The organism is Nitritalea halalkaliphila LW7 (assembly GCF_000265075.1).
Taxonomy (GTDB): Bacteria; Bacteroidota; Bacteroidia; order Cytophagales; family Cyclobacteriaceae; genus Nitritalea; species Nitritalea halalkaliphila.
On sequence record NZ_AJYA01000002.1, the window covers coordinates 57,672 to 275,767 of the forward strand.

204 protein-coding genes, 1 tRNA gene, 35 pseudogenes and 2 riboswitches (1 of these 242 only partly in view) are annotated in these 218,096 nt (G+C 49.2%); of the genes and pseudogenes, 159 read left to right on the plus strand and 81 right to left on the minus strand.

Annotated features, from left to right (window positions below; all coding sequences use genetic code 11):
• The 32 genes and pseudogenes from rpsJ to eno all read left to right on the plus strand — a co-directional run.
• Positions 1-47 carry the 3' end of a 30S ribosomal protein S10 gene (gene rpsJ / locus A3SI_RS00760; protein ID WP_009053173.1) on the plus strand. It extends 259 nt beyond the left edge of the window, so 47 of the gene's 306 nt are visible here — the last part of the coding sequence; its start codon lies off the left edge, out of view; it ends in the stop codon at positions 45-47.
• Between the two features lie 245 nt (positions 48-292).
• Positions 293-925 (plus strand): 50S ribosomal protein L3, encoded by a 633-nt coding sequence (gene rplC, locus A3SI_RS00765; protein ID WP_009053174.1) that lies wholly within the window; start codon positions 293-295, stop codon positions 923-925.
• 4 nt (positions 926-929) lie between these two features.
• Positions 930-1,559, plus strand: a complete 630-nt coding sequence (gene rplD / locus A3SI_RS00770; protein ID WP_009053175.1) for a 50S ribosomal protein L4 — start codon at positions 930-932, stop codon at positions 1,557-1,559.
• Positions 1,560-1,561: 2 nt separating this feature from the next.
• Complete coding sequence (gene rplW / locus A3SI_RS00775; protein WP_009053176.1) at positions 1,562-1,849, plus strand: 50S ribosomal protein L23; 288 nt, start codon at positions 1,562-1,564, stop codon at positions 1,847-1,849.
• Positions 1,850-1,862: 13 nt separating this feature from the next.
• Positions 1,863-2,686 (plus strand): annotated as a pseudogene (rplB, locus tag A3SI_RS00780) (50S ribosomal protein L2).
• Positions 2,687-2,689: 3 nt separating this feature from the next.
• On the plus strand, positions 2,690-2,968 hold the full coding sequence (gene rpsS, locus A3SI_RS00785) for a 30S ribosomal protein S19 (RefSeq protein ID WP_009053178.1): 279 nt from the start codon (positions 2,690-2,692) through the stop codon (positions 2,966-2,968).
• A 2-nt stretch (positions 2,969-2,970) separates the two neighbouring features.
• On the plus strand, positions 2,971-3,360 hold the full coding sequence (rplV, locus tag A3SI_RS00790; protein ID WP_009053179.1) for a 50S ribosomal protein L22: 390 nt from the start codon (positions 2,971-2,973) through the stop codon (positions 3,358-3,360).
• A 9-nt stretch (positions 3,361-3,369) separates the two neighbouring features.
• On the plus strand, positions 3,370-4,113 hold the full coding sequence (rpsC, locus tag A3SI_RS00795; RefSeq protein ID WP_009053180.1) for a 30S ribosomal protein S3: 744 nt from the start codon (positions 3,370-3,372) through the stop codon (positions 4,111-4,113).
• Between the two features lie 22 nt (positions 4,114-4,135).
• Positions 4,136-4,555: a 50S ribosomal protein L16 gene (gene rplP, locus A3SI_RS00800; protein WP_009053181.1), complete on the plus strand. Its 420-nt coding sequence runs from the start codon at positions 4,136-4,138 to the stop codon at positions 4,553-4,555.
• A gap of 8 nt (positions 4,556-4,563) precedes the next feature.
• Positions 4,564-4,758, plus strand: a complete 195-nt coding sequence (gene rpmC, locus A3SI_RS17970; protein ID WP_009053182.1) for a 50S ribosomal protein L29 — start codon at positions 4,564-4,566, stop codon at positions 4,756-4,758.
• A gap of 7 nt (positions 4,759-4,765) precedes the next feature.
• Positions 4,766-5,029 carry a 30S ribosomal protein S17 gene (gene rpsQ, locus A3SI_RS00805; protein ID WP_009053183.1) on the plus strand — a complete coding sequence of 88 codons (264 nt, stop codon included), beginning with the start codon at positions 4,766-4,768 and terminating at the stop codon, positions 5,027-5,029.
• A gap of 2 nt (positions 5,030-5,031) precedes the next feature.
• On the plus strand, positions 5,032-5,400 hold the full coding sequence (rplN, locus tag A3SI_RS00810; RefSeq protein ID WP_009053184.1) for a 50S ribosomal protein L14: 369 nt from the start codon (positions 5,032-5,034) through the stop codon (positions 5,398-5,400).
• Between the two features lie 2 nt (positions 5,401-5,402).
• On the plus strand, positions 5,403-5,747 hold the full coding sequence (gene rplX, locus A3SI_RS00815) for a 50S ribosomal protein L24 (RefSeq protein WP_040669713.1): 345 nt from the start codon (positions 5,403-5,405) through the stop codon (positions 5,745-5,747).
• On the plus strand, positions 5,740-6,300 hold the full coding sequence (gene rplE / locus A3SI_RS00820) for a 50S ribosomal protein L5 (protein WP_009053186.1): 561 nt from the start codon (positions 5,740-5,742) through the stop codon (positions 6,298-6,300). The genes rplX and rplE overlap by 8 nt, the downstream gene beginning before the upstream one ends.
• A 3-nt stretch (positions 6,301-6,303) precedes the next feature.
• Positions 6,304-6,573: a 30S ribosomal protein S14 gene (rpsN, locus tag A3SI_RS00825; RefSeq protein WP_009053187.1), complete on the plus strand. Its 270-nt coding sequence runs from the start codon at positions 6,304-6,306 to the stop codon at positions 6,571-6,573.
• An 88-nt stretch (positions 6,574-6,661) separates the two neighbouring features.
• On the plus strand, positions 6,662-7,057 hold the full coding sequence (gene rpsH / locus A3SI_RS00830) for a 30S ribosomal protein S8 (protein ID WP_009053188.1): 396 nt from the start codon (positions 6,662-6,664) through the stop codon (positions 7,055-7,057).
• Between the two features lie 13 nt (positions 7,058-7,070).
• Positions 7,071-7,628 carry a 50S ribosomal protein L6 gene (gene rplF, locus A3SI_RS00835; protein WP_009053189.1) on the plus strand — a complete coding sequence of 186 codons (558 nt, stop codon included), beginning with the start codon at positions 7,071-7,073 and terminating at the stop codon, positions 7,626-7,628.
• Positions 7,629-7,633: 5 nt separating this feature from the next.
• Positions 7,634-7,983, plus strand: a pseudogene (gene rplR / locus A3SI_RS00840) (50S ribosomal protein L18).
• A 9-nt stretch (positions 7,984-7,992) separates the two neighbouring features.
• Entirely contained in the window at positions 7,993-8,511 is a 519-nt protein-coding gene (gene rpsE / locus A3SI_RS00845) for a 30S ribosomal protein S5 (RefSeq protein WP_009053191.1), read from the plus strand.
• Positions 8,512-8,516: 5 nt separating this feature from the next.
• Complete coding sequence (rpmD, locus tag A3SI_RS00850) at positions 8,517-8,696, plus strand: 50S ribosomal protein L30 (RefSeq protein ID WP_009053192.1); 180 nt, start codon at positions 8,517-8,519, stop codon at positions 8,694-8,696.
• 2 nt (positions 8,697-8,698) lie between these two features.
• Complete coding sequence (rplO, locus tag A3SI_RS00855) at positions 8,699-9,145, plus strand: 50S ribosomal protein L15 (RefSeq protein ID WP_009053193.1); 447 nt, start codon at positions 8,699-8,701, stop codon at positions 9,143-9,145.
• Between the two features lie 4 nt (positions 9,146-9,149).
• Positions 9,150-10,471 (plus strand): annotated as a pseudogene (gene secY, locus A3SI_RS00860) (preprotein translocase subunit SecY).
• Positions 10,468-11,241, plus strand: coding sequence for a type I methionyl aminopeptidase (gene map, locus A3SI_RS00865; protein ID WP_009053194.1), 774 nt, complete (start codon positions 10,468-10,470; stop codon positions 11,239-11,241). The pseudogene secY and the gene map overlap by 4 nt, the downstream one beginning before the upstream one ends.
• Positions 11,242-11,243: 2 nt before the next feature.
• Positions 11,244-11,462: a translation initiation factor IF-1 gene (infA, locus tag A3SI_RS00870; RefSeq protein WP_009053195.1), complete on the plus strand. Its 219-nt coding sequence runs from the start codon at positions 11,244-11,246 to the stop codon at positions 11,460-11,462.
• Positions 11,463-11,468: 6 nt separating this feature from the next.
• Entirely contained in the window at positions 11,469-11,585 is a 117-nt protein-coding gene (gene ykgO / locus A3SI_RS00875) for a type B 50S ribosomal protein L36 (RefSeq protein ID WP_009053196.1), read from the plus strand.
• Positions 11,586-11,591: 6 nt separating this feature from the next.
• Positions 11,592-11,969: a 30S ribosomal protein S13 gene (gene rpsM / locus A3SI_RS00880; protein WP_009053197.1), complete on the plus strand. Its 378-nt coding sequence runs from the start codon at positions 11,592-11,594 to the stop codon at positions 11,967-11,969.
• 15 nt (positions 11,970-11,984) lie between these two features.
• Entirely contained in the window at positions 11,985-12,383 is a 399-nt protein-coding gene (gene rpsK, locus A3SI_RS00885) for a 30S ribosomal protein S11 (protein ID WP_009053198.1), read from the plus strand.
• A 21-nt stretch (positions 12,384-12,404) separates the two neighbouring features.
• Positions 12,405-13,010, plus strand: coding sequence for a 30S ribosomal protein S4 (gene rpsD / locus A3SI_RS00890; RefSeq protein WP_009053199.1), 606 nt, complete (start codon positions 12,405-12,407; stop codon positions 13,008-13,010).
• A gap of 34 nt (positions 13,011-13,044) precedes the next feature.
• The gene (locus A3SI_RS00895) at positions 13,045-14,034 is read left to right on the plus strand and encodes a DNA-directed RNA polymerase subunit alpha (RefSeq protein WP_009053200.1); all 990 of its coding nucleotides are present in this window, start codon (positions 13,045-13,047) and stop codon (positions 14,032-14,034) included.
• Positions 14,035-14,039: 5 nt separating this feature from the next.
• Positions 14,040-14,552, plus strand: a complete 513-nt coding sequence (gene rplQ, locus A3SI_RS00900; RefSeq protein ID WP_040669717.1) for a 50S ribosomal protein L17 — start codon at positions 14,040-14,042, stop codon at positions 14,550-14,552.
• A gap of 116 nt (positions 14,553-14,668) precedes the next feature.
• Positions 14,669-15,763, plus strand: a complete 1,095-nt coding sequence (gene carA / locus A3SI_RS00905) for a glutamine-hydrolyzing carbamoyl-phosphate synthase small subunit (protein WP_040669718.1) — start codon at positions 14,669-14,671, stop codon at positions 15,761-15,763.
• Positions 15,764-15,783: 20 nt separating this feature from the next.
• Positions 15,784-17,070, plus strand: a complete 1,287-nt coding sequence (gene eno / locus A3SI_RS00910) for a phosphopyruvate hydratase (RefSeq protein WP_009053203.1) — start codon at positions 15,784-15,786, stop codon at positions 17,068-17,070.
• A gap of 218 nt (positions 17,071-17,288) precedes the next feature.
• Here the strand turns inward: eno and A3SI_RS00915 are convergent, their stop codons facing one another.
• Entirely contained in the window at positions 17,289-18,623 is a 1,335-nt protein-coding gene (locus A3SI_RS00915; RefSeq protein ID WP_009053204.1) for a YfcC family protein, read from the minus strand.
• 218 nt (positions 18,624-18,841) lie between these two features.
• On the opposite strand from A3SI_RS00915, the gene A3SI_RS00920 reads away from it, so the two are divergent.
• A complete protein-coding gene (locus tag A3SI_RS00920) occupies positions 18,842-22,066 on the plus strand; it encodes a S41 family peptidase (protein ID WP_009053205.1) in 3,225 nt (1,074 codons plus the stop codon).
• A 246-nt stretch (positions 22,067-22,312) separates the two neighbouring features.
• On the opposite strand, the gene A3SI_RS00925 is transcribed toward A3SI_RS00920, so the two are convergent.
• Entirely contained in the window at positions 22,313-23,065 is a 753-nt protein-coding gene (locus tag A3SI_RS00925) for a hypothetical protein (protein ID WP_009053206.1), read from the minus strand.
• A gap of 253 nt (positions 23,066-23,318) precedes the next feature.
• Positions 23,319-24,038, minus strand: coding sequence for an arylesterase (locus A3SI_RS00935; protein ID WP_009053207.1), 720 nt, complete (start codon positions 24,036-24,038; stop codon positions 23,319-23,321).
• 84 nt (positions 24,039-24,122) lie between these two features.
• Between A3SI_RS00935 and A3SI_RS00940 the strand changes: the two are divergent.
• From A3SI_RS00940 to A3SI_RS00970, 9 genes and pseudogenes are all read left to right on the plus strand, one after another.
• Positions 24,123-24,799: pseudogene (locus tag A3SI_RS00940) on the plus strand (ABC transporter ATP-binding protein).
• Positions 24,792-25,505 (plus strand): ABC transporter permease, encoded by a 714-nt coding sequence (locus A3SI_RS21925; RefSeq protein ID WP_316929023.1) that lies wholly within the window; start codon positions 24,792-24,794, stop codon positions 25,503-25,505. The pseudogene A3SI_RS00940 and the gene A3SI_RS21925 overlap by 8 nt, the downstream one beginning before the upstream one ends.
• Positions 25,451-26,878, plus strand: a complete 1,428-nt coding sequence (locus A3SI_RS21930; protein WP_316929024.1) for an ABC transporter permease — start codon at positions 25,451-25,453, stop codon at positions 26,876-26,878. The genes A3SI_RS21925 and A3SI_RS21930 overlap by 55 nt, the downstream gene beginning before the upstream one ends.
• Complete coding sequence (locus A3SI_RS21935) at positions 26,872-27,306, plus strand: FtsX-like permease family protein (RefSeq protein WP_316929025.1); 435 nt, start codon at positions 26,872-26,874, stop codon at positions 27,304-27,306. Before A3SI_RS21930 ends, A3SI_RS21935 begins: the two co-directional genes overlap by 7 nt.
• A 235-nt stretch (positions 27,307-27,541) precedes the next feature.
• Positions 27,542-28,351 carry an alpha/beta fold hydrolase gene (locus tag A3SI_RS00950; protein WP_009053210.1) on the plus strand — a complete coding sequence of 270 codons (810 nt, stop codon included), beginning with the start codon at positions 27,542-27,544 and terminating at the stop codon, positions 28,349-28,351.
• 180 nt (positions 28,352-28,531) lie between these two features.
• On the plus strand, positions 28,532-28,981 hold the full coding sequence (locus A3SI_RS00955; protein WP_040669754.1) for a MarR family winged helix-turn-helix transcriptional regulator: 450 nt from the start codon (positions 28,532-28,534) through the stop codon (positions 28,979-28,981).
• A gap of 310 nt (positions 28,982-29,291) precedes the next feature.
• Positions 29,292-29,810, plus strand: coding sequence for a YceI family protein (locus A3SI_RS00960; protein ID WP_040669722.1), 519 nt, complete (start codon positions 29,292-29,294; stop codon positions 29,808-29,810).
• Positions 29,811-29,905: 95 nt separating this feature from the next.
• Entirely contained in the window at positions 29,906-30,856 is a 951-nt protein-coding gene (locus tag A3SI_RS00965; RefSeq protein WP_009053213.1) for a ring-cleaving dioxygenase, read from the plus strand.
• Positions 30,849-31,463 (plus strand): alpha/beta hydrolase, encoded by a 615-nt coding sequence (locus tag A3SI_RS00970; protein ID WP_009053214.1) that lies wholly within the window; start codon positions 30,849-30,851, stop codon positions 31,461-31,463. Before A3SI_RS00965 ends, A3SI_RS00970 begins: the two co-directional genes overlap by 8 nt.
• Before the next feature lie 166 nt (positions 31,464-31,629).
• Here A3SI_RS00970 and A3SI_RS00975 read toward each other — a convergent pair whose 3' ends face one another.
• The 4 genes and pseudogenes from A3SI_RS00975 to A3SI_RS00990 all read right to left on the minus strand — a co-directional run bounded on the left by A3SI_RS00975 (position 31,630) and on the right by A3SI_RS00990 (position 36,793).
• Positions 31,630-32,718, minus strand: a complete 1,089-nt coding sequence (locus A3SI_RS00975) for a hypothetical protein (protein ID WP_009053215.1) — start codon at positions 32,716-32,718, stop codon at positions 31,630-31,632.
• 252 nt (positions 32,719-32,970) lie between these two features.
• Positions 32,971-34,515 (minus strand): YifB family Mg chelatase-like AAA ATPase, encoded by a 1,545-nt coding sequence (locus A3SI_RS00980; RefSeq protein ID WP_009053216.1) that lies wholly within the window; start codon positions 34,513-34,515, stop codon positions 32,971-32,973.
• 21 nt (positions 34,516-34,536) lie between these two features.
• Positions 34,537-34,917, minus strand: coding sequence for a hypothetical protein (locus A3SI_RS00985; protein WP_009053217.1), 381 nt, complete (start codon positions 34,915-34,917; stop codon positions 34,537-34,539).
• A gap of 44 nt (positions 34,918-34,961) precedes the next feature.
• Positions 34,962-36,793, minus strand: a pseudogene (locus A3SI_RS00990) (ABC transporter ATP-binding protein).
• Positions 36,794-37,081: 288 nt separating this feature from the next.
• Here A3SI_RS00990 and A3SI_RS00995 point away from each other — a divergent pair.
• From A3SI_RS00995 to cysM, 15 genes and pseudogenes are all read left to right on the plus strand, one after another.
• Positions 37,082-37,330 (plus strand): type B 50S ribosomal protein L31, encoded by a 249-nt coding sequence (locus tag A3SI_RS00995; RefSeq protein ID WP_009053218.1) that lies wholly within the window; start codon positions 37,082-37,084, stop codon positions 37,328-37,330.
• A 69-nt stretch (positions 37,331-37,399) separates the two neighbouring features.
• The gene (locus A3SI_RS21940) at positions 37,400-37,846 is read left to right on the plus strand and encodes a putative sugar nucleotidyl transferase (protein ID WP_009053219.1); all 447 of its coding nucleotides are present in this window, start codon (positions 37,400-37,402) and stop codon (positions 37,844-37,846) included.
• Positions 37,756-38,589, plus strand: a complete 834-nt coding sequence (locus tag A3SI_RS01000; RefSeq protein WP_316929026.1) for a putative sugar nucleotidyl transferase — start codon at positions 37,756-37,758, stop codon at positions 38,587-38,589. The genes A3SI_RS21940 and A3SI_RS01000 overlap by 91 nt, the downstream gene beginning before the upstream one ends.
• A 9-nt stretch (positions 38,590-38,598) precedes the next feature.
• Positions 38,599-39,732, plus strand: coding sequence for a DNA polymerase III subunit (locus A3SI_RS01005; protein ID WP_009053221.1), 1,134 nt, complete (start codon positions 38,599-38,601; stop codon positions 39,730-39,732).
• A 64-nt stretch (positions 39,733-39,796) separates the two neighbouring features.
• The gene (locus tag A3SI_RS01010) at positions 39,797-40,189 is read left to right on the plus strand and encodes an ATP-dependent zinc protease family protein (RefSeq protein ID WP_009053222.1); all 393 of its coding nucleotides are present in this window, start codon (positions 39,797-39,799) and stop codon (positions 40,187-40,189) included.
• A complete protein-coding gene (gene rimK / locus A3SI_RS01015; RefSeq protein WP_009053223.1) occupies positions 40,186-41,097 on the plus strand; it encodes a 30S ribosomal protein S6--L-glutamate ligase in 912 nt (303 codons plus the stop codon). The genes A3SI_RS01010 and rimK overlap by 4 nt, the downstream gene beginning before the upstream one ends.
• Positions 41,094-42,027 (plus strand): annotated as a pseudogene (gene hemC, locus A3SI_RS01020) (hydroxymethylbilane synthase). The gene rimK and the pseudogene hemC overlap by 4 nt, the downstream one beginning before the upstream one ends.
• Entirely contained in the window at positions 42,020-42,865 is an 846-nt protein-coding gene (locus A3SI_RS01025) for a peptidylprolyl isomerase (protein WP_009053225.1), read from the plus strand. Before hemC ends, A3SI_RS01025 begins: the two are co-directional and overlap by 8 nt.
• Positions 42,843-43,783: pseudogene (locus A3SI_RS01030) on the plus strand (SDR family oxidoreductase). The gene A3SI_RS01025 and the pseudogene A3SI_RS01030 overlap by 23 nt, the downstream one beginning before the upstream one ends.
• Positions 43,784-43,818: 35 nt before the next feature.
• A complete protein-coding gene (locus A3SI_RS01035) occupies positions 43,819-45,207 on the plus strand; it encodes a sodium-dependent transporter (protein ID WP_050977296.1) in 1,389 nt (462 codons plus the stop codon).
• A 233-nt stretch (positions 45,208-45,440) separates the two neighbouring features.
• Positions 45,441-46,015, plus strand: a pseudogene (locus tag A3SI_RS23470) (porin family protein).
• Positions 46,016-46,221: 206 nt separating this feature from the next.
• Positions 46,222-46,347 carry a hypothetical protein gene (locus A3SI_RS21370; RefSeq protein ID WP_262491744.1) on the plus strand — a complete coding sequence of 42 codons (126 nt, stop codon included), beginning with the start codon at positions 46,222-46,224 and terminating at the stop codon, positions 46,345-46,347.
• Positions 46,328-46,876, plus strand: a complete 549-nt coding sequence (locus tag A3SI_RS01050) for a hypothetical protein (RefSeq protein WP_040669725.1) — start codon at positions 46,328-46,330, stop codon at positions 46,874-46,876. Before A3SI_RS21370 ends, A3SI_RS01050 begins: the two co-directional genes overlap by 20 nt.
• A gap of 28 nt (positions 46,877-46,904) precedes the next feature.
• Entirely contained in the window at positions 46,905-47,732 is an 828-nt protein-coding gene (locus A3SI_RS01055) for a serine O-acetyltransferase (protein ID WP_009053228.1), read from the plus strand.
• Between the two features lie 8 nt (positions 47,733-47,740).
• Positions 47,741-48,645, plus strand: a pseudogene (gene cysM, locus A3SI_RS01060) (cysteine synthase CysM).
• A 10-nt stretch (positions 48,646-48,655) separates the two neighbouring features.
• On the opposite strand, the gene A3SI_RS21375 reads toward cysM, so the two are convergent.
• The 3 genes and pseudogenes from A3SI_RS21375 to A3SI_RS01070 all read right to left on the minus strand — a co-directional run bounded on the left by A3SI_RS21375 (position 48,656) and on the right by A3SI_RS01070 (position 50,747).
• Entirely contained in the window at positions 48,656-49,093 is a 438-nt protein-coding gene (locus A3SI_RS21375) for an Ldh family oxidoreductase (protein ID WP_262491745.1), read from the minus strand.
• Positions 49,035-49,732, minus strand: a pseudogene (locus A3SI_RS21380) (Ldh family oxidoreductase). Before A3SI_RS21380 ends, A3SI_RS21375 begins: the two are co-directional and overlap by 59 nt.
• A gap of 58 nt (positions 49,733-49,790) precedes the next feature.
• Positions 49,791-50,747, minus strand: coding sequence for a Ppx/GppA phosphatase family protein (locus A3SI_RS01070; protein WP_009053229.1), 957 nt, complete (start codon positions 50,745-50,747; stop codon positions 49,791-49,793).
• A gap of 165 nt (positions 50,748-50,912) precedes the next feature.
• On the opposite strand from A3SI_RS01070, the pseudogene A3SI_RS01075 reads away from it, so the two are divergent.
• The 5 genes and pseudogenes from A3SI_RS01075 to A3SI_RS01095 all read left to right on the plus strand — a co-directional run bounded on the left by A3SI_RS01075 (position 50,913) and on the right by A3SI_RS01095 (position 59,228).
• Positions 50,913-52,496 (plus strand): annotated as a pseudogene (locus tag A3SI_RS01075) (acyl-CoA carboxylase subunit beta).
• A gap of 223 nt (positions 52,497-52,719) precedes the next feature.
• The gene (locus A3SI_RS01080; RefSeq protein WP_009053232.1) at positions 52,720-53,784 is read left to right on the plus strand and encodes a M20/M25/M40 family metallo-hydrolase; all 1,065 of its coding nucleotides are present in this window, start codon (positions 52,720-52,722) and stop codon (positions 53,782-53,784) included.
• 20 nt (positions 53,785-53,804) lie between these two features.
• The gene (locus tag A3SI_RS01085) at positions 53,805-54,596 is read left to right on the plus strand and encodes an ABC transporter substrate-binding protein (RefSeq protein WP_009053233.1); all 792 of its coding nucleotides are present in this window, start codon (positions 53,805-53,807) and stop codon (positions 54,594-54,596) included.
• 244 nt (positions 54,597-54,840) lie between these two features.
• Positions 54,841-57,804, plus strand: a complete 2,964-nt coding sequence (locus tag A3SI_RS01090; protein ID WP_009053234.1) for a SusC/RagA family TonB-linked outer membrane protein — start codon at positions 54,841-54,843, stop codon at positions 57,802-57,804.
• Between the two features lie 11 nt (positions 57,805-57,815).
• Positions 57,816-59,228 (plus strand): RagB/SusD family nutrient uptake outer membrane protein, encoded by a 1,413-nt coding sequence (locus A3SI_RS01095; RefSeq protein WP_009053235.1) that lies wholly within the window; start codon positions 57,816-57,818, stop codon positions 59,226-59,228.
• Positions 59,229-59,435: 207 nt separating this feature from the next.
• On the opposite strand, the pseudogene A3SI_RS01100 reads toward A3SI_RS01095, so the two are convergent.
• Positions 59,436-61,810 (minus strand): annotated as a pseudogene (locus A3SI_RS01100) (ribonucleoside-diphosphate reductase subunit alpha).
• A gap of 27 nt (positions 61,811-61,837) precedes the next feature.
• Positions 61,838-62,818: a ribonucleotide-diphosphate reductase subunit beta gene (locus A3SI_RS01105; protein ID WP_009053236.1), complete on the minus strand. Its 981-nt coding sequence runs from the start codon at positions 62,816-62,818 to the stop codon at positions 61,838-61,840.
• 449 nt (positions 62,819-63,267) lie between these two features.
• On the opposite strand from A3SI_RS01105, the gene rplU reads away from it, so the two are divergent.
• The 6 genes from rplU to A3SI_RS21965 all read left to right on the plus strand — a co-directional run bounded on the left by rplU (position 63,268) and on the right by A3SI_RS21965 (position 69,988).
• A complete protein-coding gene (gene rplU / locus A3SI_RS01110) occupies positions 63,268-63,579 on the plus strand; it encodes a 50S ribosomal protein L21 (RefSeq protein WP_009053237.1) in 312 nt (103 codons plus the stop codon).
• Between the two features lie 28 nt (positions 63,580-63,607).
• Complete coding sequence (gene rpmA, locus A3SI_RS01115) at positions 63,608-63,868, plus strand: 50S ribosomal protein L27 (RefSeq protein WP_009053238.1); 261 nt, start codon at positions 63,608-63,610, stop codon at positions 63,866-63,868.
• A gap of 243 nt (positions 63,869-64,111) precedes the next feature.
• Positions 64,112-66,787 (plus strand): prolyl oligopeptidase family serine peptidase, encoded by a 2,676-nt coding sequence (locus tag A3SI_RS01120; protein WP_009053239.1) that lies wholly within the window; start codon positions 64,112-64,114, stop codon positions 66,785-66,787.
• 364 nt (positions 66,788-67,151) lie between these two features.
• On the plus strand, positions 67,152-68,588 hold the full coding sequence (locus tag A3SI_RS21955) for a WD40/YVTN/BNR-like repeat-containing protein (protein ID WP_009053240.1): 1,437 nt from the start codon (positions 67,152-67,154) through the stop codon (positions 68,586-68,588).
• A 315-nt stretch (positions 68,589-68,903) separates the two neighbouring features.
• A complete protein-coding gene (locus A3SI_RS21960) occupies positions 68,904-69,101 on the plus strand; it encodes a beta propeller repeat protein (RefSeq protein WP_316929029.1) in 198 nt (65 codons plus the stop codon).
• 131 nt (positions 69,102-69,232) lie between these two features.
• Positions 69,233-69,988, plus strand: a complete 756-nt coding sequence (locus A3SI_RS21965; protein WP_316929030.1) for a hypothetical protein — start codon at positions 69,233-69,235, stop codon at positions 69,986-69,988.
• 32 nt (positions 69,989-70,020) lie between these two features.
• Here the strand turns inward: A3SI_RS21965 and A3SI_RS01130 are convergent, their stop codons facing one another.
• The gene (locus A3SI_RS01130) at positions 70,021-71,265 is read right to left on the minus strand and encodes a flavin monoamine oxidase family protein (RefSeq protein ID WP_009053242.1); all 1,245 of its coding nucleotides are present in this window, start codon (positions 71,263-71,265) and stop codon (positions 70,021-70,023) included.
• A 176-nt stretch (positions 71,266-71,441) separates the two neighbouring features.
• On the opposite strand from A3SI_RS01130, the gene A3SI_RS01135 reads away from it, so the two are divergent.
• On the plus strand, positions 71,442-71,753 hold the full coding sequence (locus tag A3SI_RS01135) for an HPF/RaiA family ribosome-associated protein (protein ID WP_040669757.1): 312 nt from the start codon (positions 71,442-71,444) through the stop codon (positions 71,751-71,753).
• A gap of 191 nt (positions 71,754-71,944) precedes the next feature.
• Here A3SI_RS01135 and A3SI_RS01140 read toward each other — a convergent pair whose 3' ends face one another.
• The 5 genes and pseudogenes from A3SI_RS01140 to lipB all read right to left on the minus strand — a co-directional run bounded on the left by A3SI_RS01140 (position 71,945) and on the right by lipB (position 76,928).
• A complete protein-coding gene (locus tag A3SI_RS01140; RefSeq protein ID WP_009053244.1) occupies positions 71,945-72,583 on the minus strand; it encodes a rhomboid family intramembrane serine protease in 639 nt (212 codons plus the stop codon).
• A gap of 12 nt (positions 72,584-72,595) precedes the next feature.
• Positions 72,596-73,588, minus strand: coding sequence for a polyprenyl synthetase family protein (locus tag A3SI_RS01145; protein ID WP_009053245.1), 993 nt, complete (start codon positions 73,586-73,588; stop codon positions 72,596-72,598).
• A gap of 1 nt (position 73,589) precedes the next feature.
• Positions 73,590-75,745, minus strand: a pseudogene (rnr, locus tag A3SI_RS01150) (ribonuclease R).
• A 65-nt stretch (positions 75,746-75,810) separates the two neighbouring features.
• A complete protein-coding gene (locus A3SI_RS01155) occupies positions 75,811-76,212 on the minus strand; it encodes a hypothetical protein (protein ID WP_009053246.1) in 402 nt (133 codons plus the stop codon).
• A pseudogene (gene lipB, locus A3SI_RS01160) lies at positions 76,196-76,928 on the minus strand (lipoyl(octanoyl) transferase LipB). The gene A3SI_RS01155 and the pseudogene lipB overlap by 17 nt, the downstream one beginning before the upstream one ends.
• A gap of 138 nt (positions 76,929-77,066) precedes the next feature.
• Here lipB and A3SI_RS01165 point away from each other — a divergent pair.
• On the plus strand, positions 77,067-77,420 hold the full coding sequence (locus tag A3SI_RS01165; RefSeq protein ID WP_009053249.1) for a YraN family protein: 354 nt from the start codon (positions 77,067-77,069) through the stop codon (positions 77,418-77,420).
• Positions 77,421-77,437: 17 nt separating this feature from the next.
• Here A3SI_RS01165 and A3SI_RS18710 read toward each other — a convergent pair whose 3' ends face one another.
• The 4 genes and pseudogenes from A3SI_RS18710 to A3SI_RS01180 all read right to left on the minus strand — a co-directional run bounded on the left by A3SI_RS18710 (position 77,438) and on the right by A3SI_RS01180 (position 80,681).
• Positions 77,438-77,626 carry a hypothetical protein gene (locus A3SI_RS18710; RefSeq protein WP_009053250.1) on the minus strand — a complete coding sequence of 63 codons (189 nt, stop codon included), beginning with the start codon at positions 77,624-77,626 and terminating at the stop codon, positions 77,438-77,440.
• A pseudogene (locus A3SI_RS01170) lies at positions 77,593-78,464 on the minus strand (ABC transporter ATP-binding protein). The gene A3SI_RS18710 and the pseudogene A3SI_RS01170 overlap by 34 nt, the downstream one beginning before the upstream one ends.
• Positions 78,461-79,483, minus strand: a complete 1,023-nt coding sequence (locus A3SI_RS01175) for an iron ABC transporter permease (protein WP_009053252.1) — start codon at positions 79,481-79,483, stop codon at positions 78,461-78,463. The pseudogene A3SI_RS01170 and the gene A3SI_RS01175 overlap by 4 nt, the downstream one beginning before the upstream one ends.
• A 1-nt stretch (position 79,484) precedes the next feature.
• The gene (locus A3SI_RS01180) at positions 79,485-80,681 is read right to left on the minus strand and encodes an ABC transporter substrate-binding protein (RefSeq protein ID WP_009053253.1); all 1,197 of its coding nucleotides are present in this window, start codon (positions 80,679-80,681) and stop codon (positions 79,485-79,487) included.
• Positions 80,682-80,917: 236 nt separating this feature from the next.
• A riboswitch (cobalamin riboswitch) is annotated at positions 80,918-81,142 on the plus strand.
• A gap of 136 nt (positions 81,143-81,278) precedes the next feature.
• On the opposite strand from A3SI_RS01180, the gene A3SI_RS18715 reads away from it, so the two are divergent.
• The 6 genes from A3SI_RS18715 to A3SI_RS01205 all read left to right on the plus strand — a co-directional run bounded on the left by A3SI_RS18715 (position 81,279) and on the right by A3SI_RS01205 (position 86,897).
• Positions 81,279-81,536, plus strand: coding sequence for a hypothetical protein (locus A3SI_RS18715; protein WP_156810100.1), 258 nt, complete (start codon positions 81,279-81,281; stop codon positions 81,534-81,536).
• Positions 81,485-83,164: a TonB-dependent receptor gene (locus A3SI_RS01185; RefSeq protein ID WP_009053254.1), complete on the plus strand. Its 1,680-nt coding sequence runs from the start codon at positions 81,485-81,487 to the stop codon at positions 83,162-83,164. Before A3SI_RS18715 ends, A3SI_RS01185 begins: the two co-directional genes overlap by 52 nt.
• On the plus strand, positions 83,161-84,231 hold the full coding sequence (locus A3SI_RS01190; protein ID WP_156810101.1) for a YncE family protein: 1,071 nt from the start codon (positions 83,161-83,163) through the stop codon (positions 84,229-84,231). The genes A3SI_RS01185 and A3SI_RS01190 overlap by 4 nt, the downstream gene beginning before the upstream one ends.
• A gap of 75 nt (positions 84,232-84,306) precedes the next feature.
• The gene (locus A3SI_RS01195) at positions 84,307-85,029 is read left to right on the plus strand and encodes a Dph6-related ATP pyrophosphatase (RefSeq protein ID WP_040669727.1); all 723 of its coding nucleotides are present in this window, start codon (positions 84,307-84,309) and stop codon (positions 85,027-85,029) included.
• Positions 85,030-85,686: 657 nt separating this feature from the next.
• Positions 85,687-85,836, plus strand: coding sequence for a hypothetical protein (locus A3SI_RS18720; protein ID WP_156810102.1), 150 nt, complete (start codon positions 85,687-85,689; stop codon positions 85,834-85,836).
• Positions 85,837-86,537: 701 nt separating this feature from the next.
• A complete protein-coding gene (locus tag A3SI_RS01205; RefSeq protein WP_009053258.1) occupies positions 86,538-86,897 on the plus strand; it encodes a hypothetical protein in 360 nt (119 codons plus the stop codon).
• 1,404 nt (positions 86,898-88,301) lie between these two features.
• On the opposite strand, the pseudogene ftsY reads toward A3SI_RS01205, so the two are convergent.
• The 4 genes and pseudogenes from ftsY to rpmB form a co-directional block, all read right to left on the minus strand.
• Positions 88,302-89,260, minus strand: a pseudogene (ftsY, locus tag A3SI_RS01215) (signal recognition particle-docking protein FtsY).
• An 87-nt stretch (positions 89,261-89,347) separates the two neighbouring features.
• Positions 89,348-89,500 carry a DUF4295 domain-containing protein gene (locus tag A3SI_RS17980; RefSeq protein ID WP_009053260.1) on the minus strand — a complete coding sequence of 51 codons (153 nt, stop codon included), beginning with the start codon at positions 89,498-89,500 and terminating at the stop codon, positions 89,348-89,350.
• Positions 89,501-89,547: 47 nt separating this feature from the next.
• Positions 89,548-89,730 (minus strand): 50S ribosomal protein L33, encoded by a 183-nt coding sequence (gene rpmG / locus A3SI_RS01220; RefSeq protein ID WP_009053261.1) that lies wholly within the window; start codon positions 89,728-89,730, stop codon positions 89,548-89,550.
• A 34-nt stretch (positions 89,731-89,764) separates the two neighbouring features.
• Complete coding sequence (gene rpmB, locus A3SI_RS01225; RefSeq protein ID WP_009053262.1) at positions 89,765-90,007, minus strand: 50S ribosomal protein L28; 243 nt, start codon at positions 90,005-90,007, stop codon at positions 89,765-89,767.
• A 414-nt stretch (positions 90,008-90,421) separates the two neighbouring features.
• Between rpmB and rocD the strand changes: the two are divergent.
• The 3 genes and pseudogenes from rocD (at position 90,422) to A3SI_RS01235 (ending at position 93,309) form a co-directional block, all read left to right on the plus strand.
• Positions 90,422-91,710, plus strand: a pseudogene (gene rocD / locus A3SI_RS01230) (ornithine--oxo-acid transaminase).
• A 391-nt stretch (positions 91,711-92,101) separates the two neighbouring features.
• Positions 92,102-92,587 (plus strand): porin, encoded by a 486-nt coding sequence (locus A3SI_RS21970; protein ID WP_316929031.1) that lies wholly within the window; start codon positions 92,102-92,104, stop codon positions 92,585-92,587.
• An 8-nt stretch (positions 92,588-92,595) separates the two neighbouring features.
• Complete coding sequence (locus tag A3SI_RS01235; RefSeq protein ID WP_316929032.1) at positions 92,596-93,309, plus strand: porin; 714 nt, start codon at positions 92,596-92,598, stop codon at positions 93,307-93,309.
• Here A3SI_RS01235 and A3SI_RS01240 read toward each other — a convergent pair.
• Both A3SI_RS01240 and A3SI_RS01245 read right to left on the minus strand, forming a co-directional pair.
• A complete protein-coding gene (locus A3SI_RS01240) occupies positions 93,299-94,429 on the minus strand; it encodes a trans-sulfuration enzyme family protein (protein ID WP_009053263.1) in 1,131 nt (376 codons plus the stop codon). The genes A3SI_RS01235 and A3SI_RS01240 overlap by 11 nt on opposite strands.
• 14 nt (positions 94,430-94,443) lie before the next feature.
• A complete protein-coding gene (locus A3SI_RS01245) occupies positions 94,444-94,941 on the minus strand; it encodes a DUF4293 domain-containing protein (protein ID WP_009053264.1) in 498 nt (165 codons plus the stop codon).
• Between the two features lie 100 nt (positions 94,942-95,041).
• On the opposite strand from A3SI_RS01245, the gene A3SI_RS21975 reads away from it, so the two are divergent.
• The 10 genes and pseudogenes from A3SI_RS21975 to A3SI_RS16885 all read left to right on the plus strand — a co-directional run bounded on the left by A3SI_RS21975 (position 95,042) and on the right by A3SI_RS16885 (position 103,806).
• Entirely contained in the window at positions 95,042-95,440 is a 399-nt protein-coding gene (locus tag A3SI_RS21975; protein ID WP_009053265.1) for a tRNA pseudouridine synthase A, read from the plus strand.
• A complete protein-coding gene (locus tag A3SI_RS21980; RefSeq protein ID WP_316929033.1) occupies positions 95,437-95,781 on the plus strand; it encodes a tRNA pseudouridine synthase A in 345 nt (114 codons plus the stop codon). Before A3SI_RS21975 ends, A3SI_RS21980 begins: the two co-directional genes overlap by 4 nt.
• Positions 95,782-95,785: 4 nt before the next feature.
• A pseudogene (locus A3SI_RS01255) lies at positions 95,786-97,557 on the plus strand (ABC transporter ATP-binding protein).
• 113 nt (positions 97,558-97,670) lie between these two features.
• A complete protein-coding gene (locus A3SI_RS01260) occupies positions 97,671-98,279 on the plus strand; it encodes a hypothetical protein (protein ID WP_009053267.1) in 609 nt (202 codons plus the stop codon).
• The gene (locus A3SI_RS01265; RefSeq protein ID WP_009053268.1) at positions 98,276-98,764 is read left to right on the plus strand and encodes a hypothetical protein; all 489 of its coding nucleotides are present in this window, start codon (positions 98,276-98,278) and stop codon (positions 98,762-98,764) included. The genes A3SI_RS01260 and A3SI_RS01265 overlap by 4 nt, the downstream gene beginning before the upstream one ends.
• Positions 98,765-98,913: 149 nt before the next feature.
• Positions 98,914-99,444, plus strand: coding sequence for a hypothetical protein (locus A3SI_RS01270; protein WP_040669768.1), 531 nt, complete (start codon positions 98,914-98,916; stop codon positions 99,442-99,444).
• Between the two features lie 96 nt (positions 99,445-99,540).
• Positions 99,541-100,568 (plus strand): annotated as a pseudogene (gene hemE / locus A3SI_RS01275) (uroporphyrinogen decarboxylase).
• Between the two features lie 402 nt (positions 100,569-100,970).
• A pseudogene (locus A3SI_RS01280) lies at positions 100,971-101,704 on the plus strand (DUF6733 family protein).
• A 214-nt stretch (positions 101,705-101,918) separates the two neighbouring features.
• The gene (locus A3SI_RS01285) at positions 101,919-102,782 is read left to right on the plus strand and encodes a hypothetical protein (RefSeq protein WP_009053272.1); all 864 of its coding nucleotides are present in this window, start codon (positions 101,919-101,921) and stop codon (positions 102,780-102,782) included.
• 832 nt (positions 102,783-103,614) lie between these two features.
• Positions 103,615-103,806 (plus strand): hypothetical protein, encoded by a 192-nt coding sequence (locus A3SI_RS16885; protein ID WP_156810103.1) that lies wholly within the window; start codon positions 103,615-103,617, stop codon positions 103,804-103,806.
• An 80-nt stretch (positions 103,807-103,886) separates the two neighbouring features.
• Here the strand turns inward: A3SI_RS16885 and istB are convergent, their stop codons facing one another.
• Positions 103,887-104,642 (minus strand): IS21-like element helper ATPase IstB, encoded by a 756-nt coding sequence (gene istB, locus A3SI_RS01295; protein ID WP_009053275.1) that lies wholly within the window; start codon positions 104,640-104,642, stop codon positions 103,887-103,889.
• Positions 104,643-104,700: 58 nt separating this feature from the next.
• Positions 104,701-106,275 carry an IS21 family transposase gene (gene istA / locus A3SI_RS01300; RefSeq protein ID WP_009053276.1) on the minus strand — a complete coding sequence of 525 codons (1,575 nt, stop codon included), beginning with the start codon at positions 106,273-106,275 and terminating at the stop codon, positions 104,701-104,703.
• Positions 106,276-106,368: 93 nt separating this feature from the next.
• On the opposite strand from istA, the gene A3SI_RS16890 reads away from it, so the two are divergent.
• The 5 genes from A3SI_RS16890 to A3SI_RS01320 all read left to right on the plus strand — a co-directional run bounded on the left by A3SI_RS16890 (position 106,369) and on the right by A3SI_RS01320 (position 109,622).
• A complete protein-coding gene (locus tag A3SI_RS16890; RefSeq protein ID WP_050977299.1) occupies positions 106,369-107,115 on the plus strand; it encodes an RNA-dependent RNA polymerase family protein in 747 nt (248 codons plus the stop codon).
• Complete coding sequence (locus A3SI_RS16895; RefSeq protein ID WP_156810104.1) at positions 107,105-107,725, plus strand: RNA-dependent RNA polymerase family protein; 621 nt, start codon at positions 107,105-107,107, stop codon at positions 107,723-107,725. Before A3SI_RS16890 ends, A3SI_RS16895 begins: the two co-directional genes overlap by 11 nt.
• Before the next feature lie 222 nt (positions 107,726-107,947).
• Positions 107,948-108,253 (plus strand): IS66 family insertion sequence element accessory protein TnpA, encoded by a 306-nt coding sequence (gene tnpA, locus A3SI_RS01310; protein ID WP_009053277.1) that lies wholly within the window; start codon positions 107,948-107,950, stop codon positions 108,251-108,253.
• Between the two features lie 557 nt (positions 108,254-108,810).
• Complete coding sequence (locus A3SI_RS19555; protein ID WP_009053278.1) at positions 108,811-108,996, plus strand: iron chaperone; 186 nt, start codon at positions 108,811-108,813, stop codon at positions 108,994-108,996.
• Entirely contained in the window at positions 108,996-109,622 is a 627-nt protein-coding gene (locus tag A3SI_RS01320) for a YdeI/OmpD-associated family protein (protein WP_009053279.1), read from the plus strand. Before A3SI_RS19555 ends, A3SI_RS01320 begins: the two co-directional genes overlap by 1 nt.
• Before the next feature lie 463 nt (positions 109,623-110,085).
• On the opposite strand, the pseudogene A3SI_RS23475 reads toward A3SI_RS01320, so the two are convergent.
• Positions 110,086-110,160: pseudogene (locus tag A3SI_RS23475) on the minus strand (transposase); the annotation flags it as partial.
• Positions 110,161-110,512: 352 nt separating this feature from the next.
• Positions 110,513-110,586 (minus strand) — tRNA-Arg (locus tag A3SI_RS01330).
• A gap of 269 nt (positions 110,587-110,855) precedes the next feature.
• Between A3SI_RS01330 and A3SI_RS01335 the strand changes: the two genes are divergently transcribed.
• From A3SI_RS01335 to A3SI_RS01405, 15 genes and pseudogenes are all read left to right on the plus strand, one after another.
• Entirely contained in the window at positions 110,856-111,347 is a 492-nt protein-coding gene (locus tag A3SI_RS01335) for a 30S ribosomal protein S16 (RefSeq protein ID WP_040669730.1), read from the plus strand.
• A 16-nt stretch (positions 111,348-111,363) separates the two neighbouring features.
• Entirely contained in the window at positions 111,364-111,648 is a 285-nt protein-coding gene (locus A3SI_RS21985) for a ribosome maturation factor RimM (RefSeq protein WP_316929034.1), read from the plus strand.
• Positions 111,633-111,893, plus strand: coding sequence for a ribosome maturation factor RimM (locus A3SI_RS21990; RefSeq protein ID WP_316929035.1), 261 nt, complete (start codon positions 111,633-111,635; stop codon positions 111,891-111,893). Before A3SI_RS21985 ends, A3SI_RS21990 begins: the two co-directional genes overlap by 16 nt.
• 2 nt (positions 111,894-111,895) lie before the next feature.
• Positions 111,896-112,603 carry a tRNA (guanosine(37)-N1)-methyltransferase TrmD gene (gene trmD / locus A3SI_RS01345; RefSeq protein WP_009053282.1) on the plus strand — a complete coding sequence of 236 codons (708 nt, stop codon included), beginning with the start codon at positions 111,896-111,898 and terminating at the stop codon, positions 112,601-112,603.
• A gap of 59 nt (positions 112,604-112,662) precedes the next feature.
• Positions 112,663-113,031: a 50S ribosomal protein L19 gene (gene rplS / locus A3SI_RS01350; RefSeq protein ID WP_009053283.1), complete on the plus strand. Its 369-nt coding sequence runs from the start codon at positions 112,663-112,665 to the stop codon at positions 113,029-113,031.
• A 162-nt stretch (positions 113,032-113,193) separates the two neighbouring features.
• Positions 113,194-114,731 (plus strand): annotated as a pseudogene (gene gltX / locus A3SI_RS01355) (glutamate--tRNA ligase).
• A gap of 72 nt (positions 114,732-114,803) precedes the next feature.
• The gene (locus A3SI_RS01360) at positions 114,804-115,019 is read left to right on the plus strand and encodes a hypothetical protein (protein ID WP_009053285.1); all 216 of its coding nucleotides are present in this window, start codon (positions 114,804-114,806) and stop codon (positions 115,017-115,019) included.
• A 163-nt stretch (positions 115,020-115,182) separates the two neighbouring features.
• On the plus strand, positions 115,183-115,632 hold the full coding sequence (locus tag A3SI_RS01365) for a holo-ACP synthase (protein ID WP_009053286.1): 450 nt from the start codon (positions 115,183-115,185) through the stop codon (positions 115,630-115,632).
• Positions 115,633-115,665: 33 nt separating this feature from the next.
• Positions 115,666-116,331, plus strand: coding sequence for a porin family protein (locus A3SI_RS01370; RefSeq protein ID WP_009053287.1), 666 nt, complete (start codon positions 115,666-115,668; stop codon positions 116,329-116,331).
• An 84-nt stretch (positions 116,332-116,415) separates the two neighbouring features.
• A pseudogene (locus tag A3SI_RS01375) lies at positions 116,416-116,996 on the plus strand (NifU family protein).
• An 8-nt stretch (positions 116,997-117,004) separates the two neighbouring features.
• Entirely contained in the window at positions 117,005-118,084 is a 1,080-nt protein-coding gene (locus tag A3SI_RS01380) for a DUF3810 domain-containing protein (RefSeq protein ID WP_009053290.1), read from the plus strand.
• Positions 118,085-118,148: 64 nt separating this feature from the next.
• The gene (locus A3SI_RS01385) at positions 118,149-118,523 is read left to right on the plus strand and encodes a hypothetical protein (protein WP_009053291.1); all 375 of its coding nucleotides are present in this window, start codon (positions 118,149-118,151) and stop codon (positions 118,521-118,523) included.
• A 570-nt stretch (positions 118,524-119,093) separates the two neighbouring features.
• The gene (locus tag A3SI_RS01395) at positions 119,094-119,933 is read left to right on the plus strand and encodes an MbnP family protein (protein WP_009053292.1); all 840 of its coding nucleotides are present in this window, start codon (positions 119,094-119,096) and stop codon (positions 119,931-119,933) included.
• Positions 119,934-120,003: 70 nt separating this feature from the next.
• Complete coding sequence (locus A3SI_RS01400; protein ID WP_040669774.1) at positions 120,004-120,993, plus strand: cytochrome-c peroxidase; 990 nt, start codon at positions 120,004-120,006, stop codon at positions 120,991-120,993.
• Entirely contained in the window at positions 120,986-121,945 is a 960-nt protein-coding gene (locus A3SI_RS01405; protein WP_009053294.1) for a transporter, read from the plus strand. Before A3SI_RS01400 ends, A3SI_RS01405 begins: the two co-directional genes overlap by 8 nt.
• On the opposite strand, the gene cobC is transcribed toward A3SI_RS01405, so the two are convergent.
• The 5 genes and pseudogenes from cobC to dusB all read right to left on the minus strand — a co-directional run bounded on the left by cobC (position 121,942) and on the right by dusB (position 126,259).
• Positions 121,942-122,526 carry an alpha-ribazole phosphatase gene (gene cobC / locus A3SI_RS01410; protein WP_009053295.1) on the minus strand — a complete coding sequence of 195 codons (585 nt, stop codon included), beginning with the start codon at positions 122,524-122,526 and terminating at the stop codon, positions 121,942-121,944. The two genes, A3SI_RS01405 and cobC, sit on opposite strands and share 4 nt — an antisense overlap.
• Positions 122,493-123,299, minus strand: a complete 807-nt coding sequence (locus tag A3SI_RS01415) for an adenosylcobinamide-GDP ribazoletransferase (protein ID WP_009053296.1) — start codon at positions 123,297-123,299, stop codon at positions 122,493-122,495. The genes cobC and A3SI_RS01415 overlap by 34 nt, the downstream gene beginning before the upstream one ends.
• A 3-nt stretch (positions 123,300-123,302) precedes the next feature.
• Positions 123,303-124,307: a nicotinate-nucleotide--dimethylbenzimidazole phosphoribosyltransferase gene (cobT, locus tag A3SI_RS01420; protein ID WP_009053297.1), complete on the minus strand. Its 1,005-nt coding sequence runs from the start codon at positions 124,305-124,307 to the stop codon at positions 123,303-123,305.
• 29 nt (positions 124,308-124,336) lie between these two features.
• On the minus strand, positions 124,337-125,230 hold the full coding sequence (locus A3SI_RS01425; RefSeq protein WP_009053298.1) for a DMT family transporter: 894 nt from the start codon (positions 125,228-125,230) through the stop codon (positions 124,337-124,339).
• 37 nt (positions 125,231-125,267) lie between these two features.
• Positions 125,268-126,259, minus strand: a pseudogene (dusB, locus tag A3SI_RS01430) (tRNA dihydrouridine synthase DusB).
• Between the two features lie 37 nt (positions 126,260-126,296).
• On the opposite strand from dusB, the gene A3SI_RS01435 reads away from it, so the two are divergent.
• The 5 genes and pseudogenes from A3SI_RS01435 to A3SI_RS01455 all read left to right on the plus strand — a co-directional run bounded on the left by A3SI_RS01435 (position 126,297) and on the right by A3SI_RS01455 (position 130,365).
• The gene (locus A3SI_RS01435) at positions 126,297-127,253 is read left to right on the plus strand and encodes a CPBP family intramembrane glutamic endopeptidase (protein ID WP_009053301.1); all 957 of its coding nucleotides are present in this window, start codon (positions 126,297-126,299) and stop codon (positions 127,251-127,253) included.
• On the plus strand, positions 127,231-127,446 hold the full coding sequence (locus A3SI_RS01440; protein ID WP_009053302.1) for a putative signal transducing protein: 216 nt from the start codon (positions 127,231-127,233) through the stop codon (positions 127,444-127,446). The genes A3SI_RS01435 and A3SI_RS01440 overlap by 23 nt, the downstream gene beginning before the upstream one ends.
• Positions 127,418-128,275 (plus strand): phosphatidate cytidylyltransferase, encoded by an 858-nt coding sequence (locus A3SI_RS01445; protein ID WP_040669733.1) that lies wholly within the window; start codon positions 127,418-127,420, stop codon positions 128,273-128,275. Before A3SI_RS01440 ends, A3SI_RS01445 begins: the two co-directional genes overlap by 29 nt.
• Positions 128,276-128,347: 72 nt before the next feature.
• On the plus strand, positions 128,348-129,625 hold the full coding sequence (locus tag A3SI_RS01450; protein ID WP_009053304.1) for a Glu/Leu/Phe/Val family dehydrogenase: 1,278 nt from the start codon (positions 128,348-128,350) through the stop codon (positions 129,623-129,625).
• Between the two features lie 78 nt (positions 129,626-129,703).
• A pseudogene (locus A3SI_RS01455) lies at positions 129,704-130,365 on the plus strand (phosphatidylserine decarboxylase family protein).
• On the opposite strand, the gene A3SI_RS01460 reads toward A3SI_RS01455, so the two are convergent.
• Positions 130,343-130,849 (minus strand): hypothetical protein, encoded by a 507-nt coding sequence (locus A3SI_RS01460; RefSeq protein ID WP_009053306.1) that lies wholly within the window; start codon positions 130,847-130,849, stop codon positions 130,343-130,345. The pseudogene A3SI_RS01455 and the gene A3SI_RS01460 sit on opposite strands and share 23 nt — an antisense overlap.
• 299 nt (positions 130,850-131,148) lie before the next feature.
• Between A3SI_RS01460 and A3SI_RS01465 the strand changes: the two genes are divergently transcribed.
• Positions 131,149-131,595: a hypothetical protein gene (locus A3SI_RS01465; protein WP_156810105.1), complete on the plus strand. Its 447-nt coding sequence runs from the start codon at positions 131,149-131,151 to the stop codon at positions 131,593-131,595.
• Positions 131,596-131,630: 35 nt separating this feature from the next.
• Here the strand turns inward: A3SI_RS01465 and A3SI_RS01470 are convergent, their stop codons facing one another.
• The 6 genes and pseudogenes from A3SI_RS01470 to A3SI_RS23060 all read right to left on the minus strand — a co-directional run bounded on the left by A3SI_RS01470 (position 131,631) and on the right by A3SI_RS23060 (position 136,818).
• Entirely contained in the window at positions 131,631-132,059 is a 429-nt protein-coding gene (locus A3SI_RS01470; protein WP_040669735.1) for a hypothetical protein, read from the minus strand.
• On the minus strand, positions 132,041-132,538 hold the full coding sequence (locus A3SI_RS01475) for an AEC family transporter (RefSeq protein ID WP_040669736.1): 498 nt from the start codon (positions 132,536-132,538) through the stop codon (positions 132,041-132,043). The genes A3SI_RS01470 and A3SI_RS01475 overlap by 19 nt, the downstream gene beginning before the upstream one ends.
• Positions 132,525-133,328, minus strand: coding sequence for an FAD/NAD(P)-binding protein (locus A3SI_RS16900; RefSeq protein WP_050977302.1), 804 nt, complete (start codon positions 133,326-133,328; stop codon positions 132,525-132,527). The genes A3SI_RS01475 and A3SI_RS16900 overlap by 14 nt, the downstream gene beginning before the upstream one ends.
• Positions 133,328-134,035 carry an FAD/NAD(P)-binding protein gene (locus A3SI_RS16905; protein WP_050977304.1) on the minus strand — a complete coding sequence of 236 codons (708 nt, stop codon included), beginning with the start codon at positions 134,033-134,035 and terminating at the stop codon, positions 133,328-133,330. Before A3SI_RS16905 ends, A3SI_RS16900 begins: the two co-directional genes overlap by 1 nt.
• Before the next feature lie 188 nt (positions 134,036-134,223).
• Positions 134,224-134,538 carry a hypothetical protein gene (locus A3SI_RS01485; protein WP_009053308.1) on the minus strand — a complete coding sequence of 105 codons (315 nt, stop codon included), beginning with the start codon at positions 134,536-134,538 and terminating at the stop codon, positions 134,224-134,226.
• Positions 134,539-134,628: 90 nt separating this feature from the next.
• Positions 134,629-136,818: pseudogene (locus tag A3SI_RS23060) on the minus strand (S9 family peptidase).
• Between the two features lie 219 nt (positions 136,819-137,037).
• Between A3SI_RS23060 and A3SI_RS01495 the strand changes: the two are divergent.
• Positions 137,038-138,021 (plus strand): D-alanine--D-alanine ligase, encoded by a 984-nt coding sequence (locus tag A3SI_RS01495; protein ID WP_009053309.1) that lies wholly within the window; start codon positions 137,038-137,040, stop codon positions 138,019-138,021.
• A gap of 85 nt (positions 138,022-138,106) precedes the next feature.
• On the opposite strand, the gene A3SI_RS01500 is transcribed toward A3SI_RS01495, so the two are convergent.
• The 5 genes and pseudogenes from A3SI_RS01500 to metK all read right to left on the minus strand — a co-directional run bounded on the left by A3SI_RS01500 (position 138,107) and on the right by metK (position 145,849).
• Complete coding sequence (locus tag A3SI_RS01500; protein ID WP_009053310.1) at positions 138,107-140,152, minus strand: OmpA family protein; 2,046 nt, start codon at positions 140,150-140,152, stop codon at positions 138,107-138,109.
• Between the two features lie 142 nt (positions 140,153-140,294).
• The gene (locus A3SI_RS21385) at positions 140,295-140,582 is read right to left on the minus strand and encodes a type IX secretion system membrane protein PorP/SprF (RefSeq protein WP_262491747.1); all 288 of its coding nucleotides are present in this window, start codon (positions 140,580-140,582) and stop codon (positions 140,295-140,297) included.
• Positions 140,471-141,111, minus strand: a pseudogene (locus A3SI_RS20000) (PorP/SprF family type IX secretion system membrane protein). Before A3SI_RS20000 ends, A3SI_RS21385 begins: the two are co-directional and overlap by 112 nt.
• Entirely contained in the window at positions 141,108-144,440 is a 3,333-nt protein-coding gene (locus A3SI_RS01510) for a T9SS type B sorting domain-containing protein (protein ID WP_009053311.1), read from the minus strand. Before A3SI_RS01510 ends, A3SI_RS20000 begins: the two are co-directional and overlap by 4 nt.
• Positions 144,441-144,593: 153 nt before the next feature.
• Positions 144,594-145,849: pseudogene (gene metK, locus A3SI_RS01520) on the minus strand (methionine adenosyltransferase).
• A 201-nt stretch (positions 145,850-146,050) separates the two neighbouring features.
• Between metK and A3SI_RS01525 the strand changes: the two are divergent.
• Positions 146,051-147,217 (plus strand): AIR synthase related protein, encoded by a 1,167-nt coding sequence (locus A3SI_RS01525; protein ID WP_009053313.1) that lies wholly within the window; start codon positions 146,051-146,053, stop codon positions 147,215-147,217.
• 48 nt (positions 147,218-147,265) lie between these two features.
• A complete protein-coding gene (locus A3SI_RS01530; RefSeq protein WP_009053314.1) occupies positions 147,266-148,612 on the plus strand; it encodes a hypothetical protein in 1,347 nt (448 codons plus the stop codon).
• A gap of 32 nt (positions 148,613-148,644) precedes the next feature.
• Here the strand turns inward: A3SI_RS01530 and A3SI_RS01535 are convergent, their stop codons facing one another.
• The 8 genes from A3SI_RS01535 to atpD all read right to left on the minus strand — a co-directional run bounded on the left by A3SI_RS01535 (position 148,645) and on the right by atpD (position 155,855).
• The gene (locus tag A3SI_RS01535) at positions 148,645-149,535 is read right to left on the minus strand and encodes a lysylphosphatidylglycerol synthase transmembrane domain-containing protein (RefSeq protein ID WP_009053315.1); all 891 of its coding nucleotides are present in this window, start codon (positions 149,533-149,535) and stop codon (positions 148,645-148,647) included.
• Positions 149,516-150,469: a glycosyltransferase family 2 protein gene (locus A3SI_RS01540; protein WP_009053316.1), complete on the minus strand. Its 954-nt coding sequence runs from the start codon at positions 150,467-150,469 to the stop codon at positions 149,516-149,518. The genes A3SI_RS01535 and A3SI_RS01540 overlap by 20 nt, the downstream gene beginning before the upstream one ends.
• Positions 150,470-151,285: 816 nt before the next feature.
• Positions 151,286-152,083, minus strand: coding sequence for an ArnT family glycosyltransferase (locus tag A3SI_RS16930; RefSeq protein WP_050977312.1), 798 nt, complete (start codon positions 152,081-152,083; stop codon positions 151,286-151,288).
• An 84-nt stretch (positions 152,084-152,167) separates the two neighbouring features.
• Entirely contained in the window at positions 152,168-152,473 is a 306-nt protein-coding gene (hpf, locus tag A3SI_RS01550; RefSeq protein WP_040669742.1) for a ribosome hibernation-promoting factor, HPF/YfiA family, read from the minus strand.
• A 27-nt stretch (positions 152,474-152,500) separates the two neighbouring features.
• Entirely contained in the window at positions 152,501-153,385 is an 885-nt protein-coding gene (locus A3SI_RS01555) for a tyrosine-type recombinase/integrase (RefSeq protein ID WP_009053318.1), read from the minus strand.
• Positions 153,386-153,576: 191 nt separating this feature from the next.
• Entirely contained in the window at positions 153,577-153,771 is a 195-nt protein-coding gene (gene rpsU / locus A3SI_RS01560) for a 30S ribosomal protein S21 (RefSeq protein ID WP_009053319.1), read from the minus strand.
• Positions 153,772-154,094: 323 nt separating this feature from the next.
• Complete coding sequence (gene atpC, locus A3SI_RS01565) at positions 154,095-154,343, minus strand: ATP synthase F1 subunit epsilon (RefSeq protein ID WP_009053320.1); 249 nt, start codon at positions 154,341-154,343, stop codon at positions 154,095-154,097.
• A 9-nt stretch (positions 154,344-154,352) separates the two neighbouring features.
• A complete protein-coding gene (gene atpD, locus A3SI_RS01570) occupies positions 154,353-155,855 on the minus strand; it encodes a F0F1 ATP synthase subunit beta (protein WP_009053321.1) in 1,503 nt (500 codons plus the stop codon).
• 84 nt (positions 155,856-155,939) lie between these two features.
• Between atpD and A3SI_RS01575 the strand changes: the two genes are divergently transcribed.
• From A3SI_RS01575 to A3SI_RS01610, 8 genes and pseudogenes are all read left to right on the plus strand, one after another.
• Complete coding sequence (locus tag A3SI_RS01575) at positions 155,940-156,176, plus strand: hypothetical protein (RefSeq protein WP_156810109.1); 237 nt, start codon at positions 155,940-155,942, stop codon at positions 156,174-156,176.
• A 128-nt stretch (positions 156,177-156,304) separates the two neighbouring features.
• Positions 156,305-157,174 carry a heme/hemin ABC transporter substrate-binding protein gene (locus A3SI_RS01580; protein WP_009053323.1) on the plus strand — a complete coding sequence of 290 codons (870 nt, stop codon included), beginning with the start codon at positions 156,305-156,307 and terminating at the stop codon, positions 157,172-157,174.
• A 133-nt stretch (positions 157,175-157,307) separates the two neighbouring features.
• Positions 157,308-158,236 (plus strand): annotated as a pseudogene (locus tag A3SI_RS01585) (FecCD family ABC transporter permease).
• The gene (locus A3SI_RS01590; protein ID WP_009053326.1) at positions 158,236-159,033 is read left to right on the plus strand and encodes a heme ABC transporter ATP-binding protein; all 798 of its coding nucleotides are present in this window, start codon (positions 158,236-158,238) and stop codon (positions 159,031-159,033) included. The pseudogene A3SI_RS01585 and the gene A3SI_RS01590 overlap by 1 nt, the downstream one beginning before the upstream one ends.
• Before the next feature lie 6 nt (positions 159,034-159,039).
• Positions 159,040-160,146, plus strand: coding sequence for a hemin-degrading factor (locus A3SI_RS01595; protein WP_009053327.1), 1,107 nt, complete (start codon positions 159,040-159,042; stop codon positions 160,144-160,146).
• The gene (locus A3SI_RS01600) at positions 160,139-162,433 is read left to right on the plus strand and encodes a TonB-dependent receptor (RefSeq protein ID WP_009053328.1); all 2,295 of its coding nucleotides are present in this window, start codon (positions 160,139-160,141) and stop codon (positions 162,431-162,433) included. The genes A3SI_RS01595 and A3SI_RS01600 overlap by 8 nt, the downstream gene beginning before the upstream one ends.
• An 11-nt stretch (positions 162,434-162,444) precedes the next feature.
• Complete coding sequence (locus A3SI_RS01605; RefSeq protein WP_083836416.1) at positions 162,445-163,203, plus strand: HmuY family protein; 759 nt, start codon at positions 162,445-162,447, stop codon at positions 163,201-163,203.
• Between the two features lie 11 nt (positions 163,204-163,214).
• A complete protein-coding gene (locus tag A3SI_RS01610) occupies positions 163,215-163,508 on the plus strand; it encodes an HmuY family protein (protein WP_394330342.1) in 294 nt (97 codons plus the stop codon).
• A gap of 302 nt (positions 163,509-163,810) precedes the next feature.
• On the opposite strand, the gene A3SI_RS01615 is transcribed toward A3SI_RS01610, so the two are convergent.
• Entirely contained in the window at positions 163,811-164,245 is a 435-nt protein-coding gene (locus A3SI_RS01615; RefSeq protein ID WP_009053329.1) for a C40 family peptidase, read from the minus strand.
• A gap of 195 nt (positions 164,246-164,440) precedes the next feature.
• Here A3SI_RS01615 and A3SI_RS01620 point away from each other — a divergent pair, with 195 nt between their 5' ends.
• Together A3SI_RS01620 and A3SI_RS01625 are read left to right on the plus strand one after the other, a co-directional pair.
• Complete coding sequence (locus tag A3SI_RS01620; RefSeq protein WP_156810110.1) at positions 164,441-165,442, plus strand: tetratricopeptide repeat protein; 1,002 nt, start codon at positions 164,441-164,443, stop codon at positions 165,440-165,442.
• A complete protein-coding gene (locus A3SI_RS01625) occupies positions 165,423-165,665 on the plus strand; it encodes a hypothetical protein (RefSeq protein ID WP_009053331.1) in 243 nt (80 codons plus the stop codon). The genes A3SI_RS01620 and A3SI_RS01625 overlap by 20 nt, the downstream gene beginning before the upstream one ends.
• Here A3SI_RS01625 and coaE read toward each other — a convergent pair.
• The 9 genes and pseudogenes from coaE to A3SI_RS01660 form a co-directional block, all read right to left on the minus strand.
• The gene (coaE, locus tag A3SI_RS01630) at positions 165,655-166,278 is read right to left on the minus strand and encodes a dephospho-CoA kinase (protein WP_009053332.1); all 624 of its coding nucleotides are present in this window, start codon (positions 166,276-166,278) and stop codon (positions 165,655-165,657) included. The two genes, A3SI_RS01625 and coaE, sit on opposite strands and share 11 nt — an antisense overlap.
• Positions 166,271-167,242 carry a YbbR-like domain-containing protein gene (locus A3SI_RS01635; protein WP_009053333.1) on the minus strand — a complete coding sequence of 324 codons (972 nt, stop codon included), beginning with the start codon at positions 167,240-167,242 and terminating at the stop codon, positions 166,271-166,273. The genes coaE and A3SI_RS01635 overlap by 8 nt, the downstream gene beginning before the upstream one ends.
• Positions 167,243-167,250: 8 nt before the next feature.
• Positions 167,251-167,559 (minus strand): preprotein translocase subunit YajC, encoded by a 309-nt coding sequence (gene yajC, locus A3SI_RS01640; RefSeq protein ID WP_009053334.1) that lies wholly within the window; start codon positions 167,557-167,559, stop codon positions 167,251-167,253.
• A 9-nt stretch (positions 167,560-167,568) separates the two neighbouring features.
• Positions 167,569-168,123 (minus strand): DUF1573 domain-containing protein, encoded by a 555-nt coding sequence (locus A3SI_RS01645; protein ID WP_009053335.1) that lies wholly within the window; start codon positions 168,121-168,123, stop codon positions 167,569-167,571.
• A gap of 5 nt (positions 168,124-168,128) precedes the next feature.
• On the minus strand, positions 168,129-168,431 hold the full coding sequence (locus A3SI_RS01650; RefSeq protein WP_009053336.1) for a YtxH domain-containing protein: 303 nt from the start codon (positions 168,429-168,431) through the stop codon (positions 168,129-168,131).
• Positions 168,432-168,433: 2 nt separating this feature from the next.
• Positions 168,434-168,850: a transcription antitermination factor NusB gene (gene nusB / locus A3SI_RS22010; RefSeq protein WP_083836420.1), complete on the minus strand. Its 417-nt coding sequence runs from the start codon at positions 168,848-168,850 to the stop codon at positions 168,434-168,436.
• Positions 168,851-168,893: 43 nt separating this feature from the next.
• Positions 168,894-169,151, minus strand: coding sequence for a hypothetical protein (locus A3SI_RS22015; protein WP_083836417.1), 258 nt, complete (start codon positions 169,149-169,151; stop codon positions 168,894-168,896).
• Positions 169,148-169,687 (minus strand): hypothetical protein, encoded by a 540-nt coding sequence (locus tag A3SI_RS22020; RefSeq protein WP_009053339.1) that lies wholly within the window; start codon positions 169,685-169,687, stop codon positions 169,148-169,150. The genes A3SI_RS22015 and A3SI_RS22020 overlap by 4 nt, the downstream gene beginning before the upstream one ends.
• Before the next feature lie 30 nt (positions 169,688-169,717).
• Positions 169,718-170,817, minus strand: a pseudogene (locus A3SI_RS01660) (Glu/Leu/Phe/Val dehydrogenase dimerization domain-containing protein).
• 145 nt (positions 170,818-170,962) lie between these two features.
• On the opposite strand from A3SI_RS01660, the gene A3SI_RS01665 reads away from it, so the two are divergent.
• From A3SI_RS01665 to A3SI_RS01705, 9 genes and pseudogenes are all read left to right on the plus strand, one after another.
• A complete protein-coding gene (locus A3SI_RS01665; RefSeq protein WP_009053340.1) occupies positions 170,963-172,759 on the plus strand; it encodes an ABC transporter ATP-binding protein in 1,797 nt (598 codons plus the stop codon).
• 100 nt (positions 172,760-172,859) lie between these two features.
• Entirely contained in the window at positions 172,860-173,219 is a 360-nt protein-coding gene (locus A3SI_RS01670) for a DUF1569 domain-containing protein (RefSeq protein ID WP_083836419.1), read from the plus strand.
• 166 nt (positions 173,220-173,385) lie between these two features.
• A pseudogene (gene ileS, locus A3SI_RS01675) lies at positions 173,386-176,773 on the plus strand (isoleucine--tRNA ligase).
• Positions 176,774-176,827: 54 nt separating this feature from the next.
• A complete protein-coding gene (locus tag A3SI_RS01680; protein WP_009053342.1) occupies positions 176,828-177,487 on the plus strand; it encodes a lipoprotein signal peptidase in 660 nt (219 codons plus the stop codon).
• Positions 177,488-177,521: 34 nt separating this feature from the next.
• A complete protein-coding gene (pnuC, locus tag A3SI_RS01685; RefSeq protein ID WP_009053343.1) occupies positions 177,522-178,127 on the plus strand; it encodes a nicotinamide riboside transporter PnuC in 606 nt (201 codons plus the stop codon).
• Positions 178,120-178,503: an AAA family ATPase gene (locus tag A3SI_RS01690; RefSeq protein WP_009053344.1), complete on the plus strand. Its 384-nt coding sequence runs from the start codon at positions 178,120-178,122 to the stop codon at positions 178,501-178,503. The genes pnuC and A3SI_RS01690 overlap by 8 nt, the downstream gene beginning before the upstream one ends.
• 156 nt (positions 178,504-178,659) lie before the next feature.
• A riboswitch (TPP riboswitch) is annotated at positions 178,660-178,755 on the plus strand.
• A 120-nt stretch (positions 178,756-178,875) separates the two neighbouring features.
• Positions 178,876-181,278, plus strand: a complete 2,403-nt coding sequence (locus tag A3SI_RS01695; RefSeq protein ID WP_009053345.1) for a TonB-dependent receptor — start codon at positions 178,876-178,878, stop codon at positions 181,276-181,278.
• 225 nt (positions 181,279-181,503) lie between these two features.
• Positions 181,504-181,977 (plus strand): hypothetical protein, encoded by a 474-nt coding sequence (locus tag A3SI_RS01700; RefSeq protein ID WP_009053346.1) that lies wholly within the window; start codon positions 181,504-181,506, stop codon positions 181,975-181,977.
• A 15-nt stretch (positions 181,978-181,992) separates the two neighbouring features.
• Positions 181,993-183,057, plus strand: a complete 1,065-nt coding sequence (locus A3SI_RS01705; protein WP_238531554.1) for a hypothetical protein — start codon at positions 181,993-181,995, stop codon at positions 183,055-183,057.
• Between the two features lie 46 nt (positions 183,058-183,103).
• Here the strand turns inward: A3SI_RS01705 and A3SI_RS01710 are convergent, their stop codons facing one another.
• From A3SI_RS01710 to A3SI_RS01720, 4 genes are all read right to left on the minus strand, one after another.
• Positions 183,104-183,709: a hypothetical protein gene (locus A3SI_RS01710; protein ID WP_040669782.1), complete on the minus strand. Its 606-nt coding sequence runs from the start codon at positions 183,707-183,709 to the stop codon at positions 183,104-183,106.
• 125 nt (positions 183,710-183,834) lie between these two features.
• Positions 183,835-183,972 (minus strand): hypothetical protein, encoded by a 138-nt coding sequence (locus tag A3SI_RS22025; protein ID WP_394330339.1) that lies wholly within the window; start codon positions 183,970-183,972, stop codon positions 183,835-183,837.
• Positions 183,973-183,982: 10 nt separating this feature from the next.
• A complete protein-coding gene (locus A3SI_RS01715) occupies positions 183,983-184,519 on the minus strand; it encodes an SDR family NAD(P)-dependent oxidoreductase (RefSeq protein ID WP_316929039.1) in 537 nt (178 codons plus the stop codon).
• A gap of 6 nt (positions 184,520-184,525) precedes the next feature.
• A complete protein-coding gene (locus A3SI_RS01720) occupies positions 184,526-185,008 on the minus strand; it encodes a GNAT family N-acetyltransferase (protein WP_009053349.1) in 483 nt (160 codons plus the stop codon).
• 117 nt (positions 185,009-185,125) lie between these two features.
• Here A3SI_RS01720 and A3SI_RS01725 point away from each other — a divergent pair.
• Positions 185,126-185,866: pseudogene (locus A3SI_RS01725) on the plus strand (type III pantothenate kinase); the annotation flags it as partial.
• Positions 185,867-185,925: 59 nt separating this feature from the next.
• Here the strand turns inward: A3SI_RS01725 and A3SI_RS20010 are convergent.
• Positions 185,926-186,600 (minus strand): peptidoglycan DD-metalloendopeptidase family protein, encoded by a 675-nt coding sequence (locus tag A3SI_RS20010; protein WP_156810111.1) that lies wholly within the window; start codon positions 186,598-186,600, stop codon positions 185,926-185,928.
• Between the two features lie 102 nt (positions 186,601-186,702).
• Here A3SI_RS20010 and A3SI_RS01735 point away from each other — a divergent pair, with 102 nt between their 5' ends.
• Positions 186,703-187,665, plus strand: a complete 963-nt coding sequence (locus A3SI_RS01735) for a pyridoxal-phosphate dependent enzyme (RefSeq protein ID WP_009053352.1) — start codon at positions 186,703-186,705, stop codon at positions 187,663-187,665.
• Here A3SI_RS01735 and A3SI_RS01740 read toward each other — a convergent pair.
• Positions 187,662-189,101, minus strand: coding sequence for a hypothetical protein (locus tag A3SI_RS01740; RefSeq protein WP_009053353.1), 1,440 nt, complete (start codon positions 189,099-189,101; stop codon positions 187,662-187,664). The two genes, A3SI_RS01735 and A3SI_RS01740, sit on opposite strands and share 4 nt — an antisense overlap.
• A gap of 60 nt (positions 189,102-189,161) precedes the next feature.
• Positions 189,162-190,838: a bifunctional metallophosphatase/5'-nucleotidase gene (locus A3SI_RS01745; protein ID WP_009053354.1), complete on the minus strand. Its 1,677-nt coding sequence runs from the start codon at positions 190,836-190,838 to the stop codon at positions 189,162-189,164.
• 260 nt (positions 190,839-191,098) lie between these two features.
• Here A3SI_RS01745 and uvrA point away from each other — a divergent pair, with 260 nt between their 5' ends.
• Positions 191,099-193,912, plus strand: coding sequence for an excinuclease ABC subunit UvrA (uvrA, locus tag A3SI_RS01750; RefSeq protein WP_040669750.1), 2,814 nt, complete (start codon positions 191,099-191,101; stop codon positions 193,910-193,912).
• 7 nt (positions 193,913-193,919) lie between these two features.
• Positions 193,920-194,524, plus strand: a pseudogene (locus tag A3SI_RS01755) (trimeric intracellular cation channel family protein).
• Positions 194,525-194,668: 144 nt separating this feature from the next.
• Here the strand turns inward: A3SI_RS01755 and A3SI_RS01760 are convergent.
• The 3 genes from A3SI_RS01760 to A3SI_RS01770 form a co-directional block, all read right to left on the minus strand.
• On the minus strand, positions 194,669-195,127 hold the full coding sequence (locus A3SI_RS01760) for a hypothetical protein (protein ID WP_009053356.1): 459 nt from the start codon (positions 195,125-195,127) through the stop codon (positions 194,669-194,671).
• A gap of 52 nt (positions 195,128-195,179) precedes the next feature.
• Entirely contained in the window at positions 195,180-195,842 is a 663-nt protein-coding gene (gene upp, locus A3SI_RS01765) for a uracil phosphoribosyltransferase (protein ID WP_009053357.1), read from the minus strand.
• A gap of 159 nt (positions 195,843-196,001) precedes the next feature.
• Positions 196,002-197,261: an OmpA family protein gene (locus A3SI_RS01770; RefSeq protein ID WP_009053358.1), complete on the minus strand. Its 1,260-nt coding sequence runs from the start codon at positions 197,259-197,261 to the stop codon at positions 196,002-196,004.
• Positions 197,262-197,421: 160 nt separating this feature from the next.
• On the opposite strand from A3SI_RS01770, the gene A3SI_RS01775 reads away from it, so the two are divergent.
• The 9 genes and pseudogenes from A3SI_RS01775 to A3SI_RS01815 all read left to right on the plus strand — a co-directional run bounded on the left by A3SI_RS01775 (position 197,422) and on the right by A3SI_RS01815 (position 205,671).
• A complete protein-coding gene (locus A3SI_RS01775; RefSeq protein ID WP_040669751.1) occupies positions 197,422-198,339 on the plus strand; it encodes a M20/M25/M40 family metallo-hydrolase in 918 nt (305 codons plus the stop codon).
• Positions 198,340-198,422: 83 nt separating this feature from the next.
• Positions 198,423-198,968 (plus strand): hypoxanthine phosphoribosyltransferase, encoded by a 546-nt coding sequence (hpt, locus tag A3SI_RS01780; protein WP_040669752.1) that lies wholly within the window; start codon positions 198,423-198,425, stop codon positions 198,966-198,968.
• A 45-nt stretch (positions 198,969-199,013) separates the two neighbouring features.
• Positions 199,014-199,588: pseudogene (locus A3SI_RS01785) on the plus strand (adenylate kinase).
• 94 nt (positions 199,589-199,682) lie between these two features.
• Positions 199,683-200,675 carry a GTPase ObgE gene (gene obgE, locus A3SI_RS01790; RefSeq protein ID WP_009053362.1) on the plus strand — a complete coding sequence of 331 codons (993 nt, stop codon included), beginning with the start codon at positions 199,683-199,685 and terminating at the stop codon, positions 200,673-200,675.
• 71 nt (positions 200,676-200,746) lie between these two features.
• Positions 200,747-201,322 (plus strand): nucleotide exchange factor GrpE, encoded by a 576-nt coding sequence (locus A3SI_RS01795; protein ID WP_009053363.1) that lies wholly within the window; start codon positions 200,747-200,749, stop codon positions 201,320-201,322.
• Positions 201,323-201,331: 9 nt separating this feature from the next.
• Positions 201,332-202,438: a molecular chaperone DnaJ gene (dnaJ, locus tag A3SI_RS01800; protein ID WP_009053364.1), complete on the plus strand. Its 1,107-nt coding sequence runs from the start codon at positions 201,332-201,334 to the stop codon at positions 202,436-202,438.
• 71 nt (positions 202,439-202,509) lie between these two features.
• Complete coding sequence (locus tag A3SI_RS01805) at positions 202,510-203,406, plus strand: hypothetical protein (RefSeq protein ID WP_009053365.1); 897 nt, start codon at positions 202,510-202,512, stop codon at positions 203,404-203,406.
• 59 nt (positions 203,407-203,465) lie between these two features.
• Complete coding sequence (locus A3SI_RS01810; protein WP_009053366.1) at positions 203,466-204,365, plus strand: ABC transporter ATP-binding protein; 900 nt, start codon at positions 203,466-203,468, stop codon at positions 204,363-204,365.
• Positions 204,355-205,671, plus strand: coding sequence for an ABC transporter permease (locus A3SI_RS01815; protein WP_009053367.1), 1,317 nt, complete (start codon positions 204,355-204,357; stop codon positions 205,669-205,671). Before A3SI_RS01810 ends, A3SI_RS01815 begins: the two co-directional genes overlap by 11 nt.
• 197 nt (positions 205,672-205,868) lie before the next feature.
• Here the strand turns inward: A3SI_RS01815 and katG are convergent, their stop codons facing one another.
• Together katG and A3SI_RS01825 are read right to left on the minus strand one after the other, a co-directional pair.
• Entirely contained in the window at positions 205,869-208,046 is a 2,178-nt protein-coding gene (gene katG / locus A3SI_RS01820) for a catalase/peroxidase HPI (protein WP_009053368.1), read from the minus strand.
• A gap of 99 nt (positions 208,047-208,145) precedes the next feature.
• Entirely contained in the window at positions 208,146-208,616 is a 471-nt protein-coding gene (locus tag A3SI_RS01825; protein WP_009053369.1) for a Dps family protein, read from the minus strand.
• Positions 208,617-208,759: 143 nt separating this feature from the next.
• On the opposite strand from A3SI_RS01825, the gene A3SI_RS23065 reads away from it, so the two are divergent.
• From A3SI_RS23065 to A3SI_RS01845, 6 genes are all read left to right on the plus strand, one after another.
• Complete coding sequence (locus tag A3SI_RS23065) at positions 208,760-209,362, plus strand: hypothetical protein (protein WP_394330340.1); 603 nt, start codon at positions 208,760-208,762, stop codon at positions 209,360-209,362.
• Positions 209,362-209,613 (plus strand): hypothetical protein, encoded by a 252-nt coding sequence (locus A3SI_RS23070; protein ID WP_394330341.1) that lies wholly within the window; start codon positions 209,362-209,364, stop codon positions 209,611-209,613. The genes A3SI_RS23065 and A3SI_RS23070 overlap by 1 nt, the downstream gene beginning before the upstream one ends.
• Entirely contained in the window at positions 209,610-209,987 is a 378-nt protein-coding gene (locus A3SI_RS23075; RefSeq protein ID WP_009053370.1) for an ATP-binding protein, read from the plus strand. Before A3SI_RS23070 ends, A3SI_RS23075 begins: the two co-directional genes overlap by 4 nt.
• Positions 209,988-210,059: 72 nt before the next feature.
• Positions 210,060-211,640 (plus strand): peptide chain release factor 3, encoded by a 1,581-nt coding sequence (locus tag A3SI_RS01835; RefSeq protein WP_009053371.1) that lies wholly within the window; start codon positions 210,060-210,062, stop codon positions 211,638-211,640.
• A 41-nt stretch (positions 211,641-211,681) separates the two neighbouring features.
• Positions 211,682-212,416 (plus strand): RluA family pseudouridine synthase, encoded by a 735-nt coding sequence (locus A3SI_RS01840; RefSeq protein ID WP_009053372.1) that lies wholly within the window; start codon positions 211,682-211,684, stop codon positions 212,414-212,416.
• Positions 212,417-212,428: 12 nt separating this feature from the next.
• The gene (locus tag A3SI_RS01845; RefSeq protein ID WP_009053373.1) at positions 212,429-212,950 is read left to right on the plus strand and encodes a SixA phosphatase family protein; all 522 of its coding nucleotides are present in this window, start codon (positions 212,429-212,431) and stop codon (positions 212,948-212,950) included.
• A gap of 87 nt (positions 212,951-213,037) precedes the next feature.
• Here the strand turns inward: A3SI_RS01845 and A3SI_RS01850 are convergent, their stop codons facing one another.
• The gene (locus A3SI_RS01850; RefSeq protein ID WP_009053374.1) at positions 213,038-213,802 is read right to left on the minus strand and encodes a DeoR/GlpR family DNA-binding transcription regulator; all 765 of its coding nucleotides are present in this window, start codon (positions 213,800-213,802) and stop codon (positions 213,038-213,040) included.
• A gap of 172 nt (positions 213,803-213,974) precedes the next feature.
• On the opposite strand from A3SI_RS01850, the gene A3SI_RS01855 reads away from it, so the two are divergent.
• The 3 genes and pseudogenes from A3SI_RS01855 (at position 213,975) to A3SI_RS01865 (ending at position 217,811) form a co-directional block, all read left to right on the plus strand.
• Positions 213,975-215,450: a glycerol-3-phosphate dehydrogenase/oxidase gene (locus A3SI_RS01855; RefSeq protein ID WP_009053375.1), complete on the plus strand. Its 1,476-nt coding sequence runs from the start codon at positions 213,975-213,977 to the stop codon at positions 215,448-215,450.
• Between the two features lie 125 nt (positions 215,451-215,575).
• Positions 215,576-217,066 (plus strand): glycerol kinase GlpK, encoded by a 1,491-nt coding sequence (glpK, locus tag A3SI_RS01860; RefSeq protein WP_009053376.1) that lies wholly within the window; start codon positions 215,576-215,578, stop codon positions 217,064-217,066.
• A pseudogene (locus A3SI_RS01865) lies at positions 217,066-217,811 on the plus strand (MIP/aquaporin family protein). Before glpK ends, A3SI_RS01865 begins: the two are co-directional and overlap by 1 nt.
• A 92-nt stretch (positions 217,812-217,903) precedes the next feature.
• Here A3SI_RS01865 and A3SI_RS01870 read toward each other — a convergent pair.
• Positions 217,904-218,096 (minus strand): acyl-CoA dehydrogenase family protein (locus A3SI_RS01870; RefSeq protein ID WP_009053377.1); only part of this gene is annotated, 193 nt, incomplete at its 5' end.

Consider the following 218,096-nt stretch of genomic DNA (forward strand, 5'->3'; position numbering starts at 1 on the left):
TGAAGATCGAATTGCCAAGTGGTGTAGATGTAGAGATCAAGGTCTGATGGACCTCACTTTATAGTAAGGAGCCTGCCAGTTTTACTGAGCAGGCTTTTTTTGGATTTTTTGCAAAAGCTTTTGGCAAAGGAAGACGTAAAATAGGTTAAAATTCCAAATTATTTTTCTGTAAATAATTGAAAATATTAGAGTTGGGTTTTGTAGGCTGAATTTAAATTTCTAACTTTGCAGTCCTTAAAAGGGCAGAGGTGTGTCTAAGCGCCTCTGTTTCAATATTATTATATAACAGAAGATGTCTGGAATAATAGGTAAAAAAGTAGGAATGACTAGCATTTTTAGTGCCGATGGGCGTAACGTCGCATGCACGCTAATAGAAGCTGGTCCTTGCGTAGTGACGCAAGTAAAAAATGTAGAAACAGACGGGTACAACGCTGTACAGCTGGGTTACGGTGAGCGTAAGGAGAAGAACACTCCTAAGCCACTTATCGGTCATTTTAAGAAGGCCGGCACCACGCCAAAGCAGAAAGTTGTGGAATTCAGAGACTTCAGAGTTGAGTTCGAAGGTCAAGTAGCTTTAGGTAAGACTGTTGCAGCTGGCGAGGTGTTCGTAGAGGGCGATTTCGTGGATGCGATAGGTACATCTAAGGGTAAGGGTTTCCAAGGGGTAGTGAAGCGTCATGGTTTTGGTGGTGTGGGTGGTCAGACTCACGGTCAGCATAACAGACAGCGTCACCCTGGTTCTATTGGTGCTTGTTCTTGGCCTTCCAGAGTATTCAAAGGAATGCGTATGGCCGGAAGGACAGGAGGTAGCAGAGTTAAGGTACTAAATTTACGCATACTAAAGGTTTATCCTGAGAAAAACCTGATTTTGGTAAGCGGATCAGTACCAGGTCCTAAAAATTCATTCGTAATTCTAGAGAAGTAAGACAATGGAATTAGCAGTATTAAAACAGAGCGGCGAAGATACGGGTAGAAAAGTAACCCTATCGGATGAAATCTTCGCTATCGAGCCTAATGATCACGCGATATATTTAGATGTAAAACAGTATTTAGCGAATCAGCGTCAAGGTACGCACAAGGCGAAAGAGCGTAATGAAATCGCTGGCTCTACGAAGAAAATAAAGAAGCAAAAAGGTACCGGTGGTGCGCGTGCTGGATCTATCAAATCTCCTCTATTCAGAGGTGGAGGTAGAATTTTCGGTCCTCGTCCTCGTAACTATGGCTTTAAACTGAATAGAAAGCTAAAGGTATTAGCTAGAAAATCTGCTTTAAGTTATAAAGTTCAAGAGAATGGTCTTACGGTAGTTGAAGGTGTGCAGTTCGCTGCTCCTAAGACAAAGGATTACATTCAGTTTTTGAATGGTCTTTCTCTAGCTGATAAGAAGACTCTTTTAGTAGTAGCTGATTTAGATAAAAACGTATTTTTATCTAGCCGTAATCTACCTAAAGCGAGGGTTATTTCTGTAAACGACGTAAATACTTACGAGCTATTACACGCGGATAATGTCGTGATGTGCGAAGCTTCAGTAGGTAAATTAGAAACCTTATTAGCGAAGTAAAGATGCAAATCCTGAAGAAACCTTTAATTACGGAAAAGATTTCTGCGATGAATGAGCGTGGTGTTTACGGCTTCATAGTAGAAAAAACCGCTAAAAAGCCTGAGATTAAGCAGGCTATCGAGAAAATGTATGGTGTAGACGTGGTGGCGATTCGTACGATGCGTTATGCAGGTAAGAAGAAGACGCGTTACACAAAGACCAAAATCGTATCTGGTTTTACGAATACCTATAAAAAGGCGATCGTAGAAGTAGCAGAGGGTCAAATCATCGATTTTTACGGAGAAATTTAATTGAACTTAAATCATGGCAGTTAAAAAATTAAAGCCTGTAACTCCAGGTACCAGATTTAGAGTTGCTCCGGCTTTTGATGAAATTACTACATCAAGACCAGAGAAGTCTCTTTTGGCACCTATCAAGAAGTCAGGTGGTAGAAATAACGACGGAAGAATGACCGCCCGTTACATCGGTGGTGGTCATAAGAAGAGGCTTAGAATCATCGATTTTAAGCGTAATAAATTTGGCGTTCCAGCTACAGTAAAATCAATCGAGTACGATCCTAATAGAACGGCTCGTATCGCATTGTTATACTATGCAGATGGAGCAAAAGCATATATCATCGCTCCTGAGGGCTTAACAGTAGGCACCCAGGTGGTAAGTGGTGAAGTAGTAGCTCCTGAGGTGGGAAATGCTATGTTCCTCAAGAATATTCCTTTAGGTACGATCGTGCACAATATCGAGCTTAAGCCAGGTAAAGGTGCAGCTATGGTACGTAGTGCTGGAGGTTATGCTCAGGTCGTGGCACGTGATGGCAAGTATGTGACTGTCAAGTTACCTTCTGGCGAGATGCGTTTAGTCTAGGTGTATGTATGGCTACAGTGGGTACTGTGTCTAATGGTGATCACATGAATGTGGTACTAGGTAAGGCTGGAAGAAACCGCTGGTTAGGGCGTAGACCGAGAACGAGAGGTGTGGCGATGAACCCTGTAGATCACCCGATGGGTGGTGGTGAAGGCCGTTCTTCTGGAGGTCATCCAAGGTCAAGAAATGGTTTGTTAGCGAAAGGTAAGAAAACCAGATCTCCTAAAAAGTATTCTAATAAATTCATCATTAGCAAAAGATCCAAGTAATATATGGCACGTTCGTTAAAGAAGGGACCTTACATTGCACATCACCTAGCCAAAAAGGTGGATGCCATGAATGATTCCGGGAAGAAGTCAGTGATTAAGACATGGTCCAGAGGATCCATGATTTCTCCAGACTTTGTGGGTCATACCTTTGCTGTTCATAACGGGAATAAATTTATCCCTGTATTCGTAACAGATAACATGGTAGGTCACAAGCTAGGAGAGTTCGCCCCTACACGTAATTTTAGAGGGCACATTGCCAAAAAAGATAAAGGAAAGAGATAATCATGGAAGCAGTAGCAAGATTAAAAAATGTTCCTACTTCTCCACGTAAGATGAGGTTAGTAGCTGACCTTGTGAGAGGTAAGCGTGTAGGACTCGCATTAAGCATATTGAAGCATACGCCAAACCATGCTTCTATCCGTTTAGAGAAGCTTTTACTTTCTGCAGTAGCTAACTGGCAGGCGAAGAATCCAGAGGAGAAACTGGAAGAGGCGGATCTTTACGTGAAGACGATAATGGTAGATGGTGGTCGTATGCTTAAGCGCCTAAGACCTGCTCCTCAAGGTAGAGCACACAGAATACGTAAAAGATCAAATCATGTAACCTTAGTAGTCGATGCGTTCGCTGCTCCCGTTACCGCTGATGAAGTAGAAACAACAGAAAACGCTAATTAAGATTAGACTATGGGACAAAAAATAAACCCTATTGGTTTTAGACTTGGTGTAGTCAAAGGATGGGAGTCCAACTGGTATGGCGGTAAAGACTTTGCTGACAAACTTTATGAAGACCAGCAAATCAGGAAATACGTCAATGCGCGAATCCCTAAGGGCGGTATTGCTAAGGTAATTATCGAGCGTACATTAAAGCGTATCACATTAACCATTCACACAGCTCGTCCAGGGGTGGTGATTGGTAAAGGTGGTGCTGAAGTGGATAAGCTGAAAGAAGAACTTAAGAAGCTCACTAACAAGGATGTTCAGATTAACATTTTTGAAATTAAGCGTCCGGAGTTAGATGCTAAGCTGGTAGGTGAGTCTATCGCTCAGCAGCTACAAGCTAGGATCTCTTTTAGAAGAGCCATGAAGCAAGCTATCGCTGCAGCCATGCGTGTAGGTGCAGAAGGAATTAAGGTAAAACTTTCTGGTAGACTTGGTGGTGCTGAAATGGCGCGTTCTGAAATGTACAAAGAAGGTAGAATTCCACTTCATACATTAAGAGCAGACATCGATTACGCACTATCAGAAGCGAATACTGTATACGGAATCATCGGTATTAAAGTATGGATCTTTAAAGGTGAGGTATACGGCAAGCGTGATCTATCTCCAAATGCTGGTCTTGCTAATGAGCCTAAAGGTGCTCAGGCAAACAGAGGCCGCAACAGAAGAGGAGAGGGTGGAGGCCCTAAGAGAAGAAAGAGAAATAATTAATTTTCGCCTTACGTAAGAAGTCATGTTACAGCCAAAAAGAACGAAATATAGAAAAATGCATAAGGGCCGTGTTAAAGGTATCGCGCAAAGAGGGCATACGCTCGCTTTCGGGAACTTTGGCATCAAGTCCTTAGAGGGCGGATGGATCACTTCCAGACAAATCGAAGCAGCGCGTATCGCGATGACACGTGCTATGAAACGTGAAGGTCAAGTGTGGATTCGTATCTTCCCTGATAAGCCTATTACCAAAAAGCCTGCAGAGGTTCGAATGGGTAAAGGTAAAGGTGCTCCAGAATATTGGGTAGCGGTTATCAAGCCTGGAACCATTCTGTTCGAAGCTACCGGTGTGCCATTAGCGACAGCGCAAGAGGCATTAAGATTAGCACAGCAGAAACTTCCAGTTAGCACAAAATTCATAGTTCGTAGAGAGTACGAAGGATAATTAAGATTATGAAAAACGCAGAAATCAGATCACTTTCCGAAAGTGAAATCCTAGAGCGTATCGCAGCTGAGCAGGAAAATTTAACGAAATTACGCTTTGCTCACGCCATCTCTCCAATAGAGAATCCCAATAAAATAAAAGAATCCAAGCGCTTAATCGCAAGACTTAAGACTGCCTTGAGATCAACACAACTAGCTAAATAATAAGATAATGGCTACTACTGAGAGAAATCTACGTAAAGAAAGAATAGGGAAGGTAGTCAGCAACAAAATGGAGAAGTCCATCACTGTTGCCGTAGAAAGAAGAATGAAACACCCAATCTACGGTAAGTTTGTTGCGAAGACTACCAAATTCATGGTTCATGACGAGAATAATGATTGCAACATTGGTGATGTTGTGAAAATTAGTGAGACTCGTCCGCTGAGTAAAAACAAGCGTTGGAGATTAGTAGAAATAATAGAAAGAGCTAAGTAATTATGGTACAACAGGAATCCAGACTAAGTGTAGCGGATAACTCCGGCGCTAAAGAAGTGCTAGTTATTCGTGTATTGGGTGGAACGAAAAAGCGTTACGCGTCGATCGGTGATAAAGTTGTTGTAACCGTAAAATCTGCGCTTTCATCCAGCAATATGAAAAAAGGTACCGTTTCAAAAGCGGTAATTGTAAGAACGAAGAAAGAAATCAGAAGAAAAGATGGTTCTTATATTCGCTTCGAAGATAATGCAGCTGTTCTCTTGAATAATAATGATGAGCCTAGAGGTACCCGTATTTTCGGCCCTGTAGCGAGAGAGTTAAGGGAGAAGCAGTTCATGAAAATTGTATCGTTGGCCCCTGAAGTTCTTTAATCATGGTAAGAAAAGTAAAAATGCAAGGTAAATTGCACATAAAAACCGGTGATACCGTGAAGGTAATCAGTGGTGACGAAAAGGGTAAAACCGGAAAGGTGATCGCTGTGGACAGAGAGAAAAGCCGAGCTAAAGTGGAAGGTCTTAACATGGTGACGAAACATGTGAAGCCTACTGCCTCTAACCCACAGGGTGGCATCGAAAAGAAGGAAGCCGGAATTCATATTTCTAACTTGATGCTGGTAGACCCTAAAACAGGTGAAGCTACTAAGACAGGTAGAAAGCGTAACGAAAACGGTAAGTTAGTAAGGTATTCAAAGAAAACTGGGGAGGTGATCAATGGCTAATCCTAGAATGAAAGAAAAATATCTTGGTGAAATCGTACCTGCACTAAGAGAGAAGTTTCAGTATAAGTCTGTGATGCAGGTTCCTAAACTTACCAAGATTGTTATCAATAAAGGTATCGGTGCTGCTGTAGCGGATAAGAAATTAGTGGATCAGGGTGTAGAGGAATTAACACTTATCGCTGGTCAGCGTGCAGTCGCCACTAAAGCTAAGGTTTCTATCTCCAACTTTAAGCTAAGAGATGGTATGCCTATCGGAGCTAAAGTAACGCTTCGTGGCGTTCAGATGTACGAATTCTTAGATCGTTTAATGACTATTGCCCTTCCACGTGTAAGAGATTTTAAAGGAATTAGCGATAAGGGTTTTGATGGTCGCGGGAACTATACTCTTGGTGTAACAGAGCAGATTATTTTCCCTGAAATCAGCATCGAGAAAGTAAACAGAATCTCTGGTATGGATATCACTTTTGTTACGACTGCCGAGACTGACGAAGAAAGCCTTGCTTTATTAAAAGCTTTCGGGATGCCTTTTGTGAATAAAAATAAAGCAGAATAAGAAATGGCAAGAGAGTCGATAAAAGCGAGAGAAAGAAAAAGAGAGCGCCTAGTAGCGAAGTTTGCGAAGAAAAGAGCTGAATTAAAAGCCGCCGGTGATTATGAAGCGCTCGATAAACTTCCTAAAAACGCCTCACCAGTAAGACTACACAACAGATGTAAACTTACGGGACGTCCTAAGGGCTACATGAGAAAGTTTGGTATCAACCGTGTGACATTCAGAGAAATGGCATCCGCAGGAAAGATACCTGGTGTTACGAAGTCTAGCTGGTAATTAAAAGGACAAAAGTTTTTATTCTTAAATTCATTGTGTAACTTTGCACGCCCGTAAAATACGGGTGTGCAGTTAGACTTCTATATATATGACTGATCCAATAGCTGATTATCTAACCAGATTGAGAAACGCCATCAAGGCCTCTCATAGAATCGTAGAAATCCCTGCTTCTAATATCAAGAAAGAGATTACTAAAGTTCTTTTTGACAAAGGGTACATCCAAAACTACAAATTCGTAGAAGATGGTCCTCAAGGAACTATAAAAATCGCATTAAAATACAACCCTGTTACAAAACAGAATGCGATTGTAAGTCTTTCTAGAGTAAGTAAGCCAGGTTTAAGACAATATGCCAAGCATGAAGCATTACCTCGTGTAATCAATGGTCTTGGTATTGCTATCCTTTCCACTTCTAAAGGTGTGATGAGCGATAAAGAAGCTCGCACTGAAGGAATCGGTGGAGAGGTACTGTGTTACGTATACTAATTTATACCATTTTATGTCTAGAATAGGTAAAAAACCAATAAATATACCTGCGGGTGTTACTGTAGACGTGTCAGCACATAATACTGTCACTGTTAAAGGTCCTAAGGGTACGCTGACTCAGGAGGTAAATCCTGATATCACCGTAGTAGTGGAAGGGAATCAAGTGGTCCTTTCCCGTCCTACTGAGCAAAAAAGACATAAGTCTTTTCATGGTCTGTACCGTGCACTTATTAACAACATGGTTATCGGTGTAGCTGAAGGTTACAAAAAGGAATTAGAACTCGTGGGTGTAGGTTACAAAGCCTCCGTACAAGGTCAGGTCCTTGAGTTATCATTAGGTTATTCTCACAACATCTTCCTAGCCTTACCTGATGTAATCGCTGTAAAAGCAGAGACTGCAAAAGGAAAAAATCCTATCATTACGTTAGAAGGAATTGATAAAGAATTAGTGGGCCAGGTGGCTGCTAAAATCAGATCCCTACGTAAAGTAGAGCCTTACAAGGGTAAAGGTGTACGTTTTGTAGGTGAGGTTGTACGTCGTAAAGCTGGTAAAACTGCAGGTAAAAAATAAGTAGGATGGCATTCAATAAGAACGAAAGAAGACAAAGAATCAAAAAAAGTATTAGGAGAAAGATCTCCGGTACGGATTCTAGACCGCGCCTTTCTGTATTTAAAAGCAATACCGGAATATACGCGCAATTAGTTGATGATCTGAAAGGTCATACCTTGGCATCTGCATCTTCAAAAGAGTTAGGTAACATCAAAAATGTTAACATCGCTACTTCTGGAGAAGTTGGTAAAAAGCTAGCTGAAAGAGCTATAGCAAAAGGTGTCACTGAAGTTGTTTTTGACAGAAGTGGTTACCTTTACCATGGCAATGTAAAAGCTTGGCTGATGGTGCGAGAGAAGGTGGCCTTAAATTTTAATCAATTATCATGTCACAGAATAGAAAAAAGCCAATCAGGGCTACAGATACAGAACTTAAAGAGCGCGTCGTTGCTATTAACCGCGTAGCGAAAGTAGTAAAAGGTGGGCGTCGCTTCTCCTTCTCGGCCATCGTAGTGGTAGGGGATGGTAAAGGTGTAGTAGGTTATGGATTAGGAAAAGCGAATGAAGTAACCGATGCGATTACCAAGGGAATAGAAGATGCCAAGAAAAACCTGGTGCGTGTTCCAGTTCTTAAAGGAACTATCCCCCACGAGCAATTAGGTAAATTCGGTGGTGGCTTCGTACTCATTAAGCCTGCCGCTGCTGGTACCGGTGTAATCGCCGGTGGTGCCATGCGTGCTGTTCTCGAGAGTGCGGGAGTTACTGATGTATTAGCGAAGTCTAAGGGTTCTTCTAACCCACATAACGTGGTGAAGGCAACAATCGACGCTTTAATACAATTAAGAGACGCTATTTCCGTTTCTCAGCAAAGAGGGGTTAAATTATCTAAAGTTTTTAACGGTTAAGAGAAATGGCTAAAGTTAAAATAACCCAGGTAAGAAGTACAATCAAAAGACCTAAAGATCAAAAAGCGACTATTATTGCTCTTGGTTTAGGTAAGATGAACAAGTCTGTTGTGAAGGAAACTTCTCCTCAGATCGAAGGTATGATTAAAAAGATTAGTCATCTAGTTAAAGTAGAAGAAGCTTAATTATGAAATTACATACACTTAAACCAGCTGAAGGCTCCATTAAGTCTCGTAAGAGAATAGGCCGTGGTCAAGGTTCAGGCCGTGGTGGAACTTCTACTAGAGGTCATAAAGGTGCGAAATCTCGTTCTGGCTATAAGCAAAAACTAGGTTTCGAAGGTGGTCAGATGCCCTTACAGCGTAGAGTACCTAAGTTCGGTTTTAAAAATCCTTTCCGTGTAGAGTATAAGCCTATTAACTTAGAAACACTCGAGTCCCTTGCGACTGAACACAAGATTGAAGAAATAACTTTCGAAACTTTAGTCTCTCATGGCCTAGTTTCTAAAAAAGATCTTGTAAAAGTCTTAGGAAGAGGCGAACTTACCGCGAAAATTAACGTAAGCGCACATCAGTTTTCAGCTTCGGCCGTAGAGGCCATCGAAAAGGCTGGTGGAAAAACAAACAAGATTTAAGTAAATGAAAAAGTTCGTCTCAACAGTTAAGAACATCTTTTCCATCGAAGATCTTAGAATCCGAATCTTAAACACGATTGGTTTCCTGATCGTGTTTAGATTAGGTTCTTTTATCGTTTTGCCTGGGGTAGATCCGTCTAAACTAAATGACTCTCCTGAAGGTATTTTCGGTCTAATCGATACTTTCTTAGGAGGTGCCTTCAGTAATGCCTCTATCTTTGGCCTTGGCATTATGCCTTATATATCTGCATCCATCGTGTTGCAGTTATTAACTGTTGGTGTACCATACTTTCAAAAATTACAAAAAGAGGGCGAATCTGGTCGTAAGAAAATTACCCAGATTACGCGAATACTTACCATAGCGATTACAGTGGCTCAGGGTATAGGTTATGTTACAGCCACTATCCTTCCTACTGGTGCTGTTATGATCTCGACCTCACTATTCATGGTTAGTTCATTGGTTCTGCTTTCTGCAGGTACTATGTTCTGTATGTGGCTTGGTGAAAAAATCACTGAAAAAGGTATTGGAAATGGTATTTCCATGCTGATCATGATTGGTATTATATCTGCATTACCGGGGGCTATTATTGCTGAAGGTCTTTCTAAGGGTACTTCAGGTTTCCTTTTACTCTTGATCGAGGCAGGGCTTCTATTCCTAGTCGTTTTAGGTACTGTAGCTCTAACAGAAGCTACCAGAAGAATTCCTGTGCAATATGCGAAACAAGTCGTAGGTGGTAAGGTTTATGGAGGGCAGCGTCAGTACATTCCCATTAAAGTGAATGCTTCTGGGGTTATGCCCATTATATTCGCACAGTCTCTCATGTTTTTGCCCGCTCTAATTTCTCAGATTTGGTCAGCAGATAATGATATAGCGAACTATATCGGTACGACTTTCTCTGATTTTACCAGCTGGCAATACAATCTTGTTTTTGCATTAATGATCATTCTTTTCACTTTCTTCTATACTGCTATTACGGTTAATCCAGAGCAAATTGCGGAAGACTTGAAAAGAAATGGAGGTTTCGTTCCTGGTATTAAGCCGGGTGCCCTACCTCTGACTTCATTGATAACATCATCTCCCGCATCACGCTACCTGGATCTATTCTACTCTCAGTAGTAGCTATCCTTCCTGCTTTCGCTATAGTGGCAGGTGTGGGTGCAGAGTTTGCTCAATTTTACGGGGGCACCTCCCTTCTCATTATGGTAGGGGTTATCATGGATACATTAAGGCAAATCGAATCTTACCTTCTCATGCGTAAATATGAGGGTATGATGAAGAGTGGTAATATGAAAAATAATCCAACAAATTACGCGGCTGCTATATGATTCACTACAAGACTTCTGATGAAGTCCAGTTAATCAAAGATAGTGCGGAAATTTTGGGTAGGGCTCACGGTGAAGTAGCCAAATTTGTTAAAGCTGGTGTCAAAACCAGTTTCCTTGATAAGATTGCAGAAGAGTTTATTCGGGACCATGGCGCTGTACCTTCGTTTAAAGGGTACAGCGGATTCCCCGCCTCACTTTGTATTAGCGTAAATGAGGTGGTTGTTCATGGGTTTCCGAGTGAATATACATTGAAAGATGGCGATATAATCTCAATAGATTGTGGAGTCTTTCACCAAGGTTTTCATAGCGATTGCGCTTATACTTACCCTGTCGGTGAAGTTTCCCCATCTGTTTTGTCTTTACTTAAACACACCAAGGAGTCTCTTTATTTAGGTATAGAACAGGCTGTGTTTGGGAATAGAATCGGTGATATCGGCCATGCTATTCAAAAGTATGTAGAGTCTCTTGGATATACTGTTGTTAGAGAACTCGTAGGGCATGGTTTAGGTAAAAATTTACATGAGTCTCCTGAGGTTCCTAATTATGGTAAGAAAGGCTCTGGTCCCGTACTGAAAAGTGGTTTAGTTATCGCTATTGAGCCAATGGTTAATTTGGGTTCCAGAAACATAGTTCAAGAGCGGGATGGTTGGACCATTCGTACATCTGATCGTAAGCCGAGTGCCCATTTTGAGCATACCGTCGCTATCTTTGAAGATCGTACTGAAATTCTGACAACGCATAAATACATAGAGGAAAACTTTAATAAATAAATATGGCTAAGCAGTCCTCCATCGAACAGGATGGTACCATAATAGAAGCATTATCGAATGCTATGTTTAAGGTGGAACTCGAGAATGGGCATCAGTTGATTGCTCATATATCGGGTAAAATGAGAATGAATTATATTAAAATCCTTCCAGGCGATAGAGTGAAATTAGAGTTGTCGCCTTATGACCTGTCGAAGGGTAGAATCGTTTATCGGTATAAATAGATTGTCATGAAAGTTAAGGCATCCATTAAGAAAAGAAGTGCTGACTGTAAGGTTATCAGAAGAAAGGGTAAGCTTTACGTGATCAACAAGAAGAATCCTAAGTTTAAACAAAGACAAGGTTAAAAAATTATGGCAAGAATCGCTGGTGTTGACATTCCGGACAACAAAAGAGGAGAAATCGGCTTAACCTACATATTCGGTATTGGTAGAAGTTCAGCCAAAGCTATTTTAAGCAAAGCAGGTATATCTTACGATAAGAAGGCTGGTGAGTGGGATGATGAAGAGTCTACTGCTATCCGTACCATTATCGCTGAAGAATTTAGAACAGAAGGTGCTCTTAAGTCAGAGATCCAGTTAAACATCAAGCGTTTAATGGATATCGGTTGCTACAGAGGATTAAGACATAGAAAAGGTCTTCCTGTGCGTGGTCAAAAGACTAAAAACAACGCAAGAACGAGAAAAGGTAAGAGAAAGACTGTTGCTAACAAGAAGAAGGCAACTAAATAAAGCTTGATTTAGATTATGGCTCAGAAAAGAAACGATAAAGCGAGAGGTAAAAAAAGAGTCGTTAAAGTTGAAGCAGTAGGCCAAGCCCACATCAAAGCTTCTTTTAACAACATTATCATCTCTATCACAAATAATTCAGGTCAAGTGATTTCTTGGGCCTCTGCCGGTAAAATGGGTTTCAGAGGGTCTAAGAAAAACACTCCCTATGCTGCGCAAATGGCTGCCCAAAACTGTGGACAGGTGGCGTATGATCTTGGTCTGCGTAAGATCGAGGTTTTCGTTAAAGGACCAGGTGCTGGACGTGAGTCTGCTATCCGCACACTCCAAAATGTAGGTTTAGATGTAACGACTATTACAGACGTTACGCCATTACCACATAATGGATGTCGTCCTCCAAAGCGTAGAAGAGTTTAATTTTAAAATTAGGATAATAGAATGGCTAGATATAGAGGTCCAAAGGCAAAGATTGCCAGAAAATTCGGTGAAGCTATCGAAGGACATAGCAAGGCACTTCAGAAGAAAAACTATCCTCCTGGACAGCATGGTCGAGGACGTAGAAAAAAACAGTCTGAATATGCCATCCAGCTTCAGGAGAAGCAAAAAGCAAAATACATCTATGGTGTGTTAGAGCGTCAGTTTGCAAAGATGTTTGACATTGCTTCTCGTAAGCAAGGTATTACTGGTGAAAACTTACTTCAATTACTTGAAGCTCGTCTTGATAATATCGTGTATCGTTTAGGTATTGCCCCTACACGTAGAGGTGCACGTCAGCTAGTATCACACAGACATATTCTGGTAAATGGTGAGTTAGTTAACATTCCATCTTACACGGTTAAGCCTGGTGATATCGTCTCCGTTCGTGAGCGTTCTAAGTCTTTAGAGGCGATCACAAACAGCTTAGCAGGTAGAGGTGCAAGCAAGTTTCCTTGGCTGGAGTGGGATAACAGTTCCCTAGCAGGTAAGGTAGTTAGTACGCCTACTCGTGATGAGATTCCTGAGAATATCAAGGAACAGCTTATCGTCGAGCTTTACTCTAAGTAATTTTTATCATTCAGACTTAAAAAAAACTATTGATATGTCCATATTAGCATTTCAAATGCCCGAAAAGGTGGTAATGGAAAAGGCAGACGATTTTCATGGCCTCTTCACCTTTAAGCCGCTTGAAAAAGGGTATGGCGTAACAATCGGAAATGCACTTCGCAGAATTCTTTTGTCCTCACTCGAAGGGTACGCGATTACTTCCGTTCGCTTACCGGGTGTGGTGCATGAGTTTTCTACCATAGAAGGTGTCGTGGAAGATGTTACGGACATCATCCTTAACCTGAAACAGGTTAGATTCAAGAAAGTCCATGAGGCGATTGATAGTAAAATTACGATTGAAGTTAAAAATCAATCTGTTTTTACTGCTGGTGATATTGCAAAATACACCTCTTCCTTCGAAGTGTTAAACCCTGATTTGGTAATTTGTCACTTGGATGAATCAACTAGTTTGGAGGTAGAAATTACTGTAGAAAAAGGTCGTGGATATCTTCCTGCAGAAGAGTCAAAACCTAAAGAGCAAATTTTCGGTGTTATCCCAATCGACGCCATCTTTACACCTATCAAAAATGTAAAGTACAGCGTGGAAAATACTCGAGTAGAACAAAAAACCGATTTTGAGAAACTTATTCTTGAGGTAACTACGGATGGTTCTATTCACCCCGAAAAGGCATTACAGGAATCGGCTAAAATTCTCATCCAGCATTTTATGCTGTTCTCTGATCAAACGATGGTCATCGATGCCCCAGGTGGAGATGCTCCAGAGCCAATCGATGAGGAGTATCTACACATGAGAAAGCTGCTTAAGACTTCCTTAAGCGACCTGGATCTCTCCGTTCGTGCATTTAACTGCCTGAAAGCAGCCGATGTAAAAACACTGGGCGATCTTGCGAAACTTGAAATTTCGGACATGATGAAATTCCGTAATTTTGGTAAAAAATCCCTCGCCGAATTAGAACAATTGATTCAAGAAAAAGGACTTACTTTCGGCATGGATCTAAGTAAGTATAAACTTGACGAAGAATAAATAAAATGAGACACGGTAAAAAATTTAACCACCTTGGAAGGAAGTCCGCGCATAGAAAAGCGATGCTTTCAAATATGGCTGCTTCCTTACTTCTTCACAAGCGTATCTCCACCACGCTTGCTAAGGCTAAGGAGTTAAGAAAATATGTGGAGCCTCTCGTAACGAGAGCGAAAGAAGATACGACGCATAACAGACGCGTGGCTTTCTCTTACCTACAAAGCAAAGAAGCTATCAAGGAACTTTTCGGTGAAATCGCTGAGAAAGTAGGGAGCAGACAGGGTGGTTATACTCGAATCATCAAAACTGGTTTCCGTTTAGGTGATAACGCAGAGATGTGTATCATCGAACTTGTAGATTTTAACGAGCTTATGCTGAAAGAAACTAAGCCAGCTAAGAAGACTACAAGAAGAAGCCGTAGAGGTTCAGGTGCAGCCAAGGCCACTGATAGTGCTTCTACCGAAGCGCCTAAAGCAGATGGCGATGCTGATGCTGGTTCTAATGAAGAAAACAAAGCCTAACATGCTTTGTCATCGACATATCGTAAGGGGGTTAAACGCTAGTTTAATCCCTTTTTTTATGCCCTAACTTTCTCCTTAAGATTTATTGCTTAAATTTGACCTATATTCTATTATTCATGAAAGCGCAACCTGCAACTCTTCTTCTCGCCGACGGAACACTATTCCGCGGTACGTTAATCGGTAAGCCTGGGACTAATGGTGGTGAAATCTGCTTCAATACCGGTATGACTGGGTACCAAGAAATTTACACGGATCCTTCCTACACAGGTCAAATCGTGGTTACCACGACACCCCATATCGGCAACTACGGTGTTATCGACTCCGAAGTCGAATCTGCAGCACCTACTGTAGCGGGAATTGTGGTGAACAGTTTCTCTCACACGCATAGTAGGGTCGACGCGGATGATACACTTCAAGCCTACTTAGAAAAGGCGGGTATTACAGGTATTGCGGATATTGACACACGGAAACTTGTTCGTCACATTCGCGATAAGGGTGCTATGAATGCTATTATCTCTTCCGAGTACGAAGACGATTTGGCAGGCCTAAAAAAGCAGCTCAATCTTGTGCCCGATATGCAAGGGCTTGAGCTTTCTTCACAGGTCTCCACGAAAGCGCCTTATTTCTTCGGCGACCCAGAAAGTCCTTTTAAAGTCGCTTGTCTCGATCTTGGTATTAAACTGAACATTCTCCGTAATCTTGCTTCTCGTGGTGTTTACTGTAAGGTATTTCCTGCCACGACTAAGGCCGAAGAGCTTATGGCCTGGGAAGCAGATGGCTATTTTCTGTCGAATGGTCCTGGAGACCCCGCCGCCATGCCTTATGCTGTGGAAACAGCTAAAACATTACTTTCCTCCGGAAAGCCTGTTTTCGGTATTTGCCTGGGACACCAAATCATCGCCGAAGCTTGTGATTTGAAAACCTATAAAATGCACCATGGACATAGAGGAATAAACCATCCCGTTAAAAATCTATTGACTGGGTTGAGCGAAATTACCTCCCAAAACCACGGGTTTGTAGTAGATAAAAACTCTCTAGAAGCGAATAGCCAAATAGAGGTGACCCATATTCATCTTAATGATAATACCATCGCAGGCATTCGCCTGAAAGACCGACCTGTCTTCTCTGTGCAGTACCATCCAGAGGCAGGGCCTGGTCCACACGATTCCCGCTATCTTTTCGATGATTTCGTGTCCTTAATGAAAAATTAAACCTATAAACCAATACCAACATGACATTAATCCAATCCATTCACGCCAGACAAATCCTAGACTCTAGAGGTAATCCTACCGTAGAAGTTGATGTGGTGACGGAATCAGGCGCCTTCGGTCGCGCAGCAGTACCTAGCGGTGCTTCCACCGGCGTCCACGAAGCAGTAGAGTTACGTGACGACGATAAATCCGTCTACATGGGTAAAGGTGTCCTTAAAGCCGTAGCGAATGTAAATGAAAAAATCGCACCCGAGCTCATGGGATTTGATATCTTCGAGCAAAACATGATCGATCGCATCATGCTCGATATGGATGGAACCAAAAATAAGTCCTCCCTTGGTGCTAATGCTATCCTTGGGGTGTCACTGGCCGTGGCCAAAGCAGCTGCCATGGAAGCAGGTCAGCCACTTTACCGCTACATCGGTGGCGTAAATGCCAATACACTGCCTGTACCTATGATGAATATCCTGAATGGAGGTTCCCACGCTGATAATGCGATCGACTTCCAAGAGTTCATGGTAATGCCCACAGGTGCTGCCTCTTTTTCGGAATCTCTCCGCATGGGTACTCAGATTTTCCATCACCTGAAAAGTGTCTTGAAAGCGAAAGGTCTTTCCACTAATGTGGGCGATGAAGGTGGTTTCGCACCTAACCTTCGCTCGAATGTGGAAGCAATCGAAGTGGTACTAGAAGCAATCGAAAAAGCTGGTTTCCGACCAGGCGAAGATGTCTTCATCGCCATGGATGCCGCTGCTTCTGAATTTTATGACGAAGAAAAAGGGCTCTACGTATTTAAAAAGTCTACCGGAGATAGCTTGACTTCTTCTGAAATGGCCAACTACTGGGCGGAATGGGTAGCTAAATATCCGATTATCTCCATCGAAGACGGCATGCATGAGGACGATTGGGATGGCTGGAAGCAGCTTACCGACGCTGTAGGTAAGAAAATCCAAATCGTAGGAGACGACCTTTTCGTAACAAATGTGGAGCGTCTTTCCACAGGTATCGAGAAGGGCATCGCCAACTCCCTCCTCGTGAAGGTAAATCAGATCGGCTCCCTGACAGAGACAATTAATGCCGTGGACCTCTGCCACAGAAATAAGTACACGAGCGTGATGTCACATCGCTCTGGCGAAACTGAAGATTCCACGATCGCAGACCTAGCTGTAGCGCTTAATACCGGCCAGATTAAAACGGGTTCTGCTTCCCGCTCCGATCGTATGGCGAAGTACAACCAACTCCTTCGCATCGAGGAGCAGTTGGGTGAGGCGGCTTACTTCCCTGGTAAAAAAGCCTTTAAATTTTAATTTTTCCACCCTTTTCCTTTGCGCGGAAGCGCAAAGGATGGGGAAAGCGGCCTGAATATGGAGTAGCCAAGTACACCAGTATAGCTACCTGTAAGGCTTATAGTTAAAAGCCATGACTTACTGCGGTAGGCCATGGCTTTTACTATTTTAGACGCTAAAGGGGAGTAGCAGGAGGCAGCAAGAGGAATTACTGCAACCCTCGCTGGGAAGAAGCTTCTTTAGATGCCCAAAAAAACGCCCAGCAAGACCCCCGTAAGGGCAATCAAGAAAATCACTAGGATCGGTTTCCAAGCATAGGCCATCCATTCTTTATAGCTCAAGCCTGATGCAGCTAGGATCGCCATTAGCCCGCCATTACTGGGGGTGACCATATCCATGATGCCAGCCCCATACTGATAAGACAGCACCATGACCTGGCGCGATAAGCCGATTAGGTCTGCGATAGGGGTGAGGAGGGGCATCGTCAGCACTGCCTGACCTGAAGTGCTCGGGATGGGGATATGCAGGAGCGCTTGCGCCAGCAGCATGCCCACCGCAGAAAGGGCCACAGGGAGCTCCTCCAGCGGGGTGAATAGCCCAAAAATGATGCTGTCAATGATCATCCCCTTCTCTAAAACCAAATAAATACTGCGTGCTAAGCCTACGATCACACCGGCAAATACCAGCTCGGCGAAACCTGCCGTGTAGGCTTTGGCAGTGCCATTCCAGCCGAGCTTTCCGATTAGTCCACAGAGAAGACCCATCGCAAAAAACAAGGCCGACATTTCATTATAATCCCAGTCTAAGCGCGTTAGCCCAAAGACTAAAATCCCGAAGGTGAGCGCAACAAGCAGCAGAATTACCGCATGATGCCGTGCTAATCCCCTGGCGACCTCTTCCTTAGGCTCGGCTACGAACTTGGGATCCTTCCCTGTGCGGATCACATAGACGATCCAGAAGCTCAGCGCTCCTGCTAATAACAAGAGCCGAAATCCAGCAGCCGAAAATAAAGGAAGCTCTGCTAAATTTTGGGCGATCAAAACAGAAAAGGGATTAGCAGGGCCAAAAGCCCCTCCGATCAGGGAGGATCCCAAGCTGATGGCTACACCCGCCGTTCGCGTGTAGCCGATTTTGCGACAGAGGAGCATCAGCACGGGCACCATCGCGATGATTTCTTCCTGAAGGCCGTTCAAGACCCCCGCTGCTCCGAACAGTAGGCCCACCAGTGTAAGCAAATAGGATGTGGCCTGGTCAAAGCGACGAATCAGACTTTCCAGTCCAGCTTGGAAGGCTCCCGTCTGTTCGACTAGATAAAAAGCCCCCCCAATAATCAGAATCAGGACAACCACCTCCGCCCCCGCTATGATTCCTTCAGGAATACTCAGGAAAAGCTGACCCAAGCCTACAGGAGTCGCATCCACCGTTCGGTAGGAGCCCTCCACCACGACCATACGTCCCGTACCCTCATCCAGCACGCGCTCATAGGAACCTGCTGGAATCAGATGTGTCAGAAAAGCGGCCAAAGCCACAAAAAATAACATAATCAGCAGGGGATGGGGAAAGCTTAGTTTCATCTCGCGAGGTTTAAGGCTCCAAAATTAAGGATTAAATTTTTTCCAGAATAGCTTGCCGAAGCGTGACTCAAAATTAAAATGAATACGCTCCTGTACTTTTTCAGGCAAGTGGTAGTATTTAGATAGGTGCTTTGGGCTTTATTCAGTAAATTCCCAGCGAAAAATGTGCGTGGTTTCTGCTCAAATCGCGCCTCGCATGTGTAAACCCAATAGATTTCATGAGAAAAATAGTTCTAAGTATTTGCATCCTCCTACTCGGCTGGCCGCTTTTCGCGCAGCAAGAGGCGCTCTGGCTGCGCTATCCGGCCCTGTCGCCTGATGGAGAGGAGATCGTGTTCTCCTATAAAGGAGACCTCTTTAAGGTAAGCGCTTCCGGTGGGCTAGCTACCCCCCTCACGCTGCATGATGCGCATGATTTCATGCCTGTATGGAGCCCAGATGGTCGCGAAATCGCTTTTGCAAGCGACCGATTCGGGAATTTCGATGTCTTCATCATGTCCGCAGCAGGTGGTCCTGCTAAGCGCTTGACCCACCACTCTACAAATGATTTTCCCTGGACCTTTAGCCCGGATGGTAGTGATGTGTTCTTTGGCTCTGGCCGGAATGACCTCGCCTCTTCCGCTCGCTTCCCGAATAAGGGGCTTTTTATGAAGCTCTACAGGGTATCGAAAACAGGCGGTCGGAATTACCTCATCTCTACAGCGGGGATGCAGTCTGTTTCGCTTAGCCCCGATGGTAGAAAAATCGTTTTTCAGGACCGTAAAGGCTATGAAGACGAATGGCGTAAGCGGCATACTTCCTCCGTAACACGCGATATCTGGCTCTATGACCGCGACGCGGAGCAGTACACGCAGATTAGCGATTTCGAGGGTGAGGACCGTGAGCCGCTCTTGTCCGCTGATGGCAGCACAGTGTTTTACCTCAGTGAGAAAAATGGCAGCCAAAATATCTTTTCCCGCAAGCTTAGCAGCGGTGAGGAGAAGCAGCTCACCCGCTTTGAAGACCACCCAGTGCGTCACTTGAGCCGTAGTCGTGGGGATAAGTTGGCCTTCAGCTGGAATGGAGCCCTCTACACCTTGGAGCCTGGAGCTGAGCCGCAGCGCTTACAGGTGCAGATCACGGGAGATTTCTCCGGAAGTGACATTCAGACAGTATCCGTGCGGAATGGGGCCACAGGCATGGCCCTTTCGCCTAACGGCAAAGAAATCGCTTTCGTGTTCCGCGGAGAGGTTTTCGTGACCTCTGTAGCACATAATTTCACCAAGCGCATCACCAGCACACCGGCGCAGGAGCGCACCCTCAGCTGGGGTAAGGATGGCCGTAGCTTGTATTATGCCACCGAACGCGATGGCAAGTGGGACATCTTCCGCGCCCGCATCCAGCGTGACGACGAGCAGTTTTTCCATGCCGCCACACTGATCACAGAAGAGCCGGTCATCGCCTCCGATAAGGATGAGTTTCAGCCGGTGGTTTCGCCTGACGGTAAAAAAATCGCTTACCTCGAAGAACGAAATATCCTAAAAGTCTTTGACCTAGATAAAAAGTCTAGCGTGACACTGATCGAAGCGGGTCAAAATTTCAGCTACTCCGATGGAGATCAAGACTACGCCTGGAGCCCAGATAGTCGCTGGGTGGTGGCTAAAAATGCTTTGGGCCACTTTGGCAGCAGCCACATGGTCAAGTATGCTGCGGATGGTTCGGGGACTCCTGCTCAGCTGACCTTTAGCGGGTTTTCAGATGGGAATGCGACCTGGGCTATGGGTGGAAAAGCTATTTTCTACACGAACGATCAGGATGGCAAAAAGCCTCTCGCCTTCCAGGGTGCGCGCGAAGTGGATATTTACGCCATGTTCTTTGACCAAGACACTTACGATCAGTTCCGCCTCAGCAAGGAGGAGTACGAACTGCGACAGGAGATGAAAAAGAAGGACAAAGACGATAAAGAGAAAAAAGAAGAAAAAAAGGATGAACCCCTCACCTTCGATCTGGCACGGCTAGAAGAACGTATGATGCGCCTTACGCCGGGTTCGGTCAACTTGTCTTCCTTCGAAGTGTCTCCGAAAGGGGATAAGGTGTATATGATGGCCCGCTACGAAAAAGGCTATGATGTTTGGGAGCTGGACACGCGGACACGCGAACTTAAAGCTCTAGCTCGTTTAGGTGGCGGCGGCGGCAGCCTCAAACTGGACGACGAGGGTAAAAACCTTTTTGTACTTTCTGGAGGGAATATCTCGAAAATAGAAACGGCAAATGGGAAGGTATCGCGTGTGGGTATCGATGCCGAGATGGAGCTGAACCTCCCTGCGGAGCGAGAGTATATCTATCACCATGCCTGGAGACAGGTGAAGAAAAAGTTTTATGATCCTGAACTGCATGGTATCGACTGGGAAATGTACCGCGATGCCTATGAGAAGTTTTTGCCGCACATCAACAATAATTATGACTTCCAAGAACTTCTGAGCGAGCTCCTGGGAGAGCTGAATGGTTCGCATACAGGTGGACGTTATAGTCCGAGAAGTACGAATGGAGATGCTACCGCTTCCCTTGGACTTTTCTTCGATGAAATGAGTAAGGAAGATGGCCTTATCATCGAAGAAGTGATCGCTGGAGGTCCCCTCGATAATGCCGAAACGAAAATTAAGGCGGGCCATAGGATCTTAAAGATCGATGGTGTGGCGTTAAATCAAGAGCAAGACTGGAATGCACTTCTCAACAGAAAAGCGGGCAAGCGTGTCCTGCTGAGCATGTTTAACCCGGAAACGCGTGAATCTTGGGAAGAGGTCGTACTTCCGATTAGTGGAGGTGCAGAAAACAATTTGCTTTATGAGCGCTGGGTGAAGATGATGCGTGATCGCGTAGCAGAACTCAGCGGAGGTAAGCTCGGCTATGTACATGTCAGAGGCATGAATGATGGCAGCTACCGCACGGTGTACAGCGAGGTGCTCGGCAGAAACATCGACAAGGAGGCACTTATTGTAGACACCCGCTTTAATGGTGGGGGCTGGCTGCATGAGGATTTATCTAATTTCCTAGACGGGAAGCCTTATGCGACCTTCCGCCCTTACGGCTTCGTGGCGAAAGGCGGTGAGCCGCGGGATAAATGGTCCAAGCCAAGTGTCGTGCTGATGAGCGAAAGTAATTACTCCGATGCGCATGCCTTCCCTTATGCCTATCGAGCGAAAGGAATAGGTAAACTGATCGGTATGCCAGTTCCGGGTACGAGCACCGCGGTATGGTGGGAAACGCAGATCGATCCGACACTTGTTTTCGGCATCCCGATGATCGCATTTTACGGCGTCGCGGAAGACAGACCACTGGAGAACCTGCAGCTAGAGCCAGACATTAAGGTGGCCACTCCTTTTGAAGAAATTCTAAAGGGTGAGGATGCTCAGCTGCGTACAGCGGTGCAGACACTGCTCGAAGAGTTAGAAGCCAAAAAGTAGGCTACTTCTATGCTGCGAGCTCGCCGTTAGCGTTTCGCTACGTGTTAAATTGAAAAAAAAGAGGCTTTGGTGCTAGTATTAGGCTAGCGCCAAAGCCTTTTTACTTACTTGTCTTTTTTCAGCAGATGTGTTTTATAAATTCTGCCGTCTTTTCGCAAAGAAGCCCCCAAAATTTCATTCTCGGATATCCCGATGACTTCATGAAAATAGTTTTTCGGAGCACCATCGATTTGCTTGCTGCCGCGTTTACTTCACCCGATTTAAAACGTGCATTTTATATTTTCTACCCCGTCTTTCCGTCTCCGCCACCAAGATGAAGTCGTCACTCACCCCGATGACTTCATAAAAGTACTCATCCGGTCCTCCCTCTATCTGCGCGTCCACACCGCGTAGGTAGGATTTGGCAGCCTTTTCATTCGTGCGCTCTCCAAGCATCCCCATAGTAAAAAGCCGGCCGTCTTTTTCTTCCGTATTTTGAAAAGCCGATTGAACACGTAGTAAATCCTGTGCTTTGACCTTCGGCTTGTAGCGATTACGATTAAAAGTAGCCGTATTCATCACTAAAAACTCATTTCCTGCGATCAACTCTTTCGCCTTTGCCACAGGAATAGCTTCCGCACGATAAAAAGTCGCGACATAACTAACAAAACGCCCGAAACCACCATTATGGGCCACACTTTTTACATAAATATGAGAAGCGCCCCGCATGGAAGCTTCTGCTTTTAACTTGCGCAGCGCGCGTTCGTGCACACTGTTCATGCTGGGGTAAATGCCGAAAGCCAGCGAATAGGAAAAGGTCCCACGTGCCTTACTAAAGGCCTCGCCCACGCGGATCATGCCCTCTACTTGTTTGTAATCATCCACTACCACGATTTTATGGTCTGGCGTGTATCCGTCTACCTGAGGGATTTCCGTAAGCAGCTGGGCCGCACTTGGGTTTTGAAAACTAAATAGCAAGAGAAATAGGATGCCTAAAGGCAAAAATGTGCTTTTTTTCATACGATAGTGTAGGTTTGGTTTTATTCTTACGAACGGTTTACTGGCAATCAAGTTCCAATAAAAAACCAAAAGATTCAAATTTTATTTGCTAAAAAATGAAAATAGCGTAACTTTATTTTACGTTATTCTTCTCTTCCCCAAGTGCCTGATCGATTCATCCGTGAGGGAGTTTCATTCTACCCTGTCTAAAAATAAAAAAGCCGCTTTATCGATTGAAAGCGGCTTCTGTATTAAAATTTTAAACATCAGTGCATTAGGCTCCCACTAAAGGGGCTAAAAAGGGCCAAATCGTCTCAAAGACGATCGCGTGTCCCTCTGCTGTAGGATGTATGCCATCTGGTAAATTCAAATCTGGATCCCCCGCCACTCTTTCCAGTAGAAAAGGAATCAGCGTCACCCCCTCTTCAGCTGCTATCCGCGGGAAGAGCTGACGAAACGCTTCTGCGTACTCTGTGCCCATATTCGGAGGAATCTGCATCCCTGCCAGCAGGATGGCCGCATCTGGATAGCGCTCCTGCACCAGCTGAATCATACTGCGGAGATTTTTTTCCGTCTCTGTCAGGGCGATGCCACGTAAACCGTCATTGGCGCCCAGCTCCAAAACAAAGATAGCGGGCTCCTCCTCCAGAAACCAGTCGAGGCGTGTAAGGCCCGAGGCGGTGGTCTCGCCACTTAGGCCGGCATTAACCACGCGATACGCGATTTCCAGCTCCTTTAGGCGCGCCTCTACCAGCCCGGGGAAGGACTCCTCCGCATCTAGCCCATAGCCTGCCGTGAGGCTATTGCCGAAAAACAGGAGCAAAGGTGCATTTTCGCCCTCCGCACCTTGAGCTTCCTGTTCTGCAAGCCCTTCCTCCTCGAAAACATCCGAATCCCCCTTCTCAGCGGAAGGTGAACAGGCGGGAAAAGAGAGGACCACAAAGCAGAAAAAAAGACAATAAATAAGAGAAGGTGTAGGTGTCATGCGAAACATAAGGAGAGATTCAATGGCTTTCTGATCGGGACACTGAACATTTCAGACGCCCCCGCGTGTTATCCAAAGGTAACATTTTTCTTTATGGCTATATTAACCGTTTCTGAGCTCTCTAAGTTTTATTCCTCCGGAGAAAAGCAGCTCCGCATTCTCGATAAAGTATCCTTTTCCGTGCAGGCTGGCGATAAAGTCGCTATCGTGGGTCCCTCCGGCAGTGGCAAGACCACCTTGCTGGGGCTCTGTGCTGGCCTGGACACGGGAAGTGCAGGAAGCGTGCAGCTCTTCGGTCAGGCCCTGGAACCGCTTTCTGAAGACCAGCGCGCAGCCTTACGAAACGAGCACGTCGGTTTCATTTTCCAAAACTTCCAGCTTCTCCCCACCCTGACTGCCTTAGAAAATGTCATGGTGCCACTAGAGCTGAAAGGGCGTAAAGATGCCGCCCTCCGGGCAAAGGACTTGCTCGCGCAGGTGGGACTTCAGGATCGCCTCGGGCATTATCCGGCCATGCTTTCCGGCGGAGAACAGCAGCGGGTATCTATCGCCCGTGCCTTTGCGAATGAACCCAAACTGCTTTTTGCGGATGAACCCACAGGTAATTTGGACGCTGAAACTGGGCAGAAAGTGAGGAACTCCTGTTTAATCTAAATGCGGAAAAGGGAACTGCCCTCGTGCTGGTTACCCATGACCGTGAGCTCGCGAAACGTACCGACCAAGTGTACCTCATAAAGGGTGGCCAACTAAATGCCCTGTCTCATGCATAAGATATCCTGGATTTTAAAAATGGCCTGGCGTGATTTCCGTAAAAGTAGCGCCCGGCTGGTGCTATTCGTGGCGGCGATGGTGCTGGGCGTAGCGGCCATCGTGGCCATCTATAGTTTTGGGAAGCTGCTGCGCGCGGACATTGCCCGGCAGGGCAAAGAGCTCCTCGGCGCAGATCTCGTCCTCTCGAATAACCGCCCCCTCGACTCGCTGACATTCGCTCCCGAGCCCATAGCCGAGGCCGCAGAGGTGAATTTCGCGAGCATGGTGGCTTTCCCGCAGACAGGGGAAAGCCGACTCACGCAGGTGCGCGCCCTCGAGGGAAACTTCCCTTTTTACGGGAAACTGGAGACCGTACCTGAAGCTGCGGAACAGACCTTTCGCGCTGGCGGCGCACGGGCTCTGGTGGAGAAAACGCTGATGGCCCAGTTCGGCGCCCAGGTCGGAGACAGCATTCAGGTGGGAAATCGGCGCTTCCGGATCGAGGGATTGCTGGAGAAGGTGCCTGGACAGACGGGCATTACGGCCACGGTGGCACCTGCAGTTTATATCCCGATGGCCTACGTCGAAGAAACGGGCTTGATTCAGTACGGCAGCCGCCTAAATTATGAGCGCTATTTTCAGTTCGAGGAAAGCGTGGATGTGGGCGCCTGGTGCGGGAAAATGATCAGGCTTGGGAGTCGGAGCGCATTCGAGCCACTACGGTGAGTGAGAGCCAAAACCGCACAGGAAGGGCCTTCGATAACTTAGCCGGATTTCTTAGTTTGGTGGCGTTTATTGCGCTGCTGCTGGGCTGCGTGGGCGTGGGAAGTGCTGTAAATGTTTTTATCAAAGAAAAGCTAGCCTCCGTGGCCGTACTGCGCTGTCTGGGCGTAAGCGCTCGTGTGGCCACGCTCATTTACCTGGTTCAGATCCTGCTGATGGGGACGGTCGGGGCTCTACTCGGTTCCACGCTGGGGACGGCGCTGCAGCTGGCTCTGCCCTACGTGCTGGGGGATTTTCTGCCCGTGGAAGTGAGCTTTGGGATTTCTTGGTCCGCGATTGGTTTAGGCATGCTAACAGGGATAGTCGTTTCCGTGCTTTTTGCGCTGCTGCCCCTGCTGAAAATTCGACGCGTTTCCCCGATGGCGACCCTGCGCCCCGAGATGCAGGAGGCCTTCGGCCAAGACCCACTGCGTTACCTCGTGGTGCTGGCGATTTTGGCTTTTGTCTATGGCTTTAGCTACTTTCTTTTAGCTAATTTTCTGGTAGCGATCGGCTTTACTGCATTTGTCTGCGGGGCTTTTTTGCTCCTCTGGGGGCTGGCGACGCTGCTGATGAAAAGTATTCGCCGCTTTCTACCGCTGTCTCTTCCCTACACGCTACGGCAGGCACTTGCTAATTTATACCGCCCGAACAACCAGACAGTGGCCCTAATCGCTACTGTGGGCTTGGGGACAGCCATGATCAGCACCCTGATTTTCGTCCAAAGCCAACTGCTGGAAGAGGTGAAGTTCGCTGACAGAGGAGATCAACCGAATATGCTGCTCTTCGATATTCAGACACATCAGGTGGAGGCCGTTCGGGCCAAATTAGAACAGAAAGACCTGCCCATCCTGCAGCAGGTGCCGATCGTTACCATGGGCCTCGAAGCCATTAACGGGATAAGCCGGAAGCAAAACGATACCCTGCCCGAGGAAGAAAGGCGTTCGCGCTCCCTCTATAACAGAGAGTTTCGCGTCACCTATCGAGACACCCTCATCGCTTCCGAGCGGCTTACAGCAGGCAAGCTGCGGCCTTACGCAAGTGGTAGCGACAGTATTTTCGTTTCTGTAGATGAAAGTTATGCGCGCCGAACAGGTTTGGAGCTCGGCGACCGACTGGACTTTAATGTACAGGGGAGACCGCTTCGCACCTATGTGGGTAGTTTACGCGAGGTCAAGTTCAACCAGGTGAGCACGAACTTTTTGGTGCTCTTTCCTGAAGGGGTGCTGACGAATGCCCCTAAGTTTCATGTCTTGATCACGAAAACCAAAGATGAATTCGAGGCTGCAGCGGTGCAGGCAGAGGTGTCCGCGCCTATCCGAATATTTCCATGGTGAACCTCGGCTCGATTCTGGAAACGCTCGAAGAGGTCCTGGGAAAAATCAGCTTGGTGATTCGTTTTATGGCACTTTTTAGCATCGCAACAGGGATTTTGGTGCTGATCAGTAGTCTGATTATGAGTAAGTACCAGCGGCTTTACGAGAGTATTTTGCTCCGAACCCTTGGCGCTTCGAGTGCGCGTGTGGCGAAAATTCAGACGCTGGAGTACTTTTTCCTCGGCAGCTTAGCGGCGCTCAGTGGGGTGTTTATTTCGGTAATCGCCAGCTATCTGCTCAGTGTACACGTGTTTCAGATCCCCTTCCGCTGGACTTTGCCAGAGGCCCTTTTCGTCTATGCTGCCATCACGGGGCTGACCGTTCTCCTCGGCTGGCTGAATGGACGCTCAGCGAAGGATACGGCTCCCATCGCCATCTTGCGCGGGTAGTCGTAAGGTGTAGGAAGCTCTTTTCGCGTGAAACAAGTGCTGCGAAAAGAAACTTATTTGTAGGTGCAGGCGTACACTATACCATTCGTAGCTCAGGGAGTGTCATGTCCGTAGATCTCATGAGACGTTCTGTCTTTTGGCCGGAGGCCAAAAGGAAAGCAATTCAAAAATAAATCGTCTTTCATGCAGGCAGCCTGCCGTAGCCGAATGTTATAAGTACCTAAACCGAACCACTATGCCACAAGTTGAAGTCAATGGACACCATATTTTCTATGTCGAAGAAGGGGAGGGAGAAGAAACCCTAGTTTTCGCGCATGGGTTACTCTGGAGCCACAAAATGTTTCGAGAGCAGTTCGCGCATTTTAAGAAGCGTTATCGGGTAATCGCGTATGACCATCCGGGCCAGGGCCAAAGTGAATTGCCTGCTGCGGGCATGGATATGGAAACCCTCACCGCTGATGCGCTTCAGTTTATCGTGAAAGTGGTCGGGAAACCGGTGCATTTTTTAGGTCTCTCTATGGGGGGATTTGTGGGCATGCGTCTGGCAGCGCGCCATCCGGAGTGGATAGCTTCTCTGGTGCTTATGGAGACCTCAGCAAATACGGAGCCAGTGGAAAACCTGCCTCAGTACAAGATGCTGAATGGAGCTGTTAAACTTTTCGGTGTTACCTCCGCGGTGGCAGGGCCCGTGATGAAGATTATGTTTGCGCAGAGTTGGTTGGAGAATCCTGCTCATGCTGAAGCGAAGGCGTTTTGGACGAAGGAGCTTAAGGCGAACAAGCGTAGCATAAGTCGATCGGTGGAGGCTGTTATTTACCGGAAGGGAGTCGCGGGGGAGTTAGGGCAGATCACCTGTCCGACTTTAGTCCTGGTGGGGGATGAGGATGTGGCGACTAAGCCAGAGAAGGCCAAATTTATTCAGATGAATATCTCTGGGGCCAAGCTGCACATTATCCCAGGAGCTGGACACAGCTGTACCATCGAAAAACCAGAGGAGGTGAATCGCCTGCTGGAAGAGTGGTATGCGGAGACGGTCGGGATCTAATCTATTTGCGGGTATTTCGATGTAGCTCTCATGCTGAGGCCTTTTTTTAGCCGTGGTGCCGTCGGATGCGTGGGATTTGTGCATGAGTCTGAAAAATTTTTAAGAAATTATACATTTTTTGTGAACAATTCTTTACTTTTAAATGTATATACATTAAAGGCGTTTGTAAAAGAAATGAGTATGAAATTAGAGGAGGCGATCAAGCAGAAGGCGTTTAAGGATCCGTATAACAAGACGGTGGTGAACCTCTTGTACACGAATAGCTTCGTGATCGCGTCCCAAAACGCGCTCTTTAAGCCTTTCGGGCTATCTCCAGAGCAGTATAATGTGCTGCGTATATTACGTGGGCAGAAGGGCAAGCCGATTACGGTGAGCTCCATCCAAGACCGCATGTTAAATAAGATGTCTAATGCCAGTCGATTAGTAGAAAAGCTCAAGCAGAAGGAGCTGGTAAACCGAGAGGAATGTGCCACGGACCGCAGGCAGGTGGACATAACCATAACAGAGAAGGGCTTGGAGATTCTCAGCCAGTTAGACGTAGAAGTGGAGGAGTTTAACCGGCAGATCGTTCATCTTACTGTGGAGGAAGCCGAGCAGTTAAATGACTTGCTGGATAAGCTTCGCGGTTAGCACTGCATTCAGCGAAGTGCTTAAGGAAGCATGAGGTAAGGGGTGTGGCAGACCCCTTTTTAAGCACCTTAATCGGTGTATAGACATTAATTGCCTGGGCTGTTATATGGGGCTTTGCGCAAGCCGAGTCCTCCAGGCGTTCCCGAGTTCACCCGTATATGTTAGTCACCCGTGAAACATCGTCACCCGTATGCCTTCAATTGGTAAATCGAGAACAGCGCTCCTTCACTGCGAGCGTTTGATTCAAAGTCTCTTTAACTCGCATTCATTTCTTACATAAACCATATCGTTCATTTAAATTAGCTAAATCATGAGTGTAGCAAGCAACTGGGTAATCGACCCAACCCATTCCGAAGTATCTTTTAAGGTAAAACATTTGGTAATTTCCACTGTAACTGGTTACTTTAGGGAGTTCGAAGGTAGTGCCGAGGCAGAAACAGAAGATTTTCAAGGCGCAAAGGTAAAATTCTCTGCTAAAATCGATTCTATTGACACGAATCAGAAAGACAGAGACGCGCACTTGAAGTCAGCTGACTTTTTTGATGCTGAAAATCATCCGAACTTGACCTTCGAAGGCCACATTCAGGGAGATGAATTAGTGGGAGAAATCAGTATTCGCGGCACGAAAAAGCCGATTACCTTAGCGGTAGATTTCGGTGGTGTCGCAGGTGATCCTTATGGCAATACAAAAGCCGGATTCGAGATTTCAGGTAAGTTGAACCGAAAGGAATTTGGACTTACTTGGAGTGCCGTAACTGAGGCAGGTAGTGTAGTAGTAAGTGATCAAGTACGCCTTTTACTGAGTGTACAGCTCGTAAAGCAGGCCTAAACAAGCACTTTATAGTGAATAGATAGATAAACGAAATAAAGAGGGGTCTGGTCATGTGGCTGACCTTTCTTTTTACCCTCCTAAATGACTGAAACATGCAAGCACATATTCAGGGCATCCACCATATCACAGCGATAGCAGGTGACCCACAAAAAAACATTGATTTCTACTGCGGTGTTTTAGGACTCCGCATGGTAAAAAAGACGATAAACTTCGATGCTCCCGACGTGTATCACTTTTACTTCGGTGACCGTGTAGGTACTCCGGGAACTGTTTTTACGACCTTCCCCTTTAAAGGCGCGCGAAAAGGCACTAAGGGAGTGGGTGAGGTGCAGTATACTGCTTTTTCTATTCCGAAGGGCAGCTTAGATTTCTGGAGAGCGCGTGTGAAGCGCTTTGGATTTCCTATCTCGGATACGCTGACACGCTTTGGAGAGGCTTACATTCGTTTTGAGGATCATGATGGCATGGGGATAGAGCTTATCGAAGCCAGTGAAGACGCCCGCGTCGGCTGGGGAGAGGGTCCTGTGCCGGAGGAGTATGCCATTAAAGGCTTTTATGGCGCCACGCTTACACTAAGAAGCCGAGAAGCTACAGTGAAGCTACTCACTGGATTTATGAATTATCGCTTTATCGCTGAAGAAAATGGGCGTTACCGCTACGGAACCGCTGGACGGCCGGGGGATATCGTCGATATCGTGGAGCAGCCGGAGGGTAGGACTGGGGTCCAAAGCGCCGGTTCTGTACATCATATCGCTTTTCGAACGGCGGATGGCAGTTCGCAGCGAGAAATTCAGGGAATCCTACACGCGAACGGTTATTCGGTGACAGAGGTGAAAGACCGAAATTATTTCACTTCTATTTATTTCCGAGAGCCGGGAGGTGTTTTATTCGAAATAGCCACTGACACGCCTGGGTTTGCGATTGATGAGGACGAAGCCTTGTTGGGCGAGGCCTTAAAACTGCCGGGCTGGGCGGAGAAACATCGGGATAAAATCGAGGAGAGCTTACATCCTGTCACGCTAGATTACAGCGCCTATGTCTAATGTAAAGGTAGCAGGGAAGGCTTTGGGCGAAGCCCAAAGGGTGGCCATCTTACTTCACGGAAGGGGGGCGAGTGCCACAAGTATTTTAGGTCTGCGAGAGGCATTAGCGCTAGAGGATTTTGCGCTGCTGGCGCCCCAAGCACCTGGCAATACGTGGTACCCGTATAGCTTTATGGCGCCGGATGCGTCGAATGAGCCGGCTTATAGTGCCGCTATTCGTATGCTTCAGGAGCTGGTGGAAGCCGTAATCGAACAGGGGTATAGCAGTGAACAGCTGTACTTTATCGGGTTTTCTCAGGGGGCCTGTTTGGCTTTAGAATTCACTGCACGGCATGCACGCCGCTACGGTGGTGTGGCGGCATTCACGGGAGGGCTAATCGGAGAGCAGCTTCGAGCAGACAAATATGAGGGGGACTTTTCCGGAACTCCTGTTTTTATAGGTGCCAGTCATCAGGATTTTCACGTTCCACTAAGTAGAATCGAGGAAAGTGTGCAGTTACTAACAGCAATGGGAGCTGTGGTGAAGACCATTATTGCCCCTGATACGCAGCATATTATCCGAGAGAAAGAGGTAGATTGGGTTAATACACATATCCTAAACCCCTAGTCTCGGAGGCGTCTGAACTTCAAATCCGGATTCTTTTTTTGAGTGTAAACCCATTACCGGCTTGCGGATGGAATAAAAACAATCGATCTGCTTATAGGCCGCATACATAAACGATAAACACCCAGGGCAGGATAAGCCCTGGGTGTTTGTGTGTAGGATATGGCGTTTAGCTGAGTATAAATAAGAAAAATGAACTGCTAAAGTCACCTGTAAGGCTTGAAAGAAAGGCTTCGGAAGCATTTTCTGCGACTGATTCGCCATTTAGTCCAAAAACTGTTTTCCCCGGCTTCGATGCGGAGATATGGTAAAACTGCAAGTCACTTTTAAAATCGTCTTTTAAGACGGGATAGGTAGTCGCATTCGCTTCCGACATGTTCCAAAGCCCAAAGGTACCTCGCCCCTTCAGCCAAGCTCCGAATAAACACTTTCCAGGTTCTACCATAAACAGCTCTCCACTTAAATAGGCTAAAGACTTGTCGTTTAGCAGCTGCATCATGTCGAAGGGATTAGAAATTTGTTTTAAACGTTCTTCTGGCGAAGCATTGGCTCCGAAATCAATCGCGGCGTAGGGTCTCAGTCCCTCTTCGCTATCATACGCGTAAATGGTGTCATCAAAAAACCGAGCAAAAAGCAGCCCCTTTTCGTGTTTGGTGAAGGGGGCATGCGTTTGATAAACAAAGGGGTAGGTAGAAGGGTCTACTTCTAAGGCCTCATGCTGGACACTGTTGCCATCCGATGCGAAAAAGTCATGCGGGATCGCTTCATTGATCCGATTATTAAACGATACATAGCCTTTCGCATAGGGTAAGTGGTACTTAGCTTTCGCAGGGAGCTGTTCCACTTTTCCTTCTTTTAGTTCCTCATCGAACCACTGAATCGTTTGGCCCATTGCCACGACTCCTACGGTATTGCCTTTCACGACGAGCTGGGTAATGCCATCTATGGCTAACTTGGTATCTTCGTTGAAGGCAATACTATTTCGGATATTTCCCTTGAAGTCTACTTGGTAAAGACGCTGCGTATAATCCTGATCGAAGAGGTAGAAGTAGTTGTCTGCCAGTACGATCTCCGGCATGGGGCCGATGGGAATATCGCTTTTGATTTCCAGTACTTGAAGGCTTTTGCCTAATTTAGAAAACAGGAGCGGGATATCTGCCTGCTGTAGACGTAAAGATTTCACGGTGGCTTCCTGTTTTTCAGGGCCACCACATGCAGCAAAAACTGCCAGCATACAAGCTAAAAATAATTTTTTCATGTGCGGTGTTCTTTGACACACCATCAAATTTCCGGCTGATGGCTTCCCGTACTTTCCTCTTGCGCAAGATAAAACATAGTCTCAATATGCGGTATTTTTATTTTTTTTTCAAAACTTAAAAATTGAAAAAAAATAACATCATTAAAATTAAATATAAATTTATCAAGTGTGTTTAGTTCTTTTATATGTATTGACCCCCTTATTTCAAGAGTGTGTTCGAGCCCTTAGGATCGTGTTACACATGCAAGGCTTTTAGTAGGCCTCTGCCCAAGAGGATCGGTCTAAACTTCGGTATTGGATGGCTTCGGCCAAGTGTTCCGGTAATATTTTTTCCGAACCAGCGAGATCTGCTATGGTTCTGGACACACGTAAAATACGGTCATAGGCACGTGCAGAAAGGCCTAGACGCTCCATAGCTGTCTTTAAAAGGAGTTTACACGCATCGTTTAGCACACAGACTTCCTTTACGAGCTGAGAGGGCATCATCGCGTTATGATAGATATGGGGCGTCTCACGAAAACGTGCGGTCTGCCTGGCTCTGCCCTGAATGACACGCTCGCGAATGGAAGTGCTACTTTCCGCTTTACGTGTGCTCGTAATTTCTTCGAAATTCACTGGCGTCACTTCGATGTGTAAGTCGATACGGTCCAGTAAAGGACCACTTATTTTATTTAAATACTTCTGTACCACCCCAGGGCCACAGATACAAGCTTTCTCTGGGTGGTTATAATATCCACAGGGACAGGGGTTCATGCTCGCTACCAGCATAAAGCTGGCGGGGTAGTCGACTGTCGACTTGGCACGCGAAATGGTAACTTTTCGCTCCTCCAGTGGCTGCCGCATAACTTCTAAAACAGTTCGCTTAAATTCAGGGAGCTCGTCGAGAAAAAGTACACCGTTATGTGCCAGTGATATCTCGCCAGGCTGCGGATTTCCACCTCCTCCGACCAGGGCTACATCACTAATGGTATGATGAGGTGCACGGTAGGGCCTTTGGGCCAAAAGGGCTGCCGTCTTTCCCAATTTTCCCGCTACGGAGTGAATCTTGGTACTTTCCAGCGCTTCGTGTAAAGTCATCGGGGGTAAAATGCCTGGAAGGCGCTTGGCAAGCATGGTTTTCCCTGCTCCGGGAGGTCCGATCATGATCAGGTTATGTCCACCAGCCGCAGCGATTTCCATGGCCCGTTTGATGTTTTCCTGTCCCTGCACATCAGCAAAATCATAAGGAAAATCTTCGAGAGAACTAAAAAAAAGCTCCCGAGTATCGGTGACCTTCGGGTGAATCTGTAGCTCCCTCGTTAAGAAGCCGATGGCCTCTGCCAGACTTTTTACACCGATCACATCGATTTGATTCACGATAGCTGCTTCAGCTGCATTTTCTTCTGGTAAAATAAAGCCTTTAAAGCCCTTTTTTCGGGTAGCGATGGCGATGGGAAGGGATCCTTTTATGGGACGCAGCTGCCCATCTAAGGACAGCTCACCCATGATGGTGTACTGTTCCAGTTCCGGAAAGTGGCACTGACCGGAGGCCTGCAAAATACCTAGCGCGATTGGCAGATCGTATGCAGAGCCTTCTTTACGGATGTTTGCTGGAGCTAAATTCACCACCGTGCGCTGCCGCGGCATGACATAGTTGTAAAATTTTAATGCGGATTCCACACGCTGTTGGCTTTCCTTTACAGCATTGTCTGGGAGTCCTACCATGCGGAAACTTGTTCCCTGACCGACGTCTACCTCTACGGTAATGTGATGCGCGTCCACACCATAAACGGTGCAGCCAAAAGTTTTTGCTACCATAAAAAATATAAGTTTTGTGTACTAAGATTTGAAATTTTGTCTGGGGCGTAAGCTGCTTCCGCGCTTGTCTTCTGGGCCACCTTCCTCTGCTCGCTCTCCTTTTTCTAGCCGCTGCAGCTTGATGCCTTTCTCCAGATCGTAAAGCTTTGCCTTGATTTCTTTAACGGCTAATTCCTTTTTATCTGCCTCATCTTGTAAAGATTTACGGACGAGCCAGCTGCTACCCCATGCAGCTAAAAACAGGAGAAGGCCGAATAGAAGGAAGTAGTTGACCGTTACTGTGCGCAGGCTTTCTAGACCGAAGAGGCCTTTAAAGCTATCAAAGGAGAGAAAAAAGACCAAGCTTACCGCGAAATACAGTAAAACAAGTAAATGTAGGATTTGATCGAGCTTTTTGCGCATGTTACTGTGGGTTTATGGAAGTGAAAAGCGAAATGGCCATATATTTAAACGGTTTGCATGGTAGAAAGTTGTTTGTAGAGTCCATCCTCTCGGAGAAGGGCTTCGTGTGTCCCTGACTGAATGATGCGGCCGCCCTGCACGACTAGAATGCGGTCGGCATGCTGGATGGTGCTTAAGCGATGGGCGATGACCAGGGTGGTGCGGTCTTTCATCAGATGATTTAAGGCTTCCTGTACGAGCCGCTCCGAAGCAGCGTCGAGCGCGGAGGTTGCCTCATCGAGGATGAGAATCGGTGGATTTTTAAGGATAGCTCTGGCGATACTGATCCGCTGTCGCTGGCCGCCACTCAGCTTACCTCCTCGCTCGCCGATATTTGTTTGGTACCCTTCTGGAAGGTCTTGGATAAAGTCATGTGCATGGGCGATTTTAGCGGCTGCCTCTACCTGCTCTTGGCTGACCTGCTCCATTCCGAAGGCGATATTTTGAAATACGGTGTCATTAAACAGAATGGACTCTTGAGTTACTATGCCCAGCTGGCTACGCAAGTCCTCCAGTGTGAAGTCTCGGATATCCTGCCCATCTAAGGTGATGCGTCCTTCCTGAGGATCATAAAAGCGGGGCAGAAGGTCTGCCAAAGTAGATTTTCCCCCTCCACTCGGTCCTACCAGTGCTACGGTCTCTCCTTTTTTCAATTCAAAAGAAACCCTGTCCAGTGTCTGCGTGTCTTGGTAGCGAAAGCTGACCTCTTCGTAGCGAATCGTCTGCTGAAAACCGGAAGGGGCTTGGGCTGGGCAGGGGATTGAATCTTGTTTTCGGTGTCGATGACTGCGAAGATGCGCTCTGCAGAAGCTAGACCACGCTGGATGCTGCTAGCTGCTCGTGAAATTTCTTTAGCCGGATTTAGCACCTGTGTGAAGATGATGATGTAGGTAATAAAGTCCGAGGCGCTCAGGCTACTGGTTTCCAAAAGCACAAGGTTACCCCCATAAACGAGAATGCCGGCGACTACACTAACTCCTAGAAACTGAGAGGTGGGGGAGGCCAATTCATTTTTTTTCGCCATGCTTACATTTACATCCGCATAATAATCTGTCTCTTGATCAAATTTACGCGTGACCCAGGGCACAGCCCCGAAAGCTTTTACCACACGCATGCCGCCGATGGTCTCGTCTAAAATATTCACAATCCTTCCTAAGGAGGTCTGGCTTTCCACGGCTTTGCGCTTCAAGCGCTTCGTAATCCCTCCGATAATCGCACCTGAAATCGGGATGATGATGATGGTAAATAAGGTCAGCTCCACCGACATCAAGAAGAGCACCGCGAAATAGAGCAGGATGGTAGCAGGTTCGCGGAAAATGACGCGTAAAGACTGCACGATGCTGTTTTCCACCTCTTGAATATCATTTGTCATCTTGGAGATCAGGTCCCCTTTACGTTCGCCAGTGAAGTAGCCTAAGTGAAGCTGTGTCACTTTTTCGAAGATGCCCATCCGCATTTTTTTGATGATCTCCGCCCGGAACTGGGCTAACAGTACGCCCGATAGATAGGTGAAGAGGTTGGATAAAAAAACCGAGACCACGATGACGATGCAGACATACACCAGGGTGCCAAACTTGCCGTAGCTTTGCTCCACTTGGAGCAGGAGATGGTTAAATGCATGTAAAAAATAATCGAGCGAAAAGGAGAAGGGCGGTAGCGTTTCGTATTTTTGTAGGCTGTTCGCATCCACCTGTTCGAAGATCACATCGAAAAGGGGTTTTAGTAATGTGAAGTTCAAAAGCCCAAAAATGATGGCAAAAAGCGTGAACAGCACATATACAGGGATGTAGCGTCTAAAAGGTCTGCCGTAGCGTAATATCCTCCAGTAGGTTTTCATAATAGCGTAGTATGGCCGTGCAAGTTACCAAAATTTTATCGAAAGCTTCGGAAAGCCGCTTGCCCGACTGAAGCGAAACCTGGCGAAAAGACCCGCAGAAAGGCACAAGGTAGCACCTGGAAATTAAAAGAGTAGGGAAATAAGTGGGTAAGAACCGATTAAATCGGTTAGAAGGAAGCACATTTCTGTATTTATTTGCGCAGGAAGGCTTGGATAGTTTCGGCGAAAGCGATAACTTTGCGGTTCATTTGAAAAAAGGCATACGATCAAGAGATAATTAATACGACAATGAAAAAGGACATTCATCCAAACTATAGAGAAGTGATTTTCTTTGACACTTCCAGCGACTACAAGTTCATCACGCGCTCTACCATCGAAACTTCTGAGACGATGGAATGGGAAGATGGCAAAACCTACCCTGTATACAAGGTGGAAGTGAGCTCTAACTCGCATCCTTTTTACACAGGTAAGAAGATGATCCTCGACACAGCAGGTCGTGTGGAGAAGTTCAACAAGCGTTACGCGAAAAAGAAATAAGTATTTCCTTTTCGGATATACTGCAGGTCTCTCGGATGGTTATTCGGGAGACTTTTCTATTTTTGTGCTATGAAGCAGTTGGTTCTATTCGATGATCCTGCCATTCGCGCAGGTCTTTTGCCGTTTACCTTTACACGCCCAGTAGCGGATATCCGTGTGGGAATTTTGCGTGTTGCTGAAAAATGGGCACATCATCTTTCAGCAGAGGTGGGGTACCTCACCCAAGATTTTTTACAGGAAAAGTTTCCCCTTTTGCCGGAGGCCACTCTTTTCATTAATGGGGCCTGCCTGCCCGACGCTGCTTTAGTGGAGGCAGTGGCTGCCCTTCAGGAGGGGGAGTCCATCTGGCAGGAGCAGACACTGATCGCCTACCAGGGGCTACGCCGCAGTTTCAGGTGGAGGCGATACCCGAAAAGGGGCGCAAGATGCTTTCAGGGCCGCTGCGTCTCATCCGCTACCCTTGGGATATCTTTCTTCAAAACGGACAAGCGATTCGTGACGATTTCGCCTTGCTAACGGCAGGCCAGGAGTCAGCACCACTGCTGGACCCCCATACTAAGGTGTATGCGCCTGAAAACATTTTTATCGCGCCGGGGGCACGCGTTCATGCCGCTGTGCTAAATGCTTCCACTGGCCCGATTTATATCGGTAAAGATGCTGAGGTTCAGGAAGGAGCGCTTATCCGGGGTCCTTTTAGCATGGGCGAAGGAAGTGTGGTAAATATGGGCGCCAAAGTCCGTGGTGATACCAGTCTGGGACCTCACTGTAAAATCGGGGGCGAGGTTTCTAATGCTGTTTTCTTTGGCTACTCCAATAAGGGACATGATGGCTTCCTCGGAAACGCGGTCATCGGTGAGTGGTGTAACCTGGGCGCGGACACGAATAATTCCAACTTGAAAAATAATTATGCCCCCGTAAAGGTTTGGGATTATAGTAAGGGGCGTTTTACGCAGACGGGGCTGCAGTTTTGTGGCTTGCTTATGGGGGATCATGCGAAATGTGGTATTAATACCATGTTTAATACCGGTACTGTGGTGGGCGTGGGCGCCAATGTTTTCGGAGCAGGCTTCCCGAGGAACTTTGTGCCCGATTTCTCCTGGGGAGGTGCAGCTGGGCTGAGCACCTTTACCTTTTCCAAGTTTGAGGAAACAGCCAGCGTGGTGATGAAGCGCCGCGGGCTGGACTTTGACGCAGTCGAAAAAAACATTTTAGTGCATGTCTTCCAGCTGACGGCAGCCTACCGAATCTGGGAAAAATAAAGCGAGGCCATGTTATTTGCGGAAATTCCCGGACTGGGAGAAGTAAAGGATAAATTAGTACAGGCAGTCAAGCAGCAGCATGTGGCGCATGCCTTGCTCTTTCATGGCCCAGTGGGCAGCCCGACCTTATCGATGGCTTTGGCCCTGGCCACCTACCTGGTCTGTGAAAACAAGCAGGAGCAAGACGCCTGTGGTACCTGTGCTGCCTGTGTGAAGATGCAGAAGCTTGTGCACCCGGATATCCACCTGATTTTTCCCCTTCCCGGCGTGGCCAGTAAGGAGGACGAAAAGGAAAAAGAGGACAAGCCAGACGATAAAACCAGCTTCCGGCGCTTTATCCAAGAAAAACCCTATGGGCTCCCCAGCGACTGGCTCTATTTTTTAGGCGCCGAGAAAAAACAGTTGAACATTTCCAAAAACAGTGCCCGAGAGATCGTACGCAGCTTGTCTTTAAAATCCTTTGAAGGAGGTGCCAAGCTGATGTTTATCTGGTGCCCGGAGTTCATGCACGTGAATGCGGCGAATGCTATTTTGAAGATTTTAGAAGAGCCTCCCGCGCAGACCTATTTCTTTTTGATCACCCATCAGCCGGATCAGCTGCTGACGACGATTCTCTCGCGGACCCAGAAAATCGCCGTCAGGAGTTATACCGACCAAGAGGTGGCCGCCCACCTGACACAGGCAGGGCACTGCAGCGAGACGCAGGCCGAGCAGCTCGCTCCCCTAGCGGACGGAGACATGCGTCGGGCCTATCAACTCGCCGCACAGGAGGAAGATAGCTATACTGAAAAAATCAAGCTTTGGCTCCGCAAGTGCTACGTGCTCGATGTGGTCGGCCTCGCGCAGGAAACCGAGCAGTATGCCAAGCTGGGGAAGGAAGGCCAGAAGGCCTTTTTGCTAGCAGGCCTAAATGTGATCCGAGAGGCCCTTTTACACAGCAGTCAGCTGAGCGATCTGATGCGTAGTGCGGCGGGCGAACGGGAATTTATACAGAAATTCAGCTCTGGGGTTTTAAATGCGCAAAAAATTGAGCAGCTTTATATCTGCTTAAATGAGGCCTATACCCATATCGAGCGTAATGCAAATCCTAAAATTCAGTATACGGCCTTATCCTATCACATCTATCGCATATTAAGAGCTTGATGAGCATGAAGCAAGCAGGAAATTATCCCGTCGTCGGCAGAAGAGAACGTATCAGTGTGCCCGAGTGGGGATTCGCCGCGTGGCGGCAAAGGTCGATACAGGTGCTTACAGTAATGCCATTCACGTCTCCTATGCGCGCTTAGAAACAGCAGCCTCGGGGGAGGAGGTGCTCTGTTTTCTGCCTTTGAGCGAAGCGTTTAAAGCCTTCACCGGACAAGAAATCCGGACAAAAAATTTCACCAAGAAAAAGGTGCGCAGCTCCACAGGGGTGGCCAGTCTGCGCTTTAAAGTGAGCTGTGAGATGCTGCTCGGGGGAGAAAAAATCCCCGTGGACTTCACCCTGACGGATCGCTCAGAGATGCGCTTTCCTGTCCTGATCGGCCGTAAAGCCCTACATAAACGCTTTTTAGTGGATGTGGCGGCTACGTATTTACTTTCAACGAAACACAAACCATGAAAATCGCTATATTATCGCGTAATCCTTCTTTATATAGTACCCGGCGTCTTCAGGAGGCCATCGTAGCTGCGGGCCATGAGGCGCTGATCGTGGACCACTCGCTCTGCGACCTGGTGATCGAGCAGCAAGGTCCGAAAATTATCTATAAAGGCCAGCACCTGACGGATATCGACGCCATCATCCCACGTATCGGCGCTTCGGTGACCTTTTATGGCACGGCGGTGGTGCGTCAGTTTGAGCTGATGGGGGCATTTTCTACCGTCGAATCGCAGGCGATCGTGCGAAGTAGGGATAAGTTGCGCAGCCTCCAGATTCTCTCCAAGGCGGGTTTAGGCATGCCGAAGACGGCCTTCACGAACTTTAGTAAAGGGGGTGAAAAGGCGCTCGTGGAGCAAGTTGGTGGCGCTCCGGTGATTATCAAGCTGCTCGAAGGTACGCAGGGCCTGGGTGTGGTCTTAGCGGAAACAAAAAAGGCAGCGCAGTCAGTAATCGAGGCTTTTCATGGGTTAAAGGCGCGTATTATCGTTCAGGAATATATTAAAGAAGCGAAAGGGGCTGATATCCGCGCTTTCGTGGTAAATGGAAAGGTCGTCGGCGCCATGAAGCGGCAAGGTGCGGAGGGGGAGTTTCGCTCTAACTTGCACCGTGGGGGAAAGGCCACCCTGATTAAGTTAAGCCGCGCAGAGCGGCAGGCGGCGTTACAAGCGGCGAAGGCCCTCGGCCTGGCAGTAGCGGGCGTGGACCTGTTGCAGAGCGAGCGCGGTCCTTTGATATTAGAGGTCAACAGTTCTCCGGGCTTAGAGGGTATCGAAAAGGCCACAGGCATAAACATCGCGGGCGAGATCGTTTCCTTTATAGAGGAAGGCGTGCGCAAAGGAAAACCGCTGAAAAGAGCTATAAAAGAATGAAAGTAGTAAAAATAGGAACCCGCGGCAGCAAGCTGGCGCTTTGGCAGGCGTATCACATTCAGGACCTGCTAAAGGAAGCGGGGCTGGAGAGTGAAATCGTCACCATCGAAACGAAGGGCGATAAAATTTTAGATGTCTCGATCGCGAAAATAGGGAGCAAGGGGGTATTCACCGAGGAGTTGGAGGAGCTTTTGGCCAGCGGCCAAGTGGACATCGCCGTGCATAGTGCGAAGGATATGCAGTCGCGCCTTCCGGAGGGCTTTGAGCTCATCGCATTTACAGAGCGTGAGCAGGAGCAAGACATTATTCTGAGCCATCTGGACACGATCGCGTATAAAAATCCGGAGAAGCCACTGCTTTTAGGGACTTCGTCTACCCGTCGGGTTGCCACGCTGAAGCATTACTATCCGCATATTCGGACGGTAGAGGTGCGGGGCAACTTGCAGACCCGGATCGCGAAAATGGAGTCTGGTGTATGTGATGCGCTTTTGCTGGCCTTCGCTGGTGCACACCGGATGGGCTATGATGCGCTCATTCGCCATCACCTTTCGCTGGAGGAGTTTACTCCGGCGGTGGGGCAGGGGAGTGTGGCCGTGGAGGCCGCGACCAGTCTGGATCCGGCTTTGCGCGAGAAGATTCGTAGGGCTTGTAATCATCCCGAGACGGAGCAGCGGCTTCTGGCTGAGCGCGCGTACCTGCGTGTGCTGGAAGGGGGCTGTAGCATTCCGGTTTTGCGCTGGCGCAAAGTACCCTGAAGGGCTTCAGCTCAGGGGAGGAATCGTCAGTTTAGATGGGCAGGAGCGCATCAGTAAGGTGGTCTCAGGGCCTGTACAGGAGGCGGCTGCCCTAGGGGAGGCTCTGGCGGAACTGGTGCTTCAGGCAGGTGGTGACCGTATTTTAAAGGAAATTAAAACTCAGATGAATGGATAAACAGTACCTACATCCGATTTTTATACTCTTCGTGGGGCTAATGGCTTGGGGCTGCGCTTCCGAGCGTGATACCCTAGTGCGCATCGACACGCGCCATGGCGAGCTGGTAGCGATTTTGTTTGATGAGACGCCTAAGCATAAGGAAAACTTTCTTAAACTCGCTAAGGCGGGTCGCTTCGATAGCACCGAGTTTCATCGCGTTATCGAAAATTTTATGATTCAGGGGGGCGATGTCTTCGGCAAAGAAGAGCTGCCACGCGAGGACTGGTATACCGTGCCTGCGGAGATCAAGCCGGAGCTTTTTCATCAGAAAGGAGCACTCGCTGCGGCGCGTATGGGTAACAATGTGAACCCGGAGCGGGCCTCCAGCGGAAGCCAGTTTTATATCGTGCAGGGAAAAAAATATACGGCTTCTGAGCTGACCACAGACAAGCGCAAGCTGAACGAGCAGTTCATGAAATACTTAGGGCTCGAGAGTCAAAAGCCCCTGCGAGCCACTTATACGGCCTTTTATGAGGCTGGCGATATGCAGGCACTCGATAGCTTGGTGCTGGCCTATAAAGGGGAGTTAGAGTCCTTTTACTCCCTGGATCTGGGGAAAAAAATCGCTCCGGAGCGGGTGCGAGCTTATGTGGAAGTAGGGGGCACGCCACACTTAGACGATGAATACACGGTCTTCGGTCAGCTACTTTCAGGCTTCGAGGTGCTCGATAAGATCGCCGCTGAGCCTACGAACCGCTCCGATAAGCCAGAGGAGCCCGTTTACATGCGTGTCACTTTACAGGAAATGTCCAAAGAAAAAATCTCCAAAGCTTATGGCTACACCTACCGAAAATAAGCGTCCCGTGCTCCTCATTACGGGGGCGAATGGCCTACTCGGCCAAAAGCTCGTGGCCCAAGCTGTGCAGGAGGGACATTTTCAGGTCTTAGCAACAGGGAGAGGTGCTGCGCGCCTGCCGGAGGAGTCGCTACAGGGCGTGCACTGGGAGCAAATGGATGTGGAGCAGGAAGCGGATGTTATGGGCGTCTTCCAAAAGTGGCGCCCCTCGGTATGCATCCATACCGCAGCTATGACGCAGGTGGACGACTGCGAAACAGCGCGCCAGGCGGCCTATCGGGCGAATGTAGAGGCAGTGGCGCATATCATTCGCGCCTGTGAGCAGGCAGATACGCACCTGATTCATCTGTCGACAGATTTTATTTTTGATGGAGCTGATGGCCCCTATGACGAGGAAGCAGCGCCGAATCCAGTGAATTACTATGGGGAAACCAAGTTAGCAGCTGAGCGCTTGGTGCAGGCAGCAGCTTGTCCCTGGGCGATCGTGCGGACTGTCCTGGTGTATGGGATCGCGCATGATATGAGTCGCTCGAATATCATCCTTTGGGTGAAGGCTTCTCTGGAACAAGGGAAAAAGATACAGGTGGTAGACGATCAGTGGCGTACACCGACGCTGGCAGAGGATTTGGCAGATGGCTGTCTTCGGATAGCGGCGCAGGCGCCAAAGGGATTTTTAATATTTCGGGGGAAGACTTTATAAGTCCCTATGCTATGGCGCAGCAGACAGCAGCCTATTTCGGCTTAGATGCCTCACTTATTCAGCGAGCGGACAGCAGCATCTTTACACAGCCGGCAAAACGCCCGCCAGTGACAGGATTTTCTTTGGAAAAAGCAAAAAAAGAATTGGGCTACCAGCCTAAAAGTTTTATGGACGGGATTGCTATTTTATCAAAACAACTTAAATTAGCCCGTTCGTAAAGAATAATTAATTTCACTAAAACGTTTACATTCTTATGGCAATGAGTGCTGACACTCAGGGTAGGGGCCAGTTTGGGTCTCGACTAGGGTTTATAATGGCTGCAGCCGGGTCGGCGGTTGGCTTAGGTAACATCTGGAGGTTTCCGTACATTACAGGTGAAAATGGAGGGGGCGCTTTTGTCTTTGTATATGCGATCTGTGTGGTACTCATCGGTTTACCGCTCCTGATGAATGAAATTTCCTTAGGTAGATTATCAGGAAAAAACCCCATCGGAGCGATTCGCGCCACAGGTGGAAATAAGTTTTGGCAAATCGCAGGTGGGCTCTGTATCCTCGTTTGTTTTTGTGTATTGAGTTATTACTCGGTAATCGCTGGCTGGACGATCGGTTATATCTTTACTGAGCTGATAGACATTCCTGTAGATTTTAAAGAATTTCAAAGCACACCGGCTTATGTAGTCCCGCTGTGCTTTTTGTTTATCTTCATGACCATCGGCGTCGTGCTCGGTGGTGTTTCGGGTGGTATCGAGAAGGCAGCGAAGTTTTTGATGCCTGTACTTCTGATCATCGTGGTTTTTATCGCAGGTAGAGCGGTTACCTTAGAAGGTGCTTCTGCGGGTATCGAGTATTATTTAAAGCCTGACTTTTCTAAAATTACGGGTAAAACCATCCTTCAAGCACTTGGACAGGCGTTCTTTTCTATGTCTGTAGGATGGGGGCTTATGATCACGTTCGGTTCCTACTTGCCGCGCAAGGCAAATATCGTGGGGTCCGCGGGCTGGATCGCGGGCATGGACGGCATAGTCGCTCTATTAGGGGGCTTGATGGTATTCCCAGCGCTTTTTGCACTACTTCCGGGTAAAGATCCTGCGGGTGGACCTGCGCTGGTATTCGATGTACTGCCGAAAGTATTCGACGCGATGCCTGGCGGCAATATCGTCGGTGCACTTTTCTTCTTGCTCCTCCTGGTAGCTGCCCTTACTTCTAGTATTTCTATGCTGGAGGTTCCCGTAGCCTTCTTTATCGATGAGAAAAAGTGGAGCCGTCAGAAGGCTGCTTGGACTGTAGGTATAGCTGCCATGGCACTTTCTATCCCATCTGCACTCTCTTCTATCGATGGTAACTTCTTTAGTACCATTACCTTTAAACTTGGGGGGAATGTACAAACCGGGTTCTTTGATATCATGGACTTTGTCTTTGGAACTTTTGCCGTCGTACTGATCTGTTTCATGCTTAGCCTGTACACAGGCTGGGCGAAGAAAATCGGCACCTTCGCAGATGAATTAGCCAGCGGCTCTCCAGAGTTTAAAGGCTTTTTACGTGGCGCTTGGATCTTCTTTATTAAGTGGGTATGTCCATTGATCATCGCCCTTGTATTATTAGATACGCTCGGTGCCTTCGGTACCCCACAAGAGGGAGGTTGATCCCCGTTTCATCAGATAGCATTTAATAAAAAAAAGTCCCTTTCAAGTAGCTGCTTGTTAGGGGCTTTTCTTTTTTTTATTAAGATTTTTTAACAGATTTGCTCGTTTTGGCCTTTTTTATGCTCTTTGGTAAATCTGAAAGATACTGGAGGCACGTTACTTGATAACTATATCACTTCCAGTGCGTTTTTAACTTTACAAGCAACTAATACTCACACACAATCAGACACATTATGAAAAAACTAATGGTTGTAGCCCTGCTCCTCATGGGCTTTGCCGCACAGGCACAAGAATTTTCTATCGGTCCTAAAGTAGGAGTTAATCAGGGCAATATCCGCGTGAATGGCGCAGGTTTCGAGTCTGGGGATGCGCAGTTAGGCTATCATGTGGGTGCATTTATTCGCTTAGGCGGCAATTCACTGTTTGTTCAGCCGGAGGTGCTATTCACGAATACGGGAGGAGAAATTTTAGCGGATGTAAACGGGGATCAGTTTCGTTTAACGCTAGTTTTAATCGTTTAGATGTTCCGTTTATGGTAGGCTTTAAGCTAGCGAATTTTTTCCGCATTCAGGCAGGTCCTGTAGCCAGCTTCCTAATAGATGGTAATATAGCGGATGCACCTTCGGATATCTCTTTTAATAACACCACCTTCGGCTACCAGGCGGGTATCGGTGTGGATATCGGGAACATGATTATTGATTTTAAATACGAAGGTCCCTTTGGGCGTATCGCCCAAGGTATCGATGGCTTTAATACCGACCAGCGGCAGAATCAGCTGATCCTCTCCGTAGGCTTTAGATTATTCTAAGCAGGTTTCGTATCTTTGCCCTGAGCATTAGAAGCAAAAATTATGAGGGAGATAAAATGGAAAGACAGCCGTCAAATTTACTGGATATTACTTCTGGTGTTTGGGGTATGGATTTCCTTTTTTGATGCAGCAGTTTACGCGTACAGCTGGATTTATGGAAGACGAAGCGCTCCTTAGAGAAGCGTAAGGCGTACTATGAGTCCCGGATGGAGCAGCTGATTCAGGAGCGCGAGGAGCTCTTAGGAAGTGATGCCCTACTCGAAAAATATGCGCGCGAACGTTATTTTATGAAAAAAGCGAATGAAGACGTGTATGTCGTGGAAGAAAATTAGTCTTGCTCTCCTTTTCGGTCTAGTACTTTCTATAGGGATGGAGGTACAGGCGCAGCGGTTTATAGATCCACAGGACTCTCCCCCTTTTAAAGACCGCCTGTATTATGGGGCGAATCTCTCCCTACAGTTCGGGACGATCACTTTTATAGATGTCTCTCCTCTGGCAGGAGTGATGATCACCGATAAGTTTTCGGCAGGATTAGGGGCTACGTACCAGTACTTTAACGATAGGCGCTTTATCGGAGGGGATCAAAGTATCTTCGGTGGGCGGATTTTTACACGCTACAACCTGTTTCCCAATATCTTCGCTCATGCCGAATACGAGTCATTAAACTTAGATGTGTTTAACAGGCAGTCCGAGACGTTTCAGCGCGAATGGGTGCCCGGGCTTTTCGTTGGGGCTGGTTACTTCGTTCCGTATGGAGAGCGTGGAGGGGCTAATTTCAAGCTGCTCTTCAACCTGCTGTATGACAATTTGCGCTCACCGTATGCTGAACCATTCGTGATTCGTGTGGGTTTTGTTTTGTAACGAAACGAAGCTTACCACCCCCTAAAGCATGTCTGATTTTACCCGAAAACTATTTAAAGCCCATCAAGCTTGCCCTGACTGCCCTTCCCCTCAGGCGGTGCATCAGTATTTCGAGCAGCTGATGGCGCTCTTATTTCCGGAATACACTTTGGAGATTTTGCGCAGCGAGACTGCTGTCCAGGCAGGACTTTTGCGCTTAGAATATGAGTTAGAGCAGCTACTGCTTCGCAATAAACACCTGGTGTCCACCCCTGCTTCGGAGGTGGTCGCTACATTTTTTAGTCAGCTAGAAGAAATTTACGATGCTATCCAGCAGGATATCGATGCGATGTATGCGGGGGATCCTGCGGCCAAGTCGCGAACGGAAATTTTAAGAAGCTATCCGGGGTTTTATGCCATCGCCGCCTATCGGGTGGCGCATGCGCTCCATCACCTCGGCGTGCGGATGATTCCGCGTATGCTTACGGAAATCGCTCATAGCAAAACCGGTATCGACATACACCCGGGCGCTGAGATCGGTGCGCACTTCTGTATCGACCATGGTACGGGTATTGTCATCGGCGAAACGACGAAGATCGGTGCACATGTGAAAATTTATCAGGGGGTTACTCTGGGTGCCCTCAGCGTGGATAAGGCCGACGCGGATAAAAAGCGTCACCCGACCATCGAGGAGGGAGTGGTCATTTATGCTGGAGCCACCATTTTAGGAGGCAAGACGGTGATCGGGGCTAACTCCATCATCGGCGGGAATGTCTGGCTGACGAAAAGTGTCCCCGCTGGCAGTAAAATCTATTATCAGTCGAAAATGTACGATGCTTCCGGAGATGTCTCAGACGTCTACGTGCTGAAAACGTAAAGCGAATCATGAAAAAATTAACGGACCTGATCGGAGGCACGCCTCTGGTGGCCTTACAGCGCATTCCCACCCGCCCATCCGTGAAAATCTACTGCAAGCTGGAGGGGCAGAATCCCGCAGGAAGTGTAAAAGACCGTGCGGCATTTAACATGATTCAGGCAGCTTTAGAGCGCGGGGAGCTTCAGCGAGGAAGTCATCTCATCGAGGCCACCAGTGGAAATACCGGTATCGCATTAGCCATGGCAGCGAATCTCCTGGGCGTCAAAATGACTTTAGTGATGCCCGAAAATGCTACTCGGGAGCGTGTGCTCTCCATGGAAGCCTATGGTGCCCGCGTTTTACTCACAGATGCGCAGGGGGGGATCGAGTATGCCCGCACCTTTGCCGAAGGCCTACGCGACAGGGAAGGCTACTTTATGCTGAATCAGTTCGCGAATCCTGATAATTACCGCGCCCATTATAAGACCACGGGCCCTGAAATCTGGAAGGATACGGAGGGCAAGGTCACCCACTTCGTCTCTGCCATGGGGACTACCGGTACCATTATGGGGGTGAGCCAGTATCTAAAGGAACAGAATCCTGCGATCCAAATCGTGGGTACCCAACCTACGGAGGCTCCAGCATCCCGGGAATTCGACGCTGGTCGCCAGAGTTTTTACCCCAGATTTTTGATCCTTCTCGTGTGGATCGGGTGATCGATGTGAGTGAGGCCGAGGCCAAAGCCATGACGCGAAGGATGGCGCTGGAGGAGGGGATTCTCGCGGGGATGAGCAGTGGAGGGGCGCTTTGTGCGGCTTTAAAGCTCGCCGAGGAGCTGGAGGAAGGGCTCATCGTAGCGATCACCTGCGATAGAGGCGATCGCTACCTGAGCAGTGATCTCTTTGCGCCGGAGGCGGAAAAGCCAGCGGGCTAAAAACCTGCCATTAAAGGGGCAGCGCTACGCCCATAGATTTTCCAAGGGCCTGCAAATCACTGATAACGGGGTCTAGAAGCGGGATGCCCTGCCGTGTGCGCTCGGCTTCTAATAGGCGCTCGGGCTCTCCGGGGATAAGTACCCGCTCGGCGCCTTCCACAGTCTGGGCGGATGAAAAGCGTCGAATCCACTGATCCATGTGCTGCTTAAACGTCTCCGCCGGGCGGAAGGCGTCCACGCGCATGGCGCCGAAAAAGTGGCCGAGACCCTCTCCGACGGGGTTGGGATCCGGCTCTAAAAATGCGACGAAAGGGGGTACCCAAGGGCCATAATTCGCACCTGACAGCACAGCGGAAAAGATATCCACGATGGCACCTAAGGCATAACCTTTATGTGAGCCATGTTCTCGGTCTCCTCCTAAGGGCAGCAGTGCGCCTCCTTTTTTCACCCATGTGCATCCTGTGTGGGCAGTCCCGCGGCGTCTTGGATCCAGCCTCGGGTGCGTCTTGGCCCTTACGCATTAAGATTTCTAGTTTGCCATTCGCGGCTGTGGTGGTGGCCATGTCGGCGACGAAAGGGGCCTCTTCTCCGGCAGGGATCGCCACGGCTATGGGGTTTGTGCCCAGTAGGCGTTCGCGCGAAAAGGTCGGGCTTACCAGTGGACTGGCATTCGTCATGGCGATGCCGATCATGTCTGCCTGCAGCCCCATCATGGCATGATAGCCAGCGATGCCGTAGTGATTGCTGTTTTTAACACTCACCCAGCCGGTCCCTGCGCCTTCGGCCTTGCGCATGGCTACTTTCATGGCAAAGGGACCGACCACCAGGCCAAGCCCTCCATCACCATCTACTACGGCAGTGCTGGGAGTTTCATGAATCACCTGTATGTTCGGGCGGGCATTAATTCTGCCTTTTCCCAGAGCCGCACATAGCCACTCAGGCGGGCGACGCCATGGGAGTCTACTCCCCGCAGATCTGCGCTTAGCAAGACACGGGCGGCAAGCTCCGCCTCCGGTTCCGGACATGTCATTTGGAGGAAAACGGACTTCGTAAAATCAAATAATGTAGCGTAGGAAAGTAGCTGCATAGCATCTTTTTTAGGGGCGCATGGCGCAAAAATCGGGCAATTCTTTGCGCCCCGCGCGTCAAGAAATAAGGGTGGAATTAAATATACGTGCTACAGCACCCTCTTTAAGGGCATAGCTGGTGCAGGTGATCGGGGCTTCAGGGAGTAGGGTGAGGATATGGTCGATGAGGCAAATGGCTACCACGATCATATCAGCACGCATGGGAATCATACCGGGTAGTTGCAGGCGTGCCTCGCGATCACTTTCCAGGATCTTTTTAGCCATTTTCTGGTAGCGTTCGAGGGGGAGCGCATGTGTCAAGTATTTTTCTCGCTTATGGGGCTGGCCCTTAGCTGCGGCGGCGCGGTCCATGTCGTGCAGGGTGTCGAAGGTTCCGGAAGCCCCTACCAGTCTTTTGGGCTGATAGTGCTGGATGGCTTCGGCTAGAGGGAGCAAAGCCTCCTGGAGGTAGCAGTGCAGGTCTTGCTGTTCGCTGGGAAGTAGACGCGCCTCGGGTTGGTGAAAGCGATCCATCAGGCGCTGTCCGCCGATTTCAAAGCTCTGTTTCCAGTCCACACGCTCTTCGCTACCGATGATAAACTCCACCGAGCCACCGCCTATATCCATCATGAGTGCGCGTTCTCCTTTTAGAGCGCCAGAGAGGCGGATCCCCTCATAGATGAGTAGGGCTTCCGTGTCGCCGTCTATAATTTGGATGTCAAAACCAAAGCGCTGGCGTACTTGTAGCAAAAAATCCCCGCTATTGCGTGCATTTCTAAGGGCACTGGTGCCGAAAACCTGTAGATGCGTCACTTCTTCGGCTGCTAGCAGCTGGGCGAAATGCTGGAGGGTGTGCAGCCCCCTTTTCATGGCAGCCTCGCTGAGGATGTTTTTAGAAATACCACCCTCGCCCAGTTTAACTGGAATTTTTTCTTTGTATACCGTGCGAAAGTGCTGCTGCTCAAGGAGCTCGACGATGAGCAGGTGGAAGGTATTCGTTCCCAGATCGATAATGGCGGCTTTGGAGAAGCTCATTATGTAGATTTTTTTTCCCTGCGCGAATATAGGTAGTTATTCCATAGCTTTTGCCGTATGTATAAAAAATGCCACGAACTATTGCAATTTATCATTCTTTTGGCAGTAAAAGTTTTAGGCGGTATCTTTTGCTGCTTATATTTGGTAAATTTAAATCGTTAGTATATGGATAGTCAGACGAAAGGTGTTTATACTTTACCCAGTAACCAAGAGAAAATAGAGCTACTGAAGAAAAAAAATGCGGAAGCACTTTTAGGGGGTGGCGAGGAGCGTATCGCGGCGCAGCATAAAAAAAGGCAAGCTTACTGCGCGCGAACGTATTCATTTACTGATGGATGAAGGCACTTCCAGGAGATCGATAAGTTCGTGATGCATCGTGCGAAAGATTTCGGATTAGATAAAACACATTATTTAGGAGACGGTGTGGTCGTGGGTTATGGGGAGGTAAACGGTCGTCTGACGTATGTGTTTTCTCAGGATTTTACTGTCTTTGGGGGCTCTCTATCTGAAACTCATGCAGAGAAAATCTGCAAAATTATGGATATGGCCATGAAGAATGGTGCTCCTGTTATCGGTCTTAATGATTCTGGAGGGGCTCGAATCCAAGAGGGTGTGGTTTCTTTAGGAGGTTATGCGGATATTTTTTACCGGAATACGCTTGCCTCAGGGGTGATTCCGCAGATTTCTGCCATCATGGGGCCATGTGCTGGTGGGGCAGTGTATTCGCCTGCGATTACGGACTTTATTTTAATGGTGGAGAATACCTCCTACATGTTCGTGACTGGGCCTAACGTAGTAAAAACCGTGACGCAGGAAACAGTTACGGCAGAGGAACTGGGTGGTGCCAGTGCGCATAGTTCTAAGTCTGGCGTAACGCATTTTGCCTGCGCAAACGAACTAGCTGCGATTCAGCATATTAAAAAATTACTGAGCTATATTCCACAAAACTGCGAGGACGATGCGCCCGTGTATCCGTATGAGATGCTGGCCTCTGAGCGCAGGGAGGTATTAGATACCCTTATTCCGGATAATCCGAACACGCCGTATGACATGCGTGAGGTGATCGCCGGCATCGTGGATGAGGAGTCTTTCTTCGAAGTGCATAAAGATTATGCGGAAAATATCGTGGTGGGCTTCGCGCGTATCGCAGGGCGTAGCATCGGTATCGTAGGGAATCAGCCACAGGCTATGGCAGGCGTTCTCGATAACGATGCATCGGTGAAGGCTGCCCGTTTTGTGCGCTTTTGTGATAGCTTTAATGTTCCTCTGCTCGTATTAGTAGATGTGCCGGGCTTCTTACCAGGGACAGACCAAGAGTGGAACGGGATCATTACGAATGGAGCTAAGCTACTGTATGCTTTCTCCGAGGCCACCGTGCCACGTATTACGGTGATTACACGGAAAGCGTATGGGGGTGCTTATGATGTGATGAACTCGAAGCACATCGGTGCAGACTTGAACTTTGCTTGGCCTACAGCTGAGATCGCTGTTATGGGTGCTAAAGGTGCTGCTGAAATTATCTTCAAGCGTGAGATCGCGGAGGCAGAAGACCCTGAGGCGAAGCTGCAGGAAAAAGTAGATGAGTACACGGCGAAATTCGCGAATCCGTACCGTGCTGCACACCGCGGGTTTATCGATGAGGTAATCATGCCGGCAGAAACGCGCGAGAAACTTATCCGTGGCTTTAAGATGCTCGAAAACAAGGTGGATCAGCTTCCGAAAAAGAAGCACGGAAATATTCCTTTGTAAGGTTTCGGGACAGCCGCAGACCTGAAACGCCATGCTCAGGTCCGCAGCCCTGTGTACCGAAGCGGATGAAGCCGGAGGTAAGCCTACCTTCGGCTTTTTGCGTGCATGTAGATGCAGGGATACTCCTTAGGTTCGTTCGAGTACTGAGGCAGGCATGCTAAAAGCCAGGCGGCAGGAACTCCGCCACCGCTTACGCGTTATGTAAAAGAGTAAACAGCATACGATGACATCGAAAGAATTTTTATTTCAGTATTTAAACACGGCTTCTCCTACAGGATTTGAAGCCAGCGGTCAGGCCATTTGGCTCGACTACATCAAGCCGCATGTAGACAGTTATTTCACCGACCAGTACGGTACAGCGGTGGGCGTACTTAATCCGGACCACCCTTTTAAGGTAGTGATCGAGGCGCATGCCGATGAGATTTCTTGGTTCGTGCACTACATCACGCCTGAGGGGTATATTTACGTACGTAGAAATGGAGGCTCTGATCACATGATCGCTCCCTCTATGCGTGTTAATATCCATACCGATAAAGGGGTCGTGGACGGTGTATTCGGCTGGCCCGCTATTCATGTACGCAAGTCTGGTAAGGAGGAAGCACCCACACAGCAGTCTATCTTTATCGATGTAGGCGCTCGCTCGAAGGAGGAAGTCGAGGAAATGGGCGTCCACGTGGGCTGCGTCATTACCTTTAAAGACCAGCTGAGCGAGCTGAATGGTGCTTTTTACACCGGCCGTGCTTTGGATAACCGGATAGGCGGTTACATGATCGCCGAGGTGCTCCGTCGCATTCGGAGCGCGGGGAAGCAGCTTCCCTTCGGTCTTTATGTGGTAAATGCAGTGCAGGAGGAGATCGGTTTGCGCGGAGCGCAAATGATAGCGGCCCGAATTAAGCCACAGGTAGCGCTTATTACTGATGTTTGCCATGATACTACGGCGCCGATGTATAATAAAATCGAGAGCGGAGAGCAGGTCGCTGGAAAAGGGCCTGTGCTCACCTATGGGGCGGCGGTGCATAAAAAGCTGCTCGACCTGCTAATCGACCAGGCGAAGCGTTCTGGCATTTCTTTTCAGCGCGCCGCGGCCAGCAGAAGTACAGGCACAGATACTGATGCCTTCGCCTATAGTAATGAGGGTGTTCCTGCTGCGCTGATCTCTCTGCCGCTGAAGTACATGCATACCACGGTGGAGACCGCCAGCAAGCAGGACATCGAGGATGTCATCCAGCTGATGCATGACTTTCTGGTGGATTTCGATCCATCCTTCGATTTTCGTTACATCAAATAAACTCATTTATTCCCCCTACCATGCTACACGTTACGGATATGATGGGCAGGTCGATCTCCCTGTCCGACTTCCCGAAAAGAATCATTTCTTTAGTTCCTTCGCAGACGGAGCTTTTAGTGGATCTCGGACTCCGTGATCGCCTGGTAGGGGTTACTAAATTTTGTGTGCATCCTGCGGGCTTAAAGAAGTCTTGCACCCTAGTAGGGGGCACGAAGCAGTACCGGATGGAGCAGATTCAGGCCTTAGCACCCGATCTTATAATCGGTAATAAAGAAGAAAATGAGCGCGAAGGTATTCAAGCCCTGGCAGAAAAGTATCCTGTCTGGATGAGTGATATCGTGACCCTGGAGGATAGTTTCCGGATGATGCAGGGAATCGGAGCAGTGACTGGGGCTGAGGAGCGCGCTGAAGCACTAGTGACGCAGCTTCGCGCCCAGCGGCTGCAGTGGCCGCGCTTTTCGGGTCGGGTGGCCTATTTTATTTGGAGGAACCCGCACATGGTTGCGGGAAGGGGTACTTTCATTCATGAAATGCTCACGGAGCTGGGTTTCGAAAATGTGATCCAGCAGGAGCGCTATCCCGAGGTGCAGCTGCCTGAGCTGAAGGCGCTGGCGCCAGAGTATATTTTTTTAAGCTCGGAGCCCTTTCCATTTAAGGAAAAGCATGTGGAGGAGTTCCGTTTTTTGGCCCCCGGGGCCAAAGTCATCATCGTCGATGGGGAGCTTTTTTCCTGGTACGGCAGTCGCTTACTGCATGCGCGGGATTATTTTACAGGAATATTTTCAGAAAGCCTACAGGCATCGGTAAAGTAGAAATAAGTTCAATTTAATGTAGGTTTTCTATAAGTTTTAAGCAAAGGCCGGTTTAGCCATATAATGTTTGGTTGAGGGTTGTTTTTTTAAGTGCTTAGTAGTTTTTTATTCGTTTTAATAGAATAGTTAAAATCATTTTTTAGCCATTAATCAATCGAAAAGGCCGCTCTTCGATAAATCCGAGTAGAGAAAAATATTTTTTGGTAGATTCATTACCAACCAGTACAAATAATCTACATATCTTATGAAGAAAAGCTTTATCCCCTTATTGCTGCTCTTCCTGTTGTGCTTTCATTTTGTGGAAGCACAGCAGCGGAGCGTGAGCGGCGTTGTGATTTCGGGTGACGACAAGGAGCCCATTCCCGGTGTTAGTGTCCAAGTAAAGGGCAGCACCACAGGTACCGTCACAGATTTAGACGGTAAATTTACGATTAATGTGCCTGGACCGGAGGCCATTTTAGTGTTTTCCTACATCGGTTATCAGGCACAAGAGATTGCGGCAGGATCGCGAAGCACCTTAGATGTTACCTTAAATGAAGATGTGCGTCAGTTAAGTGAAGTGGTGATCGTGGGTTACGGTGAGCAGGACAGAAAGACGCTTACTTCTTCGATATCCTCTGTAAGCGCGAAGGACATCGAAAATCTGCCGATGCCGAGTACGGATCAGATGATGCAGGGGCGTGCACCTGGTGTTCTCGTTTCGGCGAACTCAGGAACCCCAGGTGGTGGTATGTTCGTACGTGTGCGAGGATCTACTTCGATTAATGCGGATAATGATCCTTTATATGTAGTGGATGGGATACCGATCGTATCGGGGAACCAGTCTGCGATCGGCTTAGGGGGTAGCACGGCTAACTCGATGGCGGATATTAACCCTGCGGACATCGAGTCGATCGAAATTCTGAAAGATGCTTCTGCCACAGCGATTTATGGTGCGCGTGCGGCGAATGGTGTGGTACTTATCACAACCAAGCGCGGTAAAAGCCAGAAAGCAAAGGTGAGCATAGGCTCCTATGTAGGTACGCAGAGTGCGTGGAGGCTTCCTGATTTAGTAGATGGGCCTACCTTCGAGATGCTACGTAATGAGGCCGCTGTGAATAATGGAGGACAACCGATTTATGCGAATCCAGAAAACGCACATAGCACGAACTATGGGGAGCTGGTATTCCGTGATGCGCCGATTCGTAATTTCGATGTTTCAGTTTCTGGAGGGAATGATCAAATCCGGTATCTCGTTTCAGCGAATGATTTCGATCAGCAGGGGATTATCGCCCCATCCGACTTTTCACGTAGAACGGGACGCTTAAACTTAGACGCCTTCGTCTCCGACAGAATAAAAGTAGGAACGAGTATTTTATACTCCCGTAATATTCGGAATCGAGTGACGAATGACGATAATATCGCGGGTGCTTTAGGTGGTGCTCACTTCTTCCCTTCGAACCTTCCCCCTTTCCAAGAGGATGGTAGCTATACGAAGTTCAGCATTTTCGAAAACCCGATCGCTGTAGTAAATGAGAATGATATCTCTATGGTGACGAATCGTGTCTTGGCTACTGTTTACGGAGAGTTCGAGTTTTTCCCTGGGTTAACGCTACGTTCTACCTTCTCGGTGGATTATAATAACATTAAAGAAGACCGCTACATCAACACCCTGTTAAATGCGGGTGCAGCGGTTAATGGTGATGCTTCTTCCATCGTTACTGTGAATGACAACTGGATCCAGGAGAACGTATTGAATTATCAGACCAACTTTGGCGGACGCCATGACTTAAGTATTCTTTTAGGAAACACACTTCAGGAGTCTACTTTCGAGCGTACATCGGCATTCGGACAACAGTTCCCATCGAATGACTTTAGAAGAATCGCTTCTGCTGCTGTGCAGACCTCCTCTTCGAGCGGTAGTGCTTGGGGAATCTCTTCTTTCTTTACGCGTGTTAATTATAGTTTGGATAAAAAGTATCTCTTTACAGTAAATATGCGAAGAGATGGTAGCTCCCGATTTGGTGCGGCGAATCGCTGGGGGACATTCCCTTCTGCTGCTGTAGGCTGGAGAATTTCGGAGGAAGCCTTCTTTACAAAGGGTAAGCTGGTTTCTGATCTAAAATTACGTTCTAGTTATGGGGTTACAGGTAACCAAAACGGGATTAATGATTTCCAGTCCAGAGGCTTGTGGAGAGGGGGTGCCAACTACACCATCACACCGGGTACGGAGCCTTCCCAGCTTGCGAACCCAGATCTGCGCTGGGAGCGTACAGCCCAGTTTAATATTGGGGTAGATTTATCCATGTTTAATGACCGCATGACAGTGGTATTAGAGTATTACGACAAGCAGACGACAGACTTACTTTTAGCTGTCCCCGTACCACGCTCCAGCGGATTTACCAGCATCTTCCAGAACTTCGGTGCTATGGAGAATAAGGGGTTTGAGTTTATGATTGCGGGTTCTCCTATAGTCACAAAAGACTTTACCTGGGATGTCAACTTTAACATCGCGCAAAACAGAAATAATATCAAGCGCCTAGCGCAGCCAATTCCGGTTTATAACCGAGACATCATTCGAATGGAAGAGGGAATTCCGATGTATTCGTTCTGGATGCATGAGCAGCTTGGGGTAAATCCTGAAACAGGTGCTCCGATCTGGAGAACGATGGAAGAAGGTCGAGAATTTGATCCTAACATCGACCGCTTCATCGTAGGGAATGCATGGCCAGATTTCTTTGGCGGTATTACCAATACCTTCCGTTATAAGAACTTCGATGCTGTGATTTTCTTCCAGTATTCTTACGGAAATGACCAGCTGTTCTGGAACCGATTCTTCCAAGAGCATGGCGGAACGCGAAATACGAACTTCCTTGCCAGCCAGTTAGACAGATGGCAGCAGCCTGGAGACATCACGATGGTTCCGAAGATGACAAATGCGAACTATGCGGCGAATTTAAGGCCTTCCCGTTTTGTGGAGGATGGTTCGTACCTACGCTTGAAAAACATCTCGATCGGTTACACGTTACCGGGCAGTGTCGCATCTAAGTTAGGCATGAGCTCTGCGCGCGTTTATGTGAGTGGTCAGAACGTTTTGACGTGGACGAATTACAGTGGAATGGATCCAGAGGTGAACTCCACTGCTTCTACAGCGACTACACAGGGTGTGGACTTTTTCGGGATGCCACAGCCACGTGTCTTCATGGCCGGATTTAACATTACCTTTTAAACCTGACTTCTATGAAATTTAAGTATATACTAAGCACGGTAGCTGTAGGGGGCATGCTTTATTTAAGCTCCTGTGATGTGCTGAACCAGGACCCGGAGTTAGAAATCTCCGATGAGTCTGCTTTTACGAATGAGAATAGTGCAAATGCTGCACTTGCCGGACTGTATCATCAGCTGCAGGCTGGAGCCTATTATGGCCGAAACTTTCAGATTATCGCAGATGTGTCTGCGGATGTTTCCCAGAGTGTGGGAACATGGGATTTCTATCGGGAAATGGATACCTATCAGTTGGATGCTTCTAACCTAGAGCTCACTAACTTTTATACGGCTGCATATCGTGCTGTAAATCAAGCGAATAATATCATAGCTGAGGTTCCTAATATCGAAATGGCTGCTTCTCGCCGTGATAACATCATCGGTCAGGCGCATTTAGTTCGAGGGTTGGCTTTCTTCGATCTGAATCGGGTCTTCGGTGGCGTACCAGGCGTTATCGGTGAGCTCAGTGTAGTGCTACCGCTAACACCTTCTCGTGGCGTGGGTGAAAGTCTTTTCCCTTCTCGCCCTTCGCTAATGGATGGTTATAACCAGGTAAAGGCGGATTTGGAACTGGCCCTGCAGCTACTTCCAGAAGAGCAGAGCAGTAATTCGTTTACGCGCTCTCGTGCTGTGAAGGCAACCGCCAGGGCCCTTCTGGCTCGCTTACATCTGTATATGGGGAATTTTCCGCAGGCAGCATCCTTCGCTAGCGATGTGATTTCAGATGGAAAATACAGTCTAGTATCCAATTATCTTAACATATTCTCCACCGACTTCAGCTCCGAGTCTATTTTTGAGCTTGACTTTATCGCCGCAGATCAGAGTGGGCTTCGCTTTTGGTACTTTCCTGGCGCACAGGGTGGTCGTGGCGAGTTAGCTGTAAATAATGACTTCTTGGCTTCTATTAAAGCGAATCCGGACGACATCAGAGGAACTATGTTCGGTTTTGATCCTATTCAGAATGTAAGTTTTCCTACGAAGTATCAAAAACCTGGGAACATCGATAACGCGCATCTTATTCGAATCGCTGAAATGTATCTTATCCGCGCTGAGGCTCTAGCGCGCACAGGAAACGTGAGTGCGGCTGTAGCGGATGTCAATAAAATTCGTAACCGCGCAGGGGTAGCAGATTACAGTGGTGCCATGACGGCGGAAGCAGTGCTCTTAGAAATCGAAAAGCAAAGACGATTTGAGCTGGCTTTCGAAGGACATACCTTCTTTGACCTGGTGCGTACAAACCGCGCCTTGACCGTACTGTCCTCTGTAAATCGTGTGAACTCCTCAGCTCCTGTTAGCCTGGACCAGCCTTGGAAACAAATCCTTCCGATCCCTCGTGATGAGCTGCTCTCTAACCCTAATATGGTTCAAAACCCCAATTATGGGAATTAATTAGCAGGCCCCATCAGCGAAGAGTGCTACATTTTGCCCCAGGTGTACCCAGCGCCATGAAGGCAATGCCAGAAAGCCCTTCCTCTGACCCCGTGTCGGAGTGAAGGGCTTTCCCCTTTGCGCCGGGGCGCAAAAAAAAAAGTGCCGTTTACGTAACGACACTTTTCTGATCTATATGCTAGAATTTAGTACTACTATCTCTAATTATTAAGAGCCACACATCTCGCAGTCATCCGGATTGTCCAGAGAACAGGCGATGGCTTCCTGCTTTTGGGCGAGGAGCTCTTCGTCTTCCTTCAGCGAAGTCTTATCGACAGTAAACTGAATGGCGCTAGCGGCTGCTTGAGAACGTAGGTAGTACATACCTGTCTTTAGGCCACTTTTCCAAGCATAAAAGTGCATGGAGGTTAGTTTTCCGAAGTTTGGATCCTGTAGGAAGAGGTTCATGCTTTGAGACTGACAGATGTAAGCACCACGGTCTGCTGCCATGTCGATAATCACCTTCTGGGAAATTTCCCAAACCGTCTTGTAGAGGTCCTTAATATGCTGCGGGATGCTGGCGATGTTCTGAACCGAGCCATTCGCTGCGATCAGCTTGTTTTTCATCGTGTCGTTCCACAGATTCAGCCGAATCAAGTCTTTCAGCAGGTGCTTGTTGACGACAATGAACTCGCCCGAAAGGGTTCTTCGCGTGTAAATATTGGACGTGTAAGGCTCGAAGCACTCGTTATTTCCTAAAATCTGAGAGGTAGAAGCCGTCGGCATAGGTGCCACTAGAAGGCTGTTGCGCACACCAAATTTCATTACACGTTCGCGGAGATCTTCCCAGTTCCAGCGCCCTGATTTTGGGGTTTTACCCCAAAGGTCAAACTGGAACTTACCCTCAGAAATAGGGGAGCCTTCGTAGGTTTCATAGGTGCCTTCCACCTTTGCCAGTTCCATGGAGGCTTCCATAGCTCCGTAGTAAATGGTTTCGAAGATATCTTCATTTAGTCCACGAGCTTCTTCCGAATCGAAAGGCATGCGTAGGAGCATAAACGTGTCTGCGAGCCCCTGAACGCCCAGTCCTATCGGACGGTGACGGAAGTTGGAGCGCTTGGCTTCCTCGATAGGATAATAATTGACATCGATTACCTTGTTGAGATTACGCGTGATCACCTTAGTGATTTCGTATAATTTCTGATGATCGAAGGTCTTTTTGCCATCGGCTGTGCTTCGCACAAATTTCGGGAGGGCAATAGAGGCCAAATTACATACTGCGACCTCATCTGGAGCAGTGTACTCCATGATTTCGGTACAGAGGTTGGAAGACTTAATCGTCCCTAGATTTTTTTGATTCGATTTTTGGTTCGCGGCGTCCTTATACAGCATATAAGGGGTGCCTGTTTCGATCTGGGATTCGAGGATCTCAAACCAGAGGTCTTGCGCTTTCACTTTTTCACGTGCACGCCCTTCTCTCTCGTACTTTTCGTATAGGCGTTCGAACTCATCGCCATAACAGTCCGAAAGTCCAGGGCATTCATTCGGGCAGAATAGGGACCATTCCTCATTCGCTTCTACACGCTTCATAAAGAGATCGGGGATCCACATGGCGTAGAAAAGGTCCCGTGCACGCATTTCTTCTTTCCCGTGGTTCTTTTTCAAGTCCAGGAAGTCTTTTACATCAGCATGCCAAGCTCCAAATAGATGGCGAAGCTACCCTTGCGCTTACCGCCCCCCTGATCCACATAGCGTGCCGTCATGTCAAAATTTCTGAGCATCGGCACGATCCCATTAGAAACACCATTTGTGCCGCGGATGTACGATCCCTTCGCGCGGACATTATGGATAGAGAGACCGATTCCGCCGGCCGACTGAGAAATTTTCGCACAGTTTTTAAGCGTATCGTAGATGCCATCGATGCTGTCGTCTTTCATCGCGAGTAAGAAGCAGCTGGAAAGCTGAGGCTTCGGAGTGCCTGCATTGAAAAGGGTAGGGGTAGCATGCGTAAACCAGCGCTCAGAGAGTAGGTTATAGGTTTCGATGACGGCTTCCAAGTTTTCTTTGTGAATACCCACGGCCACACGCATCAGCATGTGCTGCGGACGCTCCACCACTTTTCCGTCTAACTTGATAAGATAACTCCGCTCTAAGGTTTTAAAACCAAAGTAATCGTAGCCGAAATCGCGCTCATAGTCGATCGCTTCGTCTAGTTTCGCAGCATTCGCCTTGATCACGCCATAGACATCTGGAGCGATGAGCGCAGCGTTCTGCCCCGTCACTGGGTTGATGTACGTATACAGGCGCTTCATGGTATTCGAGAAGCTGCTGCTGGTGGTTTTATGCAAGTTAGAAATCGCGATGCGCGCCGCCAAAGTGGCGTATTCTGGGTGCTTCACCGTGAGTGAGGCACAAATTTCCGCCGCTAGGTTATCCAGTTCGGTTGTCGTTACGCCGTCATAAAGGCCGTCGATTACTTTTTTCGCAACTTCTATCGGTTGGATATAGCGTCTATCTAATCCGGTACAGAGGTTTTCTATACGGGCTGTTATTTTATCGAAGCGGACGGATTCTCGGCGCCCATCTCTTTTTACTACTAGCATATACTATTTGTGTTGTTTTTTAGGTGATTAAAAGTCTTCTCCTATTGCAAATTTAGGCTTATCTGAAGTGTCTTCTTTCTTCATTACACCCGCCTTCTGATAATCACCAACCCGCTTCTCGAAGAAATTCGTTTTGCCCGGCAGGGAAATCATGTCCATAAAATCAAACGGATTCGAGGAACCCCATACGCGCTCGTTTCCTAGTTCGAGCAAGAGACGATCCGCTACGAATTCGATGTACTGGCACATCAGGTCGGCGTTCATGCCGATGAGACGTACGGGTAAAGCGTCTGTCACAAACTCTTTTTCTATTGCTACCGCATCCATGATAATTTTCTTCACGGTCTCTTTTGGAAGCTGGTTCACCACATGCTTGGTGTAGAGGTGACAAGCGAAGTCGCAGTGCAGCCCTTCATCGCGTGAAATAAGCTCATTCGAGAAGGTAAGCCCAGGCATCAGGCCTCTTTTCTTTAACCAGAAGAGGGAACAGAAGGAGCCGGAGAAGAATATGCCCTCTACGGCCGCGAAGGCGATAAGCCTTTCTTGGAAGCTTCCATTATCAATCCAGCGAAGTGCCCAGTCAGCCTTTTTTTGTACGCAAGGGATCGTTTCGATTGCGTTTAACAGATAATCTCTTTCCTGCGCATTTTTAATGTAAGTGTCGATCAGCAAGCTGTACGTTTCCGAATGGATGTTTTCCATCGCGATCTGGAAACCATAGAAGAACTTAGCCTCCGTGTACTGCACTTCAGATACGAAGTGTTCGGCAAGGTTTTCATTTACGATACCATCGCTAGCCGCAAAGAAGGCGAGGATGTGTGAGATAAAGTGGCGCTCGCCATCTGTTAGGTTTTTCCAGTCATTTAAATCCTGGCTCAGGTCGATTTCTTCTGCAGTCCAGAAGCTGGCCTCCGCTTTTTTATAAAACTGCCAGATGTCGTTATGTTGTATAGGAAAAAGAACGAATCGATTTCCATTGTCCTGAAGTATTGGCTCTTGATTTTGCATGTCTTTTGTACCCTTTTTTGATTTCATTTACCGTTCTTACACTTTCCAACAGGTCCCCAAAAGGATTGTTTAAGACAAATATTACGGAATTCTCGGTGAAAACCAAGTGGCTAAAGGCTTGAAAACAGCGAAAAATGAACGGATGGTTAATTAACATAAACCACTATAAATCAGTAAATAAATAAGGTATAAGTAAAGTAACACATGCATCTTTAGCGCTGAAAATTAAGGCGTGAAAAAAAGTGAAATTTTTCCTTTGCAAAAAATGGCGAAAAAACAGGTAATTTTTTGACTATTGGTCAAAAATTGACATGAGGGCGTCAGCTCAAGGGTGCAGCGCAGTAGGTCCAGCGTTCTGCGTAAGACATTATTTTTTAAGTACTTTTCTGCTTATCAGAAAAAATCCTTATCTTTGCGGACTATTTGGTATAAATCTAAGCACGTAATTTATGTACGCAATTGTTAACATCGCTGGGAAGCAGTTCAAAGTAACGAAAGATCAGTATGTTTACGCCCCTAAATTGGCAGTAGACGCTGGCGCTTCAGTGGAATTTGATGAGGTACTATTGGCTGATGACAATGGAACGATCTCATTAGGTGCTCCTACTATCGCAGGAGCGAAGGTGACTGGTAAAGTATTAGACCATGTCCGTGGAGATAAAGTTATTGTCTTCAAGAAAAAGAGAAGAAAAGGGTATAAGAAGAAAAACGGTCACAGACAGGATTATACCAAAGTATTAATCGAAAACATTTCACTTTAAGAGTTTCGACTCATAAACGTAAAACATTATGGCTCACAAGAAAGGTGTCGGTAGTTCCAAAAACGGAAGAGAGTCCCATTCCAAAAGACTGGGTGTGAAAAAATTTGGTGGCGAGGCTGTTATCGCTGGTAACATCATCGTAAGACAGCGTGGCACGAAGCATCACGCTGGCGAAAATGTAGGTGTAGGTAAAGACCACACACTATTCGCTTTAGCTGATGGTAAGGTTGCTTTCAAAAAGAAATTTGACGGCAAGTCTTACGTAAGTGTACTTCCTGTAGAAGCATAAGCATTTCGCAGACAAAACATGAGTCGGTATTCGCTTAGCGGATACCGATTTTTTTTATCCATTTTTCGCTCGTTCGCGTGGAGGGCAGTCCCTTCTTTGGACTATTTTACCACTGATATAAGAGAGAATCCATTCCTATCGGATTTTTTATAGCTTACAGACTAAATTCAAGTCATATGAAGCTAACGATACGTTATGTAGTGCCGCTTTTTTGCTTGCTCTTCACCGCCGCAGTGTCGGCACATGCGCAAGAAAAAAAAGGTGCTTTCCTTAGAAAATTACCCCGAATGGTCCCGAGTGGTGGCGCCCACTCTCTCTGAAGATGGGAAACTCTTCGCGTATAGTTTGCGCCCAAATGGCGCAGATGATACGCTGCACATCCGTCAAGTAAATGGTGAACGTATAAAAACGATCCCAAACGGCCTCAATGCGGCCTTCAGTGCGAATGCCAATTTCTTCGCCTATTTCACCAAGCCAGACCAGAAAAAGACGAAAGAATTGCGCCGCGCGCGTAAACCCGTCCTTCAAAAAGCGTTTTTAGCCTCCGCTGATGGAGAAACCCGCTTCGAAGTGGAGGCAGCCGTTTCCATGGCCTTCTCACCGGATGAGCGCTTCTGGATGGTAAAGCGTGCGAAGGACGATAGCGATAAAACCACACATAAAGGCAGTGACTTGGTCGTCTATGACATCGCTGCAGGGACGGCCACTGTGATCGGAAATGTGACCGAGTATGCGCTGAACAACAAAGGTACCCACTTGGCCTACCTCGTGGATGCTCGGGATGGACTCGGAAATGGAGCTTACCTCCTGCGTCTTAGCGATGCGCAGACACGTACGTTAGACGCTTCGAAGGAGGAATATGTGCAGCTCACCTGGAATGATGCGGGCACGAAGCGCTCCGAATGGATGAAAAAAGGGGATCGCCTGGCTTTTTTAAAGGGTACAAAGGTGGATTCGCTGACGCAAACGCCCCGCACCCTACACGTAGTGTCCGGCATCGGCAGTGGAAATCCGCAGCTCCGCAGCTTGACCACCTCTGCGACGGGCTTTCCCGAAGGACATGTGATAAGCGATAAGGCCTCTGTTCGCTTCATGGCAGATGGCAAGAGCGTTTGGCTCGGTATAAAGGAACAAGAGCCTGTGCTGAAAGGCGATAAAGATACTATACCGAATGTGGATGTATGGCACTGGAAAGACGATTACATACAATCTGTTCAGATCGTGCGTGCGAATCGGAATAGAAACAAGACCTATTCCGCGCTTTTTAATCCGGATAAGGAGAGCTTTACGCGCTTGGCGCAAACGGACATGGACGTGGTGCTGCCCTCTCGGCACAACAGGTACTTTGTGGGTAGAAACGATCAGCCGTATATCAGTGATATCAATTGGGGTATTTCGCCTGCAGATCTGTACCGTGTGGATGCGGAGACTGGGGAGGCCAAGTTATTCGAATCCTTTGTCACTCGTGCGTTGCAGGGCTCTCCAGATGGCAGGTATTACTTGTATCAGAAAGATTCTGCCATCATGCTCTACGATTTAGAGACGGATAAAAAAGTAAATCTAACGGCCAATACGCAGGTGAATTTCATGGACATGGAGCATCCTTATCCGCATGAAAACCCGCCCTTTGGCGTAGCCGGATGGACTAAGGACATGCGCTCCGTCATCCTGAATCATAAATACGATCTGTATCGGGTTTCACTCGATGGGAAGTCGGTTCAAAACATTACCCAAATCGGAGATCAAGAAGAAATTCGCTTTCGTCTGCTCGATTTAGATCCTGAAGAGGATTATGTGGATCTAAAAAAGGGTGCCTACCTGACGGCTTATGGGGAGTGGACCAAGAAGGCAGGCTTCTATCGTCTCACGGATAAGGGGGCACCGACTCCGCTGCTCATGGAGGACGCGCTCTTTGGCCGCCCGATGAAAGCCACGCGTGCGGACGTTCTCCTGCTTACGCGCCAAACGTTCGAGCAAGCGCCTGATTATCACATGACGGATATGCAGTTTAAGAACATGCAGCAGCTGACACGCTCGAACCCACAGCAGGAAAACTATGCTTGGGGTTCTCGGAAGTTGGTGGACTTTGAAAATAAGCGTGGCGATAAGCTTCAGGGGACATTGACCTTGCCAGCCAACTACGAGGAGGGCAAGCAGTATCCGACGATTATTTATTTCTACGAGAAGATGTCTGACAGGCATCATCAGTATTCCATGCCAGTGTATGATGATCGTCCGCATATGTCGTATTATGCGAGTAATGGCTACATGGTGTTTATGCCGGATCAGGTTTTCGAGGAAGGCCGTCCAGGGACTAGTGCGTTAGATAATATCACCAGCGCTGCGCAGAAACTGATTGATTTAGGCTATGCGGACCCAGAGAAAATCGGTTTGCAGGGACATAGCTGGAGTGGATACCAGACTTCCTTTATTTTGACGCAGACCGACATGTTTCGCTGTATCGTGACCGGTGCGCCGCCGACAAATTTAGAGAGCTTTTATAACAACCTCTACGCGAGCACGGGTACTGTGCATCATGGCATTATGGAAATCGGGCAGGTGCGTATGGGGAACGGCGTAACCCCCTGGACACATCGTGAAGCTTACATGCGTGAAAATCCTATGGCGCATATTCCGAATATTAAGACCCCTTTCTTGATCCTACATGGCACTGCGGATGGCGCGGTAGACTGGGCACAGGGTCTAGAGCTCTTTAATGCTGCGCGCCGTATGGGCAAAGAGGTGATTTTCCTGAGTTATCCAAATGAAGGGCACCATTTGACCAACGAGGCGAATCAGAAGGACTTCTTGACACGCATGAAGGAATACTTCGATTATTATTTAATGGAAAAAGAAGCCCCTGCATGGATGGAAAGTGGCATCCCACACTTGGAAAAGGTGTACGATAAGGTGCAGTAAAGGAATCGCACAAGTAAATCCCTAAAAAAGACCAGCCCCCGCCCGGGCTGGTTTTTTCATAACGTTTTTTTACCAATGGTCATTTTTATGCTGCTTATACGCGCTCGTTCTAGTAAATTCCAAACAAATAATAACCCTAAAGCTATGAAGAGAATATTATCCCTGTTCGTGCTTCTGGGTGTGCTGTTTTGTTTTGATCAGAACAGTTACGCGCAGACGTTCGATGAAAAAGTTTATGATGCCGTACAGTGGCGGAATGTAGGCCCCCACAGAGGGGGTAGATCAGCAGCGGTAGCCGGTGTGGCCAGTGAGCGTAACACGTTCTACTTTGGAGCGACCGGTGGCGGGGTGTGGAAAACACTCGATGGTGGTAACACCTGGAAAAATATATCCGATGGGTTTTCGGAGGGAGTATCGGGCTGTCACAGTGGCAGAGTCGGATCCGAATATCATCTACGTCGGTGGTGGAGAAAAGACAGTACGGGGAAATGTTTCCTATGGATACGGTATGTTTAAAAGTACAGATGCCGGTAAAACTTGGGAACCAAAAGGCCTAGAAGATAGTCGCTTCATTTCCCGTGTACGTGTGCACCCTACTAATCCTGATATCGTCTATGCGGCCGTTATGGGTGACTTATTCAAGCCCACTCCGGAGCGCGGAGTCTACAAGTCTACTAATGGGGGCGACACTTGGGAGCGTGTACTTTTCGTAGATGAGAAGTCCGGCGCAGTAGACCTTATCTTGGATCCGAAAAATCCTGAGGTGATGTATGCGACCTCTTGGCAGGTGCAGCGTACTCCCTATAGCTTGGAAAGCGGCGGCCCAGGAAGTAAAATGTTTAAAAGTACAGATGGAGGAAAAAACTGGACAGAAATTTCCAGAAACCCTGGCCTGCCGAAGGGACTTTTAGGAATTATGGGCATCACTGTCTCGCCAGTAAACTCGAATAGGCTGTACGCGATCATCGAAAATTTAGACGGGGGCGTCTTCGTTTCCAATGATGCAGGCGCGACCTGGGAGAAGACGAATGATGACCGTAATCTCAGACAGCGCGCTTGGTACTACACGCGAATTTATGCCGATACACAAGACGAGAATACTGTCTATGTCATGAATGTGAGCTACCATAAGTCCACGGATGGCGGTAAAACCTTTAAGGGCGCTAATGCCCCTCACGGAGATCACCACGACCTATGGATCGACCCAGTAGATCCTAAGCGGATGATCATCGCTGACGATGGAGGTGCGCAAGTTACCTTCGATGGGGGAACTTCTTGGTCCACCTATATGAACCAGCCCACGGCACAGTTTTACCGTGTGACTACGGACGATCACTTCCCTTATCGCATTTACGGTGCACAGCAGGACAACTCGACCATGCGTATTAGCCACCGTAACGATGGCTTCGGTATCACTGAAGACGACTGGGAGGTCAGTGCAGGGAGTGAAAGTGGCTGGTTAGCAGTAGACCCTACGAATAACGATATCGTCTATGGAGGAAATTACGGTGGACTTCTTCAGATGAAAAACCATGCCACTGGAGCCAGACGAAATGTGAACGTTTACCCAGATAATCCGATGGGCCATGGCGCCGAAGACATGAAGTACCGCTTCCAGTGGAATTTCCCTATCTTCTTCTCGCATCATGATCCGAAGGTGCTCTACACCACTTCTGACCGCTTCCATCGCTCTACGAATGGCGGGCAGTCATGGGAAACCTTTAGCCCAGACCTAACACGTGATGCGAAAGACAAGCAGGGCCTTCTGGAGGTCCTATCACGAAGGACAACACCTCGGTAGAGTACTACTCCACGATCTTTGCGGCAGCAGAATCTCCTGTTCAGCGTGGTATTCTGTGGGCAGGATCCGATGATGGCCTGGTGCATGTTTCACGGGATAATGGAGCGAACTGGACCAATGTTACGCCTCCCGATCTTCCAGAGTGGATTCAAATTAACAGCATGGAGGCTTCGCCATTTGAGGCGGGGGGCTTTATTTTGCAGCCACATCCTATAAGAACGGCGATTTTGCCCTTATCTGTATAAGACCTCTGACTATGGTGCCACCTGGACGAAAATCGTTACAGGCATCCCAGCAGATCACTTCACGCGTGTAGTGCGTGCTGATCCAGCTAAAAAGGGCTATCTCTATGCAGGAACAGAGACAGGCATGTACGTTTCCTTTAATGATGGTGCGAACTGGCAGAGCTTACAGCTCAATCTTCCTATCGTGCCCATCACGGACTTGACCATTAAGGAAAACAACCTTATCGCCGCCACACAGGAAGAAGCTTCTGGATTATCGATGACCTGACCGTCCTGCATCAGCTAGCACCTGATTTAGGCACCAAGCCCTTCCACTTATTCCGTCCGCAGGATTCTTATCGCATCGACGGCGTACGCCGACCTTCCCCAACAGCGGGAACGAACCGCCCTGGAGGTGTATTGGTGTACTATCACCTGAAAGAAACGCCAAAAGACGAGATGCGTATCGAATTCCTGAATTCGCGGAACGAGGTAGTGCGCGCATTCTCGACGAAAGGAATCGATGGCGATACGCTAAAAGTGAAAGCAGGTTCAAATGAGTTCAACTGGAACCTTCGCGTGCCCGATGCGAAAGCTTTCGAAGGCATGATCATGTGGTCAGGCCCGCTTACAGGCCCGAAAGTAGTGCCTGGAGATTATAAGGTGCGCATGATCGTGGACGGTGCCACGCAGGAACAGCCGTTTAAAGTCTTAGCGGATCCACGCTATCCGTCTACCCAAGCTGACCTGCAAGCTCAGTATGACTTCCTTCTAGCTGTTCGCGATAAGTTGACAGAAACCCACCAGACCATCACCTTGATCCGTGAATACCGCAGCTCACTGCAGGATATGATCGCTTCTAAGAAGGTGCGTGCGCGCCAGGGAGAGGATATCATCAAGTCCTTAACAAGTATCGAAGAGACGCTCTACCAGACGCAAAACCAAAGCCGCCAGGATCCGTTAAACTTCCCGATCCGCTTGAATAACAAGTTGGCTCACCTAAATGTCATCGTAGGCACAGGGGAGTGGAGACCTACAGACGGTGCAGAGCAGGTGCGTCAGGATATTACAAAGCGCATCGATGCGGAGCTCACCAAATTTAAAGACATCGAAACCAAGCAGCTGGCCAATCTGATGAACCTAGACGAGTTAAAAGCAGCCATCGACATGAAGTAAAACGAATAGAACATATGCTATTTTATCGGAAATCACTCGGGCCCTGTCCGGGTGATTTTTTTTACGACCTCATCCACCACTTCCACCGCCCGCTCCATCGCCCCATGTACGGTCTGATGGTGCCCGTTAAGCTGCATGGCTTCGCCTGCAAAGTAAATTTTATCCTCCACTGGCGCCGCTGCCAGTACACGGGCATTTCCGATTCCCACCGTGCTATAGGAATAGGCACCCAAGACATAGGGCGCTTTTCCCCAGTCTTTTACATAGGATTTTACGAAATTTTCAGAAGCCTGACCCATAAACATCGTATCCAACTCCTCCAGCAGCGCCCGCGTAATCGCCTCCTCGTTCCCTAAAGCCGACAGTCGCTCCGCCTGCTCCCCGATTAGGTAGGCCAAAAGCACAGGAGGCCCTTCGGGTTTACCTGTACTATCGTCGATGTACGCCGCACAGACCGGCCCACCAACCACATAAGCCGGGTAAAATTTTTCTTTAAAGGCCAAGAACACCTTCATCCCAGCCTCCATTCCGATCTTATCGAATGCCGCCACCTTTTCGGCTGGCAGCGGAGGATCGAAGTGCATCATCCCCGATTTCAGCACAGCGATCGAAACGGTTACGATGACTTTATCCGCGGTATAGCGATTCCCGAGCGTATCCACGGCTGTTACCCCATTTCGCCCATAATGAATCTCCCTCACCGGTCTGCCATAACGAATCGCCGCCTTCACCTCCTCTGAAATCTGCTGATCTATAAAATAAAAAAAACTTTCCGCAAACTTATAATCCCGAGTCCCAGAGCTCCAGCCCTTCTCCTCCTCGTTCATGGCCCCCACTGAAATACGATCCGCGGAGCCCCCTAAATCAGCTGCTAGGGCCGTGATGATGTGCGCATAGGAAGCCGGAAGCCCTTTCTTTGCCGCATAAGCGGCAAAGGACATGTCCGGAAGTCCTCTCCCCGTGAATATATCCACCTTTTTCGGCAGCCGCTCCCGCAGTGCCCCCTCAAACCAGTAGGTTGGCTCTAAAGGATCTTCTGTCAGCACCACCCCCTGTCTGCGGGCACTATCTCCCAGCGCACTCCGCTCACCATGTAGCCACTGCGCACCCAAGTCCATGGAGTAGGGCGCGAAATCGCGCAAAGGTGCCAGCCGCCCCCCATAGCTGTCCGTAGCCTCTAAAATCTCAAAAGGTACACCGGCCCGATGCAGCATCTCCCCCGCAAATAGCCCCGCTACTCCGGCGCCGATGATGATTACTTTTTCTATTTCTCCCATCACTCTTCTGTTATTCGTGCGCTATGCCCTTACTGCTGAAAGGGATACGGCCCGAGCGCTCTGCATACTCGTAGATGAAGGCACTCGAACCAGTGGATCCGCCTTTCGCTGAAAAAACAAATCTCCCTTATTTACGTGTAATCAGTATAGGAATATTCACCTTTAACCCTTTTTTTATGAACTACACAGAGAATTATCGCGGTGTGAAAATCGATGTCCAAACAATCGACCTAGACATCAGCCAGACAGTCCAAGAGGAAATCCGGAACTGCTTAGATAAAATGATTAAATTTACTCCGGAAATAAATGCCCTCGACGTCTATTTCAAGCTTGAGGGTAAAGGCGGGGCGACGAACTCCATCGTCAGCATGCGCGTAGGCGTGCCTGGACCGGATGTTTTCGCCGAAGAAAAAGGAGAGCACTGGGTACCGCTATTAAAAGCAGTTACAGATAAAAATATTCGCCAGCTACAGAAAGCGAAGGCGTAAAAAGTATGTGTCAGGAGCGAAAGCGAATGATAAATTTGGATTGAACGATCGGAAAGAGAGTCCTTATGGGGCTCTTCTTTTTTAGTAGCTCATTAACACGGCAGGGGGTGTCATTTTTTTCGCTCTGTCACCCTTTCTTTGGCCGAAGGCCAAAGGGGAATGTTCCCGCTTAGAGGCGAACACAAGCTCGGTTATCCGAAAAAGTCGCCTAAAAAACGGCTGATCTGTACGAAGAAGCCAGGAAGGGTGTAGGGTGCCAGCAGGCTGATCACCAGCAGGCCCGTCAGTGCCCCATACAAGTGTGCATCATGGTTGACGTAATCGTCCTCCTGCCGAGCCTTGTACATCGTGTAGCCTAAAAATGCTGCTCCCAGTGCAAATCCCGGCAGGCAAAGTAGGCCAAACAAGCAAATTTTATCCAGTGGCATCAGCAGGATACTGGCGAAGACTACAGCTGCTGTGGCGCCAGAAGCTCCAAGGGCATGATAATTCGGGTTCGAGCGATGCTTCGCGTAGGTCTTCAGGCTGGAAAGTACCAGTGCGGCCAGGTAGAAGCCTAAAAATGCCAGCGGCCCCCATAGCGTTCCAAAGCGGAACAGGAAAAAGCGCTCCACGATGCCGCCAAAAAAGAAAAAAGTAAACATGTTAAAGAGCAAATGCATGCCATCCTTATGGATGAAGCCGCTCAAAAGAAAACGGTCCCATTCTCCTCTCTCCGCGATCCTGTGCGGACTAAACATCCAGCGGCTCAGCATCCGTGGACGCTTCAGGGCCAGAAAGGTCGCCAGACAGGTCGCGGCGATAAGGAGAAAGGTGACACTGGTAGCCATGTTAATACGCTGTTAATACTCTCGGGTGATAAGTCCGCGGGTGAGCCCCTCTAAAGTGGCTTTGGCCTCCGGGTGGGGGCAGTCGATCGCGGCCAGAGCCGCAAAGCCCCGCTCAAAGTAATCGTTCATCTTCTTTTCGGTGATTTGCTTGATGCCGAGCGCATCGTAAATCGCCGTGACTTCGTGTACTTTTTCATCCGCAGAGAAGGCGGCCGTATGCAGGGCTACATCTAAGCGGTCCTTTAACTCGCCGTCTGCCAGCTCCAGGGCCTTTAGCAGTAAGAAGGTCTTTTTATTGGCGATGATGTCACCCCCTACTTGCTTGCCAAACTTCTCCTGGTCCGCATAGACGTCCAAAAGATCATCCATCAGCTGGAAACCGATGCCCACATACACGCCGAAATCATAGAGCTTAGCTACCTCCTCTTTCGAGGCACCGCCTAAGGTGGCGCCCAGCTCCAGCGCAAAGCCGAGGAGTACAGCCGTTTTCAGGCGAATCATATGGATGTACTGTTCTTCGCTGACAGTGTCCATCTGCTCGAAGTTCATGTCCAGCTGCTGCCCCTCACAAACTTCTGCAGCTGTACGATTAAAACGGAGTAGCATCTGTTTCAGATAGCGACCATCCATCTCCAGCAGCATGTCATAGGCTTTCACCAGCATCACATCCCCCGATAAGATGGCTGTATTCGCATCCCAGCGCTCGTGGACGGTAGGCTTGCCCCGGCGAAGAGGGGCCTTGTCCATGATATCATCGTGCATCAGGGTGAAATTATGAAACACCTCCACTGCCGCCGCCGGAGTGAGCACCTCCTCAGTAGCACTAGCGAAAAGTCGGTAGCCTAAGAGCGTCAGTACGGGGCGAAGTCTTTTGCCTCCTATGGCCAACAGATACCGGATGGGCTCGTAAAGTGATTCGGGTTCAGCTCCATAAGGATACTGCGTGATCTTTTCTTCTATTGCTCGCTGCAGGTCTTGGACGGAGTCACGTGTCTTTAAGGTCATGTCAATCAAATTCTAAGTCTATCGTTCTACGGTTAATGTCGGTGGCAGTTACGCGCACCGTGACCGCATCGCCTAGGGTGTACATCTTTTTATTTTTACGCCCGATCAGACGCATGTTCTTTTCATCGAAATCGTAGAAGTCATCGTCCATATCCGCCACACGGACCATCCCCTCACATTTGGTTTCGGTCATTTCTACATAGACTCCCCACTCCGTAACACCGGTTATGATGCCAGGGTAAGGACGATCCTCAGCCAAACTCATGTACTCTACCTGCTTGTACTTGATGCTGGCCCGCTCGGCATCACTGGCTCGCTTTTCCCGCTCGGATGAATGGGTACACTTCACTTCCCAAGGTTCCGCATCAGGCTTTTGCCCCCATCCAGGTAATGCTGCAGCAGACGATGCACCATCATGTCAGGATAGCGTCGGATCGGAGATGTGAAATGCGTGTAATGCGAAAAGGCCAGTCCAAAGTGCCCTTTCGGTTCCGTGGTGTACTTGGCTTTCGCCATGGAGCGGATAGCCAGCTGCTCGAGCACGTTTTGCTCAGGCTTGCCCTGAATATTCTCCATTAGCGCATTCAGCTGAGCAGCCACTTGGTTCATATTTGCCAGCTTTAAACTATGTCCGAAACGCTTCGCAAAGGTCCCGAAGGTCTCTAAGCGATCCTCATCCGGGCGATCATGTGTCCGGTAAACAAAGGTATCCTTGCCATTGTTTTTGCTGTAGATGAAGGTGGCCACGGCCTTGTTGGCCAAAAGCATGAACTCTTCGATCATCTTGTGGATGTCTTTACGCTCTTTCACCATCAGTCCCTGGGGGACTCCTTTTTCATCCAGCCTGAACTTTACCTCCACCGTTTCGAAATTAATGGCGCCCTGCTCGAATCTTTTGGCACGGAGTGCCTTCGCGATCGTATTCAGGTGGGTGAGCTCTTCATGAAAGTCTCCGCTCGCCTGATCGATGTTTTCTTGGGCTTCCTCATAGGCAAAACGCCTGTCGGAGTGAATCACCGTGCGTCCGATCCACTGCTTGTGCACCTTGCCGCTGTCGTCGATTTCGAACACACAGCTGAAGGTCAACTTATCCTCATGCGGGCGCAGGGAGCAGAGGCCATTACTCAGGCGCTCCGGAAGCATGGGAATCGTTCGATCCACCAGATAAACCGAGGTGGCGCGCTCATACGCTTCTCGCTCCAGAGCAGTCCTCGGCTGTACATAATGGGTTACGTCGGCGATATGCACGCCAACCTCCAGCAGACCATTCTCCAGTTTTCGGTAAGAAATGGCATCATCGAAGTCCTTCGCATCGGCAGGGTCTATCGTGAAGGTGCACACCTCGCGAAAATCTTTTCGCTTCGCAATTTCCTCCTCGGAAATTTTATCGGAGATCGCTTCCGCTTCCAGGTGCGGCTCTTCTGGATACTCGAAAGGCAGCCCGAACTCAGCGATGATGCTGTGCATCTCCACCTCATGCTCGCCCGCTTTTCCTAAGACGCGCACCACAGAACCGATCGGGTTTTTATCGTCTTCCTTCCAGTCATGCATCTTCACCACCACTTTCTGGTTATGCTGTGCGCCATGGAGCTGATCCTTCGGGATAAAGATGTCCTGATGCATCTTGCGGAAGTCAGGCACCACGAAAGCGAAACGCGGAGAAATCTCGATACGGCCCACAAATTCCTCTCGTGCGCGGCTGAGTACCTCGAGCACACGTCCTTCTAGGCGACCCGAGTGATTTCGCCCAGGAAAAACCATGATTCGTACTCGGTCTCCGTCTAGGGCATGCTTGAGTAAGCTTTCTTTAATGATTACATCTTCTTCTAGGCCGGAGCTGGCATCTGGAATCACATAAGCAAAACGTGGGTTTACATAATCCACTTCACCTTCGAAAAACTGTGGCTCCTTCGTGGAGCTGTAGGCATTACGTGCATCCTTACTCACATCACCCTTCTGGATGAGCTGCTGGAGCACTCGGTCGATGCCTCCTCGTACCACGGGATCTTTTATGCTGAGCCTATTCGCCAGCTGTTTTGCATTAAAGGCCTTGCCATAATGCTGATCTAAAAAGTGTAGGAGCTTGTCGGCCAGTTGTTTGGCATCCAAGCCCTTTCCTGTCTTTTGTTTTTTATTTTTATTATGTTTTCTTCCCATAAAAGCGTGTTTTTCACATGGGTTTTCGCTCCCATGCGGTACTTTGCCCCCACCGGGACGGCTTTTTAGGAATGAAGTACTCCGTCTAAGCCCAAGGCAGGTATCTTTCGGATGTTCTCCTCGACGATACTCCCTGCGGTGAAGACAAATTTTTTGTCAAAAATTTTATCTAAAATATAATAACTTACCCAATATTCATTGGATAAGGCGAAAAGCTCTGGCTGAATCGGCTCTATCCGTGCGAAAGAGGAAGGCCCGAGCTCTCCGATCATGTGCCGCAGCACACTGGTTTTTTTCTCTTCTCCATCGATGGTGCCATAGCCCTTCGAGGTGATGAGCACCGTATGGAGCTCGATTAGGTTATGATTGATGATGTATACTGCCCACTGGCTTTCGCCTGCCACCTCTTCTTTGGCGATAGCCAGCTTTACCCCCGCCACGGGTTCGAAATCAATATCCTTTTTCATGTTCTCCTAAATTCATCTCAAACAGCGCTGCCAAATGCCCCCGCAGGCGCACTTTCACTGCTTCCATATCCAATACCGCTCCGAGTTCCCGCTCCATCGATGTTACGGCCTTATCCCGTATCCCACAGGGGACGATGTAGTCGAAATAGTCCAAGTGAGCATTCACATTCAGCGCCAGGCCATGCATGGTCACCCAGCGGCTGGATTTTACGCCCATGGCACAGATTTTCCTCGGATTTACCTGCTCGACATGTCCAGCCAGACTCCCGTGAGCCCCTCGATGCGTCCAGCACTGAGCCCGTAATCGGCTAAAGTCAGTATCACGGCTTCCTCTAAAAGACGTAAGTACCTATGGATGTCCGTAAAGAAATTTTCCAAATCTAAAATCGGGTAGGCGACCAGCTGCCCCGGTCCATGATAGGTGATGTCCCCCCCGCGATTAATCTTATAAAAACGGGCTTGAATGGCCTGTAGCCGCTCTTCGGAGAGTAAAAGATGCTCGGGCGCCCAGATTTCCCCAGGGTGTACACATGGGGGTGTTCTACGAACAAAAGGTGATTCTCAGTCGGCACCTGCTCGGCTTCCGATAAGCGACGATTCTCGATCTTCCGGTTGACGATGGCCTGAAACCGCCTTTCCTGCTCATCCCAGACCTCTTTGTAGTCGCGCAGGCCTAAGTCCTCGAAATAAACGTTTCTGTTTATGTGGATATTCAAGTGTTTCTATTTTTTTATGTATCTTAGCTGAAAGGAGTGAAGGGTTAGGGCAATAGTCTCGGTGATTTTTCCCTTCTGCGCTTCGCGCAATGTGCACGCTCCTGTAAACTTTTTCAAAAATACTTAAAATTTTTCAGCATGGACATGCGAACAATCGGTTTTCAAGCAGAAAACTTGGCCAAAGAATGGCTGGAAGCGCGCGGGTACCACTTGGTGAAAGCGAATTACCGCTATCAACATGCCGAAGTGGATTTGATTATGACACACAACAAGGTAATGGTTTTTTTCGAAATAAAGTTCCGCACGAATCTGAGCTACGGGTATCCAGAGGCGTTTGTGTACAAGAGTAAACAGCGCTTGATCATACGGGCAGCAGATTATTTCGTCCATCGGGTGGGATGGAAGTATGGAATCCGTTTTGATATCATCGCCATCGAACAGGCACAGGGCAGTCCGCCGCTGATAACGCATTTTCAGGATGCATTTTATTAGTCAAAATTAGTCAAGGCTTATGAGTCAAAGCGCCTGCGGAAATCCTCTACGACCTCCGCGATGCTGCTGTACGTGGCCAGGGTTTGGCCACTAGTCCTTTCGCCTAAGTGGGCCTGAAAAGGCGTGTCATGGGCCCGCAGCCGGTATGTTTCGGGCAGTGATAGACCCGCCTTCAGGAGGGCTTGGCCGATCCACTTGACCGCCACGGGATCCCCGGAAAGCCCCGCTGGGCTGCCGAGGCTTGAAAGCGCATGCTGCCCTGCAGGCGGTCAAAATACAACTGGCTGCCCTCGAAAAGGGAGGCCAGTTCGCCGGAAAGAATCAGATCCTCAGGGCTGCCACTCAGCAGGGGAGCGCCGCAGCGCATCAGCCAGAAGACGTCAGCTGTTTCGATGGCGATATCCAAGTCATGGGTGACCACCAAGACAGCCTTGTGCTGCTTATGCGCAACTTCCCGCAGGAGCTGCATGATCAGGTAGCGATTCGGGAGGTCCAGGTGTGCCGTGGGCTCATCTAAGATCAAAAGCTCTGTTTCTTGTGCTAGCGCCCGCGCGATGAACACCTTTTGGCGCTGACCATCGCTGAGCTCATGCACGAGGCGGCCGCGAAGGTAGGCCGCTCCCGTCTGCGTGAGGGCTTGGGTGATGGCCTCCTGATCGACGGGGCGCAGACGTCCTGTCCAGCCCGTGTGTGGAATGCGGCCCAGTGCCACGAGCTCCTCCACTTTTAAATTGGCCGCTGCGTGGCGCCCTGTGAGGACGACAGCGAGGTGCCGTGAAAGCATTTCGATAGGCGCCTGGCGTACATCTTGTCCCTGCAGCAGCACCCGCCCCTGCAGGCAGGCACCTCTCCTAATAATGTTTGGATTAAGGTGGATTTCCCCACTCCATTGGCGCCCAGCAGACAGGTGAGCTGCCCTTTTTTAAGCTGTAGGTTGATGCCTTCGGCCAAAGGTGGCGCTTGACTTTTAGCATAGCCAATGCTCAGGTCTTGGCTGCTGAGTACGGTTGCGTTCGCGGCGTTCCTATCGGCGTTTTGACTCATAGGCTTTTGCTGAAATTTCGTTTTAAGATCAGGGCGATCACGATGGGAGCTCCGAACAGGCTGGTGATGGCATTCAGGGGCAGCGTCGTAGCAGAGCCGGGCACTTGGCTGATGCTGTCGCAAAGCAGGAGCAGACAGGCTCCCACTAGGGCGGTGCCTGGAAAGAGGATGCGATGCTGTGCGGTTTGGAAGAGCAGGCGCGCGATATGGGGGACAGCGATGCCGATGAAGGCGATCGGTCCACAGAACGCGGTGGCGGCGCCTGCGAGTAATCCGGTGCTCAGCAGCATGCTCCGGCGGAGTCGTCGGGTGCTGATGCCCATACTTTTGGCGTAAGCCTCCCCTAAAAGCATGGCGTCGAAGGCTTTAAACTGAAAGACGAGCGGAAGTATGCCGAGCACACAGACCAGCGCGAAGAGCAGTACATCGGCCATCGGCAAGCTGCCCAAGCTCCCCATGGACCAGACGGTGTAGCGCTTCAGCTGCTCTGCATCGCTGAAATAGGCGAGTAAGGAAACGATGGAACCCGTCAGGCTGCCCACCATCAAGCCGACGATGAGTAGGGTCATGCTATCGCGTACGCGCCAGGCGGTAAAGCTGATGGCCAGCAGCACGAGAGCAGCACCGAGGGAGGCGGCCAGGGTGATGCCATAACTCCCCCAAGCGGCCGCCGTGATGGGCAGCTGTAAGGCAGAGCCACTCAGCAGCAAGACAGCGACTCCCAGTCCAGCGCCTGAGCTGATGCCGAGCACGTAGGGACCTGCCAGCGGGTTTTTAAAATACGTCTGCATCTGCAAGCCGCTCAGGCTTAGTGCGATGCCTGCCAGGATCGCTGTTAGTGCTTTCGGTAGGCGATAGGCGAAAAAGATAAGCTCATGACTTTCGCGCGTGAAGGGCTGCCCAAGCGCTCGCTGCAAGAGCTCCTGAGCTGGAATCCACACCGAGCCGATACTCAGGGAGAGCAGCAGAAGGCCAAACAGGGCCATGGTGAGCAGAAAAAACAGCCAAGTGCTACGCATATTAGTTTTCAGGCAGTGGGAGGTAAAAATGCATCTGCTCCTCTGGCAGAGATTCGCCTCCAAAGATACGCATAAGGTCTTCTAAGATGAGATCCGGTCGAAGATACGCGATTTCAAAGTAGGGGAGCCCACCTGTCGCCGATTTTTTTAAGCCAAAACTAAAGACCTTTTGTGTTTTAAAAGGGGTAAAGTAGGTGTAGCGCTGATCGCTAAGCGCTAACGCCGCTAAGCTCGGAATATCCGAGGGACCCAGCCAAATGTCGGCATCTAAGGCGCGATCTAGTACCTGCTCGAAGCTTAGGGTTTGACTGCCCGCCCCTTTTAACTCCTCAAATAGATAGTGGCCGCCGGCATCGCGAATCAACTGGGTGCTCCAAGAGTCTGCGCTCGGCACATACCAAATATCCTGGTAGAGGTTGCCCGTCATTACCCGTGGAGGCTTTTGATCTGACCTCTGAGCTGACTTGCGCGCCGCAGCTTTTTCACGTAGCGCTTCATAGCGGGCGGCGATACTTTCGAAGACCTCTTCCGCTGCTGCATAGTGGCCTACGACCGCCCCGATGACCTTACACCACTCCGCTCGACCTAAAGGGTGCGGCTCGATGAAGTCGCCTATCGACAAAACGTAGATGCCTGCTTCCTCGAGGAGCTTGGCACTGCGGTCTTCGGCTCCTAAGGTGCTGTTCAGTACTAGATCTGGCTGCAAGTCGAGCACCGCCTCTATATTCAGTCCAGCGTTTTTTCCCAGGTCCTGCAGCTTTCCAGCGCGGATGCGCTCCCGCACGCGCGTGGAGCTGATCAGGTCCGTATTCGGAAATCCAATCAGCCGTTCTAAGGCCTCCACTTCTTCTAAGGCAGGAAGATGGGAGGTGGCAGTGGCCACGAGTCGCTGCGCTGGGGGCAGCCAGCGGTACCTGATGGAGTGAAGCGCTTCTTGGGTATGCTGGTCAGGAAACGCTTCTCCGAGTAGGAGATAAGCAGGCTTTTCTTGTCCCGGATACCCTTGAAGAATTTCGATGAGGAGGTAGTCGTTAATTTTATATAGCTTAAATCCTTTCGCATAAGCGAGCGGGACGGGCTCCCAAAGGTGCTCTTTTCCGTTTTCTTTTGGGTTACAGCCCAAAGTTATGCTCAGCCAAAGCAGGCAGAAAAAAGGGATGAGCTGGGGGCGTAGGAGGGAAATGTTTACGAGCTTCACAGGCAAATAAGCATGAATTGATGTGATTCAGGCAGTTGTTTAGGGATTTTCTTCCCATGGGCAGGCGCTGGGTTCTACCTGCTCCGGAGGTTTTTTCCTTACTGCCTCTTGCCCACAAAGTAACGTAAGTGATTTTTTACATGCTGAATTCCGTATAGATTTTTTTCCTTATTTTTGAGTGTGTAAAATTACTATAGTTTATAGCGACGGTAGTGGATTCTTAAAAATTCCTTTGTATGTTTGTGGCGGTTTTAGGTTTTAGTAGCTCCACTCATGAGCGGCTAAATTAAAAGGGAATCCGGTGTAAATCCGGAGCTGTCCCCGCAACTGTAACCCGAGTGCGCTGTGTTTTCGGACCGCGCATTAGTGATGTTCCACCCACCGAGGGCCATTGTGCATGCGCATGAGAAGGCCGGAGCATCCAGGGAAGTCAGGAGACCTGCCTCTAGCCGACAGTAGTTCAAAGCTTTCGGGTGAAAAGCTGAGCGAATCAGTCAGCGTGCCGGTCGTCGCCTAACGATGTTCGCGCCATTCTTTCTTTTTCCTCTTTTACCAAATCGCTTTGGAGTAAATCGTTTGTATTCATTCCATAGTCGCATGAACAGGTATGTCTTTCTTTTCCTGAGCCTCTTCGGTGGCTGGGGAGTTTCTGGCGTAGCATGGGCCGCCGTCACGGATACCCTTGAACTCCAAGCGGTGTCTGTGCAGGCGATCCCGGTGACCAAGTATGCCTTCGGGCAGGCAGTCCATTCTGTGGATGCGGAAGACTTACGTCGGCACCTGGAGAAAGCCTTGGAGATTACTTGCAGCAGAAAACGGGCTTATTCGTGCGCCAGTACGGTGCAGGCATGCTAAATACAGTTAGCACGCGCGGCACTTCTGCGGGACACCATGCTGTTTTTTGGAATGGACTTCCGTTAAATAGCCCCTCTTTGGGCCAAATAGATTTTTCGCTTTTGCCACTAGCGGGCTTCGATGCTGCCCATGTGTTTATGGGTAGTGCCGGGGCTAATTTCGGCACAGATGCAATCGGTGGCAGTACCCACCTAGAGACCAAAGCCGATTTTACCCCTGGCCATCAGGTCCAGCTTGAAAACGGCTTTGGGAGTTTTGGGCTATGGAATTCAAGTCTGCGCTATCGTTTTGCCGCAGGCGGCTATGCCCAGAGCACCACATTTTACAGGCAGTTTACCCGAAATGATTTTCCGTTCCGCAATCTGGCGCGCCGAGAGACACCTGTGGAGCGCATGCCCCATGGACGGGTGGAGCAGCTGGGCCTGGTGCATCAAAGTAGCTACAACCTTTCCGAGCGGGATCAGCTGAGTGTGGCGCTCTGGTGGAACAGTGCGGATCGGGAGATTCAGCCTGTCATCGGTTCGAATACGCGGGATATGCAGGAGGACAATAGTCTGCGCGTGGTGGTGGATTATTTCCGGTTTGCTGCTGCGGGGACCCTGAACTTAAAGGCGGGGATCGTCCATGATGAAAACATATTCAATGCCTCCCGTAACAGAACGCGGCAGCATCTGGCCGCAGGGGAATGGGACTGGAAAGGGAATGAGTGGCTCGCCGCTAAATCGGGCCTCCGATACACGCGGGCGATCGGTCTGCTGAGCACGTATGAAGCGGAAGAAGATCGGCTGGAGCTGTACCAGTCATTTAATGTGACACCTACTCCACGACTTGGATTTTCGATTAACCTGCGCCAGTTTTGGTTCGATGGGGAGGCGGCACCTTTTACGCCTAGTCTGGGCTGGAACTGGCAACTGTGGCAGGGCGAAAGCCAAAAACTCCGCCTCGTAGGAACGGCTGCGAGGAGCTTTAAGGTGCCGACGCTGAATGATCGTTTTTGGGAGCCTGGCGGCAATAGAGACCTGCTTCCTGAGGAGAGTTGGAGCCTGGAAGCGGGTTTCGAGCATCGTCTGGAGCGCAAGCGCTGGAGGGTAGAGCAGCGCCTCACCGCTTACGCCATGTGGGTAGATAACTGGATCGTGTGGCTGCCTACAGGAAATTTTTGGAGCCCATCGAATATTCGTGAGGTGCATAATCAGGGGCTGGAATACCAGGGAGAGTTACAGCTGCAGCTCACCGAGCGTCAAAGCTTGGGCTTACGGGCTACTTATAACCATACGGTGGCCACGAATGTCGGCGCCGTGCGGGAAAACGATCGAACGGTGGGGAATCAGCTGCCCTATACCCCTTTTGACAAGTGGAACGCCCAGCTTACTTACCGAATAGGGCCCTTGGAGGTAGGAGTAAACCAGCAGTATGTGGGAGATCGCTTCATTAGTTTGGATAATGTTACGCGTGTGGCAGCTTATCGGCTGACCGATTTTCATGCCGCCTATGACTGGCGTTGGAAGGGCCTGAGCGGCCAAGTGCAGGGTCGCGTGCTGAATGCCTTTGATACCGAATACCAAGTGCTCCGGCTGCGTGCCATGCCGGGAAGAAATTATACCATCCATTTTACAGTAAACTTATGAAACACGTAGTAAAGACCCTTATGTACCTCCTGGCAGCAGGATTCTTTTTAGCCGCCTGTAGTGAGGACAGTTCGATGCCTGCACCTTCTCCAAATGAGCCAGGAACAGGACCCTTCGCGGAGGGAATATTTGTCGTAAACGAAGGGCAATTCGGGCAGAATAACGGAGAAATTTCTCTTATCGATTTGGAAGAAGGAACGGTACGCTTAGCCCTCTTTGAGGAAGTGAATAACCGTCCTTTTGCAGGGCTGATCCAAAGCATGGTTGACCACGATGCGCTCACGTATTTGGTGGCCAATACGGGCAAGGTGGAAATTGTGAACCGTGATGATTTTGAGAGTGTGGGTGCTGTCGAGGCGGACTTAGATCTTCCTCGGTCACTGACTGTCGCTGGTGGGAATTTGTACATAAGCGACTGGGGACCTTTCGATGCCAACTTCGGCAGCCCCGACTCTTACATCGCCGTGGTAGAAGGCCTCACGGGTGGAGCGGTAGCGCGTAAAATACCCGTTCCAAGCCGCCCGGGCAAGATGTTACTGCGAGGAAATCAACTGTTGATCGCTGCGGAGGCTGCAGGCCGCATCGTGGTCTTAGACCTAGCGACGGAGGAAATCCGTGAGGTGGAGGTAGAGGGAGCCCCTAGGGATTTTATCACCCATAATGGGGGCTTGATGGTCTTTGCGCGTAGCGGCTCCACTATTTTTCTCCATGAATTAAACAGCAGCATCTTCCAGGTGATTGCTTCTCATCGTATTGAGTTAGAAAATGCTACCAGTATATTTGATGTGCATGAAAATACCTTATATGTCGGTGCGAATGAGCCATTTCCGGCTACTGGTTCCTTGGTGGCGGCGATCAATCTGAATAGCCGGCAGGTGACGAATCCTTCCTTTTATACTGGGGAGAACCTGTATGGGCTGAGCGTGAACCCCGCTAATGGAGAGGTTTGGGTCACAGATGCTGCCGGTTTCCAAGGTAATGGGCAGGTCTTTCGCCTTGATGCGCAAGGAACCCTATTGGATACATTCGATGTAGGCGCTGGGCCGAATGGTTTGGTTTTTAGATAAAAAAAATACGTATATTCGTTGTAACCAAGTATGGCGTATGTGTGGGTATTTCCCCATGCATGCGCTTTTTCTCTTATGCCGCATACCCTTTCCTCATCCCGCCCCAGACCGATTAGTTTCAGTTGGTCCGGAGGTAAAGACAGTGCTTTAGCGCTTTTTCATGTATTACAAGACCCTCGCTATGAGGTGGTTTCTTTGCATACTACTTTTGGGGAGGAAACAGGGCGTGTTGGCATGCATGGGGTGCGTCTGGAGGTGATAGAGCGGCAGGCGGCGGCGATTGGTTTACCTTTGATTCCACTTTTTTACCCATCCTCGGGGGATAATGCGGCCTTTGAGCGGTGCATGGCCGACTTTTATGGAGATTGTCAGCGGCAGGGAATTCGGCATGTGGCTTTTGGTGATATTTATTTAGAGGAGCTGCGGGCGTATCGGGAGCAGTTGCTGCGGCCCTTTGGTGTGGAGGCTGTTTTTCCCCTTTGGGGCAAGGCGACCGATGCACTTTTACGGGAGTTTTTAGCTCAGGGATTCGTCACGGCTATTTGTGCGCTTGATTTAGATAAATTACCAGCACAGTATGCTGGGGAGACCTTGAGTTTTGAGATGCTCGAGACCTTCCCGCCGGACGTAGATGCCTGTGGTGAGCATGGGGAGTACCACACACTTTGTTTGGATGGTCCCATCTTCAAGCATCCCTGTGAAGTGTTAAAAGGGGATAAGCTCTTGCAGGAGTATAGCTATCGAACCTCGGATGGGCTGGAGCATAGGAAGCGCTTTTTATTTCATGAGTTTTTATAGAGATAAGGCTGTTGAGCCTTTTGGAGTATAGGATGTATGGAGGTTGTCGAGCTGTCTCTGGCTAATTTTCTCTCTATCCTCCATGGATTTAACTTTGTAAATAATACGTGGATAATTGATTAGGTATTTTTATTGTTTTGTTTTTTATTTAAAATACAATCTTTTTCAAATTGATTTTGTGTTTTTTAAAAATTTCATGATGGTTTACACGCTTTTAACGGGACGCAAAGAGTATGTTTTTGTGTGTAAACGGAAATATGATGTGTATAAGTTGAAAATTTTTTCCATCAAAAGCTTGCATTTATGTTTTTTTAAAAAGATCTTGTATATGATTTTTAACCCAGTGAATATGAAAAATCTATCTTTAAAACATCAGCTCATTGTTTTTGGACTCTTTGTTATTGTTTTAGATCTGCAAGCGCAGCAGCTTGTTGATGAACAGTCTCTACCATTATAATAAAGTTTAAATTGAACATGATAACAAGATACCAAAATGCTTGCAAATAGCTACCGAAGGTTTAGTTCAACAGCGGTTTTGCGTAATTGCGGGGCTTGTGCTTAGTTGAAAGTTAAAAGCTTTTAATAAAAGTCAGTGCTAAACTGAAATAGAAGTGTTTCTTAATTCGCTACTTCTCATACACGCAAAACGTGTGTGACTTGAATCAGCCTTTGGAGCTGAGTGCTTTGAAATGGATGGAGGACTATTGGATAACCAGTAGAGAGGCCTTCCGATGGCGGCTTTCCGGAGCAGCCATCAAACCACCTTACGCTGCATCTGGCGGAAACTCCGGTGTGGTGAACGGTTAAGGAAAAACGGGGACAGCGATCCCTGTAGGTGAGTACTGATGGAGCTGAATGAAAATGAACCAGTGATGAAGCCTCGATAAGGCAAATTATGATGTGGAAAATGGGTAGTTACGTTTGTACCCATGACAAAGTGTGACAGACGTCCGGAAGATACCGGTCACACCGCGTCCGGGGTTAAGCTGGCAGGAACGCAGTACAGGCCATTTCAAGGAACAAGTGAACTCTATGCTGTCAGGCCAAATCGAGAGAGGAAACCTGCACCCGTGGTTGGGTGAAGCATAGGGGGCAGCCCTGCTCGTAGTAGCGATAAAATTTCTGTAATGGAGGTGGAGTGAAGGGGCAGGCATGTTTAGTTTCAAACCGGTTTACAATCCGCCGCGGCGGAGAGACTTTCACGCACGGTTCTGTGGGAAGGTAGGGGTGAAATTCCCCCGCTTGACCCGATTATGCCACATTAAAACCAACATAACGGTCAAAAACGGACTGACCATCCAACGTCGAAAACTAACGACATTAAAAAAATGTAAGCGGAGTATGTGAAAGTTGAAAAGCCGCTTAGGGACATTTGAATTTAGTTTAGTATCTATAATTTGTTCCTAAAAAATTGAGTAAACCGATTTGAATTTCGAAAATTCATATTAAAATTTATTATTTAACCTAAAGACTATAAAAATTTAAAAAGTCTTTCAAAATATTGAAAAATGAAAAATATATTTAAATTTACTTTGGCGCTGTTTTTGAGCTTAAACTTCTTTTCTTGTAGCGAAGATAATGATTTCGAACAAATTGATTTGGTTGATAATTCTGAGAACATCAATAAAATAATTAATTCTTTTGATGTTGTGGTAAACAAATCAATTCAAAATCCTAGTTTGTCAAGTGAAAAACTTGGCGAGTTATTTATTGAGGAATCAAGGAATAGAGGTATAAGAATTGTCGAAATAAATACAAATTCTTTTGCTAAAACAAGCGAAGAAACTTTAACCTTTTCAAATGAATATTTAGCCTTTTCTAGTCAAATTCAAAACGCTGATATTTTTTTTAACGAAAGAAGAATATAAAAGTAGTTTAGCTCAACTAGACACTGATGTTCTAAACTCAACTATAACAATTAAGGAAAAACAAATTTTAGTGTAAAATATTGGCTTTATGAATGCTTTTGTTGATTGGATGGACACACTTGCAACACATACTGCAAACAAAACATCTTTACGTACTAAATCTGATTGCGCTGCTTGGTGGTTTAACTGGTGCAGCAACATTCTGTGATTAATTTTTCTATCATGAAATATATAAGTATATTACAAAAGGTAGGCTTCATAATTGGGTTGCTAAGTTCAATAGTAACATTTCTATTGTTTTATAGAAATATTGAAAAATTAGGTACGCCAGAAGAATGGAAATACTACTCTTCTTTAATCGGTTTTGTGATTTTTTTCTCAATGTTTCTATTATTAATATTTACCTTAATAATCAAGAAATTTTTGAGAAATAACGTGGCATAACACGGCATATAAAAGATAGCAGTTTAAAGATAAACCAAAGGTTTAGTTCTTTCTGCTATTGATGTTTATAAACTGAAAAATGGCACATATCAACCGCTACTTTTCATATACCCAACCGTTAGCGGGCAGTAAATCAAACCTCATTCCTTCACAAAAGCTTTTTGGCAGAAAAGTCTTAAAAAAATCCGATGACCTCAGCGGATGAATGATTGCAGCGCAACAGGAAAATTTTTTTTGAAAATTGGCTGATTAAGGACGGACTTTTTGAACTTCACCACAGATATTAACATCAAATTGGCTTTCAGAATGCATTCAACGCTCGCCAACGAACAGATGAAATTCCGAAGTAAAATTCTTCTAGGAACCAGCCCGATGAATGATGAAGCTGTTCGTCATTAAGGACTAACTTTTGAAGGCGCTTACAGATGGACTACCGAACGGAATGTGAATGCGGCCTTTTAATTAATGATAGCGTAAAATGCATAAACAGTCACGCAAGACGATGACCAAGTCGCTTTCAAGAATTGACTTTTGAGAGCCATAAATAATGAACAACCAAACGGCAAAGAAGACGATTTAAGGGAGTGAAGCGAAATTTTTTTTTTGGACATTCAGAAGCTTGATGGTCAGAACAACGAGACGAGTAATCTACAGGTGATCAAGAACTTAAAGCAGACGCAAAGTGGCGAATAGAGAAGGATACTTTATATATCCTGGGAGACAAGAAATATTTTTTTAAAACGAAAGGAAACGAAAGGAAACGAAAGGAAACGAAAGGAAACGAAAGGAAACGAAAGGAAAAGAAAGCAAACGAACATCAAAAACGAAAGGAAAAGAAAGTAAACGAAAGTAATTATGTGTAAAACGAAAGCAAACGAGCATCAAAAAGAAAGTCTGTCTGAGCCGAGCTCAGACAGACTTTTAATACGTTAGCGGCTGTTTACTTCTGCCAGCAGCGGGTTATTTTTTCTGAAACAAAGCCTCCACGAATGCCTTGCGATTAAATACTTGTAGATCGCTTACTTTTTCGCCCACACCGATGTATTTCACAGGGATTTTAAACTGGTCTGAAATCCCGATGACTACGCCTCCTTTAGCAGTCCCATCCAGCTTCGTAATCGCTAGCGAAGTAATCTCGGTGGCTTTCGTAAACTCTTTCGCCTGCACAAAGGCATTTTGGCCTGTACTGCCGTCTAAAACCAGCATCACATCATGCGGCGCATCAGGAATAAATTTCTGCATCACACGCTTGATTTTACTTAGCTCATTCATCAGATTGACCTTCGTGTGCAGACGACCCGCCGTATCCACGATGACTACATCCGCATGCATGTCCACCGCTTTCTTCACCGTATCGAAGGCTACCGAGGCTGGGTCAGCATGCATGCCATGTGAAATTACCGGAACATCTACGCGCTCAGCCCATAGGATAAGTTGATCCACCGCAGCAGCACGAAAGGTATCGGCGGCACCTAGTACCACAGATTTTCCGGCAGCCTTAAATTGGTGTGCTAATTTCCCGATGGTCGTTGTTTTCCCTACCCCATTCACGCCAACAACCATAATGACATAGGGCTTTTTATCTTCTGGCAGGGTGAAAGCAGTCTCCTGATCCACACTTCTGTTTTCTTCGAGCAGTCCAGCGATTTCTTCGCGCAAGATTACATCGAGCTCAGAGGTATTTAGGTACTTATCCCTAGCGACACGCTCCTCGATGCGCTTAATCACTTTAAGCGTCGTATCTACACCTACGTCTGCGGTGATTAGAATTTCTTCCAGCTCATCCAGTACCTCCTCATCTACAGTGGATTTACCGACGATAGCTTTTCCTAGTTTGGAGAAAAAAGTCTCATTTGTTTTTTTCAAGCCTGATCCAGACTCTCTTTTTTCTCTTTCGAAAAGAAATCAAAAATTCCCATGTATGCTGCCTATTAACATTCGAATATAACGAAAAAAAGTCCCAGGAGTAAAACTCTGGGACGACCTAATATCCACCGAGGTAGCTATTATTTCTTTAGGGTTTCCTGCACCATAGCGGTGGGAACCATTTCTTCCTTAAAGGTGTAAGCGCCAGTCTTCTCAGACTTAATCGCACGGATAACCTTAGCATAAGTTACACCACCTTCTTTCTTCAGGGTCGCTACTACTTTCTTTGCCATAATTGTATCTTTTTAATGGGCCATCGTGAAATGACCCCGGTAAAACCTTACTTAATTTCTTTATGTACCGTCACCTTCTTAAGGATCGGGTTGAATTTTTTCAATTCAATGCGCTCCGTTGTGTTCTTACGGTTCTTCGTCGTAATGTAACGGGAAGTACCCGGCATGCCAGAAGTCTTATGCTCTGTGCATTCTAAAATGACCTGTACTCTATTACCTTTCTTCGCCATCTCGGTGTAAATTTATATCGTTCTGCTAATCGGATTACTTAATGATGATCATACCCTTACGCTCAGCATCTTTTAATACAGCGCTGATGCCATTCTTATTGATCGTTCTGAGGGCCTTGCTGCAAACCTTCAAGGTAATCCACGCATCCTCTTCAGGAACATAGAAAGACTTCTTGTGCAAGTTCGGATAAAACTTACGCTTTGTCTTGTTGTTCGCATGCGATACATTATTACCTACTCGAGGTCTTTTACCGGTGATTTCACAAACTCTTGCCATGATATATTCAAATGTATAGTATTGACGTATTTCTAAATGAGTTTGCAAATATCGACCTTTTTAACGAATATACAAAAGTAACCAGAAAAATATTTCCCTAAATTCCTGTAATTCATCGAAGTATTCGGGTCACTATCCTCTAGTTCCTTCTTTTTCCTGCAAGTCTACACCGAAAGACGCTCTGAGCGGCGTGCCGCTAAGCCGAACTCCGCTCAGAGGTGCCGATGCCCTGCCGCCGAGAAATTAACTTTGCGGCTCGCCGCGCCCCTTTTTTTAACTTTTTTCAGTTCCATGCACCTAAAAAAAGGGCCGCTATTCCGCTTAAAGCCAGCTGTCCAGGATCTGTGGGCGGAAAGTTTTTAAACCCAAAATCCTTTTAGTAGCTTTGTTAGAAACAGAAGACAATACGAGGTTATGGAAACGATAAAAACGAGTCAAGAGGCCATCGCTTTAGAGGATGCGTATGGCGCACATAATTATCACCCACTGCCGGTCGTGCTGGCGCGAGGTGAAGGGGTGTACCTATGGGATGTCGAAGGCAAGCGCTATTTCGATTTTCTGTCGGCCTATTCTGCCGTGAATCAGGGACACTGCCACCCACGGATTTTGCAGACGCTCGTGGAGCAGGCCGGAACGCTGACGCTCACATCGCGGGCGTTTTATAATGATCGCCTCGGCCCATTCGAAAAATACATTACCGAATACTTCGGCTTCGAACAGGTGCTGCCGATGAATACAGGTGCTGAGGCTGTGGAAACGGCCGTAAAAATAGCCCGTAAGTGGGCTATGAAAAAAAGGGAGTGCCTGCCCATCAGGCGAAAATCATCGTAGCCGATAATAATTTCCATGGACGGACGACCACCATCATCTCCTTTTCAAATGATGAAAACGCACGGAAGGATTTCGGCCCCTACACGCCGGGATTCATCCGCATCCCTTATGACGATGTGCCGGCACTGCAGGAGGCGCTCCAAGATCCCGATGTCATCGCCTTCTTAGTGGAACCCATCCAAGGGGAGGCTGGAGTCTACACGCCTGCGCACACCTATATGGCGGAGGCAGCAGCGGCCTGCAAAGCGGCTGGGGCCTTGTTTATAGCAGACGAAATCCAGACGGGCATCGCACGGACAGGATCGCTGCTGGCTGTGTGCGGCCACTGTACCTGTACCGGGCACTGTGAACAGCAGCCAGCTACCTATGTGCGCCCAGATATGCTGATCCTCGGTAAAGCCATCTCTGGGGGTTTTTACCCCGTGTCGGCTGTGCTCACGGACAAGGCCATTATGGAGGTGATCCGTCCGGGACAGCATGGCTCCACGTTCGGGGGGAATCCACTCGGTGTACAGGTGGCCATGACGGCTCTAGAAGTGGTGCGCGATGAGAAATTAGCCCAAAACGCACGTCGCCTAGGAGAAATTTTCCGGGAACGTATGCAGCAGCTGGTGGATAGCTGTGAAATTTTAAGCTTGGTGCGGGGTAAAGGGCTTCTAAATGCGATCGTCGTAAATGACGCCCCAGACAGCAGCACGGCATGGGACATGTGTGTGGCGCTGAAAGAGGAAGGCCTACTGGCCAAACCTACCCACGGGAATATCATCCGCTTTGCACCGCCACTGGTCATGACCGAGGAGCAGTTACACGCCTGCTGCGCGATCATCGAAAAGGTGGTGCATCAGTTCGAGGCCTCGCATAAGCCGGCCTAAAAGAGGGTCCGGGCAGCGGAAGGGAGAGGGAGGTGACCCGATGCCTTCCCACACCCGCCTTTTCCTCAGGTAAGCATGCAGAATAAAGCCGAAAAAAGGGGAAGCAGAACCTTTTTTCGGCTTATTTTTTTGCGTTCCGGCAAACTCAAAAAAAAAAACTCTATAGGATTTTACAATTTCTTAACATAGAAAAGGGGTTCTACGGGGGCTAGCCTTATGTTTAGCAGGATGGATGCAGGAATGGCCCTGTGTATGTTTCCTGAATGTAAACAAATAGGGCGCTAAAAAGGATTTCCTTCTCACATCCGTAATAATAGGCTAATGGTTTCTTCACAACTTTCGCAGAAATAAAGAAGACCTTTGCATCGCTGTACTAAAAATAACCAACGCGATGCGTTACTTCTTCCTCACGATCTGTGTGTGGGCGGGAATGGGAATGAGCTTGCTTGCAAGGCCTGCTGCTTCTGACTCCGCCGGCACAGAACAGGCGCGTGTGCACCAAGCTTCCAAGCCCTGGTATGAAACCATCCAGCTAAGGGGTTATGCGCAGCTGCGCTACAACAGGCTTTTGGAGACCAATCCGAACTTGCAATGCGAGCAGTGCGATCGCTCCTGGGGCGAAAATGGTGGCTTTTTCTTCCGCCGGATACGTATGATTTTTTATGGACAAATTCACGAGCGGGTGTACATGTATATTCAGCCGGATTTTGCGTCGGGGGGGAATAATACGGTCCAAATCCGGGACGCTTACTTCGACTTAGGTATCGACCGCAAACAGGAGTTCCGCCTACGGATCGGCCAGTCTAAAGTGCCTTTGGGTTCGAAAACTTACAGTCGAGCCAAAACCGGATTCCGCTCGATCGAAACGATGGCTTAAACTCTGCCGTGGCTAATGAGCGGGACATCGGAGTGATGGCTTACTGGGCGCCGACGCATATCCGCAAGCGCTTCAGCCGCTTGGTCGCCTCGGGACTGAAAGGCTCAGGTGATTACGGGGTGCTGGGTGTAGGCCTGTATAATGGACAAACTGCGAATAGCCCCGAAAAAAACAACAGCCTGCATGTGGTTTCTCGGGTCACGTATCCTTTCGAGCTGCCGTCGGGGCAGTTGATCGAAGGCTCTTTTCAGGGGTATACGGGAAAATTTGTGATCAATAGGAACCCGCTGACGGATTTCGACCAAACGGAATTCGAGGAGTTTCGCTATGGGCCGAGCTTTATCTTGTACCCACAGCCTTTCGGGATTCAGGCGGAATTCAACTGGGGGAGGGGTCCTGAGTTTAATCCAGAGACGAATGAGGTAGAAGATGCGCCACTGCAGGGCGGCTATGTTTTAGCCTCCTACTATCTACAGACGGGGAAGGATTTATTTATTCCATTTACGCGCTATCATTATTACTCCGGGGGTAAAAAACATGAATTGGACGCAGCGCGGCATCGTGTGCGTGAGTTGGAGATCGGCGTGGAGTGGCAGCCGCATCGGCATTTCGAGCTGGTAGCCATGTACACGATCTCGGATCGGACAGCAGAAAATTCACTGAATCCCTCGAATCGGCAGCGGGGCTCTCTTTTGCGCCTACAGGCGCAAATCAATTTTTAATGCGCAGGGGAATAGTGGTGATGGCCTGAATTAGGTCGGCGATCAGGTCTTCGGGGTGTTCCAGACCCACGGAGAGGCGGATCAAATTTTCGGGCGTTTTCGTGTCCGGGCCTTCCACTGCTGCGCGGCGCTCGATCAGTGTTTCTACGCCTCCCAAGCTGGTAGCATTCGTGAAGAGCTGGAGTCCCTCGATAAAGGCATCCGTCTGCTGGGCATCGCCTTCGAAGAGAAAGCTGAGCATGCTCCCAAACGCGCGCATCTGCCGCGCCGCCAGTGGATGCTGCGGATGGCTTTCCAAGCCCGGGTAATAGACGCGGGAAATGGAGGGAGCATCTTCTAAGAAGCGTGCGATAAGCATGGCATTCGCCGCGTGGGCGCGCATGCGGTAGGGGAGCGTTTTAATGGAGCGGGTTAGAAAATAGCAGTCGAAAGGGGAGGGAACGGCGCCACCCACCTGCTGGATGGTTCGGATTTTTTCCCAGAGGGGGCTTTTTTCAGCGCTGACTACCACGCCGCCGGTAAGGTCACTGTGGCCGCCGATAAACTTGGTGCTACTGTGCATGACCAGGTCCGCACCCAGCAGCAGCGGCTGCTGAAAAATCGGACTTGCAAAGGTATTGTCACAGGCTAGGACCACTTTTTTCTCTTTGCAAAGCTGGCTGATGCCGGCGATATCGCTGATTTTTAGGAGCGGATTAGAGGGGGTTTCTACCCAAACCAGGGCCGTTTCTGGTCGGAAGGCGGCGCGTACAGCTTCTAAATCGCACATGTCCACGAAATCCACTTCCAGCACGCCCGCGAAGAGATTTTTCAGCTGCAGCCGTAGGCCATGGTACATATCGTCAGGAGCCAGAACATGACTGCCTGCCGGCAAAGCTTGAAAAACGGCCATCCCGGCGGCATTTCCGGAGCTAAAGCAGGCTGCCTCCACGCCGGATTCCAGTTGCGCCAGCACTTTTTCCAGGGCCCGCCGGTTCGGGTTTTCGGTTCTACTGTAGAGCAGGGCGCCTGCTTCATGGCGAAAGGTCGTGGAGAGCGTGATCGGCTGTATGACGGGGTGCTCTCCGGCTACATGTTCATTTCCTGCGTGTATGGCGATGGTTTCCGGTCGTAAAGGCATAAGGAGGGAGCGGGTTAGCGGATGCGGTCTATGGAGCGCACTAATTTTTCATCTTTTCGGATGAAGCGATTCGCCAGCATGTTCATGACCAAGGCGAAAAACACTGCCCAAAACCCGAGTACGAAGGCTCCATTTACGCCGGGGTTGATGATTGCATTTGCTTGGTGCACCTGCCAAACCATGCTGATGACCGTGCCCATCATCAGGAGGGCATTGACCATGTTCAGCATCAGCTGTCGGCCTCGGTCTTTATACTGAAGTAAGCTAAAAAGGGCCAGCAGTGCTGAGGTGAGCGCCAGCCCGCCAATGTAGAAAACGGACTTTTCTGCCAGCACCTCTTGGGAGTCTATGGCGATGGTTTTCAGGCTCCAAGCCGTCAGCATCATGCGCTGCGTTTGAGCGGGATTTACTTGCTCCCAGATGGGGGAGAAGGCGACGAGCACCATGCCACGGCCAAAAGAAAGAGAAAGACGGATTGGATTCTTTGAATCATTACATTTAAATTTTAACAAATAAAAAGGGTTATTTCCTGAATCACAAGGTAAAGATAGGCGAAAGGGGGGAAATTAAACGGCGCCTTGGTTATCTTTGCAGGTGATGAGGAGATATTTTATGCACTTGGCCTATGATGGCAGCCCCTATCATGGCTGGCAGACGCAGCCGAATGCCCATACGGTGCAGCAGGAAATAGAGGAGGCGCTGGCTCGGATCTTGCGCCGGCCCTGCCCGATTATGGGAAGTGGCCGCACGGATACGGGCGTACATGCCTTAGAGCAGGTGGCCCACTTCGATATGGAGGAGGAGGTGGAGGAAGCGCTGCTGCGCAAAAAGTTAAACGGAATTTTACCTCCAGCCATCGCCATCCACGCGATTCGGGAGGTGCAGGCCGATGCACATGCCCGCTTTGATGCCCTAGACAGAAGTTATCGCTATGAGCTGCGGCTGCGTAAGGATCCCTTTGCGCCGGGCGCGCCTGGACGCTTTATCAAATGCCTGAGGTGGAAAAAATGAACGAAGCGGCGCATTTTTTGTTAAGTCAGGAGGATTTTCAGTGTTTTAGTAAAGTGCACACCGATGTAAGCCATTTTCGCTGCACCCTGCATGAAGCCTACTGGGTGCAGGAGGGCCAGGTGCTGCGTTTTCATATCCGCGCGAATCGTTTTCTTCGCGGAATGGTGCGGGCCATCGTGGGAACCTTAGTAGCATTAGGGCAGGGGAAAACTTCGCTCAGCGCGTTTCAGGAGATAGTAGCCTCCGGTGACAGGAGCCAGGCGGGGGCTGCAGCGCCTCCACATGGGCTCTATTTAAGTAGTGTGCGGTATCCAGAGTCCCTATACAAGACGAAACAGTAGAATTTTGAGTTTAGAACAAGAACAAGTTAAGAGTGGCGAAATCATCGATACCAAAGTGCTCAAGAAGCTCTACGGTTTCGTGCAGCCTTACCGCAAGCAGTTTTTTGCTTTGGTGTTTTTAACGATAGCACTGGCTATTTTGGCGCCCACGCGCCCCTACTTCATCCAGATCGCCATCGATGAGCATGTGGCCATCGGCGATCGTGAAGGGCTACTGCGGATCATCTATTTGTTAATCGGGCTGATGGTGATGCAGGCTATCGTACAGTTTCTGCATACGTATCTTTCCGGCTGGATCGGGCAGGTGATCATTCGGGATATACGCATTAAGCTCTACCGCCACCTGACGCGGATGCGGCTGAAGTTTTTCGATAATACGCCGATCGGCAGACTGGTGACGCGTAATATTTCGGATATCGAAACACTGGCGGATGTGTTCAGTGAGGGCTTGGCTGCTATTATCGGGGACCTGCTCCAGCTGGTGACCATCCTCGGGGTGATGTTTTATATCGACTGGAAACTAACCCTGGTGAGTTTATGCACGCTGCCTTTCCTGATTATCTCGACTTATGTGTTTAAGGAAAAAATCAAAGTCGCTTTTAATGATGTGCGCAATGCGGTCTCGAACTTAAATTCCTTCCTGCAGGAGCATATCACGGGGATGAATATTATCCAAATTTTTAACCGCGAGCAGCGGGAGTACGACCGCTTTAAGGCGATCAACAAGGACCATCGCACGGCGCATATCAAGTCGGTGCTGTATTACTCGATTTATTTTCCTGTGGCGGAGATCATTCAGGCCATGGGTATCGGCCTAGTGGTCTGGTATGGAGCACGGGAGTTTTTAATATGGAGCTGCAAGTTGGGGTGCTGATCTCTTTTATCATGTACTTACAGTTGTTTTTCCGTCCGATTCGTATGATCGCGGATCGGTATAATACCCTGCAGCTGGGGGTGGTGAGTTCTAGTCGTATTTTTAAACTGCTCGATTCTCAGGAACATATTGCGGACGAGGGGTCCTTTGCGCCAGCTAAGATCCGGGGAGAAATTCAGCTCCGGAAAGTATGGTTCGCCTATAACGAAGAGGAGTGGGTGCTAAAAAATATCGATTTTAAGGTGGCCTCTGGCCAAACGGTGGCGCTGGTGGGGGCCACGGGAGCGGGGAAATCCTCGATTATTAATTTGATATCCCGTTTTTACGAAATCAACAAGGGCGAGATCCTTTTAGATGGTCGCACTATCCAGGATTACAGCTTGGGGAATTTGCGCAAGCATATCGGTGTCGTGCTCCAGGATGTTTTTCTGTTTTCAGATACTATTTATTATAATATTACGCTGGGGAATCCGGACATCAGTCGGGAGCAAGTGCTGGCGGCGGCGGAGCTGGTCGGGGCGCGTAAGTTTATCGAGCGGCTGCCGGGTGGTTTAGATTATAATGTGATGGAGCGTGGGGCCACCCTATCTGTGGGGCAGCGTCAGTTGATTTCTTTCGTGCGGGCCATGGTGTATAATCCTGCTGTCATTATCTTGGATGAGGCCACTTCCTCGGTAGATACTGAGACGGAGGAGCTGATTCAGTCGGCGATCGAAAAGATGATGCAGGGACGTACCAGTATCGTCATCGCGCATAGGCTTTCTACGATCCAAAAGGCCGATCGTATCCTCGTCTTGCATCAGGGTGAGCTTAAAGAGAGTGGAACCCATGAGGAGCTCCTGCAGCAGCAGGGCTATTATGCGAATTTACACCAGATGCAGTTAAAGTCTGTAGCCATTTAAGGCTGAATTCAGGTCGGGCATGGTTTTCGAGTAAAAGTTTTCGAAAAAAAGTGCTGCTTTTCCCTTTTCGAGGGATAGTTTTGCGCGATTAGTTAGTTGAAATGCTTAAAAAGATGAAAAAGCTGAGGTTTTTAGTATGCGCACTGCTGATAAGTGGTGGCTTATGCGTGCAGTCTGCACAGGCGCAGGAAGATGGAGTGGGACTTCGTTTAGGCGAGCCGCTTTCTGTGACGTATAAGAAGTTTTTAGATGAATTTTTCGCTCTGGAGCTGATGATAGGGAGTGCGGGCCCGAATAGTCAGGGCTATTATCAGCGCGCTTTCGAGCGTAGGCCCACCGTACCTAATGCTTTCTATGCAGGGCATTCTCACACGGGAGGTTTCTCCATAAATTTACGCGGGATGATCCATGAGGACTTCACAGGAGATTTAGGCATCTCTGAGGGCGTTCTTTTAGGCTATGTAGGAGCAGGAGCACAGCTGCGCTCCATCGGAGTGAATTACCTCTACACAGACCCCTCCATCAATCCGAACATTCCGCTACGCGATCGGCGAACGAATATCGATTTTGGCGGAGAGATTTTCGGCGGGGGCGAGTATTATTTCGATGAACTGCCGATAAGTGTTTTCGCGGAATTGGGCTTATTCGTGCAAGTACTCGATCGTTTCGGCCATCTTCGCCTACAAGGGGCCATTGGGGTGCGTTATTTATTGGGGAGATGAACAAGAACGCGGCCTTAGGTACAGGATTTTTGCTGATTCTGCTGGTTGGGTTTGGCCTTTGGAAGCGCTACAGCGCGAATTACGACCTATCCCTCACCCAGCAGGAATTGGCTGCTGACTGGACCCTGTATGGGGAGTGGTTTATCGGTACGCCAGCAGAAAAGCGTATGAAGCAGGTTTTCGAGCGGGTAGAGCGCCAGGTGTTAGGTCAGGGCGACATTTTACATACCTGGTACGCGCAGGAGCCGGGGGGTAAGTTGGATACCTTGGCTGTATTTATCGGAGGCGAGAAGCCTTATGCGGGGGCGGAGGTTTTGGCCGTAGGCCAAATGGAGGCGCTTATCGCTTCTGTGGTAGCCGAGCGCCGTCAGCTTCCGGGCCCAGAAAAGGTGAAGCGGCTCTGGTGGATTTTGCTCAGCAAAAGGGGCTTCCCGCGCCAGAAGTGTTTATCGATCGCCTCGTTCGGGAGGATTCGGTGGTGGTGATTGCTTTGCCAGCGGGGAAACTTTCTTGGCCGGGAGCGAAGAATAAGTGAACGTAAGCGAATTTTATTCGTATCTGCTAGTAGTTTGGTATTATTTTAGTGCGCGAAACGAATAAAAATGCTATGGTAAAAAAATACATTTTAGCAGTTATGGCCTTGGGATTCATGGTCGTGGCTGCCTGTGAGGGGCCTGCGGGACCCCCGGGATTAGAAGGACCTCCAGGACCTCCGGGAGGCTTGCTTTTAGCCGAAGTGGAAGAGATAGTGGTGAATTTTAATGAGGAGAATGATTTTACGGTGGTTAGAGACCCTGCGGATTCTCCCATTTTCCCGATAGAAGACTCTGATGTGGTCTTGTTTTACCTGCTTTGGGAAACGACGAACGATACGCCTCCATTAGATATTTGGAGGCCTGTTCCTCAGAATATTTTCTTCCCTGAGGGGGTGCTCGTTTACAATGCAGATTTCACGCGGGAGGATTACTCCGTCTTTTTAGAGGGAACCATTAATCCTCTTTTATTAGGGCCAGAGTTCACACAAAATCAGGTTTTTCGTGTGGTCGTCCTTCCTTCACAGTTCCTGACAAATGGGCGTATCGATGTGAATGATTATGATGCGGTCATGAAGTTAATCGGAAACCCTAAAGATGAGGATATTCCACGTTTTGATCTTACCAAGTAAATGCTACCAGTAGGAGGATATAGAAAAGCAGCTTGTTCGGAGCTGCTTTTTTTATGAGTCTGCCGAAATTTATACCTTAACCTTTATCTTTGCGCTATGCAATTACAAAATGATCTTCTCTTACGTGCTGCTCGAGGCGAGGCTGTGGAGCGCACTCCTGTGTGGCTGATGCGTCAGGCGGGTAGGATACTTCCAGAATACCGTGCGGTACGGGCGAGTGTGAGTGGTTTTATCGAGCTGGCTCAGACGCCAGAATTAGCGGCGGAGGTGACCATTCAGCCAGTGGATTTACTGGGAGTGGATGCGGCGATTATCTTTTCGGATATTTTAGTGATTCCCGAGGCGATGGGTTTGCCTTATGAGATGGTAGAGAAGCGCGGGCCTTTTTTTCCAAAAACCGTAAAGTCCGCTGCTGATTTAGCTACTTTACGTGTGGCTGATGGAGTGGATGATCTAAGTTATGTGATCGAGGCCATTAAAATCACGAAAAAAGAATTAGCAGGCAGGGTACCGCTGATCGGTTTTGCAGGAGCTCCCTGGACGATTTTCGCCTACATGTTAGAGGGTAGTGGCAGCAAGACCTTTAGCCGTGCGCGTGAGGCTTTGTACACCCAACCAGAGTTTTCGCATCAGCTGCTCCAGATGATCACCGACAGTACCATCAATTATCTTCGGGCTCAAGTAGCTGCTGGTGCGGATTTGATACAAATTTTCGATAGTTGGGCGGGGATTCTTTCTCCTGACCATTATCTTACCTTTTCTCTTCCTTATATCGAGCAGATTTGTTCTGCTCTTCCTGAGGTACCGCGGACGGTATTTGCGAAAGGGGCCTTTTTTGCACTAGAAGAAATGGGACAGTTATCTTGTGAAACGATAGGCTTGGATTGGAACATGCGCGTAGAAGACGCTAAGCGTCAAATAGGTTCTGGGAAGACGCTTCAGGGTAATTTAGACCTGCGGCACTTTATGGCACACATGAGCAGGTGGCTGAGGCTACCCGCGCCATGTTAGATCGCTTTAAGGGCCTGTCTCACATTGCGAATTTAGGGCATGGTGTGTATCCAGACATCGATCCTGCTAAGGTAAAAACGTTTATCGAGACGGTTAAGGGATATCGGGCATAAATGGGTGCCTTTTGATGCACTTCGTATAAGAAAAAAGGGGCTTTAGCCCCTTTTTTTATGCGGGTATAGGTGTGTTTTTTAGAAGGGGAGGAGAGGTAGAGGTACGTAAGTTTTTACTCCTTTTACGACGTTCTGTTACAAATACAAGCTGCTGGCGAACAAAACGACGCTTTTCAGGTCATCGGAAAGCGCGGTAAGGGCAGGATTAAATAAAGGGTCATAATTTTGAAAATAGTGTAAGAGCTTAGATTTTTGATTGAAAATAACACTTAAAAAACTCAAAGCTATTGCAAAATCAAAAATAATGGTTAAATTTACAACCATAAACCACTAAGTACATGTAGGCCGGCTACACGACAAGTGTCAAATTAAAGCAGTTTAAACATTAACCTATTAAACAAGATGAAATCAAATCTTACCCAGACGGTAGGGAAAGTTCTTGTAGCATTTTCCTTCCTATTCGTACTCTCTACTTCTTCTTATGCGCAGTCAGATGAGAAGTTTAGTTTAGATGTGACCCTTAATTCAGATCAGTTTTTCGGATTCTATCCTTTTTTTACGGGTAGTTATGCTGTAAGTAGTACGCTGGACTTTACCTTTTATGGTATTCAGTGGTCAGGTGGTACTGGAGGCGCGTGGGGAAACTGGACTGAATTTGGTGTCGGTGTGAGTGTAGACATCGCAGAGGGTATCAGTTTTAATCCTCAAATCGGTATTTTAGGGGGTAATTTACTCTCTTCTGGTGCGGGGGGTGCCTCTGTTTTAGGCGACGGATTTGTGCCGAATCTAACTATCGGTATAGATCGCGCGAAGACGGAAGGGGAACTTTATGCAGGTTTTTATGCTCCTGGACGTAATAAAGCTCCTGAAGGTGGCACTACCTTATCTTTCTTGCACTACTGGGCCAACTTTGGTTACAAGGTGTCTCCATTCTTCTCTGTAGGTGGTCATTATGAGCACCTTATCAACACGGGTGGATCCAATGTAGAGTCTGCAACAGACACCTATCAGTGGTTAGGACCTATGTGCAGTTTGCAGATCCAAATGGTGGTGCTATGGTTCGTTTTGCCTTCGGTACTGACCTTGTAGAGGGGCAGGACTCTTTCTTCAAGCTTACGGTAGGCTATAGCTTCTAAGTTTTACGATTTTTTTTAAAACAAGAGCCGCCCATTTGGGTGGCTCTTGTTTTTACTGCTATTTCAGAGTATATTTAGTTGATGAGTTGGTTTTCCTTTTGAAACTAAAAAACAGGAAGTGTGCGCTATCTAATTTTATCTTTTTGGCTGTGTGTGTTTTTTCTCACTGCCTGTTCCTCTGACGCAGAGCGCGAGCCATTTACTCTGACGGAGGGTGCTATCGTTTTTTCGCGACTCTCTTGCGATCGATGACAGTAAGTTTAGTTTTTCGTGGATTTTCAGTCCTGAGATTTTTCAGGATACTCTTTTGGGTTTTGGGGATGGGACGTTTCGGAGTATCAATCTCTTTCATGCGCGAACTGGAGCCTTTTTGACGAACTATGAGCGAGATAGTATTGATTCCTACATTATTCCGGTGAAGGACATGGGATGTTTACATATTCAGGACGATGAAATTTATATCTTGAATACGCTCGTTCGTAAGATTTTCGTTTTTACATTAGATAAGCAGTTTAAGCGAAAGATTGATTTGGTTATGCCAGATGCGCACACCAAGCCCACCTATGAGGGGATATTTACACGCGTAGGCGACACTTTTTATATTAGCACGGTACATGATGGGCCTTTAGCTGAACGGTTTAAAAACTCTAAATTGGTCAGTGTTTTTGATTTGGAGGGGAATTTTTCACATAGTTTTGGTTCTTATCCGGAGAATTACACGCAAGGAAACTTGGTTTTAAGCACAAATGAGCATAAAGTAATCAAGGGAGATCGCATGTTTATTTTGAATGTGGCAGGTCTTCCAGTTCTGAAGGAGTACAGCTTAGCGGGTGAGTTACAGGCGATTTATCCGCTCTCTCCTCCTTCATTCGATACTGAGATTGGTTTCTACCAGTCGGATCCATTTGCCTCCCCGCTTACGGATCAAATGAATGGGCTTGCCTTAGATCCAGCTGATCCTCGGGATATTTTATATGCGAGTTTTTCTTCCTTTGACACGCGGGAACGTTCATCGTATGGACTGTCCACATATCGATGGATTATTTTACGAATAGACTTAGATGCCAAAACGATTTAAGAGGTACCTATTACTGGTGCGGATCATCTTCACTTAACGCGCGCACTTTTACCTGAAGTAAAAGGAGATACACTTCATGTCTTGATGCGCGATCCGGATGAGGCGCTTTACCTGAAGCGCTTCGTTATCGGAGAGGTTTCCGGTTCAGGGGAGTGATTCAACCTTCATGCAGGTGACAGACGCTTGTGCGGTACCTTGTAAACTGAAGGAGGTTCATCCAAATGGTGCTACAGCCACTTACGATTGCGGGGAATACGGTGAAATAACTGTCGCACTTGGTACAACAGTTCTAAGTTAATTTAATTGAAAATAAGCATGCGCGACTCTGCGCATGCTTTTAATTTTGACTTTATGAGGAAGACGATAATTTATATTTGCGCTCTTTATATGTTGGGGATGGTCTCGTGTGAAACTAAAGGACTGGAACACTTTGATAATCTCGCAGGTGCCGTGATATATAGGGATTCTTTACGGATTCAAGATGATGGGTTTAGCTTTATAAGCATGCGAAACCCCATTCTTGTGCAAGATAGTATATTAGGATTTGGAGACAATACGTTTCGCAGCATTAACATATTCCACTCACGAAATGGATCGTTTTTAATGACATTTGAGCGCGATAGTGTTGATAGTTTTATTCTTCCCGTAAAGGATATGTCCTTATTCGATGTTGAGAGAGATACAGTCTATATACTGAATAATCTAGTTTCATTCTATTTTCGTTTTTTCGTTAGAAAAAGAGTTCATTAAAAAAATTGATTTAAATTTTTCAGACGATCGAATGAAGGCAGCGTCAAGAGGCATTTTCGAAAAAAAGGGGGATAAATTCTACGTGAGTACAGTCGCAGACCATGGAGGACTTAAAGAACAGTTTAAATACTCTAAATTGGTCAGTGTTTTTGATTTGGAGGGGAATTTTTCACATAGTTTTGGTTCTTATCCGGAGAATTACACGCAAGGAAACTTGGTTTTAAGCACAAATGAGCATAAAGTAATCAAGGGAGATCGCATGTGTAGTCGGTAACTGAATATGCACCAAAAATGGTAAATAGGAATGCGCCAAAAATGGCAACAGGAATGCACCACTTTGTAAATATAGGTATGTTATTGTTGCTGATCAAAGAAAGTTTTCCTATTTTCCATTCTATAACTTTTTCCAGATAGGTTTATAATATCGCAATGAAAAAGGAGTCGATCCAATAGAGCTGTCGCCAGCACCTCATCATCGAGCATTTTGGCCCATTCCGCAGGGCTTTTATTGGTCGTAATTATAAAGCATGTACGTTCATAAATCTGGTTGATAAAGTTGAAGAGTGCATTAGCTACACTCTTGTCTACTGGAAAAAGCATGATATCATCCAGAATAATCAGGTCTGCTTTTAGTAATCTTTTGTATTCGGCCATAGCTGTCCGAGTCATATCTTTGAGCTTAAGAATATTGGTAAGGTCTTCCATAGATTTAAAGTAGGTTTTGTATCCCTTGTCCACCGCATCTGCTCCGAGTCCAGCGGCAAGGAAGGTTTTACCTGTTCCGGAAGGCCCCATCAGCATGAGGTTGAAGCCCTGGTCGAGCCAGTTCAGCTCTCTCAATTGGTTTACCCTTGCGATCTTGAGTCCATTCTCTGCTTTGTGATCGTAAGTGTCCAGGTCGTTTTTAAGCGGTAGATTTGCTGCTTTTCTTCGCCTGATGACTTCATTGTTAGACCGATGTGTAGCTTCATGCCTGAGCAGTTCGAGGAAAAAGTCCATGAAGCCCGAGCACTGTTTTTCTGATTTGGCCACCACTTGGGGGAGTCCAGCTGCCATTCCGGTGATTTTAAACTGCCTGCAAAAGGCATTGATCTGTTCTTTCTGTTCCATTTTTTATGGTTTTGGCCATGGGCTTTGCATCATTGAAAAGGCCCATGGCGATTGTTTTTTAGCTGTTTTCAGTAATTTTTTTATTGTTGATAATGGCTTCATATGCGCCTATGTTGCTTTTCTCTGGCTGTACTAGGGCCATTTCTGGTAGTTTTCCGTTTAGTGGATTGAGAATCTTCATGTTCGGTTCGACTTTTCTTTGGGAGCTCTGAAGCTCAAGGATAGCCTTAAAATCAGAAGCCCTGTAGATGGATTTTTCAATACAGTATTTTAATGTGAGTTCCACTAGATGGGTCTGGATCCCTTCAATGGCCTTTTCGATCTTGTCTAGCTGGTCCCTGATATAGCGAGGATTTTCTTCTCTGATCCGTTCTAACCATTCAAGAGCCAGTTCTTGATGGGGAAACATCCCTGCAGCATTGGCAATCCTTTCGTCGATGGAGCCGGTTTTGTTCCTGCCATGATCGGTTTTCTTTATTTTTTGACCTGTGCCCAGAGCAAGGAAGTGACGACAGATTTCGGTTTTGTCGTCCAAACGACTCATGACCAGTTCATCTGTCTCTACGTGTAGGGCGATGCGTGTTCCCTTTCCTTTGTAGGTTCCAAGAGGCAGGGAATAAAAATTGCCCTTGTAAGAGATGGAATTGTCTTTACGCACGGCATATAGGTTCGGTGAGGCCTGCTTGGACAGACAGGGCCTGTAAGGGGTGAGATAAGGCTGTTCAATGATGTATTCGGAATAGGGGGATTTTTTGGTTACCCCGTGAGGCAGAGCATTTGCCGTACGGCCAAGCCAGTCCATGACCTCATCGTTTAGCGTTTCGATAGTGTGGAAGGTACGGTTATAGAGGAAGTTCATTTTGACGTATCTGACCACATTCTCCACCTTCCCCTTACTTTCTGGGTCAGATTTTCTGCAAAAGTACAGGCTGAAGGACTGTTCCTGTGTGTAGGACCTGAATGTATCGGTAAGGATGAGGTCGCCACCGTTTTCGGAGACCATAAATACCTTATCCTGATCATAGACAATTTCCACTGGAACACCTCTCATGTAGGCAAAGGCTTTTTCATGAGCCTCAACAGCCAACAAAGAGGTGAAGTGACTCTCCGTGAACCACACGTATTTAAACCGAGAGCGAGAAAGTGTGAGGATAAAGAAAAATACTTTTACCCTGCTACCAGACGTTTTGCGCATGTTGTATTCGCCAAAATCTACCTGAGCCTGTTTTCCATAGGGAAGCTCTTCCACCATCTCATATTCACGGGGAGATCTGATGAAAGGCAGGTTATGCTTTCGCCTAACCCAGGAAACAAAATTAAAAACAGTCTTTTGGGACACTTGCGGCAGATCCTTGAAGTGCTCTTTGAGCCAGTCATGCATCTGAGCTGCTGGGGTATCCCTGAATTTCTCCAAACGGGACTTGACAAAAGACTCATAGGGTGACAATACCTTGCTCCGTTCGGCGTGCCGGACCATCATCTGCTCGAACTCCAGTTCGGTCATCGAAAGATACTTACTCACCGTACGGCGGTTGAGGACTAACTCTTCGCTTATCTGCCTAATGGAAAATCCTTCCCTGTAGAGGCGGTGAATCTCAAAATAAACCATAAATTTGTTTAAATACACATTCATAAAGTGCTAGTTTTGATACGCTAGCAAAATAGTCCAAAATCCCTTAGGGGCATGCCCTAAGGGATTATTGGTGGTGCATTCTTGTTGCCAAATATGGTGCAGTCTTATTTACCGAAATTGGTGCAGTTGTATTTACCGATTACAAGCTTTTTTTATGCCAGTCATTTGGATGCTTTAATTTTTAGCTATTATGCTCATATTTTGTCTGACACCTATGAAAAGAAGATCAAGGAGCCAATTTACGACCTATCAGAGGTAGTAAATGCTTATCGGTCTATTCCGGTAAATCCATTAATCATCGATGGACCAAATAAGTGCAATATTGACTTTGCCAATGATGCATTTGAATTTATCAGATCATATGAAGAGGAGGAATTTGTGGTCATTGCCTTTGATATTTCTAGTTTCTTTGACAACCTTAATCACAAGCTTCTAAGAGAAAGATGGGCACAAGTTTGGGGGAATGTTGGTGGGTTGAAAAATGGAGAACTCCCCTCAGATCATTTTAATGTTTTCAAGAATATCACTAGATTTAGTTACATTGATATCGTAGATATATTTGAGGAATTCAAAGATAGAATTATCACCAGGAAAACCAGAAAAGATGGTTCATTTGGTCCTTTCAAGGAAAAGCCTGTAAAGAAGATTAAATACCTCAGGAATCAAAATGCTTTGGCTTTTTGCAATCTAAAGGATTTTTTAAAAGTAAAGGGTAAGTTGCTTCAACCTTCAAAGACTAAAAAGCTGAAAGATGGGAGAGTTGTGCCAAGAAATTTTGGGATTCCTCAAGGATCCCCCATCAGCTCAGTACTTGCAAATATCTATCTCTTTGAATTTTGATAAGGCTATCAATGAATTTGTGAGATCAAATGGATTGTATAGAAGATATTCAGATGATATAATAGTCGTCTGCCCGAAGTCAATGAAATCCGACTTAGAAGACCTGGTTTACTCGGAAATAAAAAAAGTTTGTTTGGAAATACAGCCAAAGAAAACACAGGTTTTTCATTTCAAAAGAGATGAGTCCAATCAGCTTAAATGTGGACAAGAGTTTGAAAATGGGATTAATTGGAATAAAAACCTTGTTTATCTCGGTTTTGAGTTTGATGGTCAGTATTCCTTTTTGAAATCTGCCAGTCTTTCTGGATATTATCGGAAAATGAAGAAAAATGTCAAAAGAGCAAAGCATTTTGCTTCAAAGCGATATTCAAAAACCAAAGGAGAACTTTTTAAAAGGAGGATCTTCAGGAAGTTTTCTTATAAAGGAGCAAAAAGGTTTAGGAAATGGGTGTGGAATGACAAAATGTCCAAATTCGAAAAGTCCGATTATTATAACTATGGCAACTTCCTTACATATGCTAAAAAAGCTGCTGAAAACATGAATAACAACAAAATCAGAGGGCAGATAAAAAGACACTGGAATATTTTGAATGATTTGATCAAAAATTAAAACTTATAAGATATGGCCATAAAAGGAGAAAAATACCATTTGATAGAAGTAGAAAGTTACTTGCCCAGAAGTACTTCCAGACTGTATGTGGAAGTCCATATACATCCTGTGCTAGGCCAGGCAGGTTTTCCTGCGGATGTGTATGTGCAATGTTCAAAAGAATTGTATCCGTTCGACGAACCCCATATTTTCTGTAGGCGAGGGATTTTGTAGTCTTGCGGAATGGAAAGAAGAGATAAAGCGTTTTACCAGGAGCTTTACCGGGAATGGCTTAGCTCTGGTTTAAAGAAGTCTGTGTTTGCTGCAAACCGAGGTATTAATCGAACTACGTTCTACTACTGGTGCAAAAAGCTAGAAGTAGTAAGTGAGCCGATTTCCGAGCCATTCACAAGCTTTAAGCGCCTTGCAGCTTTGGCTCCAGCGATAGAGCAGCAGCCTTTTTTGAAAGTAACCTTACCGAATGGTATCCGCGTTACTTTTTATGAGGAGATTTCAACTGAACATCTAAAAAGACTCTTGGCATGTTAGCGCTTTTCTCTGCTACGCGCCATTTTCTGTACAAACAGCCAATAGGTATGCGCTAGGACATTCAGGCTTTAGCAGCCAACGTATACGCTAACTCTCGCTGGGCAGGCCTAAGCTTATAGACGTTACATTGAAATCGATAATATTTTAGTCGAAAATGCTGCCATGCTAACGAAAAAAAACAACGACCCGCTAACATCACCTATACGCAAGCAAGGGTTTCGTGCTTCGTAGGACAGGAAAGTGCTAAATTTGAAGTTCAGTTCTTTTTATGAAGTTCAACCCAAAAAGTCCTGCCTGCGTGTAGCTGAATCCCGTTATGGGCAAGGCTAAACACAACAAACGGTTTAAAAAAACGGATAACTTAAAATGACTATGGATAATATTGCAAAAAAAGTTCAGCAGAAGACTACTTCAATACGCAACCTGATAATGTGAAAAATACATTGCTCCAAATTAGACAGTGTATTTTTAAAGTTGTTTCTGATGCAGAAGAATTATTGAATTATAATATCCCAGCGTATGCTCTCATAAAAAATGGCAAAAGAGAATAACAAATAATGATTGCGGGCTACAAAAATCACCTTGGACTTTATCCTCACCCAACGACAATTGAGAAATTTAATAAAAAATTAAAAGAATACAGAAAAGGAAAAGGTTCTGTTCAGTTCCCAATAAATAAACCTTTGCCCGAAGAACTGATTATCAAAATGATTGAATACAGGTTAAACCTTCTAACAAAATAATGAACCCACAAGTAGACAAATATCTCATTGACGGCTGTATGCGTTGTAAATATGGCGGAACGCCACAATGCAAAGTCAATAATTGGCAGGAAGAGTTGGAAATGCTAAGGCAGATTGTTTTAGAGACAGGCTTGACAGAAGAAATAAAATGGGGTGTGCCTGTTTATACAAAAAATGGAAGAAATATTGTAACCGTGAATGCTCTCAAAGATTCAGCTAATCTTGGCTTTTACAAAGGGGCATTATTGAAAGACAGCTACAAAATTTTAGAGCAACAAGGGAATGTTCAAGCTGCAAGATTAATTCGCTTTACCAACACAGAAAAAATTTCAGATTTGACAGATGTTTTAAAAGCGTACGTTTTGGAAGCAATAGAAATTGAAGAAAGCGGAAAAAAAGTAGAGCTCAAGAAAAACCCTGAACCTATACCTGACGAACTTCTTGAAGCATTTGAACAAGACCCTGCATTTAAACAAGCATTTTACGCATTAACAGCAGGAAGACAAAGGGGCTACATCATTTATTTTTCACAGCCCAAGCAATCACAAACAAGAATTGGACGAATAGAAAAACATAAAGAACAGATTTTTAATGGAATAGGTCTGAATGACAGGTATAGATGTTGACGACTGAAAAAGAAGCCCAGCCCATAACAGATAGAGTTTCGTGGCGGCTGAAAGCCAAGCCATGAAACTCATGTTGAACAGCCTGCCCCGTTTTTTTCGGGGGAAGCTTCGGTAGCGGCGGTGCTATTATGGGAGTTTCGAGAGGGGGGTGCGGATTTCAAGAAGCGCTAAAAGCCTCTTTCTTTATTTTTCTTCTGCAAGAAGTGCTCTTCTATTCATGTTTTATAGTTGACAGAACACAGTTTTCCTTTCCCAAAAGGTAACATTTTGGGGAGGTTGAAGTTTGGCTAATGCCCAAATAAAATTTCGGAGGACCTCTCTGGTCAAAGGCGGCAATGACAATCAGCTTACCCTCTTTGCAGCACTGACACTTCCGGATAGCTTCTTTTTTGTTTTCCAGCTTAACTTCAATACTTCGAATCCCCATCTTAGCTTGTAAATCTCTCAGCTTACTTCGTTTCCAAGTACTACTTAAAAACCCATAGTGCCTGATCTTTACAAGGCCTTTTGGTAAAATATGAAGTGCATATCGCCTTATTGGATATTCCGGAACATGTTGACCCCTCGACTGCGGAATGATTTTGAAGAGCGAAAGTGGTCTGAAAGGCCAGAATCGACTGACATTCCGGCGGATGCTGACCCCCTACACAAGGTGATTCTGTTTTTTTCCGGAGCATGCTGAACCCTTTTAGCTCGTAATTCCGGAGGATGTTGACCCCCTTTTCAAATGGTTTTGGTTTCTTAGCAGATTCTTTATCGCATCTGCTAACACGAATAACAAGCTACTGCCTTCTAACTGGGCCAAGTACATAGGCCAATTATAAGTCCAATACGTAGTTCGTCGAACGAATACAAAAAATCCTCAATACAGCCTGCATAGAGGAGGGTAGGTAGCCCGACAGAGAATCGAACCTGTATCTAAAGTTTAGGAAACTTCTATTCTATCCATTGAACTACGGGGCCAGTAAAAGCGGTAGAAGTGGGGATAGGACATGGGCTTTGGGCCGGGAGGCCCAAAGTGAGTGCCATCCACCCCTTACGCTTTCGCAAGATAAAACTTTCTTCCTGAAATCCCTCAAATATATTTGCTTGATTCCATGCGAATTAAATTATTTGCGCTATCTTTGCACCTCTAAAATTATGATGGACGAGATCCATCTCTTACTTAACATCATTATTGTAATATGGCAGTAAAAATCAGATTAGCACGTAGAGGTAGAAAAAAAACTCGCTATCTACGATGTAGTTGTAGCTGATGCAAGAGCTCCACGTGATGGACGCTTTATCGAAAAAATCGGGACGTATAATCCCAACACTGACCCGGCATCGATTAACATCAACAATGAGCGCGCTCTTAAGTGGTTGTTAAACGGAGCACAGCCTACCGATACGGTTCGCGCGATGCTTTCGTATCGTGGTGTATTGTTGAAAAAACACTTGCATATCGGTGTACTAAAAGGTGCATTAACACAGGAGCAAGCAGATGCTAAATTCCAGGCTTGGGTAGACACCAAAGAAGGTGCTATCACCGGTAAGGTAGATAAAATCGCGGCGGCGAAAGCGGAAGCGAAGGCAAAAGCGCTAGAAGCAGAAGCAGCGAAAAACCAGGCGCGTCTGGATGCGATCAAGAAGCGTCAGGAGGAAGCAGCAGCAGCTGAGGCAGCCGCTAATGCACCTGCTGAAGAGGCGAGCGCTGAAGGAGAAGAAGGTACTGCAGAAGCTTAAGTCTTAGGAGATACTCATGAACATCGAACAGTGTTTTCAACTTGGTTATGTGGCCAAGGTTCATGGGTTGCAGGGAGAAGTGCAGCTCAAGCTGGACGTAGATGATCCCTCTCCTTACGAGGAGCTGGAGCATTTGTTCCTCGAAATGAATGGCCGTCTGGTGCCTTACTTTCTGGAGCACCTCGTGCTACAGCCGGGGGATCGGGCGCTGACGAAGTTCGAGGATGTAGAAGATGTGGAGATGGCGAGTGCCTGGTGGGCAAAGGAGTCTATCTCCCCCTGTCTATGCTCCCACCATTAGAAGAAGATCAATATTATTATCATGATCTGGTCGGATTCGAGGTGCAGGATGAGCAGCATGGAAGCATCGGTACAGTAGATGCACTTTACGACCTGCAGACACAAAACCTTCTGGGGGTAACCTACCGAGGAAAAGAGGTTCTAATTCCGATTACGGATGGAATTCTTATTCGAGTAGATCAGCGCGAAAGAAAAGTCTATACGCGACTGCCAGAGGGCTTACTTGACTTATATTTGGAAGACTGAGGATGCATATAGATATTATCAGTGTAGTTCCGGGATTGTTAGAGGGGCCTTTTTCGCATTCTATTTTAAAGCGTGCGGAGGAGAAGGGAATCGCCACGGTTCGGGTGCATAATCTGCGTGATTATGCCACGGGCAAGCAGAAGCAAGTGGATGATTACGCTTTCGGTGGAGGAGCTGGCATGGTGCTCATGGCAGCACCGATAGCGGCCTGTATCGAAGCACTCAAGCAAGAACGAGATTACGATGAAATTCTCTATATGACCCCGGATGGTGCTCCCTTTTCTCAGCCGATGGCCAATGCGCTTTCGCTGAAAAAGAATATTATGATTCTCTGTGGTCATTATAAAGGAGTAGACGAGCGTATTCGTACGCAGTACATCACTCGGGAGATCAGCATCGGAGATTATGTGCTGTCGGGAGGAGAGCTCGCAGCAGCTGTGGTGGCAGATGCCCTCATACGCTTGCTGCCGGGAGTGCTGAACGATGAGACCTCCGCGCTGACGGATTCCTTTCAGGATGGTTTACTCGCTCCGCCGGTCTATACACGACCAGCAGTGTGGAATGGAGAAGCTGTTCCAGAGGTACTCTTGTCCGGTCATACTGAGCATATAGCCAACTGGAGATTTGAAGCATCGGTTCGTCGAACCCAAGAGCGTAGACCGGACTTGTACCGGAAATTCGAAGAGGGAGACGAGAATAGCACACGATAGATTATAGAAACATACAGGCTGCCTGACACGCAGCAGCAAAACGCAAAACATACAAAGCTATGAGCGATTTAATTAAATTTGTAGAAGCAGAATACAGCGAAGCGAGAACGAAGTTTCCTTCCTTCAAGTCTGGTGATACCATAAATGTACACGTACGTATTAAAGAGGGTAATAAAGAGCGTATCCAGCAGTTTCAGGGTACTGTTATCCAGCGTAAGAACGTGAACACAAACGGCGAAACCTTTACGGTGAGAAAAATTTCTAACGGTATCGGTGTAGAGCGTATCTTCCCTATCCTTTCACCAAGCATCGAGCAGATCGATCTGTTAAGAGAAGGTAAAGTAAGAAGAGCACGTCTGTTCTACTTGAGAGGACGTCAAGGAAAAGCAGCACGTATCAAAGAAAAAATCAGACCAAGAACGAAATAAGCGTTCCACGTCGATCACGTATAAAAAGGGAGTCCTCAGGGGTTCCCTTTTTGTGTTTCAGCTGATAAAATGAACGAAATTCCCTATCTTTACCAGCTGATTTTCGGAATTTACACGAGTTTTCCACCTCGAAATGAGGGCGGATAAAGAAGAAAAAGGAACATGAATAGAGAAGTACGTGTACGATTCGCTCCCTCCCCGACGGGAGCCCTGCACATCGGAGGGTCCGCACGGCCCTGTATAACTACCTTTTTGCACGCAAGCATGGGGGTAAATTTTTACTCCGCATAGAAGATACGGATCAAACGCGCTTCGTGCCGGGTGCTGAAGCGTATATTCAGGAGACTCTGAGCTGGTTAAACATCTCACCAGACGAAAGCCCCTGGAATCCGGGTGCCCTAGGCCCTTACCGACAGTCCGAGCGCAAGCCGATGTACATGCAGTATGCCTTAGAGCTGGTGGAAAAGGGTTATGCCTACTATGCCTTTGATACACCGGAGGAGCTAGAGGCCATGCGCGAGCGCCTAACCGCAGCGCGGGTGGTGAGTCCGCAGTATAATGCGATCACCCGTACCCAAATGAAAAACTCGCTGACCCTGCCCGACGATGAGGTGCAGGCCAGACTAAAGAGCGGAGACCCCTACGTGATCCGTATTAAAATCCCAAGAAGAGAGGAAGTACGTCTCAACGATATGATCCGCGGCTGGGTTATGGTGCACAGTGGCACCCTCGATGATAAGGTGCTGATGAAGTCCGATGGAATGCCCACCTATCACCTGGCAAACATCGTGGACGATCACCTGATGGGCATCACCCACGTCATCCGTGGAGAGGAATGGTTGCCGTCCGCACCGCTTCATGTGCTGCTCTATCGCTACTTAGGCTGGGAGGATACCGCTCCGCAGTTCGCACACCTACCGCTTCTCCTGAAGCCGGATGGTAATGGCAAGCTTTCCAAGCGGGATGCAGACAAGCATGGGTTTCCTGTGTTCCCGATGAACTGGCAGGACCCGAATTCCGGTGAGCAGGCAATGGGCTTTAAAGAGCAGGGGTATTTGCCGGAGGCCCTCGTAAATTTTCTCGCCTTCTTAGGCTGGAATCCAGGAGATCATCGCGAACTGTTTACCTTAGAAGAACTGGTGGAGGCTTTTTCCGTGGAGCGTATCGGTAAGTCCGGAACCAAGTTCGATATTAATAAAGCCAAGTGGTACAACGAGCAGTATCTGCGCGCTAAATCGAATGAGGAGCTGGCCAGTTACCTGCAGGAAGACCTTAAAAAGGAGGCTATTCAGGTAAGTGACGAAAAGGCTGCCGCTATCGCTGCCATCATGAAGGAGCGTGCCACTTTCCCGGCAGACCTCTGGAAGGAAGGGCAGTTTATGTTCCGCGCCCCTGAGGTTTTCGACGATAAGGTGGTGGCGAAAAAGTGGAACAATGAGGCCGTTTCCGTGTTAAGTGCCTATAAAGCAGCATTGGAAGCGGAGACTGAAGCGCTGCAGCCGACGCGTGCAAAAGAGCTGCTGGAAGCTGCCGCTACTTCCGTAGAGGTGAAGATGGGTAAAGTGATGCAGGCGGTACGCTTAGCCGTTACTGGTGTAGGAGCAGGTCCTGATCTGATGGAGGTTTTTGCCATCATCGGAAAAGAAGAGCTGGTCCGCCGCATCGAGCATGCCTTAGCGGTCCTGCCTGTTCAGCCCTAATACAGTCCTTTTGCTTTGGCCGAAGGCCAATGCTTCCGCACTGTCAAATTCACGTATGAACCGCATAAAAGCATGAGTAAGAAACCGAAAAAAGAGAATAAACCGAAAGTGCATCCTGACTTAGAGGGGTTTCAGATGGACATCAACTCTCTCGGGGAGATTTCCAGTAGCTTCCCCATCGATCGCATTAATGAGTTCCTGAATAAAAATGTGGACGATAAGAAATTGCGCGATAGGGAAGAAGGAGAGGAGGCGCCGGTGAAGCCAGGTAGGAAGAAAAAGTCCTGAAAAGGCGCTCATGAGGAGAGGAGGAAGCGTCCCTGTACGTTGGCCTCCTTTCTTTTTTAGCCCTACTGGTTTTTTATCGTTTTTTAAGGCGCATTTTCGCATTTAGCCAGGGCCGAGGCGCAGCCGCTATCGGGTAGTTTTTTTATTTTAATTTGCATGATCTATGGTGATTCTAAAAGACCTAAGCCCCGCTTTCACTCCGGGGGACTACCACTTTTCTATCGGGACCGATATCGAAGAGGTAGACCGTTTCGCTCGGCTGCTTGGCCGTAAGCCTACACTTATTGATCGCCTGTTTTTCCCTTCGGAATGGCGCGAGGAGCTTCCTGCTGCGCGTCGAGCCATGTCGCTGGCGGGGATATGGTGTGCTAAAGAGGCGGTAGTAAAGGCTTTTGCTCCTTTTATAGCGCTAGATATACGGCAGGTGGAGATCCTGAAGCACCCCTCTAAAGGTTATCCCTACGTTGTACTGCATGTAGATGCCCCTTTCGCGCGGCCGTTCCAGCTCAGTGTCAGCATCAGCCATACGCGGACTTTGGCGCAAGCCGTCGCGCAGCTCGCTGTGGCCAGATCTTCGATGGAAGTGGCCGCGGAAAGCCCTAAAAACCCATAAAAAATCCTTATTTTTGAAAAAAAATTATTTGGCATGGCGAAAGCTTGGGGCCTTTGGCTCATTTTATTTTTGGGGATTGGATGCAGTGAGCAGTTGCTGGCACAGACGAGCATAGGCTTCCGTGGGGGCTTCAGCACGAATAGCTATAGTTACCGCGTACGTCCTGCGTCGCTCACTACCCGAACGGATGCTGGCATCACTGCCCCTACTTTCGCACTGGTGGCCGAGACTTTCTTAGCGAAAAATGCTGGCGCGCAGCTGGAGGTGCAGCTGCTCTCACTCGGCTTTACTGAGCGGGACACCTTAGCAAACACGAATCAGACCCGCTTCGACTATATTCGTATTCCTCTGCTCTCCAACTTTTATTTTGGAAATAAGGGACGCTTCCACATTAAGGCAGGGCCTTATATTGGATTTCTGCTGGATGTGGAAGATGTACAGCGGGAGTGGTCCGCCCCAGATATTTTGCCCACCTACGCGCAGCCCGATGATCGGGTAAATGCCTTTACGTATGGGCTGGCAGCTGGAGCCGGTATTAGTGGGATCCTAGGTAAGTCCACGCTGGCGGCGGAGGTGCGGGCCAGCTATGAATTTGCTCGGCCAGAGCTCCAAAACCGCATTTTCGACCAGAACGCGGTGGTTATAGAGGTCACCCTCAGCTACCTGTTTCGTGTCCTCAAGCATCGGCCTTTAGAATAAGACCGAAAAGCCAGCAGCCGAAAAGGAACTTTCATTTTAGGGAGCAATGTTACCCCTGAGAACATCTACATAATCGCGCAAAGCATGTTAAAAGCACAAGAAAGACCAGTACATATTTATATGGAGGCCAACCCGAACCCGAATTCACTGAAGTTCGTGGCTAACTTCCTCCTCGTGGATGAGGCATCAGCTTTGATTTCCCTGATGCCAGCCAGACGGAGGACTCCGATTTAGCGAAAGAGCTCTTTAATTTCGATGCCGTCACCCGTGTGTTTATCGCCTCGAATTTCGTGACCGTCACGAAGAAAGAGGAGGTGGACTGGATCGAGATTCAGGAACATCTCCGGGGTCACATCAAGCAGTACTTAGCCGCAGGGAAGGCCCCAGTGAAAAAGACGTTCGACTCGGACCCACTTTTCGACGAAAATGATTCGGAGTCCGTGAAGAAAATTAAAGGTATTTTAGATGAGTACATTCGGCCTGCCGTGGAGCAGGATGGTGGCGCCATCGTCTTCCATAGCTTTAAAGATGGCGTGGTGAAGGTACTTCTGCAGGGTTCCTGCTCAGGCTGCCCTTCCAGCACGGTGACCCTGAAGGCGGGCATTGAAAATTTATTAACGCGCATGCTCCCTGAAGTGAAGGAGGTGCAGGCGGAAGGTGTGTAAGCAGGAGGATGGAGTTTAAAAAGTTCTTTAAGTCCTATTTAGGGCTCCTATTGGGCCTGATCGCGTTAGCGGTCAGGTTTCTTTTTGATGCATTTCCGCAGCTGGCAGAGTATGGGTATGCCCGCGGACTTTTCCCTTTTTTGCGTTTAGGGCTGGATTTCAGCGTCGGACTGCTGCCTTTTCCGCTCATCTACCTTTTTTTTATAGCTGTGCTCGCTGTCTTTTTTCGGTTTTTTTGGCGGCTGCGCCAAAGAACCCGCTGGACGCAGCGTCTGGCCTTCGCCTCGCGTGCGCTTTTGAATGGTGTGGGATTCCTACTGTTTAGCTTTTTAGTGGTTTGGGGCTTTAATTACCAGCGCTTTCCGGTGGTTCAGCAGGCAGGGCTTCAGAAGTCGGCTCTTTCGCTGGAGCAGCTGCAGGCGGAGATGCAGTACACGGTCCAAGATCTGGACAGCCTGCGGGCGCTGCTGACGACGGACACGCTGGCGCTGGAGGCATCGGTTCCTTTTCGGGAGCTAGAGCGGGATATTCGGGCGGCGGTGAAGGAGCATGTGGGCCTGCTGGGCTTAAATAACCCCGGTCGTCCGCGGACGCATCCCCTGTATCCGAAGGGGCTTATGCGCAGGCTGGGAATCATCGGTATTTATTTTCCCTTTACGGGAGAAAGTTATATCGATGCTTCTTTACACTTTCTAGAGCAGCCCTTCACGATCGCGCATGAGATGGCGCACAGCTTCGGGGTGACTTCAGAAGGGGAGGCCAACTTGGTCGCCTGGGTGGTGGGCTATGCTTCTTCGGATCCACTTTTGCGCTACAGCGCACAGGTGCAACTGCTTCTGTATCAGCTGCGGGATTTTTACTTTTTGGCGCCCGATCAGTACGGCGCGTTCGTTGGGGCGCTGCCCAAAGGGGTTTTGGCAGATTTACGAGCCTTACAAGAAAACCGTGAGCGCTACAGGCCTTTAGCGCTCGAGTTTTCGAAGAAGGTAAACGATACTTTTCTGAAGGCGCAGGGCGTGAAGGCGGGAGTGGAGAGCTATCATGAGCTGCCTATGTTAGCGGCAGCTTGGCGGCAGCGGGGGATGTAAATTTTTACTATATGGGTTACGTGTTTCTTAGTTTGGTTACTTTTTAATCCTTATCTTTGCTATCATGTTTAAAGTTTTAACACCTATCGGCCTCATCGTCTTGATCTTGCTTAATAGCATGGTCTTTTCGCTCATACAAGGCAGTTATGTGTTAAATAAGGCACACATTATCGAGAATTTTTGTGTAAATAAATCGCAGCCAGAATTAAACTGTGATGGAAAGTGCTACTTAGCACAGCAGCTTCAGGCTGAAAAGGAAAGACAAGAGCAGGAACAAACGCACCATTTTAGTACGGACTTCGGGCAGTACCAGCTAGCGTCTACTTTTTCATTAACTATGCCTACATACAAACCTCTTTACACTATTTTTTGGTGCAAGTATCTATTAAAGGGGTATTTCTCCGTTATGGGTTCGGTTTTATTACCGCCTAAAATTTAATTTTTCGATTGTTTCTTGGCGAGCTATTCGCCCAAGTAGGGAAGTCACCCTGTTTTTCTTTTTACACACACCTTAGCGTATATGTTACGGGTCCTATTCTTTCTGTGTATGGCCTGGATCGTTGTACTGAATAGCATGGTCTATTCGGTTATCTGTGTCCAGTTCCAGCTGAACAGATCATTTATCGCAGAAGTCTTTTGTGAAGACAGGGATATTCCTATGTCTACTTGTCAGGGGAGCTGTTATTTGAGTCAGCAGTTAGCAGACGCACCATCCGATCAGGAAACGGGCTGGATGCAGTTTCGTGCTGATTTTCATTTATTCACTTTTCCGGATTCGCTTATTCTACCATTTCCTACCGGGACGTTTTCGTTAGTCAACGTTCCTGGCAGACCATGGCAGCTTATGAAGCTATCCTGCTGGTTTTAGATAAGCCACCTATACCTTCTTTTTTTTTCTATCCTAGTCACTAGGGCCGCCTGACCGTGGTACGTGCAGGCACACGAACACATTTTAAATCAACATTAATTTTGAGGCTTTTAAAGCCTCACATGAACACTATTGTCAAAAATGAAAGTATTACAAACTATTTCTATTTTAATCTTAGGCTTTATAGCCTTATTTCTTAGCTCCTGTCAAGAGTCCGAATCACCGCTTGTGGATGAAACTGGAGAAATGATCGTGAAATTCGATAATTATGTAGGTAATCGACCTTTGGTTTTAGAGCCGGAGGGAAGTACAAACTACCGATACGCTTTAGCGAATGGACAGTCTTTTAACATTACGCGGTTTGGTTATTATATTAGCCATATTCAGCTAGAAGGGCCTAATGGGGAGATTTTCTCAGACCCGATGTTAGCTTCTGCTTCCGAAGTAAAAGGATACTACCGTGTGAATCAGGAGGAGCCCGATAGTTGGGAGATTCATCTAAAGAATATTCCTGCCGGGCAGTACAATAAGATTACTTTTAATTTAGGCGTGAAAGAAGACGGTATCGTGGAAGGCGCTGTAGGTGGTATTTTAGACCGTGCCGCTGGTGGATGGTTTTGGAACTGGAATTCTGGATTTATTCACTATATGTTTGAAGGGCATTCTCCTGCATCGGAGCGAGTTCAAGGGGACCTACAGAACCGGGTGCGTTTACACCTTGGCGGTTGGAAAAACGTGGCTCCTGTAGATGATTTACCACAGCGCTTCTTTGATAATAATGTGAAGATAACGCTTCCTTTTGATGCCACTGTTCGTGTGAATAGTACGATGCGTCCTTCTCCACACATTCATGTAGATGCGCTAGAAGTGCTGGGAGATGTGGATTTTTCGATTGTAAATAATATTCATACTCCTGCCGAAGCGAGACCTTTTGCCAGTCGTTTACAGGGAGCTTTTGTGGTAGACCATACACACCAGTAAGACCATGGTATTTTGGCGTACATGGGGAAAAGCGTTTGCGCTTTTCCCTTTGCTTCTATTTATTTCCTGTATGCAGGGAGGGGACGATGGTCCAAAAGAGACTCTTTATGCGTTTCGCGCACCGGTGCATTTTCCTGAGCCTACCTATACCTTTCGGAATAATCAAGTACATGAAAAGGGGTTTAAGCTTGGTAAAATGCTTTTTAACGACCCCAATCTTTCTCGCGATGGCTCCGTCTCGTGTTCTTCCTGCCATCTACAAAGCCATGCTTTTGCGGATACCTGGCTGCATCCGATGAGCATTGGTGTAGATGGACGTGAAGGAAAGCGTAATGCTCCCCCTCTCTTTAACCTGGCTTTTCATCGCGAGTTTTTTTGGGACGGTGGTATAACGCACTTGGATTTCACACCTATCGCTGCATTCGAAAATGAGTTGGAAATGGATATTCCCTTTCCAGAAGTAGTGGATCGTATCGCACGGCACCCCGTCTATCCGGGTTTATTTCGGGAAGCTTTTGGTATAGAGACTGTGACGGGTCCCTTCGTTTTGCATGCACTTAGTCAGTTTATGCTGATGATGGTTTCAGCCTCTTCACCTTATGATGCCTACATCCAAGGAGATAAGACGGCTCTGTCTGCTACTCAGCTAGCAGGGCTTCAGCTGTTTCGCCAGCACTGTGAAAGTTGTCATCGAGAGCCACTGTTTACCGACCTAAGTTATCGGAATAACGGTGCGCAGCGGGTTATCCGCGACTTTGGGCGTGAGCTGGTCACGGAAAGAGCGGAGGATCGTGCTAAGTTCAAAGTACCTTCACTGCGCAATATCGAGGTAACAGCACCCTACATGCACCATGCACGATTCCAAACACTAGAGGATGTGCTCGATCACTACACTTCTGGTATGCAGCATCAGGAGACCCTGGACCCGCAGCTTTGGCGTTCAGGACAGCCAGTGATTACCCTATCTGCAGCCGAAAAGGAGCAGCTTATCTCCTTCCTGCTGGCGCTGACGGACACGAAGTTTCTTTCTAACCCCATCTTTCATCAAACGCATGACTAAAGTAATCACCTCCTTTCTTCTTTTCATTCTTTTCTGGCTTCCCCTAACCGGGGCAAAGGCCTGTGATGCCTGTGGCTGTGCCCTTGGAGGCTTTAATTTCGGAACTATCCCCCAGAATGATAGCCATTTCGTAGGAATTCGGTACGCAATAGCCCAGTTTTATGCTGAGCAGCGGCATGGACGAGAGATTTCGCACTCCTATGACCGTTACCAGCGTGTGGATCTTATGGCCAGAATAGCACTGAGCGATCGCTGGCAGCTGAACATGGTACTCCCCTATATGTACAATACCATGGAGGGCAGCCACGAAAGCGAACAGTTGAGTGGTCTGGCTGACCCCATGCTGATGCTGAACTATAAACTCCTAGACCAAAAAGGTAATCCCATGGAGCGATGGCTTCATAATCTATGGTTTGGGGGAGGAGTGAAGGCTCCTTTAGCAGAATTTCGATTTTCGCGTACCGAAGAGTTGGTAAATCCCAACTTTCAACTGGGAAGTGGCTCTTGGGATTATGTTTTCCTGCTCAACTATACGGCCATGCGAAAGCATTTTGGTCTTCATGTAGAAGCTGTTTACAAATATAATACACTGAATAGTCAAGCCTACCGCTTTGGGAATCAGTATAACATGCAAACGAACCTCTTTTATAAAAGTGCCCTCGGACAGTGGCAACTCTTCCCAAGTGCAGGTCTGTACCACGAGTTTGGTGGTCAGCACAGTCATGAGGGCTTTTTACAAGGGAATAGCGGGGGACGTCTGACGATGGCACAAGCGGGGGTTCAGGTGCAGCGCGGGAACTGGATGATGCATGCAAACGGTCAACTCCCTGTCGCTCAGCACTTTTTTAGTGATGCGCAGGTAGAAATTCAAGCAAAAACCCGCTTTGCGTTTACATTCGTTCGCTTTATTGGGAAAAAAGCAGACAAAAGTGTGTTTAACTGGGTGGATTAGGACGACAGCTTTTCCGAAGTAAACGAGCGGATGCTGTCCCATGCAGGGTTTTTAGCCAGCTGCACCTGAAGTATGGTGTCGTGCTCTGCTGGAAGTTTAAACACATGTTGGAGCGGAATTTCGAGCAGGTAGGCCCAGATACAGCGGATCACGCCTGCATGTCCTACCAGCAGGGTGCGTGCATCAGCTGCTTGGCGAAGCTCCCCCATAAAGCGCTGCACCCGAGCGTAAAGATCGGCTAAACTTTCTCCTCCGGGCGGGCGCTCCTGCACGAAATGCTGCATCCACGGGTCAAGCTCCTCGGAGGGGATTTCTTCCCATTTTCTCCCTTCCCAATGCCCAAAATTTACTTCCTGTAGCCTAGCGTCCACCTGTACCTGCCCCGGGTGGAGGTAGTCGGCCAGTTGGCGGCAGCGGCTGCTTGGGCTGCTGTAGACACGGTCGAATCCCTTTTCGGGGAGCCTGGCGGCAAAGGAGGCCGCTTCTTCGATCCACTTTGCCCCTAGGGGCACATCCAGCTGCCCATAACAGATGCCTTTATCGATGGCTACACGGGGATGTCGTAGGATATAGAGTTCCATAGCGCGAGGTAGGTTAAAAGTAGGACACATTCGGCGATTTGTTCCACTGCGCCGAGACAGTCGCCGGTATATCCGCCGAGCCATTTTTCGAAGTACCCTTTGGCGTAAGCCCCCACGCCGAAAAGTGGCAGCAGCAGAAAAACGGCCTGCCAGTGCCAGTACATGAGGGTGAGTAAGGGCAAAAGTCCCCCTAAATAGGCGCCGAAAATTTCTGTTTTGCTGTGGGTTTGGGCGATGGGCTTGGCCTTGCTGCTGGCATCTTCTCGGGCATAGGAGGAGAAAAACACGATGTTTACGGCGGTGAGGCGGGCTAGCGCATGATAGGCCACAAATAGGGTGGCGATGAGCGGTAGAGGGAGTGCAGGGGTAGCGCTCAGGAGCTCATCCAGTGCGAGGTACTTGAGTAAAAACAGCATGATGAGCGCGATGACGCCATAGGCACCCACTCGACTGTCTTTCATGATCTCGAGAATTTTTTCTTTCGTCCAGCCTCCTCCGAAGCCGTCGAAAACATCTGCCAAGCCATCTTCATGAAAGGCGCCCGTGGTCAGCACGCCAGCGATCAGGGAGAAAACGATGCCGACCGCATCCCCGAAAAGGGTGGCTCCCAGCCAGTAGGCGCCAAAGGAGATGAGGCCGACGATCCAGCCGATGAGGGGGAAAAATCGGGTGGCTTTATTGATGTATGCGGGAGAATGGTCGATGTTAGCGGGGCAGGGGATGCGCGTATAAAACATCAGAGCGGTGAAGAAAATCCTGCTTTGTTCTTTCATGGTTTACTGCTTATCGCTGACGCCTGCTTGCTGAAAACTGGCCATATCATTTAGAAAAGCGACTGCGCTCGCGATAATCGGGTAGGCAAGTGCACAGCCGGTTCCTTCTCCGAGCCGCATGTTTAGGTGTAGAATGGGCGCTCCGCCTACATACTCCAAGAGGTGCTGGTGCCCCTGTTCGTCGCTTTGATGGCAAAAAAGCGCATGCGTGTGTATTTCGGGGCATAGTTTAGTGGCCACGAGGTAGACCGCACTCGCGATAAATCCATCGACTAGGATCAACATGTTTTGGGCGTAGGCCTCCAGCATGGCGCCACACATCTGTGCCATTTCGAATCCTCCGAAAGTAGCTAAAATCTGTTTAGGGTCCTCTAGGGGCCCGTGGAACTGGCAAGCTTCCTCTAATCGTGCCTGTTTATGTGCGAGCTGTTCGGCGTTTAGTCCGGTGCCTTTACCGATGCATTTCGATACGGGTATTCCTGTGCAGTAGTGCATAAGCATGGCGGCGGCGGAGGTATTTCCGATGCCCATTTCTCCGAAACCGATGACATTACAGCCATCGGCAGCTGTATCCTGTACGATAGCGCGGCCCTGGGTGAGGGCTTGCTCTAGCTCTGCAGCCGTCATGGCGCTGTCGCGCAAAAAGCTTTTCGTCCCATAGCCGACTTTGGCTATGAGGAGCTGCTCATGTGGAGGGAAATCCTGCTGGACCCCTGCGTCTACGATTTTCAGCTCCAGTCCATGCTGCCGGCAAAAGACATTAATGGCAGCACCACCGGAAAGGAAGTTGAGCACCATCTGGTAGGTGACCGCCGATGGATAGGCGCTGACGCCTTCAGCGGCGATTCCATGGTCTCCGGCAAAAACGATGAGGGTGGGCTTTTGCAGCTGGGGACTTAGTGTGTTTTGGATCGTGCCGATCTGGTGGGCGATTTTTTCGAGTAATCCGAGCGCGCCGATGGGCTTCGTTTTCGTGTCGATTTTCTCTTGGAGGGCTTTTGTTAGCATGGGCGTGTTTAAAACGATAAAGATAAGATTTATCGTTTTCGATTCCCAATATAAACGCCGATGATGACGGCAGCGATGCCGAGGTAGTGCCCGAGGAGAAGGACTTCCCCATCCCAGAGCCCCCAAAGAATGGCGACGATGGGGATCAGGTAGGTTACGGAACTGGCAAAGACGGGGGTGGCGATTTTCACCATGACATTAAAAAGAATCAGTGCCAGGGCGGTGCCCACGATGCCGAGCGTGGCGATATAGCCGAGTGCGGGCAGGGCACCTTCTACATGCGTCACTTTAAAGGAAAAGTTCGTGAACGCGAAGAGGTAGAGCGCAGCGGCGGGCAAAACGAAAAGTAGGGAGATGGCTGTGATGGCTACCGGTTTTAGGGCCACGAAGCGGTATTTGATGATGTTTAAGTTGATGCCATAGCAGGCGCATGCAGCTAGGACGAAGAAGGCGTAGGCATTTAGCTCTCCGAGGGAGCCGCCTTCCTTTACGAAGAGGAGGGTAAGGACGCCGAGGAAGGCGATGAATAGTCCGATCGCATTTCGTCTGGTGATGCGTGCCTGAAAGAAGAGCGCACCGATGAGCACGACGAAGAGCGGGGTCATGGCATTAAACACACCTGTGAGGGAGCTGCTCAGCTGGGTTTGTGCTTTCGCAAATAAAAAGGCGGGGATAAAACTTCCTACGGCACCCACGATGATGAGGTTCGTGACTTGTCGTCTATTCAGTCCGCGCAGTCGTGGGAGCGAGAGGGGGAGTAAGACCATGCCTGCCGCTACGATGCGGAAGGCGCCCACTTCTCCTGGTGAAAATACCAGCAGGCTTTTTTTAATCAAAATAAAGGAGCTGCCCCAGACGAGGGCTAAAATAATGAGAAAGCCCCAAGCTTTCAGGGCATTCTCTTTTTGTATATCGCGTTCCATGTACCTGCTTTTGGGGCGCTAAGCCCCGAACACCTGCTTACACGAAAGAATAGTCTGCATAGGCATGACGTACTTCTTCCAAGATTTCGACCACTTCCTCGTAGCTTTCTGCCGTAACCATGCGGCTGCGGTAGGCTTTAAAGCCCGGCATGCCGCGGAAATAATTCGTGTAGTGGCGGCGCATTTCGAGGATGCCTAATTTATCGCCTTTCCATTCGATGGAGAAGTCTAGGTGCTTACGAGCGATGGCCAAGCGTGCTTCCAGGGTAGGAGGCGCCAGTTTTTCGCCGGTCGCGAAGAAGTGCTTGATTTCATTAAAGATCCAGGGATAGCCGATGGAGGCGCGACCGATCATCATGCCGTCCACGTCATATTTTTGACGGTATTCGAGGGCTTTTTCAGGGCTGTCGATATCGCCATTTCCGAAAACAGGAATGTGGAGGCGTGGATTCGCCTTTACCTGGTTCAGGTAAGACCAGTCGGCCTCTCCCTTGTACATCTGCTGGCGGGTGCGGGCATGGATGCTGATGGCCTGTATGCCGACATCCTGCAGCCTTTCGGCCACCTCCACGATGCGGATGCTGTTATGGTCCCAGCCGAGGCGGGTTTTACGGTGACGGGAATCTTCACCTGCTTGACGATTTCGGCCGTCATGGACACCATTTTGTCGATGTCGAGCAAGATGCCGGCACCAGCACCTTTACAGGCCACCTTATGTACAGGGCAGCCATAGTTGATGTCTAGGATATCGGGGCCTGCTGCTTCTGCGATTTCTGCTGCCTGGCGCATGGACTCGATTTCACTTCCAAAAATTTGGATGCCGATGGGGCGTTCATAGTCGTAGATATCCAGCTTTTGGACGCTTTTCGCTGCATCGCGGATCAAGCCTTCCGAGCTGATGAATTCGGTGTACATGAGGTCAGCACCTTCCTGCTTACACACAGCCCGAAAGGGCGGGTCGCTCACATCTTCCATAGGGGCTAATAATAACGGAAAGTCCCCTAGCGCTAAGTTTCCAATCTTTACCACGTGTATGTCTTAAATTTGCGTAAATTTACGGCTAATTATGGAGATTTATAAAGCAGAATCCAAAATAGGCCGCCAAGGTCCCTGGTATTTAGGGCTTTTGTCCCTTTTCCTCATCGGATTCGGGGTGGTGGTGGTCATGAATGGTATCGCTGTCCTGCTGGTCAGCCTGCTTTTTGGGTTCGAATCGGCGGAGCTGCAGGAGTTTGCCAGTGATCCCGCTTCCTCCACGCTGCCGCATGCGCGCATTGTTTTTTTGCTCATGCAGGGAATTGCTTCCGGGCTGGCCTTTGCACTCGCCGCACTTATATATGCGCGCTTTATCGATAATGCCTCCTTTGGATGGAAACACCAAAACCAGCGCTTTCGGTTCGATTTCGCTGTGTATGTGGTGGCACTTTCGGTTTTGGCCATTACGGCCAATGCCTATTTCATTCAGTGGAACAGTCAGCTGACCCTTCCGGAGTCTTGGGCAGCGCTGGAGGAGGCCTTAAAAAGCCAAGAGGAGCGTCTGGAGGAGCTGACCTTATTTCTGCTTGATTTTCAGCATATAGGGGAGTTTTTACTGGGCTTTCTGGTGGTGGCTGTGGGGGCCGGAATAGGGGAGGAGCTCTTTTTTCGCGGTGTTTTGCAGCCCAAGCTGCAGCGGTACACAGGGAATCCACATGTGGCGATCTGGGTGACGGCTTTTATCTTTTCGGCGATTCATTTTCAGTTTTATGGCTTGATTCCCCGTACATTCCTTGGTGCTTTCTTTGGGTATTTGTATTATTATACCGGCAGTCTGTGGTATCCTGCGCTGGCGCACACCTTTAATAATGGTCTGACGATCCTGATGGTGTACCTGCATCGTCAGGAGCTGGTAGAGACGGACATCCAAGATCCCAGTTTAGTGGCTCCGCTGCTGTCTTTAGGTGCGGGGGGGCTTTTGGTGCTCGGGCTGGGCCTTTTACGAAAAATGAATAAAAAGCGGCATGAGCTGGAAAAAAGTATTTGAAAATGGATCTCCGGTGCGTGCCGAGATCGTCAAGTCCATTTTGTTGGAGCATGAAATTCCGGCAGTGGTGCTGAATAAGCAAGAGTCAGTGTATAAAATTCACGGCTATTACGAGGTGCTGGTTCCGGCTGGCGAAGTGATGAAGGCCCTAAACATTGTAGCGAATGAGGTCAGGTTTGAGAGTGAGGGATAGGTTTAATATCAACAATTACAGTAACCTGGGCCAGCGCGTGATTACGGCGCTGATCGGCGCTTCGCTGATCGTGGGGGCTTCGATTTACAGTGAGTGGACCTATTTTATTGTTTTTGGGACTATATTGGGCTTCTGCCAAATGGAGTTTTACAAGCTTTCCGGGCTGGATGGACTGTTGCCGCTGAAGTCTTTCGGGACTTTTTTAGGCTTGTCGATTTTTGTGTTGACCTTTACCATAGAGTTTGGGCATATCGACGATAAATTTTATTTCTTGATTTTTCCTTTGTCCTCGTTAGTGTTTTTTATCAAGCTGTACAGAAAATCTGATAAGAAGCCGTTTACAGGCGTAGCGTACACTTTTTTAGGCATCTTTTATGTGGCGATTCCGTTTAGTTTACTGAATGTGGCGGCTTTTGCGGTGGATGATACCTTTCATTATGAAATTATCATCGGCTCGCTATTCATTCTGTGGGCCACGGATACGGGGGCGTATTTTGCTGGAACGAAGTTCGGCAAGACCAAGCTTTTCGAGCGTGTTTCTCCCAAGAAATCCTGGGAAGGGTTTTTAGGGGGAGCGGTGCTGGCTTATGTTTTGGCCTACGGCCTGGGGATTTACTTTAACACCTTAGCGATCTGGCAGTGGTACAGCATCGCGACGATTATCATCGTGGCAGGAACCTATGGCGATCTGATCGAGTCTCTTTTTAAGCGGAGCATCGCGATAAAAGATAGCGGAAGGATGCTTCCTGGGCACGGCGGATTTATGGATCGTTTTGACGGATTGTTATTATCGGCCCCCTTTATTGCTGCTTTTTTGAAAATATTTTAAAACGAGCGGATTAAATTAAAAATTGCCTTAATATTGTAGTGTCATTCATTCATCAACATACAAAACCCAAATATGGCTTACATAGAACCGGCTCCCATTAAGGATAAAGAAAATCCTTTGGAGTCTATGATGGAAAGATTTAACATCGCGGCAGAGAAATTAGGACTTTCGAATGAGGTCTATAATGTATTAAAAAATCCTGCCAAGCAAGTTATCGTCTCCCTGCCCATCACCATGGATGATGGTAGGATAGAGGTATTTGAGGGGATTCGCGTGATCCACTCGAACATTTTGGGTCCGGCGAAGGGAGGTATCCGATTCGCACCAGATGTGCACTTAGATGAGGTACGTGCGCTAGCCGCTTGGATGACATGGAAGTGTGCTGTCGTAGATATTCCCTACGGTGGTGGAAAAGGAGGGGTGAAGTGTAACCCACGTGAGATGTCACGGGGAGAAATCGAGCGCCTCATGCGTGCATATACCACGGCGATGATCGACGTTTTCGGTCCTGACAAAGACATTCCTGCTCCAGATATGGGTACCGGGCCTCGCGAGATGGCTTGGTTAATGGACCAGTACTCGAAGGCGCATGGCATGACGGTAAATGCAGTGGTGACGGGCAAGCCGCTCGTGTTAGGCGGTTCCCTAGGCCGAACAGAGGCTACAGGTCGCGGCGTGATGGTTTCTGCGCTGGCTGCCATGCAGAAATTAAAAATCAACCCTTTCCAAGCGACATGTGCGGTGCAGGGATTCGGTAATGTAGGTTCTTGGGCTGCTCAGCTTTTAGAGGAGCGCGGTCTCAAGATCACTGCGATTTCGGATATTTCAGGTGCCTATCAGAATGAAAATGGTATCGATATTCAGGCTGCTATTCAGTACCGTGACGGAAATAATGGTACCCTAGAAGGTTTTGACGGCGCCGAGAAGCTAAGCGATCCGATGGAGCTTTTAGAGCTGGACGTGGATGTACTCGTGCCTGCTGCGGTAGAGGATGTTATCACGATTAAAAACGTAGATAAGATTAAGGCCAAGCTGATCGTAGAAGGTGCTAATGGGCCTACTTCTGCACGTGCGGATGCGATTATTAATGAAAAGGGCATCATGGCTGTTCCCGATATTTTAGCGAATGCGGGCGGTGTGACCGTTTCCTATTTCGAGTGGGTACAAAACCGTCTTGGCTATAAGTGGACGGCAGAGCGTGTCAACAGACGCTCGGATCGTATCATGAAGGATGCTTTCGACCATGTGTATGAGGCTTCGATCAAGTATGACGTGCCGATGCGTATCGCGGCGTACATCGTCGCTATCGACAAGGTAGCAAAAACTTATACCTTCCGCGGCGGTTTCTAAACGGCATACAGGATTTCTTTCTATATTTGAGGCTGTGTATGTGTGCACAGCCTTTTCTTTGACTTATCCCCTAAACCTATGAGCATTCATAAAGAAGGCAGATCGCTCCTATTTTGGCTCCTACTGGTATTGGTAGCCCTAAATGCGGCTCTCCACTTTGGTTTTCCTGAAGCTGGGCAGCTGCATAACAGTGCACTCTTAGTGAGTGTGGTTTTCTATCTGCTTATTCTTCAGTTTTTCCGAAACCTTTCGTGCCACTGCCTCAGGATGAGCAGCTGGTCTATGCCCCTGCAGATGGCAAGGTCGTGGTGATCGAAGAGGCTTTCGAAGATGAATTTCTGAAGGAAAAGCGTAAGCAGGTTTCCATTTTCATGTCTCCTGTAAATGTGCACGTGAATCGGGCGCCTATTCCGGGGAAAGTCGCGTATTTTAAGTACCACCCGGGTAAGTACCTCGTGGCTTGGCATCCGAAATCGAGCACTGAAAACGAGCGGACTTCCATGGTGCTGCAGCATCCAAATGGTGTACAGATTATGGTGCGCCAAATCGCTGGAGCGCTAGCGCGCCGCATCAAGTGGTATGTGGACGCGGGCACGGTGCTCCCGGCAGGAGGTGAGTTTGGTTTTATCAAGTTCGGTTCGCGGGTAGACTTATACCTTCCGCTGGATGCAGAAATTTTGGTCCAGATGGACCAAAAGACCAAGGGAGGCCGTACGCCTATCGCGCGTCTGAAGCGCTAACCCGCTGCCGCATCCGCCAGTAGTTGCCCATAAGCAAGGCGAGTAAAAATAAGCTAGTCCAAGTTAACCACTTCCACACGCTGGAGGTGGTTTTTTTTTGCTCTAGGAGGGCATCTTCTGCCTGTGCTAACCGTTCTTTCAGCTGTCTGTTTTCCCGTTCGAGGCGCTGCATGACGAATTTGTAGTCGTTTTTTTCGTAGGTCATCTCCGAGGCGACGATTTGCTGCTGGAGTTCCAGCTCTTGGATGATGAGATTGTCTTTTTGGAGGATACGCTCCAGCCAAGCATTGGTCTCCTGCATGTCTTTTTTGGTGCGATTACCGAAGATCCCTGACTTATTCGCTTCAGAGGCTTTCCATGCTTGATGGAGGGCCGCTCGGTCTTCGAGGAGCTTTTCCAGTTTGGCCTGGGCCATCGTCTGTAGGGGCAGGGCTAGCGCAAAGAGCAGCAAGAGGCCGGTTCGGGTGAGCTGTTGCAGATGCATGCTGTGAATTCTTTTTGTAATACCTGCTCAAGTTCAAAAAATATGCCGAAGGTGGTGCAGGACGGCAGGTCGGTGGCCAAGCGTATACGGGAAGGTCAGTTTTTTTGGTAACTGGACGTAGAATTGGTAAGTGTGGCTTTTCGCTGTATATCTGTAGGGGTTTTGGGCATAGCTGCAGGCTGCTCGTCTGAAATGAGGACATAAAAGGACTATTTTTAGTGGGGAGCACTCCGTACGAAGTAGTTTTTGCGCTACTTTCCTACTATCTTAAGCAAAATATTCTTTTTAAATCTTTTTTTATGAGTCAAAAGCAAATAGATACTAGCCCGAATCGACCCTACTGGCGTTTTGAAATCGATCAGGTATTCGCGGCACGGAAAGCCCAGATGCACCAGGAGGCACAGCGCCGAGGAGGTGGTGTGGCACTTTTTGAAGATTGTTATACAGGTAAAACCCTTCGAGGAGGAGAGGATTACCACTACGAGCACATCTTCTCTGCGGAGGAAATTTTTATGCGCTACCGCGATCGCCTGACGAATGCGCAGATCGCGGAGCTGGTGAATTGTCCAGAAAACATAGGCGTTACGTTAGCTACGATTAACCGCAGCAAGGGGAAAAAAAGCGTGGGTGAATGGTTGGCTGATACGGCGAAGCTGGCGCAGCTCGGTGTGGATCCTGCACGTGTGCGTGCTGCCGCCCGCCGGGCAGAAGAAGGAATCGCGCGTGCTTTTCAGCGTATGCGTTAGTTGAGCTGTCCATACGTTTTCAGGGTTTGCTTTTCTTAAAAGAACAAGCTCGCCAGTGGGATGAGCAGCAAGGAGAGGAGCATGGATACGAGCACCCATGTGGCAGTGGCACCTTCGTCGGCATCGAGGTAGCTGGCAAAGAGGGTGACGTTCGCGGCGATCGGAAAGAGTGGGAGTAGGGCCATCATGTGGAGGCTTTCTTCTTCCAGCCAGCCGAAAAACTGCCGCTCTAAGAAGAGTAGGAGCCCTGTAAGCAGGACGCCCGCTACAAGGCGGATTCCCATCATTTCTGCGAGGAAGCGTTTATTTAAGCGTTTAAAGTTGACCTCCGTAAGGTTCATTCCGATGATTAGCATGCCTCCGATGGAGACGGCTACGCCGAAGGCTTTGGCGCTAGCCGAAAGCCAGTCGGGACTGGAGATGTCTCCCCAGCGGAGCCCCGCAGCTAAGAGAAAGGCATACACAAAAGGGATTTTGAAGACTCGAAGTAGGGCTTGGCGCATGGTGTGCGTGCTTTTAGCGACCTGGTAGAAGCCGATGATGTCCCCGTACAGGCGGTGCCGATGTAGATGCAGATGAGCAGGGTGACGCTGTCGGGCCCGAAGAGTGCCAGCACGGTAGGGATGCCGAAAAACGCGACATTGTAGAAAGAAAAGGAGCTTTGGATCAAGCCCCGCTCGGCCTCAGGTGCCCGAAAGCGATGAAAGAAATGGGCGGGGAGTAGCATGCCCAGGGCCAGTAAAAAGCCCATTAGGGGCAGGATTTTTAGGCTTTCGGCCTCCGCTTTTAGGACATGGTTGACGATGAGAACCGGCATAAGCACAAAGAGCATCGGTACGGTCACCCAAGCTTTAGGGAGATATTCTTTTCGGCTAAGCCAGTAACCTAGGGGCACGCAGAGCAGGTAGGGGAAGATGCCTTTCAGAAATTCAAACAGCATCATAGTGTTGGATTTTAAAGAGGAGCTCTTCCACTAATGTTTCGATGCTGCGGACATTAAACCAGACGGCATTTACGTCCATGAGGATACCGTTTACGAGGTGGCCTGTGGCGAAGAGGCCTTTACCAGAATGCGGCGCCATGACCTGAAGGGTGCGGTAATTCACTAAGGCGCCACCTACGGGATACTCTTGCACGATGCTTTTAGCGAGCATGGCCTGAATGAGGGGGTCGTCCATGTCACTCAGCTTGGAGGGGCTGCCTGTGGCGTTTACCAGAAGGTCTACTTCTAAAGGGTCTCCTTTTTTTCGGTGCATGCGGAAACCCTCAGCGGTTTTTTCAGGGTGTGTGAAGTGGGGGTAGACCGACAGCCGGCCACTAGCAAAGAGTTTTTGAAGGCGTTTTGCGTTCGGAAGGGGCATGGCGTGCCGGTTCGTGGCCCAGTGCCCGCCGAGGTGCCGCATGAACTTGACCTTTTCTCGCGTGCTCATGTCGTTCCAGATGGTGGAGGAGTCGTAGCGTAAGGCATACGCGATGTTCATAAGCAGATCTCCTCCGCTTTCTGCCGACTGAATGTCTTCTTCCAGGCAGGCGGCCGCAGATTTTCCGATACGGTTAAAGGAGGAGAGGGGCTTGTTTTCGCCGCTTTGGTGCTGGTATTCCTTTTCGAAAAGCGCATAGAGATCCACCGTGCGGATACGCTGCAAGTTGTGCCGCGCGATGCGGTGCACTTCGGGGACAGTGAGGAATTTGCGGTCGATGGGGCGATTTTCTACAGGCTGGACTTTGGGCATCAGCCATCTGGGGAAAAAAGGGAGATTTTTCCGGTGTAGCCATTATCTTCCAGTGTCATGATGGTGTCGATGGCACTGAGGCTGGAGCCTAAAACGCCGATATGTTCGGACGTCGAAATTTTTTCGATGAGCGGGCGGCTGGGCCAGGGGAAGGGGATGTAGGCCTCATACTGTCGAAAGCTTAAAAAATTCTGCGGTTTCGGGGTGCCGAGGGCCAGGACGACGAAATTTGCGGTGTGGACGCCTCCGGCACTGTCATGCAGGACGTACTGGTCTTTATCCTGATCGAGGTCCACTACCTCTGTATTTTTTACACAGACGGAGATGCCCGTTCGGTTAGCCATAGCGAGGTAGCGGTCGGCTTGTTCGGCTAGGTAATCTCCGTATAAGAAGCGGGCGGTGTAGGTATCGTTCCATTCGCCTTCTCCGTGGACAAGGTCGGAATCGCGTGTTTTGCGGTCTGCCACCCAGTCTGTAAAGTGGGCGGGCTCTTTCGCGTAGACGCCCATTAGGTCGGTGGGTGTATTTAGAAGGTGGCCTTTTTCCTCTGAGCCGAAAGCTAGTCCATATCCGAGGGTTTTTTCCTTCTCGAACCAGTCGATGCGGATGCTGTCTTGTAGGCCAAACTGATGAATTTTTATAAAGAGTTCGATAAAAGAGGCGACCCCGCAGGCCCCGCCTCCGACGATAGCGATCGTTTGCTTCATGGGTAAATTTATAGTGGTTGTCTTCTTTTTATGGCTAAAGCCACAAAGGTCAGGCCACGATCACTTCCGCAAACGTATTTTTTAATTATTCCTTGATGGCGTGGAAATAATCCTTTTTTAGCGTCGCGTTTTCTTTTTGCCCGGAACGGGCCGGTTTACCCGATGAAAAACGCCTCTACGCTTCGTGTTCATGTAGAAGTTATAGAGGTAGTTCGCCGCGAAAACGGTAATGGTAAGTGGAATAAATAGGGAGGGCGCCATGGTTTGATGCCGATCAAAATAAAGAAGGTGGCGATCATCCCGGCTTTGAAGGTGGTATGGCTTTCTGGGTAGAGCGGCCGTGTGATGTACAGGGAAGCCGCCTCGAGGAAGGCGACCAGCACCAGCATATACGTGAGGACCAGTGCCAGACTGACCTTTGGATCCCACGTGGCGTACAGGATGCCCGTAGAAACCAAGACGAAACTCATCGTCTGGAGGGAGAGGTGCATGCGTTCTTTCATAGGAAAGCGTTTAGAGGATAAGGTGAAGGAATGTTTTGCTTTTGTAAGCTATTAAAAAAGGTATTGGGGCGCAAGGGCCCCAATGCTTTCTTATAATTTTCTTTTGATGAAATCCGTCATCAGGCTGTACAGGTGCCACGTGGTGTTTCCTCCATAAATACCATGATTTCGGTTCGGATAGTACATGGTCTCAAACTGCTTATCGGCAGCGATCAAAGCATCGACTAAATCCACCGCGTTTTGGTAGTGCACATTATCATCGCCTGTACCGTGGATGAGTAGAAGTTCGCCCTTCAACTTATCTACATGGGTGATCGGGTTATAGGCGTCATAGCCTTCTGCATTCAGCTGTGGCGTCTGCAGGTAGCGCTCTGTGTAGATGGTATCGTAGTAGCGCCAGGTGGTAACGGGAGCCACGGCGATGGCTGCTTTAAAGACATCGTTTCCGAGCATGAGTGCCAGTGAGGACATGTAGCCCCCATAGGACCAGCCCCAGATGCCAATGCGGCTGGCGTCGATATGCGGAAGGGCTCCAAGCTGGCGTGCCGCGGCGATCTGGTCGGCCACTTCATGCTTGCCTAAGTTGGCGTAGGTGACATGTTTAAAGTCTCTGCCCCGTGCGCCTGTTCCGCGGTTATCTACGCAGACGACGATATAGCCTTCCGCCACTAGGTGCTGGTGCCAAAAGTCCCGTGCGCCTCCCCAGCTGTCGGTCACTTGCTGGAGCCGGGGCCCCCATAGACGAACATCAGGACAGGGTACTGCTTATTCGGGTCGAAATTTACGGGCTTCAACTGGTACGCGTTTAGCGGTGTACCATCGGCGCCGTCCAGCTGAAAAAACTCCTTAGGGGCCAGTTGAAATCCTTTTAGCCGCTCCCGTAGGGCTGCATTATCTTCTAAGGTACTGAGCAGTTTGCCGTTACTTTCGTGCAGGGTCACTGTCATCGGGCTATCCGCCGCGGAGTGATAGTTGATAAAATAGCGGAAATCCTTACTCATACTCACGCGGTGCGTACCTTTCGCGGTGGTGAGCTGTTTTTTTCCTTTGCCGTTAAGGCCCACCACATACACGTGCCGCTCCAGAGGAGAGGCTTCCGAGGAGATGAAGTAAAGCTTACCGGCCTTCTCGTCCACGCCGATCAGGCTGTTCACCTCGAAAGGCCCATCTGTCAGCTGCCGAATCAGGCTGCCATCGTTAGCGTGGTGGTAGATATGCTTGTAGCCGTTCTGTTCGGAGGTACGGATAAAACCCTTATTTTGGCCCAGAAACAGGAAGTTATCGTTATAGTTGAGGTCCACATAGGTGGCGGCTTTCTCCTGTAGGAGCAGGGTGGAGCGCCCGTCTGCTGGGTTAGCATAGAAGAAATCGAGCTGGTTCTGTAGGCGGTTTAGCCGGATGTAGGCGAGCTGCTGGCTGTCTGCGGTCCAGTAGATGCGTGGCAGGTACTGATCTGTTTCGCTGCCGCTGTCCACGGTGGTGGTTTGGCCGCTGGCCAAATCGTAGATGTGGATACTGGTTTGCGCGTTTTTTTTCGCCAGCCTTCGGATATTTAAATTTATAATCTTCGGGGTACAGACTCCCCCACAGCTGCATGTTAAATTCGGGAACTTCGCGTTCATCGAAGCGGATGAAGGCCAGTTTTTTGCCGTCAGGCGACCATTCGAAGGCCTTCGACATGGAGAATTCCTCTTCATATACCCAGTCGGCGGAGCCGTTTATGATGGCGTTCCACTGGCCGTCTACGGTGACACGGCGGACTTCTCCTGTGGCTAGCGCTGCGATGTAGAGGTCGTTTTCGTAGACGAAAGCTACCTGCTTGTTATCAGGCGAGAGGGTAGCGTGCATGATTTTTTTTCCATCCATGAGGGTGGTTACCTGTCCGCTGGCCCGGTCGAAGACGTGGAAAATAGCCTTGCGGGAGCGACGATAGATGCTTTCCGGCTCGGTTTCGAGTAGCAGCATGCTCTCATCGGGGTTAAAGGCATAGGCGCTGATGCGCAAACCGAGGGCGGCTCCATCGGCGATGACGGCGGTCTGCTTGCCAGTGGCGAGCTCCATTTGCACGACTTTAGTGGCCCCGTTTTCGCGGCTTAGGGAGCTGTAAAAACGGCCATCGTTCATCCAGTTGATGCCTGTGACGCTGCGCTGGTTAAAGGCATCCGAGCGAAACACATCTTCTAGCGTGATCGGGCGCGCCTCCTGTGCCTCGACCTGCTGTGCCCCACCTAGTCTGAGCAGTGCACATAGGCTAAAGGCTATCCAATTTCTTTTTCTCATGATCGCATATTTTTGTAGGCGAATATACAGGTTTTCCCCTTGTGGCAAGGCACAATTTCGGAAAAGCGGGGGCCGAAAAGGATGGTAGGCCTGCGATTAGGCAAGTTTTCAGCCTGCCAAAAGCGGCGCGATAAGAAATCCCTTTAATTTTTCCGTTTTCATGCGGGAAGTCTGCTGTTTTTTGCAGTAATTCGTAGCACATATAAGCCGATTTCCAGCATGAAGAAAACGATCGCCTTGGTCACCGGTGGCTTTACCGGAGAGTCCGTTATTTCCCTGAAGAGTGCCGCTGTGGTGGCGCGTCTCCTCGACCCGGAGCGGTACGAGGTGTTCACGATTTTCGTCTACCCAGGTCGCTGGTATTACGAGACGGAGGGGCAGCAGTACCCGGTGAATCTGAATGATTTTTCTTTGGATTTGCCTAGCGGCAAAGTCACTTTCGATGGGGTGTTCAACTGCCTGCATGGCTCACCTGGAGAGGACGGTAAGCTGGCGGGGTATTTTGAGCTGATAGATATGCCTTACACTACGTGCGATGTGCTGACTTCAGCCATTACCATGAATAAAGCCTTTACCAAGGCCATCGTGGAGCCGATTCCGGAACTTTATGTGGCGAAAAGTGTGCGTTTGCAGCGCGGAGATGCGCAGGCGGCGGCGCGCGTATTAGCGGAGCTGCGCCTCCCCGTTTTTGTGAAGCCAAATAGTGGTGGGAGCAGTATCGGGATGTCGAAAGTAAAGGAGGAAGCGGCCTTAGAAGAGGCACTCCTGCGTGCTTTCCAAGAGGATTCGGAGGTGCTGGTGGAGGAATTTGTTTCCGGTAGAGAGTTTTCGATCGGTATGTATAAGGCAAAGGGCCAGGTCCATGTTTTGCCGGCCACGGAAATCGTAAGTTCTAAGGAGTTTTTTGATTTTGAGGCCAAGTATGTGGCAGGTGTCACGGAGGAAATTACTCCAGGTCGTATGTCGACAGAGGAAGTAGCGCGTGTGAAGCGCATCGCGGCTGCTGTGTATGAGGCGCTTGGCTGCAGGGGAGCGGTCCGTATGGATTATTTCCTACGCCACGAAGATGGTAAATGCTTTTTTATCGAACTGAATACTGTTCCAGGGCAGACCGAGACGAGCTTGATCTCCCAGCAGGTGCGTGCTGCGGGGATGGAGGTGCGCGATTTCTACACGCTGCTTATCGAGGCGATGTGGGAGTAGATTTTGGCCGTCCCGGCCAAGATCTTTTTTATCAAAAACCTTTTATGCACCGTCTCCTGCTGTGTCTGCGGGAGACGGCGTTTTTTTATTTCCCAGCGCGCTCTCGGAAGAAGCGTCTCCAGGCTTCGGGGTCACAGGGGTCCAGATCGCGGAAGCGTGGATCCCGCTGTAGGGTGGGGTGTTCGGGGTCAACCTGTAGGCGTAGCTCCGTTCTTCTGTTGCGCTGATGTTCCTCTTCTGGACAGGGCATGCCATCGCCACAGTCCTTTAGGAGGAGCTGTTCTCCGTACCAGCTTAGCGTAAGGCGGCTGGCGGGGATACCATGTCGGCGGTTCAAGTAGTCTTGAACGGCCAGTGCACGGCGTTCGCTGAGTGCCTCGTTATAGGCATCACTGGCGCGTGAATCGGTGTGGGATGCCACGAGTAGTGTAGTTTCTGGATAGCGTTTAAGGGCTTCTGCCAGTTGATCCAGACGCTCGGCGGCCTCTGGGCGGATAAAGGAGCGGTCTAGGTCATAGTAAATGGTGTCTTGCAGGAGGGTGAAGACCTGCAGGATAGGCTGCAGGCGATAGGTTCTCTCGATGTAGTTCATCGTCAGGTTTTTCGAGGTGATGCTGCTGTCTTCTAGTATGCGGTAGCCGGGGAGGTCGAGGCGGAGTGCAAAATCCCTTCCGATGCTTACCTCTGTGAAGAATTCCCCTACCCGGTTTTTGCGCAGCGCCAGCTCCTGCTCTTTCGTACGGTCGAGGAGTTCGGGGATTTCAGAAAAGGTCATTAGGGTGCCCGCGCAGTCTTCAAAGCGTGCGGTAAAGAAGACACGTCGATCTTCGATGCGGTAGATGTTATCTCCGGAGCCCTGGCGCAGCAGTCGATCCGAAGAGATGCTAAGGCCTCCTCGCTCGTTTTGGTAGTAGCCGAAGTCATCCCCGCCGCTGTTAAAGGGCGTGCCGAGGTTTTGGATTTGGCTGAAGTCATTTTCACCTATGTAGGCTTTGAAAATATCGAGTCCGCCGAGGGTGGGTGCTTGGTTAGAGGAAAAGTAGAGTTCTTCTCCGAAAAGGAAGGGGTAAACTTGATGGGCGGCATTGTTAATGGTCTCGCCTAAGTTTTCAGGCAGACCCTGTGTGCTCAGGTCTGTATGCAGGGCTACGCGGTAGAGGTCGAAGCCACCGAAGCCGCCTTCTTGGTCGCTGGCAAAATAGAGGTAGCCGCCGGCCTCATCCAGGTGAGGATGCTGGGCGGCATGTCGCTGCGGTGCATGGAAGGGTAGGGGAGAAATCTGAGTGACGCGACCGTCTTCCTGGAGTTCACCGCGGTAGATGGCGGGGTACAGGATACGCTGTTTTCTTCCTTCTGGTTTTTCTACGGCGGTGAAGAAAATGTGCTTGCTTTTAAGTGCGATGCTGGGGTCTTTCGTCATGAGGAAATCTTTCCCCTCGAAGCGTAGTTTTTCGGGCTCGCCCTCGGGGCTTTTCCGGTAGATCCACAGGTAGTCGCGATTGTTGCGCTCGTAGAAATCTTCTGCGGGGGTTTTGGGTTTTAGGTCGAGGCGGATGAGGGCTTTTTTACTTGCTCCACCTGTTCCGCGGTCGCTGCTCCAGTAGGCGTATCCGCGGCTGTCGTAGCGGAGTCCAAAGTCGCTTTGGGGGCTATTCAAGCGGCTGTCGGCTTCCAGATTTACGGTGGGTTCAGCTGCTTGTGCGGCGCGCATAAAGGCCATGTTAACAGCGTCCAGCTGAGATAGGCGAAAGCCGGACCTACCGAGGAGCTGTTCGAGCCGGAGGACGGGCATGTCTAGGCGAGCTCCTGCGCGGACATAGGCGCGGTAATCTTCCCGCTCGGGCTGGTGTTCTTTAATGATGCGCTGGTGCCAGTCGAAGGCCTCGGGGTAGCGATGCAGGGTGTCGTAGAGGGCGGCGATGCGTCGGGCATCGCGACCACTGGCGTTTTTCTCATAGCTTTTCAGCGCCAGCTCGAGGGCTTGCTGAAAGTTTCTTTGCTGCTGAAGGAGTTCTGTATAATCCGTGCGAAAGAGGGGGTTTTGCTGCGCAAAACTCTGGCTGTTTCCTCCCAGGCCCGCAGCGAGGAGGGCGATCAAAAGGAGGAAGCGTTTCGTAGCGTTTAGAACCATCTGGAATCTCGGATTTGTGTGGTTTTAGGAGAGAGGTAAATGCCTAGGGACACCTCATGGGAATTAAAGCGCAGGTCGCTGAGGGCATTCAGGTTGTGGTCATAGGCATACCCTAGTCGAAGTCCATCGCTTATAAAAACTTCTACGATGCTGCTACGGCATTACGTCGGTTCAGCGTCGGGGCTAGGTTTTCTTTTCCTGCGCGGACATTGCTCCGGTAGGAGCCCCCCACCCACAGACGAGATTTTAGGAGGAAAAGGGCATTTAGATCATAGTGAAGGGGTGCGCCCTGCACTTCTCGGACTAGGATAGAGGGCTTCAGCTGCACATCGGGGTGTAAGGGGATAAGGCCGCCGAGGAGCAGGAAAAAGTGTGGATCGGCGAGGGCAAGTTGGAATTCTTGCCGCTGCAGGGTACTTTGCGCCAGCAAATTATAGGCGCTAATTCCCCCGAAGAAATATTCGCTATGGTAGAATAAGCCAGGTGCATCAGCGGGGTGAAGGCCTGCATGTCCTGTCCGGGGACATCGGGATCGTCGGGGTCGAAGGCATTAAAAGCGGCGCGCAGCTGATAGGAGCCCACGCCTGCGCTCAGCCCTGCGGATAGAAACTGTTTTTCTCCCACTTGGATGCGGTAGGCGTAAGTAGCGGTCAACTGGCTATTCGCGGTGGGGCCGATTTCATCGTGAAAGGCGGCGATGCCCATGCCCATACGGGCTTCGTTCGCGCTCACATCAGCGCTGAAGGAGAAGGTTCGGGGTGCGCCAGGAAATGCGCTCCACTGATCGCGGAAGGTAGCTTGGGCGTAGCTTCTGCCTTGTAGCCGGCATAAGCGGGGTTTACATGGATCGGGTTAAAGAGGTACTGGCTGAACTGCGGCAACTGCTGGGCTGCAGTCGGGTAGGCCAGCAGGAGCAGCAGGGGCAGGAGGAGGGCGAAAAGGCTTAGGGGCTGCTTCATGGTGCTTGGTTTACTTGGATCCAACCTTTAAAATTGCGTTCCTCACCTGTTTCTGTGGTGACGGTGAGGATGTAGTAGTAGGTGCCGGAGACGAGGCCAGGGGCATTCCAGGAGTTGTTATAATTATTCATCTCGAAAACATGGTCGCCCCATCGATTCAAGATGACCACGCGATTTACGGGGAAGCGCGCCAGTCCGCGGATGCGCCAGGTATCGTTTCGTCCAGAGTTATTCGGGATAATGATATCCGGGATAAAGAAGATATCTGCGATGACGGCAGAGCTGGAGCTGTTATTGGCGACATTGGTTTCTTCTTGTTCCACGGAAATGGAGGCTGTATTTTGAAGTATAAAAGGGCGGTTATCGGCTGCACGCCGCACTTCCACGGTCAGGCGGATGCTGATGGTGCTGAAGGCGGGGAATTCGTCGATCGTCCAGCTAAGCACACGCTCGTCCTCCTGCTCAAAGCGCACGTCGAGGTCGCCTTCATTTTCAGAAATTTCCTGAGCGATGAAGCGTAAGGAGCTCGGCAGGATGTCTTCGATGCGGACCTGTGTGCCTATGACAGGGCTGAGGTTACTGGCGGTGATGCGGTACACGAGGGTTTCTCCCTGCCAAGCATCAGCTTGTTCACTCACTTTTACGATCGACACATCGATCGGTGGATCCTCTAGGCGCAGCAGGATCGTAGCTTCGTCACAGTTTCCGGGGTCGTTCGTTTCACAGATGCGGTAGCTAAGCAGGTAGGTCCCTGCTGGGTTTAATCCGGGGAGCAGAAAAAGCTCGCCGTCAGGGGACTGGCTGATGCCGATGAGTCCGCCTGCGTCTAGCAGGGTGAAGGTAAATTCACTGGCCCGAAGTGGATTGCCGTTTAAGAGGTCATTTGCGGTAGCAATGCCGATAAAACCTTCGTGATTCAGCGGAAAGGTACCGAAATCGACGTCTTGGGCTTCGATGATGTTACTGATGACAGTAAAAAGGATTTGTGCCGTACGGCAATTTGCTGGATTCGCGCGTTCACAGATTTCGTAGCCAACCGTGTAGGAGCCAGGAGGTGCTCCGGGCAGTATTTCGGGTACTCCTGCGGCATTTAGACGGATAAAGGCGGGCGGATTCAGCAGACGGAAGCTAACATTATCGGGGGAGGCGACGACTCCGTTTACGCGATCATTATCTAAAATACTAAAGGGAAGCACCCTCCCCCCTCCGCTAGAGGCAGGGAAATTTCGGTAGTCGTCATCTGTGGCGATTAGGGCATTCGCGAGCGCGGGCAAGACCGAGGCCACGTTATTCGTAGGGTCGGGATCATTCGTAGCAGCACTCACCTGTACTTCATTCAGGTAGTTCCCCGTGCTAAGGATGCGGGCAGTGACGCGCATGCGAACTGTATCGCCCACGGCCAAGCTGTCTAGCGTCCAGATCGGAGCTGTGTAGCTACCACGCTCTGGCACAGCACTTAACAGAGCGAGGCCTGAACCTGGATTTTCACGCACCTCTATGGCACTGGCTGTTTTCAACCCTAAATTGGTCAGGATGACCTGAAAAGCCACCGTATCATTAACGGCAAGAAGCTGGTTAGGCTGCTCTAGGATTTTGGCTATGGCCAAGTCTGCGCAGTCGGACAGGCCGATGGTTCGGGTAAAGGTACCGAAGCTGCCGCTGTTCCCGCTGGTGGCGCCATTGGCAGGGAATTCTACCAAAGCTACAGAGCTGGTGACCCCATTTCGGCCCCCATTTACGGTTTTGTTCGCGTTATCTTCCCGCACATTCAGGAGGATGCGTCCACCCCCTCCTCCACCGCCAGGACCTTCTGACTCTACCAGAAGGATGAGTTGATCGCCTCCTCGTCCGCCATTTGCGCTGAGGCGCAAACCGCTTCCTAGTCGGTCCGCTTGCGCTACGATGGTCCCTCCTCCACCGCCACCTCCAGCGGCATCGAGGTGTAAGTTACGGGTATTACCACCCGCTCCGCCGTCTGCGGTGATGCGGCCTGTTCCGGTGATTTGCTTGGCCATCAGGAGGATAAAGCCCCCACCTGCGCCCCCATCCCCGGCGGCGCTGTTATTGCCTTCTCCGGCACCACCACCACCTCCAAAATAGGCGGTATTTTCAGGATTTGTCAGCAGCAGGGGTCGGCCTCCTAATCCGCCGACGGCATCCCGTTTGGCGCGATTCCAGTTTGAAAAGACATCTTGTGCAGGCACTCCTGGGGCGATAAAATTCGCGGGGTAGGAGGGTCCATTCGTGCAAGCGTCTAAGTTGATGTTTGTAAAGGAATACCCGCCATGTCCCCCTCCGGAGGAATTGGTCAGGCGATTGCCATTAGCGATAAAATTAGGGTCTAGTGCCCATGCACCTGGGCTGCCGCAGCTACCAAAATCATTCATGACGCCAGCGCCACGAAACCAGTTGTCCGGGTTTCCGCCATTTGAGCCTCCTCCACCCCCGGCATTATGGGCATTTCCGCCCCCTCCGCCATTAGCGATAGCGCCACGTCCAAACTGCCCTCCGAAAAGGGTATTATACCGCTCTCCCCAGCCTGCCACACTTTCCCCTTTCATGGCGCCCCGTGCGGCGTTTCGGGATTTTAAGGCTGTCCAGAAGCTACTGTCTGCGGCTGAGGTGAGGTTATTCACGATACCACCACGGAACCCTGCTCCGACAGCATTTACCTCGCCTTCGATCTCCATATTATCGGCTTCCACAGCGATAACGCCTCCCCGACGGCGAGCCATGGACTCGGGACTACTGCCTGGAGCGAACACCTCTGCTCCCCAGGGGATGGACACGATTTCTGCTCCCGCGCTGACGCGCAAATTACGGAAGCGAGGCACGCGGATGGCTTGGACATTTGCATTCGCGACATAGGTTTTTTCCACGCCACAAGTGAGAAGAACGAGGTTTCCCTGAACGTCTGATACGACGACAAATTCATAATTTCCGGCCCCATTCAACTGGGTGACACGCCCGAACTGCTGGATTTGTTCTACCGTATCGATTTCCGCCCCTTGTGCTTGGTAGAGCATAATGAGGTCCCCAGGTGCGAGCGCATTGCTGGCAAAGGTCCCTGCGGGTGTTTGGATGTTTGGGGGAAGATAAGAAACGTTATCGCGATTTAGGTCGGCCAGATTCGCTACACGCAGCTGATTGTCCCCCGGGCGGATGTCTGATGTCACACGCGTATAGCGATTCAGCAGAAAACGTCCATTCGGTAATTCGAGCGTTTCTAAGGCAGTCTGTGCTTGTGCCTGCTGGGTTATGGAAGACCCGCAGCACAGCCAAAGGCTCAGGCAGCTGAAAAGAAAAAAAGAAAAAAGCTGGCGGTTCATAGTTTGGGTAATGATAGATAGGGTGCGTAAGAAAGCGGATTCTTGTCAGCATGGGCCCAGCTATTCGACGAAGCGTCTAAAAAATCCGATAAACACAAAATGTACACAAAAGTAAGGATAAAAAAAAGCGGCTCATCCCGAGCCGCCTTAATTTTATGCTATTCCAAAAGCTTTTCGTAGTGTATCCACGTAGTTTAATTTCTCCCATGGGAAGAGTTCTACTTCGAGGGTCAACTCCTTCTGATCTGGCGTGCGGAAGGTTTTCGTCACGATTTCCGGCTCACGCCCATGTGTCCATAGGCAGCGGTTTCCTCATAGATAGGATTGCGTAGGTTCAACCTATTTTCGATAGCATAGGGGCGCATGTCGAAAATTTCGCTGATTTTCTGCGCGATTTCCCCATCGCTAAGCCCCACTTTGGCGGTGCCATAGGTGTTCACGTAAATCCCCATCGGCTTCGCTACACCGATCGCATAGGAAACTTGCACCAGCATCTCATCGGCTACACCGGCGGCCACGGCGTTTTTTGCGATGTGGCGTGTGGCATAAGCAGCAGAGCGATCCACTTTAGATGGGTCTTTTCCGGAGAAGGCTCCGCCTCCATGGGCGCCCTTTCCACCGTAGGTGTCTACGATAATTTTTCTGCCCGTCAGTCCAGTGTCGCCATGCGGACCACCGATCACAAATTTGCCCGTAGGGTTAATATGATAGGTGATTTTATCTGTAAACAACTTTTGATTTTCAGGTTTCAGCTGTGCGACTACTCGTGGAATAAGGAGCTCGATCATGTCCTTCTTGATTTTGGCAAGCATGGTCGGCTCATCCGCGAAATCGTCATGCTGCGTCGAGATGACGATGGTGTCGATGCGCTGTGGGACATTATCGTCGCTGTATTCGATCGTCACCTGAGCCTTCGAATCTGGGCGCAGGTACTGAATGGCATCATTTTCACGACGCATGGCAGCGAGCTCCTTTAAAATTTTATGCGACAGATCGAGTGCCAGCGGCATGTAGTTATCCGTCTCCCGTGTGGCGTAGCCGAACATCATCCCCTGGTCTCCCGCACCCTGCTCTTCCGGGTTATCGCGGTCTACTCCTTGGTTGATGTCAGGAGACTGCTCATGGATAGCGGAAAGCACCCCGCAGGAGTTTCCGTCGAACATGTATTCCCCTTTCGTATAACCGATGCGGTTAATGACGTTACGGGCGATTTGCTGCACATCTAAATACGTATCTGATTTCACCTCACCGGCTAAAACCACCTGACCTGTCGTCACCAGGGTTTCACAGGCCACCTTTGATTTCGGGTCAAAAGCCAGGAAATGGTCGATCAGGGCGTCGGAAATTTGGTCAGCGATTTTATCAGGATGTCCTTCGGAGACGGACTCCGAAGTAAATAAGTATGGCATAGGGTTCGTTTTACACGTAAATACTAAGGCTGTTCCTTACAGGCCGTAAATTTAGGAAAACTTCTTAACATAAGCAGTTTCCCTCCCGAAATACTCCCTGAACGGTCGCCCCCTTTTCTGAATTCGGCGGGAGATTTCATCCTGTCGCTTAGGCTGCCTCTGCCAGAAATGTGTACCTTTGTAAGGATTAATGCTTAGCTTATGAACGAGAGGTATATGCAGCGCGGTGTCTCGGCTGCCAAAGAAGATGTGCATCGGGCCATTTCAGGCTTGGATAAAGGACTTTTTCCAAAGGCCTTTTGTAAAATCGTCCCCGATGTCCTCGGTGGTGATCCCGACTACTGTAACATCATGCATGCCGACGGCGCGGGCACGAAATCCAGCCTAGCTTATCTCTACTGGAAAGAAACAGGCGACCTGAGCGTCTGGAAGGGCATCGCCCAGGATGCCATCATCATGAATATCGACGACCTGCTCTGTGTGGGCGCTGTAGATAATATTTTGGTTTCCTCCACCATCGGGCGCAACAAGCACCTGATTCCCGGAGAGGTGATCGAAGCTCTGATTCAGGGCACGGAGGAAGTCCTCCAAATGCTGCGTGCACATGGGGTGCAGGTTTTGCTTACAGGCGGAGAGACTGCTGATGTGGGCGATCTGGTGCGCACCGTTATCGTGGACAGCACCGTGACCTGCCGGATGAAGCGCGCCGATGTGATCAGTAATGATCGTATCGCAGCAGGAAGCGTGATCGTAGGACTCGCCTCCTATGGGCAGGCAGACTATGAAACACAGTATAATGGCGGCATGGGCAGTAATGGGCTTACCTCTGCACGTCATGATGTTTTTCATCACGGCCTAGCGGCTAAATACCCCGAAAGTTTCGATCCGAGCGTCTCCGAAGACCTGGTGTACACCGGCTCCTTCCGTCTGACAGATCCACTGGAGGAGCTTGGCGTAGATGTGGGCCAGCTGGTTCTTTCTCCTACACGTACCTACGCGCCGGTCATGGTGGAGGTACTCAAGCAGTTCCGAAGCCAGATTCAGGGCATCGTCCACTGTAGCGGTGGTGCTCAGACGAAGGTGCTGCACTTTATCGAAGGCCTGCACGTCATTAAGGACCATCTTTTCCCCACACCGCCTCTTTTTAAGATTATTCAAGAGGAAAGCGGGACGGACTGGCAGGAGATGTACAAAGTCTTTAACATGGGGCATCGCCTCGAATTGTATGTCCCAGAAGAAATCGCCGGAGAAATCATTCGTATCAGCCAGTCCTTCGGGATCGAGGCGCAGGTGATCGGCCGCGTGGAGGCGGCACCAGTCAAGCAGGTGACGGTGAAAGGCGAGCATGGCACCTATCACTATTTCTAAACGCACGCTATTTTAACACTACAAAGGCCTTAGGGCCTTTTTTTAGGCATGAAAAAACGTCGCTCTTTTTTACACCGTCTGCTGCGAGGTCTGAGCTATATGTTGGGCTTTATGATGCTACTGTTTATGGCCCTGCTTAGCCCTGTGGACCGGCAGCCCCTAGAGGAAACGGACTTTTACAGGGAGGCCTTACGTCTGGTGGCAGAAAGTGCCATTTATAGTGGGGGAGAAGGTTTAGAGGCGGCCTGGGGCCAAATTTCCATGACTTCGGAGGAGCCAGTCGCGCTGCTGGGCTACCGTCCCCGGGGGCCTTACACCTTCGTCGCCGACTCCACCTACCTCAGGGGGCTACTTTTTCGAGAGGGTAGCCAAGAGGTGCTTTGGCTGAACTTTGAGCTTATGCTCGTCCACCCACACCTAGCAGAAAAAGTGGCTGAGCAGGTGCGTGTAGATCATCCGGATTTGATGCTTTTTTTCTCTGCCACTCATACGCACAGTGGGGCAGGGGGTACGGTGCCTGGGCTTGCTGGCCGCTTTGCATTTGGAGGCTATGATCCTGCTTTCGTTGCTTTTTTACAGGCGCAAAGCCAGCAGCTGTATCGGCAGTTACGGGAGCAGTTAGCACCTTATACCTTGGCCTACGGCCAAAAGGCGCTGCCGGACTTTGTCGTCAACCGAGTTTTTCCGGAGGCGGAGGTAGATCCTATGCTGCGGCAGGTGCAGCTGCGGCAGGAGGCGGATACGCTCGATTTGCTTTTTTTTCAGGCGCATCCGACGCTTTTGCCGGCGAAGTATATGGGGCTTTCGGGGGATTATCCAGCGCTGCTGCTGCAGGATTTAGCGGCACAAAGAACGGGTAGGCAGGCGATTTTTTTAGCGGGGCCGGTGGGTAGTCATGGAGCTGGCGTGGGCGAGCGCAGTCGGGAGGCTATGGAGGGCTATGCGCGTGCGCTCAGTCAGGCGGTGGCCGAGCTGCCGGTGCAGGAGATAGAATCGGAAGCGCTGCGGGTTTTGGATTTTCCGCTGCCCCTGCGGGCGCCACAGTATCGGATTCATCGGCATGTCAGTCTGCGTCCTTGGGTGTTTCGCTGGCTTTTCGGTGATGTGGGCGCACGGGTGCAGGCTTTCCGAAAGGGAGACTGGCTGCATGTGAGCCTTCCGGCGGAGGTGTCTGGCATGCTGATGCCGGCTTGGGAGCGCTATGCAGAGGAGCGGGGATTGCTGCTGACGCTCTCCTGCTTTAATGGAGGCTATACGGGTTATGTGACGGTGGATGCCTGGTATGACCTTCCCGTGTATGAGGCGCGGGACATGTCTTGGTTCGGGCCAGATCAGGCGGCTTATTTGGATGCGGTCATGCGCGCCCTGATTGAGCGCATGGCACTGTTAGAGTAGCGGGATTTTTAGCTTTAGGGGGCGCTGTATCCCTAATCTGAGTCTGAAGAAGAGGCAGGGCGTGCCCTTTGTCCCTCTGGGACGTCTAAAAAGGCACCACTTAAAGAGGTGAGCGCGGATAATAGGAAGAAAAGTAAGGAAAAAGCCACTGCTACGGGAGCTTCGATGGCCAGGTAGTCAGGGCTGTAGATGAAGACCAGTTCGCGGGCGCCTACTCCGCCGATGGTCAGGGGTAAAACGGCGACCATAGAAGAGAGCAGAAAGACGAACTGATAGGGCAAGTGGCCGTCCGGGATGCCGAGGGCAAGGAGCAGGGCGTAGACGGTGCCGAGCTGAGCGATTTGCCCACCGAAGGAATAGGCATTTGCGGACCAAAAGCTGCCGATGAAGGGCGTGAAAAACAGCCGATGGGCGCCATACCAAAGGGGCAGTAGCAGAAGGGCTCCGGCGCCGAGCACGTAGGGGGCTGGGGGCAAAAGGCGGCTCAGCGGTTCGAGTAGGCCGAAGCCAAGCAGGAAGAGCAGGCCGAAGATGGCCACTAATCCTCCGAGCCGATCCAGTAGGGTGGCTTGGAGGAGGGCGCGCAAGCTGGTCTGTCCGGATTTTTTAAGGAGGTACACTTTATAGCCATCTCCTCCGATACCCCCTGGCAGGAAGAGGTTATAGAACATGCCGATGGCGTACAAGCGGAGGTTGTCGGCACGATTTATAGGAATCTGGAGGGCGCGGTAATAATCATGCAGGCGAAAGGCAGTGAGGACCTTGCTGCAGATAAACAGGAGCCAGGCCACGAGGACATAGCCAGGGTGCAGCTGGCGCAAAAGGTCCCCTAGCGCTGCGGTGTCGATCTTGCGGAAGACCAGGTAGAGCGCTAGGGCGGTGAGGGCTAGCTTGAGGGCAAGTTTAAACGCTTTCGTGTTCACCCTGGTAGACGGCTTTTATGCGGTAGGTTTTCTTATCCTGCGATTCGAAGTAGGTACGGATGATGACTTCGGCGATGAGTCCTGTGGTTATGAGCTGTATGCCACCGATAAAGAGGATAAAGCCGAGTAGGAGCATGGGTCTGCCCCAGATGTCTTCGCCTGCGATCTTCAGAGCCAGCATATATATGTTAATCAAAACTCCGATAAAGAGAGCCAGCAAGCCGAAGGAACCGAAGATGTGGATGGGGCGCAGGAAGTACTTTTGGAAGAAGAGCATCAGGATGAGGTCTGCCATCACCTTAAAGGTGCGGCTGAGCCCATATTTGGAGGTGCCATGGATACGAGGGTGGTGTTTCACATCGACTTCGGTCATACGTGCGCCCTCTTGTTTGGCTAAAACGGGGATAAAGCGGTGGAGCTCACCGTATAGGCCCATATTTTGGGCGATATGAGCGCGATAGACGCGCAGTGTGCAGCCGTAATCATTCAGGTACACTTTCGTGGTATTTCGGATGATCCAGTTGGCGATTTTACTGGGAATTTTGCGTAGAACAAAGCCATCTTGGCGGTTAGCACGGCGGCCGGCTACTACGTCCCAGTCCTCTTCCATGGCTTTTTTGAGCATGCCTGGGATGTCGGAGGGGTCGTTTTGGAGGTCTCCATCCATGGTAGCGATGTAGGCTCCGGTAGCAGCATCGATTCCGGCAGCTAGCGCGGTGGTCTGTCCGTAGTTTTTATTAAAAATAAGTAGGCGTGTCCGGCTGTTTGCGTACTTTTTTACTTCTTCCACGGTACGGTCCGTAGCGCCGTCTTCCACTAAAATAACTTCGTAGTCGATCCCCTCCAGAGCCGCGTAAGTTTGGGCTAATAGTGGCTGGATATTATCTTCTTCGTTATATACGGTGATGACAACCGACAGGGTGGGGCTTTTCATAGCAACAATATTTTCACACAATGGGACGTGGAGGTATGGAGCGCAAATATAGCAATTAATTCTTGGCTATGCTGCCGAGGCTTGAGAAGTGCTTGGAGCAGCTACTTTTAATAGGTTTTGATGTCCACTTCTTGGATGTGAATCAGGTTTTCGAATACCCCGATTTGGAAGCTGTGCAGGGTTTCGCCTCGGTAGTGGATGGGGAAGGAGCTGAGGTGGAGCGTCTGTTCAAATCCTTCGACGACGGCAGGCTGAATTTCTGCCGACCGTGTAAGGTAAATGCCGATAATTTGCTGTCCTTCAAACCGTTTTATTCCTGGCCACAGGTCGAACTGGTTCATCCTTCTGCCCATATTGATGACGTAGGTTTGAGGTTGCTGGCGCAGATAAAACGCCATGGAGGATGCGGTATGGTAGTCATCACTAAAGACGAAGTAGGGTTTATCCGCATTTTCAGAAATGAGCCGATCTACCTCAACCGCTAGGCTTTCATAGCCAGCCAAACGTTTAAAGGGGTCCTTTGCTGGGGGGACTAGGCGATGCCAGGGGCTATTGGTTTTTTGCTGCAGCGGGAGCAAAAACAGGGCATAGAGCAGTAGGGTGTTAAGGGTGAGTGCTCCATAGGTGTAGGACGTCCACTTTGGCGCTCTGCGCCCTAGACTACGAAGGATAAAAATGGGGATAGGAACCAGGCGAAGGCAGGCCAGTTTACATAAACGGGTTTCTGGATAGCGATGAGAAGAAAGAGGACCCAGGTGATGCTGCTGCTGTAGAGGAGGAAGCGGAGGCTGGGGGATGTTTCGTGTCGAAGGTCTTTTAGCACGAGCATAGCAGAGGCAGGTAGAAGGGGGAGAAGAATCCGAGCTGTCCGCCGATGTATTCGCCGAGCCGGGCAGGGAGTGAGGGGCCGGTGCTGGTGCCTGCGACTCCTCCGAGGGTGCCGACATGGCGGAAGGTTACGAAGTCATTTTGGAGATTCCAGTACAGCACGGGGATGAGGGAAAGTAGGCTGATGCCCAGCATGAGGTAGGGGCCTGCTTTTTTCCAGGTGGAGGGGCTCTGCAGGGTCATGAAAAGGGCCCATGTGGGAAGGAGGAGCACCATGATGTTCTTTGATAGGATGCCGAGTAGTAGGCAAATTCCGAGGGCTATCCAGTGTTTAAGGGCGGGCTGTTCGATCGTTTTTACGGAAAGATAGAGCCCGAGTGTCCAGAAAAAGTACAGGGAGGAGTCCGTCGTATGAAAGAGGGAGGCGATATGGAGGAAGGGGCTGCAGAGCAGCAAAAGACTGGCGATTAACGCTTGCTTCGGGTTTAGGAAGCGCAGGGTCAGGCGGTAGAAAACGATGAGGGTGGCGGCGTGGAAGAAGAGGGCATTCGCTTTTATGGCCCACCAGGTATCTCCAAACAGGGCGCTGCTGATGGCATTATATACGGCGATGAGTAGGGGCTTCGAGTAGTAGTTCCAGTCGAGGTGCTTCGACCAGAGCCAGTACTGGGCTTCTTCTGTGAAGATAGATAGTCCACTAAAAGCGAAAAAGGCGATTTTCAGCAGGGCGCTGCCGATGATGGCAAGTAGGAGGAGGCGAAAATAGGGAGAGCTTTTCTGGTCCATGGGCTTATATTTTCCCAAAGGTCGAAAAAAAAGCCTCCCGACGGGAGGCTTTTAAAGAAAAAATGGGTGATAGCTGTGAGGAGCCTACTGTCTGGCGAGCACTACTTTCTCTTTGAACTTTTTAATCTGACGGCGGAGGCCTTCTATGGCATCGTCAGCTGCGGCCTCGAAGGAGTCTGCTTGGCTTTTCGCGAAGAGCTGTTTCCCGGGTACATTCAATTTAATTTCAATTAGTTTATTTTCATTGTTTTCATTTTTATCGAGTCTCATAAAAACTTCACCGTCGATGATGCGATCATAGAAAGTGTCCAACTTATCGGCTTTTTTCTGAACGAAGTCGATTAATTTTTGATCGGCATCGAAATGAATGGAATGCATTTGAAGTTTCATAGTATTCAAATTTAAGTTAAACGTATATTAAGCTTTAGGATGTGCTTGGTCAAACACCGCCTTCAGTTTTTCGATAGCATTATGGGTGTAAACCTGTGTGGCAGCGAGTCCGCTGTGGCCGAGTAGTTCTTTTACGGCGTTTAGGTCTGCCCCTTTGTTGAGGAGATGGGTCGCAAAAGTATGCCGCAGCACATGGGGACTCCGTTTCGTGGTTTGTGCCACGTGGTCGAGGTAGTGCCGAACAATGCGGTAAACTTTCATGGGATATAGTGGTTCTCTTGTATTCTTAACGATAAAATAATCACTCTTATTGATATTCGAAAACGTTTTCTCGTAATCTTTTTTATACGAAATTAAATTTCCTAAAAGTGGCTTTGGAATTGGTATAATTCTTTCTTTTTTTCTTTTGCCAAATACTTTTAGTTGCTGCTCAGGTATGGAAATGGCCTCCCAGCGCAGGCCTAGCAGCTCTGAAAGTCGAATGCCGGTATAATAGAGTGTGGCGAGGAGGACATAGTCGCGCTTGCCTTCGAAAGTATCCGGGTAAGGGAGTTCATGGAGCAGACTTTCGATACCTGCATCTGAAATAAATTCAGGTAATTTTCGAGCTGTTTTTAAGCTTTGAAGTTTTAGGGTGGGATCGCTGCTGATGTGGTTTTCCCGTAAGCAGAAGTGGTAAAAGGATTTTAGCGTGGCTATTTTTCTGTTAACACTACGGGCTTGGATGCCGCTATCCACGAGGTGGATGATGAAGGCACGGAGCTCACGGTGGCTGCAGTGCGTGATGGACACCTCAGGATAATGTTCTTCCAAGAATAGGCTCAGCTGTTTCAGGTCTGTCGCATAAGCGGTACAGGTGTGTGTGCTGTAGCGTTTTTCGTAAGTGAGGTGATTTAGGAAGCTGTCAACCATGCCTGACGGGTTAAATCTTTCCTTAAGGTAGTATGTTTTGGGCAGAAATCCTATTGCGGGCTAAGGGCAGGTTTCAGGGGCTTGCCTTTGGCAAAAAAAGGATCGGATGGGAGGGGGATAGGGGAAAAAAGAAACGCACGACTCTGGAGGATTTCCGGAATCGTGCGTCGGTGTTCGTCTTATAGAAAAACTTACTGGCCTGCTTCGGTTTGAAGACGCTGCTTGTAAGCCGCTTTGATGACTTGATCTCTTCTTTTTACAGAAGGTTTCACAAAATGCTGACGCGCTCTTAGTTCTCTAATAGCACCTGTTCTGTCGAACTTCTTTTTAAAACGCTTCAGCGCTTTCTCGATAGACTCGTTTTCTTTTACGTTTACTACGATCATATGTATACACCTCCTTTCAGCTTGCAAAGGTAGTGAAAAGGATTCATTCTCCCAAAGTAATCCAAGGAATATGTGCTTATCCTCTTGGTTTCGGGTGATCTTGCTACCTGTGGGGTATGTCCAGAACCGTGCGGATGGGGCATTAGCCAAGTTTTAGAGCGGGCTTGTCTAAAGTGGGCTTGCCTTTTTGGGATTATGTGAAGGGAGGGGGGATCGCCGTAAAAAAAAGCGCGTAAGTCAAAAGATCCCTTTTGCTTACGCGCTTGCATACTGTATGTGTTTTGGTAACGGTTAATCGCTCTACTTCAGGAAGTGATAAGCGATTAGGAAAGCACTTTTTCTACGAGTAGAACGATTTTATTGTCTTTCACTTCTACCACACCACCGTCTACGACCATGCTGGCTTTGCCCGCAGGGCCACTGTAAGCGACTACCCCTTTCGCTAGTGCGGAAACGATAGCTGCGTGGTTTTGAAGAACCTGAAAGGAACCGTTCGCTCCGGGGAAAGTAGCTTCTGTTACTTGACCTTCGAAGATTTTCTTATCAGGTGTTACGATTTCAAGTTGCATCATGCGGATTCCTTATTTTACTTCAGCAAGCATTTTTTCACCTTTCGCGATGGCATCTTCGATGCTACCTACGAGGTTAAAGGCTGCTTCAGGGAGGTGATCTAACTCACCATCCATGATCATGTTAAATCCTTTGATGGTGTCTTTAATGTCTACGAGAACTCCTTTAAGGCCTGTAAACTGCTCCGCTACGTGGAAAGGCTGAGAAAGGAAACGCTGTACACGACGCGCGCGGTGTACGACTAACTTATCTTCTTCGGATAATTCTTCCATACCGAGGATGGCGATGATATCCTGAAGTTCTTTATAACGCTGTAAGATTTCTTTCACACGCTGTGCACATCCGTAATGCTCTTCTCCAAGGATATCTGGAGAAAGAATTCGGGAAGTAGAATCTAGAGGATCCACAGCTGGGTAGATACCTAGCTCGGCGATTTTACGTGATAGTACAGTAGTAGCATCCAAGTGTGCGAAAGTAGTCGCAGGCGCTGGATCGGTTAAGTCATCCGCAGGTACGTAAACGGCCTGTACAGAAGTAATGGATCCATTTTTCGTAGAGGTAATACGCTCTTGCATCGCTCCCATTTCCGTGGCTAGCGTCGGCTGATACCCTACCGCTGAAGGCATACGGCCAAGAAGGGCGGATACCTCAGAACCTGCCTGCGTGAAGCGGAAGATGTTATCGATGAAGAAAAGGATATCTTTCCCTTGACCATCTCCTTCACCATCACGGTAATATTCCGCAAGTGTAAGACCTGTTAACGCCACACGTGCACGGGCCCCAGGAGGCTCGTTCATCTGACCGAACACGAAAGTCGCCTTAGACTCTTCTAATTTCTTTAGATCCACTTTAGAAAGATCCCAACCACCCTCGTTTTCGAGACTGTGAACGAAGTCATCACCGTAGGTTACGATGCCTGATTCGATCATCTCGCGAAGTAGGTCATTTCCTTCACGTGTACGTTCACCTACCCCTGCGAATACAGATAAACCGGAGTATGCTTTTGCGATGTTATTAATAAGTTCCTGAATCAATACCGTCTTTCCTACACCGGCACCACCGAACAAACCGATTTTACCCCCTTTGGCATAAGGCTCGATGAGGTCGATTACCTTAATACCTGTATATAATACCTCGGTAGAAGTAGACAGGTCTTCGAATAATGGCGCAGAGCGGTGAATTGGTAAGCGCTTGGTGTTTTCTACTTGAGGAAGGCCATCGATCGCCTCTCCTACTACATTAAAGAGACGTCCTTTGATACCTTCACCGGTAGGAACAGAAATAGGGCCTTCTAAATCCTTCGCCTCCATGCCGCGCACCATACCCTCAGAAGAGTCCATCGCGATCGTTCTCACGCGGTCCTCACCTAAGTGCTGCTGCACTTCCAAAACCACTTTTTGACCGTTCTCCTTTACTACCTCGAGGGCGTCCAGGATGTTAGGTAATTTCCCCCCTTCAAAGGAGATGTCCACCACTGGACCAATTACCTGCGTTATCTTACCAATATTTGCCATTTTAATGTATTGATGTAAAAAAGGAATGACGTGTTTTTTAAACTCGCATGCAAAATTAATTATAAAAGCTTAATGCGAAAGGATATGCCCGTAATAAATGCGGAATTGTTTCTAAACTGGGGCACTAACTTGGTCATTAGCTATACAAAAGGCGACTTTTGGAAAAATTTTATACTACTTCTTGCCTTTATCGGACCTTTTCACCGTGTCCCTGTTTTCTTAGGCATTACTTTTCCCGTGGACTTTAGCAGCATGAGTGTGCGCGTAAACGTAGGTAGAGGGTTTTGGTTGCGGCTTTTACGTAATATTTTTTATATGTAACTAGCATTAAATGTGCTATTTATAGCTTCGATAGCTTCTGGAATCCAATAGATTTTTTCAATTAATACTTATTTGGATTTAATCTAAAGACACGCCATCTTTGTGTTATTAAAATTAAATCTAAATAAATGAGCAGACTTTGGATCTTGTGCCTGGCGTTCCTTTTGGCCTGCGGCCAAAACCAACCTACAGAACAGCAAGGGGAGGAAAAACTGATCGGAAAGCTGATTACAGCAGGGGGAACGGTGACGGAAATCGTTCACGCGCTGGGCTATGGGGAGCATATTATCGCGACAGACATCACGTCTACCTACCCGAAAGAGATGCAAGCGCTTCCAAGCATCGGCTACCGAAATCAGATTAAAGCAGAGGGAATTCTCGCCCTCGGGGCGGATATGCTCCTAGCAGAGGAAGGGTATCTGACCGATGATGTTGTTTCCCAGCTGGAGGCTACAGGGGTTAAGTTGGCCTTTTTTCCTAAGCCAAAGCATATCGAAGAAACCTATGCCGTAATCGCTGAAATAGGGGCTTTTCTGGATGTCCCGGAGCGTGCGGAGTCCCTGCTGAGTCGCATAAAAGAAGAGGAAAAGACACTCTACGCCTACCTGAATGAGCAGGAAAAAGAAACTACCCCACGCGTGCTATTTATCATGGCTCGGGGTCCAGAAACAGTATTTATCGCTGGAAAGGAAACTTTTGCGGAAAATATTATTCGTATGGCAGGGGCAGAGCCAGCCGCATTAGGTTTCCAGGATTTTGTTCCCCTGACCCCTGAGGCACTGCTGGAAATCGACCCGGATTATATTCTTTTGTTCGACTCAGGCATGCAGGCCATGGGTGGGCAGGAGGGCTTGCGCCAAATCCGCGGGATGGAAAACTTGCGCGCCTATACCTCTGGAAATGTATTGGCCTTCGACGGGCACTACCTGTCGGGCTTTGGACCCCGTGTGGCTCAGGCTGCCTTGGAACTTGCCCGTGCGACTTACCCTATGAATTGAGATGAAAACACTCCGCGCTACCGATTCGAAATCTACCCAAGCGGCACGCTTTTTCAGTGTGCTCGGCTTCGCGCTACTGTGCATGCTTCTTTTTAGCATGACGCGTGGGGCGTATGTACTGGATGCGGAGCGCATGTGGGCCGTGTTTTTACATGGAATAGGCATCGAGCATGCTGCCTTTAGGGCGCAAGATTTACATGTTTTAGTGCATCTACGCCTTCCAAGGGTGCTTTTAGCGGCACTTGTGGGGGGTGGGCTTGGCTTGGCTGGGGCGGCGCTTCAGGGCCTCTTCCGTAATCCGCTCGTGGAGCCCGGCCTCATCGGGGTGAGCGCAGGATCCGCCCTGTTCGCCGTTATCTTGATTGTATTCGGCCCGCTTATTCCGCTAGTGGCAGTTGTTCCTATCCGATTTTTGCTCCCCTTGGCAGCCTTTTCCGGCGGCCTTTTGGTCACCTTCCTGGTCTATCGCTTGGGAAGCTTGGGGGGGAAAACCGATATCTCGCTGCTGATCCTAGCCGGGGTAGCGCTAAATGCGCTGGCGGGAGCACTGATTGGGCTCGTCATCTATTATGCAGACGATGCGGCGCTGCGCAATTTTACCTTCTGGAGCCTCGGAGATGTAGGGGGTGCCAACTGGGATAAGTTTCAATTGGCCTTCCTTTTTATGGTTCCCGCGCTAGTTCTGATCATCAGTCAGTATCGGGCCTTAAATGCTTTGGCGATCGGGGAGCAGGAAGCCTTTCACATGGGGATAGATGTGCAGCGCGTGAAGGGGATTTTGCTGCTCTGCAGCGCCTTATCGTCGGAACCGCAGTCGCCTTCACCGGTACCATCGGCTTCGTGGGGCTAATCGTGCCGCATCTCATTCGCATGTGGCAGGGGGCGGATCATCGCTTGGTGTTAGGGGGTTCCTTCTTACTGGGTGCCTTTCTGCTTACCCTTGCGGATCTGCTCGCCAGAACCTTGGTGGCGCCGGCGGAACTGCCCATCGGTATCATTACCGCACTGCTTGGGGCACCGTTTTTTATCTATTTAATCATGCAAGTTAAACGTACCAGATAATGTTAGAAGCGAAAGGGATAAGTGCACGTTTAGGAGGGAGAACCATCGTTCATCAGGTGAATCTTCGGTTTACACCGGGCAAATTTTCAGTGATTTTAGGCCCGAATGGCGCTGGAAAGTCCACACTCTTTGGGCTACTGTCTGGTGATCAGGCTTGCGCCAAAGGGGAGGTCTTATATAATGCTCAGCCGCTGCGTGGGTTGAAGCCTAAGGCGCTGGCCCGTGTACGTGCGGTTATGCCGCAGCATAGCACGCTTACCTTTCCCTTTCGGGCGCAGGAAGTGGTCGAACTGGGCCTGCTAGCGGGGGATAGCCGCAGCGGTCAGGAGCGAGTAGAAGAAGCGATGGAAGCTTGTCAAGTGCTGCATCTTCGCGATAAATTTTACAATCAACTGTCAGGGGGTGAGCGGCAGCGGGTGCAGCTGGCACGCGTATTAACCCAGCTTTGGGATCCCCAACCTTTTCCACGCTATCTGCTGCTGGATGAGCCGATTTCTTCCATGGACATCGCGCAGCAGCACCATGTCTTACACCTGCTGAAGCGCTTACGTCAGCGTAACATCGCCGTGATCGCGATTTTACATGACCTGAGTCTAGCGGCTAACTATGCAGATGAGGTCGTGCTTCTAAAAGCGGGTGAACTTCAGGGACAAGGAAGTACAGCGGAAATGATGACGAATGCACGTCTCGCGAATCTCTTCGATCATCCTATCGAGGTGAGGCGCCAAGACTTTGGGATGCTCTCTGTGCACAGCGTACCGCACCCGGTCACAAATTGGAATAAAAATTTAGCATAAGATACTATGGAAACGACGATCAAAGCCCCTAAAATGGAGGCATTAAAGCAGGCTTGGGCGGAATTAAAAGCAGCATCGCCTCAGCTGCGCATTCGAGACGCCGCGACACAGCTGGGTGTATCGGAATTGGAGCTGTTAGTGACCCAGTTAGGTGAAGGCGTGACCCGATTAAACGCTGCCTTCGATGAGCAGTTAAAGCAGTTTCCTGCCTTGGGTAGGGTGATGGCGCTCACGCGCAATGAAGGCTGCGTGCTCGAGCACAAAGGTCCTTTCCAAAAAATCTCTTTGCATGGCGCCATGCCTCAGGTGGTGGCTACGGTTATCGGCCCTATCGAGCAGCGTGTTTTTCTTTCAGGTTGGAAATATGGTTTTGCCGTGGTGCAGGACAGCCCGCGCGGCGTGATGCGCAGCTTGCAGTACTTTGATGGTGAAGGACAAGCGGTGCTCAAAGTGTTTATGCAGACGAAGTCTAATTTAGACGCTTTCGATGAATTCGTTCGCAAGTATGAGGCAGAAGAGCAGGAAGCTGACTTTGCGCTAGCCGCTTATCCAACTCCCGTTTATGCGGAGGAGATCGACGTGACAGCCTTCCGGTTGGCATGGGAAAATATGAAAGATACCCATGATTTCTTCGGTATGCTGAAGACGTTTAATGTGCATCGCTTAGAAGCTTTAAAACTGATCGGCAAGCCTTGGGCTTATCCTGTGGACCGCCTGGAGGCAGTGCGCACGATTTTACATGTGGCTTCAGAAAAGCAGCTGCCGATTATGATTTTCGCCGGCAACAGAGGGAATATTCAAATTCATCAAGGGAAGGTAAAGAATATCAAACAGTTCGGCACTTGGCTGAATGTTATGGATCCGGATTTCAACATGCACCTAAATGAGGAGCAGGTGGCTTCTGCGTGGGTGGTGCATAAGCAAACCACAGATGGTTTGGTTTCTTCTGTGGAGCTTTTTGACGCTGCTGGAGAGATGATCGCTCAGTTTTTTGGCTTACGTAAGCGGGTCTGGCTCAAAACCAGACGTGGAAAGAAATTATTGATAGCTTGGTTTAATGTTGTGGAAAAGAGCGGGTGGCTTTCACCCGCTTTTCTTGAGACTTATGTGTAGATTTAATCTAAATAAAATCAGTGTATGGGTTTTCACATTCCATTTGGTTTTTCTATCGCTACAGGTGGCTGCCGCTGAGGGGCTGATGAAAGTGCAGGTGAAGGATCAGAAGGGAGCGGGAATACCCTTCGCTACGATACGGCTGGAGTCCGGCGGTGGCGTGGTGACGAATGAATATGGGGAAGCGGAGATTTTATTAGAGCAGGCGGCTGCCCGTGTGGAGGTATCTGCAGCAGGCTTCGAACCGCTTAAAGTACGTTTAGATGGCACCCGTGAATTTGTAGAAATTTTACTGAAAGAGCGTATTTCCGACTTAGAAGAAGTGGTCGTCACAGGGAATTTCGAGGCCCAGTCAGCGCGGCAGTCCGTTTATCAGGTGCGCAGCATCGATAAGGCGGTCATTCAAAAGCGTGCGGCTGGAAACATGCAGGAGGTGCTCAACACGGAATTAGGAATCCGTTTTTCTCAGGATAATGCCTTAGGTGCGAGTAACTTGGAGCTCAACGGTCTTTCGGGTCAAAATGTTAAGATTCTCATCGACGGTGTGCCGATGGTGGGCCGTCAGGGGGTGTCGAATGAGATCAACATTAACCAAATCGATATCAATCAGATCGAGCGGATCGAAATCGTGGAGGGGCCCATGTCGGTCATTTATGGTGCGGATGCTTTAGCGGGTGTGATTAACATCATTACCAAGGCGGGTTCGGGTAGCTTGCAGCAAAACCAATGGACGCTTTCCGCACGCCTTCAGGAGGAAACTGTGGGCGCGGAGTATCAACCTTTCGCTGGCCGAGGAAATCATATTCGCAGTATCAGCGGTGCTGGCCGTTTCGGTGCAGTGGGATTTAATGCCGGGATATCATCGAATAGCTTTGGTGGCTGGCAGGGTGATATCGAAGGCCGTCAGTTTGACTGGTTGCCGCGTGAACAGTTTTTCGCGAACGCGGGCCTGAACTATACGAAAGGCATTCTCACCTTAGACTACCACATAGACTATATGTGGGAGGACATTTTCTCTCCTGGGCCGGAAAGTCGTCTGGAGTGGATCGATCAAAACTTCATCACAAATCGACAGATGCACCGTTTAAATGGTGCGCTGAATTTACCTGGACGCTTTAAACTCTCTTGGCAAGGGGCCTATACGCATTTCACGCGCGATACAGAGGTAACTGTCACCAATGTCCGTACAGGGGAGCGTTTTCCTTCGCAGGCACCGGGTGCTCAGGCGCGCCTCTTGTATAATGGTCTGACTTGGCGCATGCTAGGGAGCTGGCAGGTGAATGATAAGTTGAATATCCAGCCGGGTATCGACATTAATGTGGAAGATGGTGTCGGGGATCGGATTTCAGAAAATGAGGGGATCGGCGATTATGCAGCCTTTTTATCTGCTGAGTGGAGCCCGACGCCGCGCATAAAAATCCGTCCGGGTATCCGCAGTGCCTATAATACGGCCTTCAGCCCACCTCCATTCATTCCCTCACTTAACACGAAATTTATTTTGAAGGAAGGCTTAGATCTACGTTTGGCGTACGCCAAAGGGTTCCGGGCTCCTTCCATTCGGGAAATGTACTTCGATTTCTTTGACGCCAGTCACAGTATTCGTGGGAATCCAGATCTGCAGGCAGAGATTTCGGATGCTTTTAACGGTTCCTTACAGTATCAAAATTATCAGTTCTTCGGGCTGAAAAGTACCTCTAACCTGAGTTTCTTTTATAACGATGTGCGGAATCAAATCGCCTTCGGTGTAGATCCACGAGATGTCCGCATCACGACCCTGTTTAATGTAGAGCGCTTTCGGACTACGGGCTGGCTCTTTACCCAGAGTTTCAGTCGGGGTGTGGTGAGTGGAAATGTAGGGTACTCCCGTATCGGTCGTTTTAACCGCATCGGTCAAGGGGTGGAAGGACTAACGCTACCGAATTTCGTATGGGCAAATGAGGTGACGGCGAATTTAATGGTGCAGCTGCCTGTATGGGATCTGGGGCTAAATGTTTTTTACAAGTATAATGGCGCCCTGCCAGGTTTCGAGCAGACGGTGGATAGCACAGCTGAGAACCCAGAGTTTCGGGAGATTTTACTGGAAGGCTTTCACTGGATGGATCTGACGCTTACCAAGCCGATCGGTGAGCATCTGATGCTAACCACAGGTGTCCGAAACATGATGGATATCGGGCGCATCAACAGTACCGCCCAAAACGGCGGTGCGCATGGAGGTGGACCGGAGCGCCCGATGGGCTATGGCCGATCCTATTTCTTAGGAATAACTTATCAATTCAATAAAAAATAAGCAAGTATCGTATGAAGTATTTACCGATTGTACTTTCTGTCATGATGGCAGGCGTACTCAGTGTGTCCTGTAGCGAAGATAATAATCCAGTAGTAGCGGTGGAGCCCACTGCAGAAGAGGGTTTTATCGAAATTAATGGAGGTGGGGCGAGTTTCCCTAACATGGTTTTCGTGAATTTAAGTGAAGAGGAGCAGGTGGCTGTCCCCCGGGAGAGCTGGGATCTAAGCTTCACGAATGGCTCCGGCTTCGAGGTGCTTATTAATGGTACTACAGGAGCGATGGCCTATCCTACGGGCAAGCAAACCTTCGAAGAAGTGGAGGCGGAAACGATGGAGATGCTCCGCACGGAAGGCAAGCTGGTGCTCGACTTTAACAACATGGTGAGCCGCCGTTATGTGGACGATCCGAATAACCCTTGGGTAAATGGGACAGCCATTCAGCCCGTTTCGGCGAATATGGCGGAAAATCAAGTATATATTTATAGCCGAGGAGAAAGTGGTGCTGCTGAGCGTCCCTGGGTGCTCCTTCGTGTAGATCGCGAGTCCAATGCCTATAAGTTGACGTACAAGGAGGTGGGTGGAACCGAGCGCAGTGCAGTCATCGCGAAGGGCTCAGATACGCACATGAACTATTTTTCCTTTACTGCAGATGCTGTGGTACAGGTGGAGCCTGCGCGTAAGAAATGGGATTTTGTCTGGACTGCGGGTACGAATGAGATTAGGTTCCTGCCGGGGAGAATGGTGTTATCGCCTACTTCTTTCAGGATTTAGTTCTCCATAACATTCAGAGTGAGGTCGGTATCGCCATGGTCATGGAGGCAGACATCGCATACGAAGACTTTGCTGCATCTGATTTAATGGGCCTAAGCTTGAATACCGATAATCGTTTAGCGATGGGCGCCAGCTGGCGTGGTGGTGGAGGTCCTAATCAGGCTCCCTCCATGCTCGACGATCGTTATTTTATCGTGAGAGACGCTCAGGGGAACCATTATAAGTTGCGCTGGGTATCTCTGACACGAAATGGTGAGCGTGGTCGTCCTTCATTCGAATACACCCTGGTCCAGGCAGCCGAGTAATTTGCATTTTTTAGTCTAGCTTTTTGCCTCGCGGCAAAATTACGGGTGATATCAGAACCCAGAAGCAAGTGATTCGCTTGGCTTCTGGGTTTTTTCTCTCTTCATGGCCTCTTCCGATTTGGGAAGTAGCCTATTATTGCCTAGCTAGTGGTGTTAGATATTAGATATGTCTTTAGAAGCTCCATCTACTAAGCTGACCGCGTAGACCTGGAGGGGTAAAGTAAAGGAAGTGAAACATCCACCGAAGCCACCTCCCATCATTCGGGTTTCCGGAACGGAGGGTAGCTTTTGCGCGAGCGCAGCTAAAATATCCGCCGCCCATGCCGATAGGTTTTCCTCCAGTAGCTCTTATCCAAGGAATCTTCCATCACCCCCTTACTCGTGGATGCATGAATGAATACAATGTCTTTTCCCTCTCGACGGCTCACGATGCCTGCATGATTAATCTCCCGACGATTCTTACCCGTAGAAAAAAACAAAACATCACCTTCCTGAAGCTTCCGCTTGCCCACCTTCTTTCCGATCAGACTCTGTTCCGCAGAAGTCCGCGGCAGCAGCAGTTGCACACTTGAAAAACTGTTGTAGACTAAAGCCGAGCAGTCTATCCCTTCGCGGCCCGTCCCTCCATAGCGGTAAGGGGTGCCGCGGTAACTTTGCGCCGTGCGCAAAACCTGGTCTACCTGGCTTCCCGCACCTGCTTCACGCTGGCACAGGAGCTGCCTAAAATCAGCCAACATACACCTAATAGGAGTGGGGTGAGCAAATTTCTTCTCATGTTTTTTCGCACTTTAATACTCGAATTTACAGGAATTTTCTTGTTTTTACTAAGCGATAAGCTATCGCTACAAAGAACCGTTAGTGGAAAAAGTAGCTGCGGGCTCGGAAATCCTTAGAATTAGCTGTATTTTCCTTCTTTTAAATCCAGTAAGCACATGAAAACCAGCTCCATGCCCCTCTTCTTGGCTTTTGCCTTGCTCTTCGTTATCGGCTGTACCACCAGTTCGGAAAAACAAGAAAACACAGCCTTCACACTGCCTGATGCAGGCAAGTATGGACAAGGGGTCGGCTTTTTAGGAGATTCTCTTTTTACCGATTTTTCGCCGGAGCGGCAGGCTGCCGAAACGAAGCGACTCCAAGAAGCACTAGCGGCTTTTGAGGATACACAGGAAGTAGGAGAGGGAATCTGGGTGGGACGGCGCCTTGCCTATCTCGGCCTGCACCGAGAGGCCATAGCGGTCTATTCCGCACTTTTGGACAAGCACCCGCGTGATCCTGAAGTCTTGCGTCACCGTGGACATCGCTATATCAGTTTGCGAGAGCTGGACGCAGCCATTCGTGATTTTTCCCTTGCGGCGCAGTACATGGAAGGGATGCCGCTTCAGGTGGAAGAAGATGGTTTGCCTAATGCACAAAATATCCCGCTTTCGACCTTGCAGTTTAATGTCTGGTACCATTTAGGATTGGCACATTACTTAGTTGGCGACTTCGAAAGCGCCCGGCAGGCCTATCAGCGCTGCCTAGAGGTCTGCGAAAATGATGACTCCATCGTGGCTACCCTAGACTGGTATTACATGACTTTACATCGCCTTGGTTTTGCCGAAGAGGCAGAAGACTTACTTCGCTCATTCGATTTAGAAAATGCTGTAATCATCGAAAATGATGCTTATTTCCAGCGCTTGAAGCTTTATAGCGGGCAGCTAGAGCCAGAAGCCCTACTGGACCTCCAGCAAAATCCCGATACGCAAGAGGCCCGCTTGGGTTTTGTGACGCAGGGCTACGGACTCGGACGCTATTACATGCGGGAAGGGCAACCTGAAGCGGCAAGAAACGTTTTTAAACGCGTGTTGTCCACTGGATATTGGGCAGCTTTTGGGTATATTGCGTCCGAAAAAGCATTAGCGGACTTAGAAGAACATGAGCAGAGCGGAATTTAATGCCTTAAGCATCCATCAAAAAATTAAACTTCTCTACGCAGAAGGTACCTTTATCGTGGGTATCCGCTACTACACGCATAAGGTGAATCTGTATCTGTTAGATCAGCAGTATATCGAGGTTTTTTATAATCACAAAGCCGATAAAATCGATAAGATCGACTTTCTAAACGAAAACCATTCGCGGATGAATTTTTACCTCGATCAAATCCAGCTTAAAGACTAATACGCTCGGCAGCTTTCTTTCGGAGCTGCGCATCTACCGTTAAAACTTGTGGGATCAGTGCTTTCTGATCGGTGTTTTTGATGATAAACTCAGCGAAACGGGCTTTTTCTTCATCGGGAAGCTGACGATCGATGATGGCATTAATCTGCTTCAGGTCCCGCTGTGGGTCGCGTGCCAAGATGCGATTTATGCGTACCACTAAGGGCGATTTGACGAGGATCAGGCTATCCAGCTCCTTATAAGATCCCGATTCTACCAGCAGTGCGGCTTCCTTAAGCACATAGGGATGTGCCTGGTGGGCTTCACTCCAGGCGCTAAAATCTCGTCCCACAGCTGGGTGCACGAGTCCGTTTAGGCGCTTCGTCGCTGCTTCATCATGAAAAACTGTAGCAGCTAAGTAGGCTCGATTTAGCTCTCCTGCGCTCGTATAGGCCTCCCGGCCAAAGGCAGCCTGTATGCCTTCCCGAAGCGCCTCGTCCGTCTGCATCAGCACTTTCGCACGGTCGTCTGCTGCATAAAAGGGTACGCCTAAAAGCGTGAAAATCCGAGCAACGATGGACTTTCCCGCGCCGATACCTCCTGTAATACCCACTAAAAGCGCTCGCTTATTCATTTCTGTAGCGGATGCGGAGCTGTGCAGGCTCCAGTTGGATGTCTTCTAAAAAGTTTATCTTGGGATTCAGCTCCACCTGAACAGTGCTGTCTGAGCGATCCCGTGCATTGTAATTGACTACAGCCTCTAAAGCCGTACTGTTTAAGTCCTCCAAGCGCCTTTCATCTACCTTATAACTTAGCATCACATAGCGAGGCTCCTGCACCAGAAAGGCATTTGCAGGGAAATTGGCCAGCTCTAAGTTGAGACGCTTGGTGCCTTCCAGCATTTCGTACACTTGAAAGCGAATCTGCACCGATTCATCTAGTAAGGTCAGGAATTCACGATAGGGCTCTGGTATCAGTAAGGGCATGATGCGGTTATAATCTCGCGCGATCTTATCCTCACTTATCCGGATAAGCAGTGTGCCGTTTAGCTGTTCTAAAATAGATGTAGGTCCTCGAACTTCTATCAGTCTCAGGCTAATGCTAATTTGTCCATCAAGGCGATAATTTTTTGCCAAAAAGTTTTCACCTTGGTCAAGCTCTATTTTTACACGCGCCTTCGTGATACGATCGATTTGAAAATGAATCGAATCCTGTACCGCAGACACTAAGCTCGTAGGCGAAATACTCTCGGAAAGGTTTCTACGAATTTCACTTGTCAAGATGAAGTTTCTAGCCGAGGGGTCTGATAGCTCGATAATAAAAGGGGTCTGATTGACCTGAAAATACTTGCGAAATAAATCCCAGCCATTTCCATTTACCTCGATTTTTATCGAGGAAGGAAGCTTTTTCACCGGCATGAACTCCTCCTGGTTGTATAAAAACAAAATGGGGTAGTCCACCACCGTGGTGTAGTTGTCTTTATTTAAAGCATTTAAAACCCAAAAAGTGGCAGCGGCTATTAAACATAGCACTGCCACTTTAGTATTGGCCACATTTTTAGGCGTAACCCGTCGGATGACCTTTTTTATCTTGCTCAAAACTCGAATTATTTACCCGTAGCTCTCTTTGTGTAATCTAAAGAAACAGCTGTCTTTTCGATCGTTACCTTTAGACCACGATCTAATTCTATGGTAAGCGTATCCGCTTCGACGCTATGCACCTTGCCGTGTAAGCCACCGATTGTGACTACAGGGTCGCCCTTTTTCACAGCTTCCAGAAAATTCTTCGTTTCCTTTTGCTTTTGCTGCTGAGGACGGATCATAAAGAAATACATAATTAGGATAATCGCCCCGAAAAGGAATACCTGGCCCATAATGGCACTCGTATCTGCCTGTAAAAGAAGAAATGTTAACATCTTTACCGATTAACGTTTGATAGGTCCGAACTGATTGTTGGCAGCACCTCCCCTTGGAGTTACATTGCCCTTCAGTCGGAGTCTTGTGATAGATGGATTAGTATTGGCTTGAATGCTCACTGTGGGTGCTTGAGCCCCAGGCTTCGCCGTAGAATTAAACTTCACGGTCACGAAACCTTCATCTCCGGGCTTAATCGGAGCGCGGGTGTATTCAGGAGTGGTACATCCACAGGAAGCCGTAATATTATTGATAACCAGCGGAGATTCTCCGGTATTTACGAATTTAAAGGTGTGCTCCACCACCTGTCCCTCGTTAATCGTTCCGAAATCATGCTCGATTTCAGAAAACTGGAAGGCGCCCAGATTAGCGGGATCCACCTGCTGTACCTGCTGCACATTGGATGGAGTGGCCGCCTGTGACTGTGTAGCCTCCAGACGAGCTAACTTCTGCTCTAATTCTGCTATCTTATTCGCTTGATCGTTTTCGCTCCCTTTACTGTCGCAGGCGACAAAGGCAAATCCGGCCAGCGCTATAGCCAAGCCGGTTTTCACGATGTACTTCATGGTTATCAGTTTTTATCTGTATTGATTTGGTCGATGAGTTTATTCACATCGTTTAATAAATTTTCCGCTTTGGATTTCGCCTCAGTAATCACGCGATCTCCCTCCGACTTGGCCTCATTTGCAGGAAGGTTTTTGCCCTCCTTTAAATCTTCGATAAGCTCTTCTAACTCCTCCTTGTACTTCGATAGCTGATACGATAGTTTCCCACGCGTATTCTTTCCACTATCAGGTGCAAAAAGAATCCCTAAGGCAGCGCCTACACCGGCACCTGCTATAAATGCTAACCAAGATGTGCTGTTTTTGCTCATAATTATCTATTGTCTAGTAAACCTCTACCGCTTTTACGTATTTCTCCGGCTTCAGTTAATTCTTTTGAAAGAACATCTAGCAGGCCATTTACGAATTGCTTACTCTTCGGCGTGCTATAATGCTTCGATATGTCGATGTATTCGTTAATACTCACCTTCGTCGGTATGCTCGGAAACTGCTTCATCTCCGTTAATGCCATCGAAAGAATAATTTTATCCGTAAGGGCTACCCGCTCGATATCCCAATTTTCCGTCTTTTTAGCGATTAAATCACGGTGATTGTCTTCGTTTGCGATGGTGAAGTTAACGATATTTTGGAAGAATTCCTTATCCTCCTCCCAGTTCATCGCGATTTCAGGGAGCAAGCCGTCCGCCGCTAAATCAGACGCTGAAGCATTTTTAATCACTTTTGATGCCAAACTGCGAATGACAGCCTTATTTTCCGTCCAGTGTAAATCCTTACTACTTAAAAACTCGATGATAGGCTCCGCTTTGAAAACTATTTTCTTCAGCAAATGCTACTAAAATCCCCAAATCTTTCTCCACATCCGTCTCCTCTAAGGCGATATAGGCTTGATAGGCTTCATCCGGCTTCACATAAGTTCGAAACCAGTCTTTGATATCTAATGAAATCTCCTCTAAATCTACATCCAAGCGCGTCAGCGCAGAGCGATACAGCACATCACGCTGAATTTGGCCTAAAATACGGTTGCGACTCAAATTAAGCGCCCCAGGATGCACCTCTCGGATCCCCGTCTGCCGCTTTTGCTTGCGCTGCTCCTCACCTGCACGTGTTTGCCGAAGGCCACCAGTAACTCGATCGCGTACAGATACAGCTGGGGAATTTTTTCCGCTGCGATGACCATATTGCTGGTTAAAAAATCGAGATCTTTTCTATTCAGCTCATGATAGGTGTGAATGGCCTTTATCGCTTCTGACTTGATTTTCGTCGAAAGCTCCGACTGACTAATCAGGTGCTTGCTGGATAAATGCTTCGTAAAAACTTCTATACAGGTCTGTGCGTCTAATTTGAGCTGCTTTTTATCCTGAAACTCCATGCTGTTCAGATCAGGCAAAAATGCCGTTCGTATCTGATCCTTCGCGATTTCTAGGTTAGCTCCCTTACACTGCTCATAAGCGTAAAGGTTTTGGAACGCTTTTATGCGTAGAATTCTCCTGTTTAACATGTCTGAAAGTAAAGAACGTTTGGAGGGCTGCCGCCCCAAAAGGGAGACAAGCAGGGACTCACGCCCCATACTCGTCTGATTATTTATATAATGATGGAATTAGAATGCTAATTTCACGCGTCCGATAGCCTCGATACGTGCCATGGCCATCGCGATAGCCGCCTCCTGAGAAGGGATCCCCTCATTCGCCGACTTGTCTAGAATGGCACTGCAAATATCGTAAATTTTTTCTGCATGCGCATAGGTATTCTCACGATTATATCCACCGAAATACTCAGCGCCCACATTGATAAGGCCACCTGCATTAATCAGGAAGTCAGGTGCATAGATGATGCCCTTGTCTAATAAAAGCTGCCCGTGGCGCTGCTCATCCTTCAACTGGTTATTCGCGCCACCTGCGATCACTGCACATTTTAAGCGGTCGATGGTGTCGTCATTCACCGTAGCCCCTAAGGCACAGGGCGCATAGATATCCATGTCCATGTCATACACAGCGTCTGCAGGAATGACGGTAGCCCCACTCGTTTTCGCTACCTCACGAAGTTTTTCTTCGAAAATATCGGTGATGAAAATTTGAGCACGCTCCTTTACCAGATGCTCTACTAAGTACTTTCCTACCTGTCCGATACCCTGCACCACGATGCGCTTATCGGTCAGACTGTCGCTGCCAAATGCTTTTTTGGCGGCAGCTTTCATCCCCAAATAGGTGCCGTAGGCCGTCACTGGAGAAGGGTCTCCACCACCCCCTCGGTCTCCGGAAGACCCGTCACATGGCGCGTTTCCATGGCGATGTACTCCATGTCACTTGTCTTCATGTTCACATCCTCCGCGGTGATGTAGCGGCCGCTAAGGCTCTCCACGAACCGGCCAAATCGACGTAAAAAGGCTTCGTTTTTCTGCGCCGGATTACCGATGATGACCGCCTTGCCACCACCTAAATTTAAGCCAGAAATGGCGGCCTTAAAGGTCATGCCACGAGATAAGCGGAGAACGTCCGTAATCGCCTCTTCCTCAGAAGCGTACGGCCACATACGCGTACCCCCTAATGCAGGGCCTAAAGTGGTATTATGGATGCCGATGATGGCCTTTAATCCTGTAGGCGCATCATAGCACATCACTAACTGCTCGTGTCCGAGCGCTTCTATTTGACCATAAACAGAAGTCTGCTGTACGTTTTCCACGGTATTAATCTCTAGCATGTGAACTTGGTACTTATTAAAGTGTTATATTTGGGATTATCTGCACTAAAAACCCGCCACAAAATTATGTATTTATCGCCGGCTTTTCTACTGCAATTAAAAGACTTATCTGAAACTAATCAAGTGATTTAAAAGTTTTTCTTTCGTGAAACCCCTCTTAAGATTAAATAAATACCTCTACAAGTATAAGCACTACCTGCTGCTCGGCATACTATTTACGGTTATTTCAAACATCTTTGTTATAATCCCTGCGCAGCTCGTTCGTGTAGCCATAGATTATGTGGTCGACAGCTTTACTTTTTATAAACTCTTTTCGGATCTCGCTTATGCTGAGGAGGTTCGCGCTGTTTACATCCAGCATATCCTCTTTTTCGGGGTGCTCATCCTCCTCATGGCGCTACTCCGTGGTCTTTTCCTGTTTTTAATCCGCCAAACCATCATCATCATGTCTCGCCTCATCGAGTTCGACATGAAAAATGAAATTTACGCCCACTATCAGGCACTCCCGCTTAGCTTCTACCGCCGAAGCTCCACGGGGGATCTGATGGCGCGCATCACCGAAGATGTGAGCCGCGTCCGCATGTACCTCGGCCCCGCTATCATGTATGGGATTAATCTGCTCGTACTCTTCCCACTCGTTATCGGCTATATGCTCTCCGTAAACGTGCCGCTCACGCTTTACTCCCTACTCCCCCTGCCGATCCTGTCCATCAGCATCTATTTCGTTAACAACATGATTAACGAGCGCTCGGAGAAAATCCAGCGTAGCCTTTCCGGGCTTAGCACCTTCGTACAGGAAGCCTTCTCCGGCATCCGCGTGCTAAAAGCTTTCGTTCGCGAAGAAGATAGCAGTGCTTCCTTCCGCCAAGCCTCCGAAGATTATAAAGACAAATCGATTCGCCTAACGGTGGTCCAAGCGCTCTTTTATCCCTTAATTTTAGCCCTCATCGGCATCAGCACCATTATCACCGTGTATGTAGGTGGCATTCAGGTCATCGAAGGAACTATCGGCTATGGAGTTATCGCGGAATTTATTTTGTACGTCAACATGCTCACCTGGCCCGTGACCTCCCTCGGCTGGGTAACCAGTATCATTCAGCGCGCAGCTGCCTCGCAAGAGCGGATTAATGAATTCCTCGATGAGAAAAATGATATCGTTAGTGAGGAGGCGCTCGATGTACAGATTAAAGGGGAGGTGCGCTTCGCCAATGTGGACTTCATCTACCCAGACTCTGGCGTGCAGGCCTTGAAAGGGGTTTCGTTCCACTTGTCCCCCGGACAGTCCCTCGCCATTATCGGTACCACAGGCTCTGGAAAATCCACTATCGCCAACCTCCTGATGCGCCTTTATGATGTCAGCGGTGGAGAAATACAGATCGACGGCAGGCCCATTCGCGCCTACGCTCCCGATAGCCTCCGCAGGCAGATTGGCTTTGTGCCGCAGGATGTCTTCCTATTCAGCGACAGCATCGCGAATAACATCGCCTTCGGGGCAGATTCCCTTTCTCAAGAGGCCATCGAGCAGGCAGCCCGGGATGCCGATGTCTACGATAACATCATCCAATTTCCAAAAGGCTTCGAAACGCGCCTCGGTGAGCGAGGCATTACTCTTTCGGGGGGGCAGAAGCAGCGGGTTTCCATCGCCCGTGCCATCGCAAAGGAGCCGGCTATACTCCTGCTCGACGACTGCCTCTCCGCGGTAGATACCAAAACGGAAAATGCGATTTTAGAAGCGCTGAAGCGTATTATGAAGGCACGCACCTCCATAATCATCTCCCACCGCGTGTCCTCCGCGAAGCTGGCCGACCATGTTATTGTGCTCGACGAAGGGCGCATCGTGGAGCAGGGCGGACACGAGCAGCTCATGGAAGCGAAAGGAGTCTATGCCACCCTTTATGAAAAACAAACCCAGGGGAACGAGGCCCTGAGCGAAGAAAGTTGATCCATCCTCCACCCCCTACACGCTAACCCATGTCCCAAATCGCATCGCTCTTCCCCCGCATTGAAAATCTGCAGACGCATGATCAGCCCCTCTGGGCAAAATGAACGTCGTAGAAATGTGCGCCCACTGTGCCCTTGTTGCCGATAAGGTCTTGACCTGGGACAAGCCACTCCGACCGGCCACCTGGAAGCAGCGCTTGGCCAAATACTATTTTTTATACCTACAGCCCCGCTTTCCTAAGCATGTGAAAGTGGCGGAGCCGCTGCTGACGCAGGGCAAAGTAGATGACCTGGAATTAAGTGAAGCAAAGGCGCATTTCAGCCAGCGCTTACGTGCTTTCATGCAGGCGCCCGATACGATCCGTACGCCACATCCCTTTTTCGGGCCACTGAATAAAAAAGAATGGGGCATCGTGCTATTTAAGCACAGTGACCACCACTTGAGGCAATTTGGCCGCTAGGCTGACTGCCTGAATCTACCCCTGCATAGCCGTTTTAGTGCCAGAAAAATACCCGAAAAGCGCTATTTTCTTGTAACTTTGCGCATCAAAACGAACGAGGTTCCAGTCCGTCCATTTTGCCTGAAGGGCGATGCATGGTAAGGAGGACCTCCTTAACGAGCTATACGTGAAAAAGTATCAGGAATTTAAGCAGGTGGATTATCCCCAGATCGCCGAGGATATTCTTCGATTTTGGAAAGAAAATGGCACCTTCCAAGCCTCTGTGGATCAGCGTGAAGGAGCAGAAACGTTTACCTTTTTCGAAGGTCCTCCTTCTGCGAACGGCACGCCGGGCATTCACCATGTCATGGCCCGCACCCTGAAAGATATTTTTTGTCGCTATAAAACCCTGAAAGCTTCCAAGTGAAGCGAAAAGGGGGCTGGGACACCCATGGCCTGCCCGTGGAACTCCAAGTGGAAAAAGAACTGGGCATCACCAAAGAAGATATCGGCAAGAAAATTTCCGTGGAGGAGTATAATGCCCGCTGCCGCGAAACGGTCATGCGCTTTAAGGATGAGTGGGACGCCCTCACCGAGCAGATCGGCTACTGGGTGGATCTGGATGACCCGTACATAACTTTTGAACCGAAATACATCGAGTCGCTCTGGCATCTTCTTCGCAGACTTTACGATAAGGGCCTGCTGTATAAGGGCTACACGATCCAGCCCTACTCTCCGGCTGCAGGTACCGGGCTTAGTTCCCACGAGCTGAACCAGCCGGGCTGCTACCGCGAGGTGAAGGACACTTCCATCACCGCTCAGTTTAAACTGCGCGAAGCGGAAAATACCTATGTACTGGCCTGGACCACGACGCCTGGACCCTTCCTTCTAACTCCGCGCTCGCCGTGGGGAGTCATCTCGATTATGTGAAGGTGGAGACCTTTAACCCCTACACCTTCGAGCGGCAGTTCGTGATTTTAGCGGAGAAGCGAATGCAGAGTTACTTGCAGCCGAAAGGCGCTGAAGGGGACTTAGATGCCTACAAGCCAGGGGATAAGGTGATTCCCTACCGTCTGGTGGAGCGCTTTAAAGGGGAGGCCCTGCTGGGCCAAAGCTACGAGCAGCTGCTACCTATCCCTGAACTGAACCTGCCTGCGCCAGCCTTCACCATCGTGGCTGGGGACTATGTGACGACCGAAGATGGTACCGGAATCGTACACCTGGCAAAGGCCTTCGGAGCGGATGACTTCCGCACCCTCGTACAGCAGGGCATTCCTGGGGTTTTCGTACAAGACGAAACGGGGGCCGACGTACCTGTGGTGGATAAGCAAGGTAAGTTTTTGCCGGTGGTAGGGGCTTACCTGGCGGCCAAGTTGGAGGAGCACGGCATCACTGCGCATAAAACCTTCGGGCCGGATGATTTTTATGTAAAAAACTATACCGGCGAGGACGAAGCGCATCCCGATTTTAAATCCACAGACGTGCTCATCTCCATCATCCTGAAAAATGAAAACAAAGCCTTTAAGGTAGAGAAATACGAGCACAGCTACCCGCACTGCTGGAGAACGGATAAGCCCATTCTCTATTATCCGCTCGAAAGCTGGTTTATCAAAACGACGGCTTATAAAGACCGTCTTGTGGAGCTGAATAAAACGATCAACTGGAAGCCGGAAGCTACCGGAACAGGTCGTTTTGGCAACTGGCTTGAAAATTTAGTGGACTGGAACCTGAGCCGGAGCCGCTTCTGGGGCACTCCGCTGCCGATTTGGCGCACGGAGGATGGCACAGAGGAGCGCTGCATCGGCTCCATCGCGGAACTGGAAGCAGGCATCGAAGAGTCCATCGCGAAAGGCTTTATGAAGGCCTCCCCATACGCGGATAAGCCGGTGGACCTGCACCGCCCTTTTGTGGACGATGTGGTACTGGTTTCTGCCTCCGGCAAAGCCATGTACCGAGAGCCCGACTTGATCGATGTGTGGTTCGATTCCGGCGCCATGCCTTATGCGCAGTGGCACTACCCTTTTGAAAATGAGGCCCTTTTTGAGGCTAACTATCCCGCAGATTACATTGCTGAAGGCGTGGACCAAACGCGCGGCTGGTTCTTTACCCTGCATGCCATCGCCGTCATGCTCTTCGATCAGGTGGCGTTTAAAAACGTGATCGCGAATGGTCTGGTGCTGGATAAAAATGGGAATAAGATGTCCAAGCGTCTCGGTAATGCGGTGAACCCCTTTGAGACCTTGAAGACTTTCGGGCCGGATGCCTTACGCTGGTACATGCTGAGTAATGCGAACCCTTGGGACAATCTAAAATTCAATACCGATGGCGTCGGAGAGGTGCAGCGTCGCTTCTTCGGGACGCTCCAAAATACCTATAATTTCTTCGCTTTATACGCGAATCTGGACCAGTTCGTTTATAAGCAGGAGCAGGTGATTCCGGTGGCACAGCGACCAGAGCTCGATCGCTGGATCAGCTCCAAGCTGCAGTCGCTTATCCTGGAGGTGGAGCAGGCCATGGATCAGTACGACGCTACCCGAGCCACGCGTGCGATTATGAACTTTACAGTGGATCAGCTCTCGAACTGGTATGTGCGCCTTGCGCGTAAAAGATTCTGGAGAGGGGAGCTCACTGTGGACAAGCAGGCTGCCTACGAGACCTTATATGAGAATCTGTTTACGCTAAGCCAGCTGATGGCTTCCTTTGCGCCGTTTTATTCGGACTGGTTGTATCAGCAGCTTACCGCCGCGGTGCGCGCGGAAGGGGCCACACTACCGACTTCCATCCACCTGACGGACTGGCTGGAGGCCGATAGCGCTCTAATCGATACAGAGCTGGAGCAGAGCATGCAGCTGGCACAGGATATCTCTTCACTGGTGCATGGTCTCCGGAAGCGGGATAAACTTAAAGTGCGTCAGCCGCTGCAGAAGATATTAATTCCCGTGCTGGATCCTGCCGTGAGAACGCGCATCGAGCAGGTGGAAGACCTGATTAAGAGCGAGGTAAATATCAAAGAAGTGGCCTACATCGACGACACCTCAGGAATCCTCGTGAAGCAAGTGAAACCGAATTTTAAGTTGCTCGGGAAAAAATTCGGGCCGCTGCTGAAGCAGGTGGGTGCTGTTATTCAGGGCTGGGGTGCTGCCGAGATCGCCGAGATCGAGCGAGCCGGTCAGGTGCAGGTCCTTTTGGCCGAAGGCCAAACGGTGGACATCACACTGGAAGAGGTGCTGATCACCTCACAAGATATTCCAGGCTGGTCCGTGGCGAGCGATCGTGGCGTGACGGTGGCGCTGGATGTGACGCTGACTCCGGAGCTGGAGCAGGAAGGGCTGGCGCGTGAGCTGGTAAACCGGATCCAAAACATCCGAAAGGATATGGGGCTGGAGGTGCAGGACAAGATCAGCGTGCAGCTGGCCAGTACGCACCCGAGCTTAGCAGCCACTCTGGGAGGCTTCGCTTCTTATATCCAGGCCGAGACACAGGCCCTCTATCTCGAGCAGGTGGAGGAGATGCAGGATGGCGTTCTGCTGGATTTGGAAGAGTTACAAGTTTTTGTGAATTTGCACAAAATATAAATAGCAGCGGCCGAGCTTTCTGTGCGGAGAGCTCGGCTGCTTAATCAAGGTGGTATGAAATACTGGAAATATTTTGGCATTACACTGCTTATCATCGCGCTGGATCAGGCGGTGAAGCTGTGGGTGCACTATCAAATGGATTTTGGCACGCCGGGCCAGATTAAAGTGCTAGGGGACTGGTTTAAGCTCCACTACACGACTAACCCGGGCATGGCTTTCGGCATGCAGCTGGGGACGGAATACGGCAAGCTCATCCTGACCAGCTTCCGCCTGGTGGCCATGCTCGGTATCGGCTACTACCTCTTTTACCTTATCCGTGAAAAGCAGCACTGGGGCTACCTGGTGAGCATCGCGCTTATTTTGGGAGGTGCGATCGGAAACCTGATCGACAGCGTTTTTTACGGGGTTTGGTTGGAAAATGCACCGTATAACGCACCGACCCCCTGGTTCCATGGGCAGGTGATCGACATGTTTTACATCGATATCTGGGAGGGCATAGTACCGGAGTGGATTCCTTTTTGGGGAGGGTCTTATACAGCACTTTGGCCGATTTTTAACATTGCAGATGCTGCTATTTTCGTCGGCGTGGGCATCATATTAGTCTTTCAAAACACCTTTTTTAAGCCCGAATCTGCTGCGAATGCGAAAAATGACGATGCGCCTCTGGATGACATCCAAAGGCAATTCATAGAGGATCGCGATAAGGATTCCTGATGCTGAGCCTGACTGGAAAGCCTGGTTCGGGGATATGAGCTGGGAAACCCTCAGCCCCTTAGAGGCGGTGGCGGTTTTTTTCGGCATCGTAAGTGTGCTCTTTTCGATTCGCAAGCATATCGCCGTGTTCCCTACCGGCATCATCAGCACGTTTATTTACCTGTTTATCTGTTGGGAGTACAAGTTGTACGCGGACATGGGAATAAACGGGTATTACACGCTGATGTCAGTGTACGGCTGGTGGCTTTGGGCGCAGCCCAAAGGTCCTTTACCCGAGCGCCCCGTCAGCTGGATGCTTCCTCAGGAGCGCTGGATCAGTGTGGGCCTGTTTGTACTGAGCTATGGGTCGCTGTATGCTGTCTTAGCGCAATTTACGGACTCGGATGTGCCCTATTGGGACAGCTTTACCACCTCTTCCGCCTTCGTGGCGATGTGGTTGATGGCAAAAAAGAAGGTAGAAAACTGGATTTTTTGGATCATCACAGACCTAGTATCTGTGCCGCTGTACCTGTATAAAGGTCTCCCACTGACCGCTTTTCAGTTTGCATTTTTCACCGTTTTGGCTGTCATCGGGCTGCGTTCTTGGTATCTGACCGTGAAGCGCAGGCCGCAGCCGAACTTCCGAGAGTCCCATGTTTAGTGTCGCCATCGTCGGAACGGAGTCCTCGGGCAAGAGCACCCTAGCCCGCGCCCTGCAAGCGGCCTTAGGGGGACATTATGTGCCGGAATTTGCGCGGAGCTACTTAGCAGGTCAGCAGCCACCCTACTTGCGCGAGACGCTTTGGGAAATCGCGAAAGGCCAGCTGGCAGCAGAGGCCGCCGCCCGTGCCAGTCAGCCGCCCTATCTCTGGTGTGATACCAGCATGCTGACGATGAAAATCTGGGAGGAGCATGCCTTTGGGGCGGTAGCCCCTTTATCGCAGCAGCCTATGCCCAGCATCCTTATGCCCTGTATGTGTTACCAGATTATCGTCTGCCCTGGGAGCCGGATCCCTGCGCGAGTTCCCGAATCCTGAGGATCGTGCGTACTTTCATGCTTGGCATAAGCGCGAGATCCGCCTAAGCCCGGTACCTCTATTGGAGACGAGCGGCAGCGTGGAGGAGCAAGTGCATCAGGTAATAAATAAAGTGCGCGATTTGGAATACGAATAGGTAGCGCGTACATTTGCAGCACGATCATGAGGGGGTGCCTTAATATAACGGGCTGAGATCATACCCATCTACCTGATCCGGGTAATGCCGGCGTAGGGAACATGAAAACGTCTAAAATTTTCCGGGAAATCGTGCGCACATGCGCCAAAGGGACTTTTATGCCGTTCGGGTAAAACCATTAGGGGCTTTCTCACCTCAGGAGAGCCTGTGTTTCACCATTATTACCAGTTCTACACATGAAAAAGTATGTTTTATGCTGCCTGCTCGGCCTCTTTCAGTGGACGAGTGCTTGGGCGCAGCACAGTCTGCAGGGCACTGTCTACGATGGCGCTGGCCAGCCGCTAGCGGGAGCCTCCCTGATGGTTTTGGGCGAAGCCCCAAAGGGCCAAATCAGTGATGCTGAGGGACAGTTTCGCTTTCAGGCTTTGGCCGAAGGCAAAATCCAGCTGCAGGTGTCTTTTATCGGTTTTAAGACCCAGCGAATCGAGGTACAGCTGCCGCGAACTAGCCCGCTCACCATTACCTTAGAGGAACAGACGTTTACGACGGAGGCCTTCGTGGTATATGGGACGCGCGCAAGTGAGCTGGTGCCGACCACCTTCCAAAATATCGATAAGCAGGAGCTGGGCAAGCTGAACCTGGGGCAGGACCTGCCGATGCTTCTGAACTATACGCCTTCCGTGGTGACCTTTTCCGATGCGGGAGCAGGGATCGGGTACACGGGCCTGCGGATTCGAGGGAGTGACCAAACGCGCATTAATGTGACCTTAAATGGTATTCCACTCAACGATGCCGAGTCACATGGCGTTTTTTGGGTCAATATGCCGGATTTTGCTTCGTCGGTGGAAAGCATTCAGATCCAGCGCGGGGTGGGAACCTCCACAAATGGTGCGGCGACTTTCGGTGCTAGCCTGAACATTCAGACTGATGTGCTGGAAGAGGAGGCTTACGCTGAGGTGGATAATGGAGTGGGCTCCTTCGGGACACTGCGCCACACCGTGAAGGCGGGCACGGGGCTGCTGGCGGACCGCTGGGCCATGGATATGCGCCTGTCTCGACTGACTTCGGATGGCTACATCGATCGAGCAAGCTCAGATATGCGGGCTTTTTTCGTGAGTGGAGGCTATTATGGAGAAAAACACATGCTGAAGGTAAATATTTTTTCCGGTCAGCAAGAAACGTATCAGGCCTGGGAAGGAGTACCAGAACATCTGCTGGCTACTCAGCGAACCTTTAATCCATATACGTACGATAATCAGGTAGATAATTATCAGCAGGATCATTATCAACTCATTTACACGGGGCAGCTGGCGCCGAATTGGAATGCCCATGCCGCCCTGCATTACACCTATGGTAGGGGGTACTTTGAGCAGTTCCGTCCGAATGATCGGCTGCGCAATTATGGGCTGCCGGCGCTTCAAATTGGAGGCCAAAGCATCGAGCGTATGGACATCATCCGCCGTCGCTGGCTGGATAATGATTTCTATGGCGCGGTGTACTCCATAAATTATGTTTCAGATGACGGGCGCTTGGATGCTATCGTGGGAGGTGGAGCGAATCGCTATGTAGGTGACCACTTTGGTGAGTTGATCTGGATGCAGTTTGCGGCGGATAATGCCATTCGCGACCGCTACTACGATAACGTGGCCACGAAGGACGATGTAAATGTCTATTCTAAGTTCACCTATGAATGGCTGCCGCGCTTGCATGTCTTTGGAGACCTGCAGTGGCGGGGTATTGGGTATACTTTCGAGGGTATAAATAATGACCTGCGGGATGTGAGTGGCGAGGTACAGTTCAGTTTCTGGAACCCAAAGGCCGGTTTTACTTACCTGTTATCGGATAAGGCGAGTGTGTATGCAAGCTATGCGGTGGCCAATCGTGAGCCTGTTCGTCGGGATTTTACGGATTCTCCTATCGTAGATAGAGCTCCTCGCCCAGAGCGCATGCAGAATGTGGAGGCAGGGATTCGCGCTAAGAGCGGGCGCTGGAATTATGAGGCCACCCTTTACTTGATGGATTACCGAGATCAGCTTGTGCTGACGGGTCAGGTGAACGATGTAGGCGCTTATGTGCGGGATAATGTGGATAATTCGTATCGTGCGGGTATCGAGCTGATGGGGGGCTATGCACTGAGCTCGAAGTGGCGAGTAGGAGGTAACGCGGCCTTCAGCCGCAATAAGATTCGAGAATTTACGGCCTTTATAGATGATTTTTCTGGGGAGGCGTTCCGCCAGGAGGAGCAGACCTTTACGCACACGACGCTGGCTTTCTCGCCTGATGTGGTCGCTGCTGGTCATATTGATTTTGAACCTGTGAAGGGCTTGGAGTTGAATTTGTTCCAAAAGTACGTCGGCAGTCAGTTTTTAGATAACACGATGAATGCGGATAGGATGCTGGCGGCATTTTGGACCACGGATGTGCGCGCCAGTTACCGCTTTAAAACGGGGGTATTGCCCGAGGTGACCGCCACGCTTATGGTATATAATGTTTTTAACCGTCTCTATGAGCCAAATGGCTATACGTTTAGCTACTTTTTACCGGATGAGGGGCCTTCGGGTCGGACTTTGGTGACGGAGAACTTTTTTTATCCGATGGCGGGAACGAATTTTCTGGCAAGCTTAAAGGTACGTTTTTAAAGGTACACATGTAGTATGCTATCCATCCCCCGAGCAGTGATTTCATCTACTCGGGGGGGTATTTGTTAGGCATGTAACGGAAGGGAGTTAGATAATTTTTTGAGAAATTGGCTTACATTACCATTTTTTATGGGATTTGTTTTTAATAGCTAGCCTTTTCTTGTATATTGAGATTCGTTCAAGTGAATTATATTTGGTTTAAACTTTTTTAAAATCTATAAATTAATGGCTCGGTTCAATAATGTCAAGCTGCTCTGGAGTCTTATACTCCAGAGCAGCTTACTTCTTATCTTTTTTGCGTGCAAAAAACCAAATGCTTCTGTAGATAGTTTTCGGATAGTAGAGCACGCTGCCTCAAAGCAATCGTTAGGCCTAGAGCTAGTTCAAAATTTGAGTCTCTACATTGACGATAAAAGCCTTCCCTTTTATGATTTATACCAAATTTATACCGAAGGGGAAGAACAGTTTTTAGTGGGCTTCAATAGGCAGCGATTAAGTCTAGATTTTATTCCATTTGCTAAGAATAATTCAGAAGCATGTTTTCATTTGACCTTTGAGGAGGAGGGACCTAGTGCTGTAGATGCTGATTTAGATATCTTCCATGTATTTAGTCGGGATAGTATCGTGACACTCGTAGATCGAGAACGTAAATTTCAAGTTTTTTCTGTTAACAACGGCCCTTACTTGTTACTGAAATAAATGAAAAAATTTATTATGCAAAGCTCTCGGCTTATAATTCAGGTTATTTTCTTGGTCAGTAGTATATTATTAGGCCCGTTTTCCTCTTTCGCGCAGGAAGAGGGACCCGAGCTGGTTTATGGATGTGAAAATTGTAAAGTAACTTCTTATCTGCCCATGGGAGACTATAAGCTACTTTTATTCTCTAATGATAGAAACTATCTTAGGCGCAAATTATACCTACTGGATAAACAAAACCTCATCGTGGATGAAATGAAGGTAGAGTCTTCCTCACACCTAGTACGTCTGAGTGAGCACACTTTTAGTGTCTTGGAGATTTCTATGGGCATTATCATACAAATTCAAAACGGTCGCTTGCAGGTTAAAGAAGCCTATGACCTATACGATCGCCCACGGATCATTCAGACGGCGCACATGTTTTTAACTCCCTATCACCTTTTTGGTATGACTCCGATAGAAGGAGCAGGAGAAAATGATGCACGGTATGTTCTTTATTCTATCAATCGACCGCTTATGCCACAAGTCAATCCCAGGCGTATGGGGTATTATGGTTATTACCGCATGCGTGAAAACCCGCCTTTTCATTACACAGATATTTCCTATGCAGATACCGTTACAATTTTTAGACCTAAGGGACCACCACTAGAACCGAGTGAATCGTTTTACATTAAATTTTGGTATGCCCAGGATATAGCATACAGCTGGCTGCCAGATTATAAAACGCTGATCGCTATGCATGCCGATAATGACAAACAGGTCAGCACATTTACCTCCTATGGGAAGGAAACGGAAATGCTTGCTTACATCGATTATACACGTGGTGATAGCTACATGCTTACGTGGGATCCAAAAATTAAAGAAGGAAGGACGTACACTTTGCACGAAGTGCAAAAAAACAAGACGCTCAAACCGGTGTATAGACTTCAGTTTAAGCCCATGCTCATCGATGACGGTTATGCCTATCAAAGCAGGGTAGGGGAGCGCCGCTTTGACCTATACCGCCATGCGCTGAAAGGTCAAGTTAGAGAGAAGATGCAGGATTTCGGAGCAGTCTCGGTGGGTGCGGCGCAAAATCTTTAGACATCATCTGCTCCCGATAGCTGAAAATAGGCCAGAGTACCGCTCCCTAAGAAGCAGGCAACTTTAAATTTGTCATGCGAAAGTAATCCTGAAGCGTGGTCTTGAGGATGTCTTGTTCTTTTTCGTTTTCGAGGACAGGGACCCATTCGCCCTCCAGGAGGAGTTCAAACTGCTTAGGCTCTTCTAAAAGCGGGAATAGCTCACGTGCGAAGTAATAGTGAGCAAATTTATCCCCTCCCTGAAAAAGAACCTCTCCACTCTGGACGCCCTCCTCATCTTTCCAGCGTAGATGTATCGGAAGCTCTTCGAAATTAGGCTCCACGTAAATGTAGGCCTCATCCTTTACCCAGTTGATTAAAATGGAAAAATTTAAAAGTGGATAAGCGGCTTCTTGCGTACGTTTTCGATGCCTAAAAATGCTCATCTTAGCATCTTTTCGCCCTTCCCGCTCATAATTAGAGGCGCGCATGTTATGAAAATACATGCGATCCGCCGTGCCCACGCGCATCTCAGGTGCAGAGTCGCCGCTATTATCTGCTCGACGTTCATTAAAAAAGGAGAGCAGAAACACAAAGAGGATGGAACCTAATCCGAAAATTTTCAGGATTTTCACCATTTCAGGGGTGAAAATTTCATCTTTCTTGGCAGGCATAAAGGTGTTTTCTCTTAAAAACACCCCTTAAGCTGGAAAGTTTGCACTTCAGCGCACATAACTGCCTGCATTCACATCGATGCTCGTTCCTGTGGCGTGGTCGGCTAATCCTGAACAGAGCAGCGTCACGAAAGGGTTAAGTCCTCCGGTTCGGTTAGCTTATTTAAAGCAATATCGTTTAACGCATAGTCTTCCCCATAGCGCTGAATAAAATCCTCTGCCATGTCGGTACGCGTAAAACCGGGTGCCACATTAAAGGCCATGATCTCTTGTTTACCATAATACCGGGCGATGCTGCGGGTGAGGCTGAGCACAGCAACCTTTCGAGGCTCCATAGGCCAAGTATTCGGGAGTGTCGCCCCGAAAACCCGCCCGAGAAGCGATATTCACGATTCTGCCCGCGTGTCCGTCCGCGATAGCATGCCGAATGAAGGCCTTGCACAGCAGGGCTACTGCGCCCACATTCACTTGGAAGGTGTGTTCCCAAAGCCCCAACCACTCCGCTTCTTCTGCTTCCATCGCAACAGCATGTGCCACTCCAGCATTATTCACTAAGGCATGGATCGGTCCGAAGCGCTCCCGTAAGTCTGTAAACCAAGTGCTTAGCGTGTCCAGCTTGCTGAGATCCATTTGCACAGGATGTGCGCGCTCACCTAGCGTTCGTGCCAGTTCTACAGCTGCCTGCTCCTGCCGTCCAAAATGAATGAGCACCTCAGCACCTGCCGCATGAAGGTGGCGGGCCAGTGCATGCCCAATACCGCGAGAGGCACCCGTGACTAAAACCCGCTTGCCTGTTAAATCTACACGCATTTTTTCTTATTTTTTAGCTAAATACACAGCGATTTCAGGTGCTTGCATGTTGCAGTTAATCCATTCCCCATCTAAATCCGCACCATAGCGCTCATAAAATGTGATGGCCGGACGATTCCAGTCGAGCACTTGCCAGGTCATGCCAGAGCAGCCTTCTTCCATCGTTTTCTCTAACACCCGATCGAACAGTGCCTTGCCGGCACCTTTGCCACGCTCTGTGGCGGTCACCACGATGTCCTCCAAGTAGAGGCGCCGCCCCTTCCAGGTGCTGTAGCGGTAATAATACACCGCGATACCGACGATGTACGCATCGCTTTGGCGCTCGGCGACATAAAACCCAAAGGCCGGCTGCTCGCCAAAACCCTCTTTTTCCATACGTTCCACTGTGTTCGTCACCTCTTCGGGTGCTTTCTCATACAGGGCCAGCTCGTGGATGAGCTCCAGCGTGCGGGGTAAATCTTCTTTTCTTCCTTCTCGAATCGTAAACATGCCTCAAGTTATTAAAAAAGGCCTTTCGAGCGGGTATCCCTAAGGGGAAAAGTGAGAAAAATTTCCGGAAATGGAGAAAATAAAGTAGGTTTGATGACACGAAAGCACCATATACACATGTTTCTCTCCATCGATGCCGGCAACTCTAACGTCGTTTTCGCTTTTTATGATGAACAGCAGCAGCGCTGGACGCACGAGTACCGGATTAGCTCCCAAGGCGGATTTTCCCTCGCCAAGTTGGAAAAGGAAATGCATCTCTACATGCTGGAGCACCGGATCGGGCGCGACACCCTTACGGCCATTGGCTTTTCTTCCGTCGTCCCCGAGCGCATCGAACCCTTAGAGGACTTTTGTCGCCGCTTTTTTGGGCGCAGCCCCTACCTCATTCAGGGCAGTAGCTATGCGGGACTTCCCGTAAAAACGACCAAGCCGGACGAAATCGGTACGGATCTCATGTGTAATGCAGTGGCGGCTTACGCGCGCTTTTTAGGCCCCTGCATCATCGTGGACTTCGGGACAGCGCTGACCTTTACGGTGGTGGGGCCCGAGGGCCAAATTATGGGTGTCAACATCCTGCCCGGCTTAAAAACGGCCATACGCGCACTCTTTACCGATACGGCCAAGCTGCCCGAAGTGGCGCTCGAGCTGCCCACCTCTGCCATCGGAAAAGACACCGTGCACAGCATTCAGGCTGGCGTGCTGTACGGCTACACTAGCTTGGTAAAAGGCATGCTCCAGACCATACAGGAGGAACTCGGCTACCGCTGTAGCATCGTGGCCACCGGAGGGCTTTCGTCGATTTTACACCCACTGGCCGGGAGCTTCGACCTGACCGACCGCTACCTGACCTTAGAAGGCATTCGGCTGATTACATTGGCCCAGCCCAAAAAAAATAAAGCCCCCACCTTCCCACGCACTCAGTCCGCAGTTCCGGCACCAGGAAACCCTAACAGGAGATTCGGATCAGGGCCATTCGCCGCAAAACGCGGCCAGTCCTTTCGCGCACAAACGCCCGGAAAATCCCCTACATGGCCCAGTAGGTCCCACATCAACTGAAAGTGGAGATGCGGAGGCCAGTCACCATTTTCAGGATAAGGGCCGATGGTACCGATGCGCTGCCCCTTCGCGATCGCGGCGCCTACCGTATACTGCTGGAGGTCCTCTAGGGCTAGATGCCCATACAGGCTGTAGAGCGTTTTTTCGCCCATAGGATGTGCCAGCAGCAGGGTAGGCCCATAATTTCCAAAGCCTGCATTATCCTGAAAGCTGTGGATGTAGCCCTCCAGTGGTGCGAAAATCGGGCTGCCCGCCTCCGTCCACAGGTCTACGCCCATGTGAATGTCCCGAAAATCCTGGTCTGCGGTGGCGAAAACGCTCGAGCGCTGGTAAACCGCACGATGCTCCCCATATCCTCCAAAACCAATTTTCCCCCCACAAGCGGCCTGAATAAACGCTGTGAAGGCAGCTGTATCCTCGAGCGGCACCTCTTGTAGCTGCGAATTCGTAGGCGAAAGATCGAGGGGGCAGGTATTGGCAAGGGTCAGCGGAAAGCCTAAAACCGGAAAAGCGCTGTCTGAGGAAAGTGGCAACATACGTCGTAGGGTTGTTTTTTGCGCCGAGGGCGCAATTAGAACCCTCAAAAATAGTAGGAATCCCTTGGTTTTGGCTATTTTTACTTGAAAAATACCTTTGTTATGCCCGATTTACTCGCTGTCCCGACGTTGTCTTCTATTCAGGAAGCTGCCGATCGCATTCAAGACCTAGTGCACCGCACACCGCTTTTGCAGTCCACCTCCTTAAACGCTTTGAGCGGCGCGGACCTGTATTTTAAATGCGAAAATTTTCAGCGCGTGGGGGCTTTTAAGGCACGCGGTGCAGCGAATGCGGTGCTCAAGCTTTCCGAGGAAATGCGCCAGAAAGGGGTGGCCACGCATTCCAGTGGGAATCATGCGGCAGCACTGGCGCGAGCAGCAGGTAGTGTCGGCATTCCCGCATATATCGTCATGCCTACTTCTGCGCCTGAAATCAAAAAGAAGGCGGTGAAGGCCTATGGGGGGGAGATAATTTTCTGCGCACCCACGCTCGAGGCACGCGAAAGTACCCTGCAGGAGGTTGTGGAGCGCACAGGAGCCACCTTTATTCCGCCCTACGATCATCCCGACGTGGTCGAAGGCCAGGGAACCTGCGCCCTGGAAATGTGGGAGCAAGAAGGAGGTTTTGATACCATCGTTTGTCCTGTGGGAGGTGGTGGCCTCCTCGGCGGCACGGCGATCGTGAGCAAGGCGCTACGTCCAGAGGTGCGTGTCATTGCAGCGGAGCCAGCAGGGGCGGACGATGCCTTTCGCTCCTTTCAGGCGAAAGAACGTATCCCCATGGTAGGACCGAACACGCTTGCAGATGGCTTACTCACCTCTCTGGGAGAGCTCAATTTTCAGCTGCTCTTAACGCATGTGGACGATGTGCTCACCGTGACAGACGCGCAAATCATCCAAGCGATGCGTCTCATTTACGAGCGCCTAAAGATCGTCGTAGAGCCGAGCTGTGCTGTTCCTTTAGCGGCTATTTTACGTTATCCCGAGCGATTTAAGGGCCAAAAGATCGGCATCATCCTCTCAGGCGGGAACGTGGATCTGGACAAGCTCCCTTTTCGGCTCTAAAAGTGATAATTCATGACGATGTTGTAATTCATCATGTTGACCTTATTAAAAACGAAAATGGGGTTCTCATACGTTTCTCCCACGGCGATTTTGCCCACGACCAGAACGCGTGCCTCCAGCCCATCGAGGACGTTCGAAAAGGTGTAGCCGATATCCGTATTTATCTGGACATAGGAAGGAACGCCATACTTGTTCAAGGCGGGCTTTTTTACGTCGGGCAGGCTGAAGTAGCCTGCGGCAAAGGCTACCTCCGTGCGCTGCTTGGGGAATTTGTAGTCCACCTTACTCATGATCGCATGCACATCTCCGAAGCCCTCGTTCCGCTCGCGTGGCATAAAGGTAAAGAAAGGTTCACGCCCCCATTCTCGCGGCATCAGGTAGCGGCCATGTGCCGTGATGCGGTTATAATTTAAGGTTGCACTAATACGATTTTGGCGCAAGCCGACACGCCCTCCGAAGGTATTCGCCTGGCCTCCACGCGGGAAGTACGTTTTCTGTTGGTCAGGATTCCCCCCATCGTTTACTGCATCTTGACGCAGCCCTTGGAACCCAAGGATAAGGTCGGTCTGGGTGTCTATGGGGATGCGTCCATCGAGCTGTACCATGGCGGTATTAAATACATTATCGGTATATTTATTCCAGATACTGATTACCCAGCTAGGGGAGATCCGGCGGTTAATACCCAGCATGGCGACCCCCCGGCTGCTAACATTTCCGGAGTACTGGGCAGGGCCCCCATCGGGATTTACACCAGCGCCATAGGCACCGATGGATTCTGCCACTGAAAACCAGCGTGTCGTAGCGCGCGGCGTTACCCGGTAAATCCAACCGCCCTCCACGCCTGCACGTCCCAGAAAGCCGCGATTTCGGTACCAAAGCCCGTCTACTCCCGTCGGGCGCATGCGTCCATCTTGTAAGTTGATAAAGGGGGTGTTAATCAGCTGCTTACCAAACGTGATCGTATGGCCATTTTTTACGTATTTCAGGTGAAATTCTTCCAAGCGCTCGATAGAGCCTCTATTGCCGGGATTTTGAACATCGAAAAGAGCTACTTCGTAGCGGTTTCTACCCCCAGAGATAGGATCCCGGGCTGCCAGATCAGAGGAGAACACGTTAAAGATATAAAAGCCACTCACCGCGAGGCGGAAGCCATGAAAGGAAGAAGATTCGTAGCGCAAGCCACCTCCAGTGGCTAGGGCGTAGGAGTTCATTAGATCTCCCTCGTTCGTAGTAGCGATAAACATGGAGCGAAAGGCCACCTCCGTACGCCCCTGCTGCAGGGCATAGAGTAGGGAGCTCGTATCTTTCGCCACCGTCTCTCGCCCACGCCAGAGATTAGGCTCCTGCTGAAGCTCCTGGTGCTGCGCAAATAGCGCCGACTCCGTCAAGAAAAAGCCCACCACCAGCAGGCTAAAGCGGATTATTCGCTGAAACATCGTAGGCATAAAAAGGGAAAGAAAGCCGACACCCCCACAGAAGAGGTGCCAGCGCTAAACTTATCGGAAGGTATATGGAACTCCTGAAACCTGCGTGAGCAAGGTCTGCGGAGCATCTAAGGCTTTCGCACTTTCGCGAAGTTTCGGCGTAACTGGGGAATGCTCCTCCAAGTAGCTGATCAGCGCCTCGTGCAGCGTAAAGGGCTTGTTTTCTGAATTTTTCACACCATCTAAGCGGCATAAAACATCTTCAGGGTCTCCATCGCGCTCGCAGGCCGTCACCGTATAGGTCTTGTTAAGCTCTAGTGGCTTGCCTTTCACATGGATAGACTGTACGCGCTCACCTTCTTTGCCGAAGGCGTTAAAGGTGATATCCATCCCTTTAAATTTAATGACCCAGCCACCGAAGCGCTTGCTCGCCTCCTCTGCGAAGACATTATTCAATTCCTTTTCCAGCCATACTTTAATTTGTGAGCCGGTAACTTCTCCTTTTCGAATCACACTATCCACGGGGAGCATATCGAATATATAGCCAGCCGTAATCGGGATATTGCCTGTTTCATCTGGAGTGGCCCTCGGCGGGCAAAAGCGGAATCCATTCGACAGGACGATATCCACATCGGGTACTTTCCAGCTGATGGCGTCTAGGATCATGGTATCGATCGTATTTTCGATCACGAAATAGCGGTAGAGCGGAACAGTACTATAGCCGACCACGCGGTTAATGTCTTGTTCGTAGGCGGCCTCATTTTCTCGGATGATCGCTTGCACACGCTCTGAAGCAGGGTATTTTTCTACATCTACTTCCACCAGCTCGTAAGCATCTTCGATCACTTTTCCATCTTGAATCGTGATTTCTAACTTGCCGACGAAGCTTCCGAAAGCTCCTGGCTCTACTACTTTGGCATATTTCCGCTGAATCGGCACGCGCACACGCTCATGGGTGTCACCTCCTAAAATATAATCGATGCCTTCACATGCGGGCATATCTGCCAGAGCAAGCTGCTGCGAAAGCCCTAGGTGCGCGATGATGGCTACGAAAGCACATCCTTCTTGCTTTTTCAGTACATCAGCATAATGGGCTAAGTTATGCTCTGGCGGGGTATAAATAATGCCTTTACTGTAGTTCGGAGACTGTCTTTTCGGAACTAAGTGATCCGTATAGCCTAAAAATCCGATTTTTACACCGTTAATGTGCCAAATATAATAAGGAGGAAAGACGAGCTCCCCACGTGAGCCATCGGGCGCCTCATGGTACATATTGGCACATACCTTCGGGGCATTCAGCGCACCCAGAAGCCGCTGCATGGCTTCTTTATAATACACCACTTCCCAGTTGCCGGGTAGGTATAAGTCATAATCCAGCGCATTCAGGATGGGCACCATGGCTTCTCCTGTGGTTTTTACAGAAAGCTTGGAGCCCTGAAACATATCCCCCGTGTCGATGATGAGTGCATCATCTGCGTCTGCTTTTAGCTGCTTTAATGCGGTATCCAGGTGCGCATACCCACCCGTTTTACGGAAGACCATCTGTTCATTTTCCCAGAACATCTCATCGTGAGGGTGAATCTGGCAGTGGACATCTGTGGTCTGCAGAAGGGTAAGTTTAAAAGGTTTCTTCGGATCTTTCGGCGCGGCAGTAGCCGTTTTTGCCATGCCCGTTCCTAAGGTGATAAAACCGGATCCGGCACTGATGACACCTAATTTCTTAAGAAAATCTCGCTTTGAATACTTCATTTTTGTGCTACGCTTTCGTGTTCTGAGAATGAAAAAACGGGGGAGGAGACCATTTCAACCTTGATTTTGTTCAAATAGAATTCCCCAATTTTTATAAAGGTCTTCTTTTTGATGACAGAAATCAGTAACAAATGTCACAAGTGGCCCCAGAACCCTCTTTATAAGGCCGCACAGGGCATTTTTCTAGCCTGAAAGGGGGTGTGAAAGGAATGCTTTAACAATTTGCGAAAAACAAGGGTTAAATGGTAACTTTGTATCTCATGAAAGTAGCTGAATCTAAGGAAAAAGTCGCCATCGAGTCGTTAGATCCGAAGGCCTTTATCATCATAAAAAATGCCCGTGTTAATAATTTAAAGGGGGTAGATGTAGCCATTCCTCGTAATAAACTCGTGGTAATCACGGGCTTATCGGGCTCAGGCAAGTCCTCACTGGCTTTCGACACGCTCTTTGCCGAAGGCCAAAGGATGTACGTGGAAAGCCTAAGCTCCTATGCGCGACAGTTTCTCGGGCGGATGGAGAAGCCCGATGTAGAATACATTAAAGGAGTGTCTCCCGCCATCGCCATCCAACAAAAGGTAAACACGCGAAATCCGCGCTCCACGGTGGGCACGACCACGGAGATTTATGATTACCTCAAGCTACTTTTCAGTCGCGTGGGTAAGACCTACTCTCCCGTGAGTGGGGAGGAGGTGAAGCGCCACACGGTATCGGATGTAGTCGATTATATGTTTGGGCTCGGGGATGGGACGCGCCTAATGCTGACCTGTCCGCTGCGGATCGCCGAAGATAGAACTCTCGCCCAGGAGCTGGAACTGCTGCTGCAGAAAGGGTACACCCGGATTTTAGTTGATGGGGAAGTGGCCTTTGTCGAGGAGCTGGTCGGGCAGAAAAAATTACCGAAAGGGGAGTATGAAATTCTCATCGATCGTGCGGTAATTCAGACTGGTGACGAGGACTTACAGTTTCGGCTGGCGGACTCCGTCCAGACGGCCTTCTTCGAGGGGCATGGCGACTGTAAGGTGATCGCCCCAGAGCTGGGCGTGCAGACCTTCTCGGACCGGTTTGAGTTAGATGCTATCAGCTTCGAGGTGCCTTCTGTGAATTTTTTCAGCTTTAATAATCCCTATGGCGCCTGCAAAACCTGCGAGGGGTTTGGCTCTGTATTGGGTATCGACCCGGATCTGGTTTTTCCTGACAAGAGTCTTTCTGTGTATGAGGGGGCCATTGCGCCCTGGCGCGGAGAGACGATGAGCAAGTGGCTAAAACCGCTGCTCAAGTCGGGTATCGAGTTCGATTTCCCGATTCATCGTCCCTATGAGGAGCTGGACGACTGGCATAAGGAGGTTCTTTGGAAAGGGAATCGCTACTTTAAGGGCTTGGATGCTTTCTTCGAGGAGCTGAGCAGCCGCACCCATCAAATTCAGTATCGTGTACTCCTCTCCCGTTTTCGCGGGCGTACCACCTGTCCGGACTGTAGGGGGACGCGCTTGCGCAAAGATGCCGCGTATGTAAAAGTCGGCGGCCGCTCGATCATCGATGCGGTTTTACTGCCTATCGACGAGGCCCTCGTGTTCTTCCAAGAGCTCCAGCTGTCTGAAGCTGACGAGAAGGTGGCGCGTAGGTTATTAAAAGAGATTATCAGTCGCCTCAGCTATATGGTGCAGGTGGGCCTAGGATATCTGACCCTAAACCGGCTGACTTCCAGCCTTTCGGGGGGTGAGTTTCAGCGGATCAAGCTAGCGACTTCCTTAGGTTCCGCTCTGGTGGGGTCTATGTATATCTTAGATGAACCGAGCATCGGGCTACATCCACGCGATACGGATCGCCTGATCGAGGTGCTCAAGTCACTGCGCGATTTAGGAAACACCGTCATCGTAGTAGAGCATGAGGAAAAGGTTATGCGAGCAGCAGATGAGTTGATCGATATCGGTCCAGATGCGGGAGCGCATGGTGGGCAGCTGATGTTTCAGGGGAGTTTAGAGCAGCTTTTGGCCCAGGGCCACACCCACACCGCTCGCTATCTGAATGGGGACGCTAAGATCGACAGTGGGCGCAGTCCCCGAAGGCCAACGCATTTTCTGCAGATTCGTGGTGCGCGGGAGCATAATCTCAAGCAGGTGGATGCCAAGATTCCGCTGGGCTGCTTGACCGTCGTGACCGGGGTGTCGGGTTCTGGCAAGTCGACCTTGATTAAGAAAATCTTGTACCCGGCGCTAGCCAAGCAGCTGGGGCTAGTGCAGGAGGAGATCGGCAAGTTCGACCGTTTGGAGGACGATGTGGACGAGATCACGCAGGTGGAATTTGTAGATCAAAACCCCATCGGTAAGTCTTCCCGTTCGAATCCGGTTACCTATGTGAAGGCCTATGACCCGATTCGTGCGCTTTATGCGGAGCAGAGCATGGCCAAGCAGCGGGGGTATAAGCCAGCTTTTTTTAGTTTTAATGTAGATGGTGGGCGCTGTGAAGCCTGCCAGGGCGAAGGTACGGTTACGGTAGAAATGCAGTTTATGGCAGATATCCACCTGACCTGTGAGGCCTGTAAAGGGAAGCGTTTCAAGCAGGAGATTTTAGATGTGACCTATAAGGATAAAACCATCGCAGATGTGCTGGCCATGACTATCGATGAGGCGATGGAGTTCTTTGCGGATAAGACGGCGATTATCAATAGGCTGCAGCCGCTGCAAGAAGTGGGCTTAGGCTATATCGGGATGGGGCAGTCTTCGAATACCCTTTCTGGGGGCGAGGCCCAAAGGGTGAAGCTAGCGGCTTATCTGAATAAGCCTACCGGCAAAGCCAAGGATCATATCCTCTTTATTTTCGATGAGCCAACGACCGGCTTACACATGCACGATATTAATAAGTTGCTCTTTTCTTTGAATGCCTTAATCGAGCAGGGGCATAGTGTCTTGATCATCGAGCACAATACAGAGGTAATCAAGTCCGCCGATTGGGTCTTAGATCTAGGACCAGAGGGCGGCCATGGTGGAGGACATCTGGTATTTCAGGGAACGGTGGCAGATTTGAAAAAAGAAAAGGACAATTACACTGCACGCTATTTGCGCGAGTCTATCTGATATGGACATTGCCTTACAATATCCTTTTGAGTTGGCGGGGACTTTTGTCTTCGCCATCTCCGGTGTCTTAGCGGTACGGGATAAGGATCACGATCTTTTTGGTGCTGGATTCACAGGGTTTATCACCGCTATTGGTGGGGGCTCGCTGCGTGACATGCTGTTAGGCAGTTATCCGCTTGTTTGGATTGGGGACATTTATGTCTTTTACGCTATTTTGGCTGGTATCGTCGTGGCTTTCGTATTTACGCCCTTTTTGATGAAGCTGAGACGCACTACTTTTTTTGTTTGACATCATTGGGAATTGGTTTTTTCACCGTGTTGGGGGTCGAAAAAGCACTTAGCTTGGGTGTTCGTCCGGAGATTGCAGCCATTATGGGGATGTTTTCGGCCGTGATGGGGGGTGTTTTGCGTGATACGCTGGTGAATGAGGTGCCTATTTTATTTCGGAAAGAGGTATATGCCTCCGCCTGTTTGGCGGGAGCGATTTGCTACTTGATATTCTATTATTTTGGTATGCCGCGAGATTATAACTTGCTGCTCAGTCTTTCCATTATTATAAGCATACGCTTACTGGCTGTACGCTTTAAGATCAGCTTGCCCGGCTTGCGTTAATTGCTACGGCTGCCAGGTGGAGATTTTGTTTCCTATTGCTGCCGTTCTTTTTTAGGTAGGGTGTCTTTTTAGGTCACTGTATTCTTTTCTCTGAGCTTCTCGGAGTAGTGTTCAGGTAGAGCTGTACGCAGATGTAAGGAGGTATTAGAAAGAGGGCATTAATGCTGCGATAAGGGGAATTTGGATTAAAAGATCGAAGGAAAGGGCAAAAAAAGTAGCCCATGCCAGTGCGCTCACACTCATGGTGAGATAAATCTTCTTTTTAGTGACCCCCAGTGCATTCATGACCAGAGTACCTCCTATCGGAGTCAAGAAAACGGGGGTGAGAAAGGCGATGCCATTTGGCCCGAAGCTTCTCCAGACGCGGATAATGAGTCGCGCTTTTTTGGAAAATAGGCGCGGTTTAGGTCGTGTAGCCCGCCAGCGCTTGTACCACTGTCCGAGCTGCGTAATGAGCAGTACGCTACTCATCATGCCTAAAAAAGTAACTAGGATAACTTCCAAAACGGAATATCCTGCCGCTAAGCCTAAGGCGGGGCCAGCAACAAACTTCACCATGGATAGGGCCAAGATGAAGAAAAAGGTAAGGATGTACTCTGTCATGGGAATAGGGATGCGCTTGGTAAACTGGGTAGGGCCTGATTAGGTTTGTAGATCAACTGGTTTTTACTCCAAAAGCTAAATCTCCTGCATCTCCGAGTCCGGGCAAAATGTATGCCTGATCGTTTAGGCCAGCGTCTAAGGCTGCTGTCCAAATGGTTAGGGGGAACTGTATTTTATCTTTAATTTTCTGAATGCCTTCTGGGGCACTGATAACGGCTGCGATATGAATATGCTTCGGTTTTCCGTGACGTAAAAGAGCCTCTATCGTCTGAATGCACGAGTTTCCTGATGCCAGCATGGGGTCTATAAACAAGACCTCTTTCCCATCGATGTCAGGTAGTGCTTGATAAAAAAATCCAATTTCCGGATCTGTCGTCGCTCCATGTGGTTCTCGGTAGGCGCCGATAAAGCCACTGTCTGCTTGGTCGAAAATAGATAAAAACCCTTCGTACAGCGGTAAGGCTGCGCGGAGAACATTGATAAGAATAGGTTGCTGATTGAGTAGAGGGCTTTCCAGGCTACCGAGAGGTGTCTGGATTGTTTGTGGAGTGTATTCCAGTGTTTTAGAAAGCTCGTAAGCCATGAGCATGCCGATACGCTGTAGGTTTTGGCGGAATCTCCAGCGGTCTTTTTGGATCAGTGGATCTCTGAGTTCAGCCAGGTAGGAGAGTAAAACGGAGTTTTCGTTACTTAGTATATGAGTGTGTACGGACATGAATTACGCTTGGATTAGTTCATAAAATACGATGGGAGCCTTTATTTAGCTTATGGCGCGACTGAAACCGTCATTTTCATCTTTCGATTTACTCATTTTTCGTATAAAGCCAAAAAAAAGGGAGGACTTTGTCCTCCCTTCACTATACTTTCATGTGAATTATTTTACTTCGAATGAAGTTCTTCTCGCTAGCTGGCGTGCTTCAGCAGATTTTTTATCTACGCTTGTATCTTCTCCAAAGCCTTTAGCAGAAAGTCTGCTAGCATCGATACCTGCTTCGATAAGAAGTTTTTCTACTGCTTTCGCTCTGCGCTCAGAAAGCTTCATGTTATAATCTTCTGGACCGATTTCATCCGCGAAACCTTTGATTTCTAGTTTCACTTCAGGATTACGCTTCATGAAGTTAGCTACGTGATTTACAGCAGAAGCAGAGAAACCTAGTGGCTTAGCGCTATCGAATGCGAAGTATACATTCACATAGTTTTCGTTGATAGCTTTCTTGAAGAAGTCAGTTTCTACTACTTCTTCGATCGGACATCCGTCGTTAGATGCTGGACCAGGAACGAATGGACACTTATCTAAGTGATCAGGAATACCATCACCATCAGAGTCAAGTGTTCTTCCGAAAGAATCTACACGAGCACCGGCAGGTGTATTTGGCTCCTTATCTAAGTAATCTGGAATACCATCTCCATCAGAATCTTTCAGCATATCCTTGATTTCACCGATCTGCTCAGCAAGCTCCACTTTCGTAGCATACTTCTCAGCAGCGATGTACCAGTCTGCATGTTGTGATTTACTTCCAAGGTAGAAGTTAAGTCCAACAGTGGCGGACCACCAGTTTCCGATACTTCTTCTACCTTGTACTAGTGCATCCCCGTCAACGGTAAAGGCATTTCTACCCGTGATAACATGAGAAATATCACCCGTTAATGCTATTCTGTTAGTGAGTCTTACTTGAGCAGTAAATCCTCCCATCACGTTGTAAAGATTATCTCTCTCGTCAGCAAATTGATTGTCTTGGGGTGTTTGTCGACCAAAACCAGCACCAAAGTGACCTAATAGCCCAATTCTATTTGTGAACTGTTCGAAATTAGCTATTCGACCTAAATTAGCAACGGCTTGCAGGTTTGCTCTGTAATAGTTTGTGCTAAACGGTAAGGAATTATCCGAGGATGTAAACTGACCAAACGCGTAGTCTGCTCTGAATCCGAATTTTTCGGTTAACATGTATCTAGCGCCTACATGAGCGTGGCCTAAATTTAGTAATGGCGTTTCGAATGAAGCGCTAGAGAAGGGGGTTGCAGCGTGGTTAAAACCACCTCCAACTTCAATGGACCACTTGTTAAAGTCGTCTTGGGCGTGGGCACCATAAGCCATGGCGCCGGCCATTAGGGTAGATAGTAGGATTTTTTTCATGATAAAAAATTTTTTATCCAGATTTGAGTGTTTAATTGGTTTCAAGGTTCAAATTTACAACTTTTAACATCTAATCAAAAACGCTGCCTTTTTTTTGGAGAAAAGGTAGCGAAAATTGAATCAAATAAAGGTTAATCGTTGCGCTAAATTAACATAAATTATGCCAATACCGGGTGTCTTAGAAGATTTATTGCATATTCGGTCCGTTTCGGGCGATGAAAAGGAAGTCACCAAATATATTTTAAATTACGTGCAAGAACGTAAAATATTTTGGAAAGTTCAACCTGAAATCTACTATGGAGAAGAATTTCATGACTGTTTACTGTTAAAATTCGGAAATCCTCGAACTGCTATTTTCGCTCATGTCGACACGATCGGCTTCATGAGCCGCTATCAAAACCAGCTCATCCCTGTGGGAGGTCCCGAAGTGGATGCTGCCTTTACACTAGAGGGAGAGGACGATTTAGGCCCCATCCATTGCCGCTTAAACGTTATGGAGGACGAACTGTTTCATGATTTTCCCAGAGCCGTGCGTCCCGGGACTTATTTTTCCTTTAAGCAGCATATCCGTAGTAATGAAACCTTTATACAAGCAGCCTACCTGGATAATCGCCTAGGGGTGTATAACGCCCTACTCCAATGCGAAGAAGTCCGTGATGCCTGGGTGGTTTTTAGTACCTATGAGGAGCATGGAGGAGGAAGTATGCCCTTTTTACTGCGTTTTATTATGGAAACACACCCCGTCAAGCAGGCGCTCATTTCCGATATCACGTGGGTGACGGAAGGCGTGCGCCATGGTGAAGGAGTCGCCATCTCCCTTCGAGACCGTTACATCCCGAGGAGAGCCTTTTTAGAAAAGATAGTATCTTTGGCAAAACAATCCGGAGTCTCCTACCAGTTAGAGGTGGAAGCCCATGGCGGGAGTGATGGGCGTGAGGTACAATTTTCGCCCTACGCACTCGATTGGTGCTTTATCGGAGCCCCTGAAGATCATGTGCATACGCCAAACGAAAAAGTCTATTGGAAAGATTTCTATGCCATGGTCGACCTGTACAAGTACTTGCTCGAAAAGCTATAGCGGTTTAGCAAGAATAAACAAGGGCTCAGACGGTAATTGTAGTATATTTGTTTAATCCTTCTCGCGAAGGCAAAAAAATCGGTATGATTCAAATTTTGGACAAGTCATTTGTCCCCTATTTATCTAAAGAAACACTGCAGGAACGCATCCAGTCTCTGGGAGCAGAGATTAGTGCGGACTATGCAGGGAAACCGCTCTGTGTGCTTGCTGTGCTAAATGGAGCCTTTATGTTTTGTAGTGACTTAGTAAAGGAAATTACTATTCCTATGGAGCTACAGTTCATTAAAATCGCTTCCTATGCAGGTACGCGCTCTACTGGGGAGGTGTCCGAGCTTCTAGGGCTGTCTACCTCCCTGAAAGGAAAAGAAATCCTTATCGTGGAAGATATCGTAGATACCGGGCTTAGTATGCAGTATCTTTTGGCCAGTATGGCCAAAGAGGCAGCGGCCTCCATCCGTATATGCAGCCTGCTCGTGAAGCCCGAGGCCTTGCAGCACCCAGTGGACATTCACTACACGGGATTTGAGATACCGAAAAAATTTGTGGTGGGCTATGGACTCGATTATAATGGTTTCGGCCGGAATATCGGAGAGATCTACCAGCTTAAAGAAGACGAACATACTTTATGAAGTAAGGGGAGAGGCCCCTTTTCACTATAAACCGAACAGACACTTATGCTCAATATCGTATTATTTGGCCTCCGGGAGCAGGAAAAGGCACGCAGAGTGAAAAACTTATTGCCAAATATGGCTTGACCCACCTCTCTACCGGTGACCTTTTTAGAAAACACCTGGGAGAAGGCACCCCTCTAGGGCAGTTAGCGAAAAAATACATGGACGAAGGCAACTTGGTTCCGGATGAAGTGGTTATCGGCATGGTCGATGAAAAAATCAAGAGCACATCGGATAGCCAAGGGTTTATTTTCGATGGGTTCCCGCGGACTGTGGCCCAAGCTGAGGCACTTGATGCGCTACTGAATGAGAAAGGCACGCCGATTAAAGGGATGATCGCACTGGAGGTTCCGGAGGAGGTACTTAAGGAGCGCATAAAGGAAAGGGGCAAGACCTCTGGCCGTAGCGATGACCAAGATGATGCCAAGGTAGCGAACAGAATTAAGGTGTATCTAGACGAGACGCTACCAGTTGCGGGTTACTACAAGAAGCAGGGAAAACTAAGCAGCATTAATGGTGTGGGAGAGATCGATGAAATCTTCGCCGCTATCGTCAAAACCATAGACAGTTACGAATAAAAATATTATCCGTATCTTTGCCATTCGAAAGGCTAGACCGAAACGTCTAGCCTTTTTTTAACGGGTTAATGACAAGATTAAATAGATACCAGCAGTGGCGGATTCTAACTTTATCGATTATGTAAAATTCTGCTCCCGCTCCGGGGCAGGAGGGGCAGGTTCTCTTCACTTTCGCAGAGAAAAGCATGTGCCTAAGGGAGGTCCTGATGGTGGTGACGGCGGACGTGGCGGCCACATTATTTTGCGCGGTAATGCGCAACTGTGGACACTATTACACTTAAAATATAAAAAGCATGTAATCGCCGAGGCCGGAAAGCCTGGAGAAGGGGGACGCCGGAAGGGGCGTGATGGTAAAGATATTATCCTTGAGGTGCCTTTAGGTACAGTAGCCAAAGATGCGGAGACCTTTGAGACGCGCTTTGAAATCACGGAAGATGGGCAAGAGGTGGTCCTTACGCGCGGAGGACGTGGCGGCTTAGGAAATGATCACTTTAAGTCGGCTACGAATCAGGCGCCTCACTATGCGCAGCCAGGGGAAGAGGGCATCGAAGAATGGATCATTTTAGAGCTTAAGCTGCTGGCTGATATCGGACTGGTGGGTTTCCCGAATGCAGGTAAGTCCACACTGCTCAGCAGCCTTTCTGCTGCGAAACCGGAAATCGCCGACTATCCATTCACCACACTCGTGCCGAATCTAGGTGTCGTCGCCTATCGCGATGATCGCTCTTTCGTCATGGCGGATATTCCAGGTATCATAGAGGGGGCTGCCGAGGGCAAAGGGCTTGGACTGCGCTTCCTGAGGCATATCGAGCGAAATCCGCTCCTGCTGTTTATGGTGCCCGCCGATGCGCCGAGCATACGGGAGGCCTATCAGGTGCTGCTGGGCGAACTGGAGCGCTATAATCCGGAACTGCTGGATAAAAAACGACTGCTCGCGATCTCTAAAGCGGATATGCTGGATGAGGAGCTGATGGAAGAAATGAAACGAGAACTTCCTGATGACGTACCTTCACTCTTTATTTCTTCGGTGTCAGGGTACCAGCTCGAGCAACTTAAAGACCTAATCTGGAACACGATTCATGCCTAATGCGACAACTTGTCAGGCCAAATCGGTGTGGCATTTTGATTGTGTAGAACGAATCGAAAATAAATTCAAAAATGGCAGAGAAAGAACACGATAAATCCACCCTACAGGAAGAAGAGCTGGAGCAGCAGATAGCCGATGAGCAGCAAGCGGCCGATGAGGCAGCAGCAACTGAAAGCACAACGTCAGCAGCGCCAGAAACTGATACGCCTGTAAGCGAGGAGGCCCAAGTGTATAAAGATAAATACTTGCGCCTGTATTCTGAATTCGATAATTACCGCAGAAGAACGGCAAAGGAGCGCTTAGACTTGATCAAGACAGCTTCTGAAGAGGTGCTGAAAGCGGTTATTCCTGTACTGGATGACTTCGAGCGTGCCGCGAAAGCGCATGCCGCAGAGACAGATGCAGAAAAAGTACGTGACGGAAATCAGATCGTCGTGCAGAAGTTGATGAAAACACTAGAGCAGAAGGGCTTAAAGCCGATGGAAGATGCTGTCGGAAAACCTTTCGATGCAGATTTCCAAGAGGCCATCACACAGATTCCAGCTCCTTCTGAAGAGCTTAAAGGCAAGGTAGTGGATGTAGTAGAAAAAGGCTACATGCTCGGTGACCGCGTCGTGCGGTATGCAAAAGTGGTCATAGGAGCATAAGAAATAGGCATGGCAAAGAGAGATTATTACGAGGTATTAGGAGTTTCGAAGAGCGCAAGCCCTGAGGAAATCAAAAAAGCCTATCGAAAATTAGCGATCAAGTATCACCCAGATAAAAATCCGGGAGATGCGGAAGCAGAAGAGAAGTTTAAGGAAGCTGCTGAGGCTTACGATGTGCTGAGTACGCCAGAGAAAAAGCAGCGCTACGATCAGTACGGCCATCAGGGCGTTAGCGGAGGTTTCTCCGGTGGAGGTGCCAGCATGGATGATATCTTCTCTCAGTTCGGAGATATCTTCGGCGGAGGTGGCTTCGACTCCTTCTTTGGCGGAGGCGGCGGAGGCCGCAGACGCACCAAAAAAGGGACAAACCTACGCGTGAAGCTGAAGCTTAACCTACAAGAAGTAGCGAACGGTGTAGAGAAAAAGATTAAAGTGAAGCGACAGGTGCTCGCCGACGGTGTGACCTTTAAGAACTGTGGAACTTGTCAGGGTACGGGTCAGGTAAAAAAGGTCGTTAACACTATGCTAGGGCAGATGGTCTCTGCCTCCACTTGCCCTGCCTGCGGTGGAAATGGCCAAATCGTGGATAAAAAACCCGCAGAAGCTGATGCACGCGGTATGGTCCTGAAAGAGGAAGTGATCCCGATCCAGATACCTGCCGGCGTGGCTGATGGCATGCAGCTGAGCATGTCTGGCAAAGGGAACGAGACTGCAGGAGGTATTCCGGGTGACCTACTTATCCTTATCGAAGAAATCGAAAGCGATAACTTTAAGCGAGATGGAAATAATGTCATCTATGACCTGTATGTCAGCTTCGTAGATGTGGCGCTAGGAGCTCAACTCGAGGTGCCTACCATCGATGGAAAGGTGAAAATTAAGTTGGAGCCCGGCACGCAGAGTGGTAAAGTGCTGCGCCTGAAAGGTAAAGGCATAAAAGATATCAATGGGTATGGTTCTGGGGATCAACTCATCTATGTGAATGTGTGGACTCCTAAGGCGCTTTCTCGCGAGGAGCGGGAGCTTCTGGAAAAACTTCGCGATGCCGAAAACTTCCGCCCAGACCCGGGAAAATCTGAAAAAGGTTTCTTCGATCGTGTGAAAGACATGTTTTCATAAAAAATGGACCTTCGGGGTCTTTTTTTTGCTTAAAAAGAAACCTTCTTGCTGTACCCGCGTAGGTAGAAGTTATGTTAAGAGTACCCCTGCTTCTTTTACTCCTGTTTTGCAGCGTGCAGCTGCATGCCCAGCAGGTCATAAAACGCGATTATACCGCTGCCAAGCGGGAAGGGGTAGAGTCTATCTATTTTCATTTTGACGTCTATAAAGGTGTCAGCCGCTTTCATTCCAGTATGGGGGAAGCGCCTATCTGGGTGAAATCTTCCCTCTCAAATCTTAACATCCTCCCCCAGTTCGACGATACCATGGCGGATGGCCGACAGGAAATCATGCTGCACCACCGAAATGTGGAAAATGAGTCCTTCAGCAAAAGCCTGAGCTATAAACTTTTTTCGAACACAGAAGAAAACTTCGAGCATGACTGGCGTGTAGGGATTAATAAACGACATCCTCTCGACTTAGACTTCGTCTTCGGCATCGGAAAGGCATTTATTAATCTGTCTGAATTGCAGGTGGCTAATTGTATCATCAATTCCGCCAGCGCTGACATCACCCTCGGCTATGATGCAGATAAGCCGAACGCGATCGCCATGGATACCTTACAGGTCCGTATTAATATGGGTAATTTAGAGGCACGTCAGATTAATTTGGCGCGAGCCAAAACAGTTTTATTCGATGTCAATTACGGAACCATCGACATCAGTCTGGACAACACCGTGCATCAGGGCGGCACTTTACACGCGATGGTAGGTGCCGGCAAATTAAACATGCAGCTTCCAGACCCAGATAAACCGTATAAGTTGACGATCAAGTCTTCTCCTATGTGTCGGATTCACATGCCGAAGCACCTCCGTTCCACCGGGAATAAGCAGCAGCGCACCTACGTTTCGAGAGGGTATGAGCGCGATCCTGAAAATGCGCTCTATGTAAACGTAGATATTTCCGTGGGTAGCCTCACCTTAAAGTAAGTGCGAGGAAGTTTTGAGCTTTCCGGGATTCGCTGTATTTTCCCAGAAAATTAGATTTCATGACTTCCGATACCCTTTTAGACATCCAGCACCTGCATAAGGGTTACCAAGGGCACCAGGCCCTCCAGGATGTGAGTTTTCAGGTTCCGGAGGGAACAGTTTTTGGCCTGTTAGGCCCAAATGGCGCCGGCAAGACTACCCTTATCCGCATCATTAATCAGATCATTACCGCCGACTCCGGTCGTGTGCTACTGGAGGGGCGTGTGCTCAGCCCAAAAGAAATCCGGAAAATCGGCTACCTGCCCGAGGAGCGTGGGCTGTATAAAAAAATGGTGGTAAAGGAGCAGCTGCTTTTTTTCGCGCGGCTTCGTGGCCTCAGTAGTGCCGAGGCGAAGATCCGCACGAAGGATTGGCTGGAACGCTTTAACCTACTGAGCTGGGCAGATAAAAAGGTGGAGGAGCTCTCGAAAGGCATGGCCCAAAAGGTGCAGTTCATCGCTACGGTCCTCCACGAACCTCGGCTCCTGATTTTAGACGAGCCCTTCTCGGGTTTTGATCCAGTAAACGCAGACCTGGTGCTAAAGGAAATCCTCCGCTTAAAAAAACAGGGGACGACGATCATGCTCTCCACACATCGCATGGAATCGGTAGAGAGCCTCTGCGATGCGCTGGCCATGCTGCATCGTTCGCGCCTGGTTTTACACGGCACCGTGCCCGATGTTAAAGCCCGTTTCAGCCAAAAAACCTATACCCTCGACTATCTTCCCTATCTTTCGGACAGCCGAGAGCACTTAGCCACCACCCCGCAGCAGGTGCTCATCCAGGGAGATGCCCGAGAAGCGAACGCCCAGCTGAGCCATTACATCGAAAAAGGTCTAGTGACCTCCTTCCAGCCCCATGTGCCGACGATAGAAGAAATATTCATCCAACAAGCGAGTTCCCAGCAGCATGATGCATAAAGTAGCCCTCCTCATTCAGCGGGAGTACACCACGCGTGTTCGAAAAAAATCTTTCCTGCTTGCCACCCTCATCACCCCTCTGCTCTTTCCCGCCATCATGGGCGGGATTCTCTGGCTGGCCGTCAGTGAAGGGGAGCGCAGCAGCCTGAGGATCATCGAAGTGGTCGATGAGCAGGACTTCTTCTTCTTGGAAAGTATGGAGCAGTACGCTTTTTCCTATGGTAAAATCTCCCTCGATGAGGCTAAGGAACTGGTGCGCAAAGGAGAACGCTTCGGCCTGCTCCATATTCCTCCATTAGATATGGAGCGCCCCCGGGGCATCAGCTTTTACAGTGAGGTCAGCCCCCCACTTAGCTTTACCAGCATGATCGAAGCCAGCCTAAAAAGACGCATCGAGGACACCAAGCTCCAAAACAGCGGCGTGGATCCCGGTATCCTGCAGGCTGTCAGAACTCCTGTGAGCCTGGAAACCATCACGCTGGCCTCCAGTGGAGATGAGGTCGCCGGTGACGCCCGCGTTCAGTACGGCATCGGCTTTGTCAGTGGCATCCTCATTTATCTGTTTATCTTTTTGTACAGCAATCAAATCATGCAGGGGGTCATCGAAGAAAAATCCAGCCGAATCATGGAGGTACTCGTGGCGACCATGCGGCCCTTCCAGCTGATGCTGGGAAAAATCATCGGGATCGCCGCCGTGGGGCTGACACAGTTCGGCATCTGGGTGCTGCTCATTAGCCTGCTCAGCTCACTGCTTTGGTCTTTTTTTGGGATACGTATGCCCCAAGCGGAACTCTTAGAAGCCCAGGGACTGGCTGCCGATAGCATCGATCCGGCTCTCTCCGAAGGACCTGCACGCCTGCTTATGCCGCTCCTACAAGTAGATTATGCCTATATTTTAAGCATTTTCCTCTTTTATTTCCTCGGAGGCTACCTGCTCTATGGGGCACTCTTCGCTGCTATCGGTGCGGCTGTGGACACCCCGGCAGATGCCCAGCAGTTCGTCCTGCCGGTGACGATTCCCCTGCTGGTCGCTTACATGGGGCTCTTCCTCTTTGTCCTTCAGGACCCGAACAGTAGCACCAGCTTTTATCTCAGCGTCTTCCCCCTCACTTCCCCGATCGCGATGGTGGGCCGCGCCGCCTATGGCATCCCTTTTTGGGAACTCCTACTCTCCATGAGCCTGCTGATTCTCGGCTTCATCGGCAGCACCTGGGTGGCAGCGAAAATCTATAAAATAGGGATCTTGGCCCACGGGGCCAAAGTCAACTTCAAGGTGCTCTGGTCCTGGCTGAAGCGGGAAGATTAAAAAGGAGACTACACTTCTCAGCTGCTCTAAAGGGTGCTTGCCTTGCGGAAAGGGGGCGTATCCGCGTGTAGTGCCCGCACGTTAAAAAGAAAAACCTTTCCCTCTCGAAAGTCCGCGAAAGGATTCCAGAGGGAAAGGGATAGGTTTAAGAGAAGGTTTTTTTTGCGCCTCGGCGCCAAGAAAGGGACCTGAAGGGCTTATTTTAAATCAAAACGGTCGGCATCCATCACCTTCACCCAAGCGCGGCAAAAGTCCTGCACAAAGCGCTCGGCCATATCGTCCTGGGCATAGTATTCGGCATAGGCGCGCAAGATGGAATTCGAGCCGAACACCAAGTCCACACGGCTGGCGGTGAAGGCCTCCTCTCCGGTTTTGCGGTCCACTAAGGCATAGCTGTCCGCACCAGTGGACTTCCAGCTGTAGGCCATGTCTGTGAGATGCACGAAGAAATCTGTGCTCAAAACGCCCACGCGATCTGTAAAGACGCCTTTCTCAGTACCTCCATAGTTCGTGCCCAGCACCCGCATGCCGCCTACCAGCGCCGTCATCTCAGCGGCGGTCAAGCCCATTAACTGTGCGCGGTCTACGAGCAGCTCCTCGGCCTTTGCCTCCACACCGGGCTTGAGCCAGTTTCGGAAGCCATCATGCACGGGCTCTAAATAACTGAAGGATTCCGCATCGGTCTGCTCTGCCGTAGCGTCGCCCCTGCCAGGGGAAAAAGGTACGGTGAGGGAAACGCCCGCTTTTCGGGCCGCTTGTTCTACTGCGGCCGTCCCTGCCAGCACGATTAAATCGGCTAGACTGATCTTTTTTTCTAATCCAGCTTGGAATTCGGTTAGGGCAGTGAGTACGCGCTCCAGGCGCTCGGGCTCATTCCCTTCCCAGCTCCGCTGCGGTTCGAGACGGATACGGGCGCCGTTCGCACCTCCGCGGTAATCCGAGCCACGAAAGGTACGTGCGCTGTCCCATGCCGTGCTGATAAAATCGGCAGGTGCGACGTCCAGCTGTAAGAGGCTGGCCTTCAGGGCTGTGATCTCCGCTTCGCTCAGGGTATACCCTACGGTAGGCACGGGGTCTTGCCAAATCAACTCCTCCTGCGGTACGTCTGCACCCAGATAGCGGCTTTTCGGGCCGAGGTCTCGGTGAGTCAACTTAAACCAGGCACGTGCAAAAACATCTTCAAAGTAAGCTGGATCTTCGTAAAAGCGTTGGGAAATTTTGCGGTAGGCCGGGTCCATTTTCATCGCCATGTCTGCATCCGTCATGATGGGATTTCTGCGGACACCGGGGATATGTGCATCGAATGGCTTATCCTCCTCTTTCATCGCGACAGGTTCCCACTGCCAGGCGCCAGCGGGGCTCTTGGTAAGCTCCCACTCATGGTTCAGTAGCAGGTGGAAGTAGGTATGATTCCAGCGATCCGGTGTGGTGGTCCAAGCGCCTTCCAAGCCGCTCGTTACCGTGTCTGCGCCATGTCCGCTGCCTTTCGGATTTTTCCAGCCGAACCCTTGCTCTTCCACATCGGCACCCTCTGGATTCGGCCCCAAATGTGCTTCTAAACCATTTCCATGCGTTTTTCCTACCGTGTGACCACCTGCAGTCAGCGCCACCGTTTCCTCGTCATTCATCGCCATCCGCGCAAAGGTCGTGCGGACATCATGTGCCGTCTTTAGCGGGTCTGGATTGCCATCCACTCCTTCTGGATTCACATAAATTAGGCCCATCTGCACCGCAGCTAGGGGGTTAGCCAGGGAGTCAGCACTGGCATCTGCATAGCGTGACTTGCCCAGCCATTCACGCTCCGAGCCCCAGTTGATGTCTTTTTCAGGGTGCCAAATGTCCTCACGGCCTCCTGCGAAACCAAAGGTCTTAAAGCCCATGGATTCGTAGGCCATGTTTCCGGCGAGTACGAAGAGGTCGGCCCAAGATAGCGCATTTCCATATTTCTTCTTGATCGGCCATAGAAGTCGGCGCGCCTTATCCAGGTTCGTGTTATCGGGCCAGCTATTTAGCGGTGCAAAACGCTGATTACCCGTATTAGCGCCCCCACGTCCGTCCGCCACGCGATAGGTGCCAGCAGCATGCCAGGCCATCCGGATCATCAAGCCTCCATAGGTGCCCCAGTCCGCTGGCCACCAGTCTTGACTATCCGTCATCAGTGCCTTCAAGTCGGATTTTACAGCCTCTAAATCAAGGCTCAAAAAGGCATCTTTATAGGAAAAATCGGCACCGTAAGGTTTTGTTTTTTCATCATGCTGGTGTAAAATGTCCAGATTTAGGGCATTTGGCCACCATTCCATAACGTTTTTTTCTTGCACTGTATTCGCACCATGCATGACAGGGCATTTGCCCCCGGACTTTGATCGCTGTTCCATCGTTTTATGTTTAGGGTTTATAGCTGTGATTCTTCTCGTGGTTAAAAGGGGCTATAGCGCCCCTTTCTACATGACTACTGTTTTTTTCAGGAGCGCTGCTTAGCGTAAATAAGCCGAAAGCATCCACACCACTTTTTCCTTTGCCGTGATGTAGTCACTCATCAGGGAGGCGGTACCTTCATCTGCCTGCTCGCCGGCGGCTTCTAATACTTCTCGCTCCAGCTGAAGCAGTGCCGTGATGTTATCGCGAATGATACGCACCATCTCTGTAGCATCCTTCACCTCGCCCGCTTCCTGGATGGCTGCATGGGAGATAAATTCGGCGAAGGTGGAGTAAGGACGCTGGTCTAAGGTCAAAATTCTTTCCGCGGTTTCATCGATCGCTAAGGTCGCTGCCGTGTAAAGCTCTTCGAACTTGGCATGCAGCTCGAAAAAGTTCGGGCCTGCCACATTCCAGTGAAAATTTCGAAGGTTTTGATAGTAAATTTCATAGGTAGCTAAAAGCTTATTTAACTGCTCCGCGAGGGCTTTGCTGTCTTTGGCCGGGAGGCCAATCTGATTCGTGCTCATAGTTGCGTTTGTTTAGTAGATTGAATTTATTTACTTTGGAAATCAAATTTACCATTAATTGGTGGGAAAGCCGCACTTTAATAGATGCTTCGTTTCGATGCCTCATAGATGTGGTCTATCAGTTATAAATTCCAATAGATAAAATGAAGTTCTCCCTTAAGGGCATTAATACCTTAGATCTGTACGGAAACCGGAGTCGGATTAAGGTGCTGGTCATCGTCAGTTCCTTTGTGATCGGGATTTCCTCACTGTTTTACACGCATATGCTCGTGGAGGAGCTGCGTGAGCGGGAGAAGCGGCAGATCGAGCTGTTCGCTAATGCGCTGGAATATGCGTACATCTATTCCGAAAACCTGAATTTCGTTACCCAGGAGATCATTCAGCAGAATTACTCCATTCCGGTCATCGTGGTGGACAGGTCGGGGACGCCCACAGACTTTAAAAACATCAAGTTCAAACGCAATGCCACCGATGAAGAAATCGATGCCAAATTAGCAGATGAGCTGAAGCGGATGGAGGCCGAATATGAGCCGATTTACATCGAAGATGCGCATGTGTATTACCGAAATTCGGAATTGTTATACAGTTTACGCTATTACCCTTACGTACAGCTATCGGTTATTTTGGTTTTTGGCTTGCTGGTTTATGTGGTTTTTAATCAGACCAAGCTGGCCGAGCAGAATCGTGTTTGGGCTGGCCTGACCAAGGAGACCGCCCACCAGCTGGGGACCCCATCGCCTCGCTGATGGCTTGGATCGATTACTTGCGGCATTCTCCTGTTTATGACGAGAATAAGGAAGTGATTTTAGAGATGGATAAGGATATCGTCAAGCTACGCATGGTAACGGAGCGCTTCAGCAGTATCGGGAGTAAGCCTGTGATCAAGCCCGAGAATGTGTATGCGGTCATCGATGATACGATCAACTATCTCCGCCCGCGGATTTCGACGAAGGTTTCGATTACCTTAAATGGCTATGCTGAAAATATCGAAGCATGATGAGTCGCGCCCTATTCGAATGGGTGATCGAGAACATTTGTAAAAATGCCGTAGATGCTATGCGTGGACAGGGGAAGATCGACATCAACATCATTCGGGAATCGGAGCGCTATGTCCTCGTGGACATTCGCGACACGGGCAAGGGTATGGACAAGCGGACGGCGAGCAAGATTTTTCAAGCAGGTTTTACAACTCGGAAGCGGGGCTGGGGGCTCGGCTTAACGTTAGCCAAGCGCATCATCGAAGGCTATCATGAGGGCAAGATTTTCGTGAAGCAGTCTGAGCCTGGAATGGGCACTACGTTTCGCATCGTCTTGAACGGGGTGAAAGATCCTTCCTTCCAATTTAAAGCGGAGGACTTCGTACAGCATTAAGCTGCAGATGGGTATAATTCCGTGAGAAAGCGTAACTTTGCGTTTTATATCGATTTCAGTTAACGCTTACACATGAGTTTCTCGAAAGAAATACAGAAGAGACGCACTTTTGCGATCATCGCCCACCCCGATGCAGGAAAAACCACGCTGACGGAGAAGCTACTCCTTTTTGGCGGAGCCATCCAAACCGCAGGGGCTGTGAAGTCCAATAAAATCGATGTGGCGACGAAATCTGACTGGATGGAGATCGAAAAGCAGCGGGGTATCTCTGTGGCGACCTCGGTGATGGGCTTTACTTATAAAGACATTAAAATTAACTTGCTGGACACGCCGGGTCACCAAGACTTCGCCGAAGATACCTATCGCACGCTGACGGCGGTGGACTCGGTGATCATGGTCATCGACTGTGTGAAGGGGGTGGAGATCCAGACGGAAAAGCTCATGGAGGTCTGCCGCATGCGGAACACGCCGGTGATCTGTTTTATTAATAAATTAGACCGCGAAGGCCGCGATCCTTACGAGCTCTTAGATGAGGTGGAGGAGAAACTGAATATTCAGGTGCGCCCGCTTTCCTGGCCGATCGGGATGGGAAAGTCCTTCAAAGGAGTATATAACCTGTATGAAAAGCAGCTGAATCTGTTTACGCCTTCCCAGCGCAAGCTGAGTGATGACCGGCAGACCTTCGAAGATGTGGAAGATCCACGCTTAGAGGGATTAATCGGCGTCGGTCCTGCGGCTCAGCTGCGGGAGGATGTAGAGCTGATAGAAGGCGTATATCCGGACTTTGATGTCCAAGGATATTTAGAAGGCAAGGTGGCCCCCGTATTTTTCGGATCGGCGGTAAATAATTTCGGGGTGAACGAGCTCCTCGACACCTTTATCCGTATCGCCCCTGCCCCGAAAAGTCGGCATACGGAAGTTCGCGAGGTCCTTCCGGAAGAGGAGAAGTTTTCGGGTTTTGTCTTTAAAATTCACGCGAATATGGACCCGAATCACCGAAATCGAATCGCTTTCTTGCGAATCTGTTCGGGTAAATTCCAGCGCAACAGGCCCTACACGCATGTGAAAGGTCCTAAGCCCCTGCGCTTCAGTAATGTGACGCAGTTTATGGCCCAGGATCGAGAGTTAGTGGACGAGGCTTTTCCAGGGGATATCGTAGGTCTCTACGATACCGGTAATTTGAAAATTGGCGATACCCTCACAGAGGGGGAAGACATGGTCTTCAAGGGCATTCCCGCCTTCTCCCCAGAGATTTTTAAGGAGGTTATCAATAAGGATGCGATGAAAACGAAGCAGCTGGAAAAAGGCTTACGTCAGCTGATGGAGGAGGGAGTAGCTCAGTATTTTACTTACGACATCGGGGCACGGAAGGTCATCGGTACAGTAGGGCAGCTGCAGTTCGAAGTTATTCAGTTTCGTCTGAAAAATGAATACAATGCCTCTGTGGAATTTGCGCCCATGAACTTGTATAAAGCCTGCTGGGTGCATGCTAAGGATAAAAAAGTATTAGATGAGTTTATCCGTAGCAAGAATCGGCATATCGCCTATGATAAAGAGGGGAAGCCTGTTTTTATGGCGGAATCACGCGCTTGGTTGCAGATGGTGCAGGATAACTATCCCGATATCCAGTTCCATTTTACCTCTGAGTTTTAATTAAAAATCGCTTACTAGATGCCCTTTAGGGGGCCATAGCTATGAAAAGAAAACCATTTAACGTAGTATATGAAGACAATCATCTGCTCGTCGTGAACAAGGCCGCCGGTGTGCTGGTGCAGGGGGATCGTACGGGGGATAAAACGCTAATAGACTACTGCAAAGAGTATATAAAAGTAAAATACAATAAGCCGGGTGAGGTCTTTTTGCACCCTGTGCACCGCCTAGACCGTCCCGTTAGCGGGCTGGTAGTTTTCGCGCGCACCTCAAAGGGACTGGAGCGCATGATGGAGCTTTTCCGCAAGCGGGAAATTCATAAGGTGTACTGGGCTGTGGTGAAGCGGAAACCGAAGGAGGAAAAGGGCAAGCTGACGCACTACCTGGTGAAGGACGAGCAGCGTAATGTCGTGAGCGCGCATGAGCGGGAGGTGCCGGGAAGTCAAAAGGCAGAGCTTACCTATAAACGCCTCGGGCAGCTTAATGAGCACTGGCTACTGGAAGTACGTCCCGTCTCCGGTCGCCCACATCAGATTCGGGTGCAGCTGGCTTCGATGTCCTGCCCGATTCGTGGGGATGTGAAATATGGTTTTGTACGCCCAAATCCGGACGGCAGTATCCACCTGCACGCCTTCCAGCTGGTGTTTATGCACCCGATTAAAAAGGAAAAACTGTACCTCCGTGCCGCCTTGCCAGAGGAGGAGTTCTGGGAGCAGTTCTATGCCTTCGAGCCGATTAAGGCGAAGGACCAACATATCGACAATACATTTTCAGGATAAAAACGTGTAAGAATGAAAAGAAGTCTAGGGATAGCTTTCGGATGGATGCTCCTCGTTTTGGTCTGTTTTCAGGCCTGTGGACCCAAACAGTCTCCTAAAACCATTTATGTCGTGCGGCATGCGGAGAAACTCTTAACTGGCGAGGACCCTATGCTAAGTGTAGCGGGTAGTGCCCGCGCCGAAAAGCTCAATCAGCTAATGGCGGACAAGGGGATTCAGCATGCTTTCAGCACCAATTACCTCCGCTGCTTAGCCACACTGAAGCCGCTGGCCGATGCGCAGGGTATCGATCTGGAGTTATATGATGTGAAGGATCACGATGCGCTGGTGGAAGAGTTGCGGAAGCGAGAGGGAAATGCCATCGTAGTGGGGCATAGTAATACGATTCATCATCTGGTGAACTACTTTCTGGCGGAGGGGCAGGATTCCTTTCAGGAGCTCACGGACCTGGAGTATGACTTTATCTTTGAAGTGGAGCTAAAAGCAGATGGTAAAAGTGCGGCGGTGCGCAAAGTGTACCGGGACTTCGACTAAAAAAAGTCACGCGCTGATTCCAAGCTTTCCGGATCAGCGCGTGGCTTATTTTTTAGAGGCATCCTAGCCTCTCGGTCTTTTAAGCATTTAATAGGCGATTTTTACTTCTACCCCCAGCTCTTCCAGCTTTTCTTTATATACATCGGGGATGCCTGGGTCTGTGATTAACACATCGATGGCATCCAGGTCACAGATTTTTCCAAAGCTTTTTTTTCCGAACTTGCTGGAGTCGATCAGCAAGTATGTTTTTTGTGCATGGCGCATCATGATCCGGTTTAAGTTCGCCTCCATCATGTGAGAGGTCGTCAAACCATGTTCGAAGCCCAGACCGTCTGCGCTTAGGAAGAGTTTCGCGCAGGCGAACTGCCGAATCATATCCTCAGCAAAGTGCCCGACCACAGAGCCAGAGCTTCTTCGGACCACACCGCCTATTTGGACGATTTCGATTTCCACAGCGTCCATCAGCGCCGCTGTCACATTCATGGCCGCTGTGAGGACCGTCAACTTCTTATTACGGGGTAGGGCCTGAGCGAAATTTACGACGGTGGTTCCGGAGCCGATAATGATCGAGTCTTTCGATTCCACTAAGCCAGCCGCCAGTTCGGCAATTTTGATTTTTTCAGCTACTGCCACGAGTTTCTTTTCCGAGACAGAGCGATCGGCCACATAAGGTGCCGTCAGTGTGGCAGATCCGTGGCTGCGGTAGAGTAGGCCCTTTTCCTCTAATATCCCTAAATCCCTTCTCACGGTGACCACCGTTACGTTTAGGGCCTGACTTAAGTCGGTCACGCTGACGAATCCCTCTTCGTGCAACTTATCTAAAATGTACTTGTGCCGTTCTGCTTGTGTCATGCTGTATCCCGTTTTAAGCCCTTAGGCGAATGTTCGTTTGCTTTCTTTTCTGTTCGATTTCGTAGGTAAATATAGAAAAAAGAAACCAAAAGAAAGAAAAATACTTTCGTTTGCTTTCGTTTGCTTTCTTTTTCTTTCTTTTTGAGTATATTTGAGTAAACAAACGAACAAAATGGAAAGAAAAAGAAACTTGGAGCGTGTAGCGGATGGAGAAAAGCTGTGGGACCTCATCGTGATCGGTGGTGGAGCTTCCGGTTTAGGGGTGGCACTGGATGCGCTTTCGCGTGGCCTTTCCGTCGTGCTACTTGAAAAAGCAGACTTTGCTAAGGGCACATCTAGTAGAAGTACCAAGTTGGTGCATGGTGGGGTACGTTACCTCGCACAGGGTGACGTGGGTCTCGTACTGGAGGCCCTTCGCGAAAGGGGGCGTCTACTCCAAAACGCTCCGCATCTCACGTATAATCAACCGTTCATTATACCGATTTATACTTGGTTTGACCGCCTGCAGTACAGCATAGGGTTGAAATTATACGACTGGATGGCGGGTAAACTACGTTTAGGGAAGTCGCGCTTTATTTCGCGGGAAGAGACTCTTCGTCGCTTGCCCCAAGTGAAATCTGCTGGGCTTCAAGGGGGCGTGGTGTACCATGATGGGCAGTTCGACGATGCGCGTTTAGCGCTTGCGATCGCCCAAACCTGTGAGGAAATGGGGGGCTGCATGTTGAATTACATGCACGTTAAAGGCTTAGATAAAGACGCGAAAGGAAAGCTCTGCGGCGTGCAGGTGAAGGATGAGATTGGTGGCGGCACATATGCCCTGAAGGGCAAAATGATCGTCAATGCCACAGGGGTTTTTGCAGATAAGATTTTGCGCTTAGATGAGCCGGCAGCACCCAAAAGCATTCAACCTAGCCAGGGCATTCACTTGGTGCTGGACAAGCACTTTTTAAGTGGACAGGATGCGCTGATGATACCGAAAACTTCTGATGGGCGTGTGCTTTTCGCGGTACCTTGGATGGATAAAATCGTCGTGGGAACTACGGATACTATACGGGAAAAGGCTAAATTGGAGCCCGAAGCGCTGGAGAAGGAAGTGGACTTCGTGCTGGAGACAGCGGGAGCTTACTTAAATCCTGCGCCAAGCAGGGAAGATGTGCGTGCGGTTTTCGCTGGCTTACGGCCTCTGGCGGCACCGCAAGAAGGAAGCACGAAGACCAAAGAAATTTCGCGTTCCCATAAGGTAATCGTTTCTTCCAGCGGGCTGGTATCGATCACGGGAGGCAAGTGGACCACGTTCCGAAAAATGGGAGAGGACACGGTGGCCTATTTCAAGCAGGTCACGGGTGCTGGGACGCTCAAGCCTAGCGCTTCGGCGGATATTCGCTTTTACGGCTATACAGCTACGCCGGTGTCGGGTCCTCGTAAGGGCTATGGCGCGGCGCTATCCAAAGTCGAAGCGGTGGAGGCGGAAAAACCAAGCTTTGGCGCACGCCTACACCCAGACCACCCACTCACGGTAGGGGAAGTGGTGTATATGCTGCGGGAGGAGATGGCCATGCGTGTGGAGGATGTGCTGGCCAGAAGAAGTCGCATGCTGATTCAGGATGCTGCGCTGGCGCTGAAAGTGGCGCCTCAGGTGCTGAGTTGATTGCTCAGCACCATCAGTATCCTGCCAGCTGGGTAGAGCAGGAGCTTGCCGACTTCGAAAAAGTAGCCAGTAAGTATCTTTTGCGCAGCAAATAACAGAAAAACAATAAAGACCAAAATAAGACCATGGGTGCATATATTTTAGCATTAGACCAGGGGACGACCAGCTCCCGGGCCATCGTTTTCGATAAGGAAGGACACATCGTTTCGGTGGCGCAGAAGGATTTTAAACAGTTTTTTCCCCGTGCGGGCTGGGTCGAGCATGATCCACAGGAGATCTGGGCCACTCAGTCGGCGGTGATGATCGAGGCGCTGACACAGGAGGGCTTGAAGGCGGCGGATATCGCGGCGATCGGCATCACGAATCAGCGGGAGACTACCATCGTCTGGGATAGGGAGACGGGCAAGCCCCTGCATCGGGCAATCGTCTGGCAGGATCGGCGGACGGCGCCCTACTGCGATCAGTTGAAAGAGGCGGGTCATGCGGAGCTTATTCGGGAGAAGACGGGGCTGATTTTGGATGCCTATTTTTCAGCCACTAAGGTGCGCTGGATCTTAGAAGAGGTGCCGGGTGCGCGGGAGGCAGCCGAGGCAGGAAAGCTAGCCTTCGGAACAGTGGACAGCTGGCTGATCTGGAAGCTCACGGGCGGGCGTCGGCATGTGACAGATGTGACGAATGCGAGTAGGACCATGCTTTTTAACATTCATACCTTAAAGTGGGATGAGGAGCTTTTAGCGCTGTTCGATATACCTGCGGCCATGCTTCCGGAGGTGGCGGAAAGCTCAGCGGTGGTGGCCGAGACTTCTGGAGATATTCTGTCGACCAAAATCCCGATCGCAGGGGTGGCGGGCGATCAGCAGGCGGCGCTATTCGGTCAACTGTGTACAGGGAAAGGAATGGCGAAAACCACCTATGGAACGGGTTGCTTTCTGGTCATGCAAACGGGGGAACAGCCTGTCCGCTCGGCGAATAAGTTGCTCACGACCATCGCCTGGCAAGTAGGCGGTAAGGTGCACTATGCGCTGGAGGGGTCTGTTTTTATCGGAGGTGCCGCTGTGCAGTGGTTGCGAGATGGTATTCAGCTGGTCGAGCATGCCAGCGAAACGGAGGATCTGGCCAACAGTTTAACCGATAATGAAGGAGTATATTTTGTGCCGGCGCTGTCGGGCTTGGGAGCACCTCATTGGGATCAGGATGCGAGAGGGGCTTTTTTCGGGCTTACCCGCGGCACTACGCAGGCACATATGGCCCGCGCCACGCTGGAGGCGATCGCTTATCAGGTGCATGACGTCTTAAAGGCGATGGAGCAGGACAGCGGCGCAGAAACCAAGGAGCTGCGTGTGGATGGCGGCGCCACAGCCAACAATTTTTTAATGCAGTTTCAGGCGGATATATTAGGCTGCACCCTTCGCAGACCAAAAATCACGGAAACGACCGCAATCGGAGTAGCCTTTTTAGCGGGGCTTGCGGTCGGATTTTGGAAGGATGAAGAAGAGATTCGTGCGCTTTGGGAGTCGGATCGCGATTTTCAGCCAAAAGCGGATGGGGATCAGGTGGCCAAGAACTTACGCTTCTGGCATAAAGCAGTGGATCGGGCTAAAAACTGGACGAACTGATGGAGGCATTTGTAGCGGAATTTGTGGGCACTTCCCTGCTGCTGGCCCTAGGCTGTGGGGTGGTGGCGAACGTGGTTTTGCCGGGAACCAAAGGCCATGGCGGTGGCTGGATGGTGATTACCACGGCATGGGCCTAGGGGTATTTGTGGGCGTGGTGGTGGCGGGTCCCTACAGCGGGGCGCACCTAAACCCTGCTGTCACCTTTGCTTTAGCGCTGACAGGGGATTTTCCTTGGGCGGATGTGCCGGCCTACGTACTGGCGCAAGTGATCGGCGCTATGTTTGGGTCGGGGATTGTGTGGCTACTCTATAAGGATCATTTCGATGCTACTGACGATCAGGGGCTTAAATTCGCTCCTTTCGGAACCGCGCCTGCGATACGGAACCTGCCGAGTAATTTTTTCTCCGAGCTTATCGGCACGAATGTATTGATTTTAGTGATTTTATACGCGCAGGAGCCTGCCTTACAGGATGAGCTCCAGACCCCGATCGGCTTAGGTGCTTTAGGAGCGCTGCCGGTGGCATTTTTAGTCTGGGTGATCGGCCTTTCTTTAGGCGGCACCACGGGCTACGCGATTAATCCGGCGCGGGATTTTGGACCTCGCTTGATGCATCAGCTCCTTCCCCTTCGGGGCAAGGGCTCCAGTGACTGGTCTTACAGCTGGGTACCTATCGTAGGCCCGCTGCTCGGAGCGGCACTAGCGGCGGGGCTGTATCAGCTTTTAGCACAGGTAGGCATGGTCTAAGCGCTTGGGCGGGGAATAAATAAAAAGGAAGCCAGTTTCGTATTGGCTTCCTTTTTATTTTTTTGGCCGAAGGCCAAAGGAGGGGCATGTCCTTAGCGGAGCATTTCTCTGGAAATCACTAATTTCTGGATCTCTGAGGTACCTTCACCGATGGTGCAAAGTTTAGAGTCGCGGTAGAACTTCTCTACCGGATAGTCCTTCGTGAAACCATAGCCGCCGAAGATCTGAACGGCCTCATTCGAAACGCTTACGCACACTTCGGAAGCGTAGTATTTCGCTTGTGCA

Coding starts and splice junctions, on each gene's coding strand:
- map (WP_009053194.1), top strand. CDS start 10,468: ATGATTCACTACAAGACTTCTGATGAAGTCCAGTTAATCAAAGATAGT.
- rplU (WP_009053237.1), top strand. CDS start 63,268: ATGTACGCAATTGTTAACATCGCTGGGAAGCAGTTCAAAGTAACGAAA.
- A3SI_RS01695 (WP_009053345.1), top strand. CDS start 178,876: ATGAAAAAGTATGTTTTATGCTGCCTGCTCGGCCTCTTTCAGTGGACG.
- A3SI_RS00920 (WP_009053205.1), top strand. CDS start 18,842: ATGAGAAAAATAGTTCTAAGTATTTGCATCCTCCTACTCGGCTGGCCG.
- hpt (WP_040669752.1), top strand. CDS start 198,423: ATGATTCAAATTTTGGACAAGTCATTTGTCCCCTATTTATCTAAAGAA.
- rplN (WP_009053184.1), top strand. CDS start 5,032: ATGGTACAACAGGAATCCAGACTAAGTGTAGCGGATAACTCCGGCGCT.
- A3SI_RS01395 (WP_009053292.1), top strand. CDS start 119,094: ATGAAAGTATTACAAACTATTTCTATTTTAATCTTAGGCTTTATAGCC.
- A3SI_RS01415 (WP_009053296.1), bottom strand. CDS start 123,299: ATGAAAGAACAAAGCAGGATTTTCTTCACCGCTCTGATGTTTTATACG.
- A3SI_RS00975 (WP_009053215.1), bottom strand. CDS start 32,718: ATGAAAAAATTATTTTTAGCTTGTATGCTGGCAGTTTTTGCTGCATGT.
- A3SI_RS01385 (WP_009053291.1), top strand. CDS start 118,149: ATGTTTAAAGTTTTAACACCTATCGGCCTCATCGTCTTGATCTTGCTT.
- A3SI_RS01190 (WP_156810101.1), top strand. CDS start 83,161: ATGAAACACGTAGTAAAGACCCTTATGTACCTCCTGGCAGCAGGATTC.
- A3SI_RS20010 (WP_156810111.1), bottom strand. CDS start 186,600: ATGTTGCCACTTTCCTCAGACAGCGCTTTTCCGGTTTTAGGCTTTCCG.
- A3SI_RS01440 (WP_009053302.1), top strand. CDS start 127,231: ATGAGCTGGAAAAAAGTATTTGAAAATGGATCTCCGGTGCGTGCCGAG.
- A3SI_RS01000 (WP_316929026.1), top strand. CDS start 37,756: ATGCTTTCAGGGCCGCTGCGTCTCATCCGCTACCCTTGGGATATCTTT.
- A3SI_RS01850 (WP_009053374.1), bottom strand. CDS start 213,802: ATGACACAAGCAGAACGGCACAAGTACATTTTAGATAAGTTGCACGAA.
- A3SI_RS01380 (WP_009053290.1), top strand. CDS start 117,005: ATGGAGTTTAAAAAGTTCTTTAAGTCCTATTTAGGGCTCCTATTGGGC.
- A3SI_RS01525 (WP_009053313.1), top strand. CDS start 146,051: ATGAACGAGAGGTATATGCAGCGCGGTGTCTCGGCTGCCAAAGAAGAT.
- A3SI_RS01445 (WP_040669733.1), top strand. CDS start 127,418: ATGAGGTCAGGTTTGAGAGTGAGGGATAGGTTTAATATCAACAATTAC.
- A3SI_RS01260 (WP_009053267.1), top strand. CDS start 97,671: ATGAAAAAGCTGAGGTTTTTAGTATGCGCACTGCTGATAAGTGGTGGC.
- tnpA (WP_009053277.1), top strand. CDS start 107,948: ATGGAAAGAAGAGATAAAGCGTTTTACCAGGAGCTTTACCGGGAATGG.
- A3SI_RS01740 (WP_009053353.1), bottom strand. CDS start 189,101: ATGTTTCAGCGAATAATCCGCTTTAGCCTGCTGGTGGTGGGCTTTTTC.
- A3SI_RS00950 (WP_009053210.1), top strand. CDS start 27,542: ATGCCACAAGTTGAAGTCAATGGACACCATATTTTCTATGTCGAAGAA.
- A3SI_RS01135 (WP_040669757.1), top strand. CDS start 71,442: ATGAACTACACAGAGAATTATCGCGGTGTGAAAATCGATGTCCAAACA.
- cobC (WP_009053295.1), bottom strand. CDS start 122,526: ATGGAACTCTATATCCTACGACATCCCCGTGTAGCCATCGATAAAGGC.
- rpmA (WP_009053238.1), top strand. CDS start 63,608: ATGGCTCACAAGAAAGGTGTCGGTAGTTCCAAAAACGGAAGAGAGTCC.
- trmD (WP_009053282.1), top strand. CDS start 111,896: ATGCATATAGATATTATCAGTGTAGTTCCGGGATTGTTAGAGGGGCCT.
- A3SI_RS01130 (WP_009053242.1), bottom strand. CDS start 71,265: ATGGGAGAAATAGAAAAAGTAATCATCATCGGCGCCGGAGTAGCGGGG.
- yajC (WP_009053334.1), bottom strand. CDS start 167,559: ATGTTAACATTTCTTCTTTTACAGGCAGATACGAGTGCCATTATGGGC.
- A3SI_RS21955 (WP_009053240.1), top strand. CDS start 67,152: ATGGTGGTAACACCTGGAAAAATATATCCGATGGGTTTTCGGAGGGAG.
- A3SI_RS00915 (WP_009053204.1), bottom strand. CDS start 18,623: ATGAAACTAAGCTTTCCCCATCCCCTGCTGATTATGTTATTTTTTGTG.
- A3SI_RS01365 (WP_009053286.1), top strand. CDS start 115,183: ATGGTGATTCTAAAAGACCTAAGCCCCGCTTTCACTCCGGGGGACTAC.
- A3SI_RS01680 (WP_009053342.1), top strand. CDS start 176,828: ATGAAATACTGGAAATATTTTGGCATTACACTGCTTATCATCGCGCTG.
- rpsN (WP_009053187.1), top strand. CDS start 6,304: ATGGCAAGAGAGTCGATAAAAGCGAGAGAAAGAAAAAGAGAGCGCCTA.
- rplP (WP_009053181.1), top strand. CDS start 4,136: ATGTTACAGCCAAAAAGAACGAAATATAGAAAAATGCATAAGGGCCGT.
- rplD (WP_009053175.1), top strand. CDS start 930: ATGGAATTAGCAGTATTAAAACAGAGCGGCGAAGATACGGGTAGAAAA.
- A3SI_RS01705 (WP_238531554.1), top strand. CDS start 181,993: ATGCAAAGCTCTCGGCTTATAATTCAGGTTATTTTCTTGGTCAGTAGT.
- A3SI_RS01400 (WP_040669774.1), top strand. CDS start 120,004: ATGCAGGGAGGGGACGATGGTCCAAAAGAGACTCTTTATGCGTTTCGC.
- A3SI_RS21980 (WP_316929033.1), top strand. CDS start 95,437: ATGAACGAAGCGGCGCATTTTTTGTTAAGTCAGGAGGATTTTCAGTGT.
- A3SI_RS01080 (WP_009053232.1), top strand. CDS start 52,720: ATGACATCGAAAGAATTTTTATTTCAGTATTTAAACACGGCTTCTCCT.
- A3SI_RS00955 (WP_040669754.1), top strand. CDS start 28,532: ATGAAATTAGAGGAGGCGATCAAGCAGAAGGCGTTTAAGGATCCGTAT.
- A3SI_RS01510 (WP_009053311.1), bottom strand. CDS start 144,440: ATGAACCGCCAGCTTTTTTCTTTTTTTCTTTTCAGCTGCCTGAGCCTT.
- rpsH (WP_009053188.1), top strand. CDS start 6,662: ATGACTGATCCAATAGCTGATTATCTAACCAGATTGAGAAACGCCATC.
- A3SI_RS01175 (WP_009053252.1), bottom strand. CDS start 79,483: ATGCGTAGCACTTGGCTGTTTTTTCTGCTCACCATGGCCCTGTTTGGC.
- A3SI_RS01690 (WP_009053344.1), top strand. CDS start 178,120: ATGTTTAGTGTCGCCATCGTCGGAACGGAGTCCTCGGGCAAGAGCACC.
- A3SI_RS01465 (WP_156810105.1), top strand. CDS start 131,149: ATGAGTCAAAAGCAAATAGATACTAGCCCGAATCGACCCTACTGGCGT.
- A3SI_RS21990 (WP_316929035.1), top strand. CDS start 111,633: ATGCTCCCACCATTAGAAGAAGATCAATATTATTATCATGATCTGGTC.
- A3SI_RS23075 (WP_009053370.1), top strand. CDS start 209,610: ATGATGAGTCGCGCCCTATTCGAATGGGTGATCGAGAACATTTGTAAA.
- A3SI_RS01370 (WP_009053287.1), top strand. CDS start 115,666: ATGGCGAAAGCTTGGGGCCTTTGGCTCATTTTATTTTTGGGGATTGGA.
- rplV (WP_009053179.1), top strand. CDS start 2,971: ATGGAAGCAGTAGCAAGATTAAAAAATGTTCCTACTTCTCCACGTAAG.
- A3SI_RS16930 (WP_050977312.1), bottom strand. CDS start 152,083: ATGGACCAGAAAAGCTCTCCCTATTTTCGCCTCCTCCTACTTGCCATC.
- A3SI_RS01530 (WP_009053314.1), top strand. CDS start 147,266: ATGAAAAAACGTCGCTCTTTTTTACACCGTCTGCTGCGAGGTCTGAGC.
- dnaJ (WP_009053364.1), top strand. CDS start 201,332: ATGGCAAAGAGAGATTATTACGAGGTATTAGGAGTTTCGAAGAGCGCA.
- A3SI_RS01770 (WP_009053358.1), bottom strand. CDS start 197,261: ATGAAAAAAATCCTACTATCTACCCTAATGGCCGGCGCCATGGCTTAT.
- rimK (WP_009053223.1), top strand. CDS start 40,186: ATGAAAATCGCTATATTATCGCGTAATCCTTCTTTATATAGTACCCGG.
- A3SI_RS01450 (WP_009053304.1), top strand. CDS start 128,348: ATGGCTTACATAGAACCGGCTCCCATTAAGGATAAAGAAAATCCTTTG.
- A3SI_RS01805 (WP_009053365.1), top strand. CDS start 202,510: ATGTTAAGAGTACCCCTGCTTCTTTTACTCCTGTTTTGCAGCGTGCAG.
- uvrA (WP_040669750.1), top strand. CDS start 191,099: ATGAAAGTAGCTGAATCTAAGGAAAAAGTCGCCATCGAGTCGTTAGAT.
- A3SI_RS16890 (WP_050977299.1), top strand. CDS start 106,369: ATGGTGCAGTCTTATTTACCGAAATTGGTGCAGTTGTATTTACCGATT.
- A3SI_RS01810 (WP_009053366.1), top strand. CDS start 203,466: ATGACTTCCGATACCCTTTTAGACATCCAGCACCTGCATAAGGGTTAC.
- rplE (WP_009053186.1), top strand. CDS start 5,740: ATGGCTAATCCTAGAATGAAAGAAAAATATCTTGGTGAAATCGTACCT.
- A3SI_RS19555 (WP_009053278.1), top strand. CDS start 108,811: ATGATTGCGGGCTACAAAAATCACCTTGGACTTTATCCTCACCCAACG.
- A3SI_RS21975 (WP_009053265.1), top strand. CDS start 95,042: ATGCACTTGGCCTATGATGGCAGCCCCTATCATGGCTGGCAGACGCAG.
- infA (WP_009053195.1), top strand. CDS start 11,244: ATGGCTAAGCAGTCCTCCATCGAACAGGATGGTACCATAATAGAAGCA.
- A3SI_RS21970 (WP_316929031.1), top strand. CDS start 92,102: ATGCGTTACTTCTTCCTCACGATCTGTGTGTGGGCGGGAATGGGAATG.
- atpC (WP_009053320.1), bottom strand. CDS start 154,343: ATGATGCAACTTGAAATCGTAACACCTGATAAGAAAATCTTCGAAGGT.
- A3SI_RS01320 (WP_009053279.1), top strand. CDS start 108,996: ATGAACCCACAAGTAGACAAATATCTCATTGACGGCTGTATGCGTTGT.
- A3SI_RS01650 (WP_009053336.1), bottom strand. CDS start 168,431: ATGAGCAAAAACAGCACATCTTGGTTAGCATTTATAGCAGGTGCCGGT.
- A3SI_RS01195 (WP_040669727.1), top strand. CDS start 84,307: ATGCCGCATACCCTTTCCTCATCCCGCCCCAGACCGATTAGTTTCAGT.
- A3SI_RS01625 (WP_009053331.1), top strand. CDS start 165,423: ATGAGCAGAGCGGAATTTAATGCCTTAAGCATCCATCAAAAAATTAAA.
- atpD (WP_009053321.1), bottom strand. CDS start 155,855: ATGGCAAATATTGGTAAGATAACGCAGGTAATTGGTCCAGTGGTGGAC.
- rpmD (WP_009053192.1), top strand. CDS start 8,517: ATGGCTAAAGTTAAAATAACCCAGGTAAGAAGTACAATCAAAAGACCT.
- A3SI_RS16900 (WP_050977302.1), bottom strand. CDS start 133,328: ATGCCCAAAGTCCAGCCTGTAGAAAATCGCCCCATCGACCGCAAATTC.
- A3SI_RS21935 (WP_316929025.1), top strand. CDS start 26,872: ATGGTGAACCTCGGCTCGATTCTGGAAACGCTCGAAGAGGTCCTGGGA.
- A3SI_RS01735 (WP_009053352.1), top strand. CDS start 186,703: ATGCCCGATTTACTCGCTGTCCCGACGTTGTCTTCTATTCAGGAAGCT.
- rpmB (WP_009053262.1), bottom strand. CDS start 90,007: ATGGCAAGAGTTTGTGAAATCACCGGTAAAAGACCTCGAGTAGGTAAT.
- A3SI_RS22025 (WP_394330339.1), bottom strand. CDS start 183,972: ATGGCCTTTAATGTGGCACCCGGTTTTACGCGTACCGACATGGCAGAG.
- carA (WP_040669718.1), top strand. CDS start 14,669: ATGAAAGCGCAACCTGCAACTCTTCTTCTCGCCGACGGAACACTATTC.
- A3SI_RS01035 (WP_050977296.1), top strand. CDS start 43,819: ATGGCAATGAGTGCTGACACTCAGGGTAGGGGCCAGTTTGGGTCTCGA.
- pnuC (WP_009053343.1), top strand. CDS start 177,522: ATGAGCTGGGAAACCCTCAGCCCCTTAGAGGCGGTGGCGGTTTTTTTC.
- A3SI_RS01710 (WP_040669782.1), bottom strand. CDS start 183,709: ATGCCTGCCAAGAAAGATGAAATTTTCACCCCTGAAATGGTGAAAATC.
- A3SI_RS01270 (WP_040669768.1), top strand. CDS start 98,914: ATGGCCTTGGGATTCATGGTCGTGGCTGCCTGTGAGGGGCCTGCGGGA.
- A3SI_RS21925 (WP_316929023.1), top strand. CDS start 24,792: ATGCATAAGATATCCTGGATTTTAAAAATGGCCTGGCGTGATTTCCGT.
- A3SI_RS01815 (WP_009053367.1), top strand. CDS start 204,355: ATGATGCATAAAGTAGCCCTCCTCATTCAGCGGGAGTACACCACGCGT.
- A3SI_RS01425 (WP_009053298.1), bottom strand. CDS start 125,230: ATGGAACGCGATATACAAAAAGAGAATGCCCTGAAAGCTTGGGGCTTT.
- rplO (WP_009053193.1), top strand. CDS start 8,699: ATGAAATTACATACACTTAAACCAGCTGAAGGCTCCATTAAGTCTCGT.
- A3SI_RS01090 (WP_009053234.1), top strand. CDS start 54,841: ATGAAGAAAAGCTTTATCCCCTTATTGCTGCTCTTCCTGTTGTGCTTT.
- coaE (WP_009053332.1), bottom strand. CDS start 166,278: ATGAATAAGCGAGCGCTTTTAGTGGGTATTACAGGAGGTATCGGCGCG.
- A3SI_RS00985 (WP_009053217.1), bottom strand. CDS start 34,917: ATGCGCAAAAAGCTCGATCAAATCCTACATTTACTTGTTTTACTGTAT.
- A3SI_RS01240 (WP_009053263.1), bottom strand. CDS start 94,429: ATGCCTTTACGACCGGAAACCATCGCCATACACGCAGGAAATGAACAT.
- A3SI_RS00995 (WP_009053218.1), top strand. CDS start 37,082: ATGAAAAAGGACATTCATCCAAACTATAGAGAAGTGATTTTCTTTGAC.
- upp (WP_009053357.1), bottom strand. CDS start 195,842: ATGTCCGTACACACTCATATACTAAGTAACGAAAACTCCGTTTTACTC.
- A3SI_RS01720 (WP_009053349.1), bottom strand. CDS start 185,008: ATGTTTACGATTCGAGAAGGAAGAAAAGAAGATTTACCCCGCACGCTG.
- A3SI_RS01405 (WP_009053294.1), top strand. CDS start 120,986: ATGACTAAAGTAATCACCTCCTTTCTTCTTTTCATTCTTTTCTGGCTT.
- rplQ (WP_040669717.1), top strand. CDS start 14,040: ATGAGACACGGTAAAAAATTTAACCACCTTGGAAGGAAGTCCGCGCAT.
- rpmC (WP_009053182.1), top strand. CDS start 4,564: ATGAAAAACGCAGAAATCAGATCACTTTCCGAAAGTGAAATCCTAGAG.
- A3SI_RS01795 (WP_009053363.1), top strand. CDS start 200,747: ATGGCAGAGAAAGAACACGATAAATCCACCCTACAGGAAGAAGAGCTG.
- A3SI_RS01760 (WP_009053356.1), bottom strand. CDS start 195,127: ATGACAGAGTACATCCTTACCTTTTTCTTCATCTTGGCCCTATCCATG.
- A3SI_RS00980 (WP_009053216.1), bottom strand. CDS start 34,515: ATGGTAGCAAAAACTTTTGGCTGCACCGTTTATGGTGTGGACGCGCAT.
- A3SI_RS01120 (WP_009053239.1), top strand. CDS start 64,112: ATGCGCAAGAAAAAAAAGGTGCTTTCCTTAGAAAATTACCCCGAATGG.
- A3SI_RS21985 (WP_316929034.1), top strand. CDS start 111,364: ATGAACATCGAACAGTGTTTTCAACTTGGTTATGTGGCCAAGGTTCAT.
- A3SI_RS01050 (WP_040669725.1), top strand. CDS start 46,328: ATGTCGTGGAAGAAAATTAGTCTTGCTCTCCTTTTCGGTCTAGTACTT.
- katG (WP_009053368.1), bottom strand. CDS start 208,046: ATGGAACAGCGATCAAAGTCCGGGGGCAAATGCCCTGTCATGCATGGT.
- A3SI_RS01620 (WP_156810110.1), top strand. CDS start 164,441: ATGAAAACCAGCTCCATGCCCCTCTTCTTGGCTTTTGCCTTGCTCTTC.
- A3SI_RS01025 (WP_009053225.1), top strand. CDS start 42,020: ATGGATAAACAGTACCTACATCCGATTTTTATACTCTTCGTGGGGCTA.
- A3SI_RS01460 (WP_009053306.1), bottom strand. CDS start 130,849: ATGCATCTGCAACAGCTCACCCGAACCGGCCTCTTGCTGCTCTTTGCG.
- glpK (WP_009053376.1), top strand. CDS start 215,576: ATGGGTGCATATATTTTAGCATTAGACCAGGGGACGACCAGCTCCCGG.
- eno (WP_009053203.1), top strand. CDS start 15,784: ATGACATTAATCCAATCCATTCACGCCAGACAAATCCTAGACTCTAGA.
- A3SI_RS01590 (WP_009053326.1), top strand. CDS start 158,236: ATGTTAGAAGCGAAAGGGATAAGTGCACGTTTAGGAGGGAGAACCATC.
- rplF (WP_009053189.1), top strand. CDS start 7,071: ATGTCTAGAATAGGTAAAAAACCAATAAATATACCTGCGGGTGTTACT.
- A3SI_RS21370 (WP_262491744.1), top strand. CDS start 46,222: ATGGAGCAGCTGATTCAGGAGCGCGAGGAGCTCTTAGGAAGTGATGCC.
- A3SI_RS23065 (WP_394330340.1), top strand. CDS start 208,760: ATGAAGTTCTCCCTTAAGGGCATTAATACCTTAGATCTGTACGGAAAC.
- A3SI_RS23070 (WP_394330341.1), top strand. CDS start 209,362: ATGGCTTGGATCGATTACTTGCGGCATTCTCCTGTTTATGACGAGAAT.
- rpsC (WP_009053180.1), top strand. CDS start 3,370: ATGGGACAAAAAATAAACCCTATTGGTTTTAGACTTGGTGTAGTCAAA.
- rpsM (WP_009053197.1), top strand. CDS start 11,592: ATGGCAAGAATCGCTGGTGTTGACATTCCGGACAACAAAAGAGGAGAA.
- A3SI_RS01105 (WP_009053236.1), bottom strand. CDS start 62,818: ATGCAAAATCAAGAGCCAATACTTCAGGACAATGGAAATCGATTCGTT.
- A3SI_RS01485 (WP_009053308.1), bottom strand. CDS start 134,538: ATGAAAGAACGCATGCACCTCTCCCTCCAGACGATGAGTTTCGTCTTG.
- rpsK (WP_009053198.1), top strand. CDS start 11,985: ATGGCTCAGAAAAGAAACGATAAAGCGAGAGGTAAAAAAAGAGTCGTT.
- rplC (WP_009053174.1), top strand. CDS start 293: ATGTCTGGAATAATAGGTAAAAAAGTAGGAATGACTAGCATTTTTAGT.
- A3SI_RS17980 (WP_009053260.1), bottom strand. CDS start 89,500: ATGGCAAAGAAAGTAGTAGCGACCCTGAAGAAAGAAGGTGGTGTAACT.
- A3SI_RS01600 (WP_009053328.1), top strand. CDS start 160,139: ATGTGTAGATTTAATCTAAATAAAATCAGTGTATGGGTTTTCACATTC.
- rpsQ (WP_009053183.1), top strand. CDS start 4,766: ATGGCTACTACTGAGAGAAATCTACGTAAAGAAAGAATAGGGAAGGTA.
- A3SI_RS01555 (WP_009053318.1), bottom strand. CDS start 153,385: ATGGTTGACAGCTTCCTAAATCACCTCACTTACGAAAAACGCTACAGC.
- rpsE (WP_009053191.1), top strand. CDS start 7,993: ATGTCACAGAATAGAAAAAAGCCAATCAGGGCTACAGATACAGAACTT.
- A3SI_RS01085 (WP_009053233.1), top strand. CDS start 53,805: ATGCTACACGTTACGGATATGATGGGCAGGTCGATCTCCCTGTCCGAC.
- A3SI_RS01835 (WP_009053371.1), top strand. CDS start 210,060: ATGAGTTTCTCGAAAGAAATACAGAAGAGACGCACTTTTGCGATCATC.
- A3SI_RS00965 (WP_009053213.1), top strand. CDS start 29,906: ATGCAAGCACATATTCAGGGCATCCACCATATCACAGCGATAGCAGGT.
- A3SI_RS01095 (WP_009053235.1), top strand. CDS start 57,816: ATGAAATTTAAGTATATACTAAGCACGGTAGCTGTAGGGGGCATGCTT.
- A3SI_RS01775 (WP_040669751.1), top strand. CDS start 197,422: ATGCCAATACCGGGTGTCTTAGAAGATTTATTGCATATTCGGTCCGTT.
- A3SI_RS01205 (WP_009053258.1), top strand. CDS start 86,538: ATGAAAAATATATTTAAATTTACTTTGGCGCTGTTTTTGAGCTTAAAC.
- A3SI_RS01435 (WP_009053301.1), top strand. CDS start 126,297: ATGGAGATTTATAAAGCAGAATCCAAAATAGGCCGCCAAGGTCCCTGG.
- rplX (WP_040669713.1), top strand. CDS start 5,403: ATGGTAAGAAAAGTAAAAATGCAAGGTAAATTGCACATAAAAACCGGT.
- A3SI_RS01005 (WP_009053221.1), top strand. CDS start 38,599: ATGTTATTTGCGGAAATTCCCGGACTGGGAGAAGTAAAGGATAAATTA.
- A3SI_RS01540 (WP_009053316.1), bottom strand. CDS start 150,469: ATGAAAAGCCCCACCCTGTCGGTTGTCATCACCGTATATAACGAAGAA.
- A3SI_RS01745 (WP_009053354.1), bottom strand. CDS start 190,838: ATGAAGTATTCAAAGCGAGATTTTCTTAAGAAATTAGGTGTCATCAGT.
- rplW (WP_009053176.1), top strand. CDS start 1,562: ATGCAAATCCTGAAGAAACCTTTAATTACGGAAAAGATTTCTGCGATG.
- A3SI_RS01645 (WP_009053335.1), bottom strand. CDS start 168,123: ATGAAGTACATCGTGAAAACCGGCTTGGCTATAGCGCTGGCCGGATTT.
- rpmG (WP_009053261.1), bottom strand. CDS start 89,730: ATGGCGAAGAAAGGTAATAGAGTACAGGTCATTTTAGAATGCACAGAG.
- A3SI_RS01360 (WP_009053285.1), top strand. CDS start 114,804: ATGAGTAAGAAACCGAAAAAAGAGAATAAACCGAAAGTGCATCCTGAC.
- rpsS (WP_009053178.1), top strand. CDS start 2,690: ATGGCACGTTCGTTAAAGAAGGGACCTTACATTGCACATCACCTAGCC.
- A3SI_RS01700 (WP_009053346.1), top strand. CDS start 181,504: ATGGCTCGGTTCAATAATGTCAAGCTGCTCTGGAGTCTTATACTCCAG.
- A3SI_RS01845 (WP_009053373.1), top strand. CDS start 212,429: ATGAAAAGAAGTCTAGGGATAGCTTTCGGATGGATGCTCCTCGTTTTG.
- A3SI_RS01575 (WP_156810109.1), top strand. CDS start 155,940: ATGCCCGTAATAAATGCGGAATTGTTTCTAAACTGGGGCACTAACTTG.
- A3SI_RS00970 (WP_009053214.1), top strand. CDS start 30,849: ATGTCTAATGTAAAGGTAGCAGGGAAGGCTTTGGGCGAAGCCCAAAGG.
- istA (WP_009053276.1), bottom strand. CDS start 106,275: ATGAATGTGTATTTAAACAAATTTATGGTTTATTTTGAGATTCACCGC.
- A3SI_RS01055 (WP_009053228.1), top strand. CDS start 46,905: ATGTCTGATTTTACCCGAAAACTATTTAAAGCCCATCAAGCTTGCCCT.
- A3SI_RS01605 (WP_083836416.1), top strand. CDS start 162,445: ATGAAGTATTTACCGATTGTACTTTCTGTCATGATGGCAGGCGTACTC.
- A3SI_RS01070 (WP_009053229.1), bottom strand. CDS start 50,747: ATGAGCTTCTCCAAAGCCGCCATTATCGATCTGGGAACGAATACCTTC.
- rpsD (WP_009053199.1), top strand. CDS start 12,405: ATGGCTAGATATAGAGGTCCAAAGGCAAAGATTGCCAGAAAATTCGGT.
- ykgO (WP_009053196.1), top strand. CDS start 11,469: ATGAAAGTTAAGGCATCCATTAAGAAAAGAAGTGCTGACTGTAAGGTT.
- A3SI_RS01580 (WP_009053323.1), top strand. CDS start 156,305: ATGAGCAGACTTTGGATCTTGTGCCTGGCGTTCCTTTTGGCCTGCGGC.
- A3SI_RS01670 (WP_083836419.1), top strand. CDS start 172,860: ATGAACGTCGTAGAAATGTGCGCCCACTGTGCCCTTGTTGCCGATAAG.
- A3SI_RS01265 (WP_009053268.1), top strand. CDS start 98,276: ATGAACAAGAACGCGGCCTTAGGTACAGGATTTTTGCTGATTCTGCTG.
- A3SI_RS00960 (WP_040669722.1), top strand. CDS start 29,292: ATGAGTGTAGCAAGCAACTGGGTAATCGACCCAACCCATTCCGAAGTA.
- A3SI_RS01840 (WP_009053372.1), top strand. CDS start 211,682: ATGAAAAGAAAACCATTTAACGTAGTATATGAAGACAATCATCTGCTC.
- A3SI_RS00895 (WP_009053200.1), top strand. CDS start 13,045: ATGTCCATATTAGCATTTCAAATGCCCGAAAAGGTGGTAATGGAAAAG.
- A3SI_RS00925 (WP_009053206.1), bottom strand. CDS start 23,065: ATGAAAAAAAGCACATTTTTGCCTTTAGGCATCCTATTTCTCTTGCTA.
- A3SI_RS01615 (WP_009053329.1), bottom strand. CDS start 164,245: ATGTTGGCTGATTTTAGGCAGCTCCTGTGCCAGCGTGAAGCAGGTGCG.
- A3SI_RS01500 (WP_009053310.1), bottom strand. CDS start 140,152: ATGGTTCTAAACGCTACGAAACGCTTCCTCCTTTTGATCGCCCTCCTC.
- rpsU (WP_009053319.1), bottom strand. CDS start 153,771: ATGATCGTAGTAAACGTAAAAGAAAACGAGTCTATCGAGAAAGCGCTG.
- A3SI_RS01825 (WP_009053369.1), bottom strand. CDS start 208,616: ATGAGCACGAATCAGATTGGCCTCCCGGCCAAAGACAGCAAAGCCCTC.
- A3SI_RS16905 (WP_050977304.1), bottom strand. CDS start 134,035: ATGAAGCAAACGATCGCTATCGTCGGAGGCGGGGCCTGCGGGGTCGCC.
- A3SI_RS01140 (WP_009053244.1), bottom strand. CDS start 72,583: ATGGCTACCAGTGTCACCTTTCTCCTTATCGCCGCGACCTGTCTGGCG.
- hpf (WP_040669742.1), bottom strand. CDS start 152,473: ATGAAACTTCAAATGCATTCCATTCATTTCGATGCCGATCAAAAATTA.
- cobT (WP_009053297.1), bottom strand. CDS start 124,307: ATGCTAACAAAAGCCCTCCAAGAGAAAATCGACACGAAAACGAAGCCC.
- rplS (WP_009053283.1), top strand. CDS start 112,663: ATGAGCGATTTAATTAAATTTGTAGAAGCAGAATACAGCGAAGCGAGA.
- A3SI_RS01595 (WP_009053327.1), top strand. CDS start 159,040: ATGGAAACGACGATCAAAGCCCCTAAAATGGAGGCATTAAAGCAGGCT.
- A3SI_RS01855 (WP_009053375.1), top strand. CDS start 213,975: ATGGAAAGAAAAAGAAACTTGGAGCGTGTAGCGGATGGAGAAAAGCTG.
- A3SI_RS22020 (WP_009053339.1), bottom strand. CDS start 169,687: ATGGGGCGTGAGTCCCTGCTTGTCTCCCTTTTGGGGCGGCAGCCCTCC.
- A3SI_RS00935 (WP_009053207.1), bottom strand. CDS start 24,038: ATGTTTCGCATGACACCTACACCTTCTCTTATTTATTGTCTTTTTTTC.
- A3SI_RS18715 (WP_156810100.1), top strand. CDS start 81,279: ATGAACAGGTATGTCTTTCTTTTCCTGAGCCTCTTCGGTGGCTGGGGA.
- istB (WP_009053275.1), bottom strand. CDS start 104,642: ATGGAACAGAAAGAACAGATCAATGCCTTTTGCAGGCAGTTTAAAATC.
- A3SI_RS01155 (WP_009053246.1), bottom strand. CDS start 76,212: ATGAAAAAGGATATTGATTTCGAACCCGTGGCGGGGGTAAAGCTGGCT.
- A3SI_RS01165 (WP_009053249.1), top strand. CDS start 77,067: ATGGACATGCGAACAATCGGTTTTCAAGCAGAAAACTTGGCCAAAGAA.
- A3SI_RS01715 (WP_316929039.1), bottom strand. CDS start 184,519: ATGCGTGTAGATTTAACAGGCAAGCGGGTTTTAGTCACGGGTGCCTCT.
- A3SI_RS01145 (WP_009053245.1), bottom strand. CDS start 73,588: ATGACCTTAAAGACACGTGACTCCGTCCAAGACCTGCAGCGAGCAATA.
- A3SI_RS21940 (WP_009053219.1), top strand. CDS start 37,400: ATGAAGCAGTTGGTTCTATTCGATGATCCTGCCATTCGCGCAGGTCTT.
- A3SI_RS01475 (WP_040669736.1), bottom strand. CDS start 132,538: ATGATGCTGTTTGAATTTCTGAAAGGCATCTTCCCCTACCTGCTCTGC.
- A3SI_RS01495 (WP_009053309.1), top strand. CDS start 137,038: ATGAAGAAAACGATCGCCTTGGTCACCGGTGGCTTTACCGGAGAGTCC.